The sequence below is a fragment of the Mycolicibacterium litorale genome (assembly GCF_010731695.1).
Taxonomy (GTDB): domain Bacteria; phylum Actinomycetota; class Actinomycetes; order Mycobacteriales; family Mycobacteriaceae; genus Mycobacterium; species Mycobacterium litorale.
The window spans coordinates 2,005,462-2,233,253 of sequence record NZ_AP022586.1; the positions used below are offsets into that span (position 1 = coordinate 2,005,462).

Annotated in this window: 221 protein-coding genes, 4 tRNA genes and 2 pseudogenes (2 of these 227 only partly in view); 94 read left to right on the forward strand and 133 right to left on the reverse strand. The window is 69.8% G+C overall.

The window, feature by feature from the left end; all coding sequences use genetic code 11:
* On the forward strand, positions 1-56 hold the final stretch of the coding sequence (locus tag G6N30_RS09345; RefSeq protein ID WP_134052115.1) for an LppX_LprAFG lipoprotein. 655 nt of this gene lie to the left of the window's left edge; only the last 56 of its 711 coding nucleotides appear in the window; its start codon lies beyond the left edge, outside the window; it ends in the stop codon at positions 54-56.
* The gene (locus G6N30_RS09350) at positions 56-1,723 is read left to right on the forward strand and encodes an MFS transporter (RefSeq protein ID WP_134052124.1); all 1,668 of its coding nucleotides are present in this window, start codon (positions 56-58) and stop codon (positions 1,721-1,723) included. The genes G6N30_RS09345 and G6N30_RS09350 overlap by 1 nt, the downstream gene beginning before the upstream one ends.
* A gap of 1 nt (position 1,724) precedes the next feature.
* On the opposite strand, the gene G6N30_RS09355 is transcribed toward G6N30_RS09350, so the two are convergent.
* The 7 genes from G6N30_RS09355 to G6N30_RS09385 all read right to left on the reverse strand — a co-directional run bounded on the left by G6N30_RS09355 (position 1,725) and on the right by G6N30_RS09385 (position 8,389).
* Positions 1,725-1,877, reverse strand: coding sequence for a hypothetical protein (locus G6N30_RS09355; protein WP_163687485.1), 153 nt, complete (start codon positions 1,875-1,877; stop codon positions 1,725-1,727).
* A gap of 163 nt (positions 1,878-2,040) precedes the next feature.
* On the reverse strand, positions 2,041-3,042 hold the full coding sequence (gene ribD / locus G6N30_RS09360; protein WP_134052126.1) for a bifunctional diaminohydroxyphosphoribosylaminopyrimidine deaminase/5-amino-6-(5-phosphoribosylamino)uracil reductase RibD: 1,002 nt from the start codon (positions 3,040-3,042) through the stop codon (positions 2,041-2,043).
* Positions 3,042-3,716, reverse strand: coding sequence for a ribulose-phosphate 3-epimerase (gene rpe, locus G6N30_RS09365; protein ID WP_134052128.1), 675 nt, complete (start codon positions 3,714-3,716; stop codon positions 3,042-3,044). The genes ribD and rpe overlap by 1 nt, the downstream gene beginning before the upstream one ends.
* 5 nt (positions 3,717-3,721) lie before the next feature.
* On the reverse strand, positions 3,722-5,098 hold the full coding sequence (locus G6N30_RS09370; RefSeq protein ID WP_134052130.1) for an RsmB/NOP family class I SAM-dependent RNA methyltransferase: 1,377 nt from the start codon (positions 5,096-5,098) through the stop codon (positions 3,722-3,724).
* Positions 5,095-6,021, reverse strand: a complete 927-nt coding sequence (gene fmt / locus G6N30_RS09375; protein WP_134052132.1) for a methionyl-tRNA formyltransferase — start codon at positions 6,019-6,021, stop codon at positions 5,095-5,097. The genes G6N30_RS09370 and fmt overlap by 4 nt, the downstream gene beginning before the upstream one ends.
* A 20-nt stretch (positions 6,022-6,041) precedes the next feature.
* Positions 6,042-6,578, reverse strand: coding sequence for a LemA family protein (locus tag G6N30_RS09380; protein ID WP_134052134.1), 537 nt, complete (start codon positions 6,576-6,578; stop codon positions 6,042-6,044).
* On the reverse strand, positions 6,572-8,389 hold the full coding sequence (locus G6N30_RS09385; RefSeq protein WP_134052136.1) for a DUF2207 domain-containing protein: 1,818 nt from the start codon (positions 8,387-8,389) through the stop codon (positions 6,572-6,574). The genes G6N30_RS09380 and G6N30_RS09385 overlap by 7 nt, the downstream gene beginning before the upstream one ends.
* A 207-nt stretch (positions 8,390-8,596) precedes the next feature.
* On the opposite strand from G6N30_RS09385, the gene G6N30_RS09390 reads away from it, so the two are divergent.
* Together G6N30_RS09390 and G6N30_RS09395 are read left to right on the forward strand one after the other, a co-directional pair.
* On the forward strand, positions 8,597-9,541 hold the full coding sequence (locus tag G6N30_RS09390) for an NADP-dependent oxidoreductase (protein WP_134052138.1): 945 nt from the start codon (positions 8,597-8,599) through the stop codon (positions 9,539-9,541).
* A 36-nt stretch (positions 9,542-9,577) separates the two neighbouring features.
* Positions 9,578-10,075, forward strand: coding sequence for a MarR family winged helix-turn-helix transcriptional regulator (locus G6N30_RS09395; protein WP_134052140.1), 498 nt, complete (start codon positions 9,578-9,580; stop codon positions 10,073-10,075).
* A 10-nt stretch (positions 10,076-10,085) separates the two neighbouring features.
* On the opposite strand, the gene G6N30_RS09400 is transcribed toward G6N30_RS09395, so the two are convergent.
* The 3 genes from G6N30_RS09400 to G6N30_RS09410 all read right to left on the reverse strand — a co-directional run bounded on the left by G6N30_RS09400 (position 10,086) and on the right by G6N30_RS09410 (position 14,264).
* Positions 10,086-12,083 carry a primosomal protein N' gene (locus G6N30_RS09400; protein ID WP_134052142.1) on the reverse strand — a complete coding sequence of 666 codons (1,998 nt, stop codon included), beginning with the start codon at positions 12,081-12,083 and terminating at the stop codon, positions 10,086-10,088.
* 60 nt (positions 12,084-12,143) lie between these two features.
* Positions 12,144-13,418, reverse strand: coding sequence for an acetamidase/formamidase family protein (locus G6N30_RS09405; protein WP_134055110.1), 1,275 nt, complete (start codon positions 13,416-13,418; stop codon positions 12,144-12,146).
* An 87-nt stretch (positions 13,419-13,505) separates the two neighbouring features.
* Positions 13,506-14,264 carry a lysoplasmalogenase gene (locus tag G6N30_RS09410; RefSeq protein ID WP_163687488.1) on the reverse strand — a complete coding sequence of 253 codons (759 nt, stop codon included), beginning with the start codon at positions 14,262-14,264 and terminating at the stop codon, positions 13,506-13,508.
* Here G6N30_RS09410 and G6N30_RS09415 point away from each other — a divergent pair.
* Positions 14,227-15,171, forward strand: coding sequence for an alpha/beta hydrolase (locus tag G6N30_RS09415; RefSeq protein WP_179965572.1), 945 nt, complete (start codon positions 14,227-14,229; stop codon positions 15,169-15,171). The two genes, G6N30_RS09410 and G6N30_RS09415, sit on opposite strands and share 38 nt — an antisense overlap.
* On the forward strand, positions 15,171-16,643 hold the full coding sequence (locus G6N30_RS09420) for a flavin-containing monooxygenase (RefSeq protein ID WP_134052146.1): 1,473 nt from the start codon (positions 15,171-15,173) through the stop codon (positions 16,641-16,643). Before G6N30_RS09415 ends, G6N30_RS09420 begins: the two co-directional genes overlap by 1 nt.
* Here the strand turns inward: G6N30_RS09420 and metK are convergent.
* From metK to mihF, 5 genes are all read right to left on the reverse strand, one after another.
* Positions 16,640-17,848 (reverse strand): methionine adenosyltransferase, encoded by a 1,209-nt coding sequence (metK, locus tag G6N30_RS09425; RefSeq protein ID WP_134052148.1) that lies wholly within the window; start codon positions 17,846-17,848, stop codon positions 16,640-16,642. The genes G6N30_RS09420 and metK overlap by 4 nt on opposite strands.
* Before the next feature lie 142 nt (positions 17,849-17,990).
* Positions 17,991-19,244 (reverse strand): bifunctional phosphopantothenoylcysteine decarboxylase/phosphopantothenate--cysteine ligase CoaBC, encoded by a 1,254-nt coding sequence (coaBC, locus tag G6N30_RS09430; RefSeq protein ID WP_134052150.1) that lies wholly within the window; start codon positions 19,242-19,244, stop codon positions 17,991-17,993.
* A gap of 14 nt (positions 19,245-19,258) precedes the next feature.
* Complete coding sequence (gene rpoZ / locus G6N30_RS09435) at positions 19,259-19,582, reverse strand: DNA-directed RNA polymerase subunit omega (RefSeq protein WP_134052152.1); 324 nt, start codon at positions 19,580-19,582, stop codon at positions 19,259-19,261.
* A 60-nt stretch (positions 19,583-19,642) separates the two neighbouring features.
* A complete protein-coding gene (gene gmk, locus G6N30_RS09440) occupies positions 19,643-20,239 on the reverse strand; it encodes a guanylate kinase (protein WP_134052154.1) in 597 nt (198 codons plus the stop codon).
* A 10-nt stretch (positions 20,240-20,249) separates the two neighbouring features.
* On the reverse strand, positions 20,250-20,567 hold the full coding sequence (gene mihF, locus G6N30_RS09445; protein ID WP_003889986.1) for an integration host factor, actinobacterial type: 318 nt from the start codon (positions 20,565-20,567) through the stop codon (positions 20,250-20,252).
* A 481-nt stretch (positions 20,568-21,048) separates the two neighbouring features.
* On the opposite strand from mihF, the gene G6N30_RS09450 reads away from it, so the two are divergent.
* Positions 21,049-21,351: a hypothetical protein gene (locus G6N30_RS09450; protein ID WP_134052156.1), complete on the forward strand. Its 303-nt coding sequence runs from the start codon at positions 21,049-21,051 to the stop codon at positions 21,349-21,351.
* A 36-nt stretch (positions 21,352-21,387) separates the two neighbouring features.
* Here the strand turns inward: G6N30_RS09450 and pyrF are convergent, their stop codons facing one another.
* From pyrF to pyrR, 7 genes are read right to left on the reverse strand one after another with little or no spacing between them, the layout of a single operon-like run.
* Entirely contained in the window at positions 21,388-22,203 is an 816-nt protein-coding gene (pyrF, locus tag G6N30_RS09455) for an orotidine-5'-phosphate decarboxylase (RefSeq protein WP_134052158.1), read from the reverse strand.
* Between the two features lie 3 nt (positions 22,204-22,206).
* Positions 22,207-25,545, reverse strand: a complete 3,339-nt coding sequence (gene carB, locus G6N30_RS09460; protein WP_134052160.1) for a carbamoyl-phosphate synthase large subunit — start codon at positions 25,543-25,545, stop codon at positions 22,207-22,209.
* A complete protein-coding gene (carA, locus tag G6N30_RS09465) occupies positions 25,545-26,672 on the reverse strand; it encodes a glutamine-hydrolyzing carbamoyl-phosphate synthase small subunit (RefSeq protein WP_134052162.1) in 1,128 nt (375 codons plus the stop codon). The genes carB and carA overlap by 1 nt, the downstream gene beginning before the upstream one ends.
* 29 nt (positions 26,673-26,701) lie before the next feature.
* Positions 26,702-27,202 (reverse strand): PH-like domain-containing protein, encoded by a 501-nt coding sequence (locus tag G6N30_RS09470; RefSeq protein WP_134052164.1) that lies wholly within the window; start codon positions 27,200-27,202, stop codon positions 26,702-26,704.
* Positions 27,199-28,563 (reverse strand): dihydroorotase, encoded by a 1,365-nt coding sequence (locus tag G6N30_RS09475; RefSeq protein WP_134052166.1) that lies wholly within the window; start codon positions 28,561-28,563, stop codon positions 27,199-27,201. The genes G6N30_RS09470 and G6N30_RS09475 overlap by 4 nt, the downstream gene beginning before the upstream one ends.
* On the reverse strand, positions 28,560-29,510 hold the full coding sequence (locus tag G6N30_RS09480) for an aspartate carbamoyltransferase catalytic subunit (RefSeq protein ID WP_134052168.1): 951 nt from the start codon (positions 29,508-29,510) through the stop codon (positions 28,560-28,562). Before G6N30_RS09480 ends, G6N30_RS09475 begins: the two co-directional genes overlap by 4 nt.
* Positions 29,510-30,088, reverse strand: a complete 579-nt coding sequence (gene pyrR / locus G6N30_RS09485) for a bifunctional pyr operon transcriptional regulator/uracil phosphoribosyltransferase PyrR (RefSeq protein WP_134052170.1) — start codon at positions 30,086-30,088, stop codon at positions 29,510-29,512. The genes G6N30_RS09480 and pyrR overlap by 1 nt, the downstream gene beginning before the upstream one ends.
* Before the next feature lie 113 nt (positions 30,089-30,201).
* Between pyrR and G6N30_RS09490 the strand changes: the two genes are divergently transcribed.
* Positions 30,202-31,407, forward strand: a complete 1,206-nt coding sequence (locus G6N30_RS09490; protein WP_134052172.1) for a serine hydrolase domain-containing protein — start codon at positions 30,202-30,204, stop codon at positions 31,405-31,407.
* Between the two features lie 35 nt (positions 31,408-31,442).
* Positions 31,443-32,675: an FAD-dependent monooxygenase gene (locus G6N30_RS09495; RefSeq protein WP_134052174.1), complete on the forward strand. Its 1,233-nt coding sequence runs from the start codon at positions 31,443-31,445 to the stop codon at positions 32,673-32,675.
* A gap of 4 nt (positions 32,676-32,679) precedes the next feature.
* On the opposite strand, the gene G6N30_RS09500 is transcribed toward G6N30_RS09495, so the two are convergent.
* From G6N30_RS09500 to G6N30_RS09515, 4 genes are read right to left on the reverse strand one after another with little or no spacing between them, the layout of a single operon-like run.
* On the reverse strand, positions 32,680-33,222 hold the full coding sequence (locus G6N30_RS09500; RefSeq protein ID WP_134052176.1) for a hypothetical protein: 543 nt from the start codon (positions 33,220-33,222) through the stop codon (positions 32,680-32,682).
* A gap of 10 nt (positions 33,223-33,232) precedes the next feature.
* Entirely contained in the window at positions 33,233-33,730 is a 498-nt protein-coding gene (nusB, locus tag G6N30_RS09505; RefSeq protein WP_134052178.1) for a transcription antitermination factor NusB, read from the reverse strand.
* A 2-nt stretch (positions 33,731-33,732) separates the two neighbouring features.
* On the reverse strand, positions 33,733-34,296 hold the full coding sequence (gene efp / locus G6N30_RS09510; protein WP_134052180.1) for an elongation factor P: 564 nt from the start codon (positions 34,294-34,296) through the stop codon (positions 33,733-33,735).
* A 14-nt stretch (positions 34,297-34,310) separates the two neighbouring features.
* On the reverse strand, positions 34,311-35,414 hold the full coding sequence (locus G6N30_RS09515) for an aminopeptidase P family protein (protein WP_134052182.1): 1,104 nt from the start codon (positions 35,412-35,414) through the stop codon (positions 34,311-34,313).
* Positions 35,415-35,447: 33 nt separating this feature from the next.
* Here G6N30_RS09515 and G6N30_RS09520 point away from each other — a divergent pair, with 33 nt between their 5' ends.
* The gene (locus tag G6N30_RS09520; protein ID WP_134052184.1) at positions 35,448-36,017 is read left to right on the forward strand and encodes a B-4DMT family transporter; all 570 of its coding nucleotides are present in this window, start codon (positions 35,448-35,450) and stop codon (positions 36,015-36,017) included.
* Here G6N30_RS09520 and aroQ read toward each other — a convergent pair.
* The 10 genes from aroQ to G6N30_RS09570 all read right to left on the reverse strand — a co-directional run bounded on the left by aroQ (position 36,014) and on the right by G6N30_RS09570 (position 45,692).
* Positions 36,014-36,454 (reverse strand): type II 3-dehydroquinate dehydratase, encoded by a 441-nt coding sequence (aroQ, locus tag G6N30_RS09525; RefSeq protein ID WP_134052186.1) that lies wholly within the window; start codon positions 36,452-36,454, stop codon positions 36,014-36,016. The genes G6N30_RS09520 and aroQ overlap by 4 nt on opposite strands.
* A complete protein-coding gene (gene aroB, locus G6N30_RS09530) occupies positions 36,451-37,533 on the reverse strand; it encodes a 3-dehydroquinate synthase (RefSeq protein ID WP_134052189.1) in 1,083 nt (360 codons plus the stop codon). The genes aroQ and aroB overlap by 4 nt, the downstream gene beginning before the upstream one ends.
* On the reverse strand, positions 37,530-38,240 hold the full coding sequence (locus G6N30_RS09535; protein WP_134052191.1) for a shikimate kinase: 711 nt from the start codon (positions 38,238-38,240) through the stop codon (positions 37,530-37,532). Before G6N30_RS09535 ends, aroB begins: the two co-directional genes overlap by 4 nt.
* A complete protein-coding gene (aroC, locus tag G6N30_RS09540) occupies positions 38,240-39,454 on the reverse strand; it encodes a chorismate synthase (RefSeq protein WP_134052193.1) in 1,215 nt (404 codons plus the stop codon). The genes G6N30_RS09535 and aroC overlap by 1 nt, the downstream gene beginning before the upstream one ends.
* Before the next feature lie 94 nt (positions 39,455-39,548).
* Complete coding sequence (locus G6N30_RS09545; protein ID WP_234880084.1) at positions 39,549-39,965, reverse strand: prepilin peptidase; 417 nt, start codon at positions 39,963-39,965, stop codon at positions 39,549-39,551.
* A gap of 9 nt (positions 39,966-39,974) precedes the next feature.
* Positions 39,975-40,778 (reverse strand): shikimate dehydrogenase, encoded by an 804-nt coding sequence (locus G6N30_RS09550; protein ID WP_179965617.1) that lies wholly within the window; start codon positions 40,776-40,778, stop codon positions 39,975-39,977.
* Complete coding sequence (locus tag G6N30_RS09555) at positions 40,768-42,015, reverse strand: endolytic transglycosylase MltG (RefSeq protein WP_134052197.1); 1,248 nt, start codon at positions 42,013-42,015, stop codon at positions 40,768-40,770. Before G6N30_RS09555 ends, G6N30_RS09550 begins: the two co-directional genes overlap by 11 nt.
* Positions 42,008-42,514, reverse strand: a complete 507-nt coding sequence (gene ruvX / locus G6N30_RS09560) for a Holliday junction resolvase RuvX (RefSeq protein ID WP_134052199.1) — start codon at positions 42,512-42,514, stop codon at positions 42,008-42,010. Before ruvX ends, G6N30_RS09555 begins: the two co-directional genes overlap by 8 nt.
* A gap of 5 nt (positions 42,515-42,519) precedes the next feature.
* Positions 42,520-45,213, reverse strand: coding sequence for an alanine--tRNA ligase (gene alaS / locus G6N30_RS09565; protein ID WP_134052201.1), 2,694 nt, complete (start codon positions 45,211-45,213; stop codon positions 42,520-42,522).
* 77 nt (positions 45,214-45,290) lie between these two features.
* A complete protein-coding gene (locus G6N30_RS09570) occupies positions 45,291-45,692 on the reverse strand; it encodes a secondary thiamine-phosphate synthase enzyme YjbQ (RefSeq protein WP_134052203.1) in 402 nt (133 codons plus the stop codon).
* A 131-nt stretch (positions 45,693-45,823) separates the two neighbouring features.
* On the opposite strand from G6N30_RS09570, the gene G6N30_RS09575 reads away from it, so the two are divergent.
* From G6N30_RS09575 to mbtM, 3 genes are all read left to right on the forward strand, one after another.
* Positions 45,824-46,444 carry an antibiotic biosynthesis monooxygenase gene (locus G6N30_RS09575; RefSeq protein WP_134052205.1) on the forward strand — a complete coding sequence of 207 codons (621 nt, stop codon included), beginning with the start codon at positions 45,824-45,826 and terminating at the stop codon, positions 46,442-46,444.
* 79 nt (positions 46,445-46,523) lie between these two features.
* The gene (locus tag G6N30_RS09580; protein ID WP_134052207.1) at positions 46,524-46,826 is read left to right on the forward strand and encodes a GlsB/YeaQ/YmgE family stress response membrane protein; all 303 of its coding nucleotides are present in this window, start codon (positions 46,524-46,526) and stop codon (positions 46,824-46,826) included.
* 274 nt (positions 46,827-47,100) lie between these two features.
* Entirely contained in the window at positions 47,101-48,678 is a 1,578-nt protein-coding gene (gene mbtM / locus G6N30_RS09585) for a long-chain-fatty acid--ACP ligase MbtM (RefSeq protein ID WP_179965618.1), read from the forward strand.
* Here mbtM and G6N30_RS09590 read toward each other — a convergent pair.
* The 12 genes from G6N30_RS09590 to G6N30_RS09645 form a co-directional block, all read right to left on the reverse strand.
* Positions 48,644-50,842: an MMPL family transporter gene (locus G6N30_RS09590; protein WP_163687908.1), complete on the reverse strand. Its 2,199-nt coding sequence runs from the start codon at positions 50,840-50,842 to the stop codon at positions 48,644-48,646. The genes mbtM and G6N30_RS09590 overlap by 35 nt on opposite strands.
* A 32-nt stretch (positions 50,843-50,874) precedes the next feature.
* Entirely contained in the window at positions 50,875-51,408 is a 534-nt protein-coding gene (locus G6N30_RS09595; RefSeq protein ID WP_134052214.1) for an isoprenylcysteine carboxyl methyltransferase family protein, read from the reverse strand.
* A 6-nt stretch (positions 51,409-51,414) separates the two neighbouring features.
* Entirely contained in the window at positions 51,415-52,515 is a 1,101-nt protein-coding gene (locus G6N30_RS09600) for a type III polyketide synthase (RefSeq protein WP_134052215.1), read from the reverse strand.
* Positions 52,516-52,748: 233 nt separating this feature from the next.
* Complete coding sequence (locus G6N30_RS09605; protein ID WP_134052217.1) at positions 52,749-53,219, reverse strand: SRPBCC family protein; 471 nt, start codon at positions 53,217-53,219, stop codon at positions 52,749-52,751.
* The gene (locus G6N30_RS09610; RefSeq protein ID WP_134052219.1) at positions 53,216-53,557 is read right to left on the reverse strand and encodes an ArsR/SmtB family transcription factor; all 342 of its coding nucleotides are present in this window, start codon (positions 53,555-53,557) and stop codon (positions 53,216-53,218) included. Before G6N30_RS09610 ends, G6N30_RS09605 begins: the two co-directional genes overlap by 4 nt.
* Positions 53,558-53,633: 76 nt before the next feature.
* On the reverse strand, positions 53,634-54,983 hold the full coding sequence (locus G6N30_RS09615; protein ID WP_134052221.1) for a replication-associated recombination protein A: 1,350 nt from the start codon (positions 54,981-54,983) through the stop codon (positions 53,634-53,636).
* 17 nt (positions 54,984-55,000) lie between these two features.
* Positions 55,001-55,843 carry a DUF3097 domain-containing protein gene (locus G6N30_RS09620; RefSeq protein WP_134052223.1) on the reverse strand — a complete coding sequence of 281 codons (843 nt, stop codon included), beginning with the start codon at positions 55,841-55,843 and terminating at the stop codon, positions 55,001-55,003.
* Between the two features lie 67 nt (positions 55,844-55,910).
* Positions 55,911-56,987: a zinc-binding metallopeptidase family protein gene (locus G6N30_RS09625; RefSeq protein ID WP_134052225.1), complete on the reverse strand. Its 1,077-nt coding sequence runs from the start codon at positions 56,985-56,987 to the stop codon at positions 55,911-55,913.
* On the reverse strand, positions 56,980-57,900 hold the full coding sequence (locus G6N30_RS09630) for a transglutaminase family protein (protein ID WP_134052227.1): 921 nt from the start codon (positions 57,898-57,900) through the stop codon (positions 56,980-56,982). Before G6N30_RS09630 ends, G6N30_RS09625 begins: the two co-directional genes overlap by 8 nt.
* The gene (locus G6N30_RS09635; protein WP_134055116.1) at positions 57,897-60,563 is read right to left on the reverse strand and encodes a circularly permuted type 2 ATP-grasp protein; all 2,667 of its coding nucleotides are present in this window, start codon (positions 60,561-60,563) and stop codon (positions 57,897-57,899) included. The genes G6N30_RS09630 and G6N30_RS09635 overlap by 4 nt, the downstream gene beginning before the upstream one ends.
* 97 nt (positions 60,564-60,660) lie before the next feature.
* Complete coding sequence (locus G6N30_RS09640; protein ID WP_134052228.1) at positions 60,661-61,590, reverse strand: DUF389 domain-containing protein; 930 nt, start codon at positions 61,588-61,590, stop codon at positions 60,661-60,663.
* A 9-nt stretch (positions 61,591-61,599) separates the two neighbouring features.
* On the reverse strand, positions 61,600-62,070 hold the full coding sequence (locus G6N30_RS09645; protein ID WP_134052230.1) for a winged helix-turn-helix transcriptional regulator: 471 nt from the start codon (positions 62,068-62,070) through the stop codon (positions 61,600-61,602).
* Between the two features lie 89 nt (positions 62,071-62,159).
* On the opposite strand from G6N30_RS09645, the gene G6N30_RS09650 reads away from it, so the two are divergent.
* Complete coding sequence (locus tag G6N30_RS09650; RefSeq protein ID WP_134052233.1) at positions 62,160-63,344, forward strand: thiolase family protein; 1,185 nt, start codon at positions 62,160-62,162, stop codon at positions 63,342-63,344.
* Here the strand turns inward: G6N30_RS09650 and arr are convergent.
* From arr to aspS, 3 genes are all read right to left on the reverse strand, one after another.
* Positions 63,341-63,760: an NAD(+)--rifampin ADP-ribosyltransferase gene (gene arr, locus G6N30_RS09655; RefSeq protein ID WP_134052235.1), complete on the reverse strand. Its 420-nt coding sequence runs from the start codon at positions 63,758-63,760 to the stop codon at positions 63,341-63,343. The two genes, G6N30_RS09650 and arr, sit on opposite strands and share 4 nt — an antisense overlap.
* A 112-nt stretch (positions 63,761-63,872) precedes the next feature.
* Positions 63,873-64,322, reverse strand: coding sequence for a nitroreductase family deazaflavin-dependent oxidoreductase (locus G6N30_RS09660; RefSeq protein ID WP_134052237.1), 450 nt, complete (start codon positions 64,320-64,322; stop codon positions 63,873-63,875).
* Complete coding sequence (aspS, locus tag G6N30_RS09665; RefSeq protein ID WP_134052239.1) at positions 64,319-66,094, reverse strand: aspartate--tRNA ligase; 1,776 nt, start codon at positions 66,092-66,094, stop codon at positions 64,319-64,321. The genes G6N30_RS09660 and aspS overlap by 4 nt, the downstream gene beginning before the upstream one ends.
* 75 nt (positions 66,095-66,169) lie before the next feature.
* Between aspS and G6N30_RS09670 the strand changes: the two genes are divergently transcribed.
* Complete coding sequence (locus tag G6N30_RS09670) at positions 66,170-67,051, forward strand: oxidoreductase (protein WP_134052241.1); 882 nt, start codon at positions 66,170-66,172, stop codon at positions 67,049-67,051.
* Positions 67,052-67,100: 49 nt separating this feature from the next.
* On the forward strand, positions 67,101-67,601 hold the full coding sequence (locus G6N30_RS09675) for an SRPBCC family protein (RefSeq protein ID WP_134052242.1): 501 nt from the start codon (positions 67,101-67,103) through the stop codon (positions 67,599-67,601).
* Here the strand turns inward: G6N30_RS09675 and G6N30_RS09680 are convergent.
* On the reverse strand, positions 67,598-69,094 hold the full coding sequence (locus G6N30_RS09680) for a carboxylesterase/lipase family protein (protein WP_134052244.1): 1,497 nt from the start codon (positions 69,092-69,094) through the stop codon (positions 67,598-67,600). The genes G6N30_RS09675 and G6N30_RS09680 overlap by 4 nt on opposite strands.
* A 73-nt stretch (positions 69,095-69,167) precedes the next feature.
* On the opposite strand from G6N30_RS09680, the gene ypfJ reads away from it, so the two are divergent.
* From ypfJ to G6N30_RS09715, 7 genes are all read left to right on the forward strand, one after another.
* Entirely contained in the window at positions 69,168-70,058 is an 891-nt protein-coding gene (gene ypfJ / locus G6N30_RS09685; RefSeq protein ID WP_134052246.1) for a KPN_02809 family neutral zinc metallopeptidase, read from the forward strand.
* On the forward strand, positions 70,051-71,703 hold the full coding sequence (locus G6N30_RS09690; protein WP_134052248.1) for a DUF885 domain-containing protein: 1,653 nt from the start codon (positions 70,051-70,053) through the stop codon (positions 71,701-71,703). The genes ypfJ and G6N30_RS09690 overlap by 8 nt, the downstream gene beginning before the upstream one ends.
* On the forward strand, positions 71,700-72,230 hold the full coding sequence (locus G6N30_RS09695) for a DinB family protein (RefSeq protein WP_134052250.1): 531 nt from the start codon (positions 71,700-71,702) through the stop codon (positions 72,228-72,230). The genes G6N30_RS09690 and G6N30_RS09695 overlap by 4 nt, the downstream gene beginning before the upstream one ends.
* Positions 72,231-72,262: 32 nt before the next feature.
* Positions 72,263-72,850, forward strand: a complete 588-nt coding sequence (locus tag G6N30_RS09700) for a TetR/AcrR family transcriptional regulator (protein WP_134052252.1) — start codon at positions 72,263-72,265, stop codon at positions 72,848-72,850.
* Complete coding sequence (locus G6N30_RS09705) at positions 72,847-74,403, forward strand: flavin-containing monooxygenase (protein WP_134052254.1); 1,557 nt, start codon at positions 72,847-72,849, stop codon at positions 74,401-74,403. Before G6N30_RS09700 ends, G6N30_RS09705 begins: the two co-directional genes overlap by 4 nt.
* A complete protein-coding gene (locus G6N30_RS09710; RefSeq protein ID WP_134052256.1) occupies positions 74,400-75,227 on the forward strand; it encodes a mycofactocin-coupled SDR family oxidoreductase in 828 nt (275 codons plus the stop codon). Before G6N30_RS09705 ends, G6N30_RS09710 begins: the two co-directional genes overlap by 4 nt.
* A gap of 63 nt (positions 75,228-75,290) precedes the next feature.
* On the forward strand, positions 75,291-77,156 hold the full coding sequence (locus tag G6N30_RS09715) for a DUF222 domain-containing protein (RefSeq protein WP_134052258.1): 1,866 nt from the start codon (positions 75,291-75,293) through the stop codon (positions 77,154-77,156).
* Positions 77,157-77,169: 13 nt separating this feature from the next.
* On the opposite strand, the gene G6N30_RS09720 is transcribed toward G6N30_RS09715, so the two are convergent.
* Positions 77,170-78,063, reverse strand: coding sequence for an acyl-CoA thioesterase (locus G6N30_RS09720; RefSeq protein WP_134052260.1), 894 nt, complete (start codon positions 78,061-78,063; stop codon positions 77,170-77,172).
* Between the two features lie 150 nt (positions 78,064-78,213).
* Between G6N30_RS09720 and G6N30_RS27205 the strand changes: the two are divergent.
* The 4 genes and pseudogenes from G6N30_RS27205 to G6N30_RS09735 form a co-directional block, all read left to right on the forward strand.
* Positions 78,214-78,291, forward strand: a pseudogene (locus tag G6N30_RS27205) (TetR/AcrR family transcriptional regulator); the annotation flags it as partial.
* A 555-nt stretch (positions 78,292-78,846) separates the two neighbouring features.
* A complete protein-coding gene (locus G6N30_RS27210; RefSeq protein ID WP_166674596.1) occupies positions 78,847-80,076 on the forward strand; it encodes an amidohydrolase family protein in 1,230 nt (409 codons plus the stop codon).
* 35 nt (positions 80,077-80,111) lie between these two features.
* Positions 80,112-81,254: an acyl-CoA dehydrogenase family protein gene (locus G6N30_RS09730; protein WP_134052264.1), complete on the forward strand. Its 1,143-nt coding sequence runs from the start codon at positions 80,112-80,114 to the stop codon at positions 81,252-81,254.
* Positions 81,251-82,519, forward strand: coding sequence for an acyl-CoA dehydrogenase family protein (locus G6N30_RS09735; RefSeq protein ID WP_134052266.1), 1,269 nt, complete (start codon positions 81,251-81,253; stop codon positions 82,517-82,519). Before G6N30_RS09730 ends, G6N30_RS09735 begins: the two co-directional genes overlap by 4 nt.
* 6 nt (positions 82,520-82,525) lie before the next feature.
* Here the strand turns inward: G6N30_RS09735 and G6N30_RS09740 are convergent, their stop codons facing one another.
* A complete protein-coding gene (locus G6N30_RS09740; RefSeq protein ID WP_134052268.1) occupies positions 82,526-83,539 on the reverse strand; it encodes an Rv2578c family radical SAM protein in 1,014 nt (337 codons plus the stop codon).
* A 137-nt stretch (positions 83,540-83,676) separates the two neighbouring features.
* Between G6N30_RS09740 and G6N30_RS09745 the strand changes: the two genes are divergently transcribed.
* A complete protein-coding gene (locus G6N30_RS09745) occupies positions 83,677-83,880 on the forward strand; it encodes a cold-shock protein (protein WP_011559693.1) in 204 nt (67 codons plus the stop codon).
* A gap of 296 nt (positions 83,881-84,176) precedes the next feature.
* Here the strand turns inward: G6N30_RS09745 and G6N30_RS09750 are convergent, their stop codons facing one another.
* Complete coding sequence (locus tag G6N30_RS09750) at positions 84,177-84,587, reverse strand: Rv2576c family protein (protein WP_234880085.1); 411 nt, start codon at positions 84,585-84,587, stop codon at positions 84,177-84,179.
* Positions 84,588-84,767: 180 nt separating this feature from the next.
* On the opposite strand from G6N30_RS09750, the gene urtA reads away from it, so the two are divergent.
* Genes urtA through G6N30_RS09780 form a run of 6 tightly spaced genes read left to right on the forward strand, consistent with a single transcriptional unit; the run spans position 84,768 to position 90,715 of the window.
* Positions 84,768-86,033 (forward strand): urea ABC transporter substrate-binding protein, encoded by a 1,266-nt coding sequence (gene urtA, locus G6N30_RS09755; protein ID WP_134052270.1) that lies wholly within the window; start codon positions 84,768-84,770, stop codon positions 86,031-86,033.
* A 13-nt stretch (positions 86,034-86,046) separates the two neighbouring features.
* Positions 86,047-86,931 (forward strand): urea ABC transporter permease subunit UrtB, encoded by an 885-nt coding sequence (gene urtB, locus G6N30_RS09760; RefSeq protein WP_134052271.1) that lies wholly within the window; start codon positions 86,047-86,049, stop codon positions 86,929-86,931.
* Positions 86,928-88,025, forward strand: a complete 1,098-nt coding sequence (urtC, locus tag G6N30_RS09765; RefSeq protein ID WP_134052273.1) for an urea ABC transporter permease subunit UrtC — start codon at positions 86,928-86,930, stop codon at positions 88,023-88,025. The genes urtB and urtC overlap by 4 nt, the downstream gene beginning before the upstream one ends.
* Before the next feature lie 44 nt (positions 88,026-88,069).
* Entirely contained in the window at positions 88,070-88,849 is a 780-nt protein-coding gene (gene urtD / locus G6N30_RS09770) for an urea ABC transporter ATP-binding protein UrtD (protein ID WP_134055120.1), read from the forward strand.
* Positions 88,850-89,542, forward strand: a complete 693-nt coding sequence (gene urtE / locus G6N30_RS09775; protein WP_134052275.1) for an urea ABC transporter ATP-binding subunit UrtE — start codon at positions 88,850-88,852, stop codon at positions 89,540-89,542.
* Between the two features lie 15 nt (positions 89,543-89,557).
* The gene (locus tag G6N30_RS09780) at positions 89,558-90,715 is read left to right on the forward strand and encodes a zinc-binding dehydrogenase (protein WP_134052278.1); all 1,158 of its coding nucleotides are present in this window, start codon (positions 89,558-89,560) and stop codon (positions 90,713-90,715) included.
* Here the strand turns inward: G6N30_RS09780 and hisS are convergent.
* Both hisS and G6N30_RS09790 read right to left on the reverse strand, forming a co-directional pair.
* Positions 90,712-91,968: a histidine--tRNA ligase gene (gene hisS, locus G6N30_RS09785; RefSeq protein WP_134052280.1), complete on the reverse strand. Its 1,257-nt coding sequence runs from the start codon at positions 91,966-91,968 to the stop codon at positions 90,712-90,714. The genes G6N30_RS09780 and hisS overlap by 4 nt on opposite strands.
* Positions 91,965-92,645 carry an MBL fold metallo-hydrolase gene (locus tag G6N30_RS09790; protein ID WP_134052281.1) on the reverse strand — a complete coding sequence of 227 codons (681 nt, stop codon included), beginning with the start codon at positions 92,643-92,645 and terminating at the stop codon, positions 91,965-91,967. The genes hisS and G6N30_RS09790 overlap by 4 nt, the downstream gene beginning before the upstream one ends.
* A gap of 131 nt (positions 92,646-92,776) precedes the next feature.
* Between G6N30_RS09790 and G6N30_RS09795 the strand changes: the two genes are divergently transcribed.
* On the forward strand, positions 92,777-93,649 hold the full coding sequence (locus G6N30_RS09795) for a peptidylprolyl isomerase (RefSeq protein WP_134052283.1): 873 nt from the start codon (positions 92,777-92,779) through the stop codon (positions 93,647-93,649).
* The gene (locus G6N30_RS09800) at positions 93,649-94,626 is read left to right on the forward strand and encodes a peptidylprolyl isomerase (RefSeq protein ID WP_134052285.1); all 978 of its coding nucleotides are present in this window, start codon (positions 93,649-93,651) and stop codon (positions 94,624-94,626) included. The genes G6N30_RS09795 and G6N30_RS09800 overlap by 1 nt, the downstream gene beginning before the upstream one ends.
* Positions 94,627-94,637: 11 nt before the next feature.
* Here G6N30_RS09800 and poxB read toward each other — a convergent pair whose 3' ends face one another.
* The 7 genes from poxB to yajC form a co-directional block, all read right to left on the reverse strand.
* On the reverse strand, positions 94,638-96,374 hold the full coding sequence (poxB, locus tag G6N30_RS09805; RefSeq protein WP_134052287.1) for a ubiquinone-dependent pyruvate dehydrogenase: 1,737 nt from the start codon (positions 96,372-96,374) through the stop codon (positions 94,638-94,640).
* A 3-nt stretch (positions 96,375-96,377) separates the two neighbouring features.
* A complete protein-coding gene (locus G6N30_RS09810; RefSeq protein WP_134052289.1) occupies positions 96,378-98,765 on the reverse strand; it encodes a RelA/SpoT family protein in 2,388 nt (795 codons plus the stop codon).
* Between the two features lie 39 nt (positions 98,766-98,804).
* The gene (locus G6N30_RS09815; protein ID WP_134052291.1) at positions 98,805-99,329 is read right to left on the reverse strand and encodes an adenine phosphoribosyltransferase; all 525 of its coding nucleotides are present in this window, start codon (positions 99,327-99,329) and stop codon (positions 98,805-98,807) included.
* Positions 99,326-100,969, reverse strand: a complete 1,644-nt coding sequence (locus tag G6N30_RS09820) for an ABC transporter substrate-binding protein (protein ID WP_134052293.1) — start codon at positions 100,967-100,969, stop codon at positions 99,326-99,328. Before G6N30_RS09820 ends, G6N30_RS09815 begins: the two co-directional genes overlap by 4 nt.
* A gap of 4 nt (positions 100,970-100,973) precedes the next feature.
* Positions 100,974-102,251, reverse strand: a complete 1,278-nt coding sequence (secF, locus tag G6N30_RS09825; protein WP_134052295.1) for a protein translocase subunit SecF — start codon at positions 102,249-102,251, stop codon at positions 100,974-100,976.
* Between the two features lie 3 nt (positions 102,252-102,254).
* Entirely contained in the window at positions 102,255-104,042 is a 1,788-nt protein-coding gene (gene secD / locus G6N30_RS09830; RefSeq protein WP_134052297.1) for a protein translocase subunit SecD, read from the reverse strand.
* An 88-nt stretch (positions 104,043-104,130) separates the two neighbouring features.
* Entirely contained in the window at positions 104,131-104,496 is a 366-nt protein-coding gene (gene yajC, locus G6N30_RS09835) for a preprotein translocase subunit YajC (protein WP_134052299.1), read from the reverse strand.
* Between the two features lie 300 nt (positions 104,497-104,796).
* Between yajC and gabT the strand changes: the two genes are divergently transcribed.
* A complete protein-coding gene (gene gabT, locus G6N30_RS09840; protein ID WP_134052301.1) occupies positions 104,797-106,137 on the forward strand; it encodes a 4-aminobutyrate--2-oxoglutarate transaminase in 1,341 nt (446 codons plus the stop codon).
* 16 nt (positions 106,138-106,153) lie between these two features.
* A complete protein-coding gene (locus tag G6N30_RS09845; RefSeq protein WP_134052303.1) occupies positions 106,154-107,587 on the forward strand; it encodes a gamma-aminobutyraldehyde dehydrogenase in 1,434 nt (477 codons plus the stop codon).
* A 75-nt stretch (positions 107,588-107,662) separates the two neighbouring features.
* Here G6N30_RS09845 and G6N30_RS09850 read toward each other — a convergent pair whose 3' ends face one another.
* Positions 107,663-108,361, reverse strand: a complete 699-nt coding sequence (locus G6N30_RS09850; protein WP_134052305.1) for a hypothetical protein — start codon at positions 108,359-108,361, stop codon at positions 107,663-107,665.
* 187 nt (positions 108,362-108,548) lie between these two features.
* On the opposite strand from G6N30_RS09850, the gene car reads away from it, so the two are divergent.
* Positions 108,549-112,085 (forward strand): carboxylic acid reductase, encoded by a 3,537-nt coding sequence (car, locus tag G6N30_RS09855; protein WP_134052307.1) that lies wholly within the window; start codon positions 108,549-108,551, stop codon positions 112,083-112,085.
* Positions 112,086-112,097: 12 nt separating this feature from the next.
* On the opposite strand, the gene ruvB is transcribed toward car, so the two are convergent.
* The 6 genes from ruvB to G6N30_RS09880 form a co-directional block, all read right to left on the reverse strand.
* Complete coding sequence (ruvB, locus tag G6N30_RS09860; protein WP_134052309.1) at positions 112,098-113,171, reverse strand: Holliday junction branch migration DNA helicase RuvB; 1,074 nt, start codon at positions 113,169-113,171, stop codon at positions 112,098-112,100.
* 37 nt (positions 113,172-113,208) lie between these two features.
* Entirely contained in the window at positions 113,209-113,799 is a 591-nt protein-coding gene (gene ruvA, locus G6N30_RS09865; protein WP_134052311.1) for a Holliday junction branch migration protein RuvA, read from the reverse strand.
* Positions 113,796-114,350, reverse strand: a complete 555-nt coding sequence (gene ruvC / locus G6N30_RS09870) for a crossover junction endodeoxyribonuclease RuvC (protein ID WP_134052313.1) — start codon at positions 114,348-114,350, stop codon at positions 113,796-113,798. Before ruvC ends, ruvA begins: the two co-directional genes overlap by 4 nt.
* A 76-nt stretch (positions 114,351-114,426) precedes the next feature.
* Positions 114,427-114,777, reverse strand: a complete 351-nt coding sequence (locus G6N30_RS27215; RefSeq protein ID WP_234880086.1) for a hypothetical protein — start codon at positions 114,775-114,777, stop codon at positions 114,427-114,429.
* 6 nt (positions 114,778-114,783) lie between these two features.
* On the reverse strand, positions 114,784-115,089 hold the full coding sequence (locus tag G6N30_RS27220) for a hypothetical protein (RefSeq protein WP_234880087.1): 306 nt from the start codon (positions 115,087-115,089) through the stop codon (positions 114,784-114,786).
* Positions 115,090-115,157: 68 nt separating this feature from the next.
* Positions 115,158-115,757, reverse strand: coding sequence for a TetR/AcrR family transcriptional regulator (locus tag G6N30_RS09880; protein ID WP_134052315.1), 600 nt, complete (start codon positions 115,755-115,757; stop codon positions 115,158-115,160).
* 66 nt (positions 115,758-115,823) lie between these two features.
* On the opposite strand from G6N30_RS09880, the gene G6N30_RS09885 reads away from it, so the two are divergent.
* Entirely contained in the window at positions 115,824-116,654 is an 831-nt protein-coding gene (locus G6N30_RS09885) for an alpha/beta fold hydrolase (RefSeq protein WP_134052317.1), read from the forward strand.
* Positions 116,655-116,658: 4 nt separating this feature from the next.
* On the opposite strand, the gene fmdA is transcribed toward G6N30_RS09885, so the two are convergent.
* The 10 genes from fmdA to G6N30_RS09935 form a co-directional block, all read right to left on the reverse strand.
* Positions 116,659-117,912, reverse strand: coding sequence for a formamidase (fmdA, locus tag G6N30_RS09890; protein WP_134052319.1), 1,254 nt, complete (start codon positions 117,910-117,912; stop codon positions 116,659-116,661).
* Positions 117,913-117,923: 11 nt separating this feature from the next.
* A complete protein-coding gene (locus G6N30_RS09895; RefSeq protein WP_234880088.1) occupies positions 117,924-118,145 on the reverse strand; it encodes an FmdB family zinc ribbon protein in 222 nt (73 codons plus the stop codon).
* A 172-nt stretch (positions 118,146-118,317) separates the two neighbouring features.
* Complete coding sequence (locus G6N30_RS09900) at positions 118,318-119,505, reverse strand: PucR family transcriptional regulator (RefSeq protein ID WP_134052323.1); 1,188 nt, start codon at positions 119,503-119,505, stop codon at positions 118,318-118,320.
* A gap of 31 nt (positions 119,506-119,536) precedes the next feature.
* Complete coding sequence (locus G6N30_RS09905; RefSeq protein ID WP_134052325.1) at positions 119,537-120,481, reverse strand: PDR/VanB family oxidoreductase; 945 nt, start codon at positions 120,479-120,481, stop codon at positions 119,537-119,539.
* Complete coding sequence (locus G6N30_RS09910; protein ID WP_134052327.1) at positions 120,478-121,536, reverse strand: Rieske 2Fe-2S domain-containing protein; 1,059 nt, start codon at positions 121,534-121,536, stop codon at positions 120,478-120,480. The genes G6N30_RS09905 and G6N30_RS09910 overlap by 4 nt, the downstream gene beginning before the upstream one ends.
* 11 nt (positions 121,537-121,547) lie before the next feature.
* Positions 121,548-122,438, reverse strand: coding sequence for a polysaccharide deacetylase family protein (locus tag G6N30_RS09915; RefSeq protein WP_134052329.1), 891 nt, complete (start codon positions 122,436-122,438; stop codon positions 121,548-121,550).
* Entirely contained in the window at positions 122,435-123,394 is a 960-nt protein-coding gene (speB, locus tag G6N30_RS09920; RefSeq protein WP_134052332.1) for an agmatinase, read from the reverse strand. Before speB ends, G6N30_RS09915 begins: the two co-directional genes overlap by 4 nt.
* Before the next feature lie 13 nt (positions 123,395-123,407).
* Positions 123,408-124,085 (reverse strand): SDR family NAD(P)-dependent oxidoreductase, encoded by a 678-nt coding sequence (locus G6N30_RS09925; protein WP_134052334.1) that lies wholly within the window; start codon positions 124,083-124,085, stop codon positions 123,408-123,410.
* 2 nt (positions 124,086-124,087) lie between these two features.
* Positions 124,088-124,783 carry an SDR family NAD(P)-dependent oxidoreductase gene (locus G6N30_RS09930; RefSeq protein WP_134052337.1) on the reverse strand — a complete coding sequence of 232 codons (696 nt, stop codon included), beginning with the start codon at positions 124,781-124,783 and terminating at the stop codon, positions 124,088-124,090.
* Entirely contained in the window at positions 124,780-126,240 is a 1,461-nt protein-coding gene (locus tag G6N30_RS09935; RefSeq protein WP_134052339.1) for an APC family permease, read from the reverse strand. Before G6N30_RS09935 ends, G6N30_RS09930 begins: the two co-directional genes overlap by 4 nt.
* Before the next feature lie 216 nt (positions 126,241-126,456).
* Here G6N30_RS09935 and G6N30_RS09940 point away from each other — a divergent pair, with 216 nt between their 5' ends.
* On the forward strand, positions 126,457-127,557 hold the full coding sequence (locus tag G6N30_RS09940; protein WP_234880089.1) for a polyprenyl synthetase family protein: 1,101 nt from the start codon (positions 126,457-126,459) through the stop codon (positions 127,555-127,557).
* Between the two features lie 10 nt (positions 127,558-127,567).
* On the opposite strand, the gene G6N30_RS09945 is transcribed toward G6N30_RS09940, so the two are convergent.
* Both G6N30_RS09945 and G6N30_RS09950 read right to left on the reverse strand, forming a co-directional pair.
* Entirely contained in the window at positions 127,568-128,320 is a 753-nt protein-coding gene (locus G6N30_RS09945) for a YebC/PmpR family DNA-binding transcriptional regulator (RefSeq protein ID WP_134052341.1), read from the reverse strand.
* Between the two features lie 150 nt (positions 128,321-128,470).
* Positions 128,471-129,067: a TetR/AcrR family transcriptional regulator gene (locus G6N30_RS09950; protein ID WP_134052342.1), complete on the reverse strand. Its 597-nt coding sequence runs from the start codon at positions 129,065-129,067 to the stop codon at positions 128,471-128,473.
* A 60-nt stretch (positions 129,068-129,127) separates the two neighbouring features.
* Here G6N30_RS09950 and G6N30_RS09955 point away from each other — a divergent pair, with 60 nt between their 5' ends.
* The gene (locus G6N30_RS09955; RefSeq protein WP_134052344.1) at positions 129,128-130,852 is read left to right on the forward strand and encodes a CocE/NonD family hydrolase; all 1,725 of its coding nucleotides are present in this window, start codon (positions 129,128-129,130) and stop codon (positions 130,850-130,852) included.
* Between the two features lie 142 nt (positions 130,853-130,994).
* Positions 130,995-132,109, forward strand: a pseudogene (locus G6N30_RS09960) (DUF222 domain-containing protein).
* Positions 132,110-132,156: 47 nt separating this feature from the next.
* Here the strand turns inward: G6N30_RS09960 and pdxT are convergent.
* The 11 genes from pdxT to G6N30_RS10015 form a co-directional block, all read right to left on the reverse strand.
* On the reverse strand, positions 132,157-132,750 hold the full coding sequence (gene pdxT / locus G6N30_RS09965; protein ID WP_134052346.1) for a pyridoxal 5'-phosphate synthase glutaminase subunit PdxT: 594 nt from the start codon (positions 132,748-132,750) through the stop codon (positions 132,157-132,159).
* The gene (gene tesB, locus G6N30_RS09970; RefSeq protein ID WP_134052348.1) at positions 132,747-133,595 is read right to left on the reverse strand and encodes an acyl-CoA thioesterase II; all 849 of its coding nucleotides are present in this window, start codon (positions 133,593-133,595) and stop codon (positions 132,747-132,749) included. The genes pdxT and tesB overlap by 4 nt, the downstream gene beginning before the upstream one ends.
* Positions 133,596-133,639: 44 nt before the next feature.
* The gene (gene pdxS, locus G6N30_RS09975; protein ID WP_134055122.1) at positions 133,640-134,551 is read right to left on the reverse strand and encodes a pyridoxal 5'-phosphate synthase lyase subunit PdxS; all 912 of its coding nucleotides are present in this window, start codon (positions 134,549-134,551) and stop codon (positions 133,640-133,642) included.
* Between the two features lie 66 nt (positions 134,552-134,617).
* The gene (locus tag G6N30_RS09980) at positions 134,618-135,643 is read right to left on the reverse strand and encodes an NUDIX hydrolase (protein ID WP_134052350.1); all 1,026 of its coding nucleotides are present in this window, start codon (positions 135,641-135,643) and stop codon (positions 134,618-134,620) included.
* The gene (locus G6N30_RS09985) at positions 135,640-136,776 is read right to left on the reverse strand and encodes a glycosyltransferase family 4 protein (protein ID WP_134055124.1); all 1,137 of its coding nucleotides are present in this window, start codon (positions 136,774-136,776) and stop codon (positions 135,640-135,642) included. The genes G6N30_RS09980 and G6N30_RS09985 overlap by 4 nt, the downstream gene beginning before the upstream one ends.
* Positions 136,777-136,778: 2 nt before the next feature.
* Positions 136,779-137,702 carry a phosphatidylinositol mannoside acyltransferase gene (locus tag G6N30_RS09990; RefSeq protein WP_134052352.1) on the reverse strand — a complete coding sequence of 308 codons (924 nt, stop codon included), beginning with the start codon at positions 137,700-137,702 and terminating at the stop codon, positions 136,779-136,781.
* The gene (pgsA, locus tag G6N30_RS09995) at positions 137,699-138,367 is read right to left on the reverse strand and encodes a phosphatidylinositol phosphate synthase (protein WP_134052354.1); all 669 of its coding nucleotides are present in this window, start codon (positions 138,365-138,367) and stop codon (positions 137,699-137,701) included. The genes G6N30_RS09990 and pgsA overlap by 4 nt, the downstream gene beginning before the upstream one ends.
* Positions 138,364-138,942, reverse strand: coding sequence for an ATP adenylyltransferase (locus G6N30_RS10000; RefSeq protein WP_134055125.1), 579 nt, complete (start codon positions 138,940-138,942; stop codon positions 138,364-138,366). The genes pgsA and G6N30_RS10000 overlap by 4 nt, the downstream gene beginning before the upstream one ends.
* A gap of 8 nt (positions 138,943-138,950) precedes the next feature.
* Entirely contained in the window at positions 138,951-141,005 is a 2,055-nt protein-coding gene (gene thrS, locus G6N30_RS10005; protein ID WP_134052356.1) for a threonine--tRNA ligase, read from the reverse strand.
* 85 nt (positions 141,006-141,090) lie between these two features.
* On the reverse strand, positions 141,091-141,540 hold the full coding sequence (locus tag G6N30_RS10010) for a TIGR02611 family protein (protein ID WP_134052358.1): 450 nt from the start codon (positions 141,538-141,540) through the stop codon (positions 141,091-141,093).
* Entirely contained in the window at positions 141,537-142,163 is a 627-nt protein-coding gene (locus tag G6N30_RS10015; RefSeq protein WP_134052360.1) for a PaaI family thioesterase, read from the reverse strand. Before G6N30_RS10015 ends, G6N30_RS10010 begins: the two co-directional genes overlap by 4 nt.
* Positions 142,164-142,204: 41 nt before the next feature.
* On the opposite strand from G6N30_RS10015, the gene G6N30_RS10020 reads away from it, so the two are divergent.
* Positions 142,205-142,702: a DUF1990 domain-containing protein gene (locus G6N30_RS10020; RefSeq protein ID WP_134052362.1), complete on the forward strand. Its 498-nt coding sequence runs from the start codon at positions 142,205-142,207 to the stop codon at positions 142,700-142,702.
* Here the strand turns inward: G6N30_RS10020 and G6N30_RS10025 are convergent.
* Complete coding sequence (locus tag G6N30_RS10025; protein WP_134052364.1) at positions 142,655-143,758, reverse strand: hypothetical protein; 1,104 nt, start codon at positions 143,756-143,758, stop codon at positions 142,655-142,657. The two genes, G6N30_RS10020 and G6N30_RS10025, sit on opposite strands and share 48 nt — an antisense overlap.
* Before the next feature lie 59 nt (positions 143,759-143,817).
* On the opposite strand from G6N30_RS10025, the gene G6N30_RS10030 reads away from it, so the two are divergent.
* The 5 genes from G6N30_RS10030 to G6N30_RS10050 all read left to right on the forward strand — a co-directional run bounded on the left by G6N30_RS10030 (position 143,818) and on the right by G6N30_RS10050 (position 149,283).
* Entirely contained in the window at positions 143,818-144,534 is a 717-nt protein-coding gene (locus G6N30_RS10030; protein ID WP_407664721.1) for a GAF and ANTAR domain-containing protein, read from the forward strand.
* 71 nt (positions 144,535-144,605) lie between these two features.
* Positions 144,606-145,007: a phage holin family protein gene (locus tag G6N30_RS10035; RefSeq protein ID WP_179965573.1), complete on the forward strand. Its 402-nt coding sequence runs from the start codon at positions 144,606-144,608 to the stop codon at positions 145,005-145,007.
* Entirely contained in the window at positions 145,004-145,294 is a 291-nt protein-coding gene (locus tag G6N30_RS10040) for a DUF3618 domain-containing protein (RefSeq protein WP_134052370.1), read from the forward strand. Before G6N30_RS10035 ends, G6N30_RS10040 begins: the two co-directional genes overlap by 4 nt.
* Positions 145,295-145,678: 384 nt before the next feature.
* Positions 145,679-147,328: an ICP22 family protein gene (locus G6N30_RS10045; RefSeq protein WP_234880091.1), complete on the forward strand. Its 1,650-nt coding sequence runs from the start codon at positions 145,679-145,681 to the stop codon at positions 147,326-147,328.
* 614 nt (positions 147,329-147,942) lie between these two features.
* Positions 147,943-149,283: a hypothetical protein gene (locus G6N30_RS10050; protein WP_134052374.1), complete on the forward strand. Its 1,341-nt coding sequence runs from the start codon at positions 147,943-147,945 to the stop codon at positions 149,281-149,283.
* Positions 149,284-149,347: 64 nt separating this feature from the next.
* Here the strand turns inward: G6N30_RS10050 and G6N30_RS10055 are convergent, their stop codons facing one another.
* The gene (locus G6N30_RS10055) at positions 149,348-149,938 is read right to left on the reverse strand and encodes a hypothetical protein (RefSeq protein WP_234880092.1); all 591 of its coding nucleotides are present in this window, start codon (positions 149,936-149,938) and stop codon (positions 149,348-149,350) included.
* Positions 149,939-150,049: 111 nt separating this feature from the next.
* Positions 150,050-150,124 (reverse strand) — tRNA-Val (locus G6N30_RS10060).
* A 262-nt stretch (positions 150,125-150,386) separates the two neighbouring features.
* Between G6N30_RS10060 and G6N30_RS10065 the strand changes: the two genes are divergently transcribed.
* The 3 genes from G6N30_RS10065 to G6N30_RS10075 all read left to right on the forward strand — a co-directional run bounded on the left by G6N30_RS10065 (position 150,387) and on the right by G6N30_RS10075 (position 150,647).
* Positions 150,387-150,459 (forward strand) — tRNA-Gly (locus G6N30_RS10065).
* A gap of 26 nt (positions 150,460-150,485) precedes the next feature.
* Positions 150,486-150,556 (forward strand) — tRNA-Cys (locus G6N30_RS10070).
* Between the two features lie 16 nt (positions 150,557-150,572).
* Positions 150,573-150,647, forward strand: a tRNA-Val gene (locus tag G6N30_RS10075).
* 310 nt (positions 150,648-150,957) lie between these two features.
* Here G6N30_RS10075 and G6N30_RS10080 read toward each other — a convergent pair.
* Positions 150,958-151,332 carry a hypothetical protein gene (locus G6N30_RS10080; RefSeq protein WP_234880093.1) on the reverse strand — a complete coding sequence of 125 codons (375 nt, stop codon included), beginning with the start codon at positions 151,330-151,332 and terminating at the stop codon, positions 150,958-150,960.
* A 272-nt stretch (positions 151,333-151,604) separates the two neighbouring features.
* Positions 151,605-152,003, reverse strand: a complete 399-nt coding sequence (locus tag G6N30_RS10085; protein WP_134052378.1) for a helix-turn-helix transcriptional regulator — start codon at positions 152,001-152,003, stop codon at positions 151,605-151,607.
* Positions 152,004-152,079: 76 nt separating this feature from the next.
* Here G6N30_RS10085 and G6N30_RS10090 point away from each other — a divergent pair, with 76 nt between their 5' ends.
* The 6 genes from G6N30_RS10090 to G6N30_RS10115 all read left to right on the forward strand — a co-directional run bounded on the left by G6N30_RS10090 (position 152,080) and on the right by G6N30_RS10115 (position 155,526).
* On the forward strand, positions 152,080-152,556 hold the full coding sequence (locus tag G6N30_RS10090; protein ID WP_134052380.1) for an SRPBCC family protein: 477 nt from the start codon (positions 152,080-152,082) through the stop codon (positions 152,554-152,556).
* Positions 152,557-152,615: 59 nt separating this feature from the next.
* The gene (locus G6N30_RS10095) at positions 152,616-153,338 is read left to right on the forward strand and encodes a Clp protease N-terminal domain-containing protein (RefSeq protein ID WP_134052382.1); all 723 of its coding nucleotides are present in this window, start codon (positions 152,616-152,618) and stop codon (positions 153,336-153,338) included.
* 41 nt (positions 153,339-153,379) lie between these two features.
* Positions 153,380-153,856 carry an RNA polymerase sigma factor gene (locus tag G6N30_RS10100; protein ID WP_134052384.1) on the forward strand — a complete coding sequence of 159 codons (477 nt, stop codon included), beginning with the start codon at positions 153,380-153,382 and terminating at the stop codon, positions 153,854-153,856.
* Positions 153,853-154,443: a methylated-DNA--[protein]-cysteine S-methyltransferase gene (locus G6N30_RS10105; protein WP_134052385.1), complete on the forward strand. Its 591-nt coding sequence runs from the start codon at positions 153,853-153,855 to the stop codon at positions 154,441-154,443. Before G6N30_RS10100 ends, G6N30_RS10105 begins: the two co-directional genes overlap by 4 nt.
* Before the next feature lie 67 nt (positions 154,444-154,510).
* Positions 154,511-154,999 (forward strand): hypothetical protein, encoded by a 489-nt coding sequence (locus G6N30_RS10110; RefSeq protein ID WP_134052387.1) that lies wholly within the window; start codon positions 154,511-154,513, stop codon positions 154,997-154,999.
* Positions 154,987-155,526 carry a GNAT family N-acetyltransferase gene (locus tag G6N30_RS10115; RefSeq protein WP_134052389.1) on the forward strand — a complete coding sequence of 180 codons (540 nt, stop codon included), beginning with the start codon at positions 154,987-154,989 and terminating at the stop codon, positions 155,524-155,526. The genes G6N30_RS10110 and G6N30_RS10115 overlap by 13 nt, the downstream gene beginning before the upstream one ends.
* Here G6N30_RS10115 and zapE read toward each other — a convergent pair.
* Positions 155,523-156,572 carry a cell division protein ZapE gene (gene zapE, locus G6N30_RS10120; protein WP_134052391.1) on the reverse strand — a complete coding sequence of 350 codons (1,050 nt, stop codon included), beginning with the start codon at positions 156,570-156,572 and terminating at the stop codon, positions 155,523-155,525. The genes G6N30_RS10115 and zapE overlap by 4 nt on opposite strands.
* A gap of 121 nt (positions 156,573-156,693) precedes the next feature.
* Positions 156,694-156,834, reverse strand: coding sequence for a hypothetical protein (locus tag G6N30_RS10125; RefSeq protein WP_163687497.1), 141 nt, complete (start codon positions 156,832-156,834; stop codon positions 156,694-156,696).
* Between G6N30_RS10125 and G6N30_RS10130 the strand changes: the two genes are divergently transcribed.
* Genes G6N30_RS10130 through msrB form a run of 3 tightly spaced genes read left to right on the forward strand, consistent with a single transcriptional unit; the run spans position 156,833 to position 160,156 of the window.
* Positions 156,833-158,395, forward strand: coding sequence for an alpha/beta hydrolase (locus G6N30_RS10130; RefSeq protein ID WP_134052393.1), 1,563 nt, complete (start codon positions 156,833-156,835; stop codon positions 158,393-158,395). The genes G6N30_RS10125 and G6N30_RS10130 overlap by 2 nt on opposite strands.
* 21 nt (positions 158,396-158,416) lie before the next feature.
* On the forward strand, positions 158,417-159,733 hold the full coding sequence (gene aftC / locus G6N30_RS10135; protein ID WP_134052395.1) for an arabinofuranan 3-O-arabinosyltransferase: 1,317 nt from the start codon (positions 158,417-158,419) through the stop codon (positions 159,731-159,733).
* Between the two features lie 12 nt (positions 159,734-159,745).
* Complete coding sequence (msrB, locus tag G6N30_RS10140; RefSeq protein ID WP_134052397.1) at positions 159,746-160,156, forward strand: peptide-methionine (R)-S-oxide reductase MsrB; 411 nt, start codon at positions 159,746-159,748, stop codon at positions 160,154-160,156.
* Here the strand turns inward: msrB and G6N30_RS10145 are convergent.
* On the reverse strand, positions 160,116-162,446 hold the full coding sequence (locus G6N30_RS10145) for a putative bifunctional diguanylate cyclase/phosphodiesterase (protein ID WP_134052398.1): 2,331 nt from the start codon (positions 162,444-162,446) through the stop codon (positions 160,116-160,118). The two genes, msrB and G6N30_RS10145, sit on opposite strands and share 41 nt — an antisense overlap.
* Before the next feature lie 320 nt (positions 162,447-162,766).
* Here G6N30_RS10145 and G6N30_RS10150 point away from each other — a divergent pair, with 320 nt between their 5' ends.
* Complete coding sequence (locus G6N30_RS10150) at positions 162,767-165,079, forward strand: arylsulfatase (protein ID WP_134055129.1); 2,313 nt, start codon at positions 162,767-162,769, stop codon at positions 165,077-165,079.
* Between the two features lie 25 nt (positions 165,080-165,104).
* Here G6N30_RS10150 and hemQ read toward each other — a convergent pair whose 3' ends face one another.
* From hemQ to hemE, 3 genes are read right to left on the reverse strand one after another with little or no spacing between them, the layout of a single operon-like run.
* Positions 165,105-165,809 (reverse strand): hydrogen peroxide-dependent heme synthase, encoded by a 705-nt coding sequence (gene hemQ, locus G6N30_RS10155; protein ID WP_134052400.1) that lies wholly within the window; start codon positions 165,807-165,809, stop codon positions 165,105-165,107.
* Positions 165,810-165,813: 4 nt separating this feature from the next.
* Complete coding sequence (locus G6N30_RS10160; protein ID WP_134052402.1) at positions 165,814-167,178, reverse strand: protoporphyrinogen oxidase; 1,365 nt, start codon at positions 167,176-167,178, stop codon at positions 165,814-165,816.
* Entirely contained in the window at positions 167,175-168,239 is a 1,065-nt protein-coding gene (gene hemE, locus G6N30_RS10165; protein ID WP_134055131.1) for a uroporphyrinogen decarboxylase, read from the reverse strand. Before hemE ends, G6N30_RS10160 begins: the two co-directional genes overlap by 4 nt.
* 182 nt (positions 168,240-168,421) lie before the next feature.
* Between hemE and G6N30_RS10170 the strand changes: the two genes are divergently transcribed.
* The 3 genes from G6N30_RS10170 to G6N30_RS10180 are packed head-to-tail and all read left to right on the forward strand — an operon-like array spanning position 168,422 to position 171,984.
* Positions 168,422-168,958: a DUF3000 domain-containing protein gene (locus G6N30_RS10170; protein ID WP_234880171.1), complete on the forward strand. Its 537-nt coding sequence runs from the start codon at positions 168,422-168,424 to the stop codon at positions 168,956-168,958.
* A 1-nt stretch (position 168,959) separates the two neighbouring features.
* Positions 168,960-170,228 carry an HRDC domain-containing protein gene (locus G6N30_RS10175; protein WP_134052406.1) on the forward strand — a complete coding sequence of 423 codons (1,269 nt, stop codon included), beginning with the start codon at positions 168,960-168,962 and terminating at the stop codon, positions 170,226-170,228.
* 46 nt (positions 170,229-170,274) lie between these two features.
* The gene (locus tag G6N30_RS10180) at positions 170,275-171,984 is read left to right on the forward strand and encodes an alkaline phosphatase D family protein (protein ID WP_134052408.1); all 1,710 of its coding nucleotides are present in this window, start codon (positions 170,275-170,277) and stop codon (positions 171,982-171,984) included.
* Here the strand turns inward: G6N30_RS10180 and dxs are convergent.
* The 3 genes from dxs to G6N30_RS10195 form a co-directional block, all read right to left on the reverse strand.
* Positions 171,965-173,878 carry a 1-deoxy-D-xylulose-5-phosphate synthase gene (gene dxs, locus G6N30_RS10185; RefSeq protein WP_134052410.1) on the reverse strand — a complete coding sequence of 638 codons (1,914 nt, stop codon included), beginning with the start codon at positions 173,876-173,878 and terminating at the stop codon, positions 171,965-171,967. The two genes, G6N30_RS10180 and dxs, sit on opposite strands and share 20 nt — an antisense overlap.
* Positions 173,879-173,906: 28 nt before the next feature.
* Positions 173,907-175,232, reverse strand: a complete 1,326-nt coding sequence (nhaA, locus tag G6N30_RS10190) for a Na+/H+ antiporter NhaA (protein WP_134052412.1) — start codon at positions 175,230-175,232, stop codon at positions 173,907-173,909.
* A gap of 79 nt (positions 175,233-175,311) precedes the next feature.
* A complete protein-coding gene (locus G6N30_RS10195) occupies positions 175,312-176,448 on the reverse strand; it encodes a CdaR family transcriptional regulator (protein WP_163687500.1) in 1,137 nt (378 codons plus the stop codon).
* Between the two features lie 137 nt (positions 176,449-176,585).
* On the opposite strand from G6N30_RS10195, the gene G6N30_RS10200 reads away from it, so the two are divergent.
* Genes G6N30_RS10200 through G6N30_RS10205 form a run of 3 tightly spaced genes read left to right on the forward strand, consistent with a single transcriptional unit; the run spans position 176,586 to position 179,427 of the window.
* Positions 176,586-178,010, forward strand: coding sequence for a sodium:solute symporter family protein (locus G6N30_RS10200; protein WP_134052416.1), 1,425 nt, complete (start codon positions 176,586-176,588; stop codon positions 178,008-178,010).
* A complete protein-coding gene (locus G6N30_RS26910; protein ID WP_166674580.1) occupies positions 178,007-178,168 on the forward strand; it encodes a hypothetical protein in 162 nt (53 codons plus the stop codon). Before G6N30_RS10200 ends, G6N30_RS26910 begins: the two co-directional genes overlap by 4 nt.
* Entirely contained in the window at positions 178,165-179,427 is a 1,263-nt protein-coding gene (locus G6N30_RS10205; RefSeq protein WP_134052418.1) for a D-amino acid dehydrogenase, read from the forward strand. The genes G6N30_RS26910 and G6N30_RS10205 overlap by 4 nt, the downstream gene beginning before the upstream one ends.
* Before the next feature lie 2 nt (positions 179,428-179,429).
* On the opposite strand, the gene G6N30_RS10210 is transcribed toward G6N30_RS10205, so the two are convergent.
* From G6N30_RS10210 to G6N30_RS10220, 3 genes are read right to left on the reverse strand one after another with little or no spacing between them, the layout of a single operon-like run.
* The gene (locus G6N30_RS10210; RefSeq protein ID WP_134052420.1) at positions 179,430-179,984 is read right to left on the reverse strand and encodes a hypothetical protein; all 555 of its coding nucleotides are present in this window, start codon (positions 179,982-179,984) and stop codon (positions 179,430-179,432) included.
* Positions 179,981-181,195 (reverse strand): class I SAM-dependent RNA methyltransferase, encoded by a 1,215-nt coding sequence (locus G6N30_RS10215; RefSeq protein ID WP_134052422.1) that lies wholly within the window; start codon positions 181,193-181,195, stop codon positions 179,981-179,983. Before G6N30_RS10215 ends, G6N30_RS10210 begins: the two co-directional genes overlap by 4 nt.
* Positions 181,192-183,198 (reverse strand): APC family permease, encoded by a 2,007-nt coding sequence (locus G6N30_RS10220; protein ID WP_197906168.1) that lies wholly within the window; start codon positions 183,196-183,198, stop codon positions 181,192-181,194. Before G6N30_RS10220 ends, G6N30_RS10215 begins: the two co-directional genes overlap by 4 nt.
* Positions 183,199-183,287: 89 nt before the next feature.
* Here G6N30_RS10220 and G6N30_RS10225 point away from each other — a divergent pair, with 89 nt between their 5' ends.
* Together G6N30_RS10225 and G6N30_RS10230 are read left to right on the forward strand one after the other, a co-directional pair.
* Positions 183,288-183,956, forward strand: a complete 669-nt coding sequence (locus G6N30_RS10225; protein WP_134052426.1) for a potassium channel family protein — start codon at positions 183,288-183,290, stop codon at positions 183,954-183,956.
* Positions 183,953-184,621 (forward strand): potassium channel family protein, encoded by a 669-nt coding sequence (locus tag G6N30_RS10230; RefSeq protein WP_134052428.1) that lies wholly within the window; start codon positions 183,953-183,955, stop codon positions 184,619-184,621. The genes G6N30_RS10225 and G6N30_RS10230 overlap by 4 nt, the downstream gene beginning before the upstream one ends.
* Before the next feature lie 3 nt (positions 184,622-184,624).
* Here G6N30_RS10230 and G6N30_RS10235 read toward each other — a convergent pair whose 3' ends face one another.
* Positions 184,625-185,239: a DUF3159 domain-containing protein gene (locus G6N30_RS10235; RefSeq protein WP_234880172.1), complete on the reverse strand. Its 615-nt coding sequence runs from the start codon at positions 185,237-185,239 to the stop codon at positions 184,625-184,627.
* A gap of 98 nt (positions 185,240-185,337) precedes the next feature.
* A complete protein-coding gene (locus tag G6N30_RS10240; RefSeq protein WP_134052432.1) occupies positions 185,338-185,709 on the reverse strand; it encodes an OB-fold nucleic acid binding domain-containing protein in 372 nt (123 codons plus the stop codon).
* Between the two features lie 148 nt (positions 185,710-185,857).
* Here G6N30_RS10240 and G6N30_RS10245 point away from each other — a divergent pair, with 148 nt between their 5' ends.
* Positions 185,858-186,571 carry a thioesterase domain-containing protein gene (locus G6N30_RS10245; protein ID WP_134052434.1) on the forward strand — a complete coding sequence of 238 codons (714 nt, stop codon included), beginning with the start codon at positions 185,858-185,860 and terminating at the stop codon, positions 186,569-186,571.
* Positions 186,572-186,580: 9 nt separating this feature from the next.
* On the opposite strand, the gene G6N30_RS10250 is transcribed toward G6N30_RS10245, so the two are convergent.
* From G6N30_RS10250 to dut, 3 genes are read right to left on the reverse strand one after another with little or no spacing between them, the layout of a single operon-like run.
* Entirely contained in the window at positions 186,581-187,090 is a 510-nt protein-coding gene (locus G6N30_RS10250) for a putative immunity protein (protein ID WP_134052436.1), read from the reverse strand.
* Between the two features lie 33 nt (positions 187,091-187,123).
* Positions 187,124-187,894 (reverse strand): DUF3710 domain-containing protein, encoded by a 771-nt coding sequence (locus G6N30_RS10255; RefSeq protein ID WP_134052438.1) that lies wholly within the window; start codon positions 187,892-187,894, stop codon positions 187,124-187,126.
* Positions 187,894-188,358 (reverse strand): dUTP diphosphatase, encoded by a 465-nt coding sequence (dut, locus tag G6N30_RS10260; protein WP_134052440.1) that lies wholly within the window; start codon positions 188,356-188,358, stop codon positions 187,894-187,896. The genes G6N30_RS10255 and dut overlap by 1 nt, the downstream gene beginning before the upstream one ends.
* 25 nt (positions 188,359-188,383) lie before the next feature.
* On the opposite strand from dut, the gene G6N30_RS10265 reads away from it, so the two are divergent.
* Positions 188,384-188,863: a DUF3093 domain-containing protein gene (locus G6N30_RS10265; protein ID WP_134052442.1), complete on the forward strand. Its 480-nt coding sequence runs from the start codon at positions 188,384-188,386 to the stop codon at positions 188,861-188,863.
* Between the two features lie 4 nt (positions 188,864-188,867).
* On the opposite strand, the gene G6N30_RS10270 is transcribed toward G6N30_RS10265, so the two are convergent.
* Positions 188,868-189,170, reverse strand: a complete 303-nt coding sequence (locus G6N30_RS10270; RefSeq protein ID WP_059092940.1) for a DUF4193 domain-containing protein — start codon at positions 189,168-189,170, stop codon at positions 188,868-188,870.
* Between the two features lie 173 nt (positions 189,171-189,343).
* Between G6N30_RS10270 and cei the strand changes: the two genes are divergently transcribed.
* Positions 189,344-190,000, forward strand: a complete 657-nt coding sequence (gene cei / locus G6N30_RS10275) for an envelope integrity protein Cei (protein WP_134052444.1) — start codon at positions 189,344-189,346, stop codon at positions 189,998-190,000.
* A 4-nt stretch (positions 190,001-190,004) separates the two neighbouring features.
* Here the strand turns inward: cei and G6N30_RS10280 are convergent, their stop codons facing one another.
* On the reverse strand, positions 190,005-190,850 hold the full coding sequence (locus tag G6N30_RS10280) for an inositol monophosphatase family protein (protein ID WP_134052446.1): 846 nt from the start codon (positions 190,848-190,850) through the stop codon (positions 190,005-190,007).
* A gap of 125 nt (positions 190,851-190,975) precedes the next feature.
* Between G6N30_RS10280 and ppgK the strand changes: the two genes are divergently transcribed.
* From ppgK to G6N30_RS10320, 8 genes are all read left to right on the forward strand, one after another.
* Positions 190,976-191,785, forward strand: a complete 810-nt coding sequence (gene ppgK, locus G6N30_RS10285) for a polyphosphate--glucose phosphotransferase (RefSeq protein ID WP_134052448.1) — start codon at positions 190,976-190,978, stop codon at positions 191,783-191,785.
* A gap of 224 nt (positions 191,786-192,009) precedes the next feature.
* Positions 192,010-193,491: an RNA polymerase sigma factor gene (locus G6N30_RS10290; RefSeq protein WP_134052450.1), complete on the forward strand. Its 1,482-nt coding sequence runs from the start codon at positions 192,010-192,012 to the stop codon at positions 193,489-193,491.
* Between the two features lie 3 nt (positions 193,492-193,494).
* Positions 193,495-194,586, forward strand: coding sequence for a methyltransferase (locus G6N30_RS10295; protein ID WP_134052452.1), 1,092 nt, complete (start codon positions 193,495-193,497; stop codon positions 194,584-194,586).
* A 141-nt stretch (positions 194,587-194,727) separates the two neighbouring features.
* Positions 194,728-196,089 (forward strand): GntP family permease, encoded by a 1,362-nt coding sequence (locus G6N30_RS10300; RefSeq protein ID WP_134052454.1) that lies wholly within the window; start codon positions 194,728-194,730, stop codon positions 196,087-196,089.
* A gap of 16 nt (positions 196,090-196,105) precedes the next feature.
* Positions 196,106-197,281, forward strand: coding sequence for a CaiB/BaiF CoA transferase family protein (locus G6N30_RS10305; protein WP_134052456.1), 1,176 nt, complete (start codon positions 196,106-196,108; stop codon positions 197,279-197,281).
* 5 nt (positions 197,282-197,286) lie between these two features.
* Positions 197,287-198,210: a LysR substrate-binding domain-containing protein gene (locus tag G6N30_RS10310; protein ID WP_134052458.1), complete on the forward strand. Its 924-nt coding sequence runs from the start codon at positions 197,287-197,289 to the stop codon at positions 198,208-198,210.
* An 8-nt stretch (positions 198,211-198,218) separates the two neighbouring features.
* On the forward strand, positions 198,219-199,031 hold the full coding sequence (locus G6N30_RS10315; protein ID WP_134052460.1) for an HpcH/HpaI aldolase/citrate lyase family protein: 813 nt from the start codon (positions 198,219-198,221) through the stop codon (positions 199,029-199,031).
* A 4-nt stretch (positions 199,032-199,035) separates the two neighbouring features.
* A complete protein-coding gene (locus tag G6N30_RS10320; protein WP_234880094.1) occupies positions 199,036-199,401 on the forward strand; it encodes a RidA family protein in 366 nt (121 codons plus the stop codon).
* Here G6N30_RS10320 and G6N30_RS10325 read toward each other — a convergent pair.
* Positions 199,389-199,766 carry a DUF952 domain-containing protein gene (locus G6N30_RS10325; protein WP_163687504.1) on the reverse strand — a complete coding sequence of 126 codons (378 nt, stop codon included), beginning with the start codon at positions 199,764-199,766 and terminating at the stop codon, positions 199,389-199,391. The genes G6N30_RS10320 and G6N30_RS10325 overlap by 13 nt on opposite strands.
* A 154-nt stretch (positions 199,767-199,920) precedes the next feature.
* On the opposite strand from G6N30_RS10325, the gene G6N30_RS10330 reads away from it, so the two are divergent.
* Both G6N30_RS10330 and G6N30_RS10335 read left to right on the forward strand, forming a co-directional pair.
* Positions 199,921-200,112 (forward strand): DUF7455 domain-containing protein, encoded by a 192-nt coding sequence (locus tag G6N30_RS10330; protein ID WP_011559579.1) that lies wholly within the window; start codon positions 199,921-199,923, stop codon positions 200,110-200,112.
* Positions 200,113-200,188: 76 nt separating this feature from the next.
* On the forward strand, positions 200,189-201,172 hold the full coding sequence (locus G6N30_RS10335; RefSeq protein ID WP_134052464.1) for a YihY/virulence factor BrkB family protein: 984 nt from the start codon (positions 200,189-200,191) through the stop codon (positions 201,170-201,172).
* Here the strand turns inward: G6N30_RS10335 and G6N30_RS10340 are convergent.
* Positions 201,162-201,398: a DUF3039 domain-containing protein gene (locus tag G6N30_RS10340; protein ID WP_134052466.1), complete on the reverse strand. Its 237-nt coding sequence runs from the start codon at positions 201,396-201,398 to the stop codon at positions 201,162-201,164. The genes G6N30_RS10335 and G6N30_RS10340 overlap by 11 nt on opposite strands.
* A 59-nt stretch (positions 201,399-201,457) precedes the next feature.
* Between G6N30_RS10340 and G6N30_RS10345 the strand changes: the two genes are divergently transcribed.
* From G6N30_RS10345 to G6N30_RS10355, 3 genes are all read left to right on the forward strand, one after another.
* Positions 201,458-201,877, forward strand: a complete 420-nt coding sequence (locus G6N30_RS10345; RefSeq protein WP_134052468.1) for a DUF3099 domain-containing protein — start codon at positions 201,458-201,460, stop codon at positions 201,875-201,877.
* Between the two features lie 147 nt (positions 201,878-202,024).
* Positions 202,025-202,984: a sigma-70 family RNA polymerase sigma factor SigB gene (sigB, locus tag G6N30_RS10350; RefSeq protein WP_134052470.1), complete on the forward strand. Its 960-nt coding sequence runs from the start codon at positions 202,025-202,027 to the stop codon at positions 202,982-202,984.
* Positions 202,985-203,146: 162 nt separating this feature from the next.
* Positions 203,147-203,842, forward strand: a complete 696-nt coding sequence (locus tag G6N30_RS10355) for an iron-dependent transcriptional repressor DtxR (protein ID WP_134052472.1) — start codon at positions 203,147-203,149, stop codon at positions 203,840-203,842.
* On the opposite strand, the gene G6N30_RS10360 is transcribed toward G6N30_RS10355, so the two are convergent.
* Together G6N30_RS10360 and G6N30_RS10365 are read right to left on the reverse strand one after the other, a co-directional pair.
* Positions 203,839-204,879, reverse strand: coding sequence for a DUF4192 domain-containing protein (locus G6N30_RS10360; protein WP_134052474.1), 1,041 nt, complete (start codon positions 204,877-204,879; stop codon positions 203,839-203,841). The genes G6N30_RS10355 and G6N30_RS10360 overlap by 4 nt on opposite strands.
* A 99-nt stretch (positions 204,880-204,978) precedes the next feature.
* Positions 204,979-205,674, reverse strand: coding sequence for a hypothetical protein (locus G6N30_RS10365; protein WP_134052476.1), 696 nt, complete (start codon positions 205,672-205,674; stop codon positions 204,979-204,981).
* A gap of 115 nt (positions 205,675-205,789) precedes the next feature.
* Between G6N30_RS10365 and sthA the strand changes: the two genes are divergently transcribed.
* The 4 genes from sthA (at position 205,790) to G6N30_RS10385 (ending at position 210,188) form a co-directional block, all read left to right on the forward strand.
* On the forward strand, positions 205,790-207,205 hold the full coding sequence (sthA, locus tag G6N30_RS10370; protein WP_134052478.1) for a Si-specific NAD(P)(+) transhydrogenase: 1,416 nt from the start codon (positions 205,790-205,792) through the stop codon (positions 207,203-207,205).
* A gap of 166 nt (positions 207,206-207,371) precedes the next feature.
* On the forward strand, positions 207,372-208,406 hold the full coding sequence (locus G6N30_RS10375) for a proteasome assembly chaperone family protein (RefSeq protein WP_134052480.1): 1,035 nt from the start codon (positions 207,372-207,374) through the stop codon (positions 208,404-208,406).
* 48 nt (positions 208,407-208,454) lie between these two features.
* Entirely contained in the window at positions 208,455-209,477 is a 1,023-nt protein-coding gene (locus G6N30_RS10380; RefSeq protein WP_134052482.1) for an alpha/beta fold hydrolase, read from the forward strand.
* A 24-nt stretch (positions 209,478-209,501) separates the two neighbouring features.
* A complete protein-coding gene (locus G6N30_RS10385) occupies positions 209,502-210,188 on the forward strand; it encodes a PhzF family protein (protein ID WP_134052484.1) in 687 nt (228 codons plus the stop codon).
* Between the two features lie 7 nt (positions 210,189-210,195).
* Here G6N30_RS10385 and nrdR read toward each other — a convergent pair whose 3' ends face one another.
* Together nrdR and G6N30_RS10395 are read right to left on the reverse strand one after the other, a co-directional pair.
* The gene (gene nrdR / locus G6N30_RS10390) at positions 210,196-210,660 is read right to left on the reverse strand and encodes a transcriptional regulator NrdR (protein WP_134052486.1); all 465 of its coding nucleotides are present in this window, start codon (positions 210,658-210,660) and stop codon (positions 210,196-210,198) included.
* Positions 210,661-210,821: 161 nt separating this feature from the next.
* The gene (locus tag G6N30_RS10395) at positions 210,822-211,268 is read right to left on the reverse strand and encodes a LysM peptidoglycan-binding domain-containing protein (RefSeq protein WP_134052488.1); all 447 of its coding nucleotides are present in this window, start codon (positions 211,266-211,268) and stop codon (positions 210,822-210,824) included.
* A gap of 218 nt (positions 211,269-211,486) precedes the next feature.
* Here G6N30_RS10395 and lexA point away from each other — a divergent pair, with 218 nt between their 5' ends.
* Entirely contained in the window at positions 211,487-212,182 is a 696-nt protein-coding gene (gene lexA, locus G6N30_RS10400; RefSeq protein ID WP_134052490.1) for a transcriptional repressor LexA, read from the forward strand.
* A gap of 7 nt (positions 212,183-212,189) precedes the next feature.
* Here the strand turns inward: lexA and G6N30_RS10405 are convergent, their stop codons facing one another.
* On the reverse strand, positions 212,190-214,241 hold the full coding sequence (locus tag G6N30_RS10405; protein WP_134052492.1) for a sunset domain-containing protein: 2,052 nt from the start codon (positions 214,239-214,241) through the stop codon (positions 212,190-212,192).
* Between the two features lie 226 nt (positions 214,242-214,467).
* Between G6N30_RS10405 and G6N30_RS10410 the strand changes: the two genes are divergently transcribed.
* Complete coding sequence (locus G6N30_RS10410; protein ID WP_134052494.1) at positions 214,468-216,756, forward strand: molybdopterin-dependent oxidoreductase; 2,289 nt, start codon at positions 214,468-214,470, stop codon at positions 216,754-216,756.
* A gap of 36 nt (positions 216,757-216,792) precedes the next feature.
* On the opposite strand, the gene G6N30_RS10415 is transcribed toward G6N30_RS10410, so the two are convergent.
* The 6 genes from G6N30_RS10415 to G6N30_RS10440 all read right to left on the reverse strand — a co-directional run bounded on the left by G6N30_RS10415 (position 216,793) and on the right by G6N30_RS10440 (position 223,199).
* Positions 216,793-218,133 carry a DEAD/DEAH box helicase gene (locus G6N30_RS10415; RefSeq protein WP_134052496.1) on the reverse strand — a complete coding sequence of 447 codons (1,341 nt, stop codon included), beginning with the start codon at positions 218,131-218,133 and terminating at the stop codon, positions 216,793-216,795.
* Between the two features lie 227 nt (positions 218,134-218,360).
* Positions 218,361-219,791 carry a GTPase HflX gene (hflX, locus tag G6N30_RS10420; protein ID WP_134052498.1) on the reverse strand — a complete coding sequence of 477 codons (1,431 nt, stop codon included), beginning with the start codon at positions 219,789-219,791 and terminating at the stop codon, positions 218,361-218,363.
* 45 nt (positions 219,792-219,836) lie between these two features.
* Positions 219,837-220,718 (reverse strand): diaminopimelate epimerase, encoded by an 882-nt coding sequence (gene dapF / locus G6N30_RS10425; protein WP_134052500.1) that lies wholly within the window; start codon positions 220,716-220,718, stop codon positions 219,837-219,839.
* A gap of 4 nt (positions 220,719-220,722) precedes the next feature.
* Positions 220,723-221,628: a tRNA (adenosine(37)-N6)-dimethylallyltransferase MiaA gene (gene miaA / locus G6N30_RS10430; protein ID WP_134052502.1), complete on the reverse strand. Its 906-nt coding sequence runs from the start codon at positions 221,626-221,628 to the stop codon at positions 220,723-220,725.
* Positions 221,625-222,311 carry a class III extradiol ring-cleavage dioxygenase family protein gene (locus G6N30_RS10435; protein WP_134052504.1) on the reverse strand — a complete coding sequence of 229 codons (687 nt, stop codon included), beginning with the start codon at positions 222,309-222,311 and terminating at the stop codon, positions 221,625-221,627. The genes miaA and G6N30_RS10435 overlap by 4 nt, the downstream gene beginning before the upstream one ends.
* 9 nt (positions 222,312-222,320) lie before the next feature.
* A complete protein-coding gene (locus G6N30_RS10440; protein WP_134052506.1) occupies positions 222,321-223,199 on the reverse strand; it encodes a DMT family transporter in 879 nt (292 codons plus the stop codon).
* Positions 223,200-223,406: 207 nt separating this feature from the next.
* Here G6N30_RS10440 and G6N30_RS10445 point away from each other — a divergent pair, with 207 nt between their 5' ends.
* Entirely contained in the window at positions 223,407-224,786 is a 1,380-nt protein-coding gene (locus G6N30_RS10445) for a DUF349 domain-containing protein (RefSeq protein WP_134052508.1), read from the forward strand.
* On the opposite strand, the gene G6N30_RS10450 is transcribed toward G6N30_RS10445, so the two are convergent.
* Complete coding sequence (locus tag G6N30_RS10450; RefSeq protein WP_134052510.1) at positions 224,783-225,388, reverse strand: Rv2732c family membrane protein; 606 nt, start codon at positions 225,386-225,388, stop codon at positions 224,783-224,785. The two genes, G6N30_RS10445 and G6N30_RS10450, sit on opposite strands and share 4 nt — an antisense overlap.
* Positions 225,376-227,007, reverse strand: coding sequence for a tRNA (N6-isopentenyl adenosine(37)-C2)-methylthiotransferase MiaB (gene miaB / locus G6N30_RS10455; RefSeq protein WP_134052512.1), 1,632 nt, complete (start codon positions 227,005-227,007; stop codon positions 225,376-225,378). Before miaB ends, G6N30_RS10450 begins: the two co-directional genes overlap by 13 nt.
* A gap of 65 nt (positions 227,008-227,072) precedes the next feature.
* Between miaB and G6N30_RS10460 the strand changes: the two genes are divergently transcribed.
* On the forward strand, positions 227,073-227,792 hold the 5' portion of the coding sequence (locus G6N30_RS10460) for an amino acid ABC transporter ATP-binding protein (RefSeq protein ID WP_134055135.1). It continues 9 nt past the right edge of the window; only the first 720 of its 729 coding nucleotides appear in the window; the start codon lies at positions 227,073-227,075; its stop codon lies beyond the right edge, outside the window.

The following is a 227,792-nucleotide window of genomic DNA, read 5'->3' on the forward strand; positions in this document are numbered from 1 at the left end:
CGATGACGCTGTCGGACTGGGGTAAGCAGGTCACCGTCACAAAGCCGGCGGTGTGATGACGAGCGCGGCCACCGATCCGGCGACCACGAGCCGCAGCCGCCGGATCGCGATCAGCGCGGGCAGCCTCGCGGTTCTGCTCGGGGCGCTCGACACCTATGTCGTGGTGACGATCATCCGCGACATCATGTTCGACATCGGCATCGCGATCAATCAGATCCAGCGGGTCACGCCGATCATCACCTGGTATCTGCTGGGCTACATCGCCGCGATGCCCCTGCTGGGCCGCGCGTCGGACCGGTTCGGCCGCAAGTTCGTCCTGCAGCTCAGCCTCGCCGGGTTCGCGCTCGGCTCGGTGATCACCGCACTGTCCAACGACCTGATCCCGATGGTCATCGGCCGCACCATCCAGGGCACGGCCAGCGGTGCGCTGCTGCCGGTCACGCTGGCGCTGGCCGCCGATCTGTGGGCCGCCCGCAACCGCGCCTCGGTGCTCGGCGGCATCGGCGCGGCCCAGGAACTCGGCAGCGTGCTCGGCCCGCTCTACGGCATCGCCGTGGTGGCCGCGCTGAACACCTGGCGCGACGTGTTCTGGATCAACGTGCCGCTCGCGGCGATCGCGATGGTGATGATCCACTTCAGCCTCCCGGCCCGGCAGAAATCCGACCGTCCCGAACGCGTCGACGTCGCCGGTGGCCTGCTCCTTGCGCTGGCGCTCGGGATGGCCGTGATCGGGCTGTACAACCCGGCGCCGGACGGGAAGCAGATCCTGCCGCCGTACGGTCCGCCGGTGCTGATCGGCGCCGCGGTGGCGGCGGTCGCGTTCTTCGTGTGGGAGCGCTTCGCCCGCACCCGGCTGATCGAACCGGCCGGTGTGCACTTCCGGCCGTTCCTGGCGGCGCTGGGCGCGTCGCTCTGCGCCGGTGCGGCGCTGATGGTGACGCTGGTCAACGTCGAACTGTTCGGCCAGGGCATCCTCGGCCAGAGCCAGAACGAGGCGGCCTTCCTGCTGCTGCGCTTCCTGGTGGCACTGCCGATCGGGGCGCTGCTCGGCGGCTGGCTCGCGAGCCGCGTCGGTGACCGGCTGGTGGCGTTCGCCGGCCTGCTGATCGCCGCGGGCGGGTACTTCCTGATCTCGAAGTGGCCGGTCGACCTGTTGTCGGCCCGCCACGACCTGGGCTTCATCAGCCTGCCGGTCCTGGACACCGACCTGGTGATCGCCGGGATCGGCCTCGGCCTGGTCATCGGCCCGCTGACCTCGGCGACGTTGCGGGTGGTGCCCGCCGCCCAGCACGGCATCGCCTCGGCCGCGGTCGTGGTGGCCCGCATGATCGGCATGCTGATCGGTATCGCCGCGCTGTCCGCGTGGGGGCTGTACCGGCTCAACCAGCATCTGCAGACGCTGCCGTTCCCGCCGGGGGCGGACACGCTGGCCGAGCGGCTGGCCGCCGAGGCGGACCGCTACCGCGCGGCGTACGTCCTGCAGTACGGCGACATCTTCATGGTCACCGTGGTGGTGTGCATCGTCGGGGCGCTGCTCGGTCTCCTGATCAGCGGCCGCCACGAGCACGCCGACGAACCGATCGACGGGATCGATGAGGCCGACGTCGCCGCCGACGACACCCCCACCCAGTTCATCAACGTGGCGGGTGGCCCGTCGGACGGCGATCAGACCGCGCAGCTGCCGCGGCAGACACCGCCCGGTAGGCACCGGCACGACGGCTGAGTCAGCAGCGCTCGATACCGGGGCGGATCAGTCGGGGGTCGTCCTGCTCCTCGGAACGGCCGGGGAGCACGCTGCGCAGCGGGCCCCAGACGAACGAACCCACGGCGCGTGGGGTGACCGGCGGAAAACTCAGCCAGTCCTGCAGTGCTGTCACGCTTACATCCCTTTGTTCGTGCTCATCGCGCGCACATCGTCAGTGAAAGCGCTTCGTACTGAGTGTAACGACGGGGACCACCGAATTGACTCCCCACGATTGGGAATTCGCCGGACGCCCACTGACAGATCGTTCAGGATGCGCCGTCCGCGCAAACGTGGCTTCAGGCGGGAACGAGCGACAGCAGGACGTCGGGCCCGATCGGCGTGACGCCGTCGAACCGCCACCGCTGCGCGTGCGCGATGCTCAACACCCCGACGTCGTCGACCGCGGTGATCGGTCCCCCGAGCAGGATCGGCGCGACGTAGGCGACGATGCGGTCGATCACCCCGGCCCGCAGGAATGCGCCCGCCAGCGTGGGGCCGCCCTCGAGGAACACGTCGGTGCGGTCGGACAGTGCCCGCAGCACCTCGTGCGGATCGCGGGTGCGGATCACCATCGTTCGCGAATCGTCGTTGAGCACACGGGAGTCCGGGGAGATCTCGCGCCGGCCGACCACCACCCGGAGCGGTTGACGCTCGGCGAGGCTGCCGTCGGGCAGTCGCGCGGTCAGCACCGGATCGTCGACGAACACGGTGCCGGTGCCGACCACGATCGCATCGGCCACGGCGCGCCTGCGGTGCACGTCCGCCCTGGCGGCCTCGCTGGTGATCCACTGGCTGCTGCCGTCGGCGGCGGCGCTGCGGCCGTCCACGCTGGTCGCGAATTTCCAAGTGACGTGCGGCTTTCCGGTGCGCTGCTTGTGCAGCCACTCGCGCAGCACGCCACCGGCCACCACGTCGGTGAGCACTCCGGCAGTCACGGTGACCCCGGCTTCTTCGAGCCTCGCCGCTCCCCCGGCCGCGACCGGGTTGGGATCGGCGACCGCGTACACCACGGCCGAAACCTCGGCCGTGAGAAGGGCATCCACGCACGGCGGGGTCCGGCCCTGGTGGTTGCACGGCTCCAGCGTCACCACGGCGGTGCCACCGGCCGCCTTGCTGCCTGCGCGGCGCAACGCCATCACCTCGGCGTGCGGGCCGCCAGGCGGCTGGGTCGCCCCCACGCCGGCCACCTGGCCGTCGGCGTCCAGGATGACCGCTCCCACAGGGGGATTCGGATAGGTGCCGCCCTTGACGCGGTCGGCCTGCTCGACGGCCAGCCGCATGGCGGCCTCGGGTGTCATCAGGACAGATGCTTGGACGCGGCTGCGGCCTGCCCGCGCAGCGAGCGCACCGCCGCGGCCGGGTCCTCGGCGCTGTAGACGGCCGATCCCGCGACGAAGCAGTCCACGCCGGCCTCCGCGGCCGCGGCGATGGTGTCCTCGTTGATGCCGCCGTCGATCTCGACGAGCACCGTCAGCTCACCGGCGTCGACCAGGCGGCGCACGATGCCCACCTTCGGCAGCACCTCGGGGATGAACTTCTGCCCGCCGAAACCCGGTTCGACGGACATGATCAGCAGGGTGTCGAACTCGCGGAGGATCTCCAGATAGGGATCGATGGGCGTGCCCGGCTTCACCGAGAGCCCGGCCTTGGCGCCGGCCGCCCGGATGTCGCGGGCGACGGCGACCGGGTTGTCGGTGGCCTCGGCGTGGAAGGTGACGTTGTGCGCGCCGGCCTCGGCGTACGGCGGCGCCCACCGCTCGGGGTTTTCGATCATCAGGTGACAGTCCATCGGGATGTCGGTCACCTTCAGCAGCGATTCGACGACCGGCAGACCAAGCGTGAGATTCGGCACGAAGTGGTTGTCCATCACGTCGACGTGCAGCCAGTCCGCCCCGGTGACAGCAGCGGTCTCGTCCGCGAGCCGGGCGAAGTCGGCCGACAGGATCGACGGTGCGATGAGGGGGTGCGCCATGCGGATCAGGTTACTTGCAGCGCCGCGGCGAACATCGCGTCCGTGCCGTGGCGGTGCGGCCACAGCTGGACGTAGGGACCGTCGCCGAGGTCGTCGACCGGGTCGAACAGCGGCCGGGTGTCCAGCGCGGTGACCGGGTGCCGGCGCAGCGCGTCCGCGACCACGCCGACAGTCTCGGCCAGATGCGGTGAGCAGGTCGCGTACAGCACGACTCCGCCGGGGCGGGTGAGCCGGATCGCCGACGCCAGTAGTTCGCGCTGCAGGCGGGCCAGCCCCGGCACGTCGCCGGGTTGGCGCCGCCATCGAGCCTCGGGCCGGCGCCGCAGCGCGCCCAGCCCGGTGCACGGCGCGTCGACCAATACCCGGTCGAATCCGGGTTCCAGCCCGGGGTCGCGGCCGTCGACCCGCAACACCGCCACGTCGAGGCCGCGGGTGTTCTCCTCCACCAGCTCCGCGCGGCGCGGCGCCGGTTCGACCGCGGTGATCTGGCCGGGGGCGAGCGCGGCCAGCATCGCGGTCTTACCGCCCGGCCCGGCGCACAGGTCGAGCCAGCGGCCCGCGTCGCCGTCGACGGGGGCCAGCGTCAGCGCGCGCGCCACCAACTGGCTGCCCTCGTCCTGGACCAGGGCGCGGCCGTCGCGGACCGGGCCGAGGCGGCCCGGGTCACCGCCGGACAGGTACACCGCGTAGGGCGAGTAGCAGCCGACGGTGCCGCCGACCGCCTCGGCGAGCTCTTCGGCGCTCAGTGCACCCGGCCGGGCCGCGAGGTGCACGACCGGGCGGGCGTCGTCGCTGGCGAGCAGCGCGTCGAGCTCGCCGGCGCGGGCGCCGAGCGCGTCGGTGAACGCCTGGGCCACCCACCGCGGGTGCGCATGGGTGAACGCGATGTGCCCGACCGGGTCGGTGTCGGCGGGCGGCGCCAGCTCCGCCACCCACGAGTCCTCGTCGCGGCCGGCGATCTTGCGCAGCACCCCGTTGACGAAACCTGCTCGCGCCGTGTCGAATTCGATGCCCGCCTGCTCCACGGTGGTCGACACCGCGGCGTGCGGTTCCACGCGTGTGCGCAGCAGCTGGTACGTCCCGAGCCGCAGCAGGTCGAGCAGCACGGGGTCGATGCGGTCCACCGGGCGGCCGGCGGCGGCCTCGATCACCGCATCGAGCAGGCCGCGGCTGCGGCAGGCGCCGTAGGTGAGCTCGGTGGCGAACCCGGCGTCGCGCCCGTCGAGGCCGCGCTCGTTGAGCAGCGCGGGCAGCGCGAGGTTCGCGTAGGCGTCACGTTCGGAGACCGCACGCAGGACGTCGAACGCGACGCGGCGGGCCGGATCCAGCGGTTTGCGGGGTTGCGGGCGGTTGCGCTGCGGGCGCTGCGGCGGGCGGGTCACTGCGCCGACACCGATGCGTCGAGCCGGGCGCCGCGCGCCCAGTCCGCGGCGTTCATGGGCTTCTTGCCGGGCGGCTGGACCGTGCCGAGCCGCACCGGTTCGGAGGCGGTGCCGACGAGCACGGCGTTCTTGAGCACCCTGATCGCACCCGGCGCCAGGGATTCGGCGGACTCGACGGTCACGGGCCCGAGCTTGACCCGCACGTCACCGATGACCGTCCACGCGCCCGGGTTCGGGGTGACGGCACGGATGCGGCGGTCCACCACGTGGGCGGGCAGATCCCAGCGGACCCTGGCCTCCTCGACGGTGATCTTCGGCGCGACGGTGACGCCGTCGGCCGGTTGCGGAACGGCCTGCAGACGGCCGTCGGCGATCCCGTCGATGGTGCTCTCGAGCAGCTGGGCGCCGGATTCCGCGAGCCGTGCCAGCAGGTCACCCGCGGTGTCGGCGGGCCGGATCGTCTCGGTGACCACCCCGTAGACCGGGCCGGAGTCCAGCGCAGGCTCGATGCGGAAGGTGGTCGCGCCGGTCACCGCGTCCCCGGCGGCGATGGCGGCCTGCACGGGCGCCGCGCCCCGCCACGCCGGCAGGAGCGAGAAGTGCAGGTTGATCCAGCCGTGCGGCGGAACGGCGAGCAACCGTTCCGACAGCAGCGCGCCATAGGCGACGACGGCGCAGCAGTCGGGTGCGATCTCCCGTAGTTCGGCGACGAACTCCTCGGAGTTCGGCTTCGCCGGGCGGAGCACCGGGATGCCGTGGTCGAGCGCCAGTTGCGCGACCGGCGACGGCGCCGGCGTGCCCCGCCGGCCCGCCGCCGCGTCGGGGCGGGTCAGCACGGCCGCCACCTCGTGGTGGGGAGACGCGATCAGCCGCTGCAGCGAGGGCAGGGCGGGTTCCGGGGTGCCGGCGAAGACGAGACGCACCGAGACAGTCTAGGGAGCGCTCAGTGGGGCGTCTGGTAGTACTCACGCTCGGACACCCCGGCGGCCCCGGCGACGAACATCCACGGGATCGTGGTCGCCAGCCGGTTGAGCGTGGCGACCGCGTCGTTGTAGTACTGCCGCGCGAAGGCCAGCTTGTTCTCGGTGTCGGCGAGGTTGCGCTGCAGGTCGAGGAAGTTGTTCGACGAGCTGAGCTGCGGGTGGGCCTGCCCGAGGGCGAGCACCTGGCCGACGGCGGTGTCGAGTTCCTTCTCGGCCGCGCTGCGCTGGGCCACCGACCGCCCCGCGGTCGCGGACGTCACGGCTGCCCGCGCGGTGCTGACGTGGTCGAGGATCGCCTTCTCGTGGGCGGCGAAGGTCTGCACCGTGTGCACGAGGCTCGGGATCAGCGAGGCGCGGCGGGTGAGTTCGACGTCGATGCCGGCGAGCGCTTCGGCGACGCGGACGTCGGCCGCGCGAAGCCTGTTGTAGCCGACCACGAAGGCGATCAGCGCGGCCACCGCCAGCAGCAGCACGAGCACCAGCACGAACCTCACCATGAGCCGCCCCCTCCTCCTCCGCCGCCGCCTCCGCCGCCACCGCCGGAGAAGCTGCTGCCGCCACTGCTGCTGCTCGACGACGACGCCGCCTGCGAGGCGGTGTAGGCGCTGATCGAGGACGACAACGCCGACTCGAAGCTGTCGAAACCGCCGCCCGCATCGAAGCCGCCGCTGCCATCGGAACCCGACGACGGCGAGGACTGATACCACTGTGGTTGCGGCGCAGCGATTCCCATCACCGTCTCGTACTTCTTCGCCCACAGGGCGGCGACGCCCGCGGCCACGGCGAACGGCAGATACGTGGTGTAGAGGTCCTTGCGCGCAGCGAAGTCGAACCGGGCCTCGGCGGAGTCGGTGCACAGCATCCGGTGGAATCCGCCGACCTGCGACCACAATTGGCGGCCCGCGGCGGTGCGGCGGGTGCCCAGGCCGGCGACCCACGACGGGACGGTGACGACGAAGAACGCCGCGAACGGCAGGCTCGCCATGGTGGTCGCGAAACCCCAGCCGAAGAACGCGCACACGGCGCCGATGGCGGCCAGCAGGTTCGCGACCTGCAGCCAGTCCTCGCGTCCGCGTTTGACCATCAGGCCCTCGTCGAGCGCCCACTGTTTGACGGCGGCAGCCATGTCGGTGCGGGCCTTGCTCAGCTTCTCCCCCGACCGCGCGGTGTGCTTGGCCTCGAATTCGGTGCCTGTGCCGATGATCTTCAGCGCGGATCCGACCGCGACGCTGACCGGATCGACGTCGGCCCACCGGCTCTTGCCCGCGGTGCCGCGGACCTCCCACTGTTTGGCGTTGACCTGGCGCAGCGTGATGAGGTCGTGCTCGGCGAGGTGGTACAGCGTGGCCGTCAAGCCGTGGGAAGGCACCTTCTCGGTGCGGAGGTACTCGGCCTGGACCGGGCCGATGCCGGGCGGCGGGGCGTACTGCAGCGGGAAGGCCGGCGGGCGTTCGACCACCGCCCTGCGCCACAGGTAGCCGGCCAGCGCGGCGGCGGCCGTCAGGCCGAGCATCCAGGCGACGCCGTCGACGGAGCTCCCGAGGATGCGGTCCCAGCGGTAGTCCCAGGGCAGTTCGGCGCGGGCAGGCGGCGGCGCGTCGACACCGATCCGCACCGTGACCGGGGTGCGCGGTGGCAGCTCCCGCGCCTCGACGCGCACGGTCCGTCCCGTCGCGCTCAGTTCGGCGCATTGCTGACCCACCCCGAACCCGACGCTGCACTGGGCGCCGGTGACACCGGCGGGCAGCGTGACCGTGATCTCGGCGCGGTCGATCCGGTTGTTCCATGACGGGGCGATAACGTTCCAGAAGAACGTCGACGGCGCCTCGGATTCCCCGGTGGCCGTGGCGAAACGGCGGTCGGCGCCGGTGGCCCCCGGATCGAGCACACCGGGAATGCGGTAGCGGATCTCGTAGACGTGGCTGCCCGCGTCCAGCGTGCGGTCGGGGTCGCCGATCTTGGCCACCCGGAACCGGTGGCTCTCCCACAGCACCTCGTAGGGCACCGGACCGCCGTCGAGCGATACGGAATCGATCTCGGGCTCCTGCCGGACGCGCGGGCTGTTCGGGTTGGCCACGTCCCAATAGCGGAAGATGCCGTGCCGGTCGGACGGGAAGTCGCCGGTGATCGTTTCGACCGCGGTCAGTTCCCCGGCATCGTCGACGGTGAAGTCGGCGCGGTAGTCACTGATCACCACCGGGTCGTCGACCGTGCCGCCGCCGCCCGATCCGCTGTCGAACACCAGCGGCCACAACAGCCCGATCGCGATGAGCAGCAAGGTGATCGCCCACGCGAACAGCCGCCGCATGCGCCCCTCCTGTCGGGTCGAGACGAGATCCAACGGCGAACCTCATGTCGTCACGCCCGATCTTGTCATCCCCGTGGGCGATGGTGGCCATGAACGTTGCCCGCGCATCCCACATCGCCGTGTCGACTCGGGAATTGCTTCGACTTCGGAGCGGTTACCTGATCTGTAACTGCTTCAACTTCGAAGCACTAACTCGAGGAGGACATCATGAAGGCTGTTCGATACCACCGCTATGGCGCCAGCGACGTGCTGGTCTACGAGGACGCGCCGCGGCCGGTTCCCGGACCGCAGCAGGTGCTGATCAAGGTGGCCGCCACCTCGTTCAACCCGGTGGACGCCGGCATCCGCGGCGGCTACCTGGCCGAGGTCTACACGATCAGCTTCCCGCACATCCCCGGCGTCGACGTGGCGGGGACCATCGCCGAGATCGGTGCGGGCGTGCGGGGCTGGAACGTCGGCGACGCCGTCATCGCGTTTCTGCCCCTCGACGCCGACGGCGCTGCCGCGGAATACGCGCTCGCGCCGGCCGAGGCACTGGCCGGCGCCCCGGCGTCGGTGCCACTCGCCGATGCCGCTGCCTTACCCGAGGCGGGGTTGACGGCCTGGCAGTCCCTCTTCGAGGTCGCCGGGCTCACAGGTGGTCAATCGGTCCTGATCAACGGAGCGTCCGGTGCGGTGGGCGGCTACGCCGTTCAGTTGGCCAAGCAGGCCGGAGCAGTCGTCACCGCGACCGCCAAGCCGCGCGACGCCGACCGTCTGCGCGCCTACGGCGCGGACCGGATCGTGGACTACATCGACTACACCCACTCGCCGATCGCCGTCGAGGGAGCGCCCTTCGACGTGGTGCTCAACCTGATCGGCACCACCGACGAGCAGACCGAGGCCCTGCTCGGCGTCGTGGCTGACGGCGGCTTCCACGTCGGCACCATGGTCTTCGGGCCGCAGAACCCAGGGCGCGGGGTCCGCACGCAGCGGGTCTTCGTGCGCAGCGACGCCGCCCAACTCGCCGAGCTGGTCGATCGTGTGGACGAGGGGCGACTGCGCATCGAGGTCGTCAACCGCCGCCCGCTCGCCGAGGCCGCGGCGGTACACGACGACTCCGACGCCGGACGCCTGAGCGGTAAGACCATCCTCGTGCCGGCCGACCGGTAGCCAAGAACTTCGACATCGAAGCACTACAGTGGACGCATGCCCGATGCTCTCAATCCTGCCCAGCTGCGGACCTACTTCGCCCTGATGGAGGCGGTCAGCCTCCTGCAGTACGCGGTGCGGCAGCAGTTGCAGGCCGACGGGGGCCTCAGTTACGTGCAGTTCGAGATCCTGGCCAAACTCGCCGATGCGGACCATCCATTGACCATGACCGACTTGGCCGACGGCGTGGTGTACAGCCGCTCCGGGCTGACCCACCAGGCCGGACTACTGGAGAAGGAGGGTCTCATCACCCGTGCACCGTCCCCCGACGACCAACGCGCCACGGTCGTCGAGATCACCGAGAAGGGCCGCACCCGAGTGGCCGAGGTACTACCCGGCCACGTCGAAGTCGTCCGTGCGCTGCTGTTCGACTCCCTCGACGCCGACGAGGTGCGCGCCCTGGGGGACATGATGGAGAACGCCCGCGACCACATGCGTTCCCGGCCGCCCCGCTCCGCGGCACCGCGTAAGCGTCGCGCCGGCGCCGGAGCGTGAAGGCCGGCACTCACCCTATGTGCAACGGGTCGATCTGCACACGAGCCGGTTCCGTGTCGTGGCGGGCGCTGAGCACGCCGGTCCCCCGCCGCAGCGCGGCCGCCAACGCCAGGCCGCGGTCGCGGGGCACCCGCACCAGCATCCGGCTCACCGGGGCGTCCGCGGGGATGCCGGGCGGCCTGCGGGCACCGACGGGCAGATCGACCGGCCCGAGCGGCTCGGCGTCCTCGGGCAGGCCCGCGGTCTCGAGCAGCGCCGCCACCGCGGGATAGGCGCCGTCGACGGCGGCGATGTGCACCGCGGGCGGCAGCCCCACCTCGGCGCGCGCGTCGAGTTCGGATTCGGCGTGGCCCACTGGATCCCAGCGGATCAGCGCCTGCACGGTGGGGATCGCCGACTCGGCGACCACGGCGATCACGCCGCCGTCGGCGCGCGACCGCACCAGCGCCGCGGCCGCCATCCACCGGCGCAGGGTGTCCTCGGCGGCGCGCAGATCCTGCCGCCCGAGCAGCGCCCACCCGTCGAGCAGCAGCGCGGCGCCGTACCCGGCTTCGGGCGCGGGTTCGGCGCCCGGGGTGGCGACGACCAGCGCGGGCTCGTCGGCGACGGCGCCCACCATCGCCTCACCGCTCGAGGTGACGACGGGCGTCCCCGCGAAGGCGCGGCCCAGTTCTTCGGCGGTTCGGCGCGCCCCCACCGCGACCGCCCGCACCGATTCGGAACCACAACGGCCACAACGTAATCCGAGCTCCTCGCGGCCGCACCACCGGCACTTCGCTGCGCCGCCGCGTTCGAGCAGCGACAGCGGACCCGTGCAGTGCCTGCAGCGGGCGATGGTGCGGCACCGCGCACACGCCAGCGCAGGCAGGTAACCGCGCCGGGGCACCTGGACCAGCACCGGCCTGCCTGCCTGCAGCGCGGCGCGGGCGGCGCGCAGCGCCATCGACGGCAGCCGCGCGGTGTGGGCCGCCGGGTCGCGCTCCTGTTCGAATCCGCTGTCGTCCAGCGCGATCACCCGCGGCGCCGCGGTCCGTACCGCCGGCCGCGGCGCGACCAGGTCGTGCGCCCAGCGGCTGCGGACCAGCGCCTGGGCCTCCGCGGTGCGGGAGTAGCCGCCGATCAGCGCCGCGCAGCGCAACTGGTGGGCGCGCAGCATGGCCACCTCACGGGCGTGCGGATACGGTGCGCGGGGTTCGGCGAGGCTGTCGTCTCCGTCGTCCCACACGATCACCAGGCCGAGGTCGCACACCGGGGCGAACACCGCACTGCGCGTGCCGATCACGAACCGGGCACCGCCGCGCAGCACAGAAAGCCAGCGCCGATACCGTTGTGCCGGGCCGAGTCCGGCCGACAGGGCCACCACCCGCTCGTCGGCCATCAGCCCGACGGCCGCCGCATACAGCGCGTCGACGTCGCTCTGGTCGGGGACGATCGCCAGCACCCCGCGGCCGCTGCCCGCGGTCACCGCCGCGGCCTCGGCGAGTCGTACCGCCCACTGTTCGCCGGGCAGCGCCTGCCACACCGCGCGCGCCGCGCGGCCCTCGGCCACCGCGCCGAGGAACTGCTCGGCGCGCGGGTAGACGCGCCAGGCGGTGAGGTCGACCGGCGGCACGACGACCGGCGGCAGGTCGTCGGCGGGCTTCTTCTCGACGTTGGCGTGCCGCGGCGGCACCGCGAGGCGCAACACGTCGGGGCGGGTGCCGGCGTAGCGGGCGGCCACCGCGTCGACGAGCCGGCGCACGTCCGGGGTCAGCACCTGCTGCGGCGAGACCACCCGGTCCAGCCAACCCAGCTGACCGGGGTGGTCGGTCTCCGACCGCCGTTCGAGCAGGAAGGCGTCGACCAGCCTGCCGTGGAACCGGACCCGGACCCGCACCCCGGGCTGGGCGTCGTCGGAGCACTCGGCGGGCACCAGGTAGTCGAATTCACGGTCCAGATGCGGCACCGACAGCATCGGCAGCACACGCGCGATCGGCTCGTGTTCGGCCGGCTGCCGGGTTTTCGTCACCCGACACCTCTAGCAGACGGTCCGGACACCCGTCGAAAGGGCCGCGCTCAGCACCGGCGATCAGGACGCGAAGTGCTCCTTGTAGATCTGCCCGTGCACGCCGACCGTGCGGTCGACGACCTGGGAGATCGTGAAGTCGCCGGCGGCGGACAGGTAGGCGTAGGCCGTGGCGCGGTCCATGCCGCGGTCACGCTCCAGATAGTCCAGCGCGTTGACCACGGCGCGGCGCATCGCGACGTCGAGGTCACTGCCCTGGCCGCCGACACCGCCGTCGGGATCGGACAGCCCGATCGGGATCCAGGCCCGCTCGGTCTCGGCGAACGGGTAGCGGTACGCCACGCTGGGCGCGTCGCCGGATCCGGGTTTGCACACCGTGAGCCGGAACGTGCCGCGCAGCGAACCCTCCATCGCGGTCAGCGCCACCTCGCCGTCGCCCATCGCCATGTGCGGGTCGCCGACGTAGAACAGCGCCCCCGGCGCGAACACGGGCAGATAGAACGTCGACCCGACGCCGAGCAGTTTGATGTCGATGTTGCCGCCGCCGATCGTCGGCGGTATCGAGTTGGCGTTCGGCCCGGTGAGGCCCTCGTCCCGGGCGAACGCGACGCCCATCATCCCCATGAACGGGTTGAGCGGGAACCGCACCGAAGCACCGGTGCCGACGGGCATCACCCCACGGCCCTGCTCGACCGGGGTGAACACCGAGACGTCACCCCACTTGGTCGGGTCGGGATTCGACCGCCCGTCGGTGTCCGCCGGCGGCATCACCTCGGCGAGCGAGATGCCCGCCGGCGCCGCCTTGTCCGGGGTCAGCGCGAGTGCGCCCTTCCCGTGCCGGCTCGACACCACCCCGTAAGGCACGCGCGGCGTCGTCTCGAGCGTCTCGATCTTCAGCACGTCACCGGGTTCGGCGCCCTCGACGAAGATCGGGCCCGTCACCACGTGGGGGCCGTCCTTTGCGAAGTTGCGCGGTGTTCGATTGTATTCGGCAGCAATGGCTTTCGCGTCCTCGAGGATGTCGGACTCGTTGACGCCGAGGCCGCCGAAGTACTCGACGGGGTTGCGGCCCTGGTCTTCGAGGATGCCTTCGTGCGACAGCGCGTCGATCGTGACGGTCTGCCCGGAGCGCATCCGCAGCACCGGCGTGGCGTGCACGGTCGGGACATAACCCCACAGCACCTGATCGGGCAGCGACGACAGGTAGTGGTCACCGCTGCGGTCGCCCTGCCCCGGCTGCAGCACCGGGATCGACGAGTAGGGCAACGCGGCGGTCTCGGCCGACGAGGTGTTCCTGGTGCATGCCGCGACGGCCGCGGTGGCCCCGATACCGACCATCGCCGTCTGGAGGAATCCCCTGCGCCCCAAGCCGTGTGTTCCGCTCATGGCGCGACGTTAGCCACGCCGCGTTTCGGGGTTGTTAGCTCACGTTTCCCCGCGGTCAACCGCGCGACCGAAGAAGAAGCCCGCGGTGATCAGCAACAGGGACGCCGCGTACGCCCACCAGATCGGCACCGCGAGCGCTTCGGTGTCTTCGGGCGCAAGCACGAACCGACCGATGCCGATCATGGCGTCCGACACCGCGAAGCACACCGCGCCGAGCGCCGTCCACCGGGTCGGCAGCGCCGCCAGCAGCGCCGCACACACCATGGCTCCCAGCACGGTGATGTACGCGGTCACCGGGACCGCCATCCCGTCCTCGACCAACCGCGGCCAGAACCACACCAGCAACGCCGCACACGCGACGACGGTGACCCCGACGGCCACCAACCGCGGTGTCGAGCGGGTGGCGAGCGGGACCAGGGCGGCGAGGAAGCACAGGTGCGCGACGAGGAACGACGCCAGACCCAGCACGAATGACGGCTCCCACCACGGCATCGCGAGCAGGAAGTCGCCGCCCGCGGAGAACACCAGCGCGGGCACCAGCCAGCGGCGCTCCCGGCGGAACGGATGACCGGCCGCCGCGACCGCCAGCAGCACCGCGGCCAGTGCCTTCACCGCGGGCTGGGCTACGAACTGACCGGTGAGCTCGGACCCGGACGGCAGCCGCAGCGCGGTGACGATCAGGAACACCCCGTAGGCGGCGGCGACCACCGCCGCGGCGATCCACAACCACAGGGTCCGCCGATGTGCGTACGGTGAGGTCGTGTCTGTCGCTGACGAGAAACCGCCGATCGACGCCATTCTGAGAAAGGTACTGGACGCGGTGCCGTTCCAGCTCTCGGTCGACGAGGGCGTGGAGACGGCCCGCCGGCGCCTGCGGGACCTGCCACGGCGCGAGATCCACCCCGAGGTGGACGCGCAGGACCGGCGGATCCCCGGCCCCGCGGGCGACATCCCGATCCGGGTGTACCGGCCCGCCACCGGCGAGCCCGCGCCGCCGGTGGTGGTGTTCTTCCACGGCGGCGGATTCGCGCTCGGCGACCTCGACACCCACGACGGCGAGTGCAGGCAGCACGCCGCGACGGCCGAGGCGGTGGTGGTGGCGGTGGACTACCGGCTCGCGCCCGAACACCCCTACCCCGCAGCGGTCGAGGATGCGTGGGCGGCGTTGACGTGGGTCGCCGCCCACGGCGCGGAGCTCGGTGCGGACCCGAACCGGCTGGCGGTCGCCGGTGACTCCGCCGGCGGCAATCTCTGCGCGGTGATGACCCAGCGCGCCCGCGACCGCGGCGGACCGCCGATCGTGTTCCAGCTGCTGTGGTACCCGGTGACGATGTGGGACATGTCGCTGCCGTCCGTGACCGAGAACGCCGACGCGCCGATCCTCGACAGCGCCGCGATCACCGGCCTCTCCCGCTGGTACGCCGGCGAACTGGCCGATCCGACACCGGGCCTGGCGCCGGGCCGCGGGGCCGATCTCGGCGGACTGCCGCCCGCCTACATCGCCGTGGCCGGCCACGACCCGCTGCGCGACGACGGCCTCCGCTACGCCGACCTGCTCTCGGCCGCGGGCGTCCCCGTCGAGGTGCACAACGCCGAGACGCTGGTGCACGGCTATCTCGGCTACGCCGGTGTGGTCCCGGCGGCCACGGCCGCCACCGAGCGCGGGCTCGACGCGTTGCGGCGGGCCCTCCGAAAGGAGGCGTGATGGCCGACCACCACACCCTGGTCGTCGGCGCCGGCTTCGCCGGTATCGGCGCCGCGATCGCGCTGGACCGCGCGGGCCTGTCCGACTACCGGATCATCGAGGCCGGCGACGCGCCGGGCGGCACCTGGTACTGGAACACCTACCCGGGTATCGCCGTCGACATCCCGTCGTTTTCGTACCAGTTCTCGTTCGAACAGAGCCCGGACTGGTCCCGCACCTACGCCCCGGGCCACGAGTTGCGTGCGTACGCCGAACACTGCGTCGACAAGTACGGGCTGCGCGAGAGGATCCGCTTCGGCACCGAGGTGCACGCCGCGACGTTCGACGAGGCCGCCAACGTGTGGCGGCTGCGGCTGGACTCCGGCGACGAACTGACCTCGCGGTTCCTGATCAACGCCACCGGTGTGCTGACCGTCCCGAACCTCCCCGACATCCCGGGCGTCGACGGCTTCGCCGGCACCACCATGCACACCGCGCGGTGGGATCCGCAGGTGGACCTGCGCGGTAAACGGGTCGCGGTCATCGGCACCGGCGCGTCGGCCGTCCAGGTGATCCCGGAGATCGCGCCGCTGGTGGAGCGGCTCGACGTCTTCCAGCGCACCCCGATCTGGTGTTTCCCGAAGTTCGACGTACCGCTGCCCGCACCGCTTCGCGCCGCGATGCGCATCCCCGGCGGACGGGCGGTGCAGCGGCTGCTGAGCCAGGCCTACGTCGAGTTCACGTTCCCGCTGGCCGCGCAGTACTTCACGATCAACCCGCTGGCCAAACGGATGGACGGCGTGGGCCGGTCGTATCTGCGTCGCCAGGTGCACGATCCGGTGACCCGCGAGAAGCTGACCCCGCGCTACGCGGTGGGCTGCAAGCGGCCCGGCTTCCACAACACCTACCTCGCGACGTTCAACCGCGACAACGTCCGGCTGATCACCGAGCCGATCGACAAGATCACCGGATCCGGGGTCAGCACCGCCGACGGCGAGAGCCATGAGGTCGACGTTTTGATCCTGGCCACGGGATTCAAGGTGGCCGACACCGACGCCCAGACGTTCGCGATCCACGGCGTCGGCGGGCAGTCCCTCGCACAGTTCTGGGAGACCCACCGACTGCAGGCGTACGAAGGCGTGAGCGTGCCCGGGTTCCCGAACCTGTTCTCGGTGAGCGGGCCGTACGGCTACGTCGGCTCGTCGTACTTCGCGCTGATCGAGACCCAGACCCGCCACATCGTGCGGTGCCTGCGCGAAGCCCGCCACCGGTCGGCCGGCCGCGTCGAGGTCAGCCGGGCCGCCAACGACCGCTACTTCGCCGAGATGATGCGCAAACGCCACCGCCAGATCTTCTGGCAGGACAGCTGCCGCGACGCGCGCAGCTACTACTTCGACCGCAACGGGGACGTGCCGCTACGGCCGGCCAGCACGCTCGAGGCGTACTGGCGCAGCCGGCGGTTCCCTCTCGACGACTACGAGTACTCGACCTAGACGGCCGTCTTCAGCGCGTCGGCCTTGTCGGTGCGCTCCCACGGCAGGTCGACGTCGGTGCGGCCGAAGTGGCCGTACGCGGCGGTCGGCGCGTAGATCGGGCGCAGCAGGTCGAGATCGCGCACGATCGCGCCGGGGCGCAGGTCGAACACCTCGGTGATGGCCTTCTCGATCTTGACCGGGTCGACGGTCTCGGTGCCGAAGGTCTCGACGAACAGGCCGACCGGGGCGGCCTTGCCGATCGCGTAGGCGACCTGGACCTCGACACGATCCGCCAGCCCGGCTGCGACGACGTTCTTGGCCACCCAGCGCATCGCGTATGCGGCCGAACGGTCCACCTTGGACGGATCCTTGCCGGAGAAGGCGCCGCCGCCGTGGCGGGCCCAGCCGCCGTAGGTGTCGACGATGATCTTGCGGCCGGTCAGGCCCGCGTCACCCATCGGGCCGCCGAGCACGAACTTGCCGGTCGGGTTGACCAGCAGCCGGAAGTCGGAGGTGTCCATGGTGTCGTGGTTCAGATCCGACAGCACGGTGTTGACGACCTTCTCCCGGATGTCCGGGGTGAGGGTGCCTTCGAGGTCGATGCCCTCGGCGTGCTGGGTGGACAGCACGACGGTGTCCAACCGGACCGGCGTCACGCCGTCGTACTGCACGGTGACCTGCGTCTTGCCGTCGGGCCGCAGGTAGTCGAGCACACCGTTCTTGCGGACCTCGGTCAGCCGGCGCGCCAGGCGGTGGGCCAGCGCGATCGGCAGCGGCATCAGTTCGGGCGTGTCCTTGATGGCGTAGCCGAACATCAGGCCCTGGTCGCCGGCGCCCTGGGCGTCCAGCGGATCACCTGCGCCCTCGACGCGGGTCTCGTGCGCGGTGTCGACGCCCTGGGCGATGTCGGGGGACTGCGCGCCGATGCCGATGTTCACACCGCAGGTGGTGCCGTCGAAACCCTTGTCCGACGAGTCGTAGCCGACCTCGAGGATGCGGTGGCGCACGGTGTTGGTGATGTCGGCGAACGCCTCCTTCGCCGAGGTCGTCACCTCGCCGACGACGTGCACCTGGCCGGTGGTGACGAGCGTTTCGACGGCCACGCGCGACCGGGGATCCTGCGCGAGCAGCGAGTCGAGGACCGAGTCGCTGATGGCGTCACAGATCTTGTCGGGGTGTCCCTCGGTGACCGACTCGCTGGTGAACAGCCGACCTTTACTCACGTGTGATCCTCACTTGTATCGAAACCTGTACTGGTCTTCCGCATGATTTAGTTAGCCCGTCAAATCGTATCGGTGCCCTGTTGCACCCAAGCGCGTACCCGGACTGTGCGCAACCCTTTGAGGCAGCCGAATTCTCCGCCGGTCACCCGTTGCCGTCGTTGTGGAGTAGGGCGACGATCGCGTCAACGATACGACTGGCCATCAGAGTTTTCGAACCGTGCTCCAGCGCGGTCTCGGATCCGTCGGCCGCCAGCAGCCAGCCGTCGTTGTTGTCGACCTCGAACGCCCGGTTCTCCCCGACGGCGTTGACGACCAGCAGCTCGCAGCCCTTGCGCCGGAACTTCGCGCGGGCGTGGAACAGCACGTCGCCGTTGGCGTCGCCGGTCTCGGCGGCGAATCCCACGATCGCCCGCATGTTGGGCAGCTGACCGTCGTTCCGCGCGCGCACCGAGCCGGCGAGGATGTCGTCGGTGCGGGTGAGGTCGATGGTGGGGGCGTCCTCGCCGGGATCGCTGGACTTCTTGATCTTGCTGGTCGCGGCGTGCACGGGCCGGAAGTCGGCGACGGCAGCGGCCATCACCAAGACGTGCGCCTCGGGGGCGTGTTTGGACACCGCGTCGCGCAACTGGGCGGCCGAACCGATGTGTACGACGTCCACGCCTGCGGGGTCGACCAGGCCTGCGGTGTTGCCCGCGATCAGGGTCACCTCGGCGCCGCGCTGCGCCAGTACCCGCGCCATCGCGTACCCCTGCTTGCCGGAGCTGCGGTTGCCGATGAACCGGACCGGGTCGATGGGTTCGCGGGTGCCACCCGCGGTCACCAGGGCTTTGACGCCGGCCAGGTCGTAGGGCAGCGCGTCACCGCGCTCGAGCAGCAGCTGGGCGAGCGTGGAGATCTCCTCGGCCTCGGGCAGCCGGCCCGCACCGCTGTCGGCGCCGGTGAGCCGTCCGGAGGCGGGTTCGAGGACCACCGCACCGCGGCGGCGCAACGTCGCGACGTTGTCGACGGTCGCGGGGTGGAACCACATCTCGGTGTGCATGGCGGGGGCGAACATCACCGGACACCGCGCGGTCAGCAGCGTCGCGGTCAGCAGATCGTCGGCCCGGCCTGCGACGGCCCGGGCGAGCAGGTCGGCGGTCGCGGGGGCGACGACCACCAGATCGGCCTCCTGGCCGATGCGCACGTGGGGCACCTCGTGGACGTCGTCCCACACCCCGGTGTGGACGGGATGGCCGGACAGTGCCTCGAAGGTCGCGGCGCCGACGAACCGCAGCGCCGACTCGGTGGGCAGGACGCGAACGTCGTGTCCCGCCTCGGTGAGCTGGCGGACCAGCGTGCACGCCTTGTACGCGGCGATGCCTCCGGCTACGCCGACGATGATCCGCTTGCGGTCCACTCCGGGAGCCTGAGCTACTCGCCCTCGGTGTGCTCGAGCAGGTCCTCGTGGATCTCGCGCATGGCGATCGACAGCGGCTTCTCCTGCAGCCCCGGCTCGACCAGCGGGCCGACGTACTCGAGGATGCCGTCACCGAGCTGGTTGTAGTAGTCGTTGATCTGACGCGCGCGCTTGGCGGCGTAGATCACCAGCGCGTACTTGCTCGACACGCGGTCGAGCAGATCGTCGATGGGGGGATTGGTGATACCCAACGGCGTGTCGTAGGTGCCGGCGGCGGCCGCGTCGATGGTCAGGTCGTCCACAGCGGCCAGCTGCGCGTCGGCGTGCGGGGTGCTCACGTAAGAAATCTCCTGGCGATGTGCTGAAGGTGAGAGGTTCACCTCGGCTTTGGGGGCAGATCAGGCCGGATTCGTGCCGGCCGACGTGTGGCCCACCAGCAAGGATACCAATTCTGAGCAGGCAGATTCCAACTGGCTGTTCACGACGACCACATCGAAGTCGCTCTGCGCGGCCAATTCGGTGCGCGCCGTGGCCAGCCGCCGGCTGATCACCTCCGGCGTTTCGGTGCCGCGCCCGACCAGCCGGCGTTCCAGCACCTCCCAGCTGGGCGGTGCGAGGAACACCGAAAGGGCTTCGGGCATCGCGGACTTCACCGCCCGCGCGCCGGCCAGATCGACCTCGATCAGCACCGGCCGTCCCGCTGCGGTGGCCTCCTTGACCGGCCGCGCGGGGGTGCCCGAGCGGTGCAGGCCGCCGTGGATCTCGGCCCATTCGAGCAGCGCACCGTCGTCGATGAGCCGCTGAAAGTCGTCTGTGGTCACGAACGAGTAGTCGACTCCGTCCACCTCACCGGGCCGCGGGGCCCTGGTGGTGGCGGAGACGCTGAAGTACAGGTCGGGAATCCGCTCGCGCAGGCAGCGAACGACGGTCGACTTCCCGACGGCGGAGGGGCCGGACAGGACTACGACCCGTCCGACCCCTCGGCCGGTGTTCAATGCGTGCGCCCTAGGACTGGTCGAACTTCTCGAGCAGAGCCTTGCGCTGACGATCGCCGAGACCACGCAGGCGGCGGGTCGGGGCGATCTCGAGTTCGGTCATGATCTCCTGCGCCTTGACCTTGCCGACCTTCGGCAACGCCTCCAGCAGCGCGGAGACCTTCATCTTGCCCAAGACCTCGTCGGTCTCGGCATCCTTGAGCACCTGCTTGAGGTTGGTGCCGCCACGCTTGAGCCGATCCTTGAGCTCGGCGCGGGCTCGACGTGCGGCAGCAGCCTTCTCCAACGCTGCCGCGCGCTGTTCGTCGGTCAACTGGGGAAGGGCCACGGGTTTCCTCCGTCTCTGGCGATATCTCTCGACCATCTTTTTCTGTCTCGGCTGGTAGAACCAGCCAGCGACGACGACCGTACCCACGCATCCTGACGAAAGCTAACCCCACCCCCGCGTTTCTCGATCAAAAGCCCAGCGTGTAGTGGTGCAAGCCGGTGACGGGGGTCGGCGCGTCGCGGGCGGATCGTTGCGCCTGCATGCGCCGATCTGCCTGCACAGCAGGGGTTTTGCCGGTCGACGAGGCCGGAGGGCACCGGTTTTCGGGTCTGAAGTGCGGGTCGAGGGTTCGGCCGCGGCGGTCCGGAACTTAAATTTTCGCTGGTCACGGCGTGTCGGGCGTGTCGAAGCCCCCCGGATGACGACCGGACACCTGCACAGCGGCTGCACACGTTCACCACAGAGGCGGCCCACGTCGGCTCCCTAGCGTCACCGGGGTGAGGCGGACCCGCCTCGCACCGAGGACAGATCGGAGTACGAGATGAACGTCACGAGAGCTTTGGGCACGTCGGCGCTGGCGGCCGGGATCGGGATCGCCGGGCTGCTCGGAGTCGGACCGGGGACCGCGACCGCCGACCCGGGACCGGACTGCAACCGGCCGGGTACGCCGGCCTGTGCGCAGAACGGGCCCGGCGCGCCCGGCGACTGGCAGCGGCGCGGGCCCGACCAGGCGCGGCAGGATCACCGGCCGTTCAACTGGCACGGCCAGCAGGTCACGCCGATGCGCGCGGGTAACGGCGACGGCTGGGGATTCTGGTTCCTCGGCCAGTGGATCCGCCTGTAGGGCGGCCTCGCCCCTGGGCGGCCACGTCGTAGGCGGTCACGCGAGGTACGCCACCTCGTCGCGCATCCGCTCGGCGGCGCCCCGCAGCGCCGCGGGGTCCGGGCCGGCGCGCAACAGCTCCCGCGACACCGCCGGCAGCAGCTGGCCCGGGCGGGCGCCGCCGAGCCCTCCGAGCGCCTCCGGACGGCCGCCCTGGGCGCCGACACCGGGAACCAGCACCGGGCCGCCCAGCGCGCTCACATCGGGCGGTTCGGTGAGCGTGGCGCCGACGACGACGCCGACCGATCCCGGGCCGTCGGCGGCGCGGTTCACCTGTGCGGCCGCATCGACGATGGACTGCGCGACGCTGTGGCCGTCGACCACCGCGCGCTGCACGGCCGCGCCCTCGGGGTTCGAGGTGGCGGCGAGGACGAACACGCCGCGGCCGTGGTCGGCGGCGGTGTCGAGCAGCGGCTGCAGCGACCCGAACCCCAGATATGGCGAGGCGGTCACCGCGTCGGCGGCCAGCGGTGACTCCCCCGCCCAGGCCTGGGCGTAAGCCGCCATCGTCGAGCCGATGTCGCCGCGTTTGGCGTCGGCCAGCACCAGCACACCCTCGGCGCGCAGCGCGGCGATGGTGCGCTCGAGCACCGCGAACCCCGCGGAGCCGTACGCCTCGAAGAACGCCACCTGCGGTTTGACGATCGCGAATCCCGCGAACGCGCTCACGCAGGCGTCACAGAACCGGCTCAGACCGTCGACGTCGACGGACAGCCCCCACGACGTCAGCAGCTCCGGGTGCGGGTCGATGCCCGGGCACAGCGGACCGCGGCTCGACACCGCTTCGGCCAGCCGGTCACCGAAGCCGCGCATGCGTCAGTGCTCCAGCTCGCTGTGCAGCTCTTGGAGGCTCATCACCCCGATGTCGCCTCGGATGCGCGACTCGATGCCCTGCACCGCGGCCGAGGCGCCCTGCACGGTCGTGATGCACGGGATGCTCATCGACACCGCGGCCGAGCGGATCTCGTAGCCGTCGATACGGGGCCCGGAGTTGCCGTACGGCGTGTTGATCACCATCGCGACCTCCCCGGCGCGAATCGCCTCAACCGCCGATTTCGCGGGCCGGCCCTCACCGGGCTCCTCGAAGTGCTTGCGCACCTCGTCGCACGGGATGCCGTTGCGGCGCAGCATCTCCGCGGTGCCCTCGGTGGCGAGCACCCGGAAGCCGAGATCGGCCAGCCGCTTGACCGGGAACACCAGCGAGCGCTTGTCGCGGTTGGCCACCGAGACGAACACCGTGCCCTCCGACGGCAGCGACCCGTAGGCGGCGGTCTGACTTTTGGCGAACGCGCTGCCGAAGTCGTGGTCGATGCCCATGACCTCGCCGGTCGACTTCATCTCCGGGCCGAGCAGCGAGTCGATCTGGGAGCCGTCGGCCTTGCGGAACCGGTGGAACGGCAGGACCGCCTCCTTCACCGCGACGGGCGCGTTGCGCGCGGTGGCCGCGCCGTCGCCGGTCGCGACGAGCACGCCCTCCTCGCGCAGCTGGGCGATGGTGGCGCCGAGCATGATCCGTGCGCAGGCTTTGGCGAGTGGCACTGACGTAGCCTTGGATACGAACGGCACCGTGCGGCTCGCCCGCGGGTTGGCCTCCAGCACGTAGAGCACGTCGTCCTTGAGCGCGTACTGCACGTTGAGCAGCCCCACCACACCGACGCCGTGGGCGATCGCCTCGGTCGCGCGCCGCACCGCGTCGATGTCGCTGCGGCCCAGCGTCACCGGCGGCAGCGCGCACGCCGAGTCGCCGGAGTGGATGCCGGCCTCCTCGATGTGCTCCATGATCCCGCCGATGTAGACCTCGGTGCCGTCGCACAGTGCGTCGACGTCGATCTCGATGGCGTCCTCGAGGAACCGGTCCACGAGCACCGGATGCTCCGGGGAGAGCTGGGTGGCCCTGGTGATGTAGCCCTCGAGGGTCTGCTCGTCGTAGACGATCTCCATCCCGCGTCCGCCCAGCACGTAGGACGGCCGCACCAGCACGGGATAGCCGATGTCGGCGGCGATGCGGCGGGCCTGGTCGAACGTGGTGGCCAGACCGAAGCGCGGCGCGGGCAGTCCCGCGGTGGTGAGCACCTCGCCGAAGGCCCCGCGGTCCTCGGCGAGGTCGATGGCCTTGGGGCTGGTGCCGACGATGGGCACACCTGCCTGCTCGAGGCGCTCGGCCAGGCCGAGCGGGGTCTGCCCGCCGAGCTGGACGATCACCCCGGCCACCCCGGGTCCGCCTGCGCCGGAGGCGGATTCGGCGTAGTAGATCTCCAGGACGTCCTCGAACGTCAGCGGCTCGAAGTACAACCGGTCGGCGGTGTCGTAGTCGGTGGACACCGTCTCGGGGTTGCAGTTGATCATCACCGTCTCGAAGCCGGCCTCGCTCAGCGTGGTCGCGGCGTGCACACAGCTGTAGTCGAATTCGATGCCCTGCCCGATCCGATTGGGTCCGGAACCCAGGATCAGCACCTTGGGCTTCTCGGCCTGCGGCGCCACCTCCGATTCGGCGGCGGGGTCGAGTTCGTAGCTGCTGTAGTGGTACGGCGTCTTGGCCTCGAACTCCGCCGCACAGGTGTCGACGGTCTTGAACACCGGATGGATGCCGAGGCGCTGGCGCAGCGCCCGCACTCCCATCTCGCCGGCCAGTTCCGGCCGCAGCGCGGCGATCTGGCGGTCGGACAGGCCGTTGTTCTTGGCCCGGCGCAGCAGCGCGCCGTCGAGCACCGGGGCTTCGAGCAGTTCGGCGCGCAGCGCCACGAGCCCGGCGATCTGGTCGACGAACCACGGGTCGACACCGGAGGCTTCGGCGACCTGCTCGACCGACGCGCCGAGCCGCAGCGCGAGTTCGATGTCGTAGAGCCGTCCGTCGGTCGGGGTGCGCAGCGCCTCGAGCACCTCGTCGACCGTCGCGACCGGGTCGGGCGCGGTCCAGAACCCGGCGCGGCCGGTCTCCAGGGAGCGCATCACCTTGCCGAGCGCCTCGATGAAGTTGCGGCCCAGCGCCATCGCCTCCCCCACCGACTTCATCGTGGTGGTCAGCGTGGCGTCGGCGCCGGGGAACTTCTCGAACGCGAACCGCGGCGCCTTGACGACGACGTAGTCCAGCGTCGGCTCGAAGCAGGCCGGGGTCTCCTTGGTGATGTCGTTGAGGATTTCGTCGAGGGTGTAGCCGATCGCGAGCTTGGCCGCGATCTTGGCGATCGGGAAGCCGGTCGCCTTCGATGCCAGCGCACTCGATCGCGACACCCGCGGGTTCATCTCGATGACGATGAGCCGGCCGTCGGCCGGGTTGACCGCGAACTGGATGTTGCAGCCGCCGGTGGCCACCCCGACCTCGCGCAGGATCGCGATGCCGAGGTTGCGCATGGTCTGGTACTCGCGGTCGGTGAGCGTCATCGCCGGCGCGACGGTGACCGAGTCGCCGGTGTGCACGCCCATCGGGTCGAAGTTCTCGATCGAACACACCACCACCACGTTGTCGTGGCGGTCGCGCATGAGTTCGAGTTCGTATTCCTTCCACCCGAAGATCGATTCCTCGATCAACACGTTGGCCGACGGGGAGGCCGCGAGTCCCTCACCGGCCATCCGCTCGACCTCGTCGGCCGAGTGCGCCATCCCGGATCCGAGGCCGCCCATCGTGAAGGACGGGCGGACGACGACGGGCAGGCCGAGGTCGGCGACGGTTTCGCGGACCTCGTCCATCGTGAAACACACACGGCTGCGGGCGGATTCGCCCCCCACCTTGGTGACGATGTCCTTGAACCGCTGCCGGTCCTCACCGCGCTGGATCGCCTCGAAGTCCGCGCCGATCAGTTCGACGCCGTAGCGTTCGAGCACCCCGTTCTCCGACAGCGCGACCGCGGTGTTGAGCGCGGTCTGCCCGCCGAGGGTGGCCAGCAGCGCGTCGATCTTGTTGCCGCGCTCGGCCTGCTGGGCGATCACCCGTTCGACGAACGACGGGGTGATGGGCTCGACGTAGGTGAAATCGGCGTACTCCGGGTCGGTCATGATCGTCGCCGGGTTGGAGTTGATCAGCGTGACCGTGAGGCCCTCGGCGCGCAGGACGCGGCAGGCCTGGGTGCCGGAGTAGTCGAATTCGGCGGCCTGCCCGATCAGGATGGGGCCCGAACCGATGACCAGGACGTGGCGGAGGTCAGTCCGACGCGGCATTACTTCTCCTGACCTTTCATCTGGTCGACGAACTGGTCGAACAGGTAGTTGGCGTCGTGCGGGCCTGCGGCGGCCTCCGGATGGTATTGCACCGAGAACGCCCGGCCGTCAACGAGTTTCACACCCTCGACGACACCGTCGTTGGCGCAGGTGTGGCTGACGACCGCCTGGCCGAACGGGGTGTCGAAGGTCTCCCCCGCCTCCCCCTCGAGGGCGAATCCATGGTTCTGCGCGGTGATCGCGACGCGTCCGGTGGAGTGGTCCATCACCGGGATGTTGATGCCGCGGTGCCCGAACACCATCTTGTAGGTGTCCCGGCCGAGCGCCCGGCCCAGGATCTGGTTGCCGAAACAGATGCCGAACAGCGGGATCCCCGCGCCGAGCACCTCGCGGGTGACCTCGACCACGTGGTCGGCGGCGGCCGGGTCGCCCGGTCCGTTCGACAGGAAGACGCCGTCCGGTTTCAGTTCGGCGATCTGCTCGAACGAGGCGGTGGCCGGTAACACGTGGCTGCGGATGCCGCGGCGCGCGAAGTTGCGCGGGGTGTTGGTCTTGATGCCGAGGTCGATCGCGGCCACCGTGAACCGGTGTTCGCCCTCGGGTTCCACCACGTACACCGCGTCGGTGCTGACCTGTTCGGCCAGGCTCGCGCCGAGCATCGCCGGCTGGCTGCGGACCCGCTCGAGGAGGTCGTCGGTTCCGGCCAGCGCGTCACCGGAGAAGATGCCCGCCTTCATCGCGCCGCGGGTGCGCAGGTGGCGTACCACGGCCCGGGTGTCGATGCCCGCGATGCCGACGATGCCCTGGCAGACCAGCTCGTCATCGAGGGTCCCGGTGGCTCGCCAGTTCGAGGGGCGCGGCGACGGGTCCCGCACGGCGTAGCCGGCGACCCAGATCTTGTCGTCGCGGCTCTCGGCGTCCTCGTGGTTCCAGCCCGTGTTGCCGATCTGCGGTGCGGTCGCGACCACGATCTGGCCGTAGTAGCTCGGGTCGGTGAGAGTCTCCTGGTATCCCGACATCCCGGTCGAGAACACCGCCTCGCCGAGCGTCTGCCCGACGGCGCCGTAGGGCACCCCGGTGAAGACCCGTCCGTCCTCCAGGACGAGAAGGGCCACGGCTCCATCCATGCGCGATGCGCTTCGCTTCTCGCTCGTGCTCACGCCTTTTCCTCCAGCCAGGGGTCGTACTTGGTGCGGTCGTCGCCGCGGAATCCGGTGTCGATCTCGGTGCCCGACGGCAGCCGCCATCGGATGGCCAGGATCCCCTCGTGGGTGAGGGCCTTGCCGACCATGCCGCGTTCGGCGCGGATCGCGGTCACCGCCTCCGCGGGGATCCAGATGGGACCTGCGCCGCTGCGCTGCAGCATGATTCCCTCTGGGTAGCGGGTCAGTACCGCCTTGGTGCGGTAACCGAGATCACCCACCACGACGCGGTCGTGCCAGCTCGGCGCCAGCGTGCTGCCGACGTAGACGCCCTTCATCCCGGGGATGACGGGCTGACCCACGGTGTCCGGCAGCGGCGGCAGCTTGCCGATCAGTTCGACCTGCCGCTCGGCCCGCCTGCGCCACCCGCGCATCATGGCCCGGATCAGCAGGCCGATCACCACGACCAGCAGCGCCGCCATGACGAGCGACGTGACCAGCGTACCGGTGTTCACAGTGCCGATCCCCCGGTCGCTTCGCTCCTGCCCGCCGATGGGCTCTTCCCGTCTCGCGCGGTCACCTTGCCGCGCAGCGTCGTCAACGTGACCGCGGCGGGCAGGGGCATCGACTCGTAGGGGGTGTTGTCGGAGCGGCTGGCCAGCGCGGTGCCGGACACGGTCCAGGTGGCGTCGGGGTCGACGACGGTCAGGTTGGCCGGCTCCCCCACCTCGATCGGCCGGCCCTGGTCGGGCAGCCCGACGATGCGGGCCGGGGCCTCGCTCATCACCCGGGCCACGTCGCGCCACGTCAGCAGGCCCGGCTCGACCATGGTGCGCACCACCACCGACAGCGCCGTCTGCAGCCCGAGCATGCCGGGGCGGGCGGCGGCGAACTCGCACATCTTCTCGTGTTCGGCGTGCGGGGCGTGGTCGGTGGCCACGCAGTCGATCACCCCGTCGGCCAGCGCGCGGCGCAACGCCTCGGCGTCCGAGGCCTCGCGCAGCGGCGGGTTGACGCGGTTGCGGCCGTCGTAGGTGGCCAGCAGGCTGTCGTCGAGCAGCAGATGGTGCGGTGTGACCTCGGCGGTGATCGCGATGCCGTGTTCTTTCGCCCACTTCAGCAGTTCCACGGTGCCCGCGGTGGAGGCGTGGCAGATGTGCACGCGCGCGCCGGCGTCGCGCGCCAGCAGCGCGTCGCGGATGACGATCGACTCCTCGGCCGCGCGCGGCCAGCCGGCCAGCCCGAGGCGCGCCGCGTGCGGTCCCTCGTGCGCGACGGCCCCGACGGTGAGGCGGGGTTCCTCGGCGTGCTGGGCGATCAGCACGCCGAGGCCGGAGGCGTATTCGAGGGCGCGACGCATCACCAGCGGGTCGTCGACGCAGACCCCGTCGTCGGAGAACATCCGGACCTGCGCCACGCCGGCGGCCATCATGCCCATCTCGGTGAGCTGCTTGCCTTCCAGCCCCATCGTGATAGCGCCGACCGGGTGCACGTCGACCAGCCCGACCTGCTGTCCCCGGTGCCACACGTGGTCGGTGACGACCGGGCTGTCGGCCACCGGGTTGGTGTTGGCCATCGCGAAGACGGCCGTGTATCCGCCGAGAGCCGCTGCGGCCGAACCGGTTTCGATGTCCTCGGCGTATTCGCGGCCGGGCTCGCGCAGGTGGGTGTGCAGGTCGACGAACCCAGGCAGCAGGATCTGGCCTGTGGCGTCCACCACGTCGGCGTCCTCGGGAACGGACCGCCCCGCGCCGATGGCGGCGATCTGACCGTCCTCGATGAGCACGTCGACGGGATCGCCCTCCCCGTAGGGACGCACCCCCCGGATGAGCACCGGCGGGCAGGAGCGCAGCGACCCGGGAACAGATGAAGTCATGCGCTGATCGCCTCCTGTTCCGCACCGACGAGCAGATGGAAGAGCACCGCCATGCGGACATGCACGCCGTTCGAAACCTGTTGCAGCACCGCCGATTGCGACGAGTCCGCGACCGAGGAGGAGATCTCCATCCCCCGCAGCATCGGCCCCGGGTGCAGCACCACCGCGTGGCCCGACAGCAGCGCCTGGCGCTTCTCGGACAGGCCGTAGCGCACCGAGTACTCGCGCGCCGACGGGAAGAACCCGCCGTTCATCCGCTCGGCCTGCACCCGCAGCATGAGCACCGCGTCGGCCGCCGGCAGTTCGGCGTCCAGCTCGTGCGACACCGTCACCGGCCAGTCCTTCGCGCCGACCGGCAGCAGCGTCGGCGGCGCGACCAGCACCACCTCCGCACCGAGAGTGTGCAGCAGCGACACATTCGAGCGCGCCACCCGGCTGTGCAGGACGTCGCCGACGATCACCACCCGCCTGCCCTCGATCCCACCGAGTCGCTGCCGCAGCGTGAGCGCGTCGAGCAACGCCTGGGTCGGGTGCTCGTGGGTGCCGTCACCGGCGTTGATCACCGACGGGCCGCCGTCCGCGGTGGCGGTCCACTGCGCGAGTTGCTGCGCCGTCCCCGAGGCAGGGTGCCGGATGATCAGCGCGTCGGCCCCGGCGGCCCGCAGGGTCAGCGCGGTGTCCCGCAACGATTCACCCTTGGCCACCGAGGAACCCGACGCGCTGACGTTGATCACGTCGGCGCTCATCCACTTGCCCGCCACCTCGAACGACACCCGGGTGCGGGTCGAGTTCTCGTAGAACATCGTGATCACGGTGCGGCCGCGCAGCGTCGGGAGCTTCTTGACCTCGCGGCCCAACAGCGCCTGGCTGAACCGGTCGGCGTCGTCGAGGATCGCGGTCGCCTCGTCACGGCTCAGGTCGTCGGCGGTCAGAAGGTGTCTGGTCACTAGCGTGCGGGCCCTCCGTGCGGTGCGATCCAGATGCCCTCGACGTCGTCGGTCTCGGCCAGGCGCACCTTGACGTTCTCACTGCGCGAGGTGGGCACGTTCTTGCCGACGTAGTCGGCGCGCAACGGCAGTTCGCGGTGGCCGCGGTCGACGAGCACCGCGAGCTGGACGACGTTCGGTCGGCCGATGTCGCGCAGCGCGTCCAGTGCGGCGCGTACGGAGCGGCCGGTGTACAGCACGTCGTCGACGAGGATCACCAGCGCGTTGTCGATGCCGGCCGGCGGAATCGAGGTCTCCTCCAGCGGACGCGGCGGCTTGCTGTCGAGATCGTCACGATAGAGCGTGATGTCGAGGCCGCCGTGCGGCACGGTGACGCCGGAGAAGGTCTTGATCTTCTCGGCCAGCCGGGCGGCCAGGGTGACGCCGCGGGTCGGGATGCCCAGGAGCACCACCCGCGGTGCGTCGGATTCGCCGTCGAGGGCGGTTTTCTCGATGATCTGGTGCGCGATGCGGGAGACGGTGCGACCCACGTCCGCCGCGGTCATCAATTCCCGGTCGGGGGTGTCAGGACTGCCCACGCGCGATCCAGACCTCCTTCTCCGCCTCGCCGGACGGATCGTTAAAGGATGTCAAACTGCCGGAAGCCTACCACCGCAGCGGCATCGCCCCCGCCCTGGCTAGCCTGGGCACCGTGAATCTCGACGGCAACCAGGCGTCCATCCGTGAAGCGATCGACGCCGGGCTGCTGTCCGGCGCCGTCACCCTGGCGTGGCAGGCGGGGCGGGTGGTGCAGGTCAACGAACTCGGCCACCGCGATGTCAGCGCGCAACTGCCCATGCAGCGCGACACCGTCTTCCGCATCGCGTCCATGACCAAGCCGATCACGGTCGCGGCGGCGATGAGCCTGATCGAACAGGGGCGGTTCGCGCTGAGCGACCCGGTGACCACCTGGTTGCCCGAAATGTCCGACATGGCGGTGCTCGACACCCCGGGCGGGCCCCTGGACCGGACGCACCCCGCCCGCAGGCCGATCACGGTCGACGACCTGATGACCCACCGCAGTGGGCTGGCCTACTTCTTCTCCGTCACCGGCCCGCTGGCCCGCGCGTACGGGCGGATCTCGGCGAGGCAGAACCCGGATTCGTGGCTCGCCGAGATCGGCGCGCTACCGCTGCAGCACCAGCCCGGCGACCGGATGACCTACAGCAACGCCACCGATGTGCTCGGCATCCTGCTGGAGCGGATCGAGGGCAAGTCGCTGCAGGACGTGCTCACCGAGCGGATCCTGGGCCCGCTCGGGATGGTCGATACGGCGTTCTTCGTGGCGCCGCAGAACCGCGGGCGGGTCGCCACGATGTACAAGCTCACCAGCGACGACACGCTCAGCCACGATGCGATGGGCCCGCCGGCGACCACGCCGCCGCCGTTCTGCATGGGCGGGGCGAACCTGTTCTCCACCGCCGACGACTATCTGCGGTTCGCCAGGATGCTGCTCGCCGGCGGCGAGGTCGACGGGGTGCGGGTGCTCTCCGAGGAGTCCGTGCGGTTGATGCGCACCGACCGGCTGACCGCCGAGCAGAAGAAGCATCCGTTCCTCGGGATGCCGTTCTGGCTCGGCCGGGGATTCGGGCTCAACCTCTCCGTGGTCACCGACCCCGCCAAGTCGCGCCAGCTGTTCGGGCCGGGCGGGCTGGGGACGTTCAGCTGGCCGGGCGCCTACGGCACGTGGTGGCAGGCCGATCCGAGCGCCGACCTGATCCTCGTCTACCTCATCCAGAACCTGCCGAACTTCGGCGCCGACGCCGCCGCCGCGGTCGCGGGCAACACGTCGCTGATGAAACTGCAATCGGTGCAACCGAAGTTCGTGCGACGCACCTACGCCGCGCTCGGTATTTGAGCACTCGGCGGCGCCGGCGCGGTTAACCTGTCGCCATGCCCGCACCGACCGTCCTGATCAGCGGCGCCGGAATCGCCGGCCCGGCACTGGCACTGTGGTTGACGCGCAACGGATATCGCGTCGTGGTGGTGGAGACCGCCGACGGTATCCGGCCCGGCGGGCAGACCGTCGACCTGCGCGGCGCGGGCGCCGACGTGGTGGCCAGGATGGGCCTGCTCGACCAGATGAAGAGCCGGGCGCTGTTCCAGCGCGGCATCGCGTGGGTGCGCTCGGACGGCAGCCGACGGGCCGAGATGCCGGTGACGGCGTTCGACGGCAACGGTCCGGTGTCCAAACTCGAGATCCTGCGCGGCGACCTCGTCGACGTGCTGTACCGGGCGACGAAGGACCGCTGCGAGTACCGGTTCGGCACCCGCATCACCGCGCTGTCCGAACACGATGCGAGCGTCGACGTGACGTTCTCCGACGGCACCACGATGCAGGCGGACATGGTGGTGGGCGCCGACGGACCTCACTCGGCGGTGCGCCGGCTGGTGTTCGGACCCGAGGAGCAGTTCGTCACCCCGCTCGGCGGATACAACGCGTGGTTCTCGGCGCCCGACACGGTCGGCCTCGACGGCTGGTACCTGATGTTCCAGGCGCCCGGCGGGCTCAACGCGTCGATGCGGCCGTCGCACGATCCGTCGACTGTCAAGGCCGGCCTGTCGTTTCGCGCGGAGTCCCTCACCTACGACCGGCACGACCTCGACGGGCAGCGGCGCATGCTGCGGGACCGGTTCGCAGGCGCGGGGTGGCAGTGCGATGCGCTGGTGGCGGCCGCCGAGCAGGCCGAGGACTTCTACTTCGACTCGTTCGCGCAGGTGAAGATGGCGTCGTGGTCGTCGTCGCGGGTCACCCTCGTCGGCGATGCCGGGTACTGCGCCTCCCCGCTGTCGGGCATGGGCACCAGCCTCGCCCTCGTCGGCGCCTACCTGCTGGCCGGCGAACTGGGTTCGGCTGCAACGGATCTCACTGTCGACCGGCTACGCGCGGTGTTCGGCAGGTACGACACGGTGATGCGGCCCTACGTGGACCGCTGCCAGAAGCTGAACAACACGCTCGACCGGTACGCGCCGCTGACGGAGAAGGAGATCTCCGACAACGCGACCGCGATGAAGTGGATGCAACGCTGGCCGCTGCGGCCGATCGCGTCGCGGCTGTGGTTCCGCACCGCCGACGCGATCACGCTGCCGGAGTACTCGGCCGCCGAGGAGGCGCGGCGGCCCTGAGCGGTCACGCCAGGCAGCGCGACAACACCCGGCCGAACTGCAGCAGCCGCTGCATTTGCGCCAGACCCCCGTGGTCCACCGACTTGTGGTACCTGAACGACTCGCAGTAGAGGTCGCTCTCGGTCGCCGACTTCTGCCGGGTGCGGGTGAGCAACTGCGTGTACAGCCGCAACGTGACGTCGGAGAGCCGGCGGGTGCCGTCCTCGAGCACCTCGTATTCGGCGGTGAGCACGTGGTCGCTGATCGTCGACAACACGATGGTCCGTACCGATACGTCGAGCATGCGGCGCTCCCGGTCGCCCTCCGAACTCAGCCCGTCGTCGGCGCGCCACATGACCAGCCGGCGGCCGTCGGTGAGCACGACCTCCTGCCACAGGGCTTCGCCCCACTGCTCGTCGGTCGACCCGCGCGACATGATGAACGACGTCACCTCGGGCAGGTCGACGACGGCCCGCAGTTGTTCGAGCGCCAGCTCGGGGTCGCGCAGATAGACCTTCGCGGCATCGGTGATGCTCGAGTACGGCGCCCAGTCCTGTGGAGTAGCCATCGTGGCCGGGTCAGCCCTCCGCGCCACCCTGCGCGCCGCCGACCGCACCGCGGACCGCCTCGCCGGCGGCCCGGATCTGCGGCGTCACCAGCATCACCTGACCGAGCACCCCGTTGACGAAGCCCGGCGAATCGTCGGTGGACAGCTGTTTGGCCAGCTCGACGGCCTCGTCGACCGCGACCGGTTCCGGGACGTCCTGGGCGTGCAGCAGCTCCCACACGGCGACCCGCAGGATCGCGCGGTCGACCGCGGGCAACCGGTCCAGCGTCCAGCCGTGCAGATGCGCCGAGATCAGATCGTCGATGTGGGCGCGGTGATCGGTCACCCCACGCGCGACGGTGACGGTGTACGGGTTGAGCGCCGTCACGTCGGGCTGCGTCCCCGCCAGCTTGTTGCGCGAGGTGGCGACCTCCGCGGGGGTCAGTCCGCGCGCCTCCGCCTCGAACAGCAGGTCGACGGCGCGTTTACGGGCCTGGTGGCGGCCACGATCCGGTTTGCGGTCAGACATGACTAGGAGTTGACGCGACCCAGGTAGCTGCCGTCGCGCGAGTCCACCTTGAGCTTGTCACCGGTATTGATGAACAACGGGACCTGGATCTCGGCGCCCGTCTCCAGCGTCGCCGGCTTGGTGCCCGCGCTGGAGCGGTCACCCTGCAGGCCGGGTTCGGTGTGGGTGACCTCGAGTTCGACGGTCACCGGCAGCTCGAGGTACAGCGGAGTGCCGTCGTGGAAGGCGATCTGCACCGGCATGCTCTCGAGCAGGAAGCCGGCCAGCCGGCCCACCAGCGCCTCGGGCAGCGGGTGCTGTTCGAAGTCCTCGGAGTCCATGAACACGAAGTCCGAGCCGTCGCGGTAGAGGTAGGTCGCATCGCGGCGGTCAACCGTCGCGGTCTCCACCTTCACCCCGGCGTTGTAGGTCTTGTCGACGACCTTGCCCGACACCACGTTCTTGAGCTTGGTGCGCACGAACGCCGGACCCTTACCGGGTTTGACGTGCTGGAACTCGGTGATCTGCCACAGTTGGCCGTCGATCTGCAGGACGAGCCCATTCTTGAAGTCGGCGGTCGATGCCACGTTCGGTGAATCTCCTAATCGATGATGGCCAGTTCCTTGGGGAACCGGGTGAGCAAGTCGGGGGTGTCTCGTGTGGTGCCCGTGTCGAAGCCGACGACCAGCGTGTCCTCGATGCGGACCCCGCCCCGGTCGGGCAGATAGACACCGGGCTCCACGGTGACCACAGAGCCAGCAAGCAGTGTACCGGCGGCAGCGGCATTGATTCCCGGCGCTTCGTGGATCTGCAGCCCCACCCCGTGCCCGAGGCCGTGTCCGAAGTGCTCGGCGTACCCGGCATCGGCGATGACCTGACGCGACGCGGCGTCGACCTCGGAGAGCGTGACCCCCGCCGCCAGCGCGTCGGTGCCGGCCCGCTGCGCGGCGGCGACCAGGTCGTAGACCTCCCGCTGCCAGTCCTGCGCGCTGCCCAGCACGAAGGTGCGGGTCATATCGGAGTGGTAGCCGCTCACCAGCGCACCGAAGTCGATCTTGACGAAGTCGCCGGTCGTCAGCACCGCGTCGGTGGGCCGGTGATGCGGGATCGCGGAACTGGCTCCGGCCGCGACAATCGTCTCGAACGACGGCCCGTCGGCGCCGTGGTCGAGCATCAGCGCCTCCAGATCACGGCGCACCTGCTTCTCGGTGCGCCCCGGCCGCAACCCGCCTGCGGCGAGCAGGTCGGCCAGCGCGGCGTCGGCGGCCTCGCAGGCCAGCCGCAGGATCGCGACCTCGCCGGCGTCCTTGACCTCGCGCAGCGCCTCCACCTGGCCGGGGGCGCGGACCAGTTCGGTGTCGCCTGCTGCCTGCAGCAGGCCGCGATGTCCGTCGACGGTGACCACGTGGCTCTCGAAGCCGAGGCGGCGCACCCCGTCGGCGGCGGCGCGGCCGGCCAGGTACGGCCCGCAGGCCCGTTCGATGACGATCTCGGCGTCGGGCGACTGCCGGGCGGCTTGCGTGCGGTAGCGCCCGTCGGTCGCGAGTACCGGGGTGGTGTCGGACACGCGCACGAGCAGCGCGGCATTCGATCCGGTGAATCCGGACAGGTATCGGACGTTGACCAGGTCTGTGACCAGCATCGCGTCCAGTTCGGCGGCGGCCAGCCGATCGCGCAGTCGGTCTCTACGCTGGGAAAGAGTCACAGCCGCTGACGCTACTCGCTACGCTGTTGCGCCATGAGCAAGTGGCTACTGCGCGGACTGGTGTTCGCGGCCCTGATGGTGATCGTCCGATTGCTGCAGGGAGCGATGATCAACGCGTGGGAGACCAGGGCGGCGACGATCAGCTTCGCGCTGGTCGCGGTGTACGCGATCGTGGCGTTCGCGTGGGGGTTCATCGACGGCCGTCAGGACGCCCGCCGCAACCCCGACCCGGATCGCCGTTCGGACCTCGCGATGACCTGGCTGCTGACCGGGCTGTTCGCGGGGATCGTCAGCGGGCTGGTCGCGTGGTTCATCGGCATGTTCTACAAGAACCTCTACGTCGAGGCGCTGCTGAACGAGATCACCACGTTCGCGGCGTTCACCGCGCTGCTGACGTTCCTGCTCGCGATCGCCGGGGTGGCGCTGGGCCGCTGGCTGGTCGACCGAAAGACGCCCGACCAGCCGCGCCGGCGTGAGGGTGAGGACGACGACCGTGCCGACACCGACGTGTTCGCCGCGGTGCGGCCCGGCGGCAACGACGATTCGGCGAACGGCCAGACGTCGCCGGTGGCGACCGAAGCGCCGCCCGAGCAGCGCGCCTAAGCCGCGGCGAGGTAGCGCAGCGCGAGCAGGTAGCCCTGCACGCCGAGCCCCACGATCACTCCGGTCGAGACCGCGCTCAGATACGAATGGTGACGGAATTCCTCGCGCCGGTGGACGTTCGAGATGTGCACCTCGATCAGCGGCGCCCGTAGTTCGGCGCAGGCGTCCCGCAGCGCGATCGAGGTGTGGGTCAACGCTCCGGCGTTGAGGATCACCGGTTCGCCGGCATCGGCGGCGGCGTGGACCCAGCCGATCAGTTCGGCTTCGCTGTCGCTCTGGCGCACTGACACTTTCAGCCCGAGATCGGCTGCCTCCCGCTCGATCATCGCCACCAGGTCGGCGTGCGTGGTGCTGCCGTAGACGTCGGGTTCCCGACGGCCGAGCCGGCCCAGGTTGGGGCCGTTGATCACGTTGACCGTGCTCGTCGGCTCGCTCATCGGTTCCCTCCGATCACCGAGTAGGCCGCGGCGAGCAGCGACGGGTCGGGGCCCTCCAGCCGGCCCGGTTTGGCGAGCCCGTCGAGGACGACGAACCGCAGCACACCGGAGCGGTTCTTCTTGTCGCCCGCCATGTACTCCAGCAGTTGCGGCAGCGCATCGGCGTCGTAGCCGACCGGCAGACCCAGCGCGGTGAGCACCGAGCGGTGGCGGTCCGCGGTCTCGTCGTCCAGCCTCCCGGCGAGGCGGCCGAGTTCGGCGGCGAACACCAGGCCCACCGACACCGCCGCACCGTGGCGCCACCGGTAGCGCTCACGGCGCTCGATCGCGTGGGCCAGGGTGTGGCCGTAGTTGAGGATCTCCCGCAGCGCGGATTCCTTCTCGTCGGCGGCGACCACCTCCGCCTTGACCGCGATGGCACGCCGGATCAGTTCCGGCAGAACATCTTTGGCTGGGTCGATCGCGGCCTCGGGATCGTTCTCGATGAGGTCGAGGATCTGCGGGTCGGCGATGAAGCCGGCTTTGACGATCTCGGCCATCCCCGCGACGATCTCGTTGCGCGGCAACGTCTCCAGGGTCGCGAGGTCGACGAGCACGGCGGCGGGCTGGTGGAACGCTCCGACGAGGTTCTTGCCCGCATCGGTGTTGATCCCGGTCTTACCGCCCACCGCGGCGTCGACCATGCCGAGCAGCGTGGTGGGCACGTGGACGATGTCGACACCGCGCAGCCAGGTGGCCGCGGCGAAGCCCGCGACGTCGGTGGCCGCTCCCCCGCCCAGGCTGACGATCGCGTCCTTGCGCCCGACGCCGATGCGGCCGAGCACCTCCCAGATGAAGCCGACCACGGGTAGGTCCTTACCGGCTTCGGCGTCCGGGATCTCGATGCGGTGGGCGTCGATTCCCTTGTCGGCCAGGTGGCTTCGCACCGCTTCGGCGGTCTGCGTGAGCGTCGGCTGGTGCAGGATCGCCACCTTGTGCCTGCCCTCGAGCAGGCGGCCGAGGTCGCCGAGCAGCCCGGTGCCGATGATCACCGGGTAGGGCGGGTCGACCAGGACGTCGACGGTCACCGGCTCTGTCACGTGTTCTTCTCCATGGTCGTGTCGCTGTCGCCGCCCGGGGTTCGGCCCGCTCTGCGGGCCGCCATCACCGCGGGCGTGGGTGGTCCGTCGGTGTGTTCTGCGGCCTGCTCCCTGGCCGCGTCCCGGCGCCACGGCGGGCGGCGGCGGCGTCGCGGCCGGTTGGTCGCGGCGGCGGGGTTCGCCTCGGACGTGGCGGGGGCGGGCCGGTCCAGCCGGGTGACGATGTGGCGCACCACCGCACCGGGGTTGCGCCGGTTGGTGTTGACGCGCATCGTGGCCACCCGCCGGTACAGCGGAACCCGGGCGTCCATGAGGGCCTTGTACTTCTCGGCGCGATCGGCGCCGGCCAGCAGCGGGCGGACGGTGCTGCCGCTGGTGCGGCGCACTCCTTCGGCGGCGCTGATCTCGAGATAGATCACGGTGTGCCTGGCCAGCGCCTCGCGCACGCCGGGGGTGGTGACGGCGCCGCCGCCGAGCGACAACACCCCGTCGTGGGTCTGCAGCGCGGAGCGGATCACCTCTTCCTCGATGCGCCGGAACTCCGGCTCACCGTCGGTGGCGAAGATGTCGGCGATGGTGCGGCCGGTGGTCTCCTCGATCGCGGCGTCGGTGTCGAGCAGCGTCAGGCCCATGGCCTTGGCGAGGCGACGGCCGATGGTCGACTTGCCCGACCCGGGCAGGCCGACCAGTACCGCCCGCGGCGCCATCAGCCCGACGCCTGCGCCCGCTGGGCCGGGGCCGGTTCCCGCTCCGCGACGGCCCGCAGGTACGACGCCACGTTCGTGCGGGTCTCGGTCAGGGAGTCGCCGCCGAACTTCTGCAGGGCCGCGCGGGCCAGGACGAGCGCCACCATCGTCTCGACGACGACACCGGCGGCGGGCACCGCGCACACGTCGGAACGCTGGTGGATCGCGACGGCTTCGTCGCCGGTGGCCATGTCGACGGTCGCCAGCGCGCGCGGCACCGTGGAGATCGGCTTCATCGCCGCGCGCACTCGCAGGGGCTGCCCGTTGGTCATCCCGCCTTCGAGCCCGCCGGCGCGGTTGGTCGACCGCATGATGCCGTCGGGTCCGGGGTAGATCTCGTCGTGGGCGACACTGCCGCGGCGCCTGGCGGTTTCGAATCCGTCGCCGATCTCGACACCCTTGATGGCCTGGATACCCATCACCGCGCCGGCCAACTGGCTGTCGAGGCGGTCGCTGCCGCTGGTGAAGGAGCCCAGGCCGACGGGCAGTCCGGACACCACGACCTCCACCACACCGCCGAGCGTGTCGCCGTCGCGTTTGGCCGCCTCGATCTCGTCGATCATCGACTTCTCGGCCGCCGCGTCGAACGCGCGCACCGGGCTGTCGTCGATCGCGGCGAGGTCCGAGGGCTGCGGCGGCGGTCCGTCGTACGGCGTGGACGCGCCGATCGAGATGACGTGCGAGACGACCTCGACGCCGAGCGCCTCGCGCAGGAAGGACCGTGCGACGGTGCCCGCGGCGACGCGGGCGGCGGTCTCGCGGGCGCTCGCCCGCTCGAGCACGGGGCGGGCGTCGTCGAATCCGTACTTGAGCATGCCGGCGTAGTCGGCGTGGCCGGGCCGCGGCCGGGTCAGCGGCGCGTTGCGGGCGATCTCGGCGAGTTCGGCCGGGTCGACGGGGTCGGCGGCCATCACGGTCTCCCACTTCGGCCACTCGGTGTTGCCGATCTGGATGGCGATCGGGCCGCCCAGGGTGACGCCGTGCCGGACGCCGCCAAGCATGGTGATCTCGTCCTGCTCGAACTTCATGCGGGCGCCGCGGCCGTAGCCGAGGCGACGGCGCTTCAACTGGGCGCCGATCTCCTCGGTCGTCAACGACACCCCCGCGACCATGCCCTCGAGCACAGCCACGAGCGCGCGACCATGGGATTCACCGGCAGTCGTCCAACGCAACACGGGTCCCATCTTCCCATGGCCCGCTGTTCGCGACTAAATCCGCCGACCGGGTCACCGGCAAGGTGCTCAGGTCAGCGACTGATCGGGGCGCCGACTAGAACAGCACCAGCGCGATGGCGGCCGCGCTCGCCACGCACATCGACGGACCATGCGGCACCGTGCGCTCGCGGCGCGCCGGCAACAGCAGCGCGCACGCCGAGGTGAGCAATGGCGCACTCAGCGCGGCGAGCAGCCAGACGTCGGGTCCGAAGGCGCCCGTCAGCCCGCCCACCCCGAGCGCGAGCTTCGCGTCGCCCGCCCCCAACGCCGCCGGCGCCAGCAGATGCGTGGCCGCATAGAGCGCGAAGAGCGCCGCCGCGCCCATGGCGGCGGGCCCACCGCGGCCCGCCAGTGCCGCCGCGATCAGGACCACCGCCGCGCCGGGCAGCGTCAGCCAGTTCGGCAGGCGGCGCCAGCGCAGGTCGTAGAACGTCAACGCCGAAAGCCACGCCAGCACAGCGGTCAACGCCACCCGTCGAGGCTAAGCGCCCTGCAGTGCCGCCCTCATCGCCTCTTTCGGCGCCGGCAGGCCGGTGAACTGTTCGACCTGGGCGAAGGCCTGATTGAGCAGCATCTGCAGGCCGCTGATCACCCGGCCCCCGGCGGCCTGCACCGCCGCCGCCAGCGGGGTCGGCCACGGATCGTAGATCGCATCGAGCAGGACCGCTGTGCGCGCCAGCGTCCCCGCGTACCGTTCGGCGACGTCGGCGGGGACGGTGCTGACCACGGCGCCCGCCTCGGCCGCCAGCCCGGCCAGTTCCGCGTCGTCGAGATCGCACCACCGGGCCGGGACCTCCAGCCGCTGCGCCAGGTCGACCAGGGTCGCCGCGTTGTCCCGGTTGCGCGCGGCGATCGTGAGGTGGGTGGCGCCGAGCGCGGCCAGCGCGACGACGGCGGCAGGAGCGGTGCCGCCGGAACCGACCACGATGGCCGGCCCGTCCACCGCGCCCAGCGCGCCCGTGACGCCGTCGACATCGGTGTTGTCGGCGCGCCATCCGCGGGCGGTGCGGACCAGGGTGTTGGCCGAGCCGACCAGCTCCGCGCGGTCAGTGCGTTCGTCGGCGAAGCGCAGTGCGGCGAACTTCCCCGGCATCGTCACCGACACCCCGACCCATTCCGGGCCGAAGCCGCCGACCAGCCCGGGCAGTTGTTCGGCCGTGCACTCGATGCGCTCGTAGGTCCAGTCCCCCAGCCCGAGCTCGCGGTACGCCGCGAGATGCAGTTGCGGTGACCGCGAGTGGGCGATCGGCGAACCGAGGACGGCTGCCTTGCGCCTACCTTGCACTGTCGAGGACACCGTTGCGCTGCGCCAGTTCGATATTGGCCAGGTGCTGGTTGTAGTCCCTCGTGAACAGCGTGGTGCCCTGCAGGTCGATGGTGACGAAGTACAGCCAGTCGCCGTCGGCGGGTTGTTCGGCCGCGACGAGCGCGGGCTGGCTCGGCGAGCAGATCGGCGTGGCGGGCAGCCCGGCCCGGACGTACGTGTTCCACGGGGTCAGCTGTCCGCGGTCGACGTCGGTGGTGGCGACCTCGATGCGGTCCAGCGGATAGTTGACCGTCGAGTCGAATTCCAGCGTGCGGTTCTCGGCCAGCCGGTTGTAGATGACGCGTGCGACCTTCGCGAAGTCCTCCGGTTTGGATTCGCGCTGCACCAACGACGCCACCGTGAGCACCTGGTAGGGCGACAGGTTCATCGCGTTGGCCGTCTCGAGCAGACCGCCCTGCGCGTACTGGTTGGCGCTCGACCTGATCAGCGTGGCGAGGATCTCCTGCGGCGTGGCGGACGGATCGATGTTCCACGCGCCCGGCGCGATCAACCCTTCGAGGCGGCGGTGGTCGTCGCCCATCGCGCGCACGGGTTGGGCCGCCCATTCCGGCACGGCCAGCGCGGCGGGCGCGGCGGTCGCGGCCACGCGCTTGAGCTCGTCGGCGGGCACACACCGCTGTTCGCCGTCGAGATCCACACACGTGGCCTTGGAGATGAGCGTGAAGATGCCCTCGGTGACCGCTTTCGTCTTCACGTCGGAGACGTCGTCGAGCTGGCGGCCCTCGGGGATCACCAGTTTGCCGACCCTGCTCTGCGGATCGGTCAGCCGCTCGACCGCGTTGGCGGCGGGGATCTCGGTGCGCACCTTGTAGAAGCCGGGCTGGATCGCGGTCATGCCCGAGTTGCCTTCCGCGGCGTCGACGAACGCCTTCACCGTCGCCACCACATTGTTGTCGTGGAGGGTCTGGCCGATGGCCGTCGTCGAGTCCCCGTCGTGCACCTGGATGACGACGTCACTGACCCCGTCGCCGGCGAAGTCGTTGCCGTTGCCGCCGAACATGCTGTGCCACAGCTTGGACCCGAGGAAGACCGCCCCGATGACGACGACGATGAGGAGCCCGAGCGACAGCAGACCGGCCGTGCGCCGCTTCCTGCGGCCACGTTCCATCCGCATCCGGTCCGAGCGGCTCATCTGCCGTCGTGGCGGTCCCACCGCCACCGGTTCCGCACGGTCGCGACGCCAGTCCTCAGCCATGCCCGCCCTCTCCCGGCGCGGCCAGAGCCACGCGCCGCTGATCCAGCCAGCTCTGCAAGATGCCCACCGCCGCGACCTGGTCGATCATGGCCCGCTGCCCTTTGGCGCGGACACCGGCCTCGCGCAGCGAACGCTGCGCGGACACGGTGGTGAGCCGTTCGTCTGCCATCCGCACCGGTATCGGTGCGATCTTCTCCGCCAGCGCCTCGGCGACGTCGATGGCGTCGCGCGCCGCGGGCCCCGTCCGGTCGGCCAGCGTCCGCGGCAACCCGACCACGACCTCGACCGCCTCCAGCTCGGACACCAACTGCGCGAGTCGCCGCACATGCCGGTCGGAACGTTCGCGGCGCACCGTCTCCACCGGTGTGGCCAGCACGCCGTCGGGATCGCTGGTCGCCACCCCGATCCGTACGCTGCCGACGTCGATACCGATGCGCCGTCCGCGGCCCGGGTCGCCCTCTCCGGGGCGGTCCGGGAGGCGGTGGTCGCTGTCGGTCACGGGGGTCAACTCCTGTCGATCTCGGCACGCAACGCGGCCAATGCCGCGTCGATGCCCGCCGCCCCCTTACCGGAACCCTGCGCCAGATCGGCCTTGCCGCCCCCACGGCCGTTCACCGCCGCGCCGAACTGTTTGACCAGTTCGTTGGCGCGGAGCCCCAGGTCCTGCGCGGCCGGATTGACGGCCACCACGAAGGGCACGGTGTCGTTCTCGCCCTCGGCGATCAGCGCGACGACGGCCGGGTCGCCGCCCAGCTTGCCGCGGATGTCGCCGACGAGTGTGCGAAGATCGCCCGCCGACATACCGCCGGCCATCCGCTGCGCCACGAGTCGGACCTTACCGACGAGCTCGGCGCCCGCGACAGCGTTGACCGCCGCGGCGCGCGCATTCGCCAGCCGCAGGCGGTCGAGCTCTTTCTCCGCTGCGCGCAGTCGCTCGACGAGGCCGGCCACGCGCGCCGGAACCTCTTCGGACGGCACCTTCAGCGAGGACGCCAGTCCCGCCATCAGCGCGCGTTCCTTGGCCAGGTGGCGGAACGAGTCCAGGCCGACGTAGGCCTCGACGCGACGCACACCGGATCCCACCGACGATTCGCCGAGGATGGTGACGGGCCCGATCTGGGCGGAGCTGCGCACGTGGGTGCCGCCGCACAGTTCGAGCGAGAACGGACCGCCGATCTCGACCACCCGCACCTCGTCGGGATAGGCCTCGCCGAACAGCGCCATCGCGCCCATCGACTTCGCCTTCTCGAGGTTGGTGGTGAAGCTGTGCACCTCGAAGTCGGCCTCGACGGCCTCGTTCGTCACCTCTTCGATCTGCGTGCGCTGCTCGTCGCTCAGCGCACCCTGCCAGTTGAAGTCGAAGCGCAGGTAGCCCGGGCGGTTGAGGGAACCTGCCTGTACGGCGTTGGGGCCGAGGACCTGTCGTAGCGCGGCATGCACCATGTGGGTTCCGGAGTGGCCCTGAGTGGCGCCGTGCCGCCAGCGCGGGTCGACGGCCGCCACCACGGTGTCGCCCTCGACGAACTCACCGGACTCGACGGTGACCCGGTGCACCCACAGGGTCTTGGCGATTTTCTGCACGTCGGAGACGGCGGCCTTGGCGGTCCCCGAGGCGCCGGTGCCGGTGATGGTGCCCTCGTCGGCGATCTGCCCACCGGATTCGGCGTAGAACGGGCTGCGGTCCAGGACGAGCTCGATGCGGCCCTCGGCGGTGGCGGTGTCGTGTCCGGCGACGGGCACCCGCCTGCCGTCGACGAAGATCCCGAGGATCCGGGCCTCGGTGGTCAGCTCGTCGAATCCGGTGAACTCGGTCGGGTGCGTGTCGACCAGGTCGCGGTAGGCGGTGAGGTCGGTGTGCGCTTGCTTGCGGGCGGCGGCGTCGGCCTTGGCGCGCTGCCGCTGCTCGGCCATCAGCCCGCGGAAGCCTTCTTCGTCGACCGAGAGGCCGGCCTCGGCGGCCATCTCGAGGGTGAGTTCGATCGGGAAGCCGTACGTGTCGTGCAGCGTGAACGCATCGGATCCGGACAGCACGGTGGTGCCGGAGGACTTCGTCGCGCGGGCAGCGTCGTCGAACAGCCGCGAGCCGGAGGCCAGCGTCCGGTTGAACGCGGTCTCCTCGGCGACCGCGATGCGCTGGATGCGGTCGAAGTCCCGGTCCAGTTCCGGGTACGAGGGGCTCATCGCGTCGCGCACCGTCGCCATCAGCTCGGCCATCACGGGCTGTTCGACGCCGAGCAGTTTGGCGGCCCGGATGATGCGGCGCAGCAGACGGCGCAGCACATAGCCGCGTCCTTCGTTACCGGGGCTGATGCCGTCGCCGATGATGATCGCGGCGGTGCGGCTGTGGTCGGCGATGATCCGGTAGCGCACGTCGTCGGTGTGGTTGCCCTGCCCGTATCCGCGGGGGGCGATGCCGGCGACCAGATCGATCACCGGGCGCAGCAGGTCGGTCTCGTAGACGTTGTCGACGTCCTGCAGCAGGCAGGCCACCCGCTCCACACCCATGCCGGTGTCGATGTTCTTGCGCGGCAACGGCCCCAGGATCTCGAAGTCCTCCTTCGAGGTGCCCTCACCGCGCTCGTTCTGCATGAACACGAGATTCCAGATCTCGATGTAGCGGTCCTCGTTCGCCTCGGGTCCGCCCTCGACGCCGTACGCGGGTCCGCGGTCGTAGTAGATCTCCGAGGACGGGCCGCAGGGTCCGGGAATCCCCATCGACCAGTAGTTGTCGGCCATCCCGCGCCGCTGGATGCGCTCGAGCGGCAGCCCGGCCACCTCCTGCCACAGCTGGATCGCCTCGTCGTCGTCGAGATAGACCGTCGCCCACAGTCTTTCGGGATCGAAGCCGTACCCGCCCTGGTCCTGCGGATTGGTCAGCAGGGTCCAGGCGAACTCGATGGCGCCCTTCTTGAAGTAGTCGCCGAAGGAGAAGTTGCCGGCCATCTGGAAGAAGGTGTTGTGCCGGGTGGTGATGCCGACCTCGTCGATGTCGGGCGTCCGGATGCACTTCTGCACGCTGACCGCGCGGTCCCACGGCGGTGTGCGCTGACCGAGGAAGTAAGGGACGAACTGCACCATGCCGGCGTTGACGAACAGCAGGTTGGGGTCGTCGAGGATCACCGAGGCGCTCGGCACCTCGGTGTGGCCCGCTTTCACGAAGTGATCGAGGAAGCGCTTCCTGATCTCGTGTGTCTGCACGTCTGAGGCATCCTTATTGGGGTTCGGTTAATTCGACCGATCTACAGTACCCGCCGCCGTCACGGCGACGACCGCGCTCAGGCGCCGAGGAAGCTCAGCCGCACCGAACGGCGCGGATTGTCCCGGTTGAGGTCGACGAGCACGACGCTCTGCCAGGTGCCCAGCAGCGGTTCGCCGTTGCGGACCGGCACCGTCACCGACGGCGACACCAGGGCGGGCAGCACGTGGTCGGCCCCATGCCCCGGCGACCCGTGCGCATGCCGGTAGCGGTCGTCGCGCGGCAGCAACCGCTCGAGCGTGTCGAGCAGGTCGTCGTCGGACCCGGATCCGGTCTCCATCAGCGCCACTCCCGCGGTGGCGTGCGGCACGAACACGTTGCACAGGCCATCCCGGTGCTGCGCGCAGAACGACCGGACGGCATCGGTCAGATCGACGATGCGGCGCCGGGAGGTGTCCACGTCGAGCAGGTCGGTGTCCATGAGCCCCAGGGTAGAAGCCGCATCCGCAGGCCCGCGTACAGACCATTGCCCCGCCCGGTGCCGCAGAGGACAGTGAGAGGGGAACCGGTGGCGCCACCGGGGCGCTGCCCCGTCACCCAAGGGGGTGAGCTGTGTTCGCACGCACAACCACTATCGAGGCCCGACCGGGCGCCGTGGACGCCGGTATCACCCACATCCGCAACGAGGTGATGCCCGCACTGCGCGACATCCCCGGCTGCGTCGGGCTGTCGCTGTTGGTGGATCGGGAATCCCACCGCTGCATCGCGACCACCGCCTGGGAGTCGGCCGAGGCGATGCGCGACGCCGCCGAGCAGGTGAAACCGTTGCGCGACCGTGCCGCCCGCGCCTTCGGCGGCACTCCTCTGGTCGAGGAGTGGGAGATCGCGGTCCTGCATCGCGACCACCGTGCGGGCGCGGGCGCCGGGGTACGGGCGACCTGGTTGAAGGCCCGCCCCGAACAATTCGACCAGGCGATCGAGTTCTACCGTGCCGAGGTGCTGCCGTCGATCGAGCAACTCGAGGGGTTCTGCAGCGCCAGCCTGATGATCGACCGCACCACCGGGCGGGCCGTGTCCTCGGCCTCCTTCGACACCATGAGCGCGATGAACCGCAACCGGGACCAGGCCCGCTCGCTGCGCACCGCCCGGTTGCGCGACCTTGGCGCCGACCAGCTCGATGTCGGCGAGTTCGAGCTGGCGATCGCGAGCCTGCGCGTGCCCGAAATGGCCTGACGCGCAGGCGTTTGACGCACGCGTTTATTCGGGTCGGCGGCCGGGTATCTCCGCTGCACCCCAACCTCTTGGAGGAACCATGACAGTTACCGGCATTATCAGCGCAATTCTCATCGGCATCGTCGTCGGTGCACTCGGCCGCCTGTTGCTGCCGGGCAAGCAGAACATCGGCATCCTGATCACCATCGCGGTCGGCATCGTGTCGGCTCTCATCGGCACGGCGATCGCGCGGGCGATCGGCATCCCGACCGCCACCAGCGGCATCGACTGGATGGAACTGCTGGTCCAGGTCGTGGTCGCGGTGATCGGTGTGGCCCTGGTGGCCGCGCTGATGGGCCGTCGCCGCGGCGCGGTGGGCGGCCGGCGCACCATGATGCGCTGATCGACAACCCGGCGGAGCCCGGTCGACATTGGTCGGCCGGGCTTTGCTTTGGGCGTAGGCCGGCACACCGGCTTCGTACGCTGATCCGTTCGTCCGCTATGACCTGCGCGACGCGAGGGTAGGTCAGCGTAGCCTTACTTACGTTCACGTTGTACTGTGCGGGCGTGACGCTGAGGACTGACCGGACCGCTCGATCCGAGCGCGTCCCCCGCACACCGAGCGAACGTCGCGACGTTTGCCACCGACCGGCGAACCGGGAGCGGCGGTGACCTCGCTGGCCTCGGCGCTCACCGAGTCGCTCACCTCCAGCGGCACCGATCTCGTGCTGCTCGACCGCGAGAGCGGATCGTGGCTGCGCCACCCGTGGGCCGAGGTGCACACCCGGGCCACCAACGTCGCGGACCGTATCGCCGACGCCGACGCGGCCGCGGTGGGCGTGGTCGGCGAACCGACCGTCGAGTTCATCGCGGCGATCTTCGGCGCCTTCCTCGCCGGTCGCGGCGTCTCGGTGCTGCCCGGACCGGTCCGTGGCGCCGCCGCCGACCAGTGGGCGCACACCACGCTCGCCCGGTTCGCCGGCGCGGGCGTGAGCCACGTGCTCAGTCACGGCGTTCACCTCGAGCAACTGCGCTCGGCGGAGTCCCCCGACGCCGCGGTGCAGGACGTGACGGCGTGGGCCGGAGCTTCGCGGTCCGGACCGTTCGCCGCGCCGGCGCCGTCCGGCGACGTCGCGATCCTGCAAGGCACGGCCGGCTCCACCGGCACTCCGCGGACGGTGCGGCTGTCACCGGACGCCGTGCTGGCCAACCTCACCGGGATCAACCTCCGCACCGACGTCCGACCGGGCGATGTCGGATGTTCGTGGCTGCCGCTGTACCACGACATGGGGTTGAGCTTCCTGCTCTCCGGGGCGCTCGCGGGCGTCGAGACCTGGCAGGCCCCCACGACGGCGTTCCAGGCGTCGCCGTTCCGCTGGCTGAACTGGCTCAGCGACAGCCGTGCGACCATCACCGCGGCGCCGAACATGGCCTTCGGGATGATCGGCAAGTACGCGCGCCGGGTCGCCGGCGTCGATCTGTCGAGCGTCCGGTTCGCGCTCAACGGCGGCGAACCGGTCGACTGCGAGTTGACGTCGCTGTTCGCCACCGAGATGGCCCGTTTCGGCTTCTCCGCCGGAGCGTTGGCACCGTCGTACGGCCTGGCGGAGTCGACGTGCGCGGTCACGGTCCCGATGCCCGGCGACGGGTTGCGCACCGACGAGGTGGTGGTGCACACCGAGGGGGGCACATCCGTGCGCCGGCATGCGGTGCTCGGGCACGCGATCGCCGGCATGCACGTGCGGATCACACCGCGCGACGCGGAATCCGAGGTGGCCGGCCGCGACGTCGGTGAGATCGAGATACGCGGTTCTTCGATGATGTCGGGCTACGTCGGCAACGATCCCCGCGATGTCGAAAGTTGGTTTCCGACAGGCGATCTCGGCTACTTCGTGGACGGCGGACTGGTGGTGTGCGGCCGAGCCAAGGAACTCATCACGGTGGCGGGCCGCAACATCTTCCCGGCCGAGGTGGAGCGGATCGCCGCCCAGGTGCAGGGGGTGCGTGAAGGCGCGGTCGTCGCGGTGGGCACCGGCGAGGGTTCGATCCGGCCCGGTCTGGTGATCGCCGCGGAGTTCCGCGGGCGCGACGAGGCCGGTGCGCGTACGGAACTGGTCCAGCAGGTGGCGTCGCAGTGCGGTGTGGTGCCGTCGGACGTGGTGTTCGTCAAACCGGGGTCGCTGCCGCGGACGTCGTCGGGCAAGCTGCGCCGGCTGGCGGTCAAGCAGAGCCTGGAACAGGGGCTCCCTCACTGATCCCGAACCGGCCGTGCACGCGCGCCAACGGTTTCGGGGACCACCAGTTCCACCGGCCCAGCACGCGCATGAACGCCGGCACCAGCACCATCCGCACCAGCGTGGCGTCGGCGAGGACCGCGAGGCTCAGGCCGAGACCGAACATCCGCATGAACGACACGTTCGCCGCGATCAACGCCGCGAAGCTGATCGACATCACCAGCGCTGCCGCGGTGACCACCCGGCCGGTGTGCGCCAGCCCGAGCGCCACGCTCTCGGACACGTCGGCGGCGGTGCGTCCGGAGGCCAGCCAGAACTCGCGAATCCGGGACATCAGGAACACCTCGTAGTCCATCGACAGCCCGAACGCGATGCAGAACAACAGCACCGGGATGTTGGCCACCAGCGTCCCGGTCGACGTGGTGCCCAGCCCGCCGAGGTGCCCCTCCTGGAAGATCCAGACCATGGCACCGAACGCCGCGCTCAGCGACAACACGTTGAGTAGCAACGCTTTCAGCGGCAGCACGACGCTGCCGGTCAGCAGGAACAGCAGGCAGAACGTGGACACCGCGATCAGCCCGAGCACCAACGGCAGCCGCGAGGTGATGGCGGCGACGCTGTCGCGGTTGCTCGGCGCCACCCCGGCCAGTTCGACCGCGCGCCCGGCCGGTCCCGGCACCTCGTGCAGCCGGTCCAGCTGTGCCGCAGAGCGATCCGAGAACAGCGGCGCGTCGGTGGACACCGTGAGGAACGCGCTGCCCTCGCGCACCCCGGTGGCGGCCGTGGGCGGCCCGACCCGCTGTCCGGCGGCGTACGTGCCCGAGGGCGCGGACACCGACGACACGTCCGCCACCCGCGACACGTCGGCGGCGTAGCGGCTCAGCTGGGCTTCGCTGACTCCGCGAACGTCGGGGATCACCATGCTGACGGCCGTCGCCGGGTCGCTGGCGAAGCCGTCGCGCAGCTGGTCGCCCACCTCGTGCGCGGACGCCGACTGCGGCAGGACGCGATCGTCGGGCAGCCCCCACCGCACGCCGAGGAACGGCAGTCCGAGCAGGACGAGCACCACGATGCCGGCCAATCCGACCGGCACGGCACGGCGCATCACGAAAATTGTGGAGCGATACCAGAACTGACGCTCGACGGGCTTGGGCTCCGGTGCGTCGATCCGGTCGCCGAGGAGCGCGATCGCGGCCGGGGTCAGCACCAGGGCGGCCAGCGCCGCGAACACGACGGTCGCCACCCCGGCATAGGCGAACGACTTGAGGAAGTACATCGGGAACAGCACCATCGTGAGCATCGGCAGCGCCACCGTCGTCGCGGAGAACACCACGGTGCGGCCCGCGGTGACCATCATGCCGGTCAGCGCCGTCGCCCGGTCCGCGCCCGCCGCCAGCTCGTCGCGGTACCTGCTGACCATCAGCAGGGTGTAGTCGATCGCCAGCGCCAGTCCCATGGCCATGCAGAGGTTCAGCGCGAAAATCGACACGTCGGTGAAGAACGTGATGACGTGCAGCACCGCCAGTGACCCGACGATCGCGACCAGGCCGACGCACACCGGGACCGCCGCGGCCGGCAGCCCGCCGAACACCCAGACCAGCACCAGGAAGCTCAGCGGGATCGCGATCGACTCCATCAGCAGCAGGTCGTGCTGGGTCTGGGCGGTGACCTGCCTGTTGACCATCGCGACGCCACCGGCGCGCACGCTCACCCCGTCGCGTTCGCTGCGCTCGCCCCCGATCGCCTGCACGAGCGCCTCGGCGTTGCTGTCGGAATGCTCCTGCCCGCCGGTGATTCCGGCGATCACCAGCCCGGTGCGGCCGTCGTCGCTGATCAGTTCGCGGGCGGCGGGCTCGGCGGCGGTCCAGGCCGACGTCACCGACGCGACGTACGGTGAGCCGTGCAGCGTGTCGACGATGTCGGCGCCGACCGCCCTGGCGGCGCCGCCCGCCGCGCCCTGCGGTGAGGTGACGGTGATGAGCAGCTGGGCGTCGCCCTGGTGGAACCGTTGCGCCAGCAGTGCTGCGGCTCGGGAGGATTCGGCCGACGGATCCTGGAAGCCTCCGGCGGCCAGCTTTCCTGCGACCGGGACGCCGAACACCGCGGCCGCCACCGCCGCCAGCAGTGCGGCGGCGATGATGCGTCGCGGCGCGGCAAGGGACAGGGCGGCGATTCGGGCCAACACGCCACGCTGGGGCACGGCGACATGGTGCCCCATCACGGTCTCGCGTGGTGGCCTACCGCCTGCTGCGCCGCATAACCCAGCGCGATGTTCTCCGCACGGATACGGACGTTGAGCACCAGGGCGTTGGCGATGCTGAACACGATGGCGGTCACCCACGCGGAGTGGATCAGCGGCAGCGCCGCCACCTCGGCGGCGACCGCCGTGTAGTTGGGGTGGTGCAGCCAGCGGTAGGGGCCGCGCCGCACCAGCGCGGCGCCGGGGATGACGATCAGCCGCGGGTTCCAGTGGGTGCCGAGCACCGACACACACCACCAGCGGACGACGGTACTGGCGATCACGACGGCCACCATCGTCCACCCCAGCCACGGGATGAAGGGCCGGTGGGCGGCCCGGACCTCGACGACGCACGAGACCAGCAGCAGGGCGTGCATCGCCACCATGACCGGATAGTGCCCCTGGCCGAATTCCCTGCCGCCGTGGGCGAACGACCATTTCGCATTGCGGCGCGACACCACGAGCTCGACCAGCCGCTCGACGCCGACCGCGAGGATGAACAGGTAGTACACGGCGGGCTACCAGCTCAGCAGCAGGAGTTCGAAGCTGAAGCCCGGCCCCATCGCGAGCATGAGGCCCAGCGATCCGTCCGCCGGTCGCTGGGCGAGTGTGCGTCCCAGGACGTCGAGCACCGATGCCGACGAGATGTTGCCGTGCTCCCGCATCGACTCCCAGCTGTGCCTCAGTGCGTTGGCCGGCATGCCGACCGCACCCTGGATCGCCTCGAGCACCTTGGGGCCGCCCGGGTGGCAGACCCAGGTGGAGATGTCGGCCGTGGTCAGGCCGTGGTCGGCGAGGAACCGGTAGACCTCGTCGCCGAGGTGGTCCTCGGCCATCTTCGGTACGTCACGCGACATGACCAGCTTGAACCCGCTGGACCGGACGTTCCAGCCCATGACGTCGGCGGTGCCGGGAAACAGTCTGCTGCGGGTGGCGAGCACCCGCGGGGCGGAATCGGCGCCCGGCGTCTGCCTTTCGGCCCCGGTCGCCACCACCGCGGCGGCACCGTCGCCGAACAGGCACACGCCGATCAGCGCGGGGATCGACTTGTCGTCACGCTGCAGCGTGAGTGAGCAGAGCTCGACCGAGAGCAGGACGGCGACGTGGTCGGGATAGCCCCGCAGGTAGTCGTGGACGCGCGCCATTCCCGCGGCCCCGGCCACACAGCCGAGCCCGAACAGCGGGATGCGTTTGACGTCGGGACGGAATCCGAGGTGCGAACAGATGGTCGCGTCGATGGTGGGTACGGCCACCCCGGTGCTCGACACAGCGACGATGGCGTCGACCTGATCCGGCTGGATGCCTGCGGCGTCGAGTGCCGACCGGATGGCGCGTTCACCGAGGTCGGTCGCCACCTCCACGTAGGCGGCATTGGCTTCGGTGAATCCGGTCAGTGTCGGATAGCGGTGCAGCGGGAGCGCGAGGTTGCGGTATTCGACGCCGCTGGTGCTCGCGAAGCGGGCGAATCCCGGGTCGGCGAACTCGGTGAGCGCCTCCGCCACCTCCTGCTGGCTGTGGCGGTTGGAGGTGAAGGCCGTGGCCGTCCCGGCGATTCGGGGCGCGTTCCGGCGGGCGGTGCGGGTGGAGTCGAGTGGTGCGAGTAGTGCGGTATCTGTCATACGCGGTCAAACGGCCCTCTGCCGAATCCCATACCCGGATCGAGACGGGTCGTGAAATATGAGACAACGACGGGAGAATCGCCCGCGAAAAGCGTATAACCGCAGCTAGATCCGGTTTCCTGAAAGCCGGCTCATAATCTGTCAGCGGGCGGCCGCAGTGTCACAGACACTCCGGGCTCACCTGAGTCGTCGGTGCGAATCCGGTGCCGGGATGATGTGCGCCGAACAATCGGTCACAGCGACGGCAACAACGCGTCGAGACGTTCGTAGCCCTCGGTCATGCCGCGCTCCATCCCCGAGGACAGCAGCGCGTCGCGGGCCTCGGTGTTCGGGCAGATCGACCGGCCGCGAAGCCGGCTGCGCCGCTCGCCGCGATCCTCGAACCACAGGAATTCGATGTTGACCATGTCCGGTGCGCCTTCGAATTCGAAGGTCTGGATCACCAGATCGGGGCGGACGGTGTGGAAGACGCCGTTGAACGCGTAGGTGCCGTTGTCGTCGGAGTGCACATACCGGTAGCCGCCGCCGGTGCGGAAATCCCAACGCTCGATGGACATCTCGAGACCGTACGGACCGAGCCACCGGCGGACCAGCTCCGGTTCGGCGTGCGCACGGAACAGCGCGGCGACGGGGGCGTCGAAGTCGCGGGTGTAGTCCATCGCCAGTGTGTCCACCGGTGCGACGAGATCGAGTGCCTTGCTCATGATCGTCCTTCCTTCTCCGCCAGCAGGGCGTCCAGCCGGCGGTAGTTGCGTTCGGCGTCGAGGCGGTAGCGGTCGATCCAGCCGGTCAACCGCTCGAGGGCGGCGGCGTCGAGGTGCACCGGGCGGCGCTGCGCATCGCGCGTCCGGGTCACCAGTCCCGCCTGCTCGAGGACCGCGATGTGCCGCGACACCGCCTGTTTGGTGATCTGGAACGGCTCGGCCAGTTCGTTGACCGTGGCGGGCCCCCGCGACAGTCGCGCCACGATGGCCCGTCGCACCGGATCGGCGAGCGCCATGAAGGCCCGATCCAGCGAGTCGTCGACCTCACCACGTCCCATTGGTCAACTATATCCTTGATCAACACTTTTGTTGATTACAAGGTAGGGCTGTGCCGCGGTGGTGTCAAGCGTCCGGTCAGCGCCGCTTGCGGATGATGGCGCGCAGCCGTTCCAGGCGCCCGCCGATCTCGCGTTCGGCACCTCGGCCGGTGGGCCGGTAGTAGTCGACACCCACCAGCTCGTCGGGCGGATACTGTTGCGGGACAACGCCGTCGGGATGGTCGTGGGAGTACACGTAGCCGACCGCGTTGCCGAGTTGGGCGGCGCCCGAATAGTGGCCGTCGCGCAGGTGGGCGGGCACCTGGCCGGCCTTGCCGTTGCGAACGTCGTTCATCGCCGCCCCCAGCGCGGTGGTGACCGCGTTGGACTTCGCGGCCGTCGCCAGATGCACGGTCGCGTGGGCCAGCGTCAGCTGCGCCTCGGGCATCCCGATCAGCTGCACCGTCTGCGCCGCCGCCACCGCGATGGGCAGCGCCGTCGGGTCGGCCATGCCGATGTCCTCGCTGGCGAGGATCATCAGCCGTCGTGCGATGAACCGGGGGTCCTCCCCCGCCACCAGCATGCGCGCGAGGTAGTGCAGCGCCGCGTCGACGTCGGAGCCGCGCACCGATTTGATGAACGCGCTGACGACGTCGTAGTGCTGGTCGCCGTCACGGTCGTAGCGGACGGCGGCCTTGTCCAGGGACTGCTCGACGATGTCGACCGTCACGCGTCCGTCGGCGGCCGCGGCCGCTTCGGCGGCGACCTCCAGCGCCGTCAGCGCCCGGCGCGCGTCGCCGGCCGACAACTGCACGATCAGGTCCACCGCGTCGTCGCCGACCTCGACGGCGCCGCCGAGCCCGCGCGGATCGGCGACCGCCCGTCGGACCACCTCGGCGATGTTCTCCGGCGTCAACGGCTGCAACTGCAGGATCAACGACCGCGACAGCAGCGGTGCCACCACGGAGAACGACGGGTTCTCCGTGGTCGCCGCGACGAGCAGCACGACGCGGTTCTCCACCGCCGCCAGCAGCGCGTCCTGCTGGGTCTTGGAGAACCGGTGCACCTCGTCGATGAACAACACCGTCTGCTGCCCACGGAGCAGGCCTTGACGGGCCGTTTCGATGACGGCGCGCACCTCTTTGACCCCGGCCGACAGCGCTGAGAGCGCCTCGAACCGGCGGCCGGTCGCATGTGAGATGAGCGACGCCAGCGTGGTCTTCCCGGTGCCGGGCGGACCGTAGAGGATCACCGACGCGGCGCCGGAGCCCTCGACCAGCCGGCGCAGCGGCGAGTTCGGCTTCAGCAGATGCTGCTGGCCGACCACCTCGTCGAGCGCGGCGGGGCGCATGCGCACCGCCAGCGGCGCGGACGCCGGTGCGCCGGACGCCGGACCGGTCTGCGTGACGGGACCGTCACCCGGTACGTCGAACAGCGAGTCGGACACGTCTCGTGCTTACCACGTCACCGGGACGCGGGCGCCGTGACGAAATCGATCAGTTCCTCGACCCGTCCGATCAGCTCGGGTTCCAGATCCGTCCAGTCGCGGACGCTGCCGCGGATGCGCTGCCACGCCCGGGCGATGTCGGCCTGACCGTCGTGCGGCCAGCCCAGCGCCGCGCACACCCCGTGCTTCCACTCCACACCGCGCGGGATCTCCGGCCACGCCGCCATGCCGAGCCGGGCGGGTTTCACCGACTGCCAGATGTCGACGAAGGGGTGCCCGACCACCAGCGTGTGCGTCCCGTACGGGCCGCGGCGCACCGCCTCGGCGATGCGGGACTCCTTGGAGCCGGTGACGAGGTGGTCGACGAGCACGCCGAGCCGGCGGCCCGGTCCAGGGCGGAAGTCCTCGACGATCGCGGTGAGATCGTCCACGCCGCCGAGGTACTCGACGACCACGCCTTCGATGCGCAGGTCGTCGCCCCACACCTGTTCGACGAGTTCGGCATCGTGCCGGCCTTCGACGTAGATGCGGCTCGCGAGGGCCACCTTCGCGCGGGCGCCGGCCACCGCGACCGAGCCCGACGCGGTGCGCGCGGACGGGGCGGGTGCGCGCAGCGGCGCGGTGAGGACCACCGGGCGGCCCTCGAGGAGGAAGCCGGGGCCGAGCGGGAACGCCCGGACGCGACCGTTGCGATCCTCCAGTTCGACTCGGCCCTTCTCGATGCGCACCACCGCGCCGACGTAACCGGACTGCGCGTCCTCGACCACCATGCCCGGTTCGACGGCTTTCTCGGTGGAGCGCACGCGTTTGGGCGCATGGGGATTGCGGGCCAGCACATCGCGGCCGTATCGATCGGTCACCGGGTGATCCTAGGGACGCCGCCGGCGTTCGCGGCCGAACGTCACCCCGCGTGTTGCCCGGTCGGGCTCAGCTCTGCTGTTGCTGCTGCGAGGCGGTGGAGCTGGCGAGTTTGGTCGGGTCGGCGGTGACCTCGTCGATGACGTTGTGGATGAACCGCATCTTCTCGAGCACCGGCGGCGCCAGCACGAACGGATAGAGGTCGTCTCGGCCCATCGACCGGTTCACCATGTTCAACGCCCACGACAGCGGTAGCCACATCTCGATGATCGTGTCGAATCCGCTGGGGCCCAGCACGCGTCGTTCGAATGTGGCTCCTGCGGGGGCGAACCCGAACGCCGCGGCCGTGTCGAGCGTGTCGCGGATGTGCAGGTAGTGGGCGAAGGTCTCGGCCCAGTCCTCCGCGGGATGCATGGTGGCGTAGGACGAGACGAAATCCTTCTCCCACCCCTTCGGGGCGCCCTCGCTGTAGTGCCGGTCGAGCGCCTCCTGGTAGTCGAGATCGGGGTCGCCGAACAGCTCGTTGAACCTCTCGAGGTAAGTGGCCGACGGTCCGACGAGGCGGTAGAAGTAGTAGTGCCCGATCTCGTGGCGGAAGTGGCCGAGCAGGGTCCGGTACGGCTCGTCCATCGCGACGCGCAGCTGTTCGCGGTGCACGTCGTCGCCCTCGGCGAGGTCGAGCGTGATCACCCCGTTGGCGTGTCCGGTGAACACTTTCTCGTTCTCACTGGACAGCAGGTCGAACGCCAGCCCGTAGTCGGGATCCTCATCGCGTCCGACGATCGGCAGCTTCAGTTCGTGCAGCTCTGCGATGAGCCGGCGTTTGGCCCGTTCTGCCACGGCGAACGCGGCGAGCGCCTTGGTGTCGGCGTCGTTGGGCCTGGTGCGGGTCAGCGCGCACGCTTCGCACAGCAGCGCGACCGGCCCCTTCTCCACCAGCCAGTTGCATTCTGCGAGATGCAGGTTGGCGCACAACCGGTACTGGCGTGCCGATACCGCACCCGCGTGGTCACTCTCCTTCGGCGGTGCGATCACCAGCAGCGCCATATCGTCGAGCGAGAAACCCAGGGCGCTACCGCAGTTGAGGCACAGCGAGTTCTCGAACGCCAGCCGTTGCCCACAGTTGGGGCAGTTGAAGTCACGCATGCACCACTCCCCCCTCGTACGGTGCCACGTCGACGGACACCTCGATCACACTGCTCCGCGACTCGGTGTAGATGATCCCGCGCAGCGGCGGCACGTCGGCGTAGTCGCGCCCGATACCCACCACGATGTACCGCTCGTCCTCCATCTTGTCGTTGGTGGGATCCAGCCCGAGCCACTGGTTCTGCGGTGTCCGCACCGAGGCCCAGGCATGCGTCGCATCGATGCCTACCATCCGTTCCTTTCCGGGAGGGGGGTCGGTCGCCAGGTAACCCGAGACATAGCTGGCGGCCAGACCGTTCGCGCGCAGGCACGCGATCGCCAACCGGGCGAAGTCCTGGCATACCCCTTCGCGCGCCGCCAAAACCTCACTGACCTTGGTGGACACCGTCGTGGAGCCCGAACGGTAGGTGAAATCCCGGTGGATGCGGGACGCCAGGTCGCGCAGCACCTCGATCAGGGGCCGGCCGGGCGTGAAACTCGGTGCGGCGTAATCGCGTACGGCCGCGGTGATCTCCGGCGGCTGCAGGTCGAGGGTGAATTCGGTGGCCAGCGCGCCGTCGGCGCCCACCGGGCGGGAGATCTCCCACGGCGCCCGCGCCGATCCGCCGCCGTAGACCGTGTCCGGCGGCGGGTCGACCTCGACGACCGATCTGCTGGTGATGCTCAGCGTCTGATGGCGTTCGGTGACATGGAAATACGAGCTGAGGTTGCCGTACGCGTCGCGGCTGGTCGAACTGTCGGCGGCCTCGGGTTCGATGAGCAGATCGTGTGTCAGGCAGCGCTGCCGCGGGGAGTCCCGCGGGGTGAGGAAGCCGCGCCCGTAGGAGCTGGTGACCACGTCGGAGTAGCGGTACACCGTGCGGTGGGTGACGGAGTAGGCGCGTGTCCCCGCCGCGCGCGGCTCTTCCGTCATGGCACCATCCGTCGTTGGTCGGGCCCCCACAGCGGCTGCATGTCGCCCGGCAGGGACAGGTGGGCGGCGGTGATGACACCCGACAGGGCGCGCAGATCGCGGTGCATCGCGTCGAGCAGGTCGGCCAGTTCGGCACGCCGCGCGTCGGGCGTGACGTCCTCGAGGTCCGCGGGGTCGACCCGGCGCAGGCGGGTGGCGAGCTCGTCGACGAGCCGCTCCGGACGCGACGAGCCCGACGAGCCCGGCAGCACCCGCAGCCCTTCGCGCAGCCGGTCCAACTGGTAGGCCAGCGAGCGCGGGTTCCCGGCGTCGAACAGCAGCAGGTCGGCCACCGCGGCCACGCTCACGGTGCCCAGCATCCGCCGCCGGTAGATGACCGAGGACTCGCAGGCCACGAGCGCGGATTCGGTGATGGTCTGCTCGGCGTCGGGGCTGTGCGCCTCGATGAGCGTGGCCCGCAGCAACCCCGTCAGCCCCAGGCCGCGTTCGATGCGCTTGCCGATGTCCATGATCGTCCAGCCGGCGTCCCTGATCATCGATTCGGCGGCCACCCCTGACAGGGCGAGCATGCCGGCCAGCGTCGCGCTGTGCGCCGAGGCCAGGTACGCATCGCCCTCGGCCTTCGACTCCGGGGGCGCGGCCGAGGATCGCAGCACCGCGTGCTCGACCGCGGCCAGCACCATCCACGTGTCGTTGGACATCTGGTCGCGCACCGACCGTGCGGCCGAGCCGAGCCGTTCGATGGACTGTGCCAGCGACCCGGCGCGGTGCCGGTCGGCGGTCACGGCCCACAGCGTGGTCGGCGCGATCGCGATCATCTCGGCGTAGTCGCCGCCCGCGCCGGTGTCGGTCCCGGTGAGCTCTCCGATGGCGGTGAGCAGCACCGGCACGCACGCGCTGCCGTCCATCTCCTGCCGGTAGCGGTATTCGTGATACCGCTCGCGGGTGACGTCGAGCAGCCGGGCGGTGTACTCGGCGCGTTCGGCGTAGCGGCCCAGCCAGAACAAATCGGACAGCACGCGCGGGGAACTGACCTCGCGGGTGGGGCTAGCGGTGACCGGTGTCGACAGCGCGGGGACGTCGAGTTCGGCGGGTGTGGTGCGCTCCGCGGTGACCCGTGCGGGCGTCCGGATCCAGATGTCCTTGGCGGCAACGCTGTTCAACGTGTATGCGGCGTGCCCGGGCGCCAGGAGATAGCCGAGCCCGCCGATCATCGGCGCATAGCCGCCGCGCTGGGCGACGGTGAACAGCCGCAGCCCGACACTGGCCGCCGACAGACCGCCCCTGCGGTGCACGGTCGGGGCGGACGAGAACTGCGGCAGCTCCTGGCCAACCCACTGCCAGGGGGCGGCGTCGATCCGCGCGGCCAGCTCGTCGCGTTGGCTCCTCGACAGCGCGGGGCCGACGATCGGGTCACCGCCGGTGACCGGTGTGATCAGCAGCGACCCCAGGTTGCCGAGCAGGTGCGAGCGTTCCAGGTCGATGCCGCCCCAGTACACCGGCGCCGTTGCCAGCAGCGGTGTCTCGCCCAGCAGTTCCGCGGCCAGCTCCGGCAGGAACCGCAGCAGCCCCGGACTCTCGAGGATGCCGCTGCCCAGGGTGTTCACCACGGTGACCGCGCCGCGGCGCAGCACCTCGACCAGACCGACCACCCCGAGCCGCGAGTCGGCGCGCAGGTCGAGCGGGTCGGCGTAGGCGGCGTCGACCCGTCGCAGCACCACGTCGACCCGTTTGAGGGTGCCGAGCGAGCGCATCCACAGTTTGCCGTCGCGCACCACGAGGTCCGCGCTCTCCACCAGCGGGAAACCCAGCACGCTGGCGAGATAGGCCTGGTCGAAGGCGGTCTCGGAGTGGATCCCCGGGCTGAGCACCACCACGACCGGCTCCTCGGCCGCTTCCGGCGCCGCGTCGATCAGCGCAAGCCGCAGCGCCTGGGCCCACGGGGACGCCGGCCGCGGTCCGATCCGTTCGTAGAGTTCGGGGACGGCATGGGCGACCACCCGGCGGTCGGCGAGTGCGTAGCCGGCGCCCGACGGGGCCTGGGTCCAGTCGGCGTTGACGCGGAACGCGCCGTCGGCGCCGCGGCTGACGTCGCACCCGTGCAGGAAGAGCTGGCGGTGGCCGGGGATCTGGATGCCGCGGGCCGCGCGCAGGTAGCCCGGGTGCGCGAAGACCAGTTGCGGGGGCAGCACCCCGCTGGTGATCGAGCGCTGGGGACCGTAGAGATCGGTCAGCACCGCGTCGAGCAGCCGGGAGCGTTGCACCAGCCCGGATTCCAGGCGGCCCCAGTCCTCGGCGTCGAGGATGAGCGGCAGGCCGTCGAGGTGCCATGGGCCCGGCGTGCCGGTGTCGTCGTCGCCGCCGACCGCCTCACCGTGCTGGTCGACGTGGATGTAGGTGATGCCGTCGTGGTCGACGAGGTTGCGCACGACCGCACGCAACCGGTCCAGGCCGGCGCGGCCGCGTTCGACGACGCAGTCGGCCAGCTCCCGCCACGTCGGCCGGATGTCGCCCGCGGCGTCGACGAACTCGTCGTACCCGGTGCCCGCGCCGCCCCGCACGTCGAACAGCGCCTGCTGAGCGCGCGCGGCGCGATACTCGGCGAGCACGCCGTCGACATCGGCGGGTACGGGTCCGGGCAGACCCCCGGCGGACGGGACCATCACCGCAGAACGGTACGCACCCGACGCAGGTCGAGGATGCCCGGCGCCCATCCGGTGATCCCATCACACGGTGCGCATTCGCGCGCGGGACGACCGCTCAGGTCTGCGCGACGCGAGGGATGAGCGTCCCCTTCGGCCGCAGCACCAGGACCCCCACCCCCGCCACCACGATGCCGACCAGGTTGACCAGCAGCTGCAGCGCCGACTTCCCCGCCACGTCCCACTGGCCGACGGTCGCCGCGACGACGGCGAACCCGGCGGCGGTCACGGTGTAGACGGAGATGAAGACCCCGACCAGACCGGTGGCTCTGGCCGACACCAGTGACAGCATGCCCGCCGCACCGGCCAGCAGCGCGACCACGAACGACAGCGGCCCGACGTGGAAGATGAAGTCGACCTCGTCGACGTGGGTGACGGCGTCCACCGTCAGCCAGCCCAGCGCCTCGGCGGCCAGCGTGCACAGCGCCGTGATGCCCATCGCGATCGGGAACCCGACGATCAGCGCCAGCGCGGCGCGCCTGGCGAGGCCGCGCCTGCGTTGCACCAGGGCGACCGCCAGCGCCGCCAGCGGGCCGAACTCCGGTCCGAGCACCATGGCGCCCACGACGGTGACCGTCGAGTCGGTGACCACGCCGATCGCGGTGAGCAGACACGCCAGAGTCAGGAACGTCACGAACGTGACGCTCAGCGTCGCCTCTTCACGTGTGCGCCCGATCAGTTCGTCCCAGATGACCGCGTCGGCGGGATCGCCGTCGGCCTCCTCCTCGGCGCGGTGCGCCCTGGTCGAGAGCACGGTGTCGAGGATCTCGAGGGTGACCGCCCCGCGATGGTGCACGTCGAGTTCCTTGAGCCGTTTGATGACGTCGTTCGCACATTCGCGGGCGATGTCCGCGGTGATCTCGTCACCGGACGGGTCGAGGGACACGCCGGGATACAGCAAGATGTTGGCGACACCGACTTCGCTGCGGAGCACATCGAGCACGGGGTCCCGCAGGTCCTCCGGAGCGACGACCCGCAGATGCAGCACTGGCCGAGACTAACGCCCCCGAACCAGTCGCATGCCGAGTTCGTCGGCGGGCACCTCGTGGCCGGCCGCGCAGCGGATCTCCACGGTGGCCTCCTCGCCACAGCCGAGGTGGGTCAACCGCAGCCGGCTGTCGTCGACGTGGCGTCGGCCCCACTCGAACATCGCCCACACCACGGGCATGAAGTCGCGACCGGCGTCGGTCAGCACGTATTCGTCGCGGCGCCGCTGCCCGGGCTCCTGATAGGGCCTGCGCTCGAGCAGTCCGGCGTCGACCAGCTCGGACAGCCGCGCGGCGGCGGCCGCCTTGGTCACCCCGACCCGGCGCCAGAAATCCTCGAAGCGGGTGGTGCCGTAGAACGCCTCGCGCATGAGCAGCATCGTCGTCTTGGTGCCCAGCAGCGACATCGTCTTCTCGATCGGGCACTGCCCCACCGCAGACCACGCGTCGCGGTCGGCCAGCGGCCCTTGCAGCACGGTCACGGAATCATCCCCATCTCTGAGTTGTTCTCACTATACCTAGGTGGTACACAGGTCTAAGTACAGACAACACTACTCAGAGGGGAGTGGTCATGAGCGGATTCCGAGGTCGCGACGCCGTCATCGTCGGGGCGGTGCGGACACCGATCGGCAAGGGCAAGCCGGGTGGCGCGTTGCACGAGGTGTTGCCCGCCGACCTGCTGGCCCACAGCCTTCGCGAACTCGTCGCCCGCACCGGCGTCGATCCCGCACTCGTCGACGACGTCATCGCCGGCGCCGTCACGCAGGTCGGCGATCAGGCCGTGAACATCGCGCGCAACGCCCTGCTCGGAGCAGGCTTCCCGGAGTCGGTTCCCGGCACCACCGTCGACCGCCAGTGCGGCAGCAGCCAGCAGGCCATCAGCTTCGCCGCCCAGGGCGTCGCCTCGGGGGCGTACGACATCGTGATCGCCGCGGGCGTGGAGTCGATGAGCCGGGTCCCGATGGGCTCATCGGTGCTCCCGGGCAGCAACCCGTTCGGCGACGACTTCGCCCGGCGCTACCCCGACGGGCTTGTGCCACAGGGTATTTCAGCCGAGCTGATCGCCGCGAAGTGGAATCTGTCGCGGACTGCGCTCGACGAGTTTTCCGCGGGCAGCCACGAGAAGGCCGCCGCGGCGACCAAGGCGGGGCTGTTCGATCAGGAGCTGGCCCCGATCGCCGGGCTGGCCACCGACGAGATCATCCGTCCGGGCACCAGTGTCGAGACACTGGCCGGGCTCAAGCCGGCGTTCTACCACCCCGCCTACGAGGAACGCTTCCCGCAGATCGGCTGGGAGATCACCGCAGGCAACTCGTCGCCGCTGTCCGACGGCAGCGCCGCGGTGCTGATCACCACGTCCGAGGTGGCCAAGCGGCTGGGCCTACGCCCGCTCGCGCGCATCCACACCGCGGTCGCCGTCGGGTCCGATCCGCTCTACATGTTGACCGGGGTGATCCCGGCTACCGAGAAGGTGCTGACCAAGGCGGGGCTGTCGCTGGCCGACATCGACCTGTTCGAGGTCAACGAGGCGTTCGCGCCGGTGGTCCTGGCGTGGGCCGCCGACGTCGGAGCCGATCTGGCGAAGACCAACGTCAACGGCGGCGCGATCGCGATCGGACACCCGTTGGGCGCCAGCGGAGTTCGGATCATGACGACGATGGTCAACGCCCTGGAGCAGCGCGGTGGCCGCTACGCCCTGCAGACGATGTGTGAGGCAGGCGGGATGGCCAACGCGACGATCATCGAACGGCTCTAGTCGTAGATGACCGCAAGTCCCCTGCGCTGCAGATCCGCGAGGCCGTCGCGCATGGCCTGGAGCTGTTCGGGTGAATGCCCGACCCAGTCGGTGATCTCGCCGATCACCTTCACCGGCTCGCGGGTGCGGTAGGAGCGGGTCGGGTTTCCGGGCAGCTTCTTGTCGGTCACGTTCGGATCGTCCTCGAGCGCACCCTGCGGCTCGACGAGATAGATCCGGCCGCGGCCCTCGCCCCTGGCCAGCTCCGCTCCCCACACCGCGGCATCGAGCGTCTGCGTGACGTACACGTGGTTCGAGACGCGGCCGTCCTCGAAGTTCGACGGGCGCCCCGGCACCAGCAGATCACCCACCGCGAGGTCGGCCTTCGTGCCGTGCAGGTACCCACCCGACTCGTGGATCTCGAAAGGTCTCGTCATGCTTACGCCCCCGTCCGTAGTAGCTGGACGGCGATTGTGCAGCAGATCGGGGGCCTTGCCGCAAGCCCCCCTCCCCGCCATATAGTGAAGGGGGAAGCGCGATCTGCCGGCGTCAGACGCGGGTGAGCTCGAACAGCGGGATGACGCGGTCGGTGTTGGCCTGGTACTCGGCGAACGTGGGCGCCAGCTCGACGATCTTCGCGTAGGCGGCGTCGCGCTCCTCGGGCGGCAGTTCGCGCACGTCGACGTCGTAGGCCTCGGTGCCTACCTCGACGTGAGCCCGCGGCAGCGCCCGCAGGTTGTGCACCCACGCCGGATCCTTCGGCGCACCGGCGTAGGAACCGACGATCAGCATCTTGCCGTCGACGGTCAGGTACGCCAGCGGCGTGAGCCGGGCCTTACCGGTCTTGGCGCCGACGGTGTGCAGCAGCAACAACGTGGCACCTTCGAACGGGCCGCCCACGACGCCGTCGTTGCTGCGGAACTCCTCGACGATGGCCTTGTTGAAGTCGTTGAGCGAGTCGACGTCGGCGATCAGTTCGTTCTTGTCTGGCTGGGTCATGCTTCCTCCGACTTCTTCGGCTTGGCATCTATTCCCGACTCCCGGCGCTGCTGCACGGTGATCGGGGCGGGCGCACCGGTCAGCGGGTCGACGCCGCCGCCGGACTTCGGGAACGCGATCACTTCGCGGATGGAGTCCATCCCCGCCAGCAGCGCGGTGATGCGGTCCCAGCCGAAGGCGATACCGCCGTGCGGCGGCGCACCGAATGTGAAGGCGTCCAACAGGAATCCGAATTTGTCCTGGGCCTCGTCGTGGTCGATGCCCATCATCGCGAACACGCGCTCCTGGACGTCGCGGCGATGGATACGGATCGAGCCGCCCCCGATCTCGTTGCCGTTGCAGACGATGTCGTAGGCGTCGGCGAGCGCACTGCCCGGATCGGTGTCGAACGTCTGCTCCGACTGCGGCTGCGGTGCGGTGAACGCGTGGTGCACCGCCGTCCACGCCCCGGAGCCGACCGCGACGTCACCGGCGGCGGTCGCCTCCTCGGCCACCTCGAACAGCGGCCAGTCGACCACCCAGGTGAACGCCCACGCGTCGGGGTCGATCATGTCGAGGCGTTTGGCGATCTCGATGCGCGCGGCACCCAGCAGCGCCCGCGACGACTTGACCGGGCCCGCGGCGAAGAAGATGCAGTCGCCCGGGTTGGCGCCGACGTGGGCGGCGAGGCCGTCGCGTTCGGCGTCGGTGAGGTTCTTGGCGACGGGCCCGCCCAGCGTGCCGTCCTCGCCGACCAGCACGTAGGCCAACCCCTTGGCGCCGCGCTGTTTGGCCCACTCCTGCCAGCCGTCGAGCGTGCGGCGCGGCTGCGAGGCCCCGCCGGGCATGACGACGGCACCGACGTAGGGCGCCTGGAACACGCGGAACGTGGTGTCGGCGAAGAACTCCTTGCACTCGACGAGCTCGAGGCCGAACCGCAGATCGGGCTTGTCGGAGCCGAAGCGGCGCATCGCCTCGGCGTAAGTGATGCGCGGCAGCGGTGTCGGCAGGTCGTGACCGATCAGCGCCCACAGCGCCGCGAGAACCTCCTCCGACACGGCCATCACGTCGTCGGCGTCGACGAAGCTCATCTCCATGTCGAGCTGGGTGAACTCGGGTTGGCGGTCGGCGCGGAAGTCCTCGTCGCGGTAACAGCGCGCGATCTGGTAGTACCGCTCCATCCCGGCGACCATCAGCAGCTGCTTGAACAGCTGCGGGCTCTGCGGCAGCGCGTAGAACGAACCGGGCTGCAGACGCGCGGGCACCAGGAAGTCGCGCGCACCCTCGGGGGTGGACCGGGTCATCGTCGGTGTCTCGATCTCGACGAAGTCGTGGCGGGCCAGCACCTCACGGGCGGCGGCGTTCACCTTCGAGCGCAGCCGAATGGCGTTGCCCGGGCCTTCGCGGCGCAGGTCGAGGTAGCGGTAACGCAGCCGGGCCTCCTCGCCGGCCTCCTCGTCGAGCTGGAACGGCAGCGGCGCGCTCTCGCCGAGCACGGTCAGCGTGGTGGCGTTCACCTCGACGCCGCCGGTCGCGATCTCGGGGTTCTCGTTGCCCTCCGGCCGGACCTCGACCACGCCTTCGACGGCGACACAGAATTCGGCGCGCAGCCGGTGGGCGGCCTCGAGCACGGCGCCTTCGCGGAACACCACCTGGGACACCCCGGACGCGTCGCGCAGGTCGATGAAGATGACGCCACCGTGATCGCGCCGGCGCGCCACCCATCCGGCCAGCGTCACGTTCTGACCGGCGTCGGCGGGTCGCAACGATCCGGCGGCATGACTGCGCAGCACAAAAACTCCTGAAGAAAGGGACTGGGACAACCGCAACAGTGTAGAGCCCAGGCAACGTCGGTAGCTTGGGCGATCATGCCCACCCGCATCGCACTCGTCGGGCCCGGCGCCGTCGGCGCCACGGTGGCCGCCCTGCTGTACGAGGCCGGCCGCTCCGTGCTGCTGTGCGGCCGCACCGCCCGCACCTCGCTCGACGTCCGCCCCGAGGACCGCGAGCCCATCGTCGTGCCCGGCCCGGTGCACACCGATCCCGCGGCCGTCGACGGGCCCGTCGACGTGGTCCTGCTCGCGGTCAAGGACACCCAGAACGAGGCGAGCGCCCCGTGGCTGCGCCGGTTGTGTGACGAGCACACGGTGGTGTGCGCGCTGCAGAACGGCGTCGAGCAAGTCGAGCGGGTGGGGCGCTTCTGCCCGGGCGCGACGGTGGTGCCTGCCGCGGTGTGGGTCTCGGCGGAGCCGGACCCGGAGGGGTTCGTGCGCATCCGCACCGGCGCGAGGCTGGTGTTGCCTGACACCGCCGCGGCCGCGACCCTCGCCGACGCGCTCAGGACCCCGCACCTGGCCGTCGACTGCGATCCGGACTTCGTCACCGCGGCGTGGCGCAAGCTGCTGGTCAACGCGGTGGTCGGGTTGATGGTGCTGACCGGGCGCCGGGCCGGGATGTTCCGCCGCGACGACATCGCCGCGCTGGCCCGCCGCTACCTCGCCGAATGCCTCGCCGTCGCGCGGGCCGACGGGGCGTCGCTCGGCGACGAGGTCGTCGACGAGATCGTCGGCATGATCGCCGGCGGTCCGCCCGACATCACCACCTCGATGCTCACCGACCGGGAGGCCGGCCGCCCACTGGAGTGGGACATCCGCAACGGCGTGATCGCCCGCAAGGGCGCCGCGTACGGCATCGCGACACCGGTGAGCGACATCCTGGTGCCGCTGCTGGCCGCCGCGGGCGAGGGCTGAACGCGAGGGGGCGCTCGCGGCCGTGGCTAGACACAGTCGGCTACGGTGTATGGCCATGCACGCCTGCGAGCGCGTCGACCTGTCCTTCGTCGACTCCGCGCCGTACCGCTTCGTCAGCACCGTCGATCTCGCGATCACCCCTGAGCAGGTCTTCGAGGTGCTCGCCGACGCCGAATCGTGGCCGCACTGGGCGACGGTGATCACCAAGGTGACGTGGACGAGCGCGGAACCGCGCGGCATCGGCACCACCCGTACCGTCCACATGCGCGGCGGCATCATCGGCGACGAGGAGTTTCTCGCCTGGGAACCGTTCCGCCACATGGCCTTCCGGTTCAACGAGGCGTCGACGGGCAGTATCGCCGCCTTCGCCGAGGACTACCGCGTGGTGAAGACACCGGGCGGCTGCCACCTCACCTGGGTGATGGCGATGAAGCCCAACGGCGTGGCGGCGCGGCTGGGGATGTCGTTGGGCCGGCCGGTGATGGGCTGGTTGTTCCAGCGCTTCCTGCACAACCTGCGCCGCTACACCGACGAGCGGTTCGCCCCCTAGTAGATCCCGCTCCACGCCTGCCGCCGCAGCGCGTCCGGGTCGTCGACAGAGTCGTCGCGCATCGAGCGGATGACCCGGGTGCGGCGTCGGACCGCGTCGTAACGCGGCCAGTCCTCACGCCACTCCTGGCCCGGCGCCCAGCCGCGCGTCACGAAGTCCAGCCAGGTCCGCTGCATGCGCCGCCCCACCGACGGCAGCAGGCGCCGGCCCAACGGATGCAGCTTGCGTCCCAGATACGAGGCGTAGCTGTGGTGGACGTGCACGATCTCACTGCCGTGGGTCGCGCCCAGCCCGAGGGCCCGCAGCGCGACCGCGGTGTGGTCGAAGCGGTAGACGTGGGTGGGCGCATGCGCGCTGTAGGCGTCGGCGAACGCCCACGTCGGCGCGCCGAACATGACATCGGAGCCGATCGCCACCAGGGCCTGCCGCCGCGGATGCCCCGGATACGCGCGCAGGATGCGCTCGCGGGCCTGGGGCGCACACCGTTGGAACCACGACTCGGCCGCGGCGGGAGTGGTCGGCAGCATCGGCGGCTTCCCCCACGCGAACATGGACGCCTCGTGGCTGTTGGTGCCGACGATCAGCGGCACCCGGTGGACCGCACCGGCGCGGGCCGCCGCGATCGGGTGCTGCGGCAGCAGGTCGAGGCCGTGGGTCAGCCCGTAGGCGAGCGTCGGGGTCTCGGCGACGCTCTCCAGCTGCAGGTGGCCCGCGGCGCGGCGCAGTGACCGCTGCGGGGCGGCCTTGACCTGATCGACGTCCAGCCCGAGCAGGTCGAGGAACCGCCGGGCGCGCTGCGCGCGGGTGTCGGGGTCGGCGATCAGGGGCAGGGCGGGGCTCTGCGCGATCGCCCGCGCGAACAGCCCCTCGGCGGCCGGGCAGGCGAGCAGCGCCAGTACCGACGTGGCGCCGGCCGATTCGCCGAACACCGTGACGCGGTCGGGGTCGCCGCCGAACGCGGCGATGTTCTCCCGGACCCAGCCCAACGCGGCGAGTTGGTCACGCAAGGCGAGGTTGTCGTCGAATCCGTCGCCCAGTGCGCTGAGGTCCAGCCCGCCGAACACGCCGATCCGGTAGGTGACGTTGACGACCACCACGTTGCCGTTGGCCGCCAGCCGCGACCCGTTGTAGAGCTGGAAGTGGCCCGCCCCGTAGACGAACGCCCCGCCCGGGATCCACACCATCACCGGTAGCGACGCGCCTGCGTCCGGAGACCAGACGGTCACGGTCAGGCACGCCTCGTCCCGGTTCTTGGGGTCGTCGCGACCGCCGCCGACGAACGATTTCCCCTGCGGCGGGATCGGCCCGTGTTCGAGCGCGTCGCGCAGACCGCCCCACGGTTCGGGCGGGACGGGAGCGGTGAACCGCAGCTCACCGAGCGGTTGGCGGGCGTAGGGGACGCCTCGCCAGACGTGAACGCCGCCTTCGGTGGTGCCGCGCAACCGGCCGAGCGTGGTGTGCGCGACGGTTTGAACTTCGGCGACGGCGGACACACCCGAATCGTAGTGTGGGACTCTGAACACCGGCGCCGGTCGAGCGCCGCGTCGAGTGCGGATGGAGTGTGCGATGACCTTCAACGAGGGCATGCAGATCGACACCAGCACCACCTCGAGCAGCGGCGGTGGACGCGGCGGCGGTCGCGGCATCGCGGTCGGCGGAGGTGTCGGCGGCCTGCTCATCGTGGTCATCGCGCTGTTCCTCGGGGTGGATCCCGGCACGGTGCTCCCCCAGCAGCAGCAGATCGGCACCGAGGGAGTGGCGACCCCCGGTTTCGACCTCAGCCAGTGCAGGACCGGCGCCGACGCGAATGAGTTCGTGCAGTGCCGGGTGGTCGCCACCGGCAACTCGCTCGACGCGGTGTGGTCGCAGCTCGATCCCGGCTACACCAGACCGCAGGTCGAGATCTTCACCGGGAGCGTGGACACGCGCTGCGGTCCCGCCACCAGTGCGGTCGGCCCGTTCTACTGCCCGGCCGACCAGACCGCCTACTTCGACACCGACTTCTTCGACGTCCTGAGGGATCAATTCGGTTCCAGCGGTGGACCGTTCGCGCAGGAGTATGTCGTCGCCCACGAATTCGGTCACCACGTGCAGCAACTACAGGGTTCGCTCGCGCGCGCCCAGGAAGATCCGGAGGGGCCCACCGGCGGCGGGGTGCGCACCGAACTGCAGGCCGATTGCTACGCGGGCGTGTGGGCGCATTACGCCGCGGTCACCACGCAGGAGAGCACCGGCGTGCCGTTCCTCGAACCGTTGACCGACAAGGACATCGCCGATGCGCTGTCGGCCGCGTCGGCGGTCGGCGACGACCGGATCCAGCAGGCGGCCACCGGCCGGGTCAACCCGGAGTCGTGGACACACGGTTCGTCCGAGCAGCGGCAGAAGTGGTTCACCGTCGGTTATCAGACCGGCGTTCCGAAGAAGTGCGATACGTTCGCCACGAACGACCTTGGCTAGGCAACCGACGGCGGTCGACGCGGTCGCCGAACGCTACCTCGACACCCTCGCCGCACTGGATCCCTGCACCGCAACCGAACTCGGCATCGCCGGTGGTGATCGCAACTACGACGAGGACATCACCGACTACTCCCCCGACGCGGTCGCGGCGCGCGCGGAGGCCGCGCGCTCGGCGCTCAAGGAACTCGACGCCGTCGTCGCGGTGGACGAGACCGATGCGGTGACCGCCGCCGCGATGCGCGAACGGCTGGGCGTGCAGATCGAGATCCACGAAGCCGGCCTCGACATCGGTGAGCTCAACGTGATCGCCTCGCCGTTGCAGACCATGCGCGACGTGTTCGATCTGATGCCCACCGACACCGCGGAGGACTGGGCGGTGATCGACCGGCGGCTGGCCACCCTGCCCGAGCGCGTGCCCGGATATGCCGAGGCGCTGCGCACCGTGGTGGCCGAGGGCCGTCCCCCGGCGATCAGGCAGGTGCAGAGGGGCATCGACCAGGCCGCGCAGATCGAGCAGTTGTTCGTCGACATGGTGGCCGGTGCGGTGCCCGACGCGCCGGCGCTGCAGGCCGACCTCGACCGTCACGCGTCCGCCGCCGCGGCGGCCTACCGTGAGCTGCGGCGCGTGCTGCGCGAAGAGATCGCGCCCGGTGCGCGGGAGCGCGACGCGTTCGGCCGCGATGCCTACCGCCTGATGTCGCGGTCGTTCCTCGGCACCGCGATCGACCTCGACGAGACCTACGCGTGGGGCCTCGAGCATCTCGGTGCGATCGTGGACGAACAGGAGACGGTCGCCGAGCGGCTGTATCCCGGTGCCGGTGTCGCCGAGACCATCCGGCGTCTCGACAACGAGTCGCGGTATCAGGTGCACGGCACCGACGCCCTGCAGGCCTGGATGCAGGACCTGTCCGACCGGGTGGTCGACGCGCTGGCCGACACCCATTTCGACATCGCGCCGCAGCTGCGGAACCTGGAGTGCCGGATCGCTCCGACCCACACCGGCGGGATCTACTACACCGGACCGTCGGAGGATTTCACCCGCCCGGGCCGGATGTGGTGGTCGGTCCCGCCGGGGAAGAACACCTTCCACACGTGGCAGGAGACGACGACGGTGTTCCACGAGGGAGTGCCCGGACATCATCTGCAGATCGGGCACGCCGTCGTCCTGGCCGACCGGCTCAACCGGTGGCGCCGGCTGGGCTGCTGGGTGTCCGGCCACGGCGAGGGCTGGGCGCTGTACGCCGAACGGCTGATGGCCGAACTGGGGTGGCTGGACGACGACGGCGTCCGGATGGGGATGCTCGACGCGCAGGGATTCCGCGCCGCCCGGGTGGCGATAGACATCGGTGTGCACTGTGGATTGACCGCCCCGGACGGCGGGACGTGGGACGCCGCGCGGGCGTGGGACTTCTTGCGCAAACACTGTGCGCAGTCGGAGAAGACGCTGCTCTTCGAGCTCGACCGCTATCTCGGCTGGCCGGGACAGGCGCCGTCGTACGCAGTGGGGCAGCGGATCTGGCAGCAGCTGCGCGAGACGATGATGGCGCGCAGCATGCCGCTCAAGGAGTTCCACAGCCGTGCGCTGGACCTCGGTGGGCTTCCGCTCGACGTGTTGCGGGCGGCGCTGGTCGGCGAGTTGTCGTGACGGACGGGCAGATCGAGCCGGACACCAAGGACTGGACCTGGGTGTTGACGCGGCCGTGCCCCGAGTGCGGTTTCGACGCGTCGACCGTGCATCACCGCGACGTCGGCGACGTGATCCGCCGTGACGCCGACGAGTGGATCCGCCGGCTCGGTGCGCCACAGGCCTCCGCCCGCTCACGACCAGGGGTGTGGTCGACACTCGAGTACGGCTGCCATGTGCGCGACGTGCACAGGATCTTCCACGAGCGCGTGACACTGATGCTCACCCAGCACGAACCGCTGTTCGCGAACTGGGACCAGGATCAGGCCGCGCTCGATGGCGACTACGCGGCCCAGTCGCCGGCTGTGGTGGCCGGAGAGCTCTTCGACGCCGCGGTCACCGTCGCCGACACGTACGCCTCGGTCCCGGACGCCGCATGGGCACGCCGCGGATTGCGCAGCAATGGCAGCGAATTCACCGTCGCCTCGATCGCGCTCTATCACCTGCACGACGTCGTCCACCACGCCTGGGACGTCGACGAGCATTGACCACGTTGAACACATGTCGTTAATGTGTTCAAATGCGCGCCGATGACCGCCCGGTCCCCCCGGCGCTGCTCGCCGCCACCACCGCCACGCTGCGCCGCCTCGGTCCCCGCCAGTTCAGCCTGACCGCCGTCGCCGAGGAGGCGGGGGTGTCGCGCGGCACCGTCCACAACGCGCTCGGCAGCCGCGACAACGCGATCCGCACCGCGCTCGACCATCTGGCATCGGTGTTCATCGAGGCCATGGCCAGCGAGGTCGACCGGCAGGAGACGCTGGCCGGTCAGGTCGCGGCGGCCGCGGTGCTCGTGTGCGCACACCGCCAGCGTTCGGATTCGGTGGCTCCGCGCGGCATCAACGAGAGCATCCTCGTGCTGCTGTTGCGCAACATCGGGGACGACCTGATGCGGCGGTCGCTGGAACTGTGGCGGCCCCTGGTGCGGGCGGCACAGACCCGTGGGGAGGTGCGCGCGAACGTCGACCCGCTCCGCGCGAGCGAGTGGATCGTGCGGGTGCTGCTGAGCTTCGAACTGCTCCCGCCCGTCGGCGTGGATCTCGACAACCCGCGTGCGGTGCGCAAATTCGTCTGCGACCACATCGTCGCCGGACTGGGAGGACCAGCATGATCGAACCGGATCACGAAGTCGTCGTCATCGGCGCCGGTCCCGGTGGCATCGCCTCGGCATATCTGTTGCGGCAGAACGGGATCGATGACTTCGTCATCCTCGAGCGGAGCCACGACTTCGGCGGCACCTGGCGCGACAACCACTACCCCGGCCTGGCCGTCGACATCCCGACGCTGTGGTACCAGTTGTCGTTCGCGGTGAATCCCGACTGGTCGAGGCTGTTCGCGCCCGGGCCGGAGATCTATGCCTATCTGCGCGACACCGCACAGCGCCTGGGCCTCTATCCGCACCTACGACCGCACTGCAACGTCGTTCGCCAGCAGTGGGACGACGCCGCGGGGCTGTGGCGGTTGACGCTGGCGAACGGTGAGGCGGTGACGGCCAGATTCCTCATCAGCTCGGTCGGCGGGTACGTCAACGCCAAACCGCGGGTCGACATCGACGGCATCGACGACTTCGCCGGGACGATCCTTCGACCCAATGCGTGGGACGACGGCTACGACTCCTGCGGTAAGCGGGTGGCGGTCATCGGCACCGGCTCGAGCGGGGTGCAGATCGCCGCCGCGCTGTCCGGTCAGGTGGCGAATCTCGATGTGTTTCAACGGACGCCGGCCTGGGTGCTGCCCAAGGTCGACTTCGACATTCCCGCTGCCATGCGCCGGGTGCTGCGGGTTCCCGGTGTCGTGTCCGCGGTGAACGTCTTCGGTCGCTATCTCATGGACGCGTTCATGGTGGCGCCGATCGTGCATCTGTTCTCCAGGCTGCCGGACCGGGTGCTGGTGCGCGCGATGCCGTTCTACGACGCCTACTGTCGCGCGCTGTACCGCCTGCTGCTGCGCGTGGTGGTCCGTGATCCGGTCACCCGGCGGGCGCTGGTGCCGCGGTACGGGATCCTGGCGAAACGGCCCGTCATCTCCAGCAGTTTTCTTCCGGCGCTCAACGATCCGGACACCCATCTGATCACCACGCCGATCGAACGCATCACCGCGGACGGTGTGCGCACCGTCGACGGCGTCGATCACCCGGCCGACCTGCTGGTGCTCGCCACCGGTTACGAGCTGTGGACGGATCCCGAGACCTATCGGACCGGAACCGTCTTGGGCAGCAACGGATTCGATTTGGCGGAGTACTACCGGGCACATGGGTTGAGCGCCTACGCGGGGACCGCACATCCGCGATTGCCCAACAGGTGGGAGATCGTCGGTCCGCTGGGCTTCGTCGGCTTCGCGTGGCCGGACTTCGTCGAGACCATGGCCGCCCACGCGGTGCGGGTGATCGCCGAGGCGCGAGGTCGCGGCACACCGGTCGCCGCCGTCAGTGATGACGCGTTCAATCGGTGGAACCAGCGGATGCGCCGCGATGGCCGCGTCGCGCACCTGTACTTCACCGCCTGCAATCCCGGTCTCAGCACGTATTTCGTGAACTCTCAGCGCGACACCGTCTATCACCGGCCGCAGACCATCGCCGGATCCCGGCGCTTCGCCCGCCACTCCCCGCTGTCGGATTACGAATTCGCCGCTCGTCCCGCCTTGTTCGAGGAGCTCACCGCATGACCGATCAGGATCTCCCCCTCGCCGGCCGCGTCGCCTACGTGACCGGCGCGGCCCGCGGCCAAGGCCGCTCGCACTGTGTTCGGCTGGCACGAGCGGGCGCGGACGTCGTGGCAATCGACGCGTGCGCCCCGGTCTGCGACGCCAACGGGTATCCGCCTGCCGAGCCGGCGGATCTCGCCGAGACGGTGCGCCTGGTCGAGAACGAGGGGCGCAAGATCCTGGCCCAGCAGGTTGACGTGCGGGACGCCGCGAGTCAGCAGCGCGTCGTCGCCGAGGCGGTCGAACAGTTCGGGCGCCTGGACATCGTCGTCGCCAACGCGGGAGTGCTCAACTGGGGCCGGGTGTGGGAGATCTCGCCGCAGCAGTGGCAGGACACCCTCGACGTCAACCTCACCGGGGTGTGGAACACGATGCGCGCGGTGGTTCCGCCGATGATCGCGGCGGGCAACGGCGGCTCCATCATCACCATCAGTTCGGCCGCGGGGATCAAGGCGGTTCCGGGCTGCGGTCACTACTGTGCGAGCAAGTTCGGCGTCGTGGGCCTGACCAATTCGCTGGCGATCGAGTTGGGCGAGTTCGGGATTCGGGTGAACTCGGTGCACCCGTACGGCACCGACACCCCGATGGGCAACGACACGTCGATGTACCAGGTGTTCGCGGATCACCCCACCTACATCCACAGCTTCTCACCCGGCGCGCTGCCGACCGACTCGCTGGCGCCGCCGGAACTGATCTCCGACATCGTGGTGTGGCTGGCAAGTGACGCCTCGTCTCTGCTGACCGCGGCCCAGATCCCGGCGGAGAAGGGATACCTCAAGATCTGACCGAGTTGTCCACAGCGGCGAGTTCATTCACAGATCGGGGCGGTACGCGATTGTGCGGCCTCGATGTCGTACCCGGTCGCTAGAATCGCCAGTATGTTCGATGGTTCGCTACCCAAGATCGCCGACTACTCGGCGCTCAGTGACGCCGAGCTGGTGCTGGCGTCGGCCGGGTGGGGACGCGTCGAATCCGCCGCCGCCGCACGCAAACTGGCCGCCATGGCCGAGATGTTCCGCCGCCGAACCACCCTCGAAGACGCCGCCGCACGCGAGGACTGGTTCATCGACCCCGAGACCTCGGTCTTGAGTGAACTGGCCGCCGCCCACCACATCACCGAAGGGCTCGCCAAGAGCCAAACCCAACGCGGAGTGCTGCTGGCCAACCGCTTCCCCAAAGTCGCCGCCCTCTTCGAGCGCGGGCTGATTAGCGACATCCTCGTCCGCGCGATCGTCTACCGCACCTATCTGATCACCGACCCCGAGGCGATGGCCGCCGTGGATGCCGCCTTGGCCGAACAGATCCTGTGTTGGGGGCCGAAATCGCAGTCGAAGACCGAAGAGACCATCGACGCGCTGGTCGAGATCCATGACCCGGGCGCGCTGCGGCGCCGCGAACCCGCAACCCATACCCGCGACCTGCAGTTCGGCAACATCACCGACGCTCCCGGGATGATGACCGTCTACGCCCGGATGTACAGCCCCGACGGTGTCGCGCTCGAACAACACGTCGAGGACATGGCCCGCACTGTATGCCCCGATGACCCGCGCACCATGAAAGAGCGCCGCAACGACGCCTTCGCCGCACTATCTGCCGGTGAGCCGCTGCGCTGCGAGTGCGACAACCCCGACTGCCCGGCCAGCACCCCGGACCGCTCCACCGCCAACGTCGTGATCCACCTCATCGCCACCGAAGAAGCACTCGCCCATGCGCGGAACCGCAGCGCTGCAGCGGACGCCGACGAGCAACCGGCCGTAGACCCTGAACCTGTCGAGCCGAATACCGCTGCGCGCGAGGATGAACCGCCCGGCCAGGAGCCAGCAGACTCCGAGCCGGAGACCCTTCCGGAGTCGGAACCTGTGGAGCCGGATATCGCTGCGCGAGAGTCGTGGCGCAGCGATGACGAGCCCGCGAAGCTCGAACCGAAAGCATCCGCAGAGTGCGGAGCTGGCGAGCCGGGGAGCACTGAGCGCGAGGACGAGTCGGCCGGCACCGCGCCGGAACAGGACTTCTCGGCCAAGTGCAGGCCGGTCGACGTCGCGGCAGATAGCGATGCGCGCGAGCAGGATTCGACCATGACCGAGCCGGTGCCCACACCGCAACCTTCCCCCACGCCCGCACGGGCATTCGTCATCGGTGGCGGCGTGCTCAGCCCCGTGGTGCTGCCCGCCTTCCTCGACCGCGCCACGATCCGGCGACTCCAACACCCCGGCGACGCGCCACCCGAACCCCACTACCGGCCCTCGATCGCGCTGCAGGACTTCGTGCGCTGCCGCGACCTGACCTGCCGCTTCCCCGGCTGCGACAAACCCGCAACCCTCTGCGACATCGACCACACCGTGCCCTACCCCACCGGGCCCACGAACGCGTCCAACCTCAAATGCCTCTGCCGAAAACACCACCTGCTCAAAACCTTCTGGACCGGCCAAACCGGTTGGCGCGACCAACAACTCGCCGACGGCACCGTCATCTGGACCTCACCGAGCGGGCAGACCCACATCACCCACCCGGGTAGTGCGCTGCTGTTCCCGACCCTGTGCACCCCTACGGCAACGGCCCGGAAAGGGAAGACCGCAGACGCCACGAAGAACCGCGGCCTCATGATGCCCAAACGCCGCCGCACCCGCGCCCAAGACCGCCGCTACCGCATCGACACCGAACGCCGACTCAACGACGACTTCGTCGCCGAACGCACCAAACCACCCCCGTTCTGACGGAGGCGGGAATCTACAGCCGGTTCTGCGTGGCGATCGAGTTGTCCGTCGTGCGCAGTGGCCGAATCAACCCGTCCTGGCTGAAGGACGCGATCAGCTCACCCTCCTCGGTGTGCACCGCGCCGCGCACATACGACATGCCCGCCCCGACCTGCGTGCTCTCGTGCGTGTACAGCAGCCAGCCGTCCCAGCGCACCGGCTCGTGAAAACTCACGCTGATCGTCATCGGCGCCGTCGACACCGTCAGGTGCGCCTGCGCGGTACCGATCCCCTCATGTGCGCGCATCGTCGTCGAAATCCCCAGGTGCCCCGTGAAGTACGCGATCAGCGCCTTCGCCAGGTCATCCCGCTGCGGGATCGGCTCGTAGTGCACCCACGCATAGAGCTCGGGCGGACCGACCTCGTCGGGGCTGTTCACGTCGACGACATCGACCAACCGCACCTGCCTGCCCACCATGGGCATCTCGGTGTGGTTCGCCTCGGCCGGCGGCACGACCGCAGGACGAGGCAGCTGATGCCGGATCACATCCCCCGACGGCACATCGGTGAACACCGTGACGGTGATGCAGCGCTTCCCGTTCTGTGACGCCGACACGACTGCGGTCGCCGTCGACCGCCCCTCCGACACCACGTCGATCTCCAACTCGACCGGCGGACCGACGACCACCACCCGGGAGAACACCGCGTACGCCGACCGCACCGACTTGTCCGGGAACCGCTTCGCCACCGCGACGATCGCTTGCGCCAGCACCTGCGTGCCCTCGACCACCTGCCGCTCGTCGGCCGCCGCCACGCCTGTCTGCGCGGTGAACCGGTTGTCGCCCGCAGGCTGCGCATCGAACAGATCGAGCAACATCTCGACCGTCCATTGCCCCTGCGTCGTGTCTTGCGTCGATTCGGTGGTCATAACGTCACGCCCCTGTCCCGTGGTCTCGGTGCACCCTACCGAGAAGCTACATAGGCTTCTGCAAAAGCGGTAACGTCATTCTCCATGGCGAAGCCCGACGGACAGGCCGGCACCGTAGGTGAAGACGTCACGTCGCGCCCCGAACGGTTCATGCGCTCCGCGTTGGCGATCCTCGGCGAAACCGGCCGCACCGACTTCACGGTGCTCGAGGTCGTCGAACGCTCCAAGACCTCGTTGCGGTCCTTCTATCAGCACTTCTCCACCAAGGACGAGCTGCTGCTGGCGCTGATCGAACGCATCATGTCCGAATCCGCACGGCACTGGCGCGCCGAAGCCGACCGACTCACGGGTCCCGACGCGCTGCGCACCCTCATCGACCGCATCTGCGTCCCGCCCGGCTCCGACACCCAGGACAGGGTGAACCGAGGGCTGACCTCCTACAACGACCGCCTGGCCGAAGCCATGCCGCGCAAGTACGCCAAAGTGCTCGCCCCGCTTCACGCGTTGATCGCCGACATCATCCGGCGCGGCGTCTCCGACGGAGACTTCCGCGACGACCTCGACGTCGAAGCGACCTCCGCGCTGATCATGCAGGCGGCGCTCGGTGCGATGCGCCTGCGCGTGCTCGGCGCCGAACTGTCCGGCGCCCCCGTCGACGCGCGCCACATCTACGACTTTCTGCGCACGCGCCGTGAACGCACCGCACTGACCCTCTGCCCGCGCCTCTCTCTAAATGGTAATGTCATTACCGCTCGTCGCCAACGTGACTTCCAGGAGGCGGATATGCCATCTCGCGACCTGTCTTTCCCGGTATTCGACGCGGACAACCACTTCTACGAGCCCAAAGAGGCGCTGACGCAGTTCCTTCCCGACCACCGCAAGGGCGTCATCGACTACATCGACGTCCGGGGCCGCACCAAGATCGTGGTGCGCAACCACATCAGCGACTACATCCCCAACCCCACCTTCGAGGTCGTGGCACGCCCCGGCGCGCAGGAGGAGTACTTCAAACACGGCAGCGGCGGGAAGAGCTTCCGCGAGGTGATGGGCAAGCCGATGAAGGCCATCCCGGCCTTCCGCAACCCCGAGGCCCGCCTCGAGGTGCTCGACGGACTCGGCCTCGACTACACGATCATGTTCCCGACGCTGGCCAGCCTCGTCGAGGAGCGACTCAAGGACGACCCGGACCTCATCCTCGACATCATCCACGCGCTCAACCAGTGGATGTACGAGACGTGGCAGTTCAACTACGAGGACCGGATCTTCTCCACGCCGGTGATCAACCTGGGCATCGTCGACCGGGCCCTCGAAGAACTCGAGTGGTGCCTCGAGCGCGGTGCCAAGACCGTCCTCGTGCGCCCCGCTCCCGTGCCCGGCTACCGTGGCACCCGCTCCCTCGGTCTGCCCGAGTTCGACCCGTTCTGGGCCGCCTGCGTCGAGGCCGGCATCCCCGTCTGCATGCACGCCTCAGACAGCGGCTACTCGCAGTACCTCAACGACTGGGAGCCCGCCGAGGAGTTCCTGCCCTTCAAGCCGACCGCGTTCCGGATGGTCGCGATGGGTAAGCGACCGATCGAGGACACCATGGCGGCACTGGTCTGCCACGGCGCGCTCACCCGCAACCCCGACCTGCGGGTGCTGTCGATCGAGAACGGCGCGTCCTGGGTGCCCTACCTCTTCTACCAGTTCAGAGACGTCTACTCGAAGATGCCGCAGGAGTTCCCGGAAGACCCCATCGCGGCGTTCAAACGCGGTGTGTACGTAGCTCCGTTCTGGGAGGACAACTTCAAGCAGATGGCCGACCTGATCGGGGTCGACCGGGTGATCTTCGGATCCGACTGGCCGCATCCCGAGGGACTCGCCGACCCCATCCGGCTGGTCGACGATCTGCAGGAGCACGGCCTCGACGAGGAAGGCATCCGAAAGGTGATGGGCGGCAACCTCGTCGACCTGTTCAAGGTGCCCAACCAGGTCGTCCACCGACCCGACGTACCCGCCCTCGTCATCGCCTGAGCAGCGATCGCCCGAAAACAGAGAAGAGACGCGTCATGACGGAGGTCACCTCCCCGGAGAGCCTGCTGTTCGCCTCGACGGCACAGGCTTTCCTCGAGAAAGAAGCGTCATTGGCGCGGGTCCGCGAACTGCACGCCGCCGGTACGTCATTCGAACCGCAGTGGTGGCAACGCGCCGCGGAACTGGGGTGGGCCAGCCTGCTCGTACCCGAAGAGCTGGGCGGCGGCAGCGTATCCGGTAACGGTGTCGCCGACCTGGCGCTCGTCGCCGAACAGATCGGCAAGACCGTCGCACCCGGTCCGCTGCACCCCGTCTCCACGGTGCTCGCGGGCCTCGTCGACGCCGCGGAACCCGAACGCCACGCCGCGCTGATCGAATCACTGGTCAGCGGTGAGTCGGTGGCGTCCTGGGCGGTCTACCAGCCGGGCCGAGGGTGGTCACCGCACACCCCCGGCGTCACGGCGACCGCCACCGAATCCGGCTTCCGGCTCGACGGCGTCGCCGACCGCGTGGAGGCCGGCGACCAGAGCGCCGCGCTGCTGGTGGTCACCGAATGCGACGGCGCGCTCCGCCAGTTCGTCGTCCCGACGGATGCGCCGGGCGTGACAGTGGAACCGCAACGCTCGATCGACCTCGTGAAAAGCTATGCCCGCGTTCAGTTGTCCGGTGTCGAGCTCGACGAGTCAGCCGCGGTCGGCACGCCGGAGCAGACCCCCGAGCTGATCGCCAGACAGAGTCAGGTCGCCCAGGTGCTGCAGTGCGCCGAGGTGGTCGGCATCCTCGGCACGGTCGTCGACATGACCGTGCAGTGGGGCTTCGACCGGCATTCGTTCGGCCGGCCGCTGGCGTCCTATCAGGCGCTCAAACATCGCTACGCCGACCTCAAGATCGGCCTGGAGGCCTGCCGAGCCACCACCCGCGCCGCCGTCGCCTCGGTCTCGGCCCGCGCGGCCGACGCCGAGTTCAACGTCAGCGCCGCGAAATCCTATGTGAGCGAACACGCTCCGTCGATGATCCAGCACTGCGTCCAGCTGCACGGCGGCATCGGGGTGACCTGGGAGCACGATCTGCACCTGTACCTCCGTCGGGCGACGCTGTACCGATCGATGTTCGGCACCCCCGAGGACCACAATCTGCGCATCTACGCGCTCACCGAAGAGTTGGAGTCCGCCTCATGACCGAGACGCCCACGCGCGACCAGTCGGCAGCCGCCGCAGCCGCCGAGTCGGTCGAGGAGTTCGGCGCCAGGGCCCGGGCATGGCTGGCGGACAACATGCCCCGCATCGATCCGGCCAACCCGCCCGACGCCGACCGCGGTGAAGAGGGTCCGTGGCTGCGGGCCCGGGAACTGCAGAAGAAGCTGCACGCTGGCGGCTTCGCCGGCATCTGCTTCCCGAAGGCATACGGCGGCCTCGGTCTGCCGCTGGCCTACCAGCGGGCGTTCGACCAGGAATCCAAACCGTACGAGCTGCCGATCATCCTCAACACGCCGACCTTCACGATCTGTGCGGCCACCATCCTCGACACCGGCAACGAGGAACAGAAGCAACAGCACATCGGCGGCGCCATCCGCGGCGAGGAAATCCTGGTGCAGCTGCTGTCGGAGCCCAGCGGCGGGTCGGACCTGGCCGGTGTGATCACCCGCGCCGACCGCCGCGGTGACAAGTGGGTCATCAACGGCGCGAAGACCTGGAGCACCAGCGCGTTCGCGGCCGACTACGGACTCCTGCTCGCCCGCACCGACTGGGACGTCCCCAAGCACGAGGGCCTGACGATGTTCCTGGTGCCGCTCGACGCACCGGGCATCACCATGCGCCGGATCAAACAGGTCGACGGCGGCAACGAGTTCTGCGAGGAGTTCTTCGACGACCTCGAACTCGGCGACGACGCGGTGGTCGGCGAGGTCAACAAGGGCTGGGAGGTCGCCTCCCGCCAGCTCTACCACGAGCGCCGCGCGGTCGGCGGCGGGTCCGAATTCGCCAGCGGCATCGGCCCGGAAGGGGTGACGGACCAACCGGTCGACTACGTCGCGCTGCTGGCCGCCACCGGCCAGGCCGACAGCGAGCGGGTCCGCGAGATGGCCGGGCGCGCGCTGGTCCGGCGCAAGGTGCAGGAACAGCTGATCGACCACGTCTACCACGGCGTGCTCGACGGCAGCCTGCCCCCGGCGGCCGGATCGATCATCCGCATCACCCACGCCGAGTCGATCCAGTTCGAGATCGACACCGCGCTCGCGATCTCGGAGAGCGCGGCGGTCGTGGACACCGGTGACGGACTGATCCGCTTCGGCGACCGCTACCTGTCGCGGCAGACCGCATCCCTGGGGGGTGGCACCACCGAGATCGCCCGCAACATCATCGGCGAACGCGTCCTGGGCTTTCCCCGCGAGCACGCCGCCGACCGGGGTGTGCCGTTCAAGGACGTCAAGCGCAACAAGAGCTGACAGCCCTCAGAACAGCGTCGGCTGCACCGGTCCCGCGGCGACGGGTACGGGTGCCACCGGCTCGAGGCGCCGGCGCTCACCGGTCAGCCCGTGCTTGCGCAGCAGGGGCGCCGCACGGGCGCGCAGCATTTCGCGGTAGTCGGCGGGCAGATACGCCCCGCGCCGGTAGAGCGCCCGGTACTCCCCCACGAGCTCCGGGTGGTCGCGGGCCAGCCACGACATGAACCACCCACGGGTGGAACCGCGCAGGTGCAGCCCGAAAACCGTTGCGCTGCCTGCGCCGGCGGCCGCGATCTCGCCGAGCAGGCCGTCGAGGTGTTCCACCGAATCGGTCAATCGCGGCAGCACGGGCGCCACCATCACATGGCAGTCCAGACCGGCATCGCGGATCGCGGCGATCAGTGCGAGCCGGGCCTGTGGTGATGGCGTGCCCGGTTCGACGGCCCGGTGCAGCTCCGGATCACCCACCGCCAGCGACACCGCCACGCTCACCCGTACCCGCTCGGCCGCCTCCGCGATGATCGGCAGATCCCGGCGCAGCAGCGTGCCTTTCGTCAGGATAGAAAACGGGGTGCCCGAATCCCGCAGTGCAGCAAGAATTCCGGGCATCAGTACGTAGCGGCCCTCCGCGCGCTGGTACGGGTCGGTGTTCGTGCCGAGTGCGACGGTCTCCCTGGTCCACGACGGCCGGCGCAGCTCCCTGCGCAACACATCGACGACGTTGGTCTTTACGACCACCTGGGAGTCGAAATCCGTTCCGTTGTCGAAGTCGAGATACTCGTGGGTGGGCCGGGCGAAGCAGTACCGGCAGGCGTGTGAACAGCCGCGATACGCGTTCACCGTGTACTGGAACGGCAGCATCCACGCGTTGGGGACCTTGTTGAGCGCCGATTTGCACAGCACTTCGTGGAACGTCATGCCCTCGAACTGCGGGGTGCGCACGCTGCGGACCAACCCGATCCGCTGCAGACCGGGCAACGCGCCGTCGTCGACCCCGACTCCCTGACCCGCCCACCGCATGCCTCCATTCGAACGTAAGTTCGAGTCGGTGTCAAGGGGATCTTCGGCTCCGATGCCTCGGGATCACCCCGGTCGTGCTAGCCTGGAGCACAGAATGCTTTCTGCATTCGTAGGTAAGTCGAAAGAAATCAAGAAATATGACACAGGGAACCGTGAAATGGTTCAACAGCGAAAAAGGCTTCGGCTTCATCGCTCCCGACGGCGGCTCTGACGACGTCTTCGTCCACTACTCGGAGATCCAGGGTGGCGGCTTCCGCTCGCTCGAGGAGAACCAGCGGGTCGAATTCGAAATCGGACAAGGTGCAAAGGGTCCGCAGGCTACCTCGGTGACCGCGATCTAGCAGACTTCTCAACAACTGTGGGCCGCCGGATTTTTCCGGCGGCCCACAGTCGTTTCTAGCTCAGTCGGTCACCGCTTCTTCTGGTCCGGTGCATCCGAGAAGACCGGATTCTGCACGGGCGCAGAGGATTCCTGCGCCACACTCGGCTCGTTGACCACGGGATGCGAGAAAAGATCGCCGTTTTTCATTGGTGAAAACCCTTCAAGAGTTTCTACGGAGCGGCCGTCATATCGGCCGGAATCACCGCTGACGTGAGCGGTTCACCCTCAACCATACTCCTCTCCCCGGCGCCCGGGTCACCAGGCGCGTAACGAGCACTGCGTGCCGCTGCCACCGTCGGACCGTGCGACGACGACACCATCCACCGCGATCTCACAGTGGAAGTTCGGCGGAACGCGAAGCGCTCCGCTCGCGCTCACCAACGCCCACTGGGTGGGATCGTTCAGCGCGGTCTGGAACGTCCACGGGACACCGGGACGCAGCAGCGTTTTCACGTTCGTCAGATACTTCGACGAGTCGGCGTCGAAGTCGGCCCGGCTCGGCGGCTCGGTTGCCAGGTAGTAGAGCTGCGCGTTGAGTTCGCTCTGCGCCACCACCGTGTAGGTCACGGTGTGGGAGCCGTTCTCCGTCCCCGGTTGGGCATTCGCCGTCCCCGGCGCCGCAGTCATCGCCGCTGTCACCAGAACCGATGCCACCACTGTTCGCATGTGGGCTTCATCGACCGGCCGGGTCACCCCGTTACAGCCCACCCCCGACCCCGGGGTGCCCAGCAGGTTAATGAGTTCGTCACACACAGTCATTTCCCAGTAACACCGGCGTCTTAGGTTGCCGATGCGGCACCGCCACGGTGCCGACGCGCCCGATGTTGACTCTCCGAAAGGGATTTCATGCGACTACCAGGACGCTCCCCGTTCCACAGATCCGCTCTTGCCGCGGGAAGTCTGGTGGTCGTGACCGGCATGTTGCTGGCAGGCTGCGGAAGCAAGGCCACCGACACCGACGCGGCAGGCGCCGAGTCCTGCGTGGACACGTCGGGTCCGAACATCAAGGTCGGCTCGCTGAACTCGCTGTCAGGCACGATGGCCATCTCCGAGGTCACCGTCCGCGATGCGATCAAACTCGCGGTCGACGAGATCAACGGCGCCGGCGGCGTGATGGGCAAGCAGATCCAACTCATCGGCGAGGACGGCGCCTCGGAGCCGACCGTGTTCGCCGAGAAGGCCGAGAAGCTGATCAGCAGCGACTGTGTCGCCGCGGTGTTCGGCGGCTGGACCTCCTCGAGCCGCAAGGCCATGCTGCCGGTGTTCGAGAGCGCGAACTCCCTGCTCTACTACCCCGTCCAGTACGAGGGTCTCGAAGCGTCGAAGAACATCTTCTACACCGGCGCCACCACCAACCAGCAGATCGTGCCCGCCCTCGACTACCTCAAGGAACGCGGCGTCAAGTCGCTGTACCTGGTGGGCAGCGACTACGTCTTCCCGCAGACGGCCAACCGCATCATCAAGGCCTACGCCGGCGCCAACGGCATCGAGATCAAAGGTGAGGACTACACCCCGCTCGGCTCGACCGACTTCTCCACGATCGTCAACAAGGTCCGCACCGCCGACGCCGACGCGGTGTTCAACACCCTCAACGGCGATTCCAACGTGGCGTTCTTCCGCGAGTACCGCAACGTCGGCCTGACCCCGCAGGCCATGCCGGTCGTGTCGGTGTCGATCGCCGAGGAGGAGGTCGGCGGCATCGGCGTGCAGAACGTCGCCGGTCAGCTGACGGCCTGGAACTACTACCAGACCATCGACACGCCGGTGAACAAGGCGTTCGTCGACGCCTACAAGAAGGCCTACGGCGCGAACAAGCCGACCTCGGATCCGATGGAAGCCGCCTACGTCTCGGTGTACCTGTGGAAGAACACCGTCGAGAAGGCGAAGTCGTTCGACGTCAAGGCCATTCAGGACATCGCGGGCGGCGTCTCGTTCGACGCACCCGAGGGCAAGGTCACGATCGACGGCGAGAACCACCACATCACCAAGACCGCACGCATCGGTGAGATCCGGCCCGACGGGCTGATCTACACGATCTGGGAGTCCCCCGGACCGATCGAGCCGGACCCGTACCTGAAGTCCTACCCGTGGGCCGCCGGGCTCTCCAGCTGAGCCAACCAGCCGCATGGACGTTCTGATCGGCCAGCTGGCAACGGGATTGAGCCTCGGCTCCATCCTGTTGCTGGCTGCGCTCGGACTCTCGCTGACCTTCGGTCAGATGGGAGTCATCAACATGGCCCACGGTGAGTTCATCATGGCGGGCTGCTACACCGCGTACGTGGTGCAGCAGGTGATCTCCAGCGCCGGTGCGTCGCTGCTCATCTCGCTGGTGATCGGATTCTTCGTCGGCGGTGCGATGGGTGCGCTGCTCGAGGTGACGCTGATCCAGCGGATGTACCACCGTCCGCTCGACACCCTGCTGGTGACGTTCGGTGTCGGCCTGATCCTGCAGCAGATCGCCCGGGACATCTTCGGCGCCCCCGCGGTGAACGTCGTTGCCCCGTCGTGGCTTTCCGGCGGTGTGGACATCCTCGGCGCGGTGGTGCCCAAGACCCGCATCTTCATCCTGGTTCTGGCCGTGGTGTGCGTTGCGGTGCTGGCCACCGTGCTCAAGACCAGCCCGATGGGCCGGCGCATCCGCGCGGTGGTCCAGAACCGCGACCTGGCGGAGACCAGCGGCATCTCGTCGCGCAAGACCGACATCACCACGTTCTTCATCGGGTCGGGGCTGGCGGCGGTGGCCGGGGTGGCGCTGACGTTGATCGGCTCGACGAGCCCGACCACCGGGCAGAGCTTCCTGATCGACGCCTTCCTCGTCGTGGTCGTCGGCGGCCTGGGCCAGATCAAGGGCACCGTCATCGCGGCGCTGGCGCTGGGCTTCTTGAACTCGTTCATCGAGTACAACACCACCGCGTCACTGGCCAAGGTGGTCGTCTTCGTGATCATCGTGATCTTCCTGCAGGTTCGTCCCCAGGGCCTGTTCACCGTGCGGACAAGGAGTCTCGTATGAGGACACTTCTCGGGCGCTGGCAGACGTGGGCGGGGTTCGGTGTCGCGGCGGTGCTGCTGTTCGCGGTGGCGCCCGCCCTCCTTTCGGACTTCCGGCTCGGGCTGCTGGCCAAGTTCCTCTGCTTCGCGATCGTCGCGGTCGGCATCGGATTGGCCTGGGGCCGCGGCGGCATGCTGGTACTGGGGCAGGGGGTCTTCTTCGGCCTCGGCGGCTACATGATGGGCATGCACCTCAAGATCTCCGACGCGCAACTGCGCGGGGACGACGTGCCCGATTTCATGCAGATCGCCGGTGTGCGCGAATTGCCCGGCTACTGGGCGCCGTTCGCCTCCCCCGCCTTCACGCTGCTGGCCATCGTGCTGATCCCGACCGGCATCGCCGCGGTGCTGGGCTTCGGAGTGTTCAAACGCCGCGTCAAGGGCGCATACTTCGCGATCCTGTCGCAGGCACTCGCCGCGGCGCTGGCCATCCTGCTGGTCGGCCAGACCGGTCTGGGCGGCAGCAACGGGCTGACCAACTTCCGGACGTTCTTCGGGTTCGCGCTCAACGATCCGGTCAACAAGCAGATGCTCTACTTCATCGCCGCGGGTGTGCTGCTCGTCGTGGTCGCCGTGGTGCGGCAACTGATGCACAGCCGCTACGGCGAACTGCTCGTGGCGGTCCGCGACGGGGAGGAACGGGTGCGCTTCCTGGGCTACGACCCCGCCAACATCAAGGTGGTGGCCTACACCGTGGCGGCGTTGTTCGCCAGCATCGCCGGTGCGCTGTTCGCGCCGATCGTCGGGTTCATGGCGCCGTCGCAGGTGGGCATCCTGCCGTCCATCGCGTTCCTCATCGGTGTCGCGATCGGCGGTCGCACCACCCTGCTCGGGCCGGTGCTCGGCGCCATCGGCGTCGCGTGGGCGCAGACGCTGTTCTCCGAACGTTTCCCTTCCGAGTGGATCTACGCCCAGGGTCTGCTGTTCATCGTCGTCGTCGGGTTCTTTCCGGCCGGCCTGGCCGGGCTCGGGGTCCTGCTCAAGCGGCGGCGCGCCCGCAAACCCGAAGCCGTACAACTGGATCCGGAACCCGAGAAAGTGGGGGCCGCCACGTGACGACCACTCCCGAACTCGAGCCCGTGGCCGGCGGAAACGCCGGGATGGGTGCGCAGTACCTCGAGGTGCGTGGGCTGACCGTGGACTTCGACGGGTTCAAGGCGGTCAGCGACGTCGACCTCACCCTGTTCCAGGGCGACCTGCGGTTCCTGATCGGGCCCAACGGCGCCGGCAAGACGACCGTCATCGACGCGATCACCGGCCTGGTCGGCGCCTCGGGCTCGGTCAACAAGTCCGGCGTCGAACTGCTCGGCAAGAAGGTGCACCAGATCGCCAAACTCGGTGTGGGGCGGACCTTCCAGACCGCCAGCGTCTTCGAGCAGCTGACGGTCCTGCAGAACCTCGACATCGCCGCCGGTGCGCACCGCTCGGCCTGGACGCTGCTGCGCCGCCGACACGGGGTGTCGCCGGCGATCGAGGAGGCGCTCGAGACCGTCGGGCTGACCGAGATGGCCGACAAACCAGCGGGTGTGCTGGCGCACGGGCAGAAGCAGTGGCTGGAGATCGGCATGCTGCTGGTGCAGAACGCGGACGTGCTGCTGCTGGACGAACCGGTGGCCGGCATGAGCACCGAGGAACGCGAGGAGACCGGAAACCTCCTGCGCCGCATCGGCGGTCAGCGGACCGTCGTCGTCGTCGAACACGACATGGACTTCATGCGCGCCTTCGCCACTTCGGTGACGGTGCTGGCCCGCGGACAGGTGATCGCCGAAGGGTCGGTCGCCGAGGTGCAGGCCAACCCCAGGGTGCAGGAGGTCTACCTGGGTACCGCCGCAGCGGGTGCGGACGGTATCGCCGACGACCTCGTCGAGGAAGGGTCCTAGATGCTGCAACTCGTCGACGTCCGCACCGGGTACGGGCGGTCGGAGGTGATCCACGGCGCCAGCATCGAGGTGCCCTCCGACGGCGTCGCCGCGGTGATGGGACACAACGGCGCCGGTAAGACGACGCTGCTGCGCGCGGCGGTCGGCTTGCTCAAATGCACAGCCGGGCAGGTGATCTTCCAAGGGGAGAACATCACCAAGCTGCGGCCGAGCGCACGCGTGGCCCGCGGGCTGGCGTACGTGCCGCAGGGTCAGCAGTCGTTCGGTCAGCTGACCACCGCGGAGAACCTCCAGGTGGTGGCCGACGGCCACAGGAACGGCAGGCAGCTGATCGACGAACAGCTCGACCTGTTCCCGGCCCTCAAGGAGCTGCTGACCCGGCGTGCCGGCCTGCTCTCCGGCGGGCAGCGCCAGCAGCTCGCGATCGCGCGCGCGTTGATCACCAGCCCGAAATGCCTCATCCTCGACGAACCCACCGAGGGCATTCAGCCGTCCGTGGTCGCCGAGATCGAGGCCGCGATCACCGCACTGACCGCGCGCGGTGACCTCGGCGTGCTCCTCGTCGAACAGCACATCGGGTTCGCGCTCGAATCGTCGCAGCGCTACTACATCCTGGAAGCCGGTCGCATCACCTCCACCGGCACCGGGGGTTCGGCGTCGGAGGCCGACGTGCGGGCCGCCATGGCCATCTGAGCTACTGTCGGCGGCATGAAGGCCGTCAGTTGTGAACGCGGGACCCTGTCGGTGGTCGATCTGCCCACCCCGCAGCCGGCGAAGGGCCAGCTCCTGCTCGACGTGCGGCGCTGCGGGATCTGCGGATCGGACCTGCACGCCAAGGATCACGCCGACGAGCTGACCGAGGTGATGACCGGGGTCGGCTACCCGGACTTCATGCGCGGCGACACCCCGGTGGTGATGGGCCACGAATTCTGCGGCGAGGTGGCCGAGCGCGGGCGCGGTGTCGGCAAGCAGTTCAAGGCCGGCACGCCGGTGGTGTCGTTCCCGCTCGTCCGCGCGAACGGCGGGATCCACCTGACCGGCCTGTCGCCGCTGGCGCCCGGCGGCTTCGCCGAACAGGTGCTCGCCGAGGCGTCGATGAGCTTTGCCGTCCCCAACGGACTCGACCTCGACACCGCGGCGCTGACCGAGCCGATGGCCGTCGCGCTGCATGCGGTGCGGCGCAGCGAGATCAAGAAACGCGACGTCGCTCTCGTGATCGGCTGCGGGCCTGTCGGCCTGGCGGTGATCTGTCACCTCAAGGCGCTCGGTGTGCGCACGATCGTCGCGAGCGACTTCTCCGCCACGCGGCGGGCCCTGGCGACCCGCTGCGGTGCGGACGTGGTCGTGGACCCGGCGGTCGACTCCCCCTACGAGGCCGGCAGTCAGCGCGGCGCCATCACCGCCGCACCGGACCTCTACGAACTCGGCGTCGGCTCCATGGAGAAACTGCGTCGCGTCCCGGGCTGGGAACGCCTCTACCGGGCCGCCGAGGCACTGGGCGCCGCCGGCCCGAAACGACCGATCGTGTTCGAGTGTGTGGGCGTGCCGGGGATGATCGACGGCATCGTCGGCGCCGCCCCACTGCAGTCGCGCGTGATCGTGGTCGGGGTGTGCATGGGCGACGACAGGCTGCGGCCGGCCATGGCGATCGGGAAGGAGATCGAGATGCGCTTCGTGTTCGGCTACACCCCGCTGGAGTTCCGCGATTCCCTTCACATGCTGGCCGAGGGCAAGGTCGACGCGTCGGCGCTGATCACCGGCACCGTCGGGATCGACGGTGTGGCCAACGCCTTCGAGGTGCTCGGGGCCGCCGAAGCGCACGCGAAGGTCCTCATCGACCCGCGCAGCACGGCCATCGCACCCTAGCTCAGTCGCGAAACCACCTCTGCCACAACGGCTTCGCGGGCGACCTCGGCCTGGTCACCGTTCGCGAGATTCTTCACCTTCACCACGGCGCTGCCGGGGTCGGCGATCAGGGCGAGCGACGCACCCGTGCGGTCGGCCGACTTGAGCGCCGCCTTGAGGCTGCGGTCGCCGTAGGCCACGTCGACGCGGACACCGGCCCGGCGCAGGTCCGCGGCCAGCACCGCGACGTCGACCTTCGCGTCGGGGCCGGACGGGATGCAGTACACGTCGCAGGCCGAGGTCTCCCCCGCCGTCTTGCCCTCGGCCCGCAACGCCAGCAGCGTCCGGTCGACGCCCAGCCCGAACCCGATGCCGGATACGTCCTGCCCGCCCAACTGGCGCATCAGGCCGTCGTAACGCCCGCCGCCGCCGATTCCGGACTGCGCCCCGAGACCGTCATGGACGAACTCGAAGGTGGTCTTCGTGTAGTAGTCGAGCCCGCGCACCATCCGCGGGTTGATCACGAACGGCACGCCCAGCGCCTGCAGATGGGCCTGCACTGTCTCGAAGTGCTGTTTGGCGCTGTCGGACAGGTGGTCGAGCATCACCGGCGCGTCGGCCGTCATCTCCCGCACATGGGGGCGTTTGTCGTCGAGCACCCGCAGCGGGTTGATCTCCGCGCGACGGCGGGTCTCCTCGTCCAGGTCGAGTTTGAACAGGAAGTCCTGCAACAGTTCTCGGTACTGCGGCCGGCAGGTGTCGTCACCGAGCGAGGTGAGCTCGAGCCGGAACCCGTCGAGGCCCAGCGACCTGAACCCCGCGTCGGCGATCGCGATCACCTCGGCGTCGAGCGCCGGATCGTCCACTCCGATGGCCTCGATGCCGACCTGCTGGAGTTGGCGGTAGCGGCCGGCCTGCGGCCGCTCGTAGCGAAAGAACGGGCCCGAGTAGCAGAGCTTGACGGGCAGCGCGCCGCGGTCGAGGCGGTGCTGGATCACCGCGCGGATCACCCCGGCCGTGCCCTCGGGCCGCAGCGTCACCGAGCGCTCACCGCGGTCGGCGAAGGTGTACATCTCCTTGCTCACCACGTCCGTGGATTCGCCCACGCCGCGGGCGAACAGCGCGGTGTCCTCGAAGACGGGCAGTTCCACGTCGCCGTAGCCGGCCCGGCGCGCGGCGGTCAGCAGCGCGTCGCGGACGGCGACGAACTGTGCCGACTCGGGCGGGAGGTAGTCCGGGACGCCCTTGGGCGCCTGGAACGCGGTCTCGGTCACAGGGTGAGTCCTTCGAGGAACGGGTTGGTGCGGCGTTCTGCGCCGATCGTGGACGTCGGCCCGTGCCCGGGCAGCACCACGGTGTCGTCGTCGAGCACCAACAGTTTGGTCAGGATCGAGCCGAGCAGATCGCGTCCGCTGCCGCCGGGCAGATCGGTACGGCCGACCGAGTTGCGGAACAGCGTGTCCCCGGTCAGTGCGACCGGTGCGCGCTCACCCGGCAGCCGGAACACCACCGACCCGCGGGTATGGCCGGGGGTGTGGTCGACGGTGACCGCCATCCCGCCGAGATCGAGGATGTCGCCGTCGCGGTCGAATTCGATGAGCTGGCGCGGTTCACGGAACATCGTGCCGAGCACCAACCGCCCGACACCCCCGAACACTCCACCCGAGCCCAGACCCTTCATCGGATCGGTCAGCATGGCGCGGTCCTCGGGGTGGATGTAGGCCGGGCAGCCGTAGGTGTCGGCGACCTTCTGCGCCGACCAGATGTGATCGATGTGTCCATGCGTCAACAGCACCGCCGCCGGGGTCAGGCGGTGTTCGTCGAGGACGCGGCGCAACGGCGCCATGGCGCGCTGGCCCGGGTCGACGACGATGGCGTCCGACCCCGGTCGCTGGGCCAGCACGTAGCAGTTGCACGCCAACATGCCCGCCGGAAATCCGGTGATCAACACGTATGCCAGTTTCCCATGCCGGTCCGGGTGCCCTTTTCCAGCGGGTCGTTCACCTGCCGCACAGCTACTTTTGGCACACTCGGTGCCGACCGGACGCGGAAGAGACCGCGCAGACGAGGAGGACAGCGGCGGTGCCGAGCAACGAACAGCGACGCGAGACGGCCAAACGCAAACTCGAACGGCAGCTCGAACGCCGTGCCGAGCAGGCCCGCAAGCGGCGGATCGCGACGATCGCCGGGTCGGTCGTCGCCGCCATCGTGGTGATCGGCGCGGTCGTGACGTTCGTCGTGACCCGGGATGACTCTGACACCACCGCATCGGCGCAGACTCCGAGCCCGACCACGTCGGCGCCCGCCCAGCCGGCCGCCGAGGGCCAGCTGCCCGCCTTCGCGGCCCCGGCCGGTCTGGGCGCCGACTGCCAGTACCCCGCGGCCGATCCGGCCAGCAAGCAGGTCAACCCGCCGCGCTCCGGCCAGGTGCCGACCGACCCCGCCGAGGTCAGCGTCAGCATGACGACCAACCAGGGCAACCTCGGTCTGCTGCTGGACAACGCCAAGGCCCCGTGCACGGTGAACAGCTTCGCCAGCCTCGCCCAACAGGGGTACTTCAACGAGACCCCGTGCCACCGGCTGACCACCAGCCCCACACTGTCGGTGCTGCAGTGCGGTGACCCGACCGGCCAGGGCACCGGCGGACCGGGTTACGAATTCGCCAACGAGTACCCGACGAACCAGTACCGGCCCGACGATCCTGCGCTGCAGGAAGCGGTGCTCTACCCGCGCGGCACGATCGCCATGGCCAACGCCGGCCCCAACACCAACGGCAGCCAGTTCTTCCTGGTCTACAAGGATTCGCAGCTGCCCCCCGGCTACACGGTGTTCGGCAAGATCGACGAGACCGGGCTGGCCACCCTGGACAAGATCGCGCAGGCGGGCGTCGCCGGCGGCGGCCAGGACGGCGCACCCGCCAACGAGGTCCAGGTCAAGTCGATCCTGCTGGACTGATGAGCTATCCCCCACCACCCGGATACCCGCCCGGTTATCCCGGGGGCTATCCGGCGCCCCGCGGCACCAACGCGTGGGCGGTCGCGGCGCTGGTGTGCGCGTTCCTGTTCGCCCCGCTGGGCATCGTGTTCGGCCACGTGTCGCTGTCGCAGATCAAGCGGACCGGCGAGGAGGGCCGCGGCCTGGCGATCGCGGGTCTGGTCATCGGTTACGTGATGACGGCGGTGACGATCGTCGTCGTCGTCTTCGGCCTGCTGTTCCTGATGGCGGTCGCCGAGCGCATCGACGACGTGCGCGTCAACGACGGTTCGACCCGCGTCACCGCCGCACCGGGGCGGGCCGACCGGCTGCCGGAGTTCGTCGCACCGAAGAACCTCGGTGCGAACTGCCAGTATCCCAAGGCCGACGTCCCGGCCGGCGCCCCGGTGACCCCGCCGCGCAGCGGACGGGTGCCGACCGAGCCGGCACAGATCAGCGCCAGCGTGTCGACCGATCAGGGCGATATCGGGCTGCAGCTGGACAACGGCAAGTCGCCCTGCACGGTGAACAACTTCGCCAGCCTCGCCCAGCAGGGATTCTTCGACAACACGACCTGCCACCGGCTGACCACCGCCCGCGCCATGAAGGTGCTGCAGTGCGGTGACCCGACCGGCACCGGCGCGGGCGGACCGGGCTACCGCTTCCCGAACGAGTACCCGAGCAGTCAGTACCGGCTGTCCGATCCGGGGCTGCGGCGGCCGGTCGTCTATCCGCGAGGCACGCTGGTGATGGCCAACAACGGTCCGGGCACCAACGGCAGCCAGTTCTTCCTCGTCTACGGCGACACGCACCTGCCGCCGACGTACACCGTGTTCGGCACGATCGACGCGACCGGGCTCGCGACGCTGGACAAGATCGCGGCGCGTGGCGTGGCCGGCGGCGGCGACGACGGCAAGCCGGCCGCCGAGGTGACGATCACCTCGGCGCGGCTGGACTGAACCCGCGTGGGTCAGTCCAGGATGCGCCGGGCGACGTTCGTGCTGACCAGGTCGAGGAGTTCGTCGCCGCGGCCGGCGAGGATCGTGCGGATCGCGTAGACGGTGAACCCCTTGGCCTGTTCGGCCGAGATCGCCGGTGGAATCGTGAGCTCCTGCCGGGCCACCACCACGTCGACGAGCGCGGGCCCGTCGTGCGCCAGGGCGTCGGCGATCGCCTGCTCGAGATCCCCGGGTTGCTCGACGCGGCGCCCGAACATCCCGAGCGCCTTCGCGACCGCGGCGAAGTCCGGGTTCTTCAGGTCGGTGGCGTAGTTGACCACACCGGCGGCCTTCATCTCCAGCTCGACGAAGTTCAGCGAGGAGTTGTTGTACACGATCACCTTGACCGGAAGATCGTTCTGCAACAACGTCATCAGCTCGCCGAACAGCATCGCCAGCCCGCCGTCGCCGGCCAGCGCGATCACCTGCCGGCCCCGGTCGGCGGTCTGCGCGCCGATCGCGTGGGGCACCGCGCACGCCATCGTCCCGTGGGTGAACGAACCACTCAACCGCCGCCGGCCGTTCATCGTCAGATACCGCGCCGCCCAGATCGTCGGGGACCCGACGTCGAAGGTGAACACCGCGTCGTCGGCCGCGAGCCGGTTGACGACGCCGGCGACGTACTCCGGTCGGATCGGGGTGCGGTCGCGGTCGTTGACCGCCAGTGCGTCCAGCGACCGGCGGGTGCGCCGGTAGTGGTTCTGCGACCGGTCCAGATGGGTCCGGTCGGATTTCGCGGTGAGCAACGGGAGCAGCGCGGCGGCGGTGTCCTTCACGGTGCCGACGAGCCCGAGGTCGACGGGAGTGCGCCTGCCGAGGTGGCTGCCGCGGATGTCGACCTGGATGACCCTGGCGTCCTCGGGATAGAACTGCGAGTACGGGAAGTCGGTGCCCAGCATCAGCAGCAGGTCGGCTTCCTTGATCGCCTTGTAGCCCGAGGCGTAGCCGAGCAGACCGGTCATCCCGACGTCGTACGGGTTGTCGTATTCGAGGTGTTCCTTGCCGCGGAAGGCGTGCACGATCGGCGACTGCAGGGCCGCGGCGAGCCGCATCACCTCGGCGTGGGCGCCGGCGGTGCCGGCCCCGCCGAGGATCGTGACCCGCGACGCCGCGTTGAGCAGGTCCGCCGCGCGCCGCAGCGACGCGTCGTCGGGACGTATGACCGAGCGGCTGGCCACCACCGGCCGGTTGGTCCACCGCCCCGCAGGCAGGCGGCTCTGGAAGACCTCGCCGGGGACCACCACGACGGCCACCCCCGACTCCTCGACCGCGGCGCGCATGGCCATCTCGAAGATGCGGGGCGCCGACTCGGCGTTGCTGACCAGCTCGCAGTACACGCTGCACTCGCGGAACAGCTCCTGCGGATGGGTCTCCTGGAAGTACCCGGACCCGATCTCACCGATCGGGATGTGGGCGGCGACCGCGAGCACCGGCACCCGGGTGCGCTGCGCGTCGTACAGCCCGTTGATCAGATGCAGGTTGCCGGGCCCGCAGCTGCCCGCACAGACGGCGAGCCGCCCCGTCAGCGCGGCGTCGGCGGTCGCCGCGAACGCCGCGGCCTCCTCGTGGCGGACGTGCTCCCACGACATGCCCTCGGACCGGCGGATCGCGTCGGTGAAACCGTTGAGGCTGTCGCCGGGCAGCCCGTACACCCGGCGCACGCCGCTGGCCTGAAGTGTCGAGATGAGGTGCTGCGCAACGGTCGCCACCGCTCAGGCCGCCGAGGTGACCCGGTAGACGTCGTAGACACCCTCGACGTTGCGCACCACCCGCAGCAGGTAGCCGAGGTGCTTGGGGTCACCCATCTCGAACGTGAACCGGCTGATCGCGACCCGGTCGTTGGAGGTGGTCACCGACGCCGACAGGATGTTGACCTTCTCATCGGCGAGCACGCGGGTGACGTCGCTGAGCAGCCGGTGGCGGTCGAGGGCCTCCACCTGGATGGCCACCAGGAACACCGACGACGGCGACGGCGCCCACTCCACGTCGATGATCCGTTCGGCCTGCTCCTGCAGCGACTCGGCGTTCGTACAGTCGGTGCGGTGCACGCTGACCCCGCCACCGCGGGTGACGAACCCCATGATCTGATCGCCCGGCACCGGGGTGCAGCACTTGGCCAGCTTCGTCAGCACGCCCGGCGCACCCGGCACCGACACGCCCGTGTCGTCGGTGCTGCGCTGCCGGATCGGCATGGTGGCCGGCGTGGACCGTTCGGCGAGCTCGTCCTCGGCGGCGTCGTCGCCGCCGAACTGTGCGAGCAGCCGCTGCACGACGTGGCGCGCCGAGACGTGCCCCTCCCCGACCGCGGTGTAGAGCGCGGAGACGTCGACGTAGCGCAGCTCCCGGGCCAGCGCGGACATCGACTCGGCGTTCATCAAGCGCTGCAACGGAAGTCCGCCACGGCGCACCTCGCGGCCGATCGCGTCCTTCCCGGCTTCGAGCGCCTCTTCGCGGCGTTCCTTGGCGAACCACTGCCGGATCTTGGCTTTGGCGCGCGGGGACACCACGAAGGTCTGCCAGTCCCGCGACGGGCCTGCGCCCTGGGCCTTGGAGGTGAAGATCTCGACGACCTCACCGTTTTCGAGTTTGCGCTCCAGCGCGACCAGCCGGCCGTTGACCCGGGCGCCGATACAGCGGTGGCCGACCTCGGTGTGCACGGCGTAGGCGAAGTCGACCGGCGTCGACCCGGCCGGCAGCGTGATCACGTCACCCTTGGGGGTGAACACGAAGATCTCCTGCACGGCCAGGTCGTAGCGCAGCGACTCCAGGAACTCACCGGGGTCGGCGGCCTCCCGCTGCCAGTCGAGGAGTTGGCGCATCCACGCCATGTCGTCGATCTCGGCGGCGGTGTGGCCGACCGGTGAACCGTTGCGGCCCTTGGCCTCCTTGTACCGCCAGTGCGCCGCGATGCCGTACTCGGCGGTGCGGTGCATGTCGCGGGTGCGGATCTGCACCTCCAGCGGTTTGCCCTCGGGCCCGACGACGGTGGTGTGCAGCGACTGGTAGACGCCGTAGCGCGGCTGGGCGATGTAGTCCTTGAACCGCCCCGCCATGGGCTGCCACAGCGAGTGCACGACACCGACCGCCGCGTAGCAGTCGCGGATCTCGTCGCACAGGATCCGCACGCCCACCAGGTCGTGGATGTCGTCGAAGTCGCGCCCCTTGACGATCATCTTCTGGTAGATCGACCAGTAGTGCTTCGGCCGTCCCTCGACGGTGGCGTTGATCTTCGACTTCGTCAGCGTGTTGACGATCTCGGCGCGCACCTTGGCCAGGTAGGTGTCGCGCGACGGCGCCCGGTCGGCGACCAGGCGGACGATCTCGTCGTACTTCTTGGGGTGCAGGATCGCGAACGACAGGTCTTCGAGCTCCCACTTGACGGTGGCCATACCGAGCCGATGAGCAAGGGGCGCAATAACTTCCAGCGTTTCGCGGGCCTTGCGGGCCTGCTTCTCCGGCGGCAGGAACCGCATCGTGCGCATGTTGTGCAGCCGGTCTGCGACCTTGATCACCAGCACCCGAGGATCGCGCGCCATCGCGATGATCATCTTGCGGATCGTCTCGCCCTCGGCGGCGGTGCCGAGCGCAACCTTGTCGAGTTTGGTGACGCCGTCGACCAGATGGCCGACCTCGGCGCCGAATTCGGCGGTCAGCGCCTCGAGGGTGTATCCGGTGTCCTCGACGGTGTCGTGCAGCAGCGCGGCGATCAGCGTGGTGGTGTCCATCCCCAGTTCGGCGAGGATGTTGGCGACGGCCAGCGGATGGGTGATGTACGGATCACCGGAGCGGCGCATCTGGTCGGCGTGGCGCTGCTCGGCGACCTCGTAGGCGCGCTGCAACAGCGTCAGATCGGCCTTGGGGTAGAACTCCTTGTGCACCGCGACCAGCGGTTCGAGCACGGGGTTGACCGCGCTGCGCTGGGCGGTCATCCGGCGGGCCAGCCGCGCCCGCACGCGCCGCGACGCACTCGACGACGTCTTCGGCGCTTCAGTCTTCGGCGCATCGGTCTTGGGCGCGTCGGCGGGCCCCTGCGAATCGGGGAGGTCGGCGATCGGCAGCGGCGCGGTGACCGGACCGGCGGTGGTCGTGTCGTCAGCCATCAGTTCACCTCCTCGTCCGTGCAGATTCGAGGATATCCCTCAGACGGTGTAGAGGCTGCTGACCGGTAGCGGCTGCACCACGTCGCGGCCGTGCAGGGCGGTCAGCTCCAGCACCACCGCGGCGTTGCGCACGGTGGCCCCGCCGCTGGTGAGCAGGCGATTCGTAGCCGCGACCGTACCGCCGGTGGCCAGCACGTCGTCGATGATCACGACGGTGCGCCCGGCGATGTCGAGCCCGTCGGCGGGGATCTCCAGCGTGGCCGAACCGTATTCGAGGTCGTAGGTCTGCGAGTGCACCGGCGGCGGCAACTTGCCGCCCTTGCGCACCGCCAGGACCCCGGTGCCCAGCCGCAGCGCCACCGCGGCGCCCAGCAGGAAGCCGCGAGCGTCGATGCCCGCCACCAGGTCGGCCCCCTCGGCGGTCTCGGCGAGCGCGTCGGTGACGGCCGCCAGGCCCGCGGAGTCGGCGAGCAGGGGCGTCAGATCCTTGAACTGGACGCCTGGTTCGGGGAAGTCGGGCACCTCGCGCATGAGAGATTCGATCACCTGCGAGATGTCGGTCACTGCGCCAACCTCCAACGGTCCATGTTCCAGCCGGCACCCCAGCGGGTCGGGTTGCTGCTGACCGCGTACATCTTCGACGAGGTGAGCAGCGTGCGCTGCTGACGGTACAGCGGCAGGGTCGGCATGTCGGCCCACAGCATCGGTGCGCCCTCCCCGAGCAACCGCGCGAGCTCCTTCGGGTCGGACGTGACGGCCAGCGCGTCGATGATGCCGTCGATGCGCGGGTTGGAGTAGCCGCTCAGGTTGTTGCCGTTTCCGGTGTGCAGTGCGTAGGCGTCGAGCGCCGACGACCCGGTGGAACCGCTGCCCGGCGCGCCGCCCGTGCCGGCGAGCAGGACGTCGATCTCGTTGGCGCGCAACGTGAGCGGTCCGACCGAGGGGCCGGCCGCGTCGACCACGGTGATGCCGGCCGGTGCGCAGGCCTTGGCGATGGCGCCGACCGTGGCGGCGAGCCGTGCGTTCGGGCTCTGGTAGCCGATCCGTACGGTCAGCGGCCGGTTCTGCAGGGAGTCGCGGGCGGCGCCGGGATTGGCCACGCCGAACGGGCCGGCCTCGGGGGTGGTCTCCGCGGCGCTGAAGGCGTCGTCGCCGACCGGGTTGAGCCGGGCGTTCGCGATCGGCACCTCGGCGTTGCGGGCGATGACGTCGCGCGGTGTGCAGAACGCCAGCGCACGCCGGGCCGGCGGGGCGGCCAGCGGCCCGCGGGGAGCGAAGATCAACTGCTCGATGCCCGCCGAGGCGCTGTCGGCGCGGACGTAGTCCTCCGGGAGGTTGAGGATCCCCGACGATCCGGCGGCGATGTCGACGACGTCGTAGGCGCCTTCGTTGACGCGTTCCTGGATGTCGGCGCCGCGCGGCCACACCGTGATCCGGTTCGTCACCGGCGGTGCGCCCCACCACTTGTCGTTGGCGACCAGCGTGACGGCGCCCTGCTCGGTCACCGACTCCAGCTTGTACGGACCCGACGACGGGAACTTCTTGACATCGGCGTCCGGAGTCAGGTTCCAGGTGGTGTTCCACGCCTCGGCGATGCGCTCGACCGCCGGCAGGTCGCCGCTCTGCAGCGCCCCGGTGACGTCCACGCCGAGCTCGTCGGCGATGACGTGCGACGGCATCAGCGCGGTCGCGCTGAACAACTGCCCGAAGTCCACGAAGCCGCGGTCGGGCCGGAACGACACCCGGGCCCGCTTCTGGCCGGGTGCGCAGTCGACCGACGCGATATCGCTGTAGCCGCCGCGGTTCGCGGCGTCGAACTGTGGGAAGCGCCCGGACTGCGACGCCCACGCCAGCACGAGGTCGTCGCAGGTCACCGGCTTGCCGTCGGAGTAGACGGCCTTGTCGCTGACCTGGTAGTCGAGGACCAGCGGCGCACGGCCCACCACCGCGATGGTGCCGAAGTCGTGGTCGCCGACGATCTGCCCTTCGGGACCGTGGTAGTTGAAGCCGGTCAGCACCCGGGCGAACGCCTGCGCTCCGCCGGAGGCCGCGCCCGCCACGGTGTTGGTGTTGTAGCTGACCAGCGCACCGTCGACGGCATAGTCCACCGACTCCGCGGCGCTGCCCCCGCAGGACGACAGCAGGGTGGCGGTCAGCGACGCGGCCACCGCCGCCACCGCGGCGCGTCGGATCCGTGGGGCCACGGGCCTACCGGCCCCGGGGAGCGCGCTTACCCGTGGGGCGGCTGGGCCGGGAGGGTTTGGCGCCGGGCGCCGGCTTGGCGGCCGCGCTGGTGGGCCCGGGAGTCGACGGCGTCGACGCCGCCGACACCGTCTCCGGCTCGTCGCTGTCGGCATCGGCGGCATCGGCGGCCGCGGGGGTCGCGCCGGCCGCCTGGGCCGACCGGCCGCCGGGTTTGCGCCGGTTGAACACCCGGCGGTTGTGGTCGCGCACCAGCTGGGTGCGTTCACGCAGCGTCACCAGCAGCGGGGTGGCGAAGAAGATCGACGAGTAGGTTCCGACGATCACGCCGACCAGCTGGACGAGTGCCAGGTCCATCAGCGTGCCGACACCCAGCAGCCACACGGCGATGACCATCAGTGCGATGATCGGCAGCACCGAGATGAGGCTGGTGTTGATCGAGCGCATGAACGTCTGGTTCACCGCGAGGTTGGCCTGTTCGGCGAACGTGCGGCGGGTGGTGTGTTCGAAGCCGTGGGTGTTCTCCTCGACCTTGTCGAACACGATCACCGTGTCGTAGAGCGAGAAACCGAGGATGGTGAGCAGCCCGATCACGGTGGCGGGGCTGACCTCGAAGCCCACCAGCGAGTACACGCCGGCGGTGACGATCAGGTCGAAGAACAGCGTGGCCATCGCCGCGATCGCCATCCACAGCTCGTAGCGCACGCCGATGTAGAGCGCGGCGAGGACCAGGAACACACCGAGCGCGATCAGCGCCTTGTCGGTGATCTGACCACCCCACGTCTCGGACACCGCGGAGTCGCTGATGGCCTGTTCGCTGGGCTGCCCGTTCTCGCCCAGCGGCTTGAAGCGGTCGTAGAGCGCGGTGCGCAGCTCCGCGGCTTCGTCGTTGGACAGCGTCTCCGACCGGATCTGCACGGTCGCCGAATCGCCGCTGCCGACGGTGACCACCGACTCCGGCGCCTTGCCCAGGGTCTCGCTGAACACGGTCTCCACCTGGGTGACCTCGGCGTTGCCGTTGGCGCCCGCCACCGGCATCGAGACCTTGGTGCCACCTTCGAAGTCGATGCCGAAGGTGAAACCGCGGATCAGGATGCTGGCGAGCGCGATCAGCACGATCACGCCGCTGACGGCGTACCACATCTTGCGGCGCCCGATGACCTCGAAGGCGCCGGTGCCCGTGTAGAGCCGGACGAAGAAACCGTGCTTGGGCGCCGTCTCCGTGCCCACCGGCTCCACCGCGTCCGCGGTCTTGTCTTTAGCGGTCTTCGCTCTCGCCGCCATTGCCTATCCCCGTCCCGCGGTCGCGTGCGCGGCCGCCCGTCGTTCGCGCGCGATCTGCTGGACCGCGCCGAGGCCGTTGAACGCCGGCTTGGCCGCCCACGTCGTCTTCGACGCCAGGTAGACCAGCGGCCATGTCACCAGGAACACCACCACGACATCGAGGATCGTGGTCAACCCCAGCGTGAACGCGAAGCCCTTGACCTGGCCGACGGCCAGGAAGTACAGCACCGCCGCGGCCAGGAAGGTCACCGCGTTGCCGGACACGATCGTCTTACGCGCCCTGGCCCAACCGCGTGGCACCGCCGAGCGGAACGACCGGCCTTCGCGGATCTCGTCCTTGATGCGTTCGAAGAACACCACGAACGAGTCCGCGGTGGTGCCGATACCGATGATCAGACCGGCGATACCCGCGAGGTCGAGCGTGTAATTGATGTATCTGCCCAGCAGCACCAGGATCGCGAACACCATGGCCCCGGAGGCCACCAGCGACAGGGCGATCAGCACGCCGAGCATGCGGTAGTAGAGCAGTGAGTACAGCAGCACCGCCGCGAGCCCCACCGCGCCGGCGATCAGACCGGCCTTGAGCGAAGCCAGCCCCAGCGTCGCCGACACCGTCTCGGCCTCGGACGATTCGAACGACAGCGGCAGCGAGCCGTACTTCAGCACGTTCGCGAGCTCACGCGCCGAATCCGCGGTGAACCGACCGTTGATCTGGGTCCGCCCGCCCGGGATGGCCTCCTGGATCTCAGGGGCGCTGACCACGCGCGAATCCAGCGTGAACGCGGTCTGCGTGCCGACGTTGGCGGCGGTGAAATCCGCCCAGATCTTCGCGGCGTCGTCCTTGAACTCCAGGTCGACGATGTACTCGCCGCGCTGGTTGTCCAGCCCCGAGGATGCGTTCGCGATCTGCTCACCGTTGATGATCGACTTGTTCAGCAGATACACCGTCTGCCCGTCGGTCGAGCAGGTGATCAGCGGCAGGTTGGGGTCGTCGTTGCCCGCGAGCACGTCGTCCTCACCGCAGCGGGTGGCCTGGAACTGCAGTGCCAGCAGCTGGATCGACGGGTCGGTGCTCTGCCGCAACTGCTTCTCGTCGGCGATGCGCTGGGCCAGGTCGGCGCGCTCGTTCGGCACGGCCGGCGCCGGTGCGGGCGTCGGTGCGGGTGCGGCCGGACCGCCCGGCGCGGGCGCCGGCGGGGCGGGTGCGGGGGTGGGCTCGGTCGGCGACGGCGCCGGCTGCTGCGGATAGGGCCGGGGCTGAGGCGCCGGCTGGGTGCCCGCAGGCGGTGCCGCGGGCGGCGGTGCCTGACCCGGCTGGGCAGGCTGCGGCACCAGATCGGGCACCGCGGGGGCCTGGCCGGGTTGAGCGGGCTGGCCGGGCTGTTGACCGCCCTGCTGTGCGGCAGGCTGGGCCTGCATGGCGTGTACGACCGGGCGGATGTACAGCCGTGCGGTCTGCCCGAGGTTGCGCGCCTCGTTGGTGTCGTTACCCGGCACCGTGATCACCAGGTTGTCGCCGTCGACGACCACTTCGGACCCGGACACACCGAGCCCGTCGACGCGCGCGCTGATGATCTGCTGGGCCTGCGCCAGCGATTCCCGGGTCGGCGGTGAGCCGTCCGGGGTACGCGCGGTCAGGGTGACGCGGGTGCCGCCCTGCAGGTCGATACCCAGCTTCGGGTCGGCCTTCTTGTCACCGGTCAGGAAGACCAGGAGGAAGGCGCCGACCAGAAGTACCAGGAAGAGCGACAGATAGCGGGCAGGATGTACCGGCGCCGAAGACGATGCCACGTTGCTTGGGTCCCCTCGGAGTTCAGTTCGTCAGCACCGCAAAGGGTACGTGCGGCTGCTGAGGGTTTTGCTGTCAGTCCTCGTGTGGTCAGTCTCGCTTGGACCGGTCCGGGTCGGAAGTGGCATCGGCGACGGGGCTGTCGAAGATTTCGGTGGGCGCCTCGGTGGCGGACGAATCCTCGGCCTCGAGCTCGTCGGTCGCCTCGATGCGGTCCCGCACCGCGAGCTTCATCCAGGTGGTGACGACGCCGGGAGCGATCTCCAGATGGATGTCGTCGTCGGTGATGCCGGTGATGGTGCCCTCGAGGCCGGAGGTGGTGTGGATGCGGTCGCCGATCTGCAGCGAGTTGTGCAGGTCGATGGTGGCCTGCATGGCCTTCCGCTGGCGCCGCGACGCGAAGAACATGAACGCGCCGAGAATGATGAGCAGGGGTAGGAATACGACCAGATCCATAAGAGCAGGCGTCTTTCGTCTCGATTGTTCGCGGTCACGGCGCCTCTGATCCCCCCGGAAACAGGCGCCTCGTAGTTGACCAGTGTGCCATTGTCCGCCGCTGGCCCAGGATGCCCCGGCCGCGGGCACGACCACGCGTGCCCGGCAACCGACGAAAATCGCAAAATTCGCGCGATATGGCTGCGTAATCCATAGGTTGTGGCGGTTACGACCGACGTATCCGGCCGCATACCGATGCTCTCCAGACTAGGCTCATGTCTGCCAGCAGCCCGCACCGCCCCATGTGACACAGGAGTAGACGTGACCCCCCTCGAGCAGAGCCGCCACCTCGCCACCGCGATCCCCGGTCCGCGGTCGCAGCAGCTCATCGACCGCAAGGCGGCCGCGGTCTCGCGCGGCGTGGGCACCACGATGCCGGTGTACGCCGCGCGCGCCCAAGGCGGGATCGTCGAGGACGTCGACGGCAACCGGCTGATCGATCTGGGCTCGGGCATCGCGGTCACCACAATCGGCAACGCCGCACCCCGGGTGGTCGAGGCGGTCGGCGCGCAGACCGCGCAGTTCACCCACACCTGCTTCATGGTGACGCCGTACGAGGGCTACGTGGCCGTCGCCGAAGCCCTCAACCGGCTGACCCCGGGTGACGGCGAGAAGCGCTCGGCACTGTTCAACTCCGGCTCGGAGGCGGTCGAGAACGCGATCAAGATCGCCCGGTCGTACACCCACAAATCCGCCGTGGTGTCGTTCGACCACGCCTACCACGGCCGCACCAACCTGACGATGGCTCTGACCGCCAAGGTGATGCCCTACAAGCACGGGTTCGGGCCATTCGCGCCGGAGATCTACCGGGCCCCGCTCTCTTACCCGTTCCGGGACGCCGAATTCGGCAAGGAGCTGGCGACCGACGGCGCGCTGGCGGCCCGCCGGGCCATCGACGTCATCGACAAGCAGGTCGGCGCCGACAACCTGGCCGCGGTGATCATCGAGCCGATCCAGGGCGAGGGCGGATTCATCGTGCCCGCCGAGGGGTTCCTGCCGACGCTGCTCGAGTGGTGCCGCGCCAACGACGTCGTGTTCATCGCCGACGAGGTCCAGACCGGGTTCGCCCGTACCGGGCGCATGTTCGCCTGCGAGCACGAAGGGATCGAGCCCGATCTCATCGTGACCGCCAAGGGCATCGCCGACGGCATGCCGTTGTCGGCGGTCACCGGGCGCGTCGAGATCATGGACTCCCCGCACGTGTCCGGCCTGGGCGGCACCTACGGCGGCAATCCGGTCGCCTGCGCGGCGGCGCTGGCGACCATCGAGACCATCGAGTCCGAGAACATGGTCGACCGCGCAGCGGCGATCGAACGGCTGATGAAGGACCGGCTCGGCCGCCTGCAGGCCGAGGACGACCGCATCGGTGACGTCCGCGGGCGCGGCGCGATGATCGCGGTGGAACTGGTCGAACCCGGCACCACCGAACCCGATGCCGCGCTGGCCAAGGCGCTGGCGGCCGGCGCCCATGCCGCCGGCGTGATCGTGCTGACGTGCGGTACGTACGGCAACGTGCTGCGCTTCCTGCCCCCACTCGCCATCAGCGACGAGTTACTCGTCGAAGGCCTCGACGTGCTGGCACTGCTGCTGGCGGACCTGTAAAGACAAGGAGCACTGCATGACAACGGTCAAGAACTTCATCGACGGTGAGCTGGTCGATTCGGTGGGCGGGGCGACCATGCCGCTGGTCGATCCCAGTACCGGTGAGCAGTACGGCACCGCGCCGGTGTCCAACGAAGCGGACATCGACAACGCCTATGCCGCCGCGTCGAAGGCGTTCAAGGACTGGAAGCGGACGACGCCCGCGCAGCGGCAGAAGGCACTGCTCGACTTCGCCGACGAGGTGGAGAAGGCCGCCGACGACCTGGTCGCGGCCGAGGGCCGCAACACCGGCAAGCCCAACCACGTGACCATGGCCGAGGAGATCCCGCCCATGGTCGACCAGATCCGGTTCTTCGCCGGGGCGGCGCGCGTGCTGGAGGGCAAGTCCGCCGGGGAGTACATGGAGAACCACACCTCGTGGATCCGCCGCGAACCGGTCGGCGTCATCGGCCAGGTGGCGCCGTGGAACTACCCGATGATGATGGCGATCTGGAAGATCTGTCCCGCCATCGCCGCGGGCAACACCGTCGTGATCAAACCCAGTGACACCACCCCGGTCACCACGGTGATGCTGGCCGAACTGGCGGCCAAGCACCTGCCGCCCGGTGTGCTCAACGTGGTGACCGGCGACCGGGTCACCGGCGCCAACCTGGTCGCCCATCCGACGCCCGAGATGGTCGCGATCACCGGGTCGGTGGCGGCGGGCCGGGCGGTCGCGGTCAGCGCGGGCGGCCACCTCAAGCGCACCCACCTCGAACTCGGCGGCAAGGCGCCGGTGATCGTGTTCGACGACGCCGACATCGCCGCGGCCGCCGAGGGGATCGCCACGGCCGGTTACTTCAACGCCGGCCAGGACTGCACGGCGGCCACCCGCGTGCTCGCCCCGGCGCGGATCGCCTCGGACCTCACCGATGCGCTGGCCGAGCAGGCCAAGGCCGCGACGACCACGTTCGGCAGACCGGCCGACGACGAGGACGCCTGGGTGCCGCCGGTGAACAACGTCAACCAGCTCGACCGGGTGCTGGGCTTCTTCGAGGACGTACCGTCACACGCCACGGTCGCCGCCGGCGGAAATCGCCAGGGCGACAAGGGTTTTTACGTCGAACCGACAGTGGTGGGCGGCCTGCTGCAGGACGACCGCATGATCCAGCAGGAGATCTTCGGGCCGGTGATCACGGTGCAGAGCTTCTCCGACGAGCAGGAGGCGATCTCCTGGGCCAACGGCGTCGAGTACGGGCTGGCGTCGTCGGTGTGGACGAGGGACGTCTCGCGTGCGCTACGGGTGTCGGCCGCGCTGGACTTCGGCTGCGTGTGGATCAACACCCACATCCCGCTGGTCGCCGAGATGCCGCACGGCGGATTCAAGTCCTCCGGCCACGGCAAGGACCTGTCGATGTACGGGCTCGAGGACTACACCCGCATCAAGCACGTGATGGCCTACACCGGCTAGCGAGGCCCGGCACCGCAGAAATCCCGGTCGTCACCCCTCGGGTCTCCCGACGACCGGGACTTCTCGCGGACCGCGTCAGCGGTGGGCCAGTGTGCGGTTCGGACCGTCGCGGTGGAACAGGCCGCGCAGACCCCGACGGCGCTTGACCGGCTGCTGCGGGGTGATGACCTCGGTCGGTGCGTTGGTCATCGGGGCGCCGACCGGCTGCTCGCCGGTGTGCGTCACCGGGGCGGCGACCGGCTCCTGCACCTGCTCCTGAGTGGTCAGCGGCCGCTGCGCGTACTCGACGTCGCGGACGCTGCGGACCGACAACCGGCCCAGCGCGAGCGCGCCGAGGAACACCATCAGGGCACCGAGCCCGTAGAAGTAGGTGAGCTCCAGCCACACCCGCTTGGTGTCGGTGCCCGCGACCGGCGCACCGGCGTTGCCGAGCCCGAGCGGACCGGCCAGCGCCCGGCCGACGACGAACCAGGCGCCCGCGGCGACGGCCAGCCAGCCGCCGAGCATGGCGGTGGCGCGGTTACGAGAGGTCAACATCAGCAGACCACCGATGACGGCCACCGCGCCGGGCAGCACCTCCAGCCAGCCTCTGGCGTTCGTCCACGTCCAGGGTTGGTCCGGGGTGAACGCGAAGTCGAAGTACGGCCCGAGGAACGGAATGAGCGCACCCCACAGGCCGAGCAGAATGAGCAGGAACCCACTGGCCGCACCGCGGCTGCGGGGTATCCGCATACGGCCGCCGCGCGGACGGTCCGGACGCTCGGATCCGATCATGTTGCCTCCTCTGTCGTGGGCATCGGGTACCCGACAGCGGGCCTGTGTAACCCGGAGCCGGGCACGCTTCACAGGAAACTGACAGTGTGGTGCCAGCCAGGAATAATGTTAGTTTTACTAACGTAGTTTTAGGTGAGCGCAGCGTGGCGCCGCCGATATTCCTGATCGACAGTCGTGAGGATTCGTCATGTCCACCCAAACCCGTGAAGCGCGCCTCCAGCAGCGCATCGCGCAGCTGTACGCCACCGATCCACAGTTCGCGGCCGCTGCGCCCGACCCGGAGGTCAGCCGCGCCGTCGACCGGGATGGCGCGCACTTGACCGACGTCATCTCAGCCCTCATGACCGGATACGCCGACCGGCCGGCGCTTGGTCAGCGCGCCGTCGAGTTCGTCACCGATCCCCAGACCGGGCGCACCACGACCCGACTGCTCCCCCGCTTCGACACGCTCACCTACGGGGAACTGCACCAGCGCGCGCAGGCGCTCACGAACGCCTGGCGCGGCGATCCGGTACAGCCGGGCGACCGCGTCGCCGTCCTGGGCTTCACCAGTGTCGACTACACGACCATCGACCTCGCCCTGATCGGGCTCGGCGCGGTGGCGGTGCCGTTGCAGACCAGCGCCGCCGTCGACTCACTGCGCCCGATCGTGGCCGAGACCGAGCCCACGCTGATCGCGACCAGCGTCGACTACGTCGGCGACGCCGTCGAACTCGCGCTCACCGGTCACCGGCCGGCCCGCGTGGTGGTGTTCGACTACCGCGAGCAGGTCGACGATCACCGCGAGGCCCTGCAGTCGGCCACCGCCCGGCTGGCCGGCGTCGCCGCGGTCGAGACACTCGACGACTCGCTGCGACGTGGTGCGGCTCTGCCCGCCGCCGCACCGCACGTCTTCGCGGAGGCCGATCCACTGCGGCTGCTGATCTACACCTCCGGCAGCACCGGCGCGCCGAAGGGTGCGATGTATCCCGAGAGCAAGGTCGCCGACATGTGGCGGATCTCCGCCAGGGCCGCCTGGGACAACAATCATGCCGCGCTGCCGTCGATCAGCCTCAGCTTCATGCCGATGAGCCACGTCATGGGTCGCGGCCTGCTGTGCGGATCGCTCGGCGCCGGCGGCACCGTCTACTTCGCCGCCCGCAGCGACCTGTCCACCCTGCTCGACGACCTGCGCCTGGTGCGGCCCACCCAGCTCGGTTTCGTCCCCCGCATCTGGGACATGCTGTTCCAGGAGTTCGCCAGCGAGGTCGACCGGCGCCTGGCCGAGGCCGGGGACCACGCGGCCCGTCGTGACGACGTCGAGGCCGCCGTGCTCGCCGAACAGCGTGAACAGCTGCTCGGCGGGCGGTTCGTCTCCGCCATCACCGGCTCGGCGCCGATCTCGCCGGAGATGAAGACGTGGGTGGAGAACCTTCTCGACATGCATCTGATCGAGGGTTACGGCTCGACCGAGGCCGGTTCGGTGTTCGTCGACGGCCACATCCAGCGTCCGCCGGTGCTCGACTACAAACTCGTCGACGTGCCCGATCTGGGCTACTTCAGCACCGACCGGCCGTACCCGCGCGGGGAGCTGCTGGTCCGTTCCACCGCGCTGTTCCCCGGTTACTACAAACGTCCCGACGTGACCGCCGAGGTGTTCGACGAGGACGGCTTCTACCGCACCGGCGACATCGTCGCCGAGATCGGCCCCGACCAGGTCGAGTACCTCGACCGCCGCAACAATGTGCTCAAACTCGCCCAGGGTGAATTCGTCACCGTCTCCAAGCTCGAAGCCGTGTTCGCCGGCAGCCCGCTGGTGCGCCAGATCTACGTGTACGGCAACAGCGCCCGCTCGTACCTACTGGCCGTCGTGGTGCCCACCGAAGAGGCGATCGCCGAGCACGACGCCGCATCGCTCAAGACCGCGATCAGCGCCTCGCTGCAGAACGCCGCGAAGACCGCGGGACTGCAGTCCTACGAACTGCCCCGCGATTTCATCGTCGAGACCGAGCCGTTCACGCTGGAAAACGGGCTGCTGACGGGCATCCGCAAGCTGGCCCGCCCGAAGCTCAAGGAACGGTACGGCGAACGGCTCGAACGGCTCTACGTCGAACTCGCCGAGGGCCAGGCCGACGAACTGCGCAACCTGCGGCAGACCGGCGCCACGCGACCGGTCGCCGAGACGGTCGCCCGCGCCGCCGCGGCGCTGCTGGGCGCCACCGCCGCCGACGTTCGGCCGGACTCGCACTTCACCGACCTCGGCGGAGACTCGCTGTCGGCGTTGACATTCGGCAACCTGCTTCACGAGATCTTCGGTGTGGACGTGCCGGTCGGGGTGATCGTGAGCCCGGCGTCGGACCTGGCGTCGATCGCGGCGTACGTGGAAACCGAACGGGCGTCGACCGGTAAGCGGCCGACGTACGCGTCGGTGCACGGCAGGGACGCCACTGAGGTGCACGCGCGCGATCTGACGCTCGACAAGTTCATCGACGCCGAGACACTTTCCGCGGCAACGCAACTGCAGCCTCCGGCCACCGAGGTGCGCACCGTGCTGCTGACCGGCGCCACGGGATTCCTCGGCCGCTATCTCGCGCTGGAGTGGCTGGAGCGGATGGCACTGGTCGACGGCAAGGTGATCTGCCTGGTGCGCGCCAAGGACGACGCGGCCGCCCGCACACGCCTCGACGACACCTTCGACAGCGGGGACCCGAAGCTGCTGGCGCACTACCGGCAGCTGGCCGCCGAGCACCTCGAAGTGCTCGCCGGCGACAAGGGAGAGGCCGATCTCGGTCTGCCGCAACAGGTGTGGCAGCGACTCGCCGACACCGTCGACCTCATCGTCGACCCGGCCGCCCTGGTCAACCACGTGCTGCCCTACAGCCAGCTGTTCGGCCCCAACGCCGTGGGCACCGCCGAGCTGATCCGACTCGCGCTCACCACCCGCGTCAAACCGTTCACCTACGTGTCGACCATCGGTGTCGGCGCCGGCATCGAACCGGGCCGCTTCACCGAGGAGGACGACATCCGGGTGATCAGCCCGACGCGCGTGGTCGACGACAGCTACGCCAACGGCTACGGCAACAGCAAGTGGGCGGGTGAGGTGCTGCTGCGCGAGGCGCACGACCTGTGCGGACTCCCCGTGGCGGTGTTCCGCTGCGACATGATCCTCGCCGACACCACCTATGCCGGCCAGCTCAACCTGCCGGACATGTTCACCCGCATGATCCTGAGCCTGGCGGCCACCGGCATCGCGCCGAAGTCGTTCTACGAACTCGACGCCGGCGGCAACCGGCCGCGGGCCCACTACGACGGATTACCCGTGGAGTTCGTCGCCGAGGCGATCTCGGCGCTGGGCGCGCAGGCGGTCAACGAGTCCGGAGCGGGCTTTGCGACCTACCACGTGATGAACCCCTACGACGACGGCATCGGCCTCGACGAATTCGTCGACTGGCTCGTCGCCGCGGGCTACCGCATCGACCGCATCGACGACTACGCGGCCTGGCTGCAACGGTTCGAGACCGCCCTGCGGGCTCTGCCCGAGCGGACCCGGCAGTACTCGCTGCTCCCGCTGCTGCACAACTATCAGCACCCCGCGTATCCGCTCAACGGGGCGATGGCGCCGACCGACGTCTTCCGCGCCGCGGTACAGGAGGCGAAGATCGGCCCGGACAAGGACATCCCACACGTGACGCCGGCGGTGATCGTCAAGTACGCCACCGATCTGCAGCTGCTCGGCCTGCTCTGACGGGGGGCCGGCTCACTCGAACAGCCCGGCCTGACCCAGCCCGGCAACGCCGCTGGGCGGGGTCAGGCCGAGGTGTGTCCAGGCCTGTGCGGTGGCGACCCGGCCGCGCGGTGTGCGGGCGATCATCCCGGCCCGTACCAGGAACGGTTCACACACCTCCTCCACGGTGGTGGCTTCCTCCCCCACCGCGACCGCGAGCGTCGAGACGCCGACCGGTCCGCCGCCGAAGCTGCGGGTCAACGCCGAGAGCACCGCGCGGTCGAGCCGGTCCAGACCCAGTTCGTCCACGTCGTAGACCGCCAATGCCGCTTTGGCGATGTCGCGGGTGATGACGCCGTCGGCGCGCACCTCGGCGTAGTCGCGCACCCGGCGCAGCAGCCGGTTGGCGATCCGCGGCGTGCCGCGCGACCGGCGGGCGATCTCCGCGCCGGCCTCGGTGCCCAGGTGGATCCCGAGGATGCCCGCCGAACGGGCCAGCACCCGTTCGAGTTCGGCCGGTTCGTAGAAGTCCATGTGGGCGGTGAAACCGAACCGGTCGCGCAGCGGACCCGTCAGCGCACCCGAGCGCGTGGTGGCACCCACCAGCGTGAACGGCGCCACCTCCAGCGGAATCGACGTCGCTCCAGGGCCTTTGCCGACGACGACGTCGACCCGGAAGTCCTCCATCGCCAGATACAGCATCTCCTCGGCCGGCCGCGCGATGCGATGGATCTCGTCGATGAACAGCACGTCGCCCTCGACGAGATTCGACAGCATCGCCGCCAGGTCCCCGGCGCGTTCGAGCGCCGGACCCGACGTCACCCGCAGCGAGGACGACAGCTCGGCGGCGATGATCATCGCCAGCGACGTCTTCCCCAGCCCGGGCGGCCCGGACAGCAGGATGTGGTCGGGCGTACCGCCGCGGTTCTTGGCGCCCTCGAGCACGAGTTGCAACTGCTCGCGCACCCGCGGCTGGCCGATGAACTCGCCCAGCGACCGGGGGCGCAGGCTGGCGTCGATGTCCCCCTCGCCGACGGTCAGCGCGGGTGAGACGTCGCGGTCGTCGGGTTCGGCGGCGTCCTCGGCGGACTCGTCGAAACGGCCCATGTCAGGTCTGCTCTTCGCCCAAGCGGCTCATCACCGGCTACTTCTTCCCCAGCATCGACAGCGCCGCCCGCAACGCGCTTGACGTCGTGGCGTCCGGATCCGCGGCCAGCACCTTGTCACACGCCTCCTCAGCCTGTTTCGCCGGAAAGCCCAGTCCGACAAGGGCTTCCACGACGGGACCGCGGACGGCGTGGCCACTGACGGCGGTCGCGCCCGCGCCCGCGGTCACCGGGCCGATCTTGTCACGCAGTTCGAGCACCATGCGCTCGGCGCCGCGCTTGCCGATGCCGGGCACTCTGGTCAGCGCGGTGACGTCACCGTCGGCGAGCGCCTGACGCAGGGTGGGCGCGTCGTAGACCGCGAGCGTCGCCAGCGCGATCTTCGGCCCAACCCCGGACACCCCGAGCAGCGTGCCGAACAGGTCGCGGGCGTCGGCGTCGGCGAATCCGTACAGCGTCATCGAGTCCTCGCGCACGATCATCGCGGTGACGAGCCGGGACTCGTCCCCGCGGCGCAGGGTGGCCAGCGTCGAGGGCGTCGCCATCACCTTGTATCCGACACCGGCCGCTTCGATCACGGCGTGGTCGAGGGCGATGTCGATCACCTCACCGCGCACCGAGGCGATCACCGGGCCGCCTTGAGCTTGGCCTGGTACTTGCGGCGCTGTTCGGCGGCCATCGCCTCCGCGGCGGCCATGCGGGCGATCATCGGCGCGCGCCAGCAGTGGCAGATCGCGAGCGCCAGCGCGTCGGCGGCGTCGGCGGGAGTCGGTTTGGCCTGCAGCGCAAGAATTCTGGTCACCATCTCGGTCACCTGCGCCTTGTCGGCGCGGCCGTTTCCGGTGACGGCGGCCTTCACCTCGCTGGGCGTGTGGAAGTGCACGTCGATGTCGCGTTTGGCCGCCGCGAGCGCGATCACCCCGCCCGCCTGGGCGGTGCCCATCGCCGTGGAGGCGTTCTGGTTGGAGAACACCCGCTCGATGGCGACCACGTCCGGGTGGTGGGTGTCCATCCAGTGTTCGACGGTGTCGCTGATGGTCAGCAGCCGGCGGTGCAGCTGTTCGTCCGACGGGGTGCGCACCACGTCGACGTCGAGCGCGATGACCTGTCGGCCGCGTCCGCTTTCGATGACCGAAAGCCCGCAGCGCGTCAAGCCGGGATCGACTCCCATCACCCGCACGCGGCAACTCCTCCGTGAGAACACTTGTTCGACACAATAGCGGGCGATCAGTGCGCGGATATCCGCGACACACCGCTCAGGCGTACGGGCGGAGATCCTGCGGCGGCGACCCCGGCGCGGGCACCGCACCCGACACCTTGATGCCGTCGGCGATCTCCGCGATGCGCCGTCCGGATGCGCGCCACCCCGCGATCTTCTCGGTCGCCACGTCCTCGCCGTCGCGCGTCACCACCACCTTCCACGGCACCCCGAACACCTTGCCCAGCGCCCAGAACGGCCACACCAGCAGGAACGGCAGCGCGACGACGAACATCACCACACCGAACCAGTTGGTCCCCCAGTTGAGCATGTCCAGGTAGTCCAGCAGCGGCATCCATCGGCGGTGCACCCGCCACCGCACCCCGTCGGTGTCCTTGAACTCCGGCATGTCGACTCAGATCACGAACCGGCCGGACCGGGCGCCCTGTGCGATCTCCATCACCACGTCGGCGATGCGCCCCTGCGAGCGCCGCCATCCGCGGACCCGTTCCCGCTTCACCTCGTGGCCGTCGCGCTCGACGATGATCGTCCATCGTCCGCCAAGCCATTTCGTCGCCAGCCAGAACGGCCACAGCACGACGAACGGTAGCGCGATCACCACACTGAACAGGTCGAAGGTCAGATCGAACACGCCGGGAAACGGCCACCACTGGCGGTGCACCGACCACGCCGCGCCGTTCGGATCCAGGACTTGCGCCATGGCGTCATCTTCGCCGATCGGCGCGTCATGCGCGCGAATTCGCGAGCGGCAGGCGCCTTCCAGAACAGCTAGGGCGCAGGCGCAGGCGCCGCCGCGGTCAGTGCCACCCCGCGGAACTGCGGGCCCAGCACCCGGCCCGCCGCCAGCAGCGGTTCGGTGTCACGCATCGTGCGGGCGAGCACGAACGCGCCCTCGAGCGCGGCCACCAACGCGACGGTGACCTGACGCGCCGTCGGCGCCGGGAGCCCGCGCGCGGTGAAGTAGGCGGTGCCGCCGTCGAGCCAGCCGGTGAAGATGCCGGCCGAGACCTCGCGCAATTCGGCCACAGTGTCGGCCACCTCCGCGGCCACCGAGGCGATCGGGCACATGTTGGCGAAGCCGGTGGCGGCCATGTCCTGGGCGGCCTGCTCGAAAACGCCCTCGAGCGCCGCGCCGAGATCGGTGTAGCCGTCGACCACGGTGGGAATGAGCATCGCGTACGCCGCGCCGGCGTTGACCAGCGCCTCGCGCGCGATCTGCACCTTGCCACCGCGGAAGTGGTGATAGAGCGAACCGATCGGCGCACCGGACGCCGCGGCGATGTCCTTCATCCCGACCGCGCCGTAGCCGCGGTGCCGCATCAGCTCCGCCGTCGCGGTGAGGATCGATTCCCGCGTGGACCTTGCCATCGTCGCCTCCTGACCCCAGACTAGAGCATACGTTCTAGAATGACCGTTCTAATCAAGGGAGTCACCATGCCGACCGTGGACGTCACCGCGGGACCCGTCGAATACCGCGAGGCGGGCGACCCCACCGGACCGCCCGTCGTCCTGCTGCACGGGCTGCTGATGAACGACGCGCAGTGGGAGCCCGCACTCCCCCTGCTTCCCCAGGGGTTCCGTTACCTGCTGCCGGTGCTGCCACTGGGCGGCCACCGCATCCCCATGCGCTCCGACGCCGACCTGTCACTGACCGGGATGGCCGGGATCGTCGCCGACTTCCTCGACGCCCTCGAGCTCGTCGACACCACGCTGGTGGTGACCGACTGGGGTGGCCCGCTGCTGCTGACCGACCTCGGCCGCGACAAACGCATCGTCCGCATGGTGATCTGCCCGTCCGAAGCGTTCGACAACTTTCCTCCCGGCTGGCCGGGCCGGGTCGCGTGGCTGGCCAGCCGCAACACCTTCACCGTCGCCATGGCCATGCGCCAGCTGCGGATCGGCTGGCTGCGGCGGCGCTACCTGATCTTCGGCCAGATGGCCAGACACGATGTGCCGCAACACATCGTCGAGTCCTGGTTCGCGGCGGGACTGACCGATCCGCGGCTGCGCCGCGACCTGGTCAAGTACTGCCGCAGCCGGTTCGACGGTGCCGAACTGACACGGGCGACCAACCGGCTCGCCGACTTCGACGGTTCCGTGCTGGTGCTGTGGAGTCACAACCCGGTGATGCCCGACGAGCACGCGAAGAGGCTGGCCGAACTCACCGGCGCGCGGCTGCGCTACGTCGACGACGCCTACGTGCTGGTGATGCTCGACCAGCCCGAGGCGACCGCCGCCGAGATCGGGGCGTTCCTGACGAGCTGACCGGTCAGAAGGACGAGTGAGGTGCGCCGATCCCCGGGTCGATCCGCACCGGCCCACCCGCCGACGGGGCGACCGGGAAGTCGAAGATCGCCGTCGGGATGTACACGGTCGCACAGGCATTCGGGATGTCGACCACACCGGAGAGCCGGCCCTCGATCGGTGCGGCGCCCAGCAGCAGGTATGCCTGCTCGGGGCTGTAGCCGAACTTCGTCAGATAGTCGATCGCGTGCAGGCATGCCCGCTGGTAGGCCAGATGCGAGTCGAGGTAACGCTGTTCGCCGTCGAGTGTCACCGACGTGCCGGAGAACGCCAGCCACTCCGAGTACTGCGGATCGGTGTTGCCCGGCATGAAGATCGCGTTCTCGCTGACCCCGTAGGTCTCCATGCCGCCGGAGATGACGTCGACCCGCAGATCGATGAAACCGCCCATCTCGATGGCCCCGCAGAAGGTGATCTCCCCGTCGCCCTGCGAGAAGTGCAGATCGCCCACCGACAGATTCGCACCGTCGACGAACACCGGGTAGAAGATTCGGCTGCCCTTGGTCAGATTCTTGATGTCCTGGTTGCCCCCGTTCTCCCGCGGCGGTGCGGTGCGCGCGGCTTCGGCGGCGGCCTTGGTGAACGCGTCGCCGGTGAGGCTGCCCAGGATCGCGTCCTGCGGTTCGGGCGGCAGCGCCAGCGGCGGCACCCGGTCCGGATCGGTCGCGATCAGCGCGGCTTCGCGGGTGTTCCAGGTGGACAGCAGGCCGGCCGACGGGGCGGTGCCCATCAGACCCGGATGGACGATGCCGGTGAACTCGACCCCCGGTACGTGGCGCGAGGTCGCCTTCTGACCGGAGAAGTCCCAGATCGCCTTGTACGCGTCCGGGAACTGCTCGGTGAGGAATCCGCCGCCGTTGCGGGTGGCGAAGATCCCGGTGTACCCCCAGCCCTGTCCCGCGAGCGGCCCCGAATCCTCCTGCGGGATCGGACCGACGTCGAGGATGTCGACGATCAGCAGGTCGCCGGGCTTGGCCCCCTCGACCGCGATCGGTCCCGACAACGTGTGCACCGTGGTCAGCGGCGCGTTGAGGATGTCGTCTGCCGAGTCGTCGTTGTGGATGGCCCCGTCGAACCACTCCCGACAGTGCACCCGGAACGAGTCGCCCTTCTTGACCGTGACCGCCGCCGGAATGTCGGGATGCCAGCGGTTGTGCCCAACCTTCTCCTGATCGGTGAACTTCTTCGTGGAATCGAGCGGGAAGACAACGTCGGGCATGAGATCTCCTTCTACGGTCGCGGGAGGGTCTGGTGCAGCGGGTTGGCGCTGGTCTTGCGCCGACGCGTCGCGGGAGGTGGTGCGGCGACGACGGACGGACGGTCGGCGGTGGCGCGGGTGGCGTCCTGCAACGCCATCGCGCCGCCCGCATTACCGAGGCGTGGCGACGCCATCATCCGGCGCGCGGAACCGCCGCAGTCAGGACAGTCGACGACATCTGGACGGCTGTGCATCGAATGCATCTGCTGCGTGGTGCCGCACCCGGCTTCGCAGCGAAAGACATAGAGAACCAAGGCATTCCCTCACTCTGCTCGAAACCGGTGAGCGTTACCCTACCGAGCGCGCGAGCCGCTCGCGCGGCAGTTGGAGAACCCGACAGCGAGCCCGCGTCCGCGGTGTAGCCACCTACAGGCGACCCGACCGGAATGAGTTGTGCGGCGGCACCTTCTGCGGTTGGGGCGCGGCACCTTCGCGCATACCCATGTTGTGCGCCGCCCACAGAGCGATGCGGAAGTTGATGCGGTCGGTCTCGACGAGCGGGTTGGCGCCGGTCAGTTCGGCGATCTTGGCCAATCGGTTTCGCAAGGTGTTGACGTGCACGTACAGCTGGTTGGCCGCCGTCGAGATGTCGTTGTCGGGCGCGAGGAACGCCTCCAGCGACGCCACGAGATAGGAGTTGCTGACCTTGTCGTGATCGACCAGCGGTACCAGCAGTCGGTGCACGAACGGCACCAGACGCACCTTCGGCACCGCGGCCAACAGACCGTCGAGGGTGGCGATCTCGTCGATATGCACGGTGCGCCGCCAACGCACCGCCTCGTGCAGCGCCTCGAGCGCCTCGGGGATCGCGTACGCCATCGACTGCGCGTCCGCGCCGATCGCCACTCCGCACACCAGCGTCGAAGACGCCAGCGCGGAGGTGAACTCCGCGGTCTGCGGGCACAGCGCGACGATGCGGTCGTCGAGCAGCGCCACCACCCCGGAGTGACGGTCCACCAGCTCGTGCACTTGGACGTGGACGTCGGCGGCGAACGCGCAGACGACGACCGGCGCGGTGGACAGACCGTGGCGGGCCAGCGCCGACTCGACCGGTCCGACGCCGAGCGTGCCCGCGACGAACCAGCGCAGCAACGCGCCCAGTTCGCGTTCGCGCGCGTCGACCTCGCGGTCGGTCGCGCGCCGGGATTCCGCCCAGTCGACGATCCGGCGGAAGGGGACGGCGGCGCGCTGGATCAGCAGGGGCAGATCCCTGTCGTGGCAGGCCCGCACCAATGCCGGTGGGATCTCGTCGAACACGTCGCCGAGGCCGATCAGCAGCGCGGCCACACCGCGGTCGGTCAGCGTGGTGACGTAGCGGCAGATCTCTTCGGCGCTCTGATCGGCCACCGGCACACCGACGCTCAAGATCAGTTCCTCGCCGGACAGATAGGGCGAGGGGTCGGCCAGCTCCGTCGGATACACGTACCGAATCGGTCGGTCGAGATCGTCGACCGAGGTCAGCGTGTCGACGTGCAGAGTCGGCTCGGCCAGCAGTTCGCCGAGGCTGACGCTGCCGTCGTGCGGTGAGGTCGCCGCAGCCGCCTGGACTGTCATGGCTGCGGAGTCTAGGCCGCTGATGGTGTTCTCACAGGTCGAGCGTCAGCTTGCCCCCGCCGCGGGACCGGGACACACAGATCATCATGGTCGTGTTCGTGTTCCGCTCGTCGGCACTGAGCAGATCGTCGCGGTGGTCGACGGTGCCGGAGAGCACCTTGGTCTCACACGTGCCGCAGAAGCCGGCGGCGCACGAGAACGCGACCTCCGGATCGACCGCGAGCACGGCGTCGAGAACGCTCATGTCCTCGGGCACGGTGACGGTGATCCCGGTGCGCGCGAGTTCGACCTCGAACGCGCCGTCCCCCGCGGTGGTCACCGGTGCGCCGGCCGCCGCGGAGAAGCGCTCCACGTGCAGCGTCAGCTCCGGGTGTCGTGCGCACGCCGCGTCGGCGGCGGCGAGCATCGCGGGCGGTCCGCAGCAGTACACCGCGGTCCCGGGCGGACTGGCGGCCAGGGCACCGGCGATGTCGGGGACGCCGGCCTCGTCCTCGGGGACGACGTCGACGCCGTCCAGTGGGGCCAGCCGGTCGACGAACGCCATCGCTGCGCGGCTGCGACCGCCGTAGAGTAGCCGCCACGGCGGCGGATCAGGTTGTGCCATCAACGATTCCACCATCGACAGGATGGGCGTGATGCCGACTCCCCCGGCGAGGAACAGATACTGCGGGGCCTCGGTCAGTGCGAAGTTGTTCCGCGGCTCCCCCACCTGGAGGACCTCACCGACCCGCAGCCGCTCATGGATCTCCCGGGAGCCGCCGCGTCCGTCGCCGACCAACAGGACCGCGATCGTGTACGCGAACGGATCGTCGACGGAGCCGCACAGCGAATACTGTCGCACCAGCCCTGAGGGCAGAGTCACCGCGACGTGGGCACCCGGCTCCCACGGCGGCAACCGGTCGCCGTCGACGCCGCGCAACACCAGGCTGACGACGTCGGCGGCTTCCCACCGCAGCTGGGTGACGCGCAATCTCACGCGTGCACGTGGCCGTTCGCCCCGGCCGGCTCCGGCGGCGCCTCGACCAGTCCGCGGGCCTGCTGGATGGTCTGCACCGCGTGCTGGGTCGCCCGGCGGTAGTTCAGTGTGTAGATGTCGGCCGGGGCGGAGACCTCGAAGGCCTGACCGGCCAGCGGAACCTCCTTGGGCTCCAACCCGTTCAGCACCGGGGTGTCCTCGTTGAACACCACGGTCTCGACGGCCAGGATCTCCTCGACCGTGCCGCCGCGGAAGTCGCGGTCGGTGGCCACGCCCCAGAAGATGATGCACTTGTCGTAGCTCACCGGCGAGGGGAAATCGACGAGATAGCGCTTGCCGGTTTCGGGGCCGAAATCGTAGAGAATGGTGGCGATTCCGGGTGCGTAGGAGTGGTAGTGCATCCATGCGTCGCCGACCGCGGAGAACTGCGCGGAGGGGACCTGCTCGTAGTAGTAGGTCGCCCACACTTCACGGCCATCGCGCTTGACCTCGAGATCGGTGACCACCGGATCGACTTCCCCCATCGAGGGTCCGTGCACGAACGGGAAGTGCGCCATGTCGCGGAAGTTCTCGGTCGCTGCCATGAATCCACAGTCTGCGTGGATCGGTTCGGCGGCACGCCATTCCAGTTCGAGGTCGGCGATCTCCGGCGGGTTGGGCAGGTCGAACACCGGATCGCCCAGACACGTCCACACGTGTCCGAACCGCTCGACGACCGGGTAGGCCTTGATCGCGGCCTTCGGCGGGATCCGTCCCTCCGCGGGTAGCGACGGGATACGGGCGCACTGCCCGGACCGGCCGTCGAACTGCCAGCCGTGGTACGGGCAGGCGATGTTGTCGCCGTCCACTTTTCCGTCGGCGAGGTTGGCGCCGCGGTGGATGCATCTCCGGTCGGTCACGCGCGCCGCACCGGTCGAGTCGCGGAACACCACGAGGTTCTGGTCCAGCAGGGTGGCGGACTGCGGGGTGCCGATGTCCTGCGAACGGGCGACGACGAACCAGACGTGCTGGTATGCCTCGCGCAGTTTCTCGGGGGTCAGTGCATCGCGGTTCACGGGTTTCTCCTTTACGGCCGGGCTGTGACCGGGGTGGGGTCGGGACGGGTCAGGGTGCGCGGGGCGAGCTGCTGGGCGCGGACGTGGGCGGCGATATCCGCCATGCCGGCGACCCAGACGTCGTCCATGGCGCACACCTCGGCGATGAAGTCGCGCAGTGCGGCGGCCCGGCCGGGACGGCCGGACAGGAACGGATGGTTGGTCAGCACCCACACACCACCCACGTCGCACATCGCCGCGAGTTCACTGCGCCACAGTTCGATCGCCTTGGCAGGGGTCTCGATCAGCCCGGTGCCGGAGAAGTCGGGCACGAAGCAGTACTGCTGCCAGTCGTCGAGCGCCCAGCTCACCGGCAGCTCGACCAGCGAGGTGTCCGCGCCGACCGCGAGCTCGTAGGGGTGGTCGGAGTCCATCAGTGTCGAGTCGTAGAGGAAGCCGAACTCCGCCAACAGCTTCGGGGTGTGCCAGTTCATCTCCCACATCGGCGCGCGGTATCCGGACGGCCGCACGCCGGCGACCTCGTCGAGCGCCTCGAGACCGCGCTCGAGGATGGCGCGTTCGGTGCCCTCGTCGACGCCCACCAGCGATTCGTGGAGGTAGCCGTGGTGGGCGATCTCGTGCCCCGCCCCGGCGATGGACCGGATCGCACCGGGATGGCGGTGCGCGGTGTAACCGGGGACGAAGAATGTTCCGGGAACGCCGAATTCGTCGAGGATGTTCAGCAGGCGCGGCACCCCCACCAGCGGACCGTATGCCTGGTGTGACATGGCGCCCATGCGGTCGGCGAACGCGAGGTCCGTTGTCAGCAGAGGCGATTCGGCGTCCACGTCGAACGTGAACGCGACGGCGCAGCGCTTGCCGCTCGGCCAGTCGACCGGACCGGCAGGGGTCGGGGCGGTCATCGTTGTGCCTTCCTTCCGAACACCGACAGGAACTCCCAGGTGACGTTCGCCGCGGCGATGGCGGTGATCTCAGCGTGGTCGTAGGCCGGTGAGACCTCGACGACGTCGACCCCGACGAGGTTCACGCCGTCCATACCGCGCACGACCTCCAGCAGTTCGCGGCTGGACATGCCCCCGGCCTCGGGCGTTCCGGTGCCCGGGGCGTGCGCGGGGTCGAGGACATCGATGTCGACCGAGATGTACACAGGTGCGTCACCCACTCGGTCCCGGATCCGCTCGATCATGCCCTCGGCGCCCAGTGCGTCCATCTCCCGGCACGTGATGACCGAGAACCCGAAGTTCGCGTCGTCGACGAGATCCTGCTTGTCGTAGACGGATCCGCGCACCCCGACGTGCATGTTGCGGTCGAGCAGAAGACCCTCTTCGAAGGCCCGCCGGAACGGTGAGCCGTGGGTGATGTCCGCCCCGTAGTACTGATCCCAGGTGTCGAGGTGGGCGTCGAAGTGCACCAGCGCCATCGGTCCGTGGACCGCGTGCGCGGCGCGCAGCGACGGTAGCGCCACCGAGTGGTCACCGCCGAGGATCACCGCGCGGGTTCCGTTGGCCAGCAGTTCGGTCAGCCGGCCGGCGATCTGCTCGACCGCCTCACCGATGTCGAACGGGTTACAGGCGATGTCCCCGGCGTCGGCGAACTGGCAGACCTCGAACGGTTTGATGTCCAGTTCGGGGTTGTAACCGCGGATCAGCCGCGAACCCTGCCGAATCGCGTTGGGGCCGAAGCGTGCCCCGGGCCGGTAGGTGACCGCGCTGTCGAAGGGGACGCCCACGACCACGACATCGGCCTGTTCGACGTCCTCCAGCCGCGGGAGCCGCGCGAAGGTGGTCCACCCAGCGTAGCGGGGTTGCACCTGGGGGTCGGCCACCCCGACGATGGGGCGGCCGTTGTCGTTGTTCAATCGAATGCCTTTCCTAGACCCGGTTCCGGGACAATCCACCGTCGAGGTTCACGATCTGGCCGACCGCCGCGCCGAGGTCGCGCCGGCACAGCAGGCCGATGACGCCTGCGGCCTGGTCGACGGTTCCCGACCGTCCGACCGGGGACGCCTCGCCCGAGACACCGGCCGCCGCATCGCAGATCGACCACTCCGAGTCGACGCCGCCGACCGCCACCGCGTTGACCCCCACGCCGAACGGGCCGAAGTCGCGCGTCAGCGTCTTGGTCAGCGCGACGATCCCGCCTGCGGCGGCCGCCACCGCGGCCAGCGAGGGACCGCCGATGTGCCAGCGGGAGGTGGTCAGCACGATCCGGCCGCCGGTGCCCGCGTCGCGCATGCATGCGGCGACGGCCTGGGCGTACAGGAAGCTCCCGGTCAGCGTCACGTCGACATGTCGCCAGAACTCGGCCATCGGCCGGCCGGTGACCGGGGCGACGTGGGGCAGACCATGGGCGACCACCAGGGCGTCGATCCGGCCCATCGCGTCGGCGGCGCGCGTGACGGCGGAGCGCACCGCCGCACCGTCGGCGTGATCGACGCTCGCGGTCGTACCCGCGGTGACGGCGCCGCGCCCGCTGAAGTACCGGTTCACCGCGGCGCCCAGCATGGTGTCGACACCGGTGACAAGAACCCGCTGCGCTTCGTCCGTCATGGTCAGATGACCGTTCCGCTGTTGACCGACAACACTTCTCCGCACAGGAACAGGTCTTCCTCCAGCAGCGCCCGCACGAGTTCGGCGACCTCGCGGGGTTGAGCGATGCGCCGGGCGGGCAGGCCGGCGGTGAACTCGTCGGCCCGTTCCCAGGAATCGGGCGGCAGCAGAGGGGTGTCGCACGGCCCGGGCGCGACCGCGTTGACCAGAACGCCGTCGGCGGCCACCTCGGCGGCGATGCTGCGCAGCAGGCTCAGCGCGGCGCCCTTCGCCGCGGCGTAGTGCGCGTCGTTGCTGCCGCCTCCGATGGCCCGTTCGGAGGCGATACCGACGATGCGCCCGCTACCGCGCCGGCGCATCTGCGGCAGCACCGCGCGGCACACGTGGGCCAGACCGCCCACGTGCACCCGCAGCATCCGCTCCCAGGACGCCTGGGCGATGTCGAGGGCGGGGGTCTCCTCGTAGTGACCGGCGCACACGACGGCGGCGTCGATCTGCCCCAAGGCGTCCTCGATCTCGGCGACGGCGTCGCTCACCTCGCGCTCCTCGGCGACGTCTGCGATCAGCCACTTGTCCATGGCGGGTGCGGGTTCGCGGGAGATCGAGGCGACCTTCCAGCCGGCGACCTGCAGGATCTGCGCGACCTCGGCGCCGATCCCGCTTCCGGCTCCGGTGACGACGGCGACCGGGGCCGTCATACGAGTTCGGTCTCGGTGGACGGTGCGGCCTCGGCCGAGTCGTCGAGCGAACGGCCACCGACGTTGCGCGCCTTGAGGATCACCACGCCGACCGCGAGGATCACGCCCATCGCGACGAAGAAGGCCCAGTTCATGTACCAGGACTCCGACACCGTGCGCGGCCAGACGATGTTGGTGAACTCGAACGCCACCCAGGCCACCGCGAGAACGGCGACCGGTGTGCCGAACCGGCCGAGATTCCAGGGGCCGGGAACCCATGTGCCGCGCAGCCGGGCGACCAGCCCGGTCACGAGCGGGAACAGGAAGGCCAGGTAGTACCCGCCGGCGGTGAAGGTGACCAGCACCGAGTACACGTCGGTCGCCGAGATGAGGTAGACGAACGCGCCGATCACCGTGGTGACCAGGATCGCGGGGATCGGCTGCGCCTCGGCCTTGGACAGCTTGGACAGCACCCGATGCCCGGGCAGCACCTTGTCACGGGCGAAGGACCAGATGACCCGCGAACCGGAGGCCTGCAGGGCCAGGAAGCTGGCCAGGAAGCCGATCACGAACGCCAGCAGGATCGGTTTGACGGCCGCTTCGCCCAGCGCGCTGCTCAGGACGTAGGCCACCGGGTCGGGTTCCTCACCCGAGCGGACCATCTCGAAGTCGGGCACCGCGAGGGTCACCGCCAGCGAGGCGTAGGCGATCACCAGCGCGATGAAGGCGATCGAGAACAGCATCGCCTTCGGCACGTTGCGCCGCGGCTCCTTGACCTCTTCGGCGATGGCGCCTGCACTTTCGAATCCGAGGATCGACCAGCCGGTGAAGGCGAGCGCGGCCAGGAAGGGCCCGGAGACGTACGCCCACGACCAGCCGCTGTTCAGGTCGATGCCGTGCAGGATCGCGTCGATGCCGTGGTGGCGGTGAAAGATCAGCAGGTAGGTGCCCAGTCCGATGGACGCGACGATCTCGGCGATGATGCTGCCGAACATCAGTGCCTTGAGGAACCCGCGCCCCAGGATGTTCGCCCCGGTTCCGGCCAGCAGGATCAGCAGCGCCACGACGCTCTGCTGCACGGCGGTCGGCTGCTCGATGCCGATCAGCTGCGCGAGGAACCCCGCGCCGCCGTAGGCGACGGTCGCCATGATGATGACCAGGGCCCACATGTACACCCAGCCGGCCAACCACCCGGCCACCTCACCGGCCAGCCGCCTGGTCCACTGGTAGATCGAACCCTCGTACGGCCAGCGGGACACGAGTTCGGCGAAGGCCAGGGCGACGATGCACTGCCCCACCCCGACGATGACGAAGGTCCACCAGAACCCGGGACCCGCGGTGGCCAGCGACAGACCGTAGATCCCGTACATCGCCACGATCGGCGAGATGAACGCGAACGCGAAGGCGAACGCCGACCACAGGGAGAATTCGCGCCTCAATTCCGTTGGCTCAGAACCTGTTTGCGGACTCGACGTCATCTGTTCTCCTTTTCGCCGCCCCGAGGACACGCAAAGTATGGGCACGTCCCGCCCGCCGCGGCACTCCGGACGGCGAACTGCGGTTTGGGCGTACAGTCACCGGGCGCGCGACTGTAGGGATCTACAGCGCCGCCGCTCGGCACCCCGCCGGACGCGCCGAGGCCGGAGCGAGCCCCATACACTCGCGGCGCCGCCCCATCAGAGAGTGAGAATGTCGTGTCCGACACCGACCAGACGGCCTTCCTGTCGGCCCTCGAGGATCACCTGCAGGCCGTCGTCACCGACGCCGTCGCCGAGCCGCTGCGGTCCATCGACCCGGGCCTGGGCACCGTCGCCGGGCTGTGCCAGTCCGCGGTGCGCTCCGGCGGCAAACGCCTGCGCCCCCGGTTCGCCTACTGGGCGTGGCGGGTGGGCGCACCCGGCGGTGCGCCGTCGGCGCCGCTGGTCCGGCTGGCCGCCGCCCTGGAGCTGCTGCACGCGGCGATCCTCGTGCACGACGACGTGATCGACGCCTCCGAGGTGCGCCGCGGGCAGCCGTCGGTGCGCGCGGCGCTGGCGGCGGGTCACCGCTCCGACGCCGCCTGGGGAGACGCCAGGGAGTTCGGCGACAACATGGCCCTGCTGGTCGGGGACCTGCTGTGGTCGGCGGCGCACGACACGTTCGACGAGGCAGTCGCCGGCCTGCCGGATGACATCGCCGGCCCCACCTCGCGGGTGTTCCGCACCATGCGGGTCGAGGTGCTGGCCGGTCAGCTGCTGGAGCTGCAGGCTCAGGCCGGGCGCGACTACGACGCCGCGACGGCGGAGAAGATCCTGCTGTACAAGACCAGCGCCTACACCGTCGAACGTCCCGTGGAACTCGGCCTCACCCTCACCGGGTCCGGATCGCCGGCCACCGCGGCCACGCTCGGCGAGTACGCCCGGGCCGTCGGGCAGGCGTTCCAGCTGCGCGACGATCTGGCCGACCTGTTCGGGACGACGAAGACCAGCGGTAAGAAGACCGGCGACGACATCCGCGCCGGCAAACCCACCGAGCTGCTCGGCGCCGCCTACGACCTGGCGGACGGACAGGACGCTGCCACGCTGACCGGAATCGTCGGCGACCCCGTGGCCGATCAGGCGGCGATCGCCGAGGTGCAGCGGATCGTGCTGCAGTGCGGGGCCGCCGACCGCGTCGGCCGGCGGATCGCCGATCTGGTGGTCATCGCGCACCGGGCGGTCGCCGAACTGGCGCAGACCGCGGACGTCACCACGCTCGCGGGGCTCTCGGAGATGCTCGCCGAGTGCACCGAGCTGTCGTTCCTGCCGACGGCCTGACCGCCGGGGACTACGCCTCGATCTGCGCCAGGATCTCGTCGGGAATGTCGGCGTTGGTGTAGACGTCCTGGACGTCGTCGCTGTCCTCGAGCGCGTCGACGAGCTTCATCACCTTGCGCGCGCCTTCGGCGTCGAGCGGTACGGTCACCGACGGCTGGAAGGTGGCGTCCGCCGAGTCGTAGTCGATGCCGGCGTCCTGCAGTGCCGTGCGCACCGCGATCAGATCGCCGGGTTCGGAGATCACCTCGAAGCTGTCGCCCAGGTCGTTGACCTCTTCGGCGCCGGCCTCGAGCACGGCCATCAGCACGTCGTCCTCGGTGAGGCCGTTCTTCTCCAGCGTCACCACGCCCTTGCGGGAGAACAGGTAGGACACCGAACCGGGGTCGGCCATGTTGCCGCCGTTGCGGGTCATCGCGACCCGCACCTCGCCGGCCGCGCGGTTGCGGTTGTCGGTGAGGCATTCGATGAGCACCGCCACCCCGTTGGGGCCGTATCCCTCGTAGGTGATGGTCTGCCAGTCGGCGCCGCCGGCCTCTTCGCCCGCGCCGCGCTTGCGGGCGCGTTCGATGTTGTCGTTGGGCACCGAGCTCTTCTTGGCCTTCTGGATGGCGTCGAACAGCGTGGGGTTGCCGGCGGGGTCCCCGCCGCCGGTGCGGGCGGCGACCTCGATGTTCTTGATCAGCTTGGCGAAGTTCTTACCCCTACGGGCATCGATGACCGCCTTCTTGTGCTTCGTGGTGGCCCACTTGGAATGGCCGCTCATCAGCAAGAACCTTCTTTCCTGTCACTACTCGCCTGCCGAGTCTACGTGGGCGGTTCCTGCGTCCTGCCGGAACACGACCGTCACGCTCCGGAAAGACACGTCGGTGGCCGACCACGCGCTACCCGCGCAGGCCTAGCGATTCCGGCGATGTCATCCGAGGTCGTCGTCGATGTAGCGCTGCAGATTCGGCGCGACGGCGGCGACGACCTCGTCGGTCGGCATCGACGCGATCGGCTCGATCTTCCACACGAAGCGCACGAGCGCAAACCCGATGAGCTGACTGGCGACCAGCCCGCTGCGGCGGAGCCGGTCGGCCTCGTCGGTAGCCAATGTCGAGGCGCCGATCAGGCTGCGCTCCACGATTAGTCCGAGCTTGGCGCGGGTGCGCGCGTCGTGGGCGGCGGTCATGATCACCGCCCGCAGCGTGGGCGCGATCTCCTCGTCGGCCCAGCTGCTCAACATGGTCGAGACCAGCTGCCTACCCAGGTCGGCACGAGGCGTCGCCCAGGACGCGGCCACCATGTCCAACCAGCGCTGCGGCGGGTCGGTCGCCGCGTCGAGCAGACCGTCTTTGGAGCCGAAGTAGTGGTAGACGAGCGCGGGGTCTACGTCGGCAGAGCGCGCGACGGCACGAATCGTGGTGCCCGCGACGCCGTGCTCGGCGAACTCGGTGCGGGCGGCGGCCAGGATCCGGGCGCAGAGCACCCCGCGTTCGTCACGCGGGCCGGGCGCGGTTCGTTTCGGCACTTCTCCACCCTAACGAGTTTCACGTTGCGTTGAGATTAGTCTCAACGTAGCGTGAGACTCATGGGTCAGCTCAACGGACCGCAGACCACCGGCCGCAACTACCGCGATCTCAGCGAGGCGGACCACCGCGTCCGCCACGACGTGAATCGGGCGGTGCCGATGCGCGACGGGGTCACTCTGCTCGCCGATGTGCACCGACCGGACGCCGACGGCCGATTCCCCGCGCTCATCGCCGCCTCACCGTATCCCCGCCAGATACAGGATCTCGGCGCCCCGGCCGGCTTCATCGAAGCCGGTGTGACCGACTTCTGGGTGCCTCGCGGCTACGTGCACGTGATCGCCAACATGCGCGGAACAGCCGGTTCCGGCGGAGATTTCGGGTTCTTCGACGCACAGGAACGCCGGGACATGTACGACCTCGTCGAGTGGGCCGCCGCGCAACCGTGGTGTGACGGCAAGGTCGGCATGATCGGCATCAGCTATTTCGCCATGGCGCAACTCGAGGCGGCGGTGGAGCGACCGCCGCACCTGAAGGCGATATTCCCCGTGGCGGTGACGGCCGACCTGTACGAGGCCGCCGTGCACCACGGCCTTCTGAGTTCGTCGTTCATCACACCGTTCCTGTCGATGGTCGGCCTGACCTCGCGGCGCAGCGACGCGCTGTGGCGCGGCCGGCTCGTCGACCTTGCGCGCCGCATCCTGCGCTTCGCCCCGCTGCACCGCAGGTTCGCCACGATGAACGGAGAAGCCGCGGTCACCATGATGCGCGGACTGCTCAAGCTGCCGCATGATCCGCATCCCTGGGACGATCTGTGGCTCGACGTCGCGGTCGACCACCAGTTCCGCGACGAGTGGTGGGACGACCGCAACCTGCTGCCGCTGCTCGACCGCGTCGACATCCCGGTCTACCTCGGCTGCGACTGGGAGAATGTGCCGCTGCACCTCCCGTCGACATTCACCGCGTGGAATGCGCTGCACCACAACGCGAATGTACGTATCGGCATGCTGGGACGCTTTGGCCTGACGTGGCCGTGGGAAAGCCTGCACACCGAAGCGCTGGCCTGGTTCGACCACTGGCTCAAGGGCCGTGACACCGGAATCCTCGACGGGCCGCCGATCCGCTATGTGCTGCCCGGCAGTGGCGGTGAGGGTGCGGTCTGGCACACCGCCGACACGTGGCCACCGGCCGGCACGACGCTGCGGCCGCTGGCGTTGCGTGCCGACGGCACACTGGCCGACGACGAGGGCGCACCGGGCGTCCGCGACTATCTGACGCTCGGCGCCGGGCTGAACCGCGCCGCGGCCAGTTCCATCGATCCGCCCACGCAATTGCATTGGACCACTACCCCACTCACCGCACCGACCGACGTGGTCGGCGACATCGAGCTGCGGCTGGTCGCCTCGGCCACCGCGATCGACACCGCGTGGCTCGTCACGTTGCAGGATGTGGCGCCGGACGGCACGTGTGAGGACGTCACCGCCGGGTGGCTCCGGGCAAGCCTGCGCGACGTCGACGAGGAAGCGAGCCGGGACGGTGCCCCGGTGCTGCCGTGCCGCACCCCGCGCGCCGTACCGGTCGGCGAGGACGTCGAGTACCGAATCCCCCTGGTAGCCAACGCTCGTCACTTCGCCTCCGGCCACCGCATCCGGCTGGTCTTGACCAGTGACGATCAGGACCCGTCGACCCCGGCGATCATGAACTTCCGGCACGCCAGCGTGGGCACCAGCAGCCGCAACACCGTGCGCTCGTCGTCGCGGCTGCTGCTGCCGGTGCTGTCGCGGTAACCGGCGTTCAACGTCCTTCGGCACCGGTCACCGGTGTTGTCCGCGGCGCCGGAAGCTTGTCGGACCCCTCTGCGATGATGGGGTCATGTCCTCAGCGGCAACATCTTTGGTTGATCGGGTGCATCCGATCGACCGTCTGGAGATGTTGTTCGGGGACTTGGCGGAGCTGACCGCCCAACGCAACGCCATCGACGCGCGGATCGTGGAGATCGCCGCGGAGATCGACCGCGACAACCTACGCGGATTCACCGGCGCCCGCTCGATGTCGGCGCTGATCGCCTGGAAGACCGGCACCACCAAACGCAACGCCGACACCGTCGTCGCGATCGCCGAACGGCTCGAAGAGTTCCCGCGCTGCATCGAGGCGTTGCGCGAGGGCCGGCTGTCACTCGATCAGGTCGGCGTCATCGCCGAAGGAGCCGCCGACGGCTCCGACGCCCACTACGCCCAACTCGCCGCCGGCGCGACGGTCAACCACTGCGTACCGCGATCAAACTCGCACCGCGACCGCAACCGGAACACAAACCCGAGGCGCCTCAGCGGTCCGTGACCAAGACCAGCGATGAGCACGGCAGATCCTACGAGATTCGGCTTCCCCTCGACGAGGCCGCGACGTTCGACGCCGCGTTGCAGTCACATCGTGATGCGCTGGTCGCCGAGTGGAAACGCGCCCACGCCGAAGACGCGTCGGAACAGGCGCCATCGTTTCCGACCGCGGTCGACGGGTTCATGAGTCTGATCAAAGCCGGCTGGGACACTGACGTGGCGCGCCGCCCCCACGGCCAGCACACCACCGTCGTCGTCCATGTCGACGTCAAAGACCGCATCGCCGCCCTGCATCTCGGCCCGGTCCTGTCCGACGCCGACCGCCGCTACCTGCTCTGCGATGCCACCTGCGAAGCATGGTTCGAACGCGACGGCCAGGTCATCGGCCACGGCCGTCGCACCCGGACGGTCGGTCGGCGGTTGCGCCGCGCCCTCGAACATCGCGACCGCACCTGTGTGGTGCCCGGCTGCGGCGCCACCCGCGGCCTGCACGCCCACCACCTGCAGCACTGGGAAGACGGCGCCTGGTCGTCACCGACAGCACCGGGCGAGAACTCCGACCAGGATCCCTGGCCCGACCACCCACCGGACCACCGCCACAGGTCACGCCCTACAAGAGCTCGACCGGAGAACGCGCCGACTGGTGGTGGTACAACCCCTTCGAACCACCACCCGCGTCCACCAACTAGGTCGGCTGGTGATTGCCGATGATGCGAGCGCGTGAGACGAGGAGTGCTGCACCACCGCTCCTGTGAGGGTCAGCGCTCGCCGCTGACCATGTCGACGAACAGCTTGTGCACGCGTCGGTCGCCCGTCACCTCGGGGTGGAACGACGTCGCGAGCGTGCGACCCTGGCGTACCGCGACGATGTGCTCACCGGCGCGGCCGAGTACCTCGACGTCGGGGCCGACGCGCTCCACCCACGGCGCCCGGATGAACACGGCGTGCACCGGCGAGTCGAGTCCGGTGAACGGGATGTCGCCTTCGAACGAGTCGACCTGACGGCCGAAAGCGTTGCGGCGCACCGCCATGTCGATGCCCTTGAGCGGGGTGGCCTGGCGGCCCGCGGCTCCGGCGTCGAGGATCTCGCTGGCCAGCAGGATCATCCCGGCACACGAACCATAGGCCGGCATGCCCTCGGCGAGCCGGGCCCGCAACGGCTCCAGCAGGTCGAATTCGCGCAGCAGGTGGCTCATCGCCGTCGACTCCCCGCCGGGGATCACCAGCCCGTCGACCGTGTCGAGTTCGGCCAGCCGGCGAACCGTGACCGCCTCGGCGCCCGCTTCGTCGAGCGCGGCGAGGTGTTCGCGAGTGTCGCCCTGCAGTGCGAGAACACCGACCCGTGGACTCACGTGCGGCCCGGTGTGAAATCGCGCGGGTAGCGGGTCAGCCCCTCCTGCATCACCGCCGCGACCATCTCGCCGTAGCGGTTGTAGATCTTGCCCTGGGTCAGCGACCGGCCGCCGCACGCCGACGGCGAGGACTGGTCGTAGAGCAGCCACTCGTCGGCGCGGAACGGCCGCATGAACCACATCGCGTGATCCAGCGACGCCACCATCAGGTGCTTACGCGCCTCGGGATGGTTGACCTGCGCCGAACCCAGCAGCGTCAGATCGCTCATGTAGGCCAGCGCACAAATGTGCAGCACGTGGTCGTCGGGCAGCGGGTCGCGGTGCCGGAACCACACCTGCTGCTGGGAGGCCTTGCCCTCGCGAACACCGAGGCGGTCGCGCGGCACGATCCGCACATCCCACTCGTCGAACTGCCGGAAACTCGCGTCGTCGAACACCCTGCTGGCCGACTTGAAGTCCGGGATGTCGTCGGGCGGCGGCGCCGCGGGCATCGCGTCCTGATGCTCGATACCGCTCTGGTCGGTCTGGAACGACGCCGACATCGAGAAGATCGTCTCGCCGTGCTGGATGGCGCTGACCCGACGGGTGCAGAACGAGCCGCCGTCGCGGATGCGCTCGACGGTGTAGACCGTCGGCGCCCGGGCGTCACCGGGCCGCAGGAAGTACCCGTGCAGTGAGTGCACCAGGTACTTCGGTTCGACGGTGCGCACCGCCGACACCAGCGACTGGCCGGCCACATGACCGCCGAAAGTGCGCTGCAGGAAACCGGATTCGGGGCTGAAGACCCCACCGCGGTAGATGTTGACCTCGAGCTGTTCGAGGTCGAGGATCTGTTCGATCGCCATCCGGTGACTAGTACCGTCCGCTCTTCGCGCAAGCGCTCATCGCGTCACCAGCCGCGCTCGGCGAGCCGGTGCGGCTGGGCGATGTCCTCGACGTTGATGCCCACCATCGCCTCACCCAGCCCGCGCGACACCTTCGCCAGCACGTCGGGATCGTCGTAGAAGGTGGTGGCCTTGACGATCGCCGCCGCACGCTCGGCCGGGTTGCCGGACTTGAAGATGCCCGAGCCGACGAACACGCCCTCGGCGCCGAGCTGCATCATCATCGCCGCATCGGCCGGGGTCGCGATGCCGCCCGCGGTGAACAGCGTCACCGGCAGTTTGCCGGCGCGGGCCACCTCGACCACCAGGTCGTACGGCGCCTGCAGTTCCTTGGCTGCGACGTAGAGCTCGTCTTCGCTCAGCGAGGTCAGCCGGCGGATCTCCCCGCCGATCTTGCGCATGTGGGTGGTGGCGTTGGAGACGTCGCCGGTGCCCGCCTCACCCTTGGAGCGGATCATCGCCGCCCCCTCGGTGATGCGCCGCAGCGCCTCACCCAGGTTGGTCGCCCCGCACACGAACGGCACGGTGAACTTCCACTTGTCGATGTGGTTGGTGTAGTCGGCCGGGGTGAGCACCTCGGACTCGTCGACGTAGTCGACGCCCAGGCTCTGCAGGATCTGCGCCTCGACGAAGTGACCGATGCGAGCCTTGGCCATCACCGGGATGGTGACCGCGTCGATGATGCCCTCGATCATGTCGGGGTCGCTCATCCGCGACACCCCGCCCTGGGCGCGGATGTCGGCCGGGACGCGCTCGAGCGCCATCACCGCGACCGCGCCCGCACCTTCGGCGATGCGCGCCTGCTCAGGGGTGACCACGTCCATGATCACGCCGCCCTTGAGCATCTCGGCCATGCCGCGCTTCACGCGGGCGGTGCCGGTCTGGTGGTTCGAGCCGTTGTGCGCCGCGGTTTCCACTGTCATCTCCTCCGAATCGCTACTGATCCAGTGTAGTAGCGGGACCAAATCGATTGATTCCGCAACTCAGCGGATCGTTTCCACCGGTCGCGCCTGAGCTCTCGGCGCCGGCTCGTCGGCCAGTTCGTTGGCCCGGGCCAGCAGCTCACCCAGTTGCTGGGGGTAAACGGTCTCACCGCCTGCGACCAGTTCAGCGATCATTGTCGCATCACACCAGCGGTGACCGTGAATGTAGTGACGCTCCAGCGCGGACTGCCGGGCCGTCGACGGTTCGAACCGCCGGGTGCGGTGCACGAAGAACATCTCCTGGCTGCGCATGACCGACCCGTTGAACTCGAACACGGCGTCCCGGCGCCACACCGGCCCGATCAGCTCGCCGGGGGTGAGTTCCAGACCGGTCTCCTCGGCGACCTCCCGGGCGGCGGCCTGCGCCAGCTCCTCCCCCGCCTGCACGGCCCCGCCGACCGTGAACCACCACCGCGGCGCATCGCCGCCGATCGCGGGGTCCGAACCGCACAGCAGCAACACCGCACCGGTCTCGTCGAGCAGCACCACCCGCGCGGACACCCGCCGGGTCAGCGGTTCGGCGTCGCGGGACGACACCTCGGCGATCTCGAAGTACGTCGGCAACGCCGCGGTGCCGCCCAGGCGCAACAGCCGCACCGGCGTGCGTTCGCGCAACGCCAGGGTGTCGCGCACCGCGTCGTTGTGGAACCGGCGCGCCAGCAGGACCCGCGCTTCCGCATCGGCGAGTTCGGCGACCAGGGCGACCGGCAGCGACGCCGGGTCGACGAGCGCCAGCGCGGCCGACAACTCGTTCTCGGCGGCCTCCCGGCCACTGCGCGGCGCCCGTTCGGCGGCGTCGGCGAGCGCGGCCAGCCGCTTGCCCTGCGGTCCGCCGGCGTAGGCGTCCACCGCGACCGCCCGCGCCACCACCGCGCGGCGGGCCAAGGCGCCGTCGAGCGCCTGCCAGCTCAGGTCATAGCGCACGTGCAACCGGTCGAGGCGGTGCGCGGTCTGGTACGCCCACGCGCCGATGAGCAGCACGATCACCAGCAGCACCGCAAGCGCGGCGATGAGGACCCACGTCACGGCGCGACCTGGACCTTGACTCCCGAGCCGGCGACGGTCTCGTAGACCCGCATGATCTGCGCGGCCACCACCGACCAGTCGTAGCGGCCGACGGCGTCGGATGCGGCGGCGATGTAGCGTCGCCGCGCCTCCACCTGCGCGGGACTGTCGCCCAGCACCTCGATCAACCCTTCGGCCAGCGCGTCGGCGTCGTCCACGGTGACCAACCGGCCCGCCGCGCCGTCGCGCAGCACCCGCCGGAACGCGTCGAGATCGCTGGCGACGACGGCCGTCCCGGCGGCCATCGCCTCGACCAGCACGATGCCGAAGCTCTCCCCGCCGGTGTTGGGGGCGCAGTACACGTCGGCGCTGCGCATCGCCGAGGCCTTCATCGCGTCGTCGACCTGGCCGAGGAAGCACAGGTGCGACGCCAGCGGCCCGGCCTGCTCCCGGAGTTCGGCCTCGTCACCCCGACCGACGATCAGGATCTCCACGTCCGGGTAACGCGCCACCACCGCGGGCAGCGCGCCCAGCAGCACGGCCATCCCCTTGCGGGGCTCGTCGTAGCGGCCCAGGAACAGCACCGTGCGGCCCGGCCTCGGATAACCGTCCAGCGGGGGCGCATCGGCGAAGTAGGCGACGTCGACGCCGTTGGGGATCTCGACCGCGTCGGAGCCCAGCGCCTCCATCTGCCAGCGGCGGGCGAGGTCGGACACCGCGATCCGGCCGACGATCTTCTCGTGGTACGGCCGCAGGATGCCCTGGAAGACCGAGAGGGTCAGCGATTTCGTCGTGGATGTGTGGAACGTCGCGACGATCGGGCCCTCGGCGGCCTGCAGCGCGAGCATCGACAGGCTCGGCGCGTTCGGCTCGTGCAGGTGCAGGACGTCGAATTCGCCGTTGGCGAGCCACTTCTTGACCAGGCGGTGGGTCGCCGGACCGAACCGCAGCCGCGCCACCGAACCGTTGTAGGGAATGGGCACCGCGCGCCCGCCCGACACCACGTAGTCCGGCAGGTCGACGTGTGGCGACGACGGCGCCAGCACGCTCACCTCGTGTCCGCGTTCCCGCATGACCTCGGCCAGCTGCAGGACGTGGGACTGCACCCCGCCGGGCACGTCGAACGAGTAGGGGCACACCATCCCGATGCGCATCGTCAACCGGCTCCGGCCAGTCTGGCGCGCCGCGCGTCGGACAGGTCGGCCAGCCACTGCGGCTGCAGCATATGCCAGTCCTCAGGGTATGCGGCGATGTTGACGGCGAACCGGTCGGCCAGCGCCTGGGTGATCGCCGCGACGTCACCGCCCGAGGTGTCGAGCGGTTCGAAGACCTCCATGCCCCAGCCGTCGCCCTCGAACCAGCAGTGCACCGGCAACAACGCCGCACCGGTGTCGCACGCCAGCTTCGCCGGCCCGGCCGGCATCCGCGTCGGCTCGCCGAAGAAGTCGACCTGTACGCCGTTGAGGGTCAGGTCCCGTTCGGCCATCAGGCACACCACCCGGTTGTCGCGCAGCCGATCACGCAGCAGTTCGTACGGCGGGCGTTCGCCGCCGGAGAGCGGGATCACCTCGAAACCCAGGCTCTCGCGGTAGGCGACGAACCGGTTGAACAGCGATTCGGGCCGCAGCCGTTCGGCCACCGTCGTGAACGTGCCGTGGTTCTGGACCAGCCACACCCCGGCCATGTCCCAGTTGCCGCTGTGCGGCAGCGCGACCACGGCGCCGCGTCCGGCGTCCAGCGCATCCCAGACGTGCTGGATGCCGGTGACGCCGAGTTCGCGGCCCAGTCTGCGATGGTCCATCGCCGGCAGCCGGAACGCTTCGCGCCAGTAGCGGGCGTACGACGCCAGCGACGCGCGCATCAACTCGTCGGGCACCTCTGCCGGCGCGACCCCGGTGACCCTGGCGAGATTCTTTCGCAGCTGCTCGGGCCCGCCATTGCGGGCCGAATACCGGGCTCCGGCGTCGAAGGCGTTGCGTGCCAAGCCTTCTGGAAGTGCACGCACCACCCGCCAGCCGGCGGCATACCCCCAGTCCGTGAGGTGGTCGGTGCTGGGCAGCCAGCCGCCGAGTGCGGTCACTGTTCGTCCGCCGCCGGTTTCTCTTCTCCCGGGGCCGGGAGCCGGTCCATCGCGCCGGGCGAGGTCCGCACCGTGTGCAGACGCTGCAGCACCGTGACCACGCTGGCCACGGCGAGGATCCACATCGCCACGGGCAGCAGCCAGGGGATGTGCAGGAACGGCACGCCGGACAGGCCGGCGCCGGTCAGCACGATCACCAGGCGCTCGGGTCGTTCGATGAAACCCCCGTCGCCGCGCAGCCCGCTGGCCTCGGCGCGGGCCTTGATGTAGGAGATGACCTGCGAGGTGATCAGGCAGATCAGGGTGGCCACGACCAGTGCCGGACTGTCCATGCCGAACGCCGCCCACCACAGCAGGCCCGCGAAGATCGCGCCGTCGGCGATGCGGTCACAGGCCGCGTCGAGCACCGCCCCGAAGCGGGTGCCGCCGCCGCGTTCACGGGCCATGGCGCCGTCGAGCATGTCGGCCAGCACGAAGACGGCGACCGCGAAGGCGCCCCACCACAGCTGCCCGATCGGGAACAGGGTCAGCGCGGCCAGCACCGTGCCCGCGGTCCCCAGAATCGTGATGCTGTCCGGGGTGAACCCCACGCGCAGAGCCGCCCGGGCCAGCGGGCGCGAGAGTTTCGTGTAGGCGGCCCGGGTCATCAGGTAGACGTTGCTCACGTGTCCGACCCTCCGTCCTGTTTCGCCCACTCCGTGGCCAGCAGCTCGCGCGTCTCCCGCAGCAGCTGGGGAATGACCTTGGACCCGCCGATGATCGTGATGAAGTTGGCGTCCCCGCCCCACCGCGGCACGACGTGCATGTGCAGGTGCTCGGCGAGTGAGCCGCCCGCCGAGTGCCCCAGGTTGAGCCCGACGTTGAAGCCGTGCGGACGCGACACCGCCTTGATGACGCGAATCGCCTTCTGCGTGAACACCATCAGCTCGATGCTCTCGGCGTCGGTGAGGTCTTCGAGCTCGGAGACCCGCCGGTACGGCACGACCATCAGATGGCCGGGGTTGTACGGATACAGGTTGAGCACCGCGTAGACCTGGTCGCCGCGCGCCACCACCAGGCCGTCCTCGTCGGCCATGTTGGGGATGTCGGTGAACGGCTCCGAGGACTGTGACGAACCGGAACCCTTCTTCATCGGCGACTCGGCGATGTAGCTCATGCGGTGCGGCGTCCACAGCCGCTGCAGGTTGTCGGGATCGCCGACCCCGTGATCGACGATGGTCCGGTCGTCCGGCCCGGTCACGTCCCCGCTCACGTTCCGGGGCCCACCTTGACCAGATCGGCCGTGGGCGCGACGTTGCGGCGCTCGGCGATCCAGTTCACGATCGCCTCGACGGCCTCGTCGCGTGGGACGCCGTTGATCTGGGTGCGGTCCCCGAAGCGGAAGGAAATGGCGTCGACGGCCACATCTTTGTCCCCCGCCACCAACATGAACGGCACCTTCTGGTTGGTGTGGTTGACGATCTTCTTGGCCATCCGGTCGTCGCTGCCGTCCACCTCGACCCGCACCCCACGCGAACGTAGTTGCGCGGCAACACCTTTCAGATAGTCCACATGCCCCTCGGCGACCGGGATGCCGACCACCTGCACCGGCGCCAGCCACGCCGGGAACGCCCCCGCGTAATGCTCGGTCAGCACACCGAAGAACCGTTCGATCGAACCGAACAGCGCCCGGTGGATCAGCACCGGCCGCTGCCTGCTGCCGTCGGCGGCGGTGTACTCCAGCTCGAACCGCTCGGGCATGTTGAAGTCCAGCTGGATCGTCGACATCTGCCAGTTGCGGCCCAGCGCGTCCTTGACCTGAACGGAGATCTTCGGGCCGTAGAACGCGGCGCCGCCCGGGTCGGGCACCAGGTGCAGACCGGACGCCTCGGCGACCTCGCGCAGGGTCTCGGTGGCTTCCTCCCACACCTGGTCGGAGCCGACGTATTTGTCCGGATCCTTGGTCGACAGCTCCAGGTAGAAGTCGTCGAGTCCGTAGTCCGACAACAGGTCGAGCACGAACTGCAGCAGCGACGCCAACTCGTCGCGCATCAGCTCCCTGGTCGTGTAGATGTGCGCATCGTCCTGCGTCATCCCGCGCACCCGCGTCAGACCGTGCACGACGCCGGACTTCTCGTAGCGGTACACCGAGCCGAATTCGAACAGGCGCAACGGCAGTTCGCGGTACGACCGGCCCCGCGACCGATAGATCAGGTGGTGCATCGGGCAGTTCATCGGTTTGAGGTAGTAGTTCTGCCCGGGTTTGCGTACCGCACCGTCCGCGTCGTACTCGGCGTCGATGTGCATCGCGGGGAACATCCCGTCGGCGTACCACTCGAGATGTCCGGACGTCACGTACAGCTGCTCTTTGGTGATGTGCGGGGTGTTGACGAACTCGTAGCCGGCCTCGAGATGCTTGGCCCGCGAGTAGTCCTCGAGCTCCTTGCGGACGATGCCGCCCTTGGGGTGGAAGACCGGCAGCCCCGAACCCAGTTCGTCGGGGAAGCTGAACAGGTCGAGCTCAACACCGAGTTTGCGGTGATCGCGGCGCTGGGCCTCCTCGATCAGCTCGAGGTGGCGGTCGAGCGCCTCCTGCGACTCCCACGCCGTGCCGTAGATGCGCTGCAGGCTGGCATTGGCCTGGTCACCCCGCCAGTAGGCGGCCGAACTGCGGGTCAGCTTGAACGCCGGGATGTACTTGGTCGTCGGGATGTGCGGACCGCGGCACAGGTCACCCCAGACCCGCTCGCGGGTGCGCGGGTTGAGGTTGTCGTAGGCCGTCAGTTCGTCGCCACCGACCTCCATGACCTCGGGGTCGCCGGACTTGTCGTCGACGAGTTCGAGCTTGTACGGCTCATTCGCGAGTTCCTCGCGGGCGGCGTCCTTGGACTCGTAGACCCGCCGGGCGAACAGCTGACCGTCCTTGACGATCTGGCGCATCTTCTTCTCGAGCGCCTCGAGATCCTCGGGCGTGAACGCCTGCGGGACGTCGAAGTCGTAGTAGAAACCGTCGGTGATCGGCGGCCCGATGCCGAGTTTGGCCTCCGGGAACATCGACTGCACCGCCTGCGCGAGCACGTGGGCCGCCGAGTGGCGGATCACGCTGCGGCCGTCGTCGGTGTCGGCGGCCACCGGCGTCACCTCGACGTCGGCGTCCGGGACCCAGGACAGGTCGCGCAACCGGCCGTCGGCGTCGCGCACCACGACGATGGCGTCGGGGGCGCCGCGGCTCGGCAGCCCCGCCTCGCGGACCGCCGCCCCCGCGGTGGTCCCGGCAGCCACCCGGATCGGGGCTGCTGGGGCTGGGCTGGCGGCGGCGCTCATCGGTGATTCTCCCTAGCGGGTCGGCGAACAGTCGATCGCGACCATGCTATCGGTGCGTGTCACCGAACCCCGAGCGTGATCGACGTCAGGAAGAGCCGAACCCGAGGGGGCTGTCGAGCCACCCGTGTTCGACCCCGAAGAGTTCCCCGGCCCAGTCGACCGCGCCCAGCAGCCACAGCGTGGTGAACACCACCAGCGCGGTGAGCAGACCACCGAGGATCTGCACGATCGCGGGCTGGCGGTGGAACCAGTCCATCACCTGGTCGTAGCGTTCGCGCGCGTAGCCGAGAAGCCGGTGCGCCCATTCGAACTCGGTGGCCAGGATGCCCAGGCCGATGAAGACGATCGCCCATCCGGGGCCGGGGTACGGGATCGCCAGCACGCCGAGACCGAGCACCACCAGACCCACCACGGCGACCGCGATGCGATAGAAGAAGTCGACCCTGGGCCGCCGGCGCAGACCCTCACGCCAGTGCTTCCACCGGTCCTTGACCCGCGTCCAGCGGGACGGTTGCTCGGTTTCGTTCTCTGTCACGGCTGCCCCGGTTTGAGTCGGACGAACAACGCCTCGGCGTCGGCGACCACAGTATCGCCGTCGAGCAACCGGCCGTCGACGAAGATCTTGCGGCCCTCGATGCGGTCGATGCCAGCCTCGACGCGCAGCGTCTTCTCCACCGGTGCGATGTTGCGGTAGTTGACGTGGAGGAAGGCGGTGCGCTGATAGCGGCTCTGGGTGAGCTTGTAGGCGGTGTAGCCGAGCACCGAATCGAACAGCAGCGCCACCGCGCCGCCGTGTGCGGCACCGTTGCGGCCGAGGTGGTACCGGCGGAACCTCGCCTCGCCGGCGATCCGCCCCTCCTCGGTCTTGGCCAGGAACATCGGGACCTGCAGGATGTTGCCGCGGTTCGGCAGATCCAGCCGCCGCCCGGACGGGGAATGCCACTCGTCGGCGTGGTACGGCGCCAGCAGGCCGGTGACCTTCTCGATCAGCCCGGCCGCCTCGGTGATCACCTCGTCGGGTGCGTCGGCGGCGCGGGCGAGGTCCTGCAGCTCGCGGACCGCCTCGACGAACCGGCCGTAGTCAGGCCCGCCGCGAGTCGTGGGTTCCGGTGGATTGAACCCGCCACCGCCCTGCCGGTCGGTCGTTTCACTGGCCACACCGCCACCGTATTGGGCGCGCGCGATGAGAGGGTGGCGGGGTGAAGCTCAGCGACCTCGCCGCTCTGCCGTTGACCTATCCGGAGGTAGGCGCGACCGCCGGACCGATGCCGGCCGGATACCACCACATGCGGGAGTCGGCGGTGATCGGAACCGGCCGCGCGCGCTTCGAGCAGGCCGCCGCCGAGGTGATGCGGTGGGGCATGCTGCGCGGCGCGGGCGTCCGCGTCCGCGCCACCACCGAGGTCGCCGAGGTGGGCTCGGAAGTGATCGTCGGACTGGGTCCGGTGCGGGCGCCGTGCCGCGTCGTCTACGTGGTCGACGAACCCGACCGGCGCGGATTCGCCTACGGCACGTTGCCCGGGCACGCCGAAACCGGTGAGGAACTGTTCGCCGTGCGCTACGACCCCGCGACCGACCGGGTGTACGCGGAGGTGGCGGCGTTCTCCCGCCACGGCACCTGGTGGAGCCGGCTCGCCGGCCCGGTGACCTCAGTGCTGCAGCGCGTGGTCACCCGGCGGTACCTGCGGGCGCTGTGAGTCCCCGCTGACGGGGCGCCGGATCGCCACGTCGACCTGATAGGTCAGCACCGCCAGCGTGAACAAGCCGATCGACATGCTGATCAGCGCGGCGAAACCTTCGGTGGCGAAGTCGACGAAGGCGTTGAGGAAGGTGAACAGCAGCGCTGCGTTGCGCAACCAGCGCAGCGGCCACAGCCGGGTCGTGCGGTGCCGGGCGATCATCGCCGGCACCGCGATCGCCGAGGTCACCGCCGCGTTGACGACCAGGATCACCGATGCCGGGTTCATCCCGTCCAACCGCACGGTGACGTCGTCGTCCTGGTAGAAGTAGCCGCCGAGCGCGATGCCCAGCAGCCCGAAGAACAGCCCGCTGACCGCGCTGACCACCAGCAGCCAACCGACCACCGGCACCCAGCGCGGACTGCGGAAGAAGCCGGGGATCAGCCGCGGCACCCACCGCTGCAGCCGGTAGAGCCGGTCACTCGAGGTCCCGGCGGCCGCGATCAGGCCGCGCACGTGTCCGACCGCTGCCCGATCCGCCCCCGACTGCTCGGCCTGCACCAGCAGCGCCAGCCCGATTTCGCGGCGGTGGTCGGCGAGTCCGCGGGCCACGCCGTCCGCGGCGATCGCCGTCGCCGAGGCCAGACACTCCCGCGCGGTCAGCGGCCGGAAGTCGCGGACCATGCGCGCGCCGACGAGGATCGCGACGACCAGGATGTACATGATCTCGGCGGCCGGCCCGTAGAAGTAGTCGTTGTCCTTGGTGACGAACTTGCCGACCTCGTCGAGGAACAGGCCGAACCCCACGCCGCCCATGACGACAGCCGCCACCCGCGCACCCGCGCCGATCAGCAGCCAGCCCGTCAGCAGCGCGAGCATCATCAGCGCGCCACCCCACAGCGCGTGCGCGATGTGCAAGTTGCCGCCGCCGACCTGCGGATATCCGGTCAACTGCAGATACAGACGAGTGATGAGGATGGTGGCGATGGCGATCAGCACGAACGCTTCGGCGGAGGACGAACCGGTGGCGTCTCGGGTCATCACACCGCGGCGGTCAGAACGGACGTTGTTCATGCATCCCCCGGCAGATGGAGCGCGTAGTCTTGAGCAACTTAACGGAGGAGCATGATCGGATGGTGCTGGTGAACGAACCTGCCGGCGTCGACGGTGTACATCGGCGAATCGCCGAGCTGGTGCAGCAGTTGCACGGTCAGGCTGACGCCGACCCCGACGCGGTGCTCGCGGAGCTCGTCGAGCACGCGGCGGTCGAGATCCCGGGCGCCGACTGCGCCGGCGTCACGGTCACCCGCAACGCCAAGAAGATCGACACCCCGGCGGCTTCTCACAGGTGGCCGATCCTCCTCGACGAAATCCAGCAACGCCACCGCGAAGGTCCGTGCCTCACCGCGGCCTGGGAAGAGCGCACCGTCCACGTCGCCGATCTCGAGCACGACGACCGCTTCCCGAACTACCGGCGTGATGCGCTCGAGCAGACCCCGATCCGCTCGGTCATGGCGTTCCAGCTCTTCATCGCCGACGAGACGATGGGCGCGATCAACGTCTACGCCGAGACACCCCACGCCTTCGGGCCGGAAGCTCGTGAGATCGGGCTGGTCTTCGCCGCGCACTCCTCGGTGGCCTGGAACTCGGCGCGCCGCGACGAGCAGTTCAGACAGGCGCTGCTCAGCCGCGACGTCATCGGGCAGGCCAAGGGGATGATCATGGAGCGCTACACCGTGGACGCCGTGCAGGCCTTCGCGCTGCTGCGCAAGCTGTCGCAGGACGCCAACGTCCCGCTGATCAAGATCGCGACCGACCTCACCACCAAAGCGGGTCCGTCCAAGATCTGACGTTCGGGTTTGCGCCCTCCGGACGCGGGGCACCACATCCTCACACAGGCAACACAGAGGGTTGGTGCGTGATGAGTCTCGAATCGAAGCCGGGCGCCGACGCGTCGCTCGGAGAGCTGATGAGTCAACTGTCCGCCCAGACGTCGCGGTTGGTGCGCGACGAATTGCGGTTGGCCCAGAAGGAATTCCAAGAATCAGCGAAGCACGCCGGCATTGGTGCCGGATTGCTCAGCGTGGCAGGCATTTTCGCATTTCTCGGGTTGGCGACGGTGATCGCCGCCGCGGTGGCCGCGCTGTCGCTGGTGCTTCCCGTGTGGGCATCGGCCCTGATCGTCGCACTGGTGTTGTTCGTCGTCGCCGGTGTCGCGGCGACGGTGAGCAAAAAGCAGGCCGAGGAAGTCACCCCGGCGGCCCCCCGAACCGTGGAAACGGTGAAGGCCGACATCCAAGAGGTAAAGGACCGAGCGTCATGACCGCACCCGACCGCCCCGAACCCGGCCCGGACGCCGGCGTGGAAGACATCGAGGCCGATATCGAAGCCACGCGTCAACAGCTCGGCGAGACGGTCGAGGCACTGTCCGCCAAACTCGACGTCAAGCAGCAGGCCAAGGACAAGGTCGACGAGACCAAGCAGCGCGTCGCGGTCAAAGCGCAAACCGCGCAGCATGTAGTGACCGATAATCCGCAGAAGACCGTCCCCGTGGTGGCCGTCGCCGTGGCTCTCCTGGTGGCGCTCATCGTGTGGCGCCGGCGCCGCTGAGACCACCCCTCGGAACGTGCCCCGCGGCGGTGTGACACGCCCGGGAAAAAAATTTGCTCTATTTTCAACGACTCAGGCGATTTTAAGGCTCCTCATAGGTTATGGTTCTCGCATCTTAGGTGGTCGGGGGACCATACCTAACTGATGAGGGGGGCCACGATGTCGGAACATACTGCCGAGTCTTTCGGAACTGAGTTTGCGCGGGAAGAGGTGGCCGACGGCCGCTCACGCCGTCGCTCCGGGCGGATCACCGGTCGGCACCGTCGTGCGAAAACTGCAACGTCGACAGTTGCTGCCGACATGACGCCCGGCGTGCACATCTCGCACGGGGCGGGCGCCTCAGCAAATTCGCCGCGGCGACGTGCACGGGGCAGGCGCGGGTCGTTGCGACCGGCCATCACGGGTGGAATCGCCGTCCTCGGCGCCACCGCGCTGGTCGGGACGTTCGTCACACCCGCTCCTGCCGAGGCCCGCTCCACCGCGTACGAGGTGAGCGCCCCGACACCGACGCCACTTCTGGCGGCCCTGGCGCTGCCGTTCGACCCGGCGGAACTCGAAGCCGCGGCGAGGGCGGTGATCGATTTCGACCTCGACGGCGTGTTCCGGTTCAACAGCGACCTCGTCAACCTTCTCGCACGGTTGGGGGCCAGCCTGCGGCTCGAGCTCGATGTCGACCTCGACGCCGAGGAGATCGCCGCGTCCTTCGCGGACCTCATCAACGCCATCGCCTACGACATCAACGGCGGCATCGCGGCGCTCAACGGTGCCGTCGACCTGGGTGCCGCACTGGTCGCCGAGATCGCGCTGGCCGCCTCGACCGCCGCAGTCGACGGGGTGGACGCGGTCACCGGCGCGCTGGTGAGCCTCCTGGCCGCGATCACGCCGGAAGGCGACGTGGCCGCCGACCTGTCGGCCGCGATCGGTGCGGCCATCGGCGATATCGGCGACCTGATCTCGACCGGGTTCATCGGCGCGGGCGCGGCGGTCACCTGGAAGGCCACGCTGGACGACCTGCTGGTCGACCTGGTGGCGACGGGCGGTATCGCGCTGACCAACGGTGTGACCGGGAGCCTCGTCGCGCTGCTGGGCGGCACGGCGGACCTGCCGGACATCGACGGCGGCGATGTGGTGCTGGCGCTCGGTGAGCTGGCGGAGCTCTTCGCCGACGGCATCAACGGTGGGTTGCTCACCGCGGGCGATGCGGTGGAGCTGGGCGTCACGGTGATCGGCGACCTTGCGAGGGCGCTGGCCGAGGCCGGCGTGGGACTGCGGGCCGACATCACCGGCGCGCTGCTGGGCGCGCTGGGTGCGCCCGAAGCCGTCGTCGAGCTGGTCGGTGACATCTCCGTAGGGATCGACGCCGGGCTCCGCGGCCTGGGCGAGGCGATCGCGTGGAAGTTCGTCCTCGACGACGTGCTCGTCGACGTCGGGGTCGCCGGAGGGGTCTCGTTGGTGAACGGACTGACCGCGGCACTGTTCGCCGGGGCCGGCCTGCCGCTGCCCGACCTGCCGGACGTCGACTTCGCCGCATCGGTGCGGGCGCTGATCAATCACCTCGCCGTCGGGCTGGGCATCGACCTCGACCTCGAGGTGGATGTGGACGCTGATGTGGACGCTGACGTGGACGCCGACGTCGAGGTCGACGCGGACGGTGAGCTCGAGGGTGACGGCGAGGTCGTCACTGCCGGGGCGGACACGCAGCGCTTCGGTGTCGAGGCCGGCGAGGTCGATTCCACGCCGGATGCGCCGGCCGACGACGCGCAGGAACCGGCCGCGGACGGCGACGAGCAGCAGGGCTCGGACGGCGCGGAGCTCGAGGAGGTCGACCCCGCCGATGAGGTGGAGGCCGTCGACGGTGCCGACGACGTCGCCGAGGGTGACGATGCGGATGAGGTGAGCGAGCCGGAGGCCGGCACGGACGCCCCCGAGGCGGAGGCCGGCGACGCGGGCGAGGCCGGTGACGTCGGCGAGGCCGGTGCGGACACCAGCGGTGACACCGGAGGCGACACCGGAGGCGACACCGGAGTCGAGTGACGACAGTTGTTCGCCGCGAGACTGAACTCACGCAGCATGGCTCTCGCACATCGCCTGCGTGGCTTCAGTCTCGTGTCCCAGCGAGCTCATGCGGCGGCATCGTTGGTGTAGGTGACGACGCGGATGATCACCGCGATTCTCCTCAAATGATGTTTGCGCAAGTATTGTCCGCCACGACAGTCGAGCCTTTCCGGACAATGCCGGCGGGCGATCTCGCTCGAATTGGCCGTATCGCCGATGAGCCTGTGACGGCCCTGAATGTTCGCTGCGCGACGCACAGGCCGCTTTGAGGAGAAGTACCGGATGCTGCCAGTATGCGCCGCCTGAGCTGCGACATCACCGCGCGAAGGCCGTCCTGCCGCTTCGCTGGATTTGCACGACAGCTGTGAGAATCGATGCACAAGAAAACACTTTCCCCGGCGTCATTATTGTGTGTGCAACATTTACGGGCATGTAAATCCGCGTGACCCGTACCTTTTTGGTAACCGCGGTGTTACGTTGCTGGGACTTATGGCTTTCTGCCGGTTGATCCAAGGGGGATTCACATGTCCAAACATCGGAAAGACGCGCCGCGCGGAGGCGCATCGACCGGCCGGGGTCGGCGGTGGCCGGTCATGCCGTTCATGATGGGGGGCGTTGCGCTTGCGGGTGGCGCCGCGGTTCTGCTGACCCAGCCCGGCGGACCGTCGCCACTGACCGCACTCGAGTCCGATTCGGCGACGACGATCGAGACCAAGACCATCGCCTACACGCTGACCTCCACCGGCAGCTTCCTCCCCCAGGCGCCGCTGCCCTGCATCGAGGGTCTGTTCTGCAGTGACGAGGCCGGCGCGGACAGCGGCACGCTGTTCAACGCGGCAGCCCTGAACTTCAACCCCGCCGGCGGGTCGTTCTTCGGCCTCATCGGGCCCGGTGGCCTGCTGATCGGTGACGGCCTTCCCGGCCAGGATGCCTACGTCGACGAGGACGGCGTCTTCCACCCGGCGACCCCGGGCGGCAACGGCGGACTGCTGTTCGGCAACGGCGGCGCAGGCGGTGACGGCCTCGCAGCCGGCTACTACGACACCGACGGCGACGGCGACATCGACGATGATGACGACTTCCTCGCCGCGACCGCCGGCGCGAACGGTGGCGACGGCGGGGAGTTGTTCGGCAGCGGCGGTGCCGGCGGTATCGGCGGTTCGGATCTTCGCGCGGGCGTAGGCGGAACAGGAGAACTCGGCAACGCGACCGGGGCTGCCGGCGGTAACGGCGGCCGCGGAGGGTTGTTCTTCGGTAACGGCGCCACAGGTGGTGCCGGCGGCTCGGCCTCGTCCATCGACGGCACGGCGACCGGCGGCCGTGGCGGTATCGGCGGCGATGCATCGCTGGTCGGCGACGCCGCTGACGGCGGCGCGGGCGGCAACGCCACGACCGGCGGTGACGACGCGACCGACGCCGCGGTCGGTGGCGCCGGCGGAGCCGGTGGCCAAGGCATCGTCGGCAATGGCGGTACCGGCGGGGCCGGCGGCGACGCAGTAGCCGACAACGGCAACGCGACCGGCGGCGCTGGAGGCGACGGTGGCACGTCCGATGTGGGCACCGGCGGCGACGGCGGTACCGGTGGCGACGCCGTCTCGGACGACAACACCGCGACGGCCGGTGACGGCGGCGCAGGCGGCCGGACGATCGTCAGCGGCCCCGGTGGCAACGGCGCTGACGGCGGCAACGCCGTCACGGGCAGCGACGATGAAGCGGACTCCGCGAACGGCGGCAACGGTGGAGACGGCGGCATGGGTGGCTGGCTCGGCAGCGAAGGCGGCGACGGTGGCGACGGCGGCGACGCCACGGGCACCGATGACGCCGAAGCCAACCCCGGTTCGGGCGGTGCCGGTGGCGCCGGCGGGATCGGCGGCGCGAGCGGTGCCAGCGGCGACAACGGCACCGGAACGCCGGCCGGCGACGCCGGTGCGTGACAGCTGTCGCTGAGGCGACACACGATAGTCCCCGGGGCCCTCAGGCCCCGGGGACTATCGTTCGTCAGGCGCAGAGCGGGGTGATGGACTTACTGATCGCGTCGGCGTCACGTAACCGCGCCGCCTGGTCGGGGTCCGAAATCGGCAGGCCGGCAGTGGCATTGGCGCCGATGTCGAGCAGCACGTTCGCGAAGCGCTGCACCGCGTCGTGCAGTTCGTCCGGCGTGGACGGGCTCAGGCGCGCGAGCAGATAGTGGCCGCCCTCGGACAGCGAGAGCCGCGCGTTGGCGGCGACGGCCAGATTCCCGGCGACGTCGGCCGGCCCGCCTGGCACGGCGAGGTTCGTATTGAGACTGACGCCTTTGCGGACGGTCTCCACCGCCGAGCAGACCGTCTTCTTCGCTTCGTCGGGTTGCTGCGCCGAATCGGCAGGCTGCGCGGAATCCGTGTTCTGCGCCGGTGCGGATTCAGTCGGCTTGAGCGCCGCGTAGGCCGCGAGGCACACCGCGATCACCGAAAGCACCAGCGCCGCCAGCGCCAATCTCGAATTTCGTTGCGACGGTACGGGATTACCGCGGCGAGAGGTCGTCACTCCCGAGTTGGGCGTACGCGTGTCATGGGTTGAGGCCGCATCATCGGCGGTCGGTTCCGGCATGTCCGAATCGTAACGGCCGCTGATCCCGTTGCGGTGGTCAGTTGCCGAAGCCCGGCAAACAGATTGCGTTGGCAAAAAGTGGGCGTCACGACGGTCAGGCGTGACTCATGGTGGTGGTCCCGGCTGGTTTCGAACCAGCGACCTTCCGCGTGTGAGGCGGACGCTCTCCCACTGAGCTACGGGACCTGGTGGGATCGGCCCCGACGAGTGGGCCGAACGACGTCGAAGACTAGCACGAGCTCACGGGCGGACAGGAATCCGCTGCTCACTTCCGTATCGGCCGTCGACTTCCGCACCAGGGCTGCCGCCGGCGGCACATCGCGACCCAGGTGTCGAAATCGGCGCACCGGCCGGCCTCGGGACCAGTGCGGCCGAAGGGATTTGTGTGGCCAGGCATGCGTGCACTATCGTTCTGCATCGCAACGGGCGACGATCTCGCCCGGAGCATGCGGATGTAGCGCAGTTGGTAGCGCATCACCTTGCCAAGGTGAGGGTCGCGGGTTCGAATCCCGTCATCCGCTCGAGGTGCAAAGGCATCAACCCCAGCGGTGGAGTGGCCGAGTGGTGAGGCAACGGCCTGCAAAGCCGTGCACACGGGTTCGATTCCCGTCTCCACCTCCGACGTAGGATCCCGGCGCGATTAGCTCAGCGGGAGAGCGCTTCCCTGACACGGAAGAGGTCACTGGTTCAATCCCAGTATCGCGCACCACATTCTCAGCTCCGGCCCGGCATCCACCGGGCCGTCGCTGTTTCTCGGGCAAGTCGGGCTTCACGCGCTTCTCCCGCCGGGAAAACCATTCCGGGGCCATTGGGTCGGGTGCCGTCGGAAAGTCGCGCAGACACCATGACAGGCGTGTCAACGGGCCCAAGCGGGTTTCATCCGCCCCACGGCGGGCATGTGATGGACAGGTTCTCGTGGGTTCAGCAGCGAAGCCCGGCGAGGCCGCACCGTGGCAGAAAAAAAGCCGCTGCGCACCTCGCGCAGCGGCTTTCCCGTCACCGGCCGACCGGCCGACCAGCTACCAGCTGGCCATGCCCGGCCCGTTGCGTGCGGGCCCCGTCCCGATGTAGGGACCGATACCCCCGGTGATCGACGGCACCGCGCGGAGGCTGTCCTTCACCACGCCACCCGACGGAGGCAGCGGCTCGCCCTTCGATGAGCGGCGCACGTCGGACGGGCCGGCGTTCGCCACGCCCTTACCGGTCGTGCGGACACCGCCCTCCGGGGCCGGGTTGGCGTCGAACGTCGGATTCGGCTTGCCACCGATGTCGATCACGTCCGCGTTCGCGGTGCCTGCGCCAAGCGCCAGAAACGCTCCGGCCACCGCCAGCGTCCCGGTCGCGACCACCACCAGCTTCTTCGTCCTGCCCGCCAGCGCATCGATACGCCCCATCATCGGCCTCCTATCGCCCGGCGGGATTCGCATCCCCGATCATGATCACTTGTGCGCGAACCCTAGCAGCGAAGAACGGCCGCGTAGGCACACTCGTACCAAATGGGCAGCGAGTGGAAAAGCGCGAATACGGCTCGTCGAGAGTTAGGGAATTCGCCAGATTCGCTCGGGCGGCACGTCTTCGGAGGACGGCGGACGCCGCAGCGCGGGGATCGGTTCGCGCTACGTTCCCCACCCCGCGCTCAAACCCGCGACAATGCACGAGCAAATGGCTACGCGCCGCGGCGAGCCTCGCGGTCATCGCGCTGCCGAGTGGTGCGCAGCGTGGCACTGGGCTGGGTGCCGAACACCCGGCGGTACGCGACGCTGAAACGCCCTGCGTGCGCGAAGCCCCACCGGCCTGCGATCGAGTTGACGGTGTCGACGGTGGGGTCGGCGGCCTGCAGATCCCGATGCGCACGGTCCAAACGCACTCTGCGCAGGTACTCCAACGGCGTCACGCCGAGGTGCCTGCGGTACATGTACTGGACCGCCCGAGGTGTCAGGTTGGCCGCCGCCGCGATCTCACTGAGTCCGATGTCACTGTCGGCGTTCTCGTGGATGAACGCTACCGAGCGACGCAGACTCGGCGGACGGTGTCCGCCGGTCGGTAGATCGTGAAGGTTCGTCATACCAATCACGCGTACCCCGCACGGCAAACTTTCAAAACACGGCCACCGGCAGTGCCCCACTGACACGATCGACGGCATGACCGACCGCATCGAAGTCCAGCGCGTGATCGCCGCCGCCCCCGAAGCGATCTTCGGAGTGCTCTGCGACCCGCAGGGACATGTCGCGATCGACGCCTCGGGCATGCTGCAGGACGCCGACGGGCAGCCGGTTTCCGCGGTCGGCGACACCTTCGTCGTCCACATGGACCGGGAGGCGCTCAACGATTTCCCCATGGGGAAATACGAAGTGACCGTGGAAATCCGCGAGTTCGAACCCCATCGGCGCATCGCCTGGACGATCCTCGGGCAGATCCGCCCCCAGATCGGGCACATCTACGGGTACACCCTCGAGCCCACCGCGGACGGCACCGTCGTCACCTCGTTCTATGACTGGTCGCAGATCGACGACAAGTGGCGGGCGGCCGGCATCTTCCCCGTCATCAGCGAGAGTGCGCTGCGCGCGACGCTCGGCATCCTCGACCGCGCGGTCCGGCGCGGCTACGTGCGCAGCTAAAGCCACCACGCCGTCAACCAGACGTTGACGCAACCGGATCGTCAACTTACAGTTGACGCATGGCAAACCGCATTGCTCACCCCGTCCGGCTCGACGACCTCATCGACGCCATCAAGACCGTCCACAGTGAACCGCTCGAACAGCTCACCGACGCCGTCCTCGCCGCCGAAGCCCTCGGCGACGTCGCCGACCACCTGATCGGCCACTTCGTCGACCAGGCTCGCCGCTCGGGAGCGTCCTGGACCGACATCGGCAAGTGCATGGGCGTGACCAAGCAGGCCGCGCAGAAACGGTTCGTCCCGAAGGCCGACACCGAACCACTCGACCCGAACCAGGGCTTCGCCCGTTTCACCCCGCGGGCGCGCGCCGCGGTGGTGCACGCCCAGAACGCAGCCCGCGACGCCCGACACTCGGAGATCTCCCCCGACCACCTGCTGCTCGGCCTGCTCGTCGACACCGAATCGCTCGCCGTCGCGCTGCTCGCGGCCCAGGGTGTCACCCCCGACGGGCTGCGGTCCGCCGTGGCGCTGCGCCCAGCCACCGACGGTGAAACGCTGGACCTGGTCCCGTTCAACGGCCCGGCGAAGAAGGTCCTCGAGCTGACGTTCCGAGAGGCGTTGCGCCTCGGACACAACTACATCGGCACCGAGCACCTCCTGCTGGCCCTGCTGGAGTCCGAGGACGCCGACGGCCCGCTCCACCGCCTCGGCGTGGACAAGGACCGGGCTCAGACGGATCTGATGGGGCTGCTCGACTCGATCACGGTGACGAAGAAGGACTGATCTCACATCGCGGCCGGCCGCGGCGTCTACAAGATGTGACGATGCGACCGTTCGAAGACGTGGTGGCCGAACACGGACCGACCGTGCTGCGGGTGTGTCGCGCCGTCATCGGACCCGTCGACGCCGAGGACGCGTGGTCGGAGACCTTCCTTTCGGCACTGCGGGCCTATCCGGACCTGCCGGCCGACGCCAACGTCGAGGCCTGGCTGGTGACCATCGCCCACCGCCGGGCCCTCGACGTCGGCCGCGCCAACGCCCGGCGCCCGGCGCCGGTCGACGCCGTGCCCGAACGCCCGGCCGTCCGCGGCGACCCCGCAGACGGACACCCCGAGTTGTGGGCGGCTCTGGAAGCACTGCCCACCAAACAGCGCCAGGCCGTCGCCTACCACCACATCGCGGGGCTGCCGTTCGCCGAGATCGCCGGCCTGCTCGGCAACTCCCCCGACGCCGCGCGGCGCGCCTGCGCCGACGGCCTCAAGAAGCTGCGCTCGCTCTACCGTGAGGAGTCCCTCCCATGACCGCCGACATGTTCCATCCGCTCGCCGACGACGCCACGCTCGCCCGCCTGCACGACCGGCTGGCCGCCGACGCCGACGCCGACGGCGTGCTCGACGTCGCCTACCGGACCGTCGACACCCCGGTGGGGACGCTGCTGCTGGCCGCCACCCCCGCCGGCCTCGTCCGCGTGGCCTACGACGTCGAGGACCACGCCGCCGTCCTGACCACCCTCGCCGCCAGGATCAGCCCGCGCATCCTGCGCGCCCCGCGGCGGCTCGACCCCGCGGCACGACAGCTCGACGAGTACTTCGCCAAACGGCGCACCTCCTTCGACGTGCCGGTGGACCTGCGGCTGGCCGACGGGTTCCGCCGCAACGTGGTGGAGCAGCTGCGCGCGATCGGATACGGCGAGCGGGCCAGCTACGCCGCGGTCGCGGCCGCCGTCGGCAATCCCAGGGCCGTACGCGCCGTCGGCAGCGCCTGCGCGCACAACCCGCTGCCGGTCGTGATCCCGTGCCACCGCGTCGTGCGCTCGGACGGGACCGCCGGCCAGTACGTCGGCGGAGCCGCCGCCAAGGCGGCGCTGCTGCGCCTGGAGGCCGCCTGACCGCCGAACCCGTGTGGCCCCGCCGCCGGGTGTGCCATCATGCGAGGCACACCTAGGGAGGGAAACCATGCGCCGGCTCCTGCTGCTGCTCACCGCGCTGACCGTCGCCGCCGGGCTCACCGCGGCACCCGCGGTCGCGGTGAACTCGCCCATCGGCCGCATCGGTCAACCGCTGCGGGTCGAGTTCAAGGGCCTGGTCGCCGACGTCACCGTGGTCAGCGTCGAACCGTCGCCGATCCCGCCGGGCTTCGGATATCCGCCCCGCCCGCCGCGCAACCAGGTGTGGCGCGCCAACGTGGTGGTCCAGCCGATCAAGGTGCCGGTGCCCTACGCGATGGCGATCACGTTCCAGTTCCGCGGCGTCACCGCGACCGGCGACGCCTACGAACCCCGCAACACCGACGCCCCCGACGCCCTGTCGGCCGCACTCACGAACGCCCCGGCCGGGTCGACGGTCAGCGGCGGCGTGTGGTGGGACTGCTACCGCGACCTGGTGTCGAATGTCGTGCTGATCGACAAGGTCACCGGCCAACACCTCGCGCAGTGGAATCTGTAGGCCTGCACGTAGTCCCGGCCTCCAGCGCCGACCTCGCCGAACTCGCCGGCGTCGCCGCCCGCACCTTCCCGCTGGCGTGCCCACCGTCGGCCAGCGCGGAGAACGTCGCCGCGTTCGTCGCCGAGAACCTCTCGGCGACGCGGTTCGCCGACTACCTCGCCGATCCCGACCGCGTCGTGCTCATCGCCCGTGACGACACGCGAATCCTCGGCTACGCCATGCTGATCCGCGGTGTGCCTGATGACGACGACGTCCAGCAGGCGGTGTCGCCGCGCCCGGCCATCGAGCTGTCCAAGATGTACGTGCTGCCCGAGAGCCACGGCACCGGCGCATCGCCGGCGCTGATGACCGAGGCGCTCACGCTGGCACGCGACACCGGCTACCGGTGCGTCTGGCTGGGCGTCAACCAGGAGAACCGGCGGGCCCAGCGGTTCTACGCCAAACACGGCTTCGCGGTGACGGGCACGAAGACGTTCCGCCTCGGCGACGGCGTGGAGAACGACTTCGTGATGGTCTGCCCGCTCTAGGCCTGCTGCCCCGCCGCGGTCAGGGCCAGCAGGCGCGACGTCGCGCGCAGGTACTTCTTGCGGAACCCGCCGGCGAGCATCTCCTCGCTGAAGATGGTGTCCAGCTTCGATCCGGAGGCCACCACCGGGATACCCGCGTCGTAGAGCCGGTCGGTCAGCGAGACCAGGCGCAGCGCCACGCTCTGATCGTCGAGCGGGTGCACCCCGGTGATGAAGACCTGCGAGACGCCCTCGATCAGCGACAGGTACCGCGACGGGTGCATGGTCGCCAGATGCGCGCACAACGCGTCGAAGTCGTCGAGGGTCGCGCCCGGGGTGCCCTCGGCCCGGCCGGTGACCTCGGCATCGGTCAGCGGCTCGGGCGCGGGCGGCAGGTCGCGGTGCCGGTAGTCGGGGCCCTCGATCCGCACCGTGGTGAAAATCGAAGCGAGCGTGTTGATCTCGCGCAGGAAGTCCTGAGCGGCGAAGCGGCCCTCCCCCAGCTGCTCGGGCAGTGTGTTCGAGGTCGCCGCGATCGACACGCCGCGCTCCACCAGCTGGGACAGCAGCCGGGAGATCAGCGTGGTGTTACCCGGGTCGTCGAGTTCGAACTCGTCGATGCAGACCACGACGTAGTCGCTGAGCAGCTCCACGCTCTCGGCGAACCCGAAGACGCCGGCCAGCTGGGTGAGTTCGCCGAACGTCGCGAACGCCTTCGGATGGGCCTGCGATTCGGGCAGCTCGTAGTACGACGACGCGAGCAGGTGGGTCTTGCCCACCCCGAACCCGCCGTCGAGGTACACCCCGACACCGGGCAGCACCTCGCGCTTACCGAACAGCTTCTTCTTGCCCGCTCGCCGCGCAACCGCGTCGGCGCAGAAGGCGCGACAGGCGTCGACAGCCGCGGCCTGCGACGGTTCGGCGGGGTCGGGCCGGTAGTTGTCGAAGCTGACGTGGGTGAACGTCGGCGGCGGCACCAGCTGGGCGATGAGGCGCTCCGGGGTGACACTGGGATGCCGGTCGACGAGATGGTCCGGTTGATTCGGCGCACCACTGGACCCAGGCATGCTCCGCAGCGTAGCGACGTGCTGCAATCGTTCCTATGTCCGACGCCGCGGCTGGGACGCAGTTCACAGTGCTCGGCCCCATCGAGACGGTCGGTGACGACCGGGCGGGCGACTTCTACGCCTACCCCGACGACCTGCGGCGCTGCTGGGTGTACTCGCCGAGGGCGGGCCCGGCGTACTCGGCATGCTCACCGAGGACGACGACTATCTGTACTGCCGCTACGTCCGGAGCCGGTAGCGGCGCCGCTACTGTGGTCAGCATGCGTCGGCACCCCCCGCTGCTCCGGGCCCTGAGCCTGTCGACGGTCGCGCTGGTGCTGGCCGGCTGCGCGCCCGGGCTGGCGGCCAACCCGCGGTTCGCCACCGACAACGGGGCACGCCCGCAGGGTCAGCCCGAGACCACCCAGCAGCAGGCCGGGCCGCCGCCGGTCGAGGTCCCGAAGAACGACCTGTCGTGGCGGAACTGCACCGACGAGGTGTTCGGCAACGCGGCCGTCGACCCGGTGCCGGGCGTGAAGCTCGACTGCGCCACCTACGACGCCGACCTCGACCCCATCGACGGCGCGACCGGCACCGTGACGATCGGCGTCGTGCGCGCCACGTCGCCGAAAACCCCGGCCGACGCCGGTCCGGTCGTGATGACCACCGGTTCGGACCAGCCCTCCTCAGTGCAGCTCCCGGTGTGGCTGGCACGTTCGCAGGCGCTGCTCGACAAGCATCCGATCGTCGCCGTGGATCGTCGCGGCATCGGGATGTCCGGCGCGCTGGAGTGCCGCGACCTCTACGACCGCCAGGAGATGATCGAACAGGCCCAGTTCGCCTACGGCGACGATCCGGTCGCCAACCTCGGCGCGATCACGATGACGGCGACCACGAGTTGCACCGACACCATCGCCCCCGGCGACTCGGCCTACGACAACGCCCACGCCGCCGAGGACCTCGAGCGGTTGCGCAGCACCTGGGACGTGCCCGCACTGGCGTTGCTGGGGATCGGCAACGGCGCCCAGGTGGCGCTCGCCTACGCCGGCTCGCACCCCAACAAGGTGGCCCGCCTCGCGCTCGACTCGCCGCTGCCGCTGGCGATCGGCGCCGAGGCCGCCGCCGAACAGCGCGTCCGGGGTGAGCAGGCCGCGCTCGACGCGTGGGCCGGTCAATGTGTGGCGATCGGCTGCCCGGCGGCGCCCGAACCGAAGGGCGTCGTCGACGGACTGCTCTCCGAGGCGCGCGCAGGCAACGGCCCCGGCGGCGCATCGGTGGCCGCCGTGGCCGACGCGATCTCCACCGCGCTGGCCTTCCCGCGCGGCGACGGTGTCGCGCCCATCAACGATCTCGGCGCGGCGCTGGCCGGCGCCGCGTCCGGCGACACCGCCCGGCTGACGGCGCTGATCACCGACGCCGAGACCCTGCGCCAGACCGACGGGCAGTTCGTGAACTCCTGCAGTGACGCGCTGAACCGCCCGACTCCCGACCGGGTGCGTGAGTTGGTCGTCGCCTGGGGCAAGCAGTACCCGCAGTTCGGCGTCGTCGGTGCGCTCGATCTGGTCACGTGCCTGAACTGGCCGAGCGGGTCGGCGCCGCCGGAGCCCAAGGACCTCCCGGTGCCGGTGCTGCTGCTCGGTGTGCAGAACGATCCCATCGTCGGCAACGAAGGCGTCGCCGCGGTGGCGGCCACGATCCTCAACGCCGGCGCCTCCAACAAGCGGGTGATGTGGCAGGGCATCGGCCACGGAGCGAGCGTCTACTCGGCGTGCGCACTGGCGCCGGTGATCGATTACCTCGGCGACGGCACGCCGCCGGAGACCGACACGTACTGTCCGGCCTGACGTCTGGCCGCATGCGCGCCGGTGTACGGTTCGCTCGTGGCGGCAGCAGACACTCTTCGCACCGGCCTCCTGAACGCCTTCCGTCCTCGCACGTCCCCGCCCGATACGGCGACCGTGCTGCGGTCGGTGCTGTGGCCGTTGGCCATCATGTCGATCATCCACCGCAGCTTCGTGCTGGCGACCAACGGCTACATCACCGACGACTTCGGGCCGGTGTACCGGGCGGTGGTGAACTTCAAGCTCGGTTGGGACATCTACAACGAGCACTTCGACCACGTCGACCCGCACTACCTGTATCCGCCCGGCGGGACGCTGCTGCTGGCGCCGTTCGGCTACCTGCCCGTGGACGCGTCGCGGTACTGGTTCATCTTCTTCAACGCCGTCGCGATCCTGCTGGCCGCCTACTTCATGCTGCGGTTGTTCAACTTCACGTTGGCCTCCGTCGCCGCGCCGGCGCTGCTGCTGGCGATGTTCTGCACCGAATCGGTCACCAACACTCTGGTTTTCACCAACATCAACGGCTGCCTGCTGCTGATGGAGGTGCTGTTCTTCCGGTGGCTGCTCGACGGGAAACGCAGCCACGAATGGTGGGCCGGGGTCGCCATCGGGTTGACCCTGGTGGTGAAACCCTCACTCGCGCCGCTGTTGCTGCTGCCGCTGCTCAACCGGCAGTGGCGGGCGCTGGTCACCGCGTTCGGCGTCCCGCTGGCGTTCAACCTCGCGGCGTGGCCGCTGGTCAGCGACCCGATGAACTTCGTCCGCCGGACGGTCCCCTACATCCTGTCCACGCGCGACTACTTCAACAGCTCCATCGAGGGCAACGGCATCTACTACGGGCTGCCGATGTGGCTGATCCTGCTGCTGCGCCTGACGTTCGTGCTGCTGGCGATCGGCAGCCTGGTCCTGCTCTACCGCTACTACCGCACCCGAGATCCGCTGTTCTGGATGCTGACGTCCTCGGGTGTGCTGCTGACCACCTCGTTCCTCGTGCTCTCCCTGGGCCAGGGCTACTACTCGATGATGCTGTTCCCGTTCCTGATGACCGTGGTGCTGCCCAATTCGGTGCTGCGCAATTGGCCGGCCTGGCTGGCCATCTACGGGTTCATGGCCATCGACAAATGGCTGCTGGTGCACTGGCTGACCACCGGGCGGTTCCTCGAGTACCTCCGGTTCACCGCCGGGTGGGGGCTGCTGATGGTGGTGGTGTTCGCGGTGCTCTACTTCCGCTACCTCGACGCCAAGGCCGACGGCCGCCTCGACCGCGGTATCGATCCGCCCTGGCTGGCGGGTCCGGCCGAGCCTGCGCCGCAGGTCAGGCGGGCGACGCCGACACCGTAGTAACTTGGGATCATGACTGCTCCCAAGGTGCAACTGACCGACGACGAGTGGCGCAAGAAGCTCACCCCCGAGGAGTTCGCGGTGCTGCGCCGCGCCGGCACCGAGCGGCCCTTCACCGGCGAGTACACCGACACCAAGACCGAGGGCGTCTACCAGTGCCGGGCGTGCGGCGCCGAACTGTTCCGCAGCACCGAGAAGTTCGAATCCCACTGCGGTTGGCCGTCGTTCTTCGATCCGGCCGATTCCGACGCGGTGATCCTGCGGACCGACGACTCCCTCGGGATGCGACGTGTCGAGGTGCTGTGCGCGAACTGCCACAGCCATCTGGGCCACGTGTTCGAGGGTGAGGGCTACCCGACGCCGACCGATCAGCGGTACTGCATCAATTCCATCTCACTGCGGCTGGTGCCGGCGGCCGGATAGTCTCCTCGCGCAACAGCGTCGCGACGGCGGGCGCACTCAGCGGCGGGCTGTAGTGGAAACCCTGCGCGACGTCGCAGCGGTACGCCCGAAGGCGTTCGGCGGTCTCCGCGTTCTCCACACCTTCGGCGACCGTCGTCAGGCCCAGGGTCTGCGCGAGGCCGACGACCGCGCGCACCACCTCCCCGGCGCGCGGGTCCCAGATGATCGGGCCGATGAACTGACGGTCCAGCTTGACCTCGTCGATCGGCAGTTCGCGCAGATAGCTCAGCGCCGAGTACCCGCTGCCGAAGTCGTCGATGGCGACCCGCACTCCGTGCCTGCGTAATTCTCGGAGCACCGCGCAGGTCCGCTTGATGTCGGGCAGGATCAGGTCCTCGGTGATCTCCAGGGTCAGCGCCTCGGGCGGCAGGCCGCGCGCCCGCAGCGCCGAGACGATCCGGTCGGGCAGGTCGGCGTCGGCCATGCTGGCGGCGAAGAGGTTGACCGCGACCGGGACCGGCGTGCCGCGCGCGGCCCATTCGGCGGCGTCGTCGAGCGCCTTGTCGAGCACCAACTCGGTGACCGACGCCATCAGCCCGTGCCTGCGGACCATCGGCAGGAAGTCGTTGGGACTGAGCACTCCGTGGACCGGATGCGGCCACCGCACCAGCGCCTCGAGACCGGCGAGCTCCGATGACTCGAGGTGGTACTTCGGCTGGTAGACCACGGCCAGTTCCTGGCGGTCGATGGCCTGGCGCAGCTCGCCGAGCAGTTGCACCGCCGCCACGCCCCCGCCCTTGGCGCCCGTGTCGCCCACCTGCAGCAGACCCGAATGCTCGGGGTACTCCAGCGTCATCTCCGGCGTGAACACGTGCACGCCGTCGGTGCGGGACCGCTTGGCGGCGTACATCGCGGCGTCGGCGCATTTGAACAGGTGCTCGCCGAGCGGATCGGGATCGTCCTCCGGGGAGGCGACGGCCAGGCCGACGCTCGGCCGCATCAGCAGGCTCTGCCCGTCGACGCCGAAGGGCGAGTCGAACGCCTCGACGATGCGGTGGGCGATCTCCAGCGAGTGGTCGGCGCGGTCCTCGATGAGCACGGCGAATTCGTCGCCGCCGACCCTGGCCAGGGTGTCGCCGGGCCGCACGCACGTCGCGAGGCGTTCGGCGACGCGGGTGAGCAGTTCGTTGCCCGCCGCGTGCCCGAGGCTGTCGTTGACCATCTTGAAGTCGTTGAGGTCGAGGGAGAGCACCGCCACCGCGCGGGCGTCGCGTTCGCGCAGCTGCATGGCATGGGCCAACCGGTCGTTGAACAGCGCGAGGTTGGCCAGGCCGGTCAGCGGATCGCGCAGCGCCTGATCGGCCACCATGCGCAGCAGCCTGCGGTTCTCCCACGACGCCAGGAACTGCCGCAGGCAGATCGCGACGATCACGACGATCACCGTCGCCCGCAGCACACCGTCGAGGACGACGATCGCGGCGCCGCTGCCGCCGACCAGAAGCGGCAGATAGGGCAGCCACAGCGAGATGCTGGTGGGCAGCTGCGGGGTGTCGTCCGGCGCGGTGGGTGCGCCCCGGCTGATCAGCGCGGCCGCCCCGAAGAGCACCGTTGCGGCCACCCAGCCCACATCGATGGGAAGCGCGGCGGCGTAGGTGCCCTCCGCGGTGATCCACGCGAAGGTGATGTCGGACAGCGTGATCAACGACAGGGCCGCGGTGAGCAGCATCAGCGGGCGCCGCCGCCGAGGGCCGGCACGGACCAGGACCAGACCCGCCACCGCGAGCACCATCAGGTCGAGCAGCGGGTAGGCGAGCGCCAGGCTCACCACGAGCTTGTCGTCGCGGAAGCTCTCGTAGACGCCGCGCAGGGCCAGCACCCACGCCAGCAGGAACAGCGACAGCGCGAAGATCAGCCCGTCGAGTACGAGACGCAACCGGGACTGCCCCGCCGACACGATCGGCCACTGCACCAGAGCCAGGCAGCTGAAGACGGGGAACAGCAGGAAGCCGAGATCTGCGACCGACGGGAACGACGCGCGGTGCAGCGCCATGTCCAGATAGCCGTAGATCAGCTCGCCCGCCGTCCAGCCGCCGAAGGCGACAGCGAAGCAGACCCACACGCCGCGGAACCGTCCGGTCGAGGCGCGCGCGGCCAGTACGGCGCAGACCACGGCGTACCCCGCGAAGACGGCGACCCCGAAATTGTCGGCCACCTCCACACCCGGCAGGCCGCCGACGAGCCAGACCGTGAGCACCACCGCCGCCACCGCGGAACCGGCGATGACGGTCAGCTCCGCAGGCCTGGCGTGCATGCCCGACACCCCGCCTCCACACCGTTTTCACGTGGTGCGCCGGGCTCCCCCACCGAGGCGCACGTTCGCCGAGGCTAGCAAATCGGCGGTGGCCCGGGACCCGGTTGCGCGATCCGGGTGGATCGCCGGTGACCCCGCGCAGGGAGTGGAAATTCGTGCAACACGGCTGCGCCGATCGTCGCCATGTTCCAGACTGGGTGCTGCGATGTGAATGCCCGGTCGGTGGACCACGATTGGCGTGGTCTGCTCGCGGTCCCGGCCGCAACGACGATGTGGCTGAGGAAGGCGGCGGTGTGTCAGAGGCGTCTGGTGATCGGGTCATAGCTCCGGTGTTGCCGGGTGGCGGTGTGTTGCCGTTCGCTCCCGTGCCGTCCGGCAGTGTCGCGGGCCGCACGCTGCAGGAATCGACCTACCGGCCGCGGGTACCTCCGAAGCGCTTGCACGACGATTCGCCGAACATCGTCATCGTGCTCATCGATGATGCCGGACCCGGATTGCCGTCGACATTCGGTGGTGAGGTGACCACCGCGACACTGGACCGGATCTGCGGAGAAGGAGTGTCCTACAACAGGTTTCACACCACAGCGATGTGTTCGCCGACGCGGGCTTCGCTGCTGACGGGCCGCAATCATCACGAGATCGGCAACGGTCAGATCGCCGAGCTGGCCAACGACTGGGACGGGTATGCCGGCAAGATCCCGCGATCCAGCGCGACCGTTGCCGAGGTGCTCAAGCAGTACGGTTATGCGACCTCCGCATTCGGCAAGTGGCACAACACTCCCGCCGAGGAGACCACCGCCGCGGGACCGTTCGAGAACTGGCCCACCGGACTGGGTTTCGAGTACTTCTACGGTTTCCTCGCCGGCGAGGCCTCGCAGTACGAGCCGCACCTGGTGCGCAACACCACCGTGGTCGCCCCGCCCCGGACCCCGGAAGAGGGCTACCACCTGTCCGAGGACCTGGCCGACGACGCCATCGGCTGGCTGCGCCGGCACAAGGCGTTCAACGCCGACAAACCGTTCTTCATGTACTGGGCCAGTGGCTGTCTGCACGGTCCGCACCACATCATGAAGGACTGGGCGGACAAGTACGCCGGCAAATTCGACGACGGCTGGGACACCTACCGGCAGCGGGTGTTCGAGCGCGCCAAGCAGAAGGGCTGGCTCCCGCAGGACTGCCGGCTCACCGAACGTGACGAGACGCTGGCCGCCTGGGACGACATCCCCGAGGACGAGAAGCCGTTCCAGCGCCGTCTCATGGAGGTCGCCGCCGGCTACGCCGAACATGTCGACGTGCAGGTCGGCCGTATCGCCGACGAATTGGACCACCTGGGCTACGGCGAGAACACGCTGTTCTTCTACATCTGGGGCGACAACGGCTCCTCGGGCGAGGGTCAGAACGGCACCATCGCGGAGCTGTTGGCGCAGAACGGGATTCCCACCACCGTCCGTCAGCACATCGACGCCCTCGACGAGCTCGGCGGGCTGGACGTGCTCGGCTCCCCGCTGGTCGACAACCAGTACCACGCCGGATGGGCGTGGGCCGGCAGCACCCCGTACAAGGGCATGAAGTTGCTCGCGTCGCACCTGGGCGGCACCCGCAACCCGATGGCAGTGCGGTGGCCGGCCAAGATCACCGCCGACCCGGCACCGCGTGACGTGTTCCTGCACTGCACCGATGTGGTGCCGACCATCTACGACGTCGTCGGGATCGAGGCGCCGCGCACCGTCTACGGCGAGCCGCAGATGCCGCTGGCCGGAGCGAGTTTCGCCCGGACCCTGGCCGACCGCACCGCACCCGGCGGCAAGAAGACCCAGTACTTCGAGATCATGGGGAGCCGGGCCATCTATCACGACGGATGGCTGGCCGCCGCGCGCGGTCCACGGTTGCCCTGGGTTCCCGGGCAGCCCGAGGGCATCGCCACCTGGACCCCGGACAACGACCGGTGGGAGCTGTACCACCTTGAGGAGGACTGGTCACAGTCCCGAGATCTCGCAGACCGCCTGCCCAAGAAGCTGGCCCAGATGCGGGAGTTGTTCGCCATCGAAGCGGCCCGCAACGCGGTGCTGCCCATCGGCGGCGGGTTGTGGGTGCCCGTGTATCACCCGGAACTGCGCATCTCCCCGCCGTACCGGGAGTGGGAGTTCGCCGGCGACATGGTGCGGATGCCCGAATTCTGCGCACCCGCTCTGGGAAACAGGAACAACGTCGTCACCATCGACGTCGACATCCCCGCCGACGCCAACGGGGTGCTGTACTCGCTCGGTGCAGCGGCGGGCGGACTGACCTGCTACCTCGACGAGGGTCACCTCTGCTACGAGTACAACCTGTTCATCCTGTCGCGCACCAAGATCCGCTCGGAGAGCAAGCTGCCGCCCGGGCGGACGACCCTGGTGGTGACGACCCGGTACGCGCAGCCGCGTCCGGCCGGTCCACTCGACATCACGATCGCCCGAGACGGTGACACCATCGCCGCGGGCTGCGTCCCGATCAGCGCGCCACTGCTGTTCACCGCCAACGACTGCCTCGACATCGGCACCTGCCTCGGCTCACCGGTCTCCTTGGACTATCGCGAACGCGCCCCGTTCCCCTTCGAGGGCCACATCCATCGGGTCCACGTCGCCTACACCTGAGCGGCAGGGGTGATGCCGGGCATGCCTACGGCAGGCGGGTGACCAGCTCTTCGACGCCCACGCGCGGGCCGGTGAAGAACGGCGTCTCCTCGCGGACGTGCCGCCGTGCGTCGGTGGCGCGCAGATCACGCATCAGGTCGACGATGCGGTGCAGTTCGGGCGCCTCGAAGGCGAGGATCCACTCGTAGTCGCCGAGCGCGAACGCCGGCACGGTGTTGGCGCGGACGTCCTTGTAGCCGCGCGCGGCCATCCCGTGTTCGCTCAGCATTCGCCTGCGCTCGTCGTCGGGCAGCAGATACCAGTCCAGCGACCGGACGAACGGGTAGACGCAGATGTAGTTACCCGGGTCCTCCCCGGCGAGGAAGGCGGGGATGTGGCTCTTGTTGAACTCAGCGGGCCGGTGGAGTGCGACGTTGCTCCACACCGGCGAGCTGGCCCGGCCCAGCGCGGTGGTGCGCCGGAAGTCGGCGTAGGTGGCCTGCAGCGCCTCCACGGTGTCGGCGTGGGTCCACATCATGAAGTCGGCGTCGGCGCGCATGCCCGCGATGTCGTACAGCCCGCGGACCACCACGCCGCGTTCCTCCTGCTGTTTGAGGAAGGTCGCGGTCTCGTCGACCACCGCCGCGCGTGCCTGCTCGTCGTATCCCAGCTCCCCCGGGCGGACCGAGAACACCGAAAACATCAGGTAGCGGATGGTGGAGTTGAGTGCGTCGAAGTCGAGCTTGGCCATGGTTCTATCGTGCCACGCCGGCCGTGGCCAGCGCGGCCACCGCCCTGGTGGCCGACGCCACGCACGCGGGCACCCCGATGCCGTCCAGATAGCCACCGGCGACGGCCACCTCGCGCGGCAGCCCGGCCCGCACGTCGGCGACCAGGTCGGCGTGGCCGGGCCCGTACTGCGGCATCGCGTCGATCCACCGGTGCACGTGGCTGTCGACGGGCTCGGCGTCGATGCCGAAGACGGTCGCCAGATCGGCGGCGGCCCACGACAGCAGGTCCTCGTCTCCCGCGCTGCGGGCAAGATCGTCACCGAAGCGGCCGTAGGACAGCCGCACGAGTTCGACGTTGCCGCGCTGGCCCCACTTGCGCGACGACAGCGTGATCGCCTTGGCGCGCAGACGTCGCTGCGGGTCGTCGGTGGCGACCAGCACGCCGGACTGCTGGGGCAGGGGTGTGCCGCCCGGCAGCGCCAAGGCGACCACCGCCGCCGAGGCCACCGCAATGCGCCGCGCGGCCGCCGCCGTGCGCGGGGCGATGTGCTCGACCAGCCCCGGCAGCCGCGGTGCGGGCACCGCCAGCACCACGGCGTCGGCCGGCCAGCGGTTGCCCTCGTCGTCGAGCAGTTCCACACCGCGGCCCGTCCGGTCGACCCGCTGCACGGCGACCTGCGCCCAGTGCAGTCCGGCCTGGCGGCGCAGCGCATCGAGCAGCACGGTGTATCCGCCGTCGACCGCGCCGAAGACCGATCCCGGCGCCGGTGGCGGCAGCGCGTCGCGCACCGCTTCAGTGAGGTTGCGGGCACCGCAGTCCAGCGCGGCGGCCAGCGTCGGGGCGGCCGCGCGCAACCCGATCGAGGCGGCCGACCCGGCGTAGACGCCGCCAAGCAGGGGATCGACCGACCGGGCTACGACCTGCTCGCCGAACCGGTCGGCGACCAGGTCGCCCACGCTGGGGTCGGCGCCGGGCCGCCAGCGCAGCGGCCGCATGGGTTCGTCGGTGATGCGCGCGATGGTCGCATCGTCGACCAGTCCCGCCATCGTCACCGCACCGGACGGGATGCCCTGCAGGGTGTGCTGGGGCATCGGGTGCAGCCGGGACTGGCTGTAGATGAGCGGTCGGGCACCGGTGGTGCCGATCTGGCGGCCGCCGAGACCGAGTTCGGCCAGCAGCGCCGGCACCTCGGGCCGCCGCGCCACGAACGCCTCGGCGCCGACGTCGAGCCACTGTCCGCCCACCCGTTCGGTGCGCAGCACCCCGCCGAGCCGGTCCGCCGGGTCCAGCACGGTGATCTCCGCGTCCGGTCCGGCGGTCACCCGCAGCCGGTAGGCCGCGACCAGCCCCGAGATACCGCCGCCGACGACGCAGAACCTCGCGCTCACAACGAATGCACCAACTCCACGGTGGCCGTCACGATCTGCGGGTCGGTGGCGGGCAGCACACCGTGCCCGAGGTTGAACACATGCCCCGCCGCCCCGGCGTCGACCGCGCGTCTGCCGTCCTCGACCACCGCCCGCACGGCCGGTTCGACCACCGGCCACCCGGCCAGCAGCACGACCGGATCGAGGTTGCCCTGCAGCGCGCTGCCGCGCTCGACCCGGCCGGCCGCGTCGGTCAGCGAGGTGCGCCAGTCCACACCCACCACGCCGGGCGCCCCCGACGCGGCGATCGCTTCGGACATGGCGCCGAGCAACTCCGCGGTGCCCACCCCGAAGTGGGTCATCGGCACACCGGCCGGCGCCAGCGCCTGGAACACCCGGGTGCTGTGCGGCAGCACGTAGCGGCGGTAGTCGGCCAGCGAGAGCGTGCCCGCCCACGAATCGAACACCTGCAGCGCGTCGACCCCCGCGTCCACCTGGGCCTGCAGAAACGCGATCGTGACGTCGGTGAGCGCCGACATGAGTGCGTGCCAGACGTCGGGCGCACCGAGCATCATTGCCTTGGTGTGCTCGTGGTGCTTGCTCGGACCGCCTTCGACCAGATAGGACGCGAGTGTGAAGGGCGCACCGGCGAAGCCGATCAGCGGGACCTCGCCGAGCGCCGAGGTCAGCATCGACACCGCCTGCTCGACGGGCTGGACGGTCTCCCGCTCGAGCGGTCTGATCGCGGCCACGTCGGCGGCGGTGCGCACCGGATGCTCGATCACCGGACCCACGTCGGGCACGATGTCGAGCGCGATACCGGACGCCCGCAGCGGTACCACGATGTCGGAGAACAAGATCGCCGCGTCCACCCCGTGCCTGCGCACCGGCTGCAGGGTGATCTCGGTGATCAGCTCGGCGTCGAAGCAGGCCTGCATCATGGTGTTACGCGCCCGCAGCGCCCGGTACTCGGGCAGCGACCGCCCCGCCTGGCGCATGAACCACACCGGCACCCGGGCGGGTTTGTGACCGCGGGCGGCGGCGAGATAGGGCGAGTCGGGCAGTTCACGGCGGGTGTTCATCGCCATCAATGCTGCCACGGCCCGCACCGTCGCCCGCGAACGCCGCCGACGGCCGCCGCGGGGCCCCCGGGTCACCATCGTGCGTCGGTTCGGCGCGCCTGCGTGGCCCAGCGGCCGAATGGTCTAGCGTCACCGGCGTGACCACCGCCGAACCGGCTCAGTTCCGTGCTGCGGTGGCGGCGATGAATGCCACCACCGTACGGCCGGAGATCGAGCTCGGCCCGATACGCCCACCGCAGCGGCTGGCGCCCTACAGCTACGCCCTGGGCGCCGAGATCCGGCATCCCGAGACCGCGATCGTCCCCGAACGCTCCGAAGGCGACGCCTTCGGGCGGCTGATCCTGCTCCACGACCCGGAGGGCGCCGAGGCGTGGGACGGCACCATGCGGCTGGTGGCGTTCATCCAGGCCGACCTCGACTCCACCGAGGCCGTCGACCCCCTGCTGCCTGAGGTGGCGTGGAGCTGGCTGGTCGAGGCGCTGGAGTCCAAGGCCGATCAGGTGACCGCACTGGGCGGCACGGTCACCGCCACCACCTCGGTGCGCTACGGCGACATCTCCGGCCCGCCGCGTGCGCACCAGCTGGAGCTGCGCGCGTCCTGGACCGCCGTCACACTCGAGCTCGGGCCCCACGTGGAGGCGTTCTGCGAGGTGCTCGAACACGCCGCCGGCCTGCCCCCGACCGGGGTGACCGACCTCAGTTCCCGCACCCGCGCGTGAGATGAGCGAGACCCCCCAGACAGACCCCGAGGGACAGGACGCCGGCGCCGAACCGGCGGCGATCCCGCTGCTCACTCCCGCCGACGGGGTGCCCGACCTCGCGGTGACCACCGACGAGATCCTCGCGGCGGCCGAACTGCTCGCCACCGGGCACGGCCCGTTCGCGATCGACGCCGAGCGCGCGTCGGGTTTCCGGTACTCCAACCGGGCCTACCTGGTGCAGATCCGGCGGGAAGGCGCCGGCACGGTGCTGATCGACCCGGTCAACCACGGCGAGGACCCCACGATGGTGATGGCCCCGCTGGCCGACGTGCTCGACACCGAGGAGTGGGTGCTGCACGCCGCCGACCAGGACCTGCCGTGTCTGGCGGAACTCGGCATGCGCCCGCCGAAGCTGTACGACACCGAACTCGCGGGCCGGCTGGCCGGCTTCGCGCGGGTGAATCTGGCGACGATGGTCTCCGAACTGCTCGGCCTGCAGTTGATGAAGGGCCACGGCGCCGCCGACTGGTCGAAACGCCCGCTGCCCGCCGACTGGCTCAACTACGCCGCACTCGATGTCGAGGTGCTGCTCGAGTTGCGCGACGCGGTCGCCGCAGTGCTCGACGACCAGGGCAAAACCGACTGGGCCGCACAGGAATTCGAGCACCTGCGGACCTACGAGGCGGCGCCGACCCGACGCGACCGGTGGCGCCGCACCTCCGGCATCCACAAGGTGCGTGATCCGCGGGCGCTGGCCGCGGTGCGCGAACTGTGGACCACGCGTGATCACATCGCCCGCAGGCGCGACATCGCACCCGGCCGCATCCTGCCCGACGCCGCCATCATCAACGCCGCCACCGCCGATCCCGACACCGTCGAGAAACTGACCGCGCTTCCGGTGTTCGGCGGCACCCGGCAGCGGCGCAGTGCCCAGGTGTGGCTGGACGCGCTCGACCGCGCACGCCACAACCCGGACCCGCCTGATTCGGCCGAACCGACGAACGGCCCGCCGCCCCCGTCGCGGTGGGCGCGACGCAAACCCGAGGCGGCCGCGCGGCTGGAAGCCGCCCGCGCGGGCCTGTCCGCGCTGGCGGAGCGGGTGGCGGTGCCCTCGGAGAACCTCGTCACGCCCGAGGTGGTGCGACGGCTGTGCTGGGACTGGCAGCCCGCCCCCGACATCGCCGCGGCGGTCGAGGACTTCCTCGTCGCGGCCGGGGTGCGTCCGTGGCAGCGCGACCTGGTGGTGCCGGTGCTGACCGCGGCGCTCGCCCCGTCCTCCACCGAGTGACCCGGGTCGCGGTTTGAGTAATTGACGAACCGGGAACCGCGGAGGGGTGAGTACCCCGGTCACACCCAACCACTCCCCCGACGAGTCGACGAGCCTGCTCCTCGGACCCACACTGCGACACGTCGGCGAGACCACCGCGGTGGTCTGGGTGCAGACCGACCGTCCCGCCGAGGTGACCGTACTCGGTTGCACGGCAAAGACTTTTCAGGTTCAAGAACACCACTACGCGTTGGTCACCGTCACCGGCCTCGACCCGGATTCGACGACCGAGTACCAGGTGCACATCGACGGTGAACTGGTGTGGCCGCTGCCCGGGAGCCCGTTTCCGCCCAGCGTGATTCGCACTCGCGGGCCGCTCAACGCCGAACGGTTGCGAGCGGTGTTCGGCTCGTGCCGCTACCCCAAGACCGGCGTCGAGGAGGTCGACGACAAGCTCGGCGCCGACGCGCTGGACCGCTACGCCGACCGCATGGCCCGGCTCCCGGTCAGCATGTGGCCGGATCTCCTCATCCTGCTCGGCGATCAGGTCTACGCCGACGAATTGACCCCGGAGGCCCGCAGGCACCTGACGGGCCGGCGCCGCCGTCGCGCCAAGCACGGGCAGCGTCCACCGGACGAGGTGGTCAGCTTCGGCGAGTACGAGGGCCTCTACCGGCACTCGTGGTCGGACCCCGAGATCCGCTGGGTGATGTCGACGGTGCCGACCGCGATGATCTTCGACGACCACGACATCCGCGACGACTGGAACACCTCGGCCGCCTGGCGCGCCGAAATGGACGGCCAACCGTGGTGGCGTGACCGCATCCGCGCGGGGCTGGCGTCGTACTGGGTCTACCAGCACATCGGCAACCTCAGCCCCGAGGAGCTGGCCGCCGACGAGGACTACCGGCGGATGCGCAGTGTCGACGGCGACGTGTGGCCGGTACTCGTGGAGATGGCCGACCGCGCCGACGCCGAGGTGGACGCCAACAAGGGCGTGCGGTTCAGCTACCGGTGGGATTTCGGGCGCAACCGCTTCATCATGATGGACACGCGGAACGGCCGGATCCTCGAATCGGGCGAGCGCATGATGATCGGCGAACGCGAATTCGCCTGGCTCGAGGCGCAAACCGCCGACGGGATCGACGACGTGGACCACCTGGTCCTGGGATCCTCGGTGCCGTGGCTGATGCCGCCGGTGTTGTCGGATCTGCAGACCGTCAACGAGATCTCCGCCGACCGTCCGGGATGGCGCGGGGTGCCCGCCGAGAAACTGCGCCAGGCCGCAGATCTCGAGCACTGGCCGGCATTCATCAAGTCGTTCCTGCGGCTGACCACGATGATCCGCCGGGCCGCAACTCATCCCGACGGCCCGGCGACCGTCACGGTGCTCTCCGGCGACGTGCACCACAGCTACGCCGCGAAAGCGGCCCTCGACGGCGTGGACGGCGAGGCCGCCACCGTGCACCAACTGGTGTGCTCACCGGTGCACAACTATGTGCCGTCCTACGTCAAACCGGCGTTCAAGCTCGGCTGGTCGCGACGGTTGGCGCCGGTCCTGCGGCGCTGGGCACGACGCCACGGATCCCCCGAGCTGACCGTCAGCTGGACGAACACGGCCGGGCCGGTTTTCGGCAACACCATTGCGACGCTGCTACTTTCGGGCCGCGACGCCGAGGTGCTGTTCGAACAGCCCGACGCCTCGACCGAACTGCGCGAGGTGGCCCGCATTCCGCTCGGCGGCCGCAGGCCTACGGTCAGTCCAGTCGCTCGCTGACCTCGTCGTCGGCCGGCGTGGCGCCGAGTGCGGCCACCCAGCCGGTGATCTGGCGGGCGATGTTGCGGTCGGTCAGGCCGACGTCGGCGAGCACCTCACCACGCGAGGCGTGGTCGAAGAACCGCTGCGGCAGGCCCAGATCGCGGCACGGCACGTCGACCTCGGCGTGCCGTAGCGTGGCCGAGACGGCCGATCCGATGCCGCCGTGCAGACCGTTGTCCTCGACGGTGACCACCAGCTTGTGGGCGGCGGCCAACTCGGTGAGCCCCGCGGGCACCGGCAGCACCCAGCGCGGGTCGACGACGGTGACACCGATGCCCTGCTTGCGCAGGCGTTCGGCGACGGTCAGCGCCATCGACGCGAACGGTCCGACCGCCACGAGCAGCACGTCGTCGGACAGACCCTCGGCGGGCTCGGCGAGCACGTCGACGCCGCGGCGCCGGCGCAACGCCGGAATGTCCTCGCCCACATCGCCTTTCGGGAAGCGGATGGCGGTGGGACCGTCGTTGACGTCGAGCGCCTCGCCGAGTTCCTCGCGCAGCCGGGCGCCGTCGCGGGGGGCCGCCACCCGCATACCGGGCACGACGCCCAGCACCGACAGATCCCACATGCCGTTGTGGCTGGCCCCGTCCGGACCGGTGACGCCGGACCGGTCGAGCACCAGAGTGACCGGCAGCTTGTGCAGTGCGACGTCCATCATCAGCTGATCGAACGCGCGGTTGAGGAACGTCGAGTAGATGGCGACCACCGGGTGCAGCCCACCCATCGCCAGACCCGCGGCCGACGTCATCGCATGCTGTTCGGCGATGCCGACGTCGAAGAAGCGGTCCGGGAACCGGTCACGGAAGGCGGACAACCCGGTCGGGCCGGGCATGGCCGCGGTGATCGCGACGACGTCGCGGCGCTTTGTGCCGTACGCGACGAGCTCCTCAGCGAACGCTGAGGTCCAGCCGGGAGCGGCGACCTTGGTGGCCAGCCCGGTGGCGACGTCGATGACGCCGCAGGCGTGCATCTGCTCGGCCTCGTCGTTCTCGGCCGGTGCGTAACCGTTGCCCTTACGGGTCACCACGTGCACGATCACCGGCGCGTTGAAGCCGCGGGCGTGCCGAAGCGCCGACTCGACGGCGTGCTCGTCGTGCCCGTCGATCGGGCCGACGTACTTCAGCCCGAGGTCGGTGAACATCACCTGCGGCGACAGCGCGTCCTTCAGGCCCGCCTTGACGCTGTGCATGCACTGGTAGCAGAACTCGCCGATCACCGGCAGACCGCGCACGGCTCTGCGCCCCTCGTCGAGCAGGCGTTCGTAGCCGGGCTGCAGGCGCAGGGCGGCAAGGTGGTCGGCGAACCCGCCGATGGTCGGCGCATAGCTGCGGCCGTTGTCGTTGACGACGATCACCACGGGCCTGCGCGCGGCCGCGATGTTGTTCAGCGCCTCCCAGCACATGCCACCGGTCAGGGCGCCGTCGCCGACGACGGCGACCACGTGGCGGTTGCGGTGCCCGGTCAGCTCGAACGCCTTGGCCAGCCCGTCGGCGTACGACAGGGCCGCGCTGGCGTGACTGGACTCCACCCAGTCGTGCTCGCTCTCGGCGCGCGACGGGTAACCCGACAGGCCGTCCTTCTTGCGCAGCGAGTCGAACTCGTGCGCGCGGCCGGTCAGCATCTTGTGTACGTACGCCTGATGGCCCGTGTCGAAGATCAGCGGATCGTGCGGCGAGTCGAAGACCCGGTGCAGCGCAAGCGTCAACTCGACGACGCCGAGGTTCGGGCCCAGATGCCCTCCGGTGGCAGCAACCTTGTGGATCAGGAACTCGCGGATCTCACCCGCCAGTTCTGACAACTGAGACTGTGAAAGGTGCTGCAGATCGGCGGGACCGCGGATCTGTTCAAGCATTCCGTCAGTCTACGCACGACCTCAGGGCTCAGTCGCGCCGAGACTGGTACACATCGGGCACTCCGTCGTGGTCCGTATCGGCGGTCTCCTGCAGGTGAATCGCCCGGTAGTGGCGGTTGCGGACCCTCAGGAGGACCGCGGCGAGCAACGCCGCGACCACGGACCCGGTGAGCACTCCCACCTTCACGAAATCGTCACGATCTGAGCCGAGACCGTAGGCGAGGTCGCCGATGAGCAGCGACACCGTGAAGCCGATGCCGGCCAGCATCGCCACGCCGAACACGTCGATCCATCGCAGCGCGCTGTCCAGGTTCGCGCGTGTCACCGAGGCCAGCACCCGGGTGGTCAGGTAGATCCCGATGGGTTTTCCGACCACCAGGCCGAACACGATGCCGAGCGTGATGGGGTCGGACATGGCGCGGGTGAAACCGTCGAGCCCGCCGATCGCCACCCCGGCGGCGAAGAACGCGAACGCCGGCACGGCCACACCGGCCGAGATCGGGCGCAGCCGGTGTTCGAAGTGTTCGGCCAGGCCGGGCCCCGCCTCCGGTCCCCCTGCGGCGGCGCTGCGCAGCACGGGCACGGTGAAGCCGAGCAGCACACCGGCGACGGTGGCGTGCACGCCCGATTCGTGGACCAGCACCCAGGTGGCGAAGCCGAGCGGGATCAGCAGCCACCACGAGCGGAGCCGGCGCTGCACGCAGATCCCGAACAGCACGAGCGGGATGACCGCCAGTCCGAGCGCCGTGAAATCGATCCCGTCGGTGTAGAACACCGCGATGACGGTCACCGCGAGCAGATCGTCGACGACGGCCAACGTGAGCAGGAATGTCCGCAGCGCGGTGGGCAGGTGGGTGGACAGGACCGCGAGGACGGCGACGGCGAACGCGATGTCGGTCGCCGTTGGGATGGCCCACCCCTTGACCGCACCGTCACCGACGCCGGCCGTGAACGCGACGAAGATCAGCGCGGGCACCACCATCCCGCCGACCGCGGCGGCGATCGGCAGCGCGGCGCGGGCGGGATCGCGCAGATCGCCCGCGACGAACTCGCGCTTGAGTTCCAGGCCCACCACGAAGAAGAAGATCGCCAGCATGCCGTCGGCCACCCAGGTGCCCACGGTCAGGTCCAGGTGCAGTCCGAACGGCTCACCGCCGATGTGCAGATCGCGCAGCGAGAAGTAGGCGGCCGACCACGGTGAGTTCGCCCAGAGCAGGGCGACCGTCGCGGCCACCAGGAGGATGGCGCCGCCGACGGTCTCGCGGCGCAGGATCTCGGCGATGCGGCGGGACTCCGCCCAGGACCCCCGTTCCAGCAGGGCGTACCGGGCGCGGCGGAAGGGGGTGGGTGTCAACGGAGTCCTCGGCGATCGGTCGGGCGTTGGGCACGGGGTGGGCCACCCCGGCCGACCAGACTTCCCGGCACTCCGGTGCTCAGCCTAGCCGGTCGAGCACGCACGTCACGTACACCGCGACCGCCAGCCCCGGCTCGCTCAGCGTGCGGTCCAGGGTGCGGCCCACCTTGTCCAGGCGGTAGATCAGCGTGTTGCGATGCACGTGGAGCCGTTCGGCGGCCCTCGTGACGTTGAACGCGCAGTCCCCCCATGCGATCAGCGTGTCGCGCAGCACGGCCCAGTCGCGGTCGGCGAGCAGCGGTCCGAGCAGTCCCTCGGTGAGCCGAAGCCGCGAGTCGATCGGAACGACCGACAGCGCCTGGTGGAGCCGCACCTCGTCGATCCGGTGGATCCGCTGGTCCGGCTGCGCGCTCGGGCCCACGTGCATCGCGTCGTAGGCGTCGCGTGCGGAGATGTTGAGCGCCGCGATGCCCGCCGCCGGCGACCCGATCGCCGCCCGCAGCGGCATCCCACTGTCCGCGGCGACGGTGACGAGTTCGGCGCACCGGTCGTGCAGCGGCCGCATCGAGGAGTCGTCGGGTGTGGCGACCGCGACCACGGTCCGCGACAGTGGCGCGATCAGGTCGCGGTCGGAATCGAACACCCGCACCGCGACGCGGCTGATGTCCTCGGAGCCGATCTCCCGCGGCCCGGCCTCCCGGTCGTCCCACTGGATCAGCACGATGCGGCGCGGCAGCGTCAGATCGTGGCCCAGCGTGCGGCCGCGCTGCAACAACCGGGCGGTGGGGACGCGGGACTGGTGCCACTCGCAGATCTCGGCGAGCAGTTCGGTGGTGGCCCGTTCGCGGGTCATCCGCAGGCCGATCCGCGCGGCCTCCTGCATCAGGATCTCGGTCTGCCGCTTGACCAGCAGTCCGAACTGCTCGACCTCGGCGGGCGGGCCGGACAGCCCGATGGTGCCCACCACCCGGTCGTCGGTCACCAGCGGAATCGTCACACCGGGCAGGGTCCCGACGAGATCGCGCACGTCCTCGGCGGAATGGGCGATGGTGCGTCTGCTGCGGATCACCTCGACCGACGCCTCGTGGAACTGCCCCACCCGGGACTCGTCGCCGCTGCCCAGCACGATTGCGCGCTCGTCGGTGATGAGCACGTTGCGGCCGATGACGTCGGTGATGTCGTCGGCGATCTGCTGCGCCAGCGCCTTCCCGAGCATGAGCACCTTTCGTTGGGCGTACCGCCCGATTACACCGCCGATTTCCGCAGAAGACTAGTCGGTTTGCCCAGTGACGGGCGTCACGCCCCGCTCATACGATGGGTCGGTCCTCGCACAGGACGTCGGAAGGACGCCCCATGACACCCCTCGACTGGGCCTTGCTCGCGGGTTATTTCGCGCTGCTGATCCTGATCGGCATCCAGACCATGCGCCGGGTGAAGAACCCGGACGACTTCGCCGTCGCGGGCAACCGGATCATCTGGCCGGTGTTCTTCGGCAGCCTCGCCGCGGCGTTCCTCGGCGGCGGCGCGTCGATCGGCATCGCGGGTGCCACGATGCGCGACGGCTACGTCTACATGTTCGCGTTCTGCGCGTTCGGGATCCAGACTCTGCTCGTGGGGTGGTTCATCGCCCCCCGGCTCAAGCACTACCGCGGCGCGCACACCGTCGGTGACGTGATGGCCGAGCACTACGGCAGGCCCACCCGGGTGGTGACCGGGGTGCTCTCGGTCGCGCTGTGCGCGGGCATCCTCGGCGCTCAGGCCCTGGCCATCGGCACGATCGTCAACGCCACCCTCGACGTGCCGACGGTGCCCGCGGTGATCATCGGCATGGGGATCGTGGTGCTGTACTCGGCCTTCGGCGGCGCCTGGGCGGTGATCCAGACCGACCTGCTGCAGTTCGTGTTCCTCGGCGTGTTCCTGCCGGTGGCGCTGCTGATCGGCCTGAACGCCGTGGGCGGTGCCGAGTCCCTGCTCGCCGGGGTGCCCGCCGACCACCTCTCGCTGCTGGGCGACTACTCCCCGTTGACCTTCGTGACCCTGTTCGTCGCGTTCCTGCTCGGGGAGACCCTGGTGCCCCCGTACGCGCAGCGCACGTTCTCCACCCCGGACTCCCGCCACGCCCGGATCGGTTTCACCATGGCCGGGGTCTTCTCGTTCTGCTTCTACTTCGTCTCCGCCTCGATCGGCCTGATCGCACTGGTGCTCTATCCCGACATCGAGACCGACCAGGCGTTGCCGACCGTGGTGATGAACCTCATGCCGATCGGCATCCTGGGGCTGGTCGTCGCCGCCCTGCTGGCGGTCGTGATGTCCACGGCCAGCTCGTATCTCAACTCGACCGCGGTGGTGCTGACCAAGGACGTGTACCAGCCGTTGCGCAAGACACCGGTCACGCCGGCGCGCCGACTGACCATCGAACGCGTCACCAGTGTCGTGGTCGGTGCGGCGGCGACCACTTTCGCGCTCAGCGTGCCCTCGATCGTCGACGCGCTGCTCTACAGCTACACACTGTGGGCGCCCACGATCATCGTGCCGCTCATCGGGGCGGTGCTGTTCGGGGTGCGCTCCGCCCCGGCCGCCCTGTCGGCGATCGGGGCGGGCGCGCTGGTCACCGCGGTCTGGCAGTGGGGCCTCGACGCGCCGTTCGGCCTCGCCGACGGGCTGATCCCCGGTGTGCTGGCCAACCTCGTGGTGTTCGTCGGCGTCGCCGCCGCCACCGCCGACCGCTACCCCCGGCGGCGCCAACCCGCGCTCGTCGCACAAGGAGAACCCGCATGATCGTCAACCTGCTCTACTACGGGGTGCCGTCGCTGGTCATCGCGGTCACCGGCTGGGTCGGGTTCCTCGGCTGGCGGTTCTACGTGCGAGAGGTGCTGCACGACAACAACACCGACAACGACACCGACAGCGACACCGTCACGGAGGGAACACCATGAAGATCGCCGTGATCGGCGCGGGCGTGGTCGGCGTCGCGACCGCGCATGCACTCGCCGAACGCGGACACGAGGTCACCGTCTACGACCGCCGCGCCGACATCGCCTCGGACGCGTCCGCGTCCACGGGCGGGCTCATCGCGCCCGGGCACTCCTACGCGTGGGCCTCGCCGAGCGCGCCGGCCATGCTGGTGCGCTCGCTCTTCGGCGCGGACACGTCGATCCGGGTGAGGCCACGCGCCGATGCCGCACTGATCAGGTGGGGGCTGCGATTCCTGCGCGAGTGCACGCCCGGCCGGTCGCAGGCCAACACGCTCGCGAAATTCGCTCTGGCCCAGTACAGCCAGCGCCTCACCGACGAGGTGGCCGCCCGCGAGGGCATCGAGTTCTGCCACACCGACCGCGGCGTGTTGTACCTCTACCGAGACGAGGCGGAACTGGTTGCCGCCGAACGCAAATCCGCCCTGCTCCGCGAGCACGGCCGGATGCAGAAGACGCTCGGACCCGAGGAGATCGTCGCGGTCGAACCCGCATTGGCGCACGGGCGCAACCGGTTCGCCGGGGCCATCCACGACACCACCGACGCCAGCGGCGACCCGCAGCGTTTCGCCGCCGGGCTCGCCGAGAGCTGCCGTCGGCTCGGCGTGCAGTTCCGACTGGGCACCGACATCACCGGGCTGGTCACCGACGGATCCCGGGTCACCCACATCAGCTGCCCGGACGGGGATGTCCGCGCCGAGGCGATCGTGGTCGCCGCCGGTGCGGCCAGCCCGCTGCTGACCCGCACGATGGGCATCTCGCTGCCCATCTATCCGGCGAAGGGCTACTCGGTCACCGCCCCGGTCAAGGATGCCGACCGGGCGCCGCGCCTCGGCGGTATCGACGAACGCACCCTGGTCGCGTGGTCGCCTTTCGGCGATCAGATCCGGATGTCGGCGACCGCCGAATTCGTCGGCTACGACCGAAGTTCCACCCCCGCCGACTACGCCGGCATCGTCGCCGCGGGCGACGAGCTGTTTCCCGGCGTCGTCGACTGGGACAGCGCCCACTACCGCACCGGGCTGCGGCCGATGACCCCTGACGGACCGCCGCTGATCGGCCTCGGCCGTCACGACAACCTGTACTACAACACCGGACACGGCCACATCGGCTGGACGATGGCGTGCGGGTCGGCGCGGATGCTGGCCGATCTGATGGAGGGCCGCCGCCCCGATCTCGACCCCACCCCGTACGCGCCCGTGGGGCGGCGGCGCCACCGCTGAGCTCAGGCCTCGGACAGGGTCCGATCGGACCACAGCGCCGCCGAGGCGTGGCCCAGCAGCAGCTTGGCGTAGAACACCGGCCCGAACCACAACGCGGCGCGCGACGGCCCCAGGCCGGCGTCGAGGAGCACCCCGGCCACCGTCAGGACTATCCCGAGTGGCCTGCGCGGCGCCGCCCGCCGGAGCACCCACGTCGCCGCCAGCAGATAGCCGTAATTCGCTGCGGCCCAACGCCATCGGCCGGGCCCACCGCCGTCGATCCAGGCCAGCACCAGCGGATGCACGTGAAGGGCCGCGAACCGCAGGTGGTCGGCGTCGGTCTGCCCGGGCCGTTCGTACCAGCGCGCGCAGGCCACGGTGTTGTTGGCCCACGCACCGCCCCACAGGTCGACGGCCGACACCACCAGCACAGCGCGCTCCGCCGGCCCGAGCCGGCCACCGGCGAGCCGGGGAGCCAGGTATCCCCCGAGTGCGGCCAGGCCCAGGATCGTGGCTGTGCCGGCGGGGGTGGTCTCCTCGCCGACGAACTCCAGCCACGCCTGCCGCAGGCGGCTCACCGGGTGAGCACCGCCACGCATTCGACGTGGTGGGTGAGCGGGAACGAGTCGAACACCCGCACCTCCTCCACCGTGTAGCCGGCGGACAGGTACAGCCCCACGTCGCGGGCGAACGAGGCTGCCTCGCAACCGATGTGGATGACCCTCGGCACACCGGCGGCGCTGATCAGGTCGATGATGTCGCGGCCGGCGCCCGCGCGCGGCGGATCGAGCACCGCCACGTCGGCCGCCTGGCGTTCGGCCGACAGCGCCCGGCGCACCGAATCGGTGACCACGGAGACCTGGCCGAGGTCGGCCAGCGCGGCGCGCGCCGAGCGGCCCGCCGCCCGTGAGGTGTCGACCGTCAGCACACGCCCGCCCTCGCCGACCTGGTCGGCCAGCGCCGCCGCGAAAACCCCTGCGCCGCCGTAGAGATCCCACGCCGTCTGCCCGGGTTGCAGGGCGGCCCAGTGCGCGACCAACTCGCTGTAGCGGCGCGCGGCGTCGCGGTGCGCCTGCCAGAACGCGGTGACCGGGACCCGCCACACCCGCCCAGCGATGCGTTGGGTGGCCTCGTAGTCGCCCGACACCACCGACGTCGGCGCGCCGCGGCCGGTGCGCGGGCCGCTCTGGACGATGTGTCGGGCCCCGTCGTCGTCGACAGCGACGTGCACGTGGGCGCCCGCGGGGAACCGCAGCGGGCCGACCTCGTCGAGCATGCCGGCGGGCAGCTGGGCACAGCGCAGATCGGTGACGAGATCCGCGCTGTGGTAGCGATGGAACCCGGCGACGCCGTCCTCGCCGGTGTCCAGCCGGACCCGGGTCCGCCATCCGGTGGCCGCGCCGTCTCCGATGGCCTCGGCGGTGGCCTCGTCCTCGTCGCGCCACTGGTACCCGCCCAGCCGGGCGAGCTGATTGGCCACCACGGCGCCCTTGAGTCCCCGGGCCCCGTCCGGGGTGACGAACGCCAGGTCGCAGCAGCCGGCCCCGTCGACGCCGGCGATCGGGCACAGCGAGGCGATGCGCTGCGGTGACGGGTCGAGTACCTCGATCACGTCGGCGTGCCAGTAGGAACCGCGGTCGGACTGGACGCGGACCCGGACCGTCTCCCCCGGCAGCGCATGCCGGACGAACACCACCCGCCCGTCGTGGCGTGCCACGCAGCTGCCGCCGTTGGCGGGTGGACCGGCCTGCAGCGTGAGTTCTGCCGGCGCCCCGTCGGATCCACTCACTCCAAGAACCCTCGTCGGGCGTCACCCGGCGCCGACTGCGGTTGCAGGGTCTTGAGCCGCTCCGAGGAGTTCAGCTGCCACGGCACCGACGTCACCATCACGTTCGGCATGAACAGCAGCCGGCCCTTGAGCCGCAGCGCACTCTGGTTGTGCAGCAGCTGTTCCCACCAGTGGCCGACGACGTACTCCGGGATGAACACGGTGACGACCGTGCGGGGGGACTCCTTGGTGACCCGCTTGACGTAGTCCAGGACCGGGCGGGTGATCTCGCGGTACGGCGAGGCGATCACCTTCAGGGGTACGGTGACGTCGCTGTCCTCCCACTGGTGCACCAGCGCACGGGTGTCGGCGTCGTCGACGCTGACGGTGATGGCCTCGAGCACGTCGGGCCGGGTGGCACGCGCGTAGGCCAGCGCCCGCAGCGTCGGCAGATGCAGCTTCGACACCAGCACCACCGCGTGGTTGCGGCTGGGCAGCACGATGTCCTCGCCCTCGGCGGCCTCCTGCTGTTCGAGTTCGCGCGACACGGCGTCGTAGTGCTTGCGGATCGACTTCATCAGCACGAACAGACCCGACATCGCCAGGATCGCGATCCACGCCCCGGCGACGAACTTCGTCACCACGACGATGACCAACACCGTTCCGGTACACGACAACCCGATGCCGTTGATCACCCGCGACCGCATCATCTTGCTGCGCACCATCGGATCGGTCTCGGTGCGCAGCAATCGGGTCCAGTGCCGCACCATGCCGATCTGGCTCAGCGTGAACGACACGAACACCCCGACGATGTAGAGCTGGATGAGCGCGGTGACCTGAGCCTGGAAGGCGACGACGAACGCGACCGCGGCGAACGCCAGAAACAGGATGCCGTTGGAGAAGGCCAGCCGGTCGCCGCGGGTGTGCAGCTGCCGGGGCAGGTAACGGTCCTGGGCGAGAATGGATGCCAGCACGGGGAAGCCGTTGAACGCGGTGTTGGCGGCGAGCACCAGGATGAGCGCGGTGACACCGGCGATGAGGTACAGCCCCACCGGGAAGTCGTGGAACACCGCGTCGGCGAGCTGGGCGATCAGCGTCTTCTGCTCGTATCCCGGGGGCGCCCCCACCAGCTGCTCGGCCGGACGTTCGGCGATCTTCACGCCGGTCTCCTTGGCCAGCATGATGATTCCCATGAACAGCGACACCGCGACCAGACCCAGCAGCAGGAGCGTGGTTGCGGCGTTGCGCGACTTGGGCTTGCGGAACGCCGGCACGCCGTTGCTGATGGCCTCCACCCCCGTCAGCGCCGCGCAGCCGGACGAGAAGGCGCGCGCGATCAGGAACACCATCGCGAACCCCAGCACGTCGCCGTGCTCGCTGTTGACCGTGAAGTCGGCGGACTCGGCGCGCAACGGCTCACCGAGGACGAAGATCTGGAACAGCCCCCAGCCGAGCATGATGTACATGCCGACCATGAACGCGTAGGTCGGGATCGCGAACGCGGTACCCGATTCGCGGATGCCGCGCAGGTTGATCGAGGCGAGCAGCACGATCGCGGCCACGGCGAAGAGCACCTTGTGCTGGCCGATGAACGGTACCGCCGAGCCGATGTTCGACATCGCCGACGACATCGACACCGCCACGGTCAGTACGTAGTCCACGAGCAGGGCGCTGGCCACCGTGAGCCCGGCGGTGCTGCCCAGGTTGGTGGTGACGACCTCGTAGTCACCGCCCCCGGAGGGATAGGCGTGGACGTTCTGCCGGTAGCTCGCGATCACGATGAGCATCACCCCGGCCACCGCGAGGCCGATCCAGGGCGTCATCGTGATCGCCGTCATACCGGCGATCGACAGGACGAGGAAGATCTCCTCCGGCGCGTACGCGACCGACGACAGCGCATCGGAGGCGAAAACCGGCAGCGCCACCCGCTTGGGGAGCAGCGTGTGCGACAGCCGGTCGCTGCGGAACGGCCGCCCGAGTACGAGCCGCCGCGCCGCGGTAGAAAGCTTGGACACGAGGTCCAAGGGTATGCCCAGTCACGGATGGCTGTAGCGTTCCGGTTGCGGAGATTCGCTACTGGCTTGGAGAGCGGCACAGCCGAAAGGAACCGCACGTGCGTGTAGTGGTGATGGGATGCGGCCGGGTGGGGGCGTCCCTGTCCGACAGCTTGTCGCGGATCGGCCATGATGTGGCGGTCATCGACCGGGACGCCACCGCCTTCCACCGGCTCAGCCCCGAGTTCGCGGGCGAGCGGGTGCTGGGCATGGGGTTCGACCGCGACGTGCTGTTGCGCGCCGGTATCGAGGAGGCGAGCGCGTTCGCCGCGGTGTCCTCGGGCGACAACTCGAACATCATCTCCGCGCGTGTCGCGCGCGAGACGTTCGGCGTGGAGCGCGTGGTGGCCCGCATCTACGACGCGAAACGCGCCGCGGTCTACGAACGCCTCGGCATCCCGACCGTGGCCACCGTGCCGTGGACCACCGACCGGCTGCTCAACGTGCTGACGCGGGAGACCGAGACCACCAAGTGGCGGGACCCGTCGGGCAACGTCGGCGTGGCCGAGCTTCCGCTGCACGAGGATTGGGCGGGCCACCGCGTCACCGAACTGGAGGGCGCGACCGGCGGCCGGGTGGCGTTCCTGATCCGCTTCGGCAGCGGTGTGCTGCCGGACGGCAAGACCGTGATCCAGGCCGGCGATCAGGTGTACATCGCGGCCGTGGCGGGTCACATCGCGGAGGCGATGGCGATCAGCGCGCTGCCACCGAGTGAGGACGACTCGTGAAAGTAGCCATCGCCGGGGCCGGTGCCGTCGGCCGATCGATCGCCCGGGAACTCCTCGAGAGCAACCACGACGTGACCCTGCTCGAACGCAACCCCGACCACGTCGACATCGACGCCATCCCCGCCGCGCACTGGCGACTCGGCGACGCCTGTGAGCTCTCGGTGCTCGAATCGGTGCACCTCGAGGAGTTCGACGTGGTGATCGGAGCCACCGGCGACGACAAGGTCAACGTGGTGGTCAGCCTGCTGGCCAAGACGGAGTTCGGGGTGGCGCGGGTGGTCGCCCGGGTCAACGACCCGCGCAACGAGTGGCTGTTCGACGAGAACTGGGGCGTCGACGTCGCGGTGTCGACGCCGCGCATGCTGGCGTCCCTGGTCGAGGAAGCCGTCGCCGTGGGTGATCTGGTGCGGCTCATGGAGTTTCGCAAGGGGCAGGCCAACCTCGTGGAGATCACGCTGCCCGACGACACCCCGTGGGGCGGTAAACCCGTCAAACGCCTCGACCTGCCGAGGGATTCGGCGCTCGTGACGATCCTGCGCGGTTCGCGGGTCATCGTCCCGGAGTCCGACGAACCGCTCGAGGGCGGCGACGAGCTGCTGTTCGTGGCCTCCGCCGAAGTCGAGGACGAGCTGAGCAACCTGCTGTTGCACCCCAAACCGCGCTGAGCGTCAGTCCGTCCGCGTATCGGCGGGAGTCTGCTCCTGCGGTGCCGCCACGGCGAGCAGGGCCCGCTGGGCGCTGCGGATGGCGAAGTAGGTGACCAGCGCGGCGACAGCGGTCAGCGGCCAGCCCATCGCGATGCGGGCGACGCCCAGCCATCCGGTCTGATCGGCGTCGTAGAGGTGCTGCTGCACGATGAACCGCGACAGGAACACCGCCACCCAGGTCAGCGTCGCGATGTCGAACGCCCGCACGGCGGTGCGCATTCGGCGCCAGTCGTCGTTGTGGCCGTTGATCCAGCCCCAGATGTAACCCACCACCGGACGCCGGATCAGCACCGACAGCGCGAACACCGAGGCCCAGATCAGCGACATCCAGATGCCGAGCAGGAAGTAGCCCTTGGACTCGCCGACCAGATAGGCGATGAGCGCGCTGATCCCGACGCCGATGAAGCCCGAGATCGCGGGCTGGACGGTGTCCCTGCGGATCAGCCGCCACAAAAGGATCAGCGCGGCGACACCGAGCGCCGCGCCGATGGCGGGCACCAGGCCCGCGACGGAGGAGACGGGGACGAACACCACGACAGGCAGCGACGAGTAGATCAGGCCGCTGACGCCGCCCATCTGCGCCAGGATCGCCTGCGCGCCGTTGGGCTTCGTGTCCTCGGCGGCGCCAGCCGGATCGGCGTGACCGGGTTCGACGTGATCGGGTTCGGCGCCGCTCACTTCTGGATTTCGTAGTGCGGGTTGTAGATCGCCTTCGTCCCGTTCTCGAGCTTGCCGACGCGGCCGTGCACCCGCAGCGTCCGCCCGGATTCGATGCCGGCGATGCGGCGCTGTCCGAGCCACACCAGCATCACCGAATCGGTGCCGTCGAAGAGTTCGGCGCGGACGCCGCCCGCGCAGCCCTTGGAGTTCGTCTCCACGCTGCGCAGGGTGCCCACCATCGTGACTTCCTGCCCGCGCTGACAGTCGATAGCCTTCTGCGCGCCGTTGTGGGCGGCTTCGTCGCTGAGCTCCTCGACATCGAGTTGCTGTGGGTCCTCCGTCAGACGCCGGGTGAGTCGACGCAGATACCCTTCGGCCGTGGCCATGGCCTCTCCTGACCTTTCGCAGATCCACCGTGGACCCGCCTTCAATCCAACGCCACGGTAGACCTGTTGGTTCCCTTATGCCATGCGGGGTTGACCACGCCGCGCCGATCTAACCGTGCTTGTTTGACGGGCGGTGCACGATCGTGTGATGGCGGTCGATCTACGCGGTGTGACGACGGTGCTGCTGCCCGGTACGGGCTCCGACGACGACTACGTGTACCGGGCGTTCGCGTCGGCTCTGCACGAGGTCGGGGCGGTGGTAGTCACGCCGCGGCCGCAACCGCAGCGACTGGTCGCGGGCTACCGCGACGCGCTCGACGAGGCCGCGGCGGCAGGGCCGGTCGCGGTCGGCGGGGTGTCGATCGGCGCGGCGGTCGCGGTCGAATGGGCGCTGGCGCATCCGGACGGCGCGATCGCCGTGCTCGCGGCGTTGCCTGCGTGGACCGGCTCACCGGTGACGGCGCCCGCGGCGATGACGGCGCGCCACTCCGCCGAGGTCCTGCGCCGCGACGGACTCGTCGCGGCGACGGCCCAGATGCGCGCGTCGAGCCCCCGCTGGCTGGGTGACGAGCTGACCCGCTCGTGGGTGGCGCAGTGGCCGGCGCTGCCCGACGCCATGGACGAGGCGGCCGGCTACACCGCGCCGACGTGCCCACAACTCGAGGCGCTGACCGCGCCGCTGGGGGTGGCCGCCGCGACCGACGATCCGGTGCATCCACTGGAGGTCGGGATGGAGTGGGTGTCCGCGGCGCCGCGCGCGGCGCTGCGCACCGTCACCCTCGACGACATGGGCGCCGACCCGGCCGTCCTCGGCGCGGCCTGCGTGGCGGCGCTGAACGAGGCCTCCGAGCGGACGCCGTAGCCCGCCGGTTCAGTCGGAGAACGCGAACCAGCAGATGCTGTTGCGCGCCGCCTGGTCTTCGAGAACCAGCCCGCGGATCGCGTGGGGAAGTCGCCTCCGTTGCCAGTCTCGTTCCGCGCGACCGGCGTGAGGGTCGTCGGGGTGGGCGCTGCGGACGGCCTTGATCGCGTATGCCGCCGCGCCGAGGCCGTGCTCGGCAACGTGTCCCACGCATGCGGCCTGTCCGGCGGAGTACGCGGCGAAGCGGGCCGCGCCGCGGAGATGGCGGGCCGCCCCCATGGCGTGGCCACCCGCGGCGCGGGCACGCATCATCGCGAGATCGCCTCGCGCCCACGCCCGTGCGGCCGCCACGGCTTCTCGCGGCCGCGGATCGTCGGGCCGGACGGTGGCGAAGTGGCCCAGGACGTGCTCGGCGCACTCGGCGGCCCACAGCGCGATGAGGCGGTGGTGGTCGTCGGTCAGCGTGCCGCCCCGGCGAATGGTGACCAGGCGGGGGCCACGGACCTCGGGCAGGATCACGTCGGCTCCCGATCGTGACGCGCCGACCGGTGTCTAGCCGCCGGTGATGGTGCGCAGCTGCTGCATCGCCGAACCCTGGGCGCTGCGGCGCGCGGCGGGTTCCGGCGGGGCCGGAGGCGCAGGCGGCGTCTGCTGCGCAGGGTCCGCCTGCTGACCCTGCTGACCCTGCTGGGCGGCCGCGGCGGCCCGCAGCTGGGCGGCCATCGGCTCGGGCAGCTGGACCGGCAGCGGGGTGCGCACCGGCAGCGGCGTGTCGCCGCGACGGACCACGGTGTCCCGCAGGGCTTCCCGCGCCTCGAGCGTGAGGGCGTCGATGCTGTCGGCGACGCCGTTGACCACGCAGCGGATCATCCAGCGGTACCCGTCGATGCCGATGAACCGGACCATTCCGGAGGCCGAACCGACCACCTCACGGCCCCACGGGCCGTCCTGGATGCTCACCGAGGCGCCGTCCTTGCGCAGCGAGTCGGCCAGTTCGCCGGCCACTTCGCGCCACAGCCCCGCCGATTTCGGCGCCGCGTAGGCCGCGATCGTGAACCGCCCGTTCGGCGTGACCACCCAGACCGCGCTCGGCACGCCGGCTTCGTTCAGCTCCACCTGCACCTGGCCGGCAGCGGGCATGGGGACCAGCACCGACCCGAGATCCAGCCGCCCCTGGGCGGCCACCTGCTGGTCGTCGAAGTCCTCGATGTCGAACGGACCGTCGACGTCCTCCTCACCGACCTGGTCGACGACCGGTTCGGCGGCCGGCGCCTGGGCCGGTTCGCCGATCTTGCCGCTGCTCTTGCGTTTTCCGAATGCCATCACAAACTCGCATGTCCGCCGGAGGAACCGTGGCCGCCATCGCCACGGGTGGTCTCGGCCAGTCCGGCTTCGTCGAACGACGTCACCTCGACCAGCTCGGGTAATTCGACCCGCTGCACGAGCAGCTGGGCGATACGGTCCCCGCGCCGGATGACGATCGGCGCGTGCGGATCGAGGTTGATCAGCGACACCTTGATCTCCCCTCGATAGCCGGCATCGATCGTCCCTGGGCTGTTGACGATCGAAAGCCCCACGCGCGCAGCCAAACCCGACCGCGGATGAACCAGGCCCACCATGCCGTACGGAATCGCCACGGCGATTCCCGTCGGCACCAGTGCCCGCTCCCCTGGCGCCAGTTCGACGTCGCAGGCGCTGAACAGGTCGACGCCGGCGTCACCGTCATGGGCCCTGGCGGGCAACGGTAGCTCGCGGTCCAGACGCAGGACCGCCAGAGAGGTGGACACGACGTCAGAGATTACTCTGAGGCGCGTGTCCGACACGCGCGCAACCACCCAAACGGTGCGCTACCGCGAACGGCTCTCGGTGCCGTGGTGGTGGTGGCTGCCCGGACTCGGGCTGGCGGCATTGATCGCCTACGAGGTCAACATGGGTATCGAGGGGCTGCCGGACTGGCTGCCGTACGCACTGCTGCTTCCGGTCGCGGCGGTGGTGCTGATGTGGTTCGGCAGAGCCGAGATCCGTGTCGTGAGCGGCTCGCACGGTGACACGGAGCTGTGGGTCGGCCCCGCGCATCTGCCGGTCAGCGTCGTGGGGCGGTCGGCGGAGGTGCCCAGGACGGCGAAATCCGCGGCCCTGGGACGCCAACTCGACCCGGCCGCCTACGTCGTGCACCGGGCGTGGGTGGGTCCGATGATCCTGCTGGTCCTCGACGATCCCGAGGACCCCACGCCCTACTGGCTGGTGAGCACCCGTCATCCCGACCGGGTGCTCTCAGCGCTCGGCCGCTGAGCGGTCAGGCCGCGCAGTCCGAGCAGATCATCATGCCGTTCTTCTCGCTCGCGAGACGGCTGCGGTGATGCACCAGGAAGCAGCTCGAGCAGGTGAACTCGTCGGCCTGCTTGGGGATCACCCGGACGGAGAGCTCCTCGCCGGACAGATCCGCGCCGGGCAGCTCGAAGTTCTCGGCGGTCTCCGACTCGTCGACGTCGACAACCGCCGACTGCGCTTCGTTCCGGCGTGCCTTGAGTTCCTCCAGCGAATCCTCGGAGACATCGTCGGTCTCCGTACGCCGTGGGGCGTCGTAGTCGGTAGCCATGAGTTGTCCCCTCCGTGAGCGTGCAGCAGTGCTTTGTACCAGCGTCGAACGCATTCACCAAACGATTCGTGCCCGTTACCCCCTCAGTCTCTCTGTGATTTACCTCACATACCCCGCGGATCACTTCGCCAACCGGGAGCGACCGGCGACGCCCGGGGCTCTACAGTGCATGGGTGGTCTCGAGCATCACCGAAGGCACCGCGTTCGACAGGCACGGTCGCCCCTTCCGCCGGCGCAACTACGTGCCCGGCATCCTCGCCATCGGCGCGCTGGCGGTCATCTCCGTGGTGGTGTGGGTGATCGCGCTCAACCAGCCGGTCGACGTCCGCGAGGCCGCCGTCTGCAATCCCCCGCCACCGGCCAACGCCACCCAGCCGCCGCCCCCGGCGCTCGGTAAGCAGGTGTCACGCACCGACATGATCGACGTCACGCCGGCCAAACTCGCCGACACGACGATCCGCGTGCTCAACGCGAGCGGTCAGGGCGGCCAGGCCGGTGAGATCGCCGGCGAACTGCGCGACCTCGGCTTCGCCCCGCCGGAGGCGGCCAACGACCCGATCTACGCGACCGCGCGGCTGGAGTGCCAGGGCCAGATCCGGTTCGGCCCGAGCGGCCGCGCGGCGGCCGCGGCGGTGTGGCTGGTGGCGCCGTGCACCGAACTGTTCGAAGACCAGCGCCCCGACCCCACGGTCGACCTGGCGCTCGGCACCGAGTTCGCCGAACTCGCCGCGAGCGACGACATCGACGCGGTGCTGGCGAGCCTGCGCCCGGACGCGACCGCGCCGGCCGATCCGGAGCTGCTCAAGCAGATCCACACCGGCACCTGCTGAGCGGTCAGCCGCGGATCCCGGCGCGCCGCAGCGCCTCGTCGAATTCGGCGGCGATGCCCGGGGCGGCCGCGACGACGAGCCCGGCGCCGCCGACCGCACCGGCGGTGGGAGGCAGCGACACGGTCGCCCCGGCCTCCGCCGCGATCAGCGCCCCCGCCGCCCAGTCCCACACGTTGACGCCGTCTTCGTAGTAGGCGTCCAACTGGCCGGCGGCCACCATGCACAGATCCAGCGCGCACGAACCGATCCGGCGCACGTCCCGCACCTGGGCCATCAGCTCGACGAGCAGTTCGGCCTGACGGCGGCGACGGTCGGGGGCATAGGCGAATCCGGTGCCCAGCAGGGCCATGGCGAGCCGGTCGGGCGCATTGCAGCGCAGCGGGCGCACTTCACCGTGCCGGCGCAGCTGCGCCCCGTGTCCACGGGCGGCCGAGTACACCGCATCGGCGGCGACGTCGGCGACCGCGCCGGCCACCGATTCCCCGTCGCGCTGGACGGCGATGGACACGGCGTACGCCTCGATGCCGTAGACGAAGTTGACCGTGCCGTCGATCGGGTCGAGCACCCAGGTCAGCTGGCCCGCCCCCGCGTCGGCACCGCCGCCCTCCTCCTCGCCGAGGATCTGCTCGCCCGGCCTGCGTTCGGCGAGCCGGTCCCGCAACAGCCGTTCGGTCTCGGTGTCGACGACGGTCACCGGGTCGGTCGGTGTGCTCTTCGCGGACACCGCATCGGAGCCGCCGTCGGCGGAGGCGGCGCCGAACACCTCGCTGCGCCGCGCCCGCACGAATGCGGCTGCCTCCCCGGCCAACTGCTCGGCCACCTCACGCAACACCACCGGATCGCTGTCCATACCAATATCGCATCATGTCGGCGCGCAGATGTCCCCGCCGGTTGCCCGGACAGCCGCCCGCGCCGTTCGGGCAGCAACTAGTGTGTGAACCGCGTACCGCCGGGCCGCCACTGTGAGGAGCGCTGATGACCGCCACCGATTCGCCCGTCGCAGAGCCGGGCACCTCCGGCGCACCGGCCCGCCGCGGGTTCGGCATCGACGTCGGCGGCAGCGGCGTCAAGGGCGGCATCGTCGATCTGGACACCGGGGCGCTGGTCGGTGACCGTTTCAAACTGCCCACCCCGCAGCCCGCCACGCCGGACGCCGTCGCCAAGACCATCGCCGCCGTGGTGCGGGAGTTCGGCTGGACCGAGAAGCTGGGTGTCACCTACCCCGGCGTGGTCACCTCGGGCGTCGTACACACCGCCGCCAACGTCGACAAGTCATGGCTCGGCGTGAACGCCCAAGAGGTCTACAGCGCCGCGCTGGACGGGCAGCCGGTCACGGTGCTCAACGACGCCGATGCGGCCGGCCTGGCCGAGGAGCGGTTCGGCGCGGGCAAGGACAACTCGGGTGTCATCGTGTTGCTGACCTTCGGCACCGGCATCGGCTCGGCGGTCATCCACAACGGCATCCTGCTGCCCAACACCGAATTCGGCCACCTCGAGGTGGGCGGCAAGGAGGCCGAGCACCGCGCCGCCTCCTCGGTCAAGGAACGCAAGGGCTGGAGCTACGAACGCTGGACCGAAGAGGTCACGCGTGTGCTCGTCGCGATCGAGAACGCGATCTGGCCCGATCTGTTCATCGCCGGCGGCGGGATCAGCCGTAAGGCCGACAAGTGGGTGCCGTTGCTGAAGAACCGCACGCCCGTGGTGCCCGCGGCGCTGCAGAACACCGCGGGCATCGTCGGCGCCGCGATGGCCGCTGCGTTGGATGTCACAGCTACCAACCGCTAACCATGCGGTCGCGGCTCGCCCGGGGGCACTATTTCGCCGCTCGGCACGGCGTCGCCCCACAGTGTCGTTACAATGGTCATCGGCGGCCGCCAACCGAATAGCGGCAGATTCCCAAGTTGAGATCACGCCGACATTCGACATAGCCGACGTTCCGTTGGCGCCTGCTCCCGTGCACACGTGGAGGATCCGGGTGCCCACGGGATCCGTAAGACCGAAAGGGTGACGTGGCAGCGACAAAGGCAAGCCCGGCAACCGATGAGCCGGTGAAGCGCACCGCTACCAAGACCCCCGCGAAGAAGACTCCCGCGGCGAAGGCCCCAGGGGCCAACGGGACCGCGCCCGCCAAGCGGGCGGCCAAGGGCACCGCGGCGAAGGCCCGCGCCCCGAAGAAGGACGGTCCCGCCACCCGCGGTCGCGGTAAGAAGTCCACCGCACCCGAGGCCGGCGCCACCGAGGCCCTCGCCGACGACGATCTGGACGGCGCCGACACGCTCGACGCCGAGCCCGACATCGACGTCGTCGACGACGCCGATCTGGATCTCGACGACCTCGACACCGACGAGGCCGAGACCGAGACCGACGACGACAGCGAGGAGGGCGAGTCCGCCGAGGCCGACGCCGCGCCCGTCCCCGCCGCGAAGGGCGGTGCGGTGCCCGCCGCACCCGCCACCGACGACGAGGAGATCGCCGAGCCGTCCGAGAAGGACAAGGCCTCCGGTGACTTCGTCTGGGACGAGGAGGAGTCCGAGGCGCTGCGGCAGGCCCGCAAGGACGCCGAGCTCACCGCATCGGCCGACTCGGTGCGCGCCTACCTCAAGCAGATCGGCAAGGTGGCGCTGCTCAACGCCGAGGAAGAAGTCGAGCTGGCCAAGCGCATCGAGGCCGGGCTGTTCGCCACCCAGAAGCTGGCCGAACTCGCCGAGAAGGGCGAGAAGCTGCCGGTGCAGCAGCGCCGCGACATGCAGTGGATCTGCCGCGACGGCGACCGCGCCAAGAACCACCTGCTCGAGGCCAACCTGCGTCTGGTGGTGTCGCTGGCCAAGCGCTACACCGGCCGCGGCATGGCGTTCCTGGACCTGATCCAGGAGGGCAACCTCGGCCTGATCCGTGCGGTCGAGAAGTTCGACTACACCAAGGGCTACAAGTTCTCCACGTACGCCACGTGGTGGATCCGTCAGGCCATCACCCGCGCCATGGCCGACCAGGCCCGCACCATCCGCATCCCGGTGCACATGGTCGAGGTCATCAACAAGCTGGGCCGCATCCAGCGCGAGCTGCTGCAGGACCTGGGCCGCGAGCCCACGCCCGAAGAGCTCGCCAAGGAGATGGACATCACGCCGGAGAAGGTGCTGGAGATCCAGCAGTACGCGCGTGAACCGATCTCGCTGGACCAGACCATCGGCGACGAGGGCGATTCCCAGCTCGGCGACTTCATCGAGGACTCCGAGGCCGTGGTGGCCGTCGACGCGGTCTCCTTCACCCTGCTGCAGGATCAGCTGCAGTCGGTACTCGAGACGCTGTCCGAACGCGAGGCCGGCGTCGTCCGCCTGCGCTTCGGGCTCACCGACGGCCAGCCGCGCACGCTCGACGAGATCGGGCAGGTCTACGGCGTCACCCGCGAGCGCATCCGGCAGATCGAGTCGAAGACGATGAGCAAGCTGCGCCACCCCAGCCGTTCCCAGGTGCTGCGCGACTACCTCGACTGATCCGTGCCGAAGCCTCCGAAGGTGCCGCCGCAGCGACTGGTGCGCGCGGTCGATCGCATCCGTGCCGGCCTGCAGCGGGCGCATCGCTCGACCGCGCCGGGCAACATCGCGCTGCTCGAACTGGCGACGGGCGCCTGGACCACCGCGGCGCTGTACACGGCCGCGCGGCTCGGCGTCCCCGACCAGTTGGCGGCCGGCCCCAGACACGCCAAGGACGTCGCCGCTCGGATCGGCGTCGACGCCGACGGGGTGTACCGGCTCATGCGGGCGCTCGCCAGCCGCGGTGTGCTCACCCAGCGCGCCGACGGGTCGTTCGCGCTGACCCGCGTCGGCGACGCCCTGCGCTCGGACGCAGAGGGCTCGCTGCGCGACATGGTGCTGTTCATCGGACACCCGATCCGCTGGGCGGACTGGGGCAATCTCGAGCACTCGGTGCGCACGGGCGGCACGGCGTTCTCCGAACTGCACGGCCGGCCGTTCTTCGAGTACCTCGACACCGACCCGGAGTTCGCGGCGGTGTTCAACAACGCGATGACCGCGAGCAGCGGCCTGGCCGACGAAGTGGCGCTGGGCGCCTATGACTTCACCGGTGTCAGGCTCGTGGTCGACGTGGGCGGCGGGCACGGTTCGGTGCTGAGCACGATCCTGCGCAGCGCCCCCGAGGCCCGCGGGGTGCTCTACGACCTGCCCGCGGTGGTGGCCGGCGCCGGCCCGACGTTCGACGCGGCCGGGGTCGCCGACCGCGCCTCGGCCACCGGCGGATCGTTCATGGACTCGGTGCCCGACGGCGGCGACACCTACGTGATGAAGAACATCATCCACGACTGGAACGACGACGATGCGGTGCGCATCCTGCGCAACATCCGCACCGCCATCACACCCGGCGGCAAACTGCTGCTGCTCGAGATGGTGCTGCCCGAACGCGCCAACGGGTTCATCGGACTGCTGCTCGACCTCGAGATGCTGGTCACCGCGGGTGGCAGGGAGCGCACCCGTGGCGAGTACGCGAACCTGTTGTCGCGCACCGGTTTTCGCATCACCCGGGTGATCGACACGGTGACCCCGCTGTCGATCATCGAAGCCGACCCGGTCTGACGACCGGCGACCGGCATCGGCATTTTGTCTGCCGACAGCTATAAGCGGGGCTTATGGTGGGCTAGTGGATTATGGTCTTCTGTTGAGCGCTCCTCGGTGATTGGCTTCACGCAACAGCCCGCTCATCGAGGAGCCCACACCATGATCGTCTTGCACGCGACCATCGCCATCGCCGCCGTGGTCGGACTGATCATCATTCTGAAGATCGATCCCGTCATCTCGCTCGTGGTGGGCTCGCTGTATCTGGGTCTGGCGTCCGGCCTCGGCCTGGAGTCCACCATCACGGCGATCATCGACGGATTCGGCAGCATCATGGCCGAAGTGGGCCTCCTGATCGGGTTCGGAGTGCTGATCGGGGCCCTGCTGTATTCCATGGGCGCACTCCAACGGCTGGTGGTGTTGCTGATCCGCGCGCTCGGACCAAGGCGGTTGCCGTATGCGATGGCCGCCGCACTGACCACGGTCTTCCCGTCGATCTACGTCGACGTTCAGCTCGTGCTGGCTGCTCCTCTCGCCCGCTCGGCGGCACCGGAACTCGGTCGCAACGGGCTCGGTCTGCTGGCCGGCGCCCTGACCGCGGGGATCCTGGTCGGGTACGTCTTCGTCGTTCCGGGCCTCGGAACCGTGTCGATCGCCGGTCTGCTGGACATTCCGCTGGCGACGATGCTCGGCTACGGCTTGGTCATCGGCACCCTGACCGTGCTCATCACCGTTCTCCTCTACAGCGTGCTGGTGCGATTCGGTTTCTGGAACCCGGACAAGGACGAGCACGCCTCGGAAGCGCTACTCGAGGAGGAGGCACTGGCCGCTGACATGACGGACGCCGATGAGGAGTCCGGCCGGCGCCTGCCACCGCTGTTCCTCGCACTGCTTCCGGTGATCGTTCCGCTGGTGATGATCGCCTTCGGCGCGATCGCCGACGCCGCCGGCTTCTCCACGTCGCTGATCGCCTTCATCGGCAACCCGGTGTTCGCTCTGTTCGTGGGCCTGCTCGGCGCATACGTCCTCGCCAAGGTCAGTCTGGACCGCGACCGCACCGACGAGGCGATGACCAAGGGTTTCAACACCATGGGTCAGATTCTGCTGATCACCGGCGTGGGCGGATCGCTCGGCGAGGTGATTTCGTCGACCGACCTGCAGGATGTGCTGGGTGACCTGTTCTCCGCAGAAGCCGGCGCGCCGATCATCGTGAGCATCCTGCTCGCCTGGCTGATCGCGGCAGTGTTGCACCTGGCGATCGGGTCGATCTCCGTCGCGGCGATCACCGCGTCCGGCATCATCGGCCCAGTCCTTGGCCAACTCGGCGCACCGGTAGTCATCATCGGCCTGGCCATCGGCGCCGGAGCGCTGTTCGCACTGCAGGTGAACAGCAACTTCTTCTGGATGTTCCAGACCCTCCTCGGAGTCACCACGCGCGGTGCGCTCAAGGCGTTGACCTTCGTCACCGCCCTGGCATCCGTCGTCGCGCTACCCCTGATCGCCGGCCTGAGCCTTGTCATCTGAATCTGCGAGGAGCGTCATGCAACCCCTGCGCGGTATCACCGTCGTATCGCTGGAACAAGCCATCGCCGCCCCATATGCGAGCCGGCACCTGGCCGACCTCGGCGCCCGGGTCATCAAACTGGAACGACCGGGTGCCGGTGATTTCGCCCGCGGCTACGACACCCGGGTGAACGGTCTGAGCAGTCACTTCGTGTGGACCAACCGCAACAAGGAATCGCTGACCGTCGACTTCAAGGATCCGCGGGGAGCGGAGATCGTCCGGCGGCTGCTCGACGACGCCGATGTCTTCCTGCAGAACCTCGCCCCGGGCGCGACGGGTCGGGCGGGGCTCGGCGCGGCCGAACTGCAGCGGACCAATCCGAAGCTGATCGTTTGTGACATCTCCGGATACGGGCTCGGCGGACCATACGAGACGATGAAGGCCTACGACCTGATGGTGCAGAGCGAAGCCGGTCTGCTGTCGGTCACCGGCACGGCCGACGACATGGCCAAAGTCGGCATCTCGGTGTCCGACATCGCCGCTGGGATGTACGCATACAGCTCGATCCTCGCTGCGCTGATCGAACGCGGAACTACTGGTCGCGGCGCGCATCTCGATGTGTCGATGCTCGAAGCGACAGTGGAGTGGATGGGGTTTCCGCTCTACTACAGCTTCGACGGCGCCCCACCGCCGCCGCGGGCCGGGGCCGCGCACGCGACCATCTACCCCTACGGCCCGTTCACCGCCGGTGACGGCACGACCGTGATGATGGCCATCCAGAACGAGCGCGAGTGGGCGGCGTTCTGCGACCGCTTCCTCGGTGACGCGTCCATCGCCACCCGCGAGGAGTACCGAACCAACTACCAACGAAACCACCATCGCGAAACGCTCGCACCGATCATCGCCGACCGCTTCGCCCAACTCAGCGGGCACGAGGCGGTGGCCGCCCTGGCGATGGTCCCGGTCGCCTACGCACGGGTCAATACGATGAGTGACGTGTGGGCACACCCTCAATTGGCTGCCCGGAACCGTTGGCGGACCGTCGGCACGCCTGCAGGAGACGTTCCGGCGCTGCGACTGCCCGGTCTGGTCGACGACGATCCGCGCATGGAGCCCGTACCCGCGTTGGGCGAGCACACCCGGCCGATCCTGCAAGACCTCGGGTTCTCCGGCGAGGAGATCGACGTGTTGCGCACCGACGGTGTCGTCTGATCACAGTGGACATCACCGATTTGCGGTACCTGATCGCGGTCGTCGACGCAGGCAGCCTGTCGCGGGCGGCGGTCGCCCTGCGGATCTCGCAGCCGGCGCTGAGCCAGCGGATGACGCACCTGGAGGACGAGCTCGGCGTCCGGCTCCTCGAACGCGGACCGCGCGGGGTGCTCGCCACCGAGGCCGGTCAGGACTTCTACCGGGACGCGCACCGCATGGTGCGGCAGTTCGACCAACTGTCGCGGGCGGTGTCCGATCATCGTCAGATCCGCGGACTGGTGGCTGTCGGGCTGCCGTCCGCGGTCGCGACTCAGCTTGCCGCGCCGCTGTATTCGTGGGTCCGCCAGCAAGTTCCCGGGGTACGGCTCGAGTTGTTCGAGTCGATGAGCGGCTACATCGAGGAGCTCTTCGACCGTGGCCGAATGGACCTTGCAGTGGTCTACCGCGATCAGCCGCGCGAGCGCCCCGGCGACATCGCGCTGTACTCCGAGGAGCTCTATCTCGTCGGTGACCCTGGCCGTCCCGTCGCTTCCGACACCACGATTCGCCTGCCGGAACTCGCCGACGTACCGCTCGTCGCGCCAGGGATCCGGAGCAGCCTCCGAGTGATGATCGAGCAGGCGCTGCGCGAGCATCGGATCAGTCCGACGGTGGTGGCCGACGTCGAGTCGCTGAGCACGATGGTGCGGATCGCCCAGACCGGCGACGCGTGCGCGCTGCTGCCGTTGTCGAGCGCCACCGCGGCGTCGGTGCCGATACGGCACGTCATCGATCCCCCATTGCGTCGATTCGCGATGGTGCGCACCGCAAATGAGCTGTCCGCCCCGCGTGAAGCCGTCGACGCCGTCTGCCGGGGTATCGCCGAGGTCACCCGCCAGCTGGCGCGCGCCGGAAAGTGGCAGGGCATCTGCATGACCGAATCACCTTGAAGGGCAACATGATCGACATCGATACCGCCGGCACTCTGCTTTTCGTGCCGGGTGATCGGCCGGATCGCTTCCGGAAGGCCGTGGACAGCGGGGCCGATCTCGTCGTCATCGACCTCGAGGATGCGGTGCCACCGGCCGGCAAGGATGCCGCCCGCCGCAACGTCGGCCGGTGGCTGGATGCCGGACACCGCTGTGCAGTGCGGATCAACGCCTTCGACACCGTCGAAGGCGACGCCGACCTGCAGTGGCTGACGGGCCGCGACTGCCCGGTGATGTTGCCGAAAGCCGAGGATGCGCGCCGCATCGTCGAGCGGCTCGGTGACCACGCGGTGCTGGCACTGATCGAGACAGCGAGCGGAGTGCTCAACGCCGCCACCGTCGCCGCGGCCACGCCCGTCCGCCGCCTGGCCTTCGGCAGCTTCGACCTCGCAGCGCACCTAGGGGTCGCCCCGGAGGATCGCGCCGCGCTGGCCGCGGCCCGAAGCATGCTGGTGCTGGCGTCGGCGGCCGCGGGCCTGGCCCCTCCCCTCGACGGCGTCACCGCCGCCGTCACCGACAATGCCGCGCTGACCGAGGACATCCGCTACGCCGTCCAACTGGGCTTCGGCGGCAAACTGTGCGTTCATCCGGCGCAGGTGCCCGCCGCCGCCGCTGCCCTGGCGCCGAGCGCCGCCGACGTGGCCTGGGCCCAACGGGTGATCGAGAGCGAGGGTAGTGCCGTCAGCGTGATCGACGGACGCATGGTCGACAAGCCGGTGTTCGACCGGGCGCGCCGAATACTGACCGCGGCGCCTGGCCACGCTTCCCCTCCCCTACCCTGAATCAGTGGCCGACCGCCTGGTGATCAGTTCCGGTTCCGAATACGAAGCGCTCGTCGGTTATTCGCGGGTGATCCGCATCGGCGACCAGGTCGCCGTGGCCGGCACCACCGGCGCGGGCGAGGACATCGCCGAGCAAGCGCGAGATGCGTTGCGGCGCATCGAAACCGCTCTCACCCAGGCCGGCGCGTCGCTGTCGGACGTGGTGCGCACCCGGATCTACGTCACCGACATCTCCCGCTGGCGCGAGGTCGGCGCCGTGCACGAGGAGGTGTTCGGCGCCATCCGCCCCGTGGCGACGATGGTCGAGGTGTCGGCGCTCATCTCCCCCGGCCTGTATGTCGAGATCGAGGTCGACGCTCACGTCAGCTGATCAAGCGGCGGGAACGTGCCGTCGGGGCCCGGCCGGTACGGTGTGACAGCTCTCACCGCCGCCGCGGGCAGCGGGCCGTACAGGTGCGGGAACTTCATCGCCTCGGGATCCGTTGGAACACCGGGCTCCCAGAGAACCGGGTCGGTCAACCGGTCCGGATCGATGTGGAGCAGCACCAGATCGGTTCGGCCGGCATAGAGCCGGTTGGCCGGCAGGTGCACCTGCGCCGGCGTCGACAGATGGACGAAGCCGGCACTCGCGAGCGACTCCGGACGGTGTTCGCCCTGGGCTGAAATCGCCTGCCATTCCGCGGCACTGCACAAGTGCACGAGGACATGTGGTTTCGGGGCCGAATGTGGGTACATACGTCTAGCCTGCACACCCGGCAACCGGAGTTGACGTGAGACACGACACACCGGTGAACCCCTGGGGAACAAGGCCGGAACTGAATACGTCTGACAGAGTGGAGATACGCGTGAGGGTGAACCGCCCGATCGCCGAGAAGGAAACGGAGGAGCCATGACCGCAACTCTGACCAGCCCCGAACTCACGCGGGCTGATCGCTGCGATCGCTGCGGTGCCGCGGCCCGTGTGCGCGCAAAGCTGCCCTCCGGCGCGGAACTACTGTTCTGCCAGCACCATGCCAACGAGCACGAGGCGAAGCTGGTCGAGCTCGCCGCCGTCCTCGAAGTGAGCCCTGTCGAGGCCTGAGTCCCCACCACGGCGTCCAACACGGCACCAGCCATTGTGGGCGTTCCCGCCCGTCGTCAGTAATGCTGGTCTGGTCATGACAGACCAGCGCCCGCCGGTTAAACCGTCCCGTCATCACGTTCGGCACGTCGTCGTCCGCACGCTGTCGAAGAGCTGGGACGACTCGATCTTCTCGGAGTCGGCCCAGGCGGCCTTCTGGTGCGCGCTGTCGTTGCCACCCCTGCTGTTGGGGATGCTCGGCAGCCTCGCCTACATCGCGCCGCTGTTCGGGCCGGATGTCCTGCCAACGATCGAGAACCAGCTGATCAACACCGCCGACAGCTTCTTCTCGTCGAACGTGGTCAACGAGATCATCGAGCCGACGGTGCGCGACATCGTCAAGGGCGCGCGCGGTGAGGTGGTGTCACTGGGCTTCGTCATCTCGCTGTGGGCGGGGTCGTCGGCGATCTCGGCGTTCGTCGACTCGATCGTCGAAGCGCACGATCAGACGCCGCTGCGGCATCCGGTCCGGCAACGGTTCTACGCGCTGGGCCTGTACGTGATCATGCTCGTGTTCGCGATCGCCACGGCCCCGCTGCTGGCGCTCGGCCCTCGCAAGGTGGCCGAGTTCATCCCGGACGACTGGGACAACGTGCTGCGTTTCGGTTACTGGCCCACGCTGTTCGTGGGCCTGATGATCGCGGTGAACATCCTCTACCGGGTGTCGCTGCCCAAACCCCTGCCGTCACACCGGCTGATCTTGGGCTCGATCCTGGCCGCGGTGGTGTTCCTGGTCACCACGCTGGGACTGCGCGTGTACCTGACGTGGATCACCAGCACCGGCTACACCTACGGCGCACTGGCGACTCCGATCGCCTTCCTGTTGTTCGCGTTCTTCCTGGGCTTCGCGATCATGATCGGCGCCGAACTCAACGCCGCCATCGAGGAGCAGTGGCCGGCGCCGACCACCCACGCGCGCCGGGTGCGCGGCTGGCTGGGAGACCGGGCCGCCGCCGCATCGCCGGCGGCGCCGAGCGCCCCCGCTGCGCCGGTCACCCCGGACGAGCCCGCTACTTCTTGAGCGACTCGTAGATCCGCTTGCAGTCCGGGCACACCGGAGACCCGGGCTTGGCCGACTTCGTCACCGGGAACACCTCACCGCACAGCGCGACGACATGCGTTCCCATCACGGCACTCTCGGCGATCTTGTCCTTCTTGACGTAGTGGAAGAACTTGGGAGCGTCGTCGTCGGTCCCGTCGTCGAGGCGTTCGTCGGTGTCCGGGCGCTCGATGGTCTGCGTCTGCATGCATCCATTGTGCCCGGCAAGCATTCGGTAAGAAATGCGACGGGCACGGCAGGCCCAGGATGTGGAACAGTGGAGGTATGAAACACGGCCCCGAGCTGAGTTTCGACGATGAGGGTCGGCCAGTTCTGATCACTCGTGCGGCACCGGCGTACGAGGAGCAGCACCGTGCCCGCGTCCGGAAGTACCTGACGCTGATGTCGTTCCGCATCCCCGCCCTCATCCTGGCCGCGGTCGCCTACAGCATCTGGGAGAACGGTCTCCTCTCGCTGGGCATCGTCGTGCTCTCGATCCCGCTGCCGTGGATGGCCGTGCTGATCGCCAACGACCGGCCGCCGCGCCGCGCCGAGGAGCCCCGACGTTTCGACCGCAGACAGCGGATTCCGTTGTTCCCCACCGCCGAACGGCCCGCGCTGGAATACCGCGTGCAACCCACACCGCAACCGGACGCCGCGGCCGGCGACGGCGACCCTCCGCGTTGACGGTCGCGACCGGCCATTCTCAGCACATTCTCAGGTCGTCACACAAAAACCGCTGATCAACACGTGTGAAGCACGCGATACCCGGGAACTACTCACGGCACTTGAACGTTGAAGCTCATGACAGACCGAGCTGATCAGGAGGCCGTCATGGCAAATGCCACCACAAGCCGCGTCGATAGCGATCTGGACGCCCAGAGCCCGGCCGCTGACCTCGTGCGCGTGTATCTCAACGGCATCGGCAAAACGGCCCTGCTGAACGCCGCGGACGAGGTCGAGCTGGCCAAGCGCATCGAGGCGGGGCTCTACGCCCAGCATCTGCTCGACACCAAGAAGCGCCTCGGCGAGACCCGCAAGCGCGATCTGGCGGCAGTGGTTCGCGACGGTGAGGCCGCGCGGCGGCATCTGCTCGAGGCCAACCTGCGTCTGGTGGTGTCGCTGGCCAAGCGCTACACCGGGCGCGGGATGCCGCTGCTGGACCTGATCCAGGAGGGGAACCTGGGTCTGATCCGCGCCATGGAGAAGTTCGACTACACCAAGGGCTTCAAGTTCTCGACGTACGCGACGTGGTGGATCCGTCAGGCCATCACCCGCGGCATGGCCGACCAGAGCCGCACCATCCGGCTGCCGGTCCACCTCGTCGAGCAGGTGAACAAGCTGGCGCGCATCAAGCGTGAGATGCACCAGAACCTCGGCCGGGAGGCCACCGACGAGGAACTGGCCGAGGAGTCGGGCATCCCCGCGGAGAAGATCGCCGACCTGCTCGAGCACAGCCGCGATCCGGTGAGCCTGGACATGCCCGTCGGCAGCGACGAGGAGGCCCCGCTGGGCGACTTCATCGAGGACGCCGAGGCGATGTCGGCCGAGAACGCGGTGATCTCCGAGCTGCTGCACACCGACATCCGGCACGTGCTCGCCACGCTCGACGAGCGCGAACAGCAGGTCATCAGGCTGCGCTTCGGTCTCGACGACGGCCAGCCCCGCACGCTCGACCAGATCGGCAAGCTCTTCGGGCTCTCCCGTGAGCGGGTCCGCCAGATCGAGCGCGAAGTGATGGCGAAGCTGCGCAACGGGGAACGCGCCGACCGGCTGCGCTCGTACGCGAGCTGATCGCCCACCCACGAGAACGGCCAACGTGCCCGCCGGTCGCCCCGGCGGGCACGTTGTCGTAGAACCCACATCCGACCGTGTGTGTCGTCGCCGATGAAGGCCGCTGTCGAGGCGGCTCAACCGGTAGACTCGACCACGACAGAGGGTCTTGAGAGGCACCGAATGAACGATCTGGTCGATACCACTGAGATGTACCTGCGCACCATTTACGACCTCGAGGAAGAGGGCGTGGTGCCGCTGCGTGCGCGCATCGCCGAACGCCTCGACCAGAGCGGTCCGACGGTGAGCCAGACGGTGTCGCGCATGGAGCGCGACGGGCTGCTCCAGGTCGCCGGGGACCGGCACCTGGAACTGACCGAGAAGGGCCGCGCGCTGGCCATCGCGGTCATGCGCAAGCACCGGCTCGCCGAACGGCTGCTCGTCGACGTCATCGGCCTGCCGTGGGAGGAAGTACACGCCGAGGCGTGCCGTTGGGAGCACGTGATGAGCGAGGACGTCGAACGGCGCCTCGTCCAGGTGCTCGACAACCCGACCACCTCGCCGTTCGGTAACCCCATCCCCGGCCTGTCCGAACTGGGCCTCGACCGGTCGCCGTCGCGCGCGGAGGCGGTCAACCTGGTCCGCCTGACCGAACTGCCCGCCGGCATGCCCGTCGCGGTCGTCGTCCGCCAGCTGACCGAACACGTCCAGGGCGACGCCGACCTCATCGCGAGGCTCAAGGAAGCCGGTGTGGTGCCCAACGCCCGCGTCACCGTCGAATCCGCCGCCCACGGTGGGGTGAACATCGTCATTCCCGGCCACGAGCAGGTCGAACTGCCGCACCACATGGCGCACGCCGTCAAGGTCGAGAAGGTCTAACCCGCGCGGCGCCGGCGGATCCGTTGCGGCGGCAACCGCACGCCCAACTGGTCGGCGAGCCGGTATCCGGTGACGGCGAGTTCCCGGATCCGCTCCGGTCGCAGTCCCGACTGCAGCGCCTGATCGAGCATGCCCGCCATCCGGTGGCTGCCGTCGATGCGCAGGGCCGCTTCCAGTGACACCCCGGCCAGCGGACCGTCTCCCCTGGCGTACGCGGAGAACGCCAACAGCACCAGCGCCTCGACGCGGTAGGCGGCCGGCAGGATGCGGGCCAGCGACACCCACAGCGCCTCGGCCCGGTCGGCGTCCTCGCCCACCGCGAGCGCGAACAACGTGTCCCTCACCCGCACATCCCGCAGCGCGCGGCCCAGCCGTGCGGCCAATTCGTCGGCCAGCGTGCCGCCGTCGGCGACGTGCGCCGCCGCGACCCGCGCCTCGGTGATCGCCGCGCAGGCGTCCGCATCGGACATCTCGGGCCCCTCGCACGCCGCGATCACCTCGGCCAGCGCCGCACTGCGCGTCGGGTCGACGGCGATCACCGCCTGCAGTTCGGCGCGGCCGGTGTAGAGCCGCCGGCCGTCGAGGACCGCCGCGAGCGCCAGCGGCGACGACGACGGGTCCTCGATCACCCCGCCGCGGCCGCACCCGTCCGCGCAGTGCCAGTGCCCGCCCGCCGCGACGCGGTCGACGACGTGGGCGCCCAGCAGCTCGATCCCCCGGTAGTCCAGTTCGTCGGCGAGCTGTTCGGCGACGTCGCGGTAGTCGTCGTTGCACGGGTGGCAACCCGCGCCGTGCTCGTCGACGATCACGGCGACCGCGCCGTCGGGCCGTGCGGCCGCGGCCACCTCGGCCAGGTGGGCGATCTGGTCGGTCATGTCCTCGGCCAGATCGATCCGCAGGACACATCCCAGCTCCCCGCGGTCCACGGTCACCAGCACCAGCGACATTTCGGGCACGAAGCCCAGTACGGCGGGCACCGCGGCGATCACGGTGCCCGGGCGGTCGAGTTCGAAATCAGGGGTATGCGATGTCGTCATACCTCGAACAGTGGCCGCACCCCCTGTCAGTCCGGCCGCCGCGACCCGCCCGCGGACCCCGTCTGGGGATGAACTCGGCGCTGGGGAGAGCCGGCGCGCTCAGCGTTCGCCGCGGCGTACGGTCAGCAGCGCGTCGGCGAACAAAAGGTCCAGCGCGGCGGTGTCCGGGGCTGCACTCGCGTCGTTGTTCAGCCACGCGGCGGTCAGCCGCACGTCGTCGATCTGGGCGCCCAGACGCAGCACCCGTACCGGCGGCTCGGTGGACCGCCGGATCGTGGCCTCGCTCGCCAGGGAGTCGTCGGCATCCACCGGCCGGGCGGGCAGCAGCACGGTGTCGACGGTGGTGACCACCTCGCCTGCGGTGGCGGTCAACGACGGGCAGCGCGCGACCTGCGCGTGGCGGTCGGCCAGTGTCGTGCCGGTCCGGGTGAGGATGACGACCAGCGCGGCACCGGTGCCCGGGTCGACGCCCTGCGCGGCCACTGCGTTGCGCGGACCGGAACCCACCGGCGCCGGTGCGCATCCGGCCGGTTCGACGGTGGCGCCCGCGGGCACCCCGTCGACGCTCGCGACGGCCTCGGAGACCCCATGCGCATCGAGCACCGCGGCGCGGTACGGCGCGGGAAACGCGGACGGCTCGACCAGCACTTCGGTCAGCACCACCGGCATCCCGTCGTCCACGGCCGCTGCGCCGTCGACCACCCGCACACATCCGCACAGCACGACGACGCACGCGAGCAACACGGCGCCCGGTGCGCCGCGACCCCGCACGAGCACGCCGTCCATCGCGGTCATCGTCTCACCGGGCCGACGTCGCGGCGGTCAGGCGCGCGGTGGGCGGGCAGTGTTCACGAGCTGTTGACGCGGGTCGGCATGCGGAAACGCACCCGGCGGCGTAGACCTTGTGTCCATGGGTTCCATGCAGGAGTTCGACCTGGTCGTGATCGGATCCGGGCCCGGCGGGCAGAAGGCGGCGATCGCCGCGGCCAAGCTGGGCAAATCGGTCGCCGTCATCGAGCGCGGCCGCATGCTCGGCGGCGTCTGCGTCAACACCGGCACGATCCCGTCCAAGACACTGCGCGAGGCCGTCGTCTACCTGACCGGGATGAGCCAGCGCGAGCTGTACGGCGCCAGCTACCGCGTGAAGGAAAAGATCACCCCGGCCGATCTGCTGGCACGCACCCAGCATGTGATCGGCAAGGAGATCGACGTGGTGCGGTCGCAGCTGATGCGCAACCGCATCGAGCTCTACATCGGCCACGCCCGCTTCGTCGACCAGCACACCGTCCTGGTCGAGGATCCCAACCGCGCCGAGCGGATCACGGTGTGCGGTCGCAACATCGTCATCGCCACCGGCACCAAACCGGCCCGCCCGCCCGGCATCGAGTTCGACGAGCGGCGGGTGCTCGACTCCGACGGGATCCTCGACCTGCAATTCATCCCCTCGTCGATGGTGGTCGTCGGCGCCGGCGTGATCGGCATCGAGTACGCCTCGATGTTCGCCGCGCTCGGCACCAAGGTGACCGTCGTGGAGAAGCGCGACGCGATGCTGGAGTTCTGCGATCCGGAGGTCGTCGAGGCGTTGCGCTTCCACCTGCGCGACCTCGCGGTGACGTTCCGCTTCGGCGAGGAGGTCACCGCCGTCGACGTCGGCTCGGCGGGCACCGTCACCACACTGGCCAGCGGTAAGCAGATCCCCGCCGAGACCGTCATGTACTCGGCGGGCCGCCAGGGGCAGACCGACCACCTCGATCTCGAGAACGCGGGGCTCGAAGCCGACGCGCGCGGCCGGATCTTCGTCGACGACAACTACCGCACGAAGGTCGACCACATCTACGCCGTCGGCGACGTGATCGGCTTCCCCGCGCTGGCCGCCACGTCGATGGACCAGGGCCGGCTGGCCGCCTATCACGCCTTCGGGGAACCGGCGAAGGGCATGACCGAGATCCAGCCGATCGGCATCTACTCCATCCCCGAGGTGTCCTATGTCGGCGCCACCGAGGTCGAGCTGACCAAGGACTCCGTACCCTACGAGGTCGGCGTGTCCCGCTACCGCGAACTCGCGCGCGGGCAGATCGCCGGGGACTCGTACGGCATGCTCAAACTCCTCGTGTCCACCGAAGACCTGCGGCTGCTGGGCGTGCACATCTTCGGGACCAACGCCACCGAGATGGTGCACATCGGGCAGGCCGTGATGGGCTGCGGCGGCACCGTCGAATACCTGGTCGACGCGGTCTTCAACTACCCGACCTTCTCCGAGGCCTACAAGGTCGCCGCGCTCGATGTGATGAACAAGCTGCGGGCGCTCAGCCGATTCCGCTCCTGACACTCCGGTTCAGCGGGCGCCGGCGGGGCATCCTGCGCGGGAATGCGGCGCGGCTCGCGACGCGTTGAGCGTGTACCCGCGGCAGCGGACACCCCGAAGTGCGGGACACTTGTGGTCACGGCGCGACGTAGTACCGGCGTCGACCGCGGCGAGGAGGCGAAGCGAAATGGCAGACACCCCAGAGCACCCGAACACCCCGGACCAGCCGGACACCACCCACGGACAGCAGTACCAGCCCGACCCCACCGGCATGTACGAGCTGGAGTTCCCGGCCCCGCAGCTGTCGGCGGCCGACGGACGCGGACCGGTGTTGATCCATGCGCTGGAAGGTTTCTCGGACGCCGGCCACGTGGTCCGGTTGGCCACCGCGCACCTCAAGAACAGCCTGGACACCGAGCTGGTCGCGTCGTTCGCCATCGACGAACTGCTCGACTACCGCTCCCGGCGGCCGTTGATGACGTTCAAGACCGACCACTTCTCCGCCTACGAGGAGCCGGAACTCAACCTCTACGCCATGCATGACAGCGTGGGGACGCCGTTTCTGCTCCTCGCCGGCATGGAGCCGGATCTGCGCTGGGAGCGGTTCATCACCGCGGTGCGCCTGCTGGCCGAACGGCTCGGCGTCCGGCAGACGATCGGGCTCGGCTCGATCCCGATGGCGGTTCCGCACACCCGGCCGGTCACGATGACCGCGCACGCCAACAACAAGGAGCTGATCGCCGAGCACACCCCGTGGGTGGGCGAGGTCCAGGTGCCGGCGAGCGCGTCGAATCTGCTGGAGTACCGGATGGCTCAGCACGGTCACGAGGTCGTCGGCTACACGGTGTATGTACCGCACTACCTGTCGCAGACGGCCTATCCCCCGGCCGCCGAGGCGCTGCTCGCCGAGGTCGCCAAGACGGCGGCGCTGCAGATCCCGCTCGCCGCGCTGTCGGAGGCGGGCGCCGAGGTCTACAGCAAGATCAACGAGCAGGTCGAGGCCAGCGTCGAAGTTGCTCAGGTGGTGACCGCCCTGGAGCGCCAGTACGATGCGTTCGTCGCCGCCCAGGAGAACCGGTCGCTGCTCGCGCACGACGAAGATCTCCCCAGCGGTGACGAACTCGGCGCCGAGTTCGAACGGTTCCTCGCCCAGCAGGCCGGCGAGAAGGACAAAGAGGACAGGTACCGGGACGGGTTCTCCGACGGCGAGGACCGTAGCTGAACAGACCGCACGCCGAGGCGAGCCCCGGCCCGAGGACAGGTTGGCGAGATGACTGACCGCACCCCCAATCTGCGACCGGTGCGGGATGTGACGCCGACGCTGCAGTACCGCACCATCCACGGCTACCGGCGGGCGTTCCGGATCGCGGGTGAGGGTCCGGCGATCCTGCTGATCCACGGCATCGGCGACAACTCCACGACGTGGAACACCGTGCAGTCCAAACTCGCGCAGCGGTTCACCGTCATCGCGCCCGATCTGCTCGGGCACGGCAGATCGGACAAACCCCGCGCCGACTATTCGGTGGCCGCGTACGCGAACGGGATGCGCGACCTGCTCAGCGTGCTCGACATCGACCGGGTGACCGTGGTCGGTCATTCCCTGGGCGGCGGGGTCGCCATGCAGTTCGCCTACCAGTTCCCGCAATTCGTCGACCGGCTGATCCTGGTCGGCGCGGGCGGTGTCACCAAGGACGTCAACATCGCGCTGCGCGCGGCGTCCCTGCCGATGGGCAGCGAGGCACTCGCCCTGCTGCGACTCCCCCTGGTGTTGCCCGCGCTCCAGCTCGCCGGCAGGGTGGCGGGGACGGTCCTGGGCACCACGAAGGCGGGCCGGGACCTGTCCGAGATGATGCGGATCCTCGCCGATCTGCCCGAGCCGACCGCGTCGTCGGCGTTCGCCCGCACGCTGCGCGCCGTGGTCGACTGGCGCGGCCAGGTGGTCACGATGCTGGACCGCTGTTATCTCACCGAATCCGTGCCGGTGCAGCTGATCTGGGGCAGCGACGATTCGGTGATCCCGGCCAGTCACGGCCGGCTGGCGCACGCCGCGATGCCCGGCTCGCGGCTGGAGATCTTCGAGGGCGCCGGCCACTTCCCGTTCCACGACGACCCGGACCGGTTCGTCGAGACCGTGGAGCGGTTCATCGATTCGACCGAGCCGGCGACCCACGATCAGGAGATGCTGCGCGAGCTGCTGCGCACCGGTGTGAGCGAATCGGCCATCAGCGGTTCGGCCGACACCCGCGTCGCGGTGCTCGACGCCATGGGCAGCGACGAGCGCAGCGCCACCTGACCGACGACACGTAGCATCGGCCCCATGGCCATCGATGTCGAAGTGCTACGCGTTTTCACCGACCCCGAGGGTAACCACGGCAACCCGCTGGGCGTCATCGACGCCGCCACAGTCGATCCCGGTGACCGGCAGCGTATCGCCCGCGAACTGGGTTACAGCGAAACGATTTTCGTCGACGTACCGGACACCGGTGCGACCACCGCACACATCAGGATCCACACCCCCGCGACCGAGCTGCCGTTCGCGGGCCACCCCACCGTGGGGGCGGCGTGGTGGTTGCGCGAGAACGGGCTTCCGGTGCGCACCCTGCAGGTCCCGGCCGGGATCGTGCAGGTCGCCTACGAGGACGACCTGACCATGGTGCGGGCCCGCTCGGACTGGGCGCCGGAGTTCGCGATCCACGACCTCGAGTCCGCCGAGGAGCTGGCCGCCGCCGACCCGTCGGACTATGCCGATGACGCCCACCACTACCTGTGGACGTGGACCGATCGCGAGGCGGGACACATCCGCGCCCGCATGTTCGCCGCGGAGCTCGGGGTGCCCGAGGACGAGGCGACCGGCGCGGCGGCGGTACGCATCACCGACTATCTGAGCCGCGACCTGACGATCGTGCAGGGCAGGGGTTCGGTGATCCACACGGTCTGGAGCCCTGACGGGTGGGTGCGGGTCGCAGGCCGCGTCGTCAACGACGGCCGACGCACCCTGGATTGACGTCGGGTCAGCTCGGTGTCGTGACGTCCCGGTGCGCGCGCAGCGCTTCGATCTCGCGCTCGAAATCGGCTGCGGACTCGAAGGATCGGTACACCGAGGCGAACCGCAGGTACGCCACCTCGTCGAGGTCGCGCAGCGGCCCGAGGATCGCGAGCCCGACCTCGTGGCTGGGCACTTCCGGCGAACCGGTGGCGCGCACGGCGTCCTCCACCTGCTGGGCGAGCAGGTTGAGCGCATCGGGGTCGACCTGGCGACCCTGACAGGCGCGGCGCACTCCCTTGATGACCTTTTCCCGGCTGAACGGCTCGGTCACCCCGCTGCGCTTGACCACCGCCAGCACGGCGGTCTCGACCGTGGTGAAGCGCCGGCCACACTCCGGACAGGACCGGCGCCGCCGGATCGCCTGACCTTCGTCGGTCTCACGGGAGTCGACGACGCGAGAATCGGGATGACGGCAGAACGGACAGTGCATCACCGCTCCTTCGCCGAACCGTCGGGTACGCCTTTCGAACCTCTCCGAGCCTACCCGGGTGGCCGCGCCGGCGCCGACGGCCGGGGCCCACGCCCACCCCACACTCGGCGAGGCGAGCACGCCCGGTGCACTGCACCACGATTCACTGTCCACGGCCAGCGTCAGCTGACAGGAGCGATGAGCGTCTGCCCGGCATCCAACGCCGCGGAATCCAGCTGGTTGAGCTCGCGGATCCGCTCGACGACGGCGCCGACCGGGGCGCCGGGGGCGACCCGTTGCGCGACCTGGTGCAGGCTCTCACCGGTCTGCACCTGCACCACCGCGAGTTCGGCGGGCACCGACTCCTGCTGCCCCGCCACGCCACCCAGGTTCGCCACCAGGCCCAGCCAGACCGTGATCCCAGCGGCCATCAGGGCCAACAACACCGTCGTGGCGGGCGTGATCGGGCGGCGCCGGTGAGAGGCCCGCGACATCAGCACGCCGTTGCCGCGGTGCCGCACGGCCGCACCGGCGGGACGGCCGCCGCGGGGCCGTCGTGCATCGGTGGCGCGGCGGACACCTCGCACGGCCGGATTCTGCTGGGTCTGCCTCACGTCGAGGATCGTCATGTGCGTGCCCTTCCCTTCGGGTGTTCGCCTGTGTGTTCGAATGTAGTCGATCACCTGTTCGATGGATAGAACGTGTGATCGAACTGTTGCAGACGATATGGGAGGGGTCTGACAAGTCCGTTCGACGGCGTTCGACGACGGCCATGGACCCTGCGGCAGGACGACACGCCTCGAACACATGTTTGATCATCGGGCGTCGGCCGACTAGATTCAGGGTCATGAGCGACGACAGCAGCGACACCCGGACCAGCGGCGGGCGACGGGGCATAGACGCCGGCCTGACCGAACGACAACGCACGATCCTCGAGGTCATCCGCGCCTCGGTGACCAGTCGCGGCTACCCACCGAGCATCCGGGAGATCGGCGACGCGGTCGGTTTGACGTCGACGTCGTCGGTGGCGCATCAGCTGCGCACCCTGGAGCGCAAGGGCTATCTGCGGCGTGACCCCAACCGGCCACGGGCCGTCGACGTGCGCCTGTCCGACGAGCCCGCGGCGCCGGTGGTCACCACGGACGTCTCAGGCAGTGACGCACTGCCCGAACCGACGTTCGTCCCCGTGCTCGGCCGCATCGCCGCCGGCGGACCGATCCTCGCCGAGGAGGCCGTCGAGGACGTGTTCCCCCTGCCGCGCGAACTCGTCGGAGAAGGGTCGCTGTTCCTGCTCAAGGTCGTCGGCGATTCCATGGTCGACGCCGCGATCTGCGACGGCGACTGGGTCGTGGTGCGTCAGCAGAACGTCGCCGACAACGGCGACATCGTGGCGGCCATGATCGACGGCGAAGCCACGGTCAAGACGTTCAAGCGCACCCGCGGCCAGGTCTGGCTGATGCCGCACAACCCGGCGTTCGAACCCATCCCCGGTAACGACGCCGCCGTGCTCGGCAAGGTCGTCACCGTGATCCGCAAGATCTGACCGGCGGTCAGTCGCCGCGCACGAAGCCGTTGGTCCGCGCGAATTCCTCACTGGCGAAGTAGATCTGCGCCACCGCGTCCTCATAGCCGGGGCTGCCGGGCGCCCAGTACAGGCCCGACCTGGTGTCCGCCTTCACCGGGTACCCGGCCGGCGCCACGTCCGAGTCGTCGAGAGGCACGTGGATCGCGGTGCGGCCCGGTGTGGGCTCGTCGATGTCGATGGCCGCGTGCCTGCCGCTGGGCGCATCGTCGACGAAGGGGACGAACGACGCGGCCGCTGACGGCGCCGGCTCAAAAGGCTCCGGCTCAAAAGGCTCCGGTTCCGTCGGCTCCGGTTCCTGGGCCTGCGCCCCTGCGCTCTCCGGTGTCGGGGCCTGCGGCGCCGAGGACTCCGTGAACGCACCGACCACCGGCGCGGGCAGTGACGGCTCCTCGAGCGCCGACTGGGCCTGCGCCTCGTCGTCGCGCTGCGGAGTCTCGATGCGCGTGGGAGCGGTGTCGACCGAATCGGGGTCGTCCTGCGGGGCGAAGGGGTCGGCGGGCTCCGGCGGCGCATCGCGGTAGCCGCGATCGGGGGCCGGCTCGTCGTAGGCCTCGGGATAACGGCGCTGCTCCTCACCGTCGCCGGGCTCGACGGGCGGGTACATCGCGCGGTCGAAGATGTCCTCGTCGTCGCCGAAGCGATCGTCGTGGCGGCCGCGTCGCCGACTCCAGAGCACCGCACCAGCGACCAGCCCGATGATGAGCAGGACCGGGATCAGGGCCAGCAGCCACCACCAGTTCCACCGCCAGCTGAGCCACTTTCCGTCGTCGTCGGCGGCGGAGGACTGCGGTTGGGCGGGGGCCTTCGGCACCTCCTCGCCGGGCACCTTCAGACCGGCGAGTTGCGCGGCGAGATTGCCGGGTTCAGTGCTGAACCGCCCGGTCGCCCGGTTGTAGGACAGCACCCCTTCGCTGAAGCGCTGGGTGACGACGTCGCCGTTCTCCGTCTGATCGGCCACGGGGGCGCCGAGCGGGCCCTTCGCGCCGTCCAGTTTGGACCAGCCGGCGTTCATGGCGCCGCGCACGATGACGGCGCCGTAGTCGGGCGTCCAGAAGATGACCGGCTGATCGTCGGCGGAGAACCTGCTGATCCGGCTGTTCGAACCCAGCCCGCCGTCGGCTTCGCTGCTGGTCGGGAACCCCAGGTCGCCCTCCGGGCCGCCCACGCTCTCGTACTTCTCCAGCACCTGGCCGGTGACGACGTTGGCCCCGGTCTGCGGGGTGTAGAAGATCTTGCCGCCGGTGAAGTTCTGCCCGGCGCCGTCGTCGCCGATCGGGTACTGCGGTCCGTCCTTGGCGCCCAGCGGGCCCAGCGGACCGCCCGCGGCGCGGCGCGCGGCCGCGATGGCCGAGGTCGGGTCCTCGGGGACGGTCAGATCCTTGAGCTGGTCGGCGAGTTCCGGCGGAACGGTCGTGAACGTCCTGTCCTTGCGGTTCCACGACAGCTCTCCGCCGGTGAACTTCTGCGACGCCACGTCACCGCGGTACACCTCGTCCTCGGCGGGCACACCCAGCACTCCGGCCGAGCCGCCGAGCCGGTCCCATGCCGCGTTGAGCGCACCGCGCACGACGCGGGCACCGGTCGCCGGCGTCCAGAAGATGACCGGCTTGTCGGCCGCCGAGAACGTCACGTTGCGGCTGTCCGGCCCGACCCGCCCCGGGCCCTCGTTTATCGTCGGAAAGCCGAGGTCACCGTCGGCGGGCCCGCCGAGCGACTCGTACTTCTCGAGGACCGCGCCCTGCATCCAGTGGGCACCGGTCGCGGGGGTGAAGAACATCTTGCCCGCCGCGAAGTTCTGGCCGAAGCCCTCGCCGACGGGGTACACACCGCCTTCGCGGACGCCGAGCGGTCCGCCCGGACCGCCACTACCGTCATAGGCCGCGGTGATCGCGTCGTTGGCCTCGCTGACCGGGTCGGCCGCCGCCACGGGCGCCACCAACAGACCCGCCGCCATCACCGCCAGACCGACCGTCACGCGCGCCAGCGCCGTGCGCAGCAGGGTTCGCCGCCCGCTCATCGAACCTCCTGTATTCGGCGCGAAGTGTGTCGAAAGTATCGCGCCTGCCAATCTTGTGACAGTCGACGTCTGTTTCGCGGACACGACAGGCAATTCTGGGCAAGATACTTGCAAATCGGGCCTTCTGTCGGCGCATATCCAGCCGAATTCCGGCCCCGACCCCGACGAAACGGCTGCCGGTCCGCCGGCCGGGAGCGTGAGGGCGTGCGGCCCTAGACTTTCCGCCATGGCCCGCGTCCCGACCAGTCTCACCCATTGGGGCGGCTTCTCCGCCGAGGTCGCCGCCGGTGACATCGCGTCCGTCGCGCCGCTGTCCGGGGACCAGGATCCCTCTCCCCTGCTGGGCAATCTGCCCGGCTCGGTTCGGCATCGGTCGCGGATCGCGGGGCCCGCGATACGGCGCGGCTGGCTCGAGGACGGCCCGGGACCCACTCGGCGGCGTGGGGCCGACGAATTCGTCGCCGTGTCGTGGGATGAGTTGACCGAGTTGCTCGCCGGCGAGCTCCGCCGGGTGGTCGACACGCACGGCAACGAGGCCGTCTACGGCGGCTCCTACGGGTGGGGCAGCGCCGGCCGGTTCCACCACGCGCAGAGCCAAGTGCACCGGTTCTTGAAACTGCTTGGCGGTTACACCTTCTCGCGTCACTCCTACAGTCTCGGTGCGACCGGGGTGATCATGCCCCGGGTCGTCGGCACCCACGACGACCTGTTCAAGCGGTCCACCGACTGGGACGTCATCGTCGCCCACACCGACCTGCTGGTGTGCTTCGGCGGCTTGGCGTTGAAGAACACCGGGACCAATCACGGTGGCACGACGTCACATCCGGCCCGCGACGCACTGCGCCGGTTCCGTGACCGCGGCGGTCGCATCGTGTCGTTCTCGCCACTGCGCGACGACGTCGACGGCGAATGCGAATGGCACGCAGCGGTACCGGGCACCGATGTCGCGATCATGCTGGCACTCGCGCACGTGCTGGCCACCGAGGGGCTCGTCGACCGCGACTTCCTCGACACCCACTGCGTCGGGTACGACCGGTTCGAACGCTACCTACTCGGCGCCGACGACGGCGTGGCGAAAACCCCGCAGTGGGCGGCAGGGATCTGCGGACTACCCGCTGACGACATCACCGCACTGGCGCGGCGGATGGCCGACCGGCGCACCATCGTCACGGTCAGTTGGTCACTGCAGCGCGTACGCCACGGTGAACAGGCGCCGTGGATGGGGCTGACGCTGGCGGCGATGCTGGGCCAGATCGGGCTGCCCGGAGGCGGTTTCGGGCACGGCTACGGGTCGATGAACGAACCGGGTCTGCCGCCACTGCGCTGCGGGCTGCCCCGGTTGCCGCAGGGCATCAACCCGGTGCGGACGTTCATCCCGGTCGCCGCGGTCAGCGATATGCTGCTGCACCCCGGTGAGCCGTTCGACTACAACGGAATGCGCCTGACCTATCCCGACATCCGCCTCGTCTACTGGGCGGGCGGCAACCCGTTCCACCATCACCAGAACATCCCAAGGCTGCGGCGCGCGCTGGCACGCGTGGAGACCCTCGTGGTGCACGACCCGTACTGGACCGCGATGGCCAAACACGCCGACATCGTGGTGCCGTCGACGACGGCGTTCGAACGCGACGACTTCTCGGGATCGAAGAACGACCCGGTGCTGATGGCGATGCCGCGACTGGTCGAACCGTTCGCCGACAGCCGCGACGACTACACGACGTTCTCCGCACTGGCCGATCGACTCGGCTTCGGTGAGCAGTTCACCGAAGGGCGCACCGCCTGGCAGTGGCTGGCCCACCTGTACGAGAAGTGGTCCGCCGGGCTCGATTTCGCGGTGCCGACGTTCGAGGACTTCTGGCGGGACGGAAGCCTGCGGCTGCCGACCGAGCCGGGTCTGACGTTGCTCGGCGACTTCCGCGCCGACCCGGTGGCCCACCGGCTCGGCACGCCCAGTGGCCGCATCGAGATCTTCTCCGAGGACATCGCCGGCTTCGGATACGCCGACTGCGTGGGCCATCCCGCGTGGTTCGAGCCCACCGAGTGGCTCGGCGGCGCACGTGCCGCGACCTATCCGCTGCATCTGATCGCCAACCAGCCCGCCACCCGGCTGCACGGCCAACTCGACGGCGGTGCCACCAGTCAGGCCGCGAAAGTCTCCGGCCGAGAAGCGATCCGGATGCACCCGGTGGACGCTGCCGCACGCGGTGTCGCCGACGGTGACGTGGTGCGGGTGTTCAACGATCGCGGCGCCTGCCTGGCCGGCGTGGTGGTCGACGACCGCGTGCGGCGCGACGTGGTGCACCTGCCGACCGGGGCCTGGTTCGACCCGGCCGACCCGGCCGACTACGCCGCGATGTGCGTCCACGGCAACCCCAACGTGCTCACCGACGACGTGGGCACCTCATCGCTGGCGCGGGGCAGCACCGGCGCTCACGTGCTCGTGCAGGTGGAGAAGTTCACCGGTCCACTTCCGCCGGTGCGGGCGCACGAACCTCCGGTGATCCGGCAGCGATGAAAAAACACCGCCCCGGGTGGGGCGGTGTTTTCTCGACTAGCGCGCGGCCTGCGGCCGGCGGCGCGGACGCCGCGAGCGGGATGCGGCATCGCCGCCCTGGGCGCGCCCCTGCCGTTCGCCGTGTCCCTGCGGTGCCGGACGCCTGCGGCGGGGCCGGTCGGCGGCCGGGCGGGCCTGCTCGACGGCCTTCGGCGCGGCCGGCGCGCGGAACGGTGCGACCTCTCCGACCAGCGCGGTGACGGTGTCCGAATCGGCGGCGACCTGCTGCGGTGCGACGTTGATGCCGGCACGGCGCAGCAGCGCGGCGGTGTCCCGGCGCTCCTCGGGCAGCACGACGGTCACCACGTCACCGGCGCTGCCTGCGCGCGCGGTGCGTCCCGACCGGTGCAGGTAGGCCTTGTGCTCGACGGGCGGGTCCACGTGCACGACGAGTTCCACCTCGTCGACGTGCACGCCGCGCGCGGCGATGTCCGTGGCCACCAGCACTTTGGCGTCCCCGGACGAGAACGCGGCGAGGTTGCGCTCACGGGCGTTCTGGGACAGGTTGCCGTGCAGGTCGACCGAGGGCACGCCGGCTTCGGTGAGCTGTCGCGCCAGTTTGCGCGCCTGGTGCTTGGTGCGCATGAACAGGATCCGGCGTCCCGTGCCCGCAGCCAGGGTGTGCACCAGTGCCTTCTTCTCGTTCGCACCCGACACGTGAAAAACGTGGTGTGTCATGGCCGGCGGCGGTGCGTTGACCTCGTCGACCGAGTGGGTGACCGGCTCACGCAGGAAGCGGCGCACCAGCTTGTCGACACCGTTGTCCAGCGTCGCGGAGAACAGCAGCCGCTGGCCGCCTGCGGGTGTCGCGGCCAGGATGCGGGTGACGCCGGGCAGGAAGCCGAGGTCGGCCATGTGGTCGGCTTCGTCCAGCACGGTGATCTCGACCGAGTCGAGGTGGATCAGCTTCTGGCGCATCAGGTCTTCGAGGCGGCCGGGGCAGGCGACGACGATGTCCACTCCGGACCGCAACGCGGCGGCCTGCGGGTTCTGCGAGACACCACCGAAGATTGTGGTGACCTTCAGATCGTATGCGGCCGCGAGAGGTTCGAGCGTCGCGGTGATCTGGCTGGCGAGTTCGCGCGTCGGCGCCAGCACCAGGCCGCTGGGCCGGGACGAACGCCGCTTGGCGTCGGCCAGGCGGCTCACGAGGGGCAGCGAGAACGCCAGCGTCTTGCCGCTGCCGGTCTTACCGCGGCCGAGCACGTCGCGGCCGGCCAGGCTGTCGGGCAGTGTCGCCGCCTGGATCGGGAACGGGCTTGAGATGCCGCGGTTCTCGAGGACCCGGCGCAGCGGACCGCGCACGCCGAGGTCGGCGAAGGACTGTTCAGTTGTCATGGGTGGTGATGCCTTTCAGGGCAGTGACGCGTACCCGCGCAGCACCGTTGCCGGGGTGATGGGTACACAAGTGGCGAGATTGCCGGTCAGCAATATCGATCGCCGCGAGAAGAGCTTGAGCCGGACGCGATGGTAAGCGTTCCACGACGAGCCGTCGTCGGTTTCGGTGACGTCGGCGTTGGAGACAGTCTAGCGCATCGGTCTTCGGTTCCTCGGGCGAGCCCTCGTCAGGAGAACGTGGCGAACTCCCGCAGGCCCGCCGCCAGCGCGACGGGCACCCGTGCCTTGATCCGCGTTCCGTCCGTGGTGTGCTCGGTGGCGTCGATGCGGCCCTCGTCGTGCACGCGCGCGACGAGATCGCCCCGGTCGTACGGGATCGTGACGTCGACGGTGGTGTCGGTGGATTCCACCAGTTCCGACATCCGCGCCGAAAGCCGGTCCAGGCCTTGCCCGGTGCGCGCCGAGACGAACACCGCGTCGGGCAGCGCGCCGCGCAGGTGCGCCAGCGACAATCCGTCGGCGGCGTCGATCTTGTTGACCACCAACAGCTCTGGAGCCGGTTTGGCGTTCTGTTCGGCGATCACCTCGTTGATGACCTCGCGGACCGCACTGATCTGGGCCAGCGGGTTGGCATCCGAACCGTCGACGACGTGCACGAGCAGATCGGCGTCGGCGACCTCTTCCAGCGTCGAGCGGAACGCCTCGACCAACTGTGTCGGCAGGTGCCGCACGAAACCGACGGTGTCGGTCAGCACGAAAGGCCGGCCGTCGTCGAATTCGCCTCGGCGCGTTGTGGGTTCGAGGGTGGCGAATAGCGCGTTCTCGACGAGCACGCCGGCACCGGTGAGCGCGTTGAGCAGGCTCGACTTACCCGCGTTGGTGTAGCCGACGATCGCCACCGAGGGCACCTCGGTGCGGCGGCGCCCGCTGCGCTGCGTGTCGCGGATCTTCTTCATGTCCTTGATCTCGCGGCGCAGCTTGCTCATCCGCTCGCGGATGCGGCGACGGTCGGTCTCGATCTTCGTCTCACCGGGACCACGCGTGCCGACCCCGCCGCCGGCACCGCCGGCCCGACCGCCCGCCTGGCGCGACATCGATTCACCCCAGCCGCGCAGCCGGGGCAGCATGTACTCCATCTGCGCCAGCGACACCTGCGCTTTGCCCTCGCGGCTGGTGGCGTGCTGGGCGAAGATGTCGAGGATCAGCGCGGTCCGGTCGATGACCTTGACCTTCACGATCCGCTCCAGCGCCGTGAGCTGCGCAGGACTCAGTTCACCGTCGCAGATCACGGTGTCCGCACCGGTCGCCAGCACGATCTCGCGCAGTTCGGCGGCCTTCCCGGAGCCGATGTAGGTCGATGCGTCGGGCTTGTCGCGGCGCTGGACAACGCCTTCGAGCACCTCGGAGCCCGCGGTCTCGGCGAGCGCGGCGAGTTCGGCGAGACTGGCCTCGGCATCGGCCGCGCTGCCGTCGGTCCAGACGCCGACCAGCACGACGCGTTCGAGACGCAGCTGGCGGTACTCGACCTCGGAGATGTCGGCGAGTTCGGTGGACAGCCCGGCGACGCGGCGCAAGGCCGAGCGGTCCTGGAGCGCCAGTTCGCCGGCGCTCGGGGTGTCGCCGTGGATGTCTTGGAAGGGATTTTCAGGAAACGTCATGAGCGAATCAAGGTTCGCACGGAGATCACTTTTCATGCACCTCGATTAACGCTGATGAGAGTGCCACCATTCCCCGAAGAGGTCTCCGCTGGCGACCAGTTCCGACGGTCCGCGCAGGTAACTGGTGGTCGCGGCGACGGTGACGTTGACCACGCCCCCGGGGATGCGGACGTCGAGGGTGCCGGTCTCGGCGCCCTGGTGGGCCAGCGCCGCGACGGCGGCCGCCACCGTTCCCGTCCCGCACGACCGTGTTTCACCGACACCCCGTTCGTGTACCCGCATCGACACCGCTCCATCCCGGGCGGCGGTCAGCACTTCCACGTTGACGCCGTCGGGGAACTGCGCGGTGTCGAACTGGACGGGTGCGGCGACGTCGAGCGCCGCGAGCTCCGCCTCGGTCAGCGCCGCGTCGACGCAGGCCAGGTGCGGGTTTCCGACGTCGACGCCGAGTCCGGTGAAGCGGCGGCCGCCGACGACCGCCGATCCGGTGCCGAGTTGGTTGACCTTGCCCATCTCGACCGTCACCTCGGCTGTGAACCGGTGCGCGGGATCGAAGCCGTGCAGGACCACCGGCCGCGGTCCCGCCAGCGATCCGACCACGAACTCGTCGGCCGATTCCAGCCCGGACGCGCGCAGATAGTGGGCGAACACGCGCACGCCGTTGCCGCACATCTGGGCGATCGACCCGTCGGCGTTGCGATAGTCCATGTACCAGTCGCCTGCGGCGACGCCCTCGGGCAGCCGCTCGAACACGCCGGCCGCCATGGCGGCGCCCGCGGTGGTGACCCGCAGCACGCCGTCGGCGCCGAGCCCGCGGCGCCGGTCGCACAGCGCGGAGACGACGGCCGGGCTCAGCGCCAGTTGCGCGTCGAGGTCGGGCAGCAGCACGAAGTCGTTCTGCGTCCCGTGTCCCTTGGCGAACTTCACCTGGTCAGGATACGGCGCGCCACGTCCGCAGCGTGCGATCGACGTTGTCCGGCGAGGCACCGTCGAGCCAGCACACCCGGTGGTCGCGGCGGAACCAGGACCGCTGCCTGCGCACGTAGCGGCGGGTGCCGACGAAGGTGGGTTCACGCGCCGCCGACCCGTCGCCGCCGGCGTCGAGGTCGGCGAGCACCTGGGCGTAGCCCAGTGCCCGCGCCGCCGTCACGCCCTCGCGCAACCCGCGGCGCAGCAGGGCCCGCACCTCCTCGACCAGCCCCTCGGCGAACATGGTGTCGGTGCGTTGCGCCAGCCGCTCGTCGAGAACGGTTGTCTCCCAGTCCAATCCCACGATCGACGTATCCCAGCGCGGGGCCCCGATCGTGGGCGCCGACGCCGCGAACGGCAACCCCGTCAGCTCCACCACCTCCAGCGCGCGCACGATGCGGCGACCGTCGGTGGGCAGGATCGACGCCGCGGCGTCCGGGTCGACCGCGGCGAGTTCGCCGTGCAGGGTGGCCACCCCGACCTCGGCGAGGCGGTGCTCCCATTTCGCGCGCACAGCGGGGTCGGTGGCGGGGAACGCCCAGTCGTCGAGCAGCGCCTGGACGTACATCATCGACCCGCCCACGATGATCGGCACCGCACCGCGGGCGGCGATGGCCTCGACGTCGCTGGCGGCGTCGGCCTGATAGCGCGCGACCGAGGCGGTCTCGGTGACGTCGAGCACGTCGAGCTGGTGGTGCGGGATCCCGCGGCGCTGGGCGACCGGCAACTTCGCGGTGCCGATGTCCATGCCGCGGTAGAGCTGCATGGCGTCGGCATTGACTATTTCGCCGCCCACCCGTTCGGCCACGTCGAGGGCCAGCGCCGACTTCCCCGTTCCGGTCGGCCCGATGATCGCCAGCGGCCTCATGGCGTCCAGCGACCGGCGAAGTACCCGACGCCATACGGCGCGCCGCGGTAGAGCTCCTCAGCCGCGCTTGGCGCGGGTTCGGTCAGCCCGGCCAGCACCTGGTAGGCGACCCGCCCGACGACGGACGAGGGCAGCCGGCCGAGCGCAGCGGCGTCACCTGCGGCCAGCGCGTCGTCGAGGGCGTTCTGCACCGGGACGGAGTCGGGGTCGTAGCCGCCCGGCGCGGGCGGGGTCAGGGTGTGGCAGCCGTCGGCGACGACGACCACCCCGACGTCGCCGTCGGCCTCGTCGATCAGGGCGCGCAGCTCCCGGCCGTGGCGCAGCGCGGTGTCGGCGTCCTGATCGCCCGCGAACACTCGCACCTCGGCCACCGCGTGCGCGGCGAACCGGCCGCGCAGCCATCCGGCGGCGAGCGCGCACAGTGGCAGCGCGACGGGTGCGGCCCCGTCGTCCGGCGACAGCGCGACCCGCACGTCGGCGCCGTAGCCGGCGTACGTGCCCACCAGGGGTGGGGTGAGGACCTCGTCGGCCGCTCCGACGCCGATCGCGACCCAGCGGTCCGGCAACGCGGCGACGCAGCGCCCCATCGCCGACCGCAGCTCGCTCAGCTCGTCCGCCGCGCCGCCGGCCAGCTCCGGCACCAGTACCGGCGCGGACGGTACGAGGGCGATCGCGGTGAGCACGCCACCAAACTAGTGGCCGACGGCCACCCGGCTCTCGGCGCCGGCCGCTTCCCCACGGGCGAGCGCGCCGGTGGCCAGCACCATCGCCGCGGCCGCGACCACCAGCGTCAGCCAGCCCGCCTCACCGGGACGCATGGTCTCCCCCAGCACCACCACGCCCAGGACCGAACCGACGACGGGTTCGGCCACCGTCATCGTGGGCAGCGACGCGGTCAGCGCGCCGGACCGGAACGACGCCTGCTGCCACGCGGTACCCGCGACGGCGACCGCAGCGAGCGCATACAGCTCGGGCATCTGCAGCACCGCCCACAGCCCGTCGTCGAGCCGGTCGACGACACCCTTGGTGAGGACGGCGAACACCCCCCACAGCGCGCCCGAGACGAGGGCCAGCAGCACCGCACTGGTCGTGCCCGACGCGATCCGCGCACCGACGACGCACACCACTAGCGCCGGGACCAGGACGGCGATCACCACCGCCCAGGTCTCCCAGGACGCACGCGCCTGCCCGGCGGTGGGATTGCCCACGGTGACGATCACCGCGACCGCGCCGGCCAGCAGCGCCGCCCACAGCCACTCCCAGCGCGTCACCCGCCGGCGGGTCAGGCGCGCGTTGATCGGCAGTGCGAACAGCAGCGACGTCACCAGCAGCGCCTGCACCAGCAGCACCGAGCCCAGCCCCAGCGCGGCGGCCTGCAGACCGAAGCCGGCCGCCGCGACGATGCTGCCCAGCCACCACTGCCGGTCCCGCAGCAGGCGCAGGAAGAGCTCGAGGTGGCCGACCGCTTCGTCGGTGACCTCGTGGGCCGAGCGCTGGTGGATGACGTCGCCGATCGCGATGAAGAACGCGGCGCCCAGCGCCAGCAGCGCGGCGATATCCGCCCTGGCCATGGCATCTCCTCGTCGTCGTAGCGGACACGAGCGTGCCCAGGCGGGGTCGGCTCCCGCAAACCGGAGGACCGAAGGTGTGCGCAGACCCTCGGTTGACCTGTTTCAATGGTTTCGATAGCCAGGCATACCGATTCATATCAACAGGCAAGGGCGCCGCGTTGCGCGGCAGTGCGCGGGTCGACCGCGCGGAGGATCGAGGAACGAGAGATGACGACCAGCGAGCCGGGTGCAACCTCCGAGGTCAGCGACGAGGTGACGCCACGTCCGACGCCGGGGCCGGTCCCCCGGCCAGGGCCTTCGCCCCGACCGGGGCCGCCGCGCCGGGCGCCCCGTCCCGGGCGCCCGGCGACAGCACCCGCCGTGGCGGCGCCCCCGGCCAGCGACCCGCACCGGTTCGGGCGGGTGGACCCCGACGGCACGGTGTGGTTGATAACCGGATCCGGCGAGCGTGTCATCGGATCGTGGCAGGCCGGCGAGCCCGAGGCCGCCTACGCCCACTTCGGGCGCCGCTTCGACGATCTGCACACCGAGGTGGTGCTGCTCGAACAACGGCTGGTCACCCATGCCGGCGACGCGCGAAAGATCAAGGCCGCCGCCGCCGCGCTGGCCGAGAGCCTGCCCGACGCGCACGTGCTCGGCGACGTCGACTCTCTGGCCGCACGGCTCACCGCGATCGTCGAACACGCCGACGAGGAGGCCCAGGCCGAACGCGCGCGCCGCGACGAGCAGCGCGCCGCGCAGCTGGCCCGCAAGGAGGCGCTGGCCGCCGAGGCCGAGGACCTCGCCGCGAACGCCACCCAGTGGAAGGCCGCGGGCGATCGGCTCCGCGAGATCCTCGACGAGTGGCGCACGATCACCGGCCTGGACCGCAAGACCGACGACGCGCTGTGGAAGCGCTACTCGGCGGCCCGGGAGACGTTCAACCGCCGCCGCGGCTCACACTTCGCCGAACTGGACCGGGGCCGCGCGGGCGCGCGCCAGGCCAAGGAGGCGCTGTGCGAACGCGCCGAGCAGCTGTCCGGGTCCACCGACTGGGGTCCCACCAGCGGGCTGTTCCGTGACCTGCTCGCGGAATGGAAGGCCGCCGGTCGCGCGGCCAAGGATGTCGACGACGCCCTGTGGCAGCGGTTCAAGGCCGCCCAGGACGCGTTCTTCTCGGCCCGCAACGCCGCCACCGCCGAACGGGACGCGGAGTTCAAGGCCAACGCCACCGCCAAGGAGGCGTTGCTCGCCCAGGCCGAACAGATCGACCTCTCGAACCCGGAGGCGGCCCGTGCCGCGTTCCGCGCGATCGGCGACAAGTGGGACGCGATCGGCAAGGTCCCCCGGGAGCGGACCGCCGAGTTCGAGCGTCGGCTGCGCGCGGTCGAGAAGAAGGTCCGAGAGGCGGCCACGTCGAACTGGACCGATCCGGAGGCCCAGGCCCGCGCCGACCAGTTCCGGGTCCGCGCCGAACAGTACGAACGCCAGGCCGAGAAGGCCGAGGCCGCAGGCCGCACCAAGGACGCCGAGCAGGCGCGCGCGAGCGCCGAACAGTGGCGGCAGTGGGCGAATGCGGCGGCCGAAGCGGTGGGTAAGCGGCGCTAACGGCCGTTGTCGTCGTCGCGGCGTTCGTCGCCGAAGGTGTCGAGCAGACCCTTGCCGTGGTTCTCCGCGGCGCGGCGGCGGCGCTCCTCCTCGGCGGCCAGCTGAACCGCGGTGCGCGTCCACACCACCCGCGCCCAGTGGAACGTGAGCACGATCACCGCCAGCCAGCCGATCACCAGGCCGATGCCCGGGCCCGGGTACGGTTCTGCGGCGGTCTGGCGTGACCACACCGCCAGCATGCCGATCGCACTGGCCACCGCCGAACCGGCCAGGGCGATCCAGGCGATCGCCCAACGCCGGGTCAGCAGCGCCAGGATCGAGAACCCGACCGAGAACACGATCGCCAGCACGGTGAACACCCGCGACGGCAACGACACGCCTTCGCGGCCTGCGGCGTCGGTGGCCGCCAGCACGTCGAAGCCCCTGGCGCCGCCGGTGTGCGGGAGCACGAACGACAGCAGCACGATGAACACCAGAACGGCGACCACGAGCGCCCGTGCGCCCGGGTCGAACTCGCGCGCCACCCGGCGCTCGACGTCTTCGATGTCGCCCTTGTAGGAGTCGAACCCCTCCGGTTCGGCAGGCCCGCTCACCGCGCACATCCGCTGGTCGCGGGGACGGGGTCGGGTGCTCCGATGCCCGGTATGCCCAGTCCGACACCGGTGCGCGGCCGCCGCCCTTCGGCGTGGGCGTCGCCGGCCCTGGTGCGCCGGTGGCCCAGCAGCGCGCCGTCGGCGATGAGGTGGTGCGGCGCCGCGCCGGTCACCGTGGCGGTCACGATGTCGCCGGGCCGGACGTGGTCGAATGCGCGTCGCGCAAGCGGTTCGTCGGCGGCACCGGGACCGAAGTGCACGAGGCGGCCGTCGCGGGCGCGCCCCGACATGCGGGCGGTCGCCGCGTCCTTGCGGCCCTCTCCGGTGGCCACCAGCAGCTCCACGGTACGGCCCACCTGGGCCAGGTTCTCGTCGAGCGAGATCTTCTCCTGCAGCTCGATGAGGCGTTGATAGCGCTCGCTCACAACGGCTTTCGGGACCTGTCCGGGCATCTCGGCGGCGGGGGTTCCGGGGCGCTTGGAGTACTGGAAGGTGAACGCGCTGGAGAAGCGGGAGGCGGCCACCACGTCGAGGGTGGCCTGGAAGTCCTCCTCGGTCTCCCCGGGGAAGCCGACGATCAGGTCGGTGGTGATCGCCGCGTCGGGGATCGCCGCGCGCACCCGGTCGATGATGGCCAGGTACTTCTCGGCGCGGTAGGACCTGCGCATGGCCCGCAGGATCCGGTCGGAACCGGACTGCAGCGGCATGTGCAGTGCCGGACACACATTCGGTGTATCCGCCATCGCCTCGATCACGTCGTCGGTGAACTCCGCCGGATGCGGAGAGGTGAACCGAACCCGTTCCAGGCCGTCGATGCGCCCGCACGCGCGGAGCAGCTTTGCGAATGCGCCACGGTCGCGCGGCATTTCAGACCACATCGCCGGGTCCTCGCGCAAGCGCTCGTCCGCGGCGAACGACACGCCGTAGGCGTTGACGTTCTGGCCCAGCAGCGTGACCTCCAGCACACCCTGGTCCACCAGGGTCTGGATCTCACCGAGGATGTCGCCGGGACGGCGGTCGACCTCTTTGCCGCGCAGCGCGGGGACGATGCAGAACGTGCAGGTGTTGTTGCAGCCCACCGAGATCGACACCCAGCCGGCATACGCCGATTCGCGTGCGGCGGGCAGTGTCGACGGGAACTCCTGCAGCGCCTCGGCGATCTCGACCTGCGCCGAGCGGTTGTGTCGGGCCCGTTCCAGCAGCGTCGGCAGGGCGCCGATGTTGTGCGTGCCGAACACCACGTCCACCCACGGCGCGCGGCGCAACACCGCATCCCGGTCCTTCTGCGCCAGGCAGCCCCCGACGGCGATCTGCATCTGCGGATCGGACTGTTTGCGCGGCGCGAGGTGGGACAGGTTGCCGTAGAGCTTGTTGTCCGCGTTCTCGCGCACCGCACAGGTGTTGAAGACCACCACGTCGGCGTCGGCGCCCTCGGCGGCGCGCCGGTAACCGGCGGCTTCCAGGAGCCCCGACAGCCGTTCGGAGTCGTGCACGTTCATCTGGCAGCCGTAGGTGCGAACCTGGTAGGTGCGCGCCACCGGCGGCTGCGCACTCGCCGCCTGCTGCGTCACCGTGGAAGTCACGGCCCCATGGTACGGGGGCGCCGGATTGATCAGTTCCGGGCACATCAGGCGTTCCCTGGGTAAGGTCAGCACCCATGGAAACGGCCGGGCACGCCACTGCGGCAGTGCCGATGATCTCGATGCGGGGGGTCAACAAGCATTTCGGCGACCTCCACGTGCTCAAGGACATCGACTTGCGGGTCGAGCGGGGTCAGGTCGTGGTGGTGCTCGGTCCTTCGGGTTCCGGCAAATCGACCCTGTGCCGCACGATCAACCGGCTCGAGACCATCGACTCGGGCGAGATCGCGATCGACGGCGAGGTGCTGCCCGCCGAGGGCCGCAAGCTCGCGCAGTTGCGCTCCGATGTCGGCATGGTGTTCCAGTCCTTCAACCTGTTCGCGCACAAGACGATCCTCGACAACGTCACGCTGGCTCCGATGAAGGTGCGCGGGCTCGGCAAGGAGTCGGCGCGCGAGGCGGCGATGAAGCTGCTCGAGCGCGTCGGGGTGGCCAACCAGGCCGACAAGTATCCCGCGCAGCTGTCCGGCGGCCAGCAGCAACGCGTGGCGATCGCGCGTTCGCTCGCGATGAACCCCAAGGTGATGCTCTTCGACGAGCCGACCAGTGCGCTCGACCCGGAGATGATCAACGAGGTCCTGGCGGTGATGTCCGCGCTGGCGGCCGACGGGATGACCATGGTGGTGGTGACCCACGAGATGGGGTTCGCCCGCCGCGCGTCGGACCGTGTGGTGTTCATGTCCGACGGGGCCATCGTCGAGGACTCCGAACCCACCCAGTTCTTCGACAACCCGCAGACCGAACGCGCCAAGGACTTTCTCGGCAAGATCCTG

Excerpts from the sequence above, each read along its gene's own strand:
- G6N30_RS09625 (WP_134052225.1), bottom strand. The coding sequence starts at position 56,987 with ATGCGTGACTTCAACTGCCCCAACTGTGGGCAACGGCTGGCGTTCGAG.
- sthA (WP_134052478.1), top strand. The coding sequence starts at position 205,790 with ATGGGTTCCATGCAGGAGTTCGACCTGGTCGTGATCGGATCCGGGCCC.
- G6N30_RS09730 (WP_134052264.1), top strand. The coding sequence starts at position 80,112 with ATGACGGAGGTCACCTCCCCGGAGAGCCTGCTGTTCGCCTCGACGGCA.
- miaA (WP_134052502.1), bottom strand. The coding sequence starts at position 221,628 with ATGAGGCCGCTGGCGATCATCGGGCCGACCGGAACGGGGAAGTCGGCG.
- G6N30_RS10145 (WP_134052398.1), bottom strand. The coding sequence starts at position 162,446 with ATGCACGCCAGGCCTGCGGAGCTGACCGTCATCGCCGGTTCCGCGGTG.
- ribD (WP_134052126.1), bottom strand. The coding sequence starts at position 3,042 with ATGACACCCGAGGCCGCCATGCGGCTGGCCGTCGAGCAGGCCGACCGC.
- urtE (WP_134052275.1), top strand. The coding sequence starts at position 88,850 with ATGCTGCAACTCGTCGACGTCCGCACCGGGTACGGGCGGTCGGAGGTG.
- G6N30_RS09705 (WP_134052254.1), top strand. The coding sequence starts at position 72,847 with ATGATCGAACCGGATCACGAAGTCGTCGTCATCGGCGCCGGTCCCGGT.
- G6N30_RS09925 (WP_134052334.1), bottom strand. The coding sequence starts at position 124,085 with ATGACGGACGAAGCGCAGCGGGTTCTTGTCACCGGTGTCGACACCATG.
- G6N30_RS09985 (WP_134055124.1), bottom strand. The coding sequence starts at position 136,776 with ATGCGCATCGGGATGGTGTGCCCCTACTCGTTCGACGTGCCCGGCGGG.
- nusB (WP_134052178.1), bottom strand. The coding sequence starts at position 33,730 with ATGTCTGACCGCAAACCGGATCGTGGCCGCCACCAGGCCCGTAAACGC.
- G6N30_RS10050 (WP_134052374.1), top strand. The coding sequence starts at position 147,943 with ATGCCGTTCATGATGGGGGGCGTTGCGCTTGCGGGTGGCGCCGCGGTT.
- G6N30_RS09650 (WP_134052233.1), top strand. The coding sequence starts at position 62,160 with ATGAGCGGATTCCGAGGTCGCGACGCCGTCATCGTCGGGGCGGTGCGG.
- G6N30_RS09945 (WP_134052341.1), bottom strand. The coding sequence starts at position 128,320 with ATGAGCGGCCATTCCAAGTGGGCCACCACGAAGCACAAGAAGGCGGTC.
- carA (WP_134052162.1), bottom strand. The coding sequence starts at position 26,672 with ATGGATGGAGCCGTGGCCCTTCTCGTCCTGGAGGACGGACGGGTCTTC.
- G6N30_RS10240 (WP_134052432.1), bottom strand. The coding sequence starts at position 185,709 with ATGGCCACGGCCGAAGGGTATCTGCGTCGACTCACCCGGCGTCTGACG.
- sigB (WP_134052470.1), top strand. The coding sequence starts at position 202,025 with ATGGCAAATGCCACCACAAGCCGCGTCGATAGCGATCTGGACGCCCAG.
- G6N30_RS09380 (WP_134052134.1), bottom strand. The coding sequence starts at position 6,578 with ATGGTGAGGTTCGTGCTGGTGCTCGTGCTGCTGCTGGCGGTGGCCGCG.
- G6N30_RS27215 (WP_234880086.1), bottom strand. The coding sequence starts at position 114,777 with ATGCCGGAGTTCAAGGACACCGACGGGGTGCGGTGGCGGGTGCACCGC.
- G6N30_RS09610 (WP_134052219.1), bottom strand. The coding sequence starts at position 53,557 with ATGGGACGTGGTGAGGTCGACGACTCGCTGGATCGGGCCTTCATGGCG.
- urtA (WP_134052270.1), top strand. The coding sequence starts at position 84,768 with ATGCGACTACCAGGACGCTCCCCGTTCCACAGATCCGCTCTTGCCGCG.
- secF (WP_134052295.1), bottom strand. The coding sequence starts at position 102,251 with ATGGCGGCGAGAGCGAAGACCGCTAAAGACAAGACCGCGGACGCGGTG.
- G6N30_RS10030 (WP_407664721.1), top strand. The coding sequence starts at position 143,818 with ATGGTGCTGGTGAACGAACCTGCCGGCGTCGACGGTGTACATCGGCGA.
- nrdR (WP_134052486.1), bottom strand. The coding sequence starts at position 210,660 with ATGCACTGTCCGTTCTGCCGTCATCCCGATTCTCGCGTCGTCGACTCC.
- G6N30_RS10325 (WP_163687504.1), bottom strand. The coding sequence starts at position 199,766 with ATGTACCCACATTCGGCCCCGAAACCACATGTCCTCGTGCACTTGTGC.
- ppgK (WP_134052448.1), top strand. The coding sequence starts at position 190,976 with ATGACCGCCACCGATTCGCCCGTCGCAGAGCCGGGCACCTCCGGCGCA.
- G6N30_RS10095 (WP_134052382.1), top strand. The coding sequence starts at position 152,616 with ATGGCAAACCGCATTGCTCACCCCGTCCGGCTCGACGACCTCATCGAC.
- carB (WP_134052160.1), bottom strand. The coding sequence starts at position 25,545 with ATGCCGCGTCGGACTGACCTCCGCCACGTCCTGGTCATCGGTTCGGGC.
- dxs (WP_134052410.1), bottom strand. The coding sequence starts at position 173,878 with ATGCTTGAACAGATCCGCGGTCCCGCCGATCTGCAGCACCTTTCACAG.
- G6N30_RS09500 (WP_134052176.1), bottom strand. The coding sequence starts at position 33,222 with ATGGCTACTCCACAGGACTGGGCGCCGTACTCGAGCATCACCGATGCC.
- G6N30_RS09350 (WP_134052124.1), top strand. The coding sequence starts at position 56 with ATGACGAGCGCGGCCACCGATCCGGCGACCACGAGCCGCAGCCGCCGG.
- G6N30_RS10440 (WP_134052506.1), bottom strand. The coding sequence starts at position 223,199 with ATGGCCAGGGCGGATATCGCCGCGCTGCTGGCGCTGGGCGCCGCGTTC.
- G6N30_RS10375 (WP_134052480.1), top strand. The coding sequence starts at position 207,372 with ATGGCAGACACCCCAGAGCACCCGAACACCCCGGACCAGCCGGACACC.
- G6N30_RS09715 (WP_134052258.1), top strand. The coding sequence starts at position 75,291 with ATGTCGTACCCGGTCGCTAGAATCGCCAGTATGTTCGATGGTTCGCTA.
- G6N30_RS10385 (WP_134052484.1), top strand. The coding sequence starts at position 209,502 with ATGGCCATCGATGTCGAAGTGCTACGCGTTTTCACCGACCCCGAGGGT.
- hemE (WP_134055131.1), bottom strand. The coding sequence starts at position 168,239 with ATGAACACCCGCCGTGAACTGCCCGACTCGCCCTATCTCGCCGCCGCC.
- G6N30_RS10300 (WP_134052454.1), top strand. The coding sequence starts at position 194,728 with ATGATCGTCTTGCACGCGACCATCGCCATCGCCGCCGTGGTCGGACTG.
- G6N30_RS10100 (WP_134052384.1), top strand. The coding sequence starts at position 153,380 with ATGCGACCGTTCGAAGACGTGGTGGCCGAACACGGACCGACCGTGCTG.
- G6N30_RS09895 (WP_234880088.1), bottom strand. The coding sequence starts at position 118,145 with ATGCACAGCCGTCCAGATGTCGTCGACTGTCCTGACTGCGGCGGTTCC.
- G6N30_RS10080 (WP_234880093.1), bottom strand. The coding sequence starts at position 151,332 with ATGGGGCGTATCGATGCGCTGGCGGGCAGGACGAAGAAGCTGGTGGTG.
- urtC (WP_134052273.1), top strand. The coding sequence starts at position 86,928 with ATGAGGACACTTCTCGGGCGCTGGCAGACGTGGGCGGGGTTCGGTGTC.
- G6N30_RS10025 (WP_134052364.1), bottom strand. The coding sequence starts at position 143,758 with ATGAACAACGTCCGTTCTGACCGCCGCGGTGTGATGACCCGAGACGCC.
- G6N30_RS09475 (WP_134052166.1), bottom strand. The coding sequence starts at position 28,563 with ATGACTTCATCTGTTCCCGGGTCGCTGCGCTCCTGCCCGCCGGTGCTC.
- G6N30_RS26910 (WP_166674580.1), top strand. The coding sequence starts at position 178,007 with ATGATCGTCAACCTGCTCTACTACGGGGTGCCGTCGCTGGTCATCGCG.
- G6N30_RS10365 (WP_134052476.1), bottom strand. The coding sequence starts at position 205,674 with ATGACCGCGATGGACGGCGTGCTCGTGCGGGGTCGCGGCGCACCGGGC.
- G6N30_RS09390 (WP_134052138.1), top strand. The coding sequence starts at position 8,597 with ATGAAGGCTGTTCGATACCACCGCTATGGCGCCAGCGACGTGCTGGTC.
- G6N30_RS09405 (WP_134055110.1), bottom strand. The coding sequence starts at position 13,418 with ATGGTCGGTATCGGGGCCACCGCGGCCGTCGCGGCATGCACCAGGAAC.
- G6N30_RS10040 (WP_134052370.1), top strand. The coding sequence starts at position 145,004 with ATGACCGCACCCGACCGCCCCGAACCCGGCCCGGACGCCGGCGTGGAA.
- G6N30_RS10110 (WP_134052387.1), top strand. The coding sequence starts at position 154,511 with ATGCGCCGGCTCCTGCTGCTGCTCACCGCGCTGACCGTCGCCGCCGGG.
- G6N30_RS10125 (WP_163687497.1), bottom strand. The coding sequence starts at position 156,834 with ATGCTGACCACAGTAGCGGCGCCGCTACCGGCTCCGGACGTAGCGGCA.
- G6N30_RS09780 (WP_134052278.1), top strand. The coding sequence starts at position 89,558 with ATGAAGGCCGTCAGTTGTGAACGCGGGACCCTGTCGGTGGTCGATCTG.
- G6N30_RS10255 (WP_134052438.1), bottom strand. The coding sequence starts at position 187,894 with ATGGCATTCGGAAAACGCAAGAGCAGCGGCAAGATCGGCGAACCGGCC.
- rpe (WP_134052128.1), bottom strand. The coding sequence starts at position 3,716 with ATGGCGCACCCCCTCATCGCACCGTCGATCCTGTCGGCCGACTTCGCC.
- G6N30_RS09385 (WP_134052136.1), bottom strand. The coding sequence starts at position 8,389 with ATGCGGCGGCTGTTCGCGTGGGCGATCACCTTGCTGCTCATCGCGATC.
- G6N30_RS09915 (WP_134052329.1), bottom strand. The coding sequence starts at position 122,438 with ATGACCGCCCCGACCCCTGCCGGTCCGGTCGACTGGCCGAGCGGCAAG.
- G6N30_RS10245 (WP_134052434.1), top strand. The coding sequence starts at position 185,858 with ATGGCGGTCGATCTACGCGGTGTGACGACGGTGCTGCTGCCCGGTACG.
- G6N30_RS09740 (WP_134052268.1), bottom strand. The coding sequence starts at position 83,539 with ATGCGGTGGGCGGGTCAGGGAGTCGGGGTCGACGACGGCGCGTTGCCC.
- msrB (WP_134052397.1), top strand. The coding sequence starts at position 159,746 with ATGACTGCTCCCAAGGTGCAACTGACCGACGACGAGTGGCGCAAGAAG.
- arr (WP_134052235.1), bottom strand. The coding sequence starts at position 63,760 with ATGACGAGACCTTTCGAGATCCACGAGTCGGGTGGGTACCTGCACGGC.
- urtD (WP_134055120.1), top strand. The coding sequence starts at position 88,070 with ATGGGTGCGCAGTACCTCGAGGTGCGTGGGCTGACCGTGGACTTCGAC.
- G6N30_RS09710 (WP_134052256.1), top strand. The coding sequence starts at position 74,400 with ATGACCGATCAGGATCTCCCCCTCGCCGGCCGCGTCGCCTACGTGACC.
- car (WP_134052307.1), top strand. The coding sequence starts at position 108,549 with ATGTCCACCCAAACCCGTGAAGCGCGCCTCCAGCAGCGCATCGCGCAG.
- G6N30_RS09395 (WP_134052140.1), top strand. The coding sequence starts at position 9,578 with ATGCCCGATGCTCTCAATCCTGCCCAGCTGCGGACCTACTTCGCCCTG.
- miaB (WP_134052512.1), bottom strand. The coding sequence starts at position 227,007 with ATGTGCCCGGAACTGATCAATCCGGCGCCCCCGTACCATGGGGCCGTG.
- G6N30_RS09750 (WP_234880085.1), bottom strand. The coding sequence starts at position 84,587 with ATGCGAACAGTGGTGGCATCGGTTCTGGTGACAGCGGCGATGACTGCG.
- tesB (WP_134052348.1), bottom strand. The coding sequence starts at position 133,595 with ATGGCGATCGAACAGATCCTCGACCTCGAACAGCTCGAGGTCAACATC.
- G6N30_RS10345 (WP_134052468.1), top strand. The coding sequence starts at position 201,458 with ATGTGGAACAGTGGAGGTATGAAACACGGCCCCGAGCTGAGTTTCGAC.
- G6N30_RS10405 (WP_134052492.1), bottom strand. The coding sequence starts at position 214,241 with ATGAGCGGGCGGCGAACCCTGCTGCGCACGGCGCTGGCGCGCGTGACG.
- hemQ (WP_134052400.1), bottom strand. The coding sequence starts at position 165,809 with ATGGCCAAGCTCGACTTCGACGCACTCAACTCCACCATCCGCTACCTG.
- G6N30_RS10335 (WP_134052464.1), top strand. The coding sequence starts at position 200,189 with ATGACAGACCAGCGCCCGCCGGTTAAACCGTCCCGTCATCACGTTCGG.
- G6N30_RS09845 (WP_134052303.1), top strand. The coding sequence starts at position 106,154 with ATGACAACGGTCAAGAACTTCATCGACGGTGAGCTGGTCGATTCGGTG.
- G6N30_RS10105 (WP_134052385.1), top strand. The coding sequence starts at position 153,853 with ATGACCGCCGACATGTTCCATCCGCTCGCCGACGACGCCACGCTCGCC.
- G6N30_RS10305 (WP_134052456.1), top strand. The coding sequence starts at position 196,106 with ATGCAACCCCTGCGCGGTATCACCGTCGTATCGCTGGAACAAGCCATC.
- G6N30_RS09700 (WP_134052252.1), top strand. The coding sequence starts at position 72,263 with ATGCGCGCCGATGACCGCCCGGTCCCCCCGGCGCTGCTCGCCGCCACC.
- G6N30_RS09450 (WP_134052156.1), top strand. The coding sequence starts at position 21,049 with ATGAACGTCACGAGAGCTTTGGGCACGTCGGCGCTGGCGGCCGGGATC.
- G6N30_RS09675 (WP_134052242.1), top strand. The coding sequence starts at position 67,101 with ATGGCCATGCACGCCTGCGAGCGCGTCGACCTGTCCTTCGTCGACTCC.
- G6N30_RS09930 (WP_134052337.1), bottom strand. The coding sequence starts at position 124,783 with ATGACGGCCCCGGTCGCCGTCGTCACCGGAGCCGGAAGCGGGATCGGC.
- zapE (WP_134052391.1), bottom strand. The coding sequence starts at position 156,572 with ATGCCTGGGTCCAGTGGTGCGCCGAATCAACCGGACCATCTCGTCGAC.
- G6N30_RS09660 (WP_134052237.1), bottom strand. The coding sequence starts at position 64,322 with ATGACCCAGCCAGACAAGAACGAACTGATCGCCGACGTCGACTCGCTC.
- G6N30_RS09880 (WP_134052315.1), bottom strand. The coding sequence starts at position 115,757 with ATGGCAAGGTCCACGCGGGAATCGATCCTCACCGCGACGGCGGAGCTG.
- G6N30_RS27220 (WP_234880087.1), bottom strand. The coding sequence starts at position 115,089 with ATGGCGCAAGTCCTGGATCCGAACGGCGCGGCGTGGTCGGTGCACCGC.
- G6N30_RS09810 (WP_134052289.1), bottom strand. The coding sequence starts at position 98,765 with ATGGCTGACGACACGACCACCGCCGGTCCGGTCACCGCGCCGCTGCCG.
- G6N30_RS09600 (WP_134052215.1), bottom strand. The coding sequence starts at position 52,515 with ATGACAGATACCGCACTACTCGCACCACTCGACTCCACCCGCACCGCC.
- hflX (WP_134052498.1), bottom strand. The coding sequence starts at position 219,791 with ATGACGTTTCCTGAAAATCCCTTCCAAGACATCCACGGCGACACCCCG.
- G6N30_RS09570 (WP_134052203.1), bottom strand. The coding sequence starts at position 45,692 with ATGGACACCGACCTGCTCGACGTGGACACCTCCCGGCGCCGCATCGTC.
- G6N30_RS09535 (WP_134052191.1), bottom strand. The coding sequence starts at position 38,240 with ATGGCGCCGCGGGCGGTACTGGTCGGCCTGCCCGGGTCGGGCAAGTCG.
- G6N30_RS09635 (WP_134055116.1), bottom strand. The coding sequence starts at position 60,563 with ATGGTCCCGTCCGCCGGGGGTCTGCCCGGACCCGTACCCGCCGATGTC.
- G6N30_RS10315 (WP_134052460.1), top strand. The coding sequence starts at position 198,219 with ATGATCGACATCGATACCGCCGGCACTCTGCTTTTCGTGCCGGGTGAT.
- G6N30_RS09720 (WP_134052260.1), bottom strand. The coding sequence starts at position 78,063 with ATGACCACCGAATCGACGCAAGACACGACGCAGGGGCAATGGACGGTC.
- lexA (WP_134052490.1), top strand. The coding sequence starts at position 211,487 with ATGAGCGACGACAGCAGCGACACCCGGACCAGCGGCGGGCGACGGGGC.
- G6N30_RS09410 (WP_163687488.1), bottom strand. The coding sequence starts at position 14,264 with ATGGCGTCGATCGGCGGTTTCTCGTCAGCGACAGACACGACCTCACCG.
- G6N30_RS10330 (WP_011559579.1), top strand. The coding sequence starts at position 199,921 with ATGACCGCAACTCTGACCAGCCCCGAACTCACGCGGGCTGATCGCTGC.
- G6N30_RS09580 (WP_134052207.1), top strand. The coding sequence starts at position 46,524 with ATGACAGTTACCGGCATTATCAGCGCAATTCTCATCGGCATCGTCGTC.
- yajC (WP_134052299.1), bottom strand. The coding sequence starts at position 104,496 with ATGGATCTGGTCGTATTCCTACCCCTGCTCATCATTCTCGGCGCGTTC.
- G6N30_RS09955 (WP_134052344.1), top strand. The coding sequence starts at position 129,128 with ATGGGTCAGCTCAACGGACCGCAGACCACCGGCCGCAACTACCGCGAT.
- aroQ (WP_134052186.1), bottom strand. The coding sequence starts at position 36,454 with ATGAGCGAGCCGACGAGCACGGTCAACGTGATCAACGGCCCCAACCTG.
- G6N30_RS10395 (WP_134052488.1), bottom strand. The coding sequence starts at position 211,268 with ATGACGATCCTCGACGTGAGGCAGACCCAGCAGAATCCGGCCGTGCGA.
- G6N30_RS10380 (WP_134052482.1), top strand. The coding sequence starts at position 208,455 with ATGACTGACCGCACCCCCAATCTGCGACCGGTGCGGGATGTGACGCCG.
- urtB (WP_134052271.1), top strand. The coding sequence starts at position 86,047 with ATGGACGTTCTGATCGGCCAGCTGGCAACGGGATTGAGCCTCGGCTCC.
- G6N30_RS27210 (WP_166674596.1), top strand. The coding sequence starts at position 78,847 with ATGCCATCTCGCGACCTGTCTTTCCCGGTATTCGACGCGGACAACCAC.
- G6N30_RS10055 (WP_234880092.1), bottom strand. The coding sequence starts at position 149,938 with ATGCCGGAACCGACCGCCGATGATGCGGCCTCAACCCATGACACGCGT.
- ypfJ (WP_134052246.1), top strand. The coding sequence starts at position 69,168 with ATGACCTTCAACGAGGGCATGCAGATCGACACCAGCACCACCTCGAGC.
- thrS (WP_134052356.1), bottom strand. The coding sequence starts at position 141,005 with ATGAGCGCCGCCGCCAGCCCAGCCCCAGCAGCCCCGATCCGGGTGGCT.
- G6N30_RS10445 (WP_134052508.1), top strand. The coding sequence starts at position 223,407 with ATGACGACCAGCGAGCCGGGTGCAACCTCCGAGGTCAGCGACGAGGTG.
- G6N30_RS09900 (WP_134052323.1), bottom strand. The coding sequence starts at position 119,505 with ATGACAGTCCAGGCGGCTGCGGCGACCTCACCGCACGACGGCAGCGTC.
- G6N30_RS09520 (WP_134052184.1), top strand. The coding sequence starts at position 35,448 with ATGAGCAAGTGGCTACTGCGCGGACTGGTGTTCGCGGCCCTGATGGTG.
- G6N30_RS09420 (WP_134052146.1), top strand. The coding sequence starts at position 15,171 with ATGGCCGACCACCACACCCTGGTCGTCGGCGCCGGCTTCGCCGGTATC.
- G6N30_RS10085 (WP_134052378.1), bottom strand. The coding sequence starts at position 152,003 with ATGACGAACCTTCACGATCTACCGACCGGCGGACACCGTCCGCCGAGT.
- G6N30_RS10235 (WP_234880172.1), bottom strand. The coding sequence starts at position 185,239 with ATGGGCGGCGTCAGCGGCCTGATCTACTCGTCGCTGCCTGTCGTGGTG.
- G6N30_RS09605 (WP_134052217.1), bottom strand. The coding sequence starts at position 53,219 with ATGAGCAAGGCACTCGATCTCGTCGCACCGGTGGACACACTGGCGATG.
- G6N30_RS10205 (WP_134052418.1), top strand. The coding sequence starts at position 178,165 with ATGAAGATCGCCGTGATCGGCGCGGGCGTGGTCGGCGTCGCGACCGCG.
- G6N30_RS10450 (WP_134052510.1), bottom strand. The coding sequence starts at position 225,388 with ATGTGCGCGGTGAGCGGGCCTGCCGAACCGGAGGGGTTCGACTCCTAC.
- G6N30_RS10410 (WP_134052494.1), top strand. The coding sequence starts at position 214,468 with ATGGCCCGCGTCCCGACCAGTCTCACCCATTGGGGCGGCTTCTCCGCC.
- G6N30_RS10355 (WP_134052472.1), top strand. The coding sequence starts at position 203,147 with ATGAACGATCTGGTCGATACCACTGAGATGTACCTGCGCACCATTTAC.
- G6N30_RS09935 (WP_134052339.1), bottom strand. The coding sequence starts at position 126,240 with ATGACGTCGAGTCCGCAAACAGGTTCTGAGCCAACGGAATTGAGGCGC.
- G6N30_RS10340 (WP_134052466.1), bottom strand. The coding sequence starts at position 201,398 with ATGCAGACGCAGACCATCGAGCGCCCGGACACCGACGAACGCCTCGAC.
- G6N30_RS09670 (WP_134052241.1), top strand. The coding sequence starts at position 66,170 with ATGCCCACCCGCATCGCACTCGTCGGGCCCGGCGCCGTCGGCGCCACG.
- G6N30_RS09735 (WP_134052266.1), top strand. The coding sequence starts at position 81,251 with ATGACCGAGACGCCCACGCGCGACCAGTCGGCAGCCGCCGCAGCCGCC.
- G6N30_RS09745 (WP_011559693.1), top strand. The coding sequence starts at position 83,677 with ATGACACAGGGAACCGTGAAATGGTTCAACAGCGAAAAAGGCTTCGGC.
- G6N30_RS09555 (WP_134052197.1), bottom strand. The coding sequence starts at position 42,015 with ATGGCTGAGGACTGGCGTCGCGACCGTGCGGAACCGGTGGCGGTGGGA.
- G6N30_RS10035 (WP_179965573.1), top strand. The coding sequence starts at position 144,606 with ATGAGTCTCGAATCGAAGCCGGGCGCCGACGCGTCGCTCGGAGAGCTG.
- pyrF (WP_134052158.1), bottom strand. The coding sequence starts at position 22,203 with ATGCGCGGCTTCGGTGACCGGCTGGCCGAAGCGGTGTCGAGCCGCGGT.
- G6N30_RS10170 (WP_234880171.1), top strand. The coding sequence starts at position 168,422 with ATGAATGCCACCACCGTACGGCCGGAGATCGAGCTCGGCCCGATACGC.
- G6N30_RS09495 (WP_134052174.1), top strand. The coding sequence starts at position 31,443 with ATGCCCGCACCGACCGTCCTGATCAGCGGCGCCGGAATCGCCGGCCCG.
- G6N30_RS09885 (WP_134052317.1), top strand. The coding sequence starts at position 115,824 with ATGCCGACCGTGGACGTCACCGCGGGACCCGTCGAATACCGCGAGGCG.
- G6N30_RS10415 (WP_134052496.1), bottom strand. The coding sequence starts at position 218,133 with ATGACAACTGAACAGTCCTTCGCCGACCTCGGCGTGCGCGGTCCGCTG.
- G6N30_RS10175 (WP_134052406.1), top strand. The coding sequence starts at position 168,960 with ATGAGCGAGACCCCCCAGACAGACCCCGAGGGACAGGACGCCGGCGCC.
- G6N30_RS09630 (WP_134052227.1), bottom strand. The coding sequence starts at position 57,900 with ATGACGGAAGAGCCGCGCGCGGCGGGGACACGCGCCTACTCCGTCACC.
- fmdA (WP_134052319.1), bottom strand. The coding sequence starts at position 117,912 with ATGCCCGACGTTGTCTTCCCGCTCGATTCCACGAAGAAGTTCACCGAT.
- G6N30_RS10195 (WP_163687500.1), bottom strand. The coding sequence starts at position 176,448 with ATGCTCGGGAAGGCGCTGGCGCAGCAGATCGCCGACGACATCACCGAC.
- G6N30_RS10200 (WP_134052416.1), top strand. The coding sequence starts at position 176,586 with ATGACACCCCTCGACTGGGCCTTGCTCGCGGGTTATTTCGCGCTGCTG.
- G6N30_RS10270 (WP_059092940.1), bottom strand. The coding sequence starts at position 189,170 with ATGGCTACCGACTACGACGCCCCACGGCGTACGGAGACCGACGATGTC.
- ruvB (WP_134052309.1), bottom strand. The coding sequence starts at position 113,171 with ATGGGCCGTTTCGACGAGTCCGCCGAGGACGCCGCCGAACCCGACGAC.
- G6N30_RS09850 (WP_134052305.1), bottom strand. The coding sequence starts at position 108,361 with ATGATCGGATCCGAGCGTCCGGACCGTCCGCGCGGCGGCCGTATGCGG.
- G6N30_RS10130 (WP_134052393.1), top strand. The coding sequence starts at position 156,833 with ATGCGTCGGCACCCCCCGCTGCTCCGGGCCCTGAGCCTGTCGACGGTC.
- G6N30_RS10280 (WP_134052446.1), bottom strand. The coding sequence starts at position 190,850 with ATGGACAGCGATCCGGTGGTGTTGCGTGAGGTGGCCGAGCAGTTGGCC.
- G6N30_RS10090 (WP_134052380.1), top strand. The coding sequence starts at position 152,080 with ATGACCGACCGCATCGAAGTCCAGCGCGTGATCGCCGCCGCCCCCGAA.
- G6N30_RS10360 (WP_134052474.1), bottom strand. The coding sequence starts at position 204,879 with ATGACGACATCGCATACCCCTGATTTCGAACTCGACCGCCCGGGCACC.
- G6N30_RS09800 (WP_134052285.1), top strand. The coding sequence starts at position 93,649 with ATGAGCTATCCCCCACCACCCGGATACCCGCCCGGTTATCCCGGGGGC.